The following is a 230,686-nucleotide window of genomic DNA, read 5'->3' as shown; positions in this document are numbered from 1 at the left end:
GGATTGCTACGCAAAGTATCGCTGTTACAAGTTTGGGGAAGTCGATTCAGGTTTCTGTCAGTATAGGAGTGGCTATCGGTGCAGAGAGTTGGTTAGAACTCTTAGAAAAAGCGGATCAATCGTTGTTAAAAGCGAAAGCCAGAGGTAAGAATGTAGTGGAGGGTTGAAGATAGGAGTTTGCTGAGTGGGCAGATTTTTATTGATTTTTTGCTCAGAAAATAAAAAACATAATCAATATATTTTATGAAACTTGAGAGAATATCTTTGGCTAGTCATTAAATTGAAATTCTAAAGAATTAGTTTAAGACGCTCTTTATCAAAGGTTTTAATGTGTTGCAGATAAATCAAGGTGAATTATATAAGATAATTTATTCATCTAACCATTATAAAAATTGGCAAACGATCGCTCGAGCATCTAAACAATGCGAAACAGAAGATGTTGCTCAGGAGGCTTTCTTATTTGTCATTGAAAAATGGAATGGTGAGTTTGATTTATCTAATAGTGATCATTGGAATGAACTAACACACAAAATGTGGAATTACTTTGTTCATAGTGCTGATCGAACGCTTAAATATGCTTTAAGTTTTGATCAAACTGCTCGAAATGATCCCGATGAAGCAATTAATCCGATTCTTTTAGGCATATCATCTTCACCATCAACTGGGCCATTACAAAGGATGATTGATGATGAAGATCGGCAAAAATTACAAAAGAAACAGGAAAAACAGATTCAAGAAAATAGTTTTTCAATGGCTTTAGCGTATGTGAAATTATTTGAAAGTCTAAAACCTAAATTAATCAAATATACGTATTTAAATATTGCATTACATATGAAGATGTCTTATTCATGGCTAAGACAATGTTTAAAGCGGGCGGAAAAATTCCAAAAAACACAAGGCTCTTTATTTGACAATCTTGAGGATGCACCACTCGCCCAGTATTTAGGCAGCTGGCGTAAATTTAAGCTGGATGGAAAAAACAACCTAAATTTACACCAGTATTAGAGGGGCAACTTTCGTTATTTCAACATCGTTTTTAAGAACTTACCTGTATGCGACATTTCAACCTCAGCCACTTGCTCAGGTGTGCCTTCAGCGATGATTTGACCACCACCCGAACCACCTTCAGGTCCTAAATCAATCACCCAGTCGGCGGTTTTGATCACATCCAAATTATGCTCAATCACCACAATAGTATTTCCCTTGTTGCGTAGCTCATACAAAATGTCGAGTAACTTGGCAATATCATGGAAATGTAGACCTGTTGTCGGCTCATCCAAGATATATAAGGTTTTACCTGTATCTCGTTTTGCCAATTCACGTGCCAGTTTAACCCGTTGTGCTTCACCACCTGAAAGCGTGGTTGCAGCTTGACCTAAACGGATATAACCCAGACCAACTTGCATTAAGGTATCTAAGCGACGGTGAATCACAGGAATCGCACTAAAGAATTCTGCTGCATCTTCAACCGTCATTTCCAAAACATCAGAAATGTTCTTGCCTTTATAACCGACTTCTAAAGTCTCACGGTTATAACGTTTGCCATGACAAGCATCACACGGCACATACATATCAGGTAAGAAGTGCATTGCCACCTTGATCATGCCATCGCCCTCACAGGCCTCACAGCGTCCACCTTTGACGTTAAACGAGAAACGACCTGCACTATAACCACGTGCTTTGGCTTCAGGTGTTTGCGCAAATAATTCACGAATTGGAGTGAATAAACCTGTATAAGTTGCAGGGTTCGAACGCGGAGTACGTCCAATCGGGCTTTGATCAATATCCACTACTTTATCGAGATGCTGCAAACCATCAATCGAATCGAATTTTTCGGCAGTCAGTGTGGTTGCGCCATTCAGCTGAGTTGCAGCCAAAGGCAATAAGGTACGGTTAATTAAGGTCGATTTACCTGAACCTGAAACGCCAGTGACACAGGTCATGATGCCCAATGGAATAGTGAGATCGACATTTTGTAAGTTATGACCACTTGCCCCAGAGAGTTTGATGAATTCGTCTGGGCGTGGTGACAGGGTACGTTGCTTAGGTATCTCGATTTTCAGTTTGCCTGAAAGATACTGACCTGTAAGCGAGTCTTTATTGTTGGCAATTTCATCATAGCTACCTTCACCGATAATGACGCCGCCATGGATTCCAGCACCTGGTCCAATATCAATAATATGGTCGGCAGCACGAATGGCATCTTCATCATGTTCAACTACTAGCACGGTATTGCCCAAGTCACGTAAGCGAACCAAAGTCTGTAACAAGCGATCATTATCGCGCTGATGTAGACCAATCGATGGTTCATCCAGTACATACATCACGCCCATCAAGCCTGCACCAATTTGCGAAGCGAGACGAATACGTTGTGCTTCACCACCCGAGAGGGTTTCTGCTGAACGTGCCAAACTCAAATAATTCAATCCAACGCTGACCAAGAAATGTAAACGCTCACGAATCTCTTTAAAGATCTTATCGGCGATTTCACCTTTAGCACCTTCAAGACTGAGGTCCTGATAGTAATTCTCGGCATCACCAATCGACATTTGGGTGATTTGGGCAATGGTTTTATCTTTGACACGCACGTGACGAGAGATTTCATTGAGACGCGAACCGTCACAAGCATCACAGGCAGCATTAGATAAATATTGCGCCAGATCATCACGCACATAATTCGATTCGGTTTCACGATAACGGCGCTCTAAATGCGGCAATACACCTTCAAAGGCTTGAACACGGTTGTGTTTACGACCACGCTCATCGATATAACTGAGGTCGATTTTCTCTTTGCCTGTGCCTTGTAAGAATTTCTTTTGTGTATCTTTATCCAGCATATTCCACGGTTCATCTAAGCCAATGCCAAAATGATCTGCGACTTTTTGCAACATGGTGTAGTAATACGGACGCTGTCTATCCCAACCTCGGATGGCCCCTTGGCTAATCGCGAGTTCAGGATTTGGAATCAGTTTATCTGCGCTGAAATGACTACGTGTGCCTAAGCCATCACAGACAGGGCAGGCACCAAACGGATTGTTGAACGAGAATAAGCGCGGTTCAAGTTCAGCCACAGCACGATCGCATTTAGGGCATGAATGTTTGGCTGAAAAAACACGCTCAGGGTGTTCTCCATTCATCCACGATAAAACGGCAATGTCACTGCCTAAACGCAACGCCGTTTCAAATGATTCGGCGATACGATTGCCTAAGTCATCACGGACTTTAAAACGATCCACCACCACTTCAATGGTATGTTTTTTCTTTTTATCCAGTTCAGGTGGGCTATCTATATCAATAATTTCGCCGTCGACACGTGCACGTACAAAACCTTGACCTTGTAATTGTTCAAACAGTTGAGTGTATTCACCTTTACGTTCACGTACCACAGGCGCAAGCAACATCAGTGCGGTGCCTTCTTCTAGCGCTTTGACCGCATCGACCATTTCTGAAACGGTTTGTGCCACCATCGGTAGGTCATGTTCAGGACAATACGGTGTGCCGACACGCGCGTACAGCAAACGCAAATAGTCATAGATTTCAGTAATCGTGCCGACAGTTGAGCGAGGATTGTGGCTCGTGGATTTTTGCTCAATGGCAATTGCAGGCGATAAACCTTCAATGGAATCAACCTCAGGTTTTTCCATTTGCGAAAGGAATTGGCGTGCATAGGCTGAAAGCGATTCAACATAGCGACGTTGGCCTTCAGCATATAATGTATCAAATGCGAGCGATGATTTCCCTGAACCTGAAAGCCCTGTGATCACCACAAACTTGTCACGTGGAATATCGAGTGACACATTCTTTAAATTATGGGTACGTGCACCTCGAATACGGATATGACTTTGGCTCATTAAAACATCTCAATTAAGGTTAAAAATGAAAATTTGGGGAGCGTTGTTACTTCAAGCCTAAAAAATGGGTCGTAAATAGGCGTATATTGCGAGTACCTGTGACGTTTCCTCAGACCCTCTATATAATAGCGATTTAAAATTGTTCAAGCTGTAACAAAACGATTTTAAACGACAGCTTGTGTCGGTTAGATGATGTGTTTGCATGTTTTAACATGAAATTTCTATATCACCCAAGTGTTTATCTGTGTGTTTCAATACCATTCAGTAAAAATAAAATTCTAATCTTGAGGCAATGATGTCAAAAAAATTAAAAATTTCCCTGATTGTGTTGCTGTTGTTGGTTGTGGGTTATTTATTCGCATCTCCTTATCTCACGATTTATCATATTCACCAAGCGGTGAAAAATGAAGACAGCACTGCTTTGGCCAGTCATATTGATTTCCCAAGTGTACGCCAGAGCTTAAAAGATCAAGTCAACACACAAATGCGAAAAGATCTTCCTCAAGTCACGACATCTGAGCGAGGTTTAGCGGCTTTGGGTGCGGTATTGGCATCGTCGGTGGTGGATAAAGTGGTGGATGTTATGGTGACGCCACAAGGTGTTAGCATGCTGTTACAAGGTAAAAAACTGAAAGAAAACTTGCCATGGCAAGACAGTGTGGTGTTTCAGCCTATCCAATCATCTGAATTAAAACCTTTATCTGCTGCAGAAAAAGCCAACGATAAAAAAGCCAGCTATAAAGGTCGCTATCAATCCTTTAATCGATTTGCGGTGGAAATACATCAAGCTGAGCAGCAAGCGCCGGTCAACATCATTTTGCAAAGACAGGGGTTGAGCTGGAAAGTCACACAAATCCTGTTGCCGATCGAGCAATTAAAGTAAATCGGTGCTAAATTTAAATGAGCGCAATGATTCGTATAACAAGGAATAAATAAAAATGTTAGCCAAGATTTTAATTGCATTGATTGCATTATTGCATGTTTATATTTTAGTGCTTGAAATGTTTTTGTGGGATAAACCCGCGGGTTTAAAGGCATTTGGTAATAGTTTAGAAAAGGCACAACTGACTAAGGTCTTGGCACAAAATCAGGGTCTTTATAATGGTTTTCTTGCCGCAGGTTTATTGTGGTCGTTATGTGCACCTGAAAGCTACGCATTGCCTTTAGCGAATTTCTTTTTAGGCTGTGTGTTGGTGGCTGGTATTTATGGTGGGCTGACCGCCAGTAAAAAGATTATTTATATTCAAGCTGTGCCGGCATTGATTGCTTTAATTGCGGTTAACTTTTTTTAATGGATAAAGGTATTCACTCGATCTCGTTTGTGTTTTAATGCAATCAGTTTGAGATGAGCCTCATACAGTATATCGGACGATACGATATACGACTAAGCCCCTGTGTGGGGCTTTTTTACGATGATATAAATGATTTTAATTGGTTAAATGTTGTCTAAACCGAACCATTGACGTTTTTGATAGGCACTGTCCCAAAACAACCATTCCAGTTTTGCACCCATGGTATAAGCCGCGTGCATTTTTGCTAAAGTATCTTCATCACAGCGCGCCGCTACTTTATCCACGGTCGCTATCACATTGCGGACCGCTGTATTAAATTCTTCACCTGCATATGTATCAATCCAAGCTTGGTACGGGTTATTCGTAACCGATTGGCTCACGATATCTTTCCCCACTTCCGCGTAAATCCAGAAACAAGGCAGTAGTGCTGCCAAAATCACGGGATAGCTTTCTGACCAAGCGGTCGCTGTTAGGAAAGAGGTGTAATGATGACAAGCGAGTGTCAACGGCGTGTTTTCAAACTCGGTTTTAGTGACGTCAAATTCCTGCATAAAATCATTGTGCAAACTGCGCTCAACAATGATCGCAATTTTGGCAGCCTCAGAAAACTGAATCACATCATCTGCATCAAAGGCTTTTGCGGCAGCAACTGCAAGTGCCCGGCCATAAGCCAATAAATAATGTGCATCTTGAATCACATAATGACAAAAAACCGTACGATCCAAGGTGCCCGCAGCAAGTTCTTGGTTAAAGGGCAAGGCTAAAATTTGTTGATATAAATGGTGGTTGCGTTGCCAAAGTGTCTGGGAAAAAGTCATGAATTGAACCTGTTAAAAAATGATGAAAATGAATCGTGTTAAAACTATAACAGAAGTCGGTTTTGATCGTGTTTGATCTCAAAATAAGTCCAACAATCTGCACTATCTTTCGGCAAAAACTCGCCTACAATAGACACATTTTTATGACCCAACAATTTCGAATAAAAGGCTGCTCATGAAGCATTTCCGTTTTTCAATATTCTTTACGATTCTGTGCTTGGCACTGTCCGCTTATTGGGGCTATACGCATGGCCCTGAGGCGGGTGTGTCAACCATGCTCAAAGCCTTAACCATTACTGTTATTTTAGCAATTATGGAAGTTTCGCTCTCGTTTGATAATGCCGTGGTGAATGCCTCAGTGTTACGCAACTGGGATCATTTTTGGAAGATGCTATTCTTAACTGTCGGTATCTTAATCGCTGTATTTGGCATGCGCTTGATCTTCCCAATCTTGATCGTGGCTGTAACCGCAGATATGGGCATGATGGAAGTGGTGAAATTGGCACTCAATGATCCAATGGCATACTCTGCTCGCCTCATGGAGCATCATCCTGAGATTGCTGCCTTTGGTGGCACATTCCTGTTAATGGTGTTTTTAAACTTTTTCTTTGATGATGAAAAAGAAACCCATTGGTTTCGTTGGATTGAATCCAAGTTAGCCCATCTAGCTAGCGTACCTGCAATGTCAGTCTTTATCGCTTTAGTGGCGATGTTAATCATGGCTGCCCATGTCGATGAAGCGAAGCGTCTGGTTGTGACCATGGCGGGTATTTGGGGCATTGTGGTTTACATTGGCGTGAAAGTCTTAAGTCATTTACTGGGTGGTGAACCTGAAGTGGATGAGAGTGGAAATGCAGTAACCCAAGGTGCTGATGGTGCCTCGAAGGGTGTGGTAAAAGCAGGGATTGGTGGTTTCTTGTATTTAGAAGTGCTCGATGCATCTTTCAGTTTCGATGGCGTCATTGGTGCGTTTGCGATTACCAGTGATGTGGTAATCATCATGCTCGGTCTAGCGATTGGTGCGATCTTCGTGCGTTCGATGACGATTTATTTGGTCGAGAAGGGTACTTTAGAGGCTTATATTTTCCTAGAACATGGCGCGCATTATGCGATTGGTGCTTTGGCATTTATTATGATTACCAGTGGTACGGGTGTGCATGTACCAGAAGTGGTGACAGGTTTGATTGGTGTGGCATTTATTGTGTGGGCGGTGATCGCTTCTATTCAATATAACAAGCGACAGCAACAATTGTCTTAAGCTTGAATTCAGTTTACTGAATTAGCATGATATGAAGGGGCGGAAACGTCCCTTTTTAATTTTTTGGTTGTGTTTTTATTTAACGCTTTGTGAGCGGATGGCTTATAATCCGCTAAGCCAGTTTTAGTAACTTGAAATGATGAATGCTTTAGAACGCCGTTCAACCTTTGCCTTGAGTAGCATCTTTGCCTTACGCATGTTGGGCTTGTTCATGATTATTCCTGTATTTGCGGTTGCAGGACAATCATATCAGTATGCAACACCTGCATTGATCGGTTTGGCAGTCGGCGTATATGGACTGACCCAAGCACTATTACAAATTCCATTTAGTTTGCTGGCTGATCGGTTTAATCGTAAGCCCTTGGTCATCCTTGGCTTATTGTTATTTGCACTCGGCGGTGCGATTGCGGCCATGTCAGAAACCATTTATGGGGTGATTATTGGTCGAGCAATTGCGGGCGCTGGCGCGGTTTCTGCGGTGGTCATGGCTTTGCTGGCAGATGTGACGCGTGAAGAGCAACGTACTAAAGCCATGGCGATTATGGGCATGAGTATCGGTCTGTCGTTTGTGGTTGCCTTTAGCTTAGGTCCTTGGTTGACTCATCTCGTGGGAATCTCAGGGCTGTTTTGGGTCACTACATTGATGGGCTTGATTGCGATCGTGATGTTGTCGTTGGTTCCCAAAGTCACACGCCATCATCGCAACTTTCAACAAGGCTATTTGCCACAGCTTAAACAAGTCATTCAGATGGCTGATTTGAATCGACTGCATGTTTCTGTTTTTTCTTTACATTTACTTCTCACCTCGATGTTTTTGTATGTGCCGTCGCAGTTAATCGAATATGCACAAATACCATTGGCACAGCATGGTTGGGTGTATTTGCCGCTCTTGCTGATTAGTCTGTTTTTTGCTTTTCCAAGCATTATCATTGCTGAAAAATATCGCAAAATGCGCGGCATTTTCTTGTCTGCAATCGCAGGGATTATTCTCGGACTCTTTATTTTGATTTTTGGTTATGAATCAAAATATCTGCTATTGGCAGGTTTGGGTATTTTCTTTATTGCCTTTAATGTGATGGAAGCGCTATTGCCATCGTGGTTGTCTAAATCGGCACCGCTGCAATCTAAAGCGACTGCGATGGGGGTGAATGCCAGTGCCCAATTTTTAGGTGCATTCTGTGGTGGTATGCTGGGCGGTCAATTGATCATGTTACAGAATACTGCACTGGGTTGGAGTGTGCTGACAGTCATTGCTATACTGTGGCTGTTGATTAGTTTTCGTCTCGCCCAGCCCCGTTATTTGTCTTCAGTGGTGTTCACATTACCTGAAATTAAACAATTGGATGAGTGGACTTCAAAACTATTGGCAATTCGTGGTATTGAAGAAGTTGTGGTGATGCCTGATCAGCAAGTTGCTTATATTAAAGTCGATAAACAGTGTTTAGATGATGCTGCGCGACAGGATTTAACGCAGCTGTTGGGGAAAGAGCTAGCCATTTAAGCATAACTCTTATAAAGTAAAACACAGAAATACATAGGATGATGACAGCAAATGCGTGGTGTGAATAAAGTAATTTTAGTCGGTACTTTGGGTAAAGATCCTGAAACAAAAACTTTTCCAAATGGTGGCTCGCTCACACAGTTTTCGATTGCAACCAGTGAATCGTGGACAGATAAAAGTACGGGCGAACGTAAAGAACAGACTGAGTGGCATCGTATTGTATTGCATAACCGTTTAGGTGAAATCGCGCAGCAATATTTGCGCAAAGGCTCAAAAGTGTACATCGAAGGTTCATTGCGTACACGCCAATGGACAGACCAAAATGGTCAAGAGCGTTACACCACAGAAATTCGTGGCGATCAAATGCAAATGTTGGATTCACGTCAGCAAAGTAGTGAACAAAGCGGTGGCGATTTCAACCAACCACGTTTTAATAACAATAATAATCAAGGCGGTGGTTACCAAAATACGGGTTATAACAACAATAACCAAGGTGGTCAGGGTCAAGGCAATTATGCGGGCAATCCACAAGCAGGTAATGGTTTTAATACACCAAAATCTGCACCACAACCTGCTGCGACAGCACCTGCTGATTTAGATGATGATTTACCGTTCTAAATCATAAGCTTAGAAATATTAAACAGGCATAAAACTCAGTTTTATGCCTGTTTTGTTTTTAGTTGGATGTTTTATCGAGCCGAGTCAAGAATTTCATGATTTGTCACAACTTCTTGAGCTTTACTATAGCTTTCTATCAGTAATTGATAGGCTGGGAAAATTTGCGTGTAAACCTGTGCCCACTCAAGCGCATCATCACGATTCCATGTACGCTGGATTTCAGAAGCAACCGCAGCAGTATCCATCGGAACCACACCCGCTTGAACGACACGTGCTAAAGTAATTTCTTGCGCCATCTTGCTATACGTTCCTGATGCATCAACCACCACAAAGACTTTATAGCCTTCAGCGACCGCACTAATGGCAGGGAAAGCCATACATACACTGGTAATTGTTCCTGCGATAATCAGGGTTTTACGCCCAGTGTCTTTTACCGCTTTAACAAAGTCTTCGTTATGCCATGCATTGATTTCGCCTTTACGTGCGATATATTGTGCATGTGGTGCATTGGCGTGAATTTCAGGAATTAATGGACCATTGGGTCCTTGTGGAACAGAAGCGGTAGTAATGACCGGAATATTGGCTAAACTTGCAATCTTCGCAAGCGCAGCAGCACGTTGGCGTAATTCAGGCATTGGCATATCACCAACGGTTTGAAATAAACCACTTTGATGGTCGATCAGTAGCATGACGGCATCATTGGCATCGATGACAGGTGCTTGACCATTGAAATTTGCTGGCGTTGTCATTGTTATGTCCTCATCATATTTTAGAAGGTATGATTGATGATATAGATAGGATGATAGTTTAAAAACATCTGAAATAGGACTCATTGTCATACCAGAAGCACAATTGGTTTCTAAACACATCAGTCGAGCGTATAAAAATGAAGGATATAAATGACTTATATTTCTTTGTAAAGGTGATTGATTGTGGTGGTTTCTCTGCGGCTAGCCAAGAATTAATGGTCACAAAATCCTTGTTGAGCCGTCGTATTGCTGAATTGGAAGATCGGCTCAAGGTTAAACTTATTAATCGAACCACTCGACAAGTTTCGATTACTGAAGTAGGAAAAATATATTATCAGCATTGTAAAGCGATGTTGATTGAGGCGGAGGCAGCAGAGGAGGCGATTGAATTTTTAACTGCCGAACCACGAGGATTGATCAAGTTATCTTGTCCAACCAATTTATTGAATATAAATATTAGTCAAATGTTGAATGAATTTCTGCGGACATATCCCAAAATTAATTTGCATGTCGAAGCAACAAATCGCCGTGTTGATTTGATTCATGAGCGCTTTGATTTAGCAATTCGTATTCGTCCTTTGCCTTTAGCGGATAGTGATTTGATTGTTCGAGATTTGGCATTGGCCAGACAATTTATTGTGGCAAGTCCTGATTTACTCCATCAGTTTTATTCGATAGCAGAACCACAGCAATTGGTAAAATTCCCAATTTTAATGATGGAATCTTTTGCACCAGAATACTATTGGCATTTATATTCAAATGATCAACAGGAGGCTCATGTACAGTGTACTCCTCGCTTAACGACAACTGATCTTATGGCATTAAGAGAAGCAACCCTACAAGGTTTAGGTGTGGCTAAATTGCCTGAGTTGATGGTGGCAGAAGATATCAAACAGGGACGACTGATTCATGTTTTACCCAACTGGCAGCCTAAACCCGAGTTAATCCATTTGGTCTATACCTCTAGACGGGGTTTGTTACCATCGATGAAATTACTGATTGAGTTTTTGGTGAAGAAGTTTGCTGAACTTAAGCAAGATACTTCAGTGCTATATTGAATTCATTTTATAAACAATAACCACTATCCGTTTCTGCCAGTTGACGAAGTCCATCGATTAACGTGTCGATAAGCTTTTCAACCACCAAGCGTTGTCCTTTTCGCGATGCATACACCAACTGAACTGTTCCTCGATTGGATTTCCATTCAGGGAGAATATGAATTAGTTTACCCTTCTCAATATCGGCTTGTACGGTTAAATAAGGTAGATCTGCAATGCCGATGCCATCACTTACCGCATAATATACGCCAGCTAAATCATTGCTTTTTACTCGGGGTGAGTAAGGTACATCAACCGTTTCATCACGATTCACGCTGCATAAGTGCCAAACATATTGATTTTTCTGAATGCCCAAAGCCACACTCGGATAATCTTGTAACTCTGAATAATGTTGGATCTGTTTGCCTTGTAATAATTCGGGTGCAGCAACCAGACAATGCTCAGTTCGGATCACATCACGAACAATTAGGCTTGAATCTTCAGTGGGTTCAAAATTGGTTCGGATCGCGATATCGATATCATCATGTAATACGTCGACACGGCGGCTGGTGAGTTCTAAGGAGATTTCAACTTTGGGATGGTTTTTTAAAAATTGATTCAATAATTTGCGTACTTGAAAATGCATCATTAAAGGCGGACAGCTAATTTTGACCAAACCTTGAGGTTCACTTTTTTGCTTGAGTAATACATTTTCAGCACATTCAACTTGAGCAATCACCTTGCAACACTCTTCATAAAACTCTTGTCCGAGTTCGGTGACTTTAAAATGCCGTGTAGTTCTTTGAATCAGACTTACATTGAACTTATTTTCTAGATCAATAATACGTCGACTCAGTTTGGATTTGCTGATATTTTCCGCTTCACTGGCTGCACTAAAGCCGCCATGTTTTACCACGAGATAGAAATAGTAAAAGTCATCAAATGAGTTCATCACGGCAAATGAAATCCTATAAAGGTTAAAGATTAGAATAGCATTGACTATTCTAATCTTTATTGAACATTTTATTTTTGTGAGGTGTTTTGATTGTAACTATTGATCAGGTTACGATAGTCAGGGATATGATTTGAGAACAATGCACCTAAACCTTCGATATCATTACGCCAGTCACGATGTAATTCACACGCCATGCCAAACCAAGTCATCATTTGTGCGCCTGCGCTAGACATACGATCCCAAGCAGCGTCGCGGGTTAAGGCATTAAACGTCCCAGATGCATCAGTAATCACAAACACATCAAATTCTTCTGCAAGTGCTGAAAGCGTAGGAAAAGCGACACATACTTCGGTGACGACACCTGCAATAATCAATTGCTTTTTACCTGTCGCTTTGACGGCTTTTACAAAGTCTTCATTGTCCCATGCATTAATTTGACCCGGACGAGCGATGTAAGGTGCGTCTGGGAATATTTCTTTGAGTTCTGGAACCAACGGACCATTTGGACCATTTTCAAAGCTTGTAGTTAAAATGGTAGGTAAATTAAAATATTTCGCGGCATTTGCCAGTGCCAATACATTATTCTTAAATTTATCTGGATCAATATCACGAACTAGAGACAGTAAACCTGTTTGATGATCGACCAGTAGTACAGCCGCATTGTCTTTGTCTAGGCGAATATAGTCTTGACTCATTAGTGGTATTCCTCTGTTTTTGTAAAATGAATAAGAGCGTAGATGATCTCTTTTTCGTATTGTTCTAAATGATGCTAGCTAAATTTATAAATTGAATGAAGTCTAATAAATGAGATTAAGAATATCAAAAATAGGATGATTGATGATTCTAGCTAAGCATGTGGTTTTTATTAATCTGATTGTCCCATATATAGAATAATGTGTTGTCAATCTATGTCTATAAGCCGTCCTCGCTGAAGCGTACAATCTATATTAATAACAGAACTTCTACCTTACAGGAGAAACCAAATGAAAAAAATTCTCGGTGTGTATCAAAATAAGCAGATGCACTGGGTCGGCGATGGTTTTCCCGTCTATAACTTATTTTCCTACGACCGTTTAGGACAAAGTATTAGTCCATTTTTACTCTTGGATTATGCTGCGCCTTATCGGTTTGATCCAACCACAGCACAACATGGTGTGGGTTCACATCCACATCGCGGTTTTGAGACAGTCACTATTGCCTACCAAGGTGAGGTGACACATAAAGATTCTGCGGGTGGTGGTGGAACCATTCAAGCGGGTGATGTGCAATGGATGACAGCTGGTGCAGGAATCTTGCATCAAGAGTTTCATTCTCCTGAGTTTGCTCAGCAGGGTGGTTTGTTTGAAATGGTACAGCTTTGGGTAAATTTGCCAGCGCAGTCAAAAATGACACCAGCAAAATATCAAGCCATTGAAGCCAGCCAAATCCAAAGTATTGCGCTTGATGATGTCGGAAGTGAATTACGCGTCATTGCTGGTGAATATCAGGATACGGTAGGTGCTGCAAGCACATTTAGCCCTGTTAATGTATGGGACGGAACTTTAGTTGAAGGTCAAGCACATACCTTTTATGTGACTGAAGGGCATAGCGCATTGTTTGTGTTGCTTTCAGGAGAGGTGGTATTCAATGAAACTCAAACGATTGAAGCACCAAGTTTGGTGGTTTTAAGTCGTGATGAGATTGATTTTAATATCAAGGCCCAACAAAACAGCAAATTCCTGATTTTGACAGGTCAGCCACTGAATGAGCCCATTGAAGGTTATGGCCCATTTGTGATGAATAGCAAAGCCGAAATAATGGAAGCGATTAATGATTTTAATCGTGGAAAATTTGGAGGAATAGCGAGTTAATTCATTTATTAATCAGTGGTCTATATAAGAAAGCCCGAAACTCCATTAGAGTTTTGGGCTTTCGGTGTAAATGGTGCTCTATTGATTTTTTTAATATTATGTCACTTATAATTATTCAGCTTGTTATGTGACTTAGTTCTCGTTATTGTTTAATCAGAATAGCGCGATTTTTGTCCTTTGCAAAGCCCTTCAAGTACAAAAAATGGATAAATAAAGACGGATCTGTATAATTATTGCTGTTTTTATATAATAAATTTAATAATTTCATGTGTTTATGGTTAAAATTTTAATTGTGATAAAGTGTAACAACAGATATTAACCACATTTCGACAAAACTCTGACTTTAAATGCTGAATCTGGTATTTTTTAATACCGTATTTAGGTTAAGGATCAGTCATAATCAATAAAAATCATCAACTGATGGGACATAATTTTGGATATTGCAATTATAGGCAGTGGAATGGCAGGGCTTGCTGCAGCCAGAATCCTACATGATGCAGGACATAAAGTGACGATATTCGAAGCACTTGCTGGTCGAGGCATGGATAGTCATAGTATCGATTTTGATGGTGGGATTATTGACGCACCTTTACGTGTGATGAACCCAAAGCTTTGGAAAAATACGCTGAGCTTGGCGAGCTATTTGGGCATTGAAACATTCCCAGTACGTACCTTTATGGCGTGCAGTTGGTTATTTGAAGATAGAACAGAAACATGGTTGACCACGTCGCGTAGCCGCATTGGTAATTTTCCGATCATTAATAACCGTAAAGGCATCCAGCAATATGGTTGGCGACTTGTTAAAGGCATGTTGCAACTCAAAACTGCGGTGCATCAATTTTTTAAATCAGACAATCAAGACATCACTTTAGCTGAATTTATGAATCAATATCATATTGAGGAAGTATTTTGGCATGGTACGGTGATGCCAGTCCTATACACCATCTGCACCTGTCATCCCAAAACTATTGGCGAGTGGCCCGCAAAACCGCTATTAGAATTTATTCGCCAACTCACTGAAGGTGAAGCTTTGTTGCGGATGAAGGGCGGTACACCTGCTTTGGTCAGCCGCTTAATTGAAGGGATTGAAATTCACAGTGGTTCACCTGTGCAAAAAGTAGAACAACAAGGCGAACAAATCTTAGTTGAAAATGAGCAAGGTGAAAGACAGCTTTTTGATCGTGTGGTGATTGCAACGCCAACCCCTGTGATCGAAAATTTCCTGAAGCAACCTCAATTTGCCGATGACATTGCCTTGCTACAAAAGTTCAGATTTGAGCAAGGTGATCTCGTCATACATACCGATCCAATCGTGATGCCAGAGCGCCGTAAAGATTGGGCAGTGTTAAGTTATATGATGGATCGTAAGTTTGTCCGTCAGCAATTCACGGTTTGGATCAATGCGATTGAGCCAAGTTTAGTTGGTAAAAATGCAGTATTCCAAACATGGTGTCCTGTGATTGACATTGATCCAAAGAAAATTATTTCTAAGGTGAAACTCACGCGCGCTGTAGTTGATTCGGAAACCGTCGCACTGAATAAGCAGATTCAACAACGTCATTTAGATATCGACCGTAAAATCTTTTATTGTGGTTCATGGTCATGTGATGGTTTGCCAATCTTAGAATCAGCGGTCACCTCTGCGATGAAAATTGCTGAGATTATTGGTGCTCCAGCTCCCTTTGTTGGGCTTAAACCTAAAGTGACGGTCGCGCCTGAACTCGGTTATTAAGATGACCAACCACAAACAAGCGCTGTTCGAGAAAATCCTAGGGCATAAGTATGCGATTGATGCAAAACGCCTTGGTGATGACTCGCCGCTTGCTTGGAGTAATTTAGGGTATTGGCAAGCCCCACAGTCGGATTTACAGCAACATGATTATCCGCAGGCTTGCCAGACTTTAGCCGATCAAGTAGCAATCTCAGTCCAACTCAAAAAATCAGATCGTGTTTTAGACCTCGGTTGTGGGCAGGGTGCAAGTTTATTGCACTGGTTGAATCAATATCAGCTTGAGCAACTGAGCGCAGTTGAATTACAAACAACATGTATAGAACAAATTCAAAAAAACTTGCCGCAGGTTGAAAGCTATTGCCAATCTTTTTTGAATTTAAAACAACTGAATTTTTTGAATTCATTTGATGCGGTGGTTTGTATTGATGCGGCTTATCACAGTAATTTGAATTCATTTCTCAATTCAGCCACCTCGGTTTTAAATTCAAATGGTCGAATCGCGTTTCATTATTTGATGTGGTCTGATGCTTGGCAGCATTGTCGTTATCTACAAAAACAACAATATCGTTATCTGCTAAAAAGTGCCGATGTGCAGTGGCAGCATTTGATGAATGAGCAACAACTCGTTCAGACCTTAGCACAGCATGGTTTGGGTGATATTGTTATTCAGGATTTTTCAGCGCCTGTTTTGGCTGGATTTGCTGAATATATTGAAACCAGTGCGGTAGAGCAAAAGTTATTTGATCTTGCTCAATTCAAAATAGGCATGACGGCCAAGTTATGCCGAAAACTCTATAGAGATGGTTTGGTGCGTTATATTCAAATTAGTGCTGTTAAAAACTAGCGCATAAAAAAGGCTTAAACTCGATGAGTTTAAGCCTTTTTTGAATTTGATGGTGCCGGCACACGGATTCGAACTGTGGACCTACTGATTACAAGTCAGTTGCTCTACCAACTGAGCTATGCCGGCAACGTGGCGTGAATTTTACCGAATTTGGGTAAAAAGACAAGCGAAAAAGTGAGCAAACAGATAATTTTAATTTGATTGTTGATCAATTTCATTTGTGTTGATTGGAGTAAATCCCAACTATCTTAGGATTCAATAGTCTTTATTGGAAAGCATAAGACATTCCTGTTTAGATATTCGTATGGATTTTTGATCTGTTTTCTTTTGTTGATACGTTAAAAATAAAAACTATAAGTTGAGTACCTCGATCAAATTAGTGAGAATGTAACAGGCTCAAGCTTCTGACAATTGTACAAAGCGCCATGCTAAAGAACTTTGGTTTATTTTTTGGTCAATTTTAATTAACTGTAGACAACCTATGAACAAGCAACAACTCGCTTCCAAAATTTGGGACTCAGCAAACAGAATGCGCTCAAAGATTGAGGCAAATGAATACAAAGACTATATCTTAGGGTTCATGTTCTACAAATTTCTATCAGACAAAGAGCAAGCCTTTTTAGAAGCTAACGACTTTAGTCAGGCTGATATTGAAGCACTCACAGAAGAAGATCCTGAAACTGTTGAATTTATTAAAAATGGTATTGGTTATTTCATTGCCTATGACAACTTATTTTCAACATGGTTAAAGAAAGGTAATGATTTTAACGTTGCCAATGTCCGTGATGCGCTTTCTGCCTTTGGGCGTTTAATCAATAATTCACATAAAAAAGTATTTGATGGTATTTTTAAAACACTGGAAACAGGTTTAAGTAAACTGGGTGACAACTCAAACAGTCAAACCAAGGCCATCAGTGATTTATTGCAATTGATCAAAGTTATTCCGATGAATAATAAGCAAGACTATGATGTACTTGGATTTGTTTATGAGTATTTGATTGGTTCGTTTGCTGCCAATGCGGGCAAAAAAGCAGGTGAGTTCTATACACCACATGAAGTATCTGTGCTGATGTCTGAAATCATTGCGTATCATTTAAAAGATCAGCAAGAAATCAAAATTTATGACCCAACCAGTGGCTCAGGTTCATTGCTGATTAACATTGGTACTTCTGTTGCTAAACATGTTAACGATGCCAATAAAATAAAATACTATGCGCAAGAGTTAAAAGAAAATACCTATAACCTGACCCGTATGAACTTGGTAATGCGTGGTATTTTACCTTCCAATATTGTAGCTCGAAATGCCGATACTTTAGAGGATGATTGGCCGTATTTTGATGACAATGATCCGATCAATACCTACGAACCGTTGTATGTCGATGCAGTCGTATCCAATCCACCATATTCTCAGGCGTGGGATCCAACAAATAAAGAGTCTGATCCACGTTATTCACGCTTTGGTTTAGCACCTAAAACCAAAGCAGACTATGCGTTTCTATTACATGATCTATATCACTTAAAACCTGATGGCATCATGGCGATTGTTCTGCCACACGGCGTATTGTTTCGTGGGGGTGAAGAAGAGCGTATTCGTAAAAACTTGCTTGAAAATAAGCATATTGATGCAATCATCGGGTTGCCTGCCAATATCTTCTTTGGTACAGGTATTCCAACCGTAATCATTATTTTAAAACAGCGTCGCCAAAGTAGTGATGTGCTTATTGTCGATGCGTCCAAAGGCTTTATCAAAGTTGGTAAAAATAACCATCTACAAGCGTCGAATATCAAAAAAATTGTTGATGCTGTTGTACAGCGTAAAGATATTGAGAAATTTTCTAAATTGGTCAGTTTGGAAGAAATTCGTGAGCAAGGCTATAACTTAAATATTCCACGTTATGTAGACTCATCAGCAACAGCGGAAACTTGGGATATTTATGCCACCATGTTTGGTGGTATTCCGAAAAAAGGAGGGTGTAAATAATTCTGTGTAAATACAGTTTTAAAAATACTTGGTTACACGCTCTTCAAACATGATACTAAAGCGATTCATGGCAGCTTTCCAATTCTGAATAGGCATCGTCCATTTTTTGCTTGCTGCCATAATTGCTAAATATACCACCTTTTTCACGGAATCATCAGTTGGGAAGATTTTTCTTTTCTTGGTTGCATGGCGGATAACGCTGTTCAATGATTCAATCGCATTCGTCGTGTAAATCGCTTTGCGAATATCCATAGAATAAGCGAAAAACGTGTTTAGATTCGACCAGTTGGCAAGCCATGACTTGCTGATTTGAGGATACTTCTCATCCCATTTTTGTCCAAATTCATCTAAAGCCTGTAAGGCTGCGTCTTCTGTAACAGCTTGATATATCTTTTTTAAATCGGCTGTGACAGCTTTGTAGTCTTTCCAACTCACATATTTAAGGTTGTTGCGTACCATGTGGATGATACACAACTGAATATGCGTATCAGGGTAAATTGTATTGATTGCATCAGGAAAGCCCTTCAGTCCATCTACGCAGGCAATCAGAATATCCTTTAACCCACGATTTTTCAGTTCTGTAAGGACTGAGAGCCAAAATTTAGAACCTTCGTTTTCTGACATCCACATACCTAATAAGTCTTTCTGTCCGTCTGTATTGACACCTAATGCCAGATACACCGCTTTGTTAATAATCGTACTATCTTGACGCACTTTCACGACGATACAATCCATATAGACAATAGGATAAAGGGCATCCAATGGTCGATTTTGCCATTCTATTACTTGTTCTTTAACTGCATCCGTCACTTTGGAAATAAGCGTTGGGGAGACGTCCGCATCGTACATTTCCTTGAATGTGGCAACGATATCTCGTGTCGTCATGCCTTTGGCGTATAGGGATAGGATTTGGCTATCCATTTGTGTGATACGGGTTTGACTCTTCTTGATCAGCTGGGGCTCAAAAGTGCCATCACGATCTCTAGGCGTGTCTAGTTCAAATTCACCATCATCAGTAAATAGCCGTTTGGTTGTATAGCCATTACGTGTATTTTTGCCTATACGAGGACTATTCTTCTCATAGCCTAAATGTTCAGTCAGTTCAGCATTGAGTGCAGTTTCAACGGTGAGTTTCTTTAAAGCTTTACTGAAATTATTCAGGTCAGCTTCTGTTTTTAAGTTCTTAGCAAATTCTTTTGCCAATGCCAGCATTGCTTCATCTTTCATGGTAAACACCTGTGTTGCCCCCCAACAGCGTTGAGGGATAGTTTAAGCGTTTACACAGTTTTATTTACAGTCTCGAAAAAAGAAATTAATGCACATACCGAATATTGGAAAGCATTTCCTCAGTTACGCCAAGACTTATTTACTGTCAGCGACACACCTTATGTCGATTTAGCCACGACAGAAATCAGTAATGCTATTCATCAGCATGCCAATGTCCAAACATTTAAAACGCAATTTAATACTGCTTTTGCCAATTTCCATGATTATTTAAAAGCTGAGTTAATTGGAAAGATGCAGTCTTTGCATATTGCACAGCAGGAAAATGTTTTAAGTCAGGATATTTTCAAGCGTCTGGAAAATATTCCTCTAGTTGACAAATATCAAGCCTATCAAGCCTTGGATGATCAATGGCAAGGCATCGCAGGGGACTTGGAGATTATTCAATCTGAAGGTTTAGCGGCTACAAAGATTGTAAATCCTAATATCGTCATTAAAAAGAAAGATGGTAAAGAGCAGGAAGTTCAAGACGGTTGGGTGGGTTATGTGTTGCCGTTTGAGTTGGTACAACAACAGTTACTCATTGACGAACTCACCGCTTTGCAAAGTAAAGAACGAGCTTTAACCGAAGCAAGTGCTGAAATTGAAGCGATCATGGACTCGTTGTCTGAGGAAGAAAAAGACACTTTATTGAACGATGCCAATGATGCGTTTGTAGCAGCAGAGATTACAAAAGCATTGAAACAAGCATTTGAAGAGGTTGAAACGCCTGAAATCCTTGCGATCAATGAATTGTTGGAATTGCTTGCGAATAGAGCGAAAAAGCTTGAACAGGAACAGTTTGTACAGGCCCATCCAGAAGTGCAGTGGGCAAAGATTGAAGCTAAAAAAGATGGAACATATGCGATTGGCAAAGTAAAAGCGTATTTAAAAACCTTACAAGCCAATTTTACTTTTGCGGAAGATTCTTTGGAAGCGAAGTTGTTCCATGTGGAAGATTTGCTTGCACAGGAAAAAGAGCTGAAAGCTGAGATTAAAGCCGATGCCAATGCTTTACATTTGTTGACTAAAGCCACGATTGAAGCTTTAGACGATGTTCAAGTTTTAGAGCTTTTGGAAGCGAAGTGGGTGCAACCGATTGTGTCAGCAATTTTGGCGTTGCCGAATGAAGTGATTGAGCATTTGACTGATGTGGTACAGGCTTTGGCGGATAAGTATGCAGTGACCTATACCGAAACCACGCAAAAGCTGACCGAAGCGGAAAATAGTCTTGCGAGCCTGATTGATGACCTAACAGGTGATGACTTTGATATGGAAGGTTTGGCGCAGTTTCAGACGTTGCTAAAAGGGGCATAATGTGGAAAAGCAAAAATGCCCTGAAATTAGGTTTAATCAATTTAATGAAAATTGGAGCATCACCTCATTAGGTGATTTGATGAATGTAGGTTCAGTTAAACGTGTTCATCAAGCTGATTGGTGTGAAATAGGAGTTAGGTTCTTAAGAGCTAGGGACATTGTTGCATTTGCAAAAAATGAGGATATCGCAGATCCAATTTATATTAGTCAGGATAGATATGAAGAATATTCTAAGTTATCTGGTAAGGTGAAGGTTGGAGATTTACTAGTAACTGGAGTTGGTACGATTGGTGTTCCAATGCTTGTTAGAAATGATGATCCTCTTTATTTTAAAGATGGTAATGTCATTTGGTTTAAAAATGACAATGCGATTAACGGATTATTTTTATATTATTCTTTCATTAATAAAACAACTCATAATTTCATTAAGGATTCTGCAGGCATTGGTACAGTAGGTACTTATACGGCTTTGTTGCACAAACCTATCTGTAAAGGGTTTTTCAGCGATATAATTTTCAAATGAAGAAGCCTGCACACAAAATCTACCGCACAACCAATTGGCCCGCATATAACCGAGCACTCATGAGTCGCGGAAATATTGCCATTTGGTTTGATCCTGCTACGCAATGGTATGCTCCGTCCATCGGTAAACAAGGGCGAAATCAAACCTACTCCGACGCAGCCATCCAATGCTGCTTAATGATTAAATCCTTATTCCGTCTGTCTTTACGTATGGTCACTGGCTTTGTGCAAAGTCTGATTAAACTTTGCGGATTAAATTGGATAGCTCCAGATTACACCACGCTTTGTAGAAGACAAAAGCATATTGATATTGTAATCAGCTACCAAAAAAGTAGCGATGGGCTGCATCTACTCATGGACTCTACAGGCATGAAGTTTCTAGGTGAGGGCGAATGGAAACGCAAGAAACATGGACCTGAATATCGTCGCCAATGGCGTAAACTTCATATTGGTATAGATGCTAAAACCCTACAAATACGAGCAGTTCAGCTTACAACCAATAATGTCAGTGATTCACAGGTGCTTGGTGATTTACTTAATCAGATTCCACAAGATGAGCAGATTAACTCTGTTTATACCGATGGAGCTTATGACACCAAGCAATGCCGTCAGGTCATTGCAGATCGGCAAGCGCATGCGGTGATTCCACCTAGAAAAAATGCGAAACCATGGAAAGATACAAAGAGTAGCTCGCTAGAGCGAAATGAATTACTTCGAACAATTAAACGTTTAGGCAGGACACTATGGAAAAAATGGTCAGGCTATCATCGGCGAAGTTTGGTTGAAACTAAGATGCATTGCATCAAATTATTAGGAGATAAACTCAGTGCAAGGAGTTTTGATAGCCAAGTCAATGAGATCCATGCACGTGTGGCAGTCCTTAACAGATTTACGGAATTAGGTCGACCACTTACCCAAGTTACGCCTTAAATTTGGCTCAATTAGGGGCGCTTTGCATTTCAAATCTTTGTGCAACAAAGCCTACTTATACTATTACTAGTGGAAAACGAACGCCTATTTATCTTCCTAAAGAAAATGAACAAAGCCAAATCGGTAACTTTTTCCAAAACCTTGACCAATCCATTGCTTTACATGAAAAGAAACTGATCCAAACGCAAAACCTAAAAAAAGCCATGTTGGAAAAAATGTTTCCAAAAGCAGGAAGTACTCAACCTGAAATTCGTTTAAAAGGGTTTAGTGGGGAGTGGGATATTTCAAAAATTGGAGATATATTTCAAGTTACTTCTGGTTCGACTCCATTAAGAAGTGATTCACGGTTTTTCGAAAATGCCAACATAAATTGGGTTAAAACTACTGATTTAAATAATGGTGTATTAAGGGAAACAGAAGAAAAAGTTTCTGACGTGGCATTGTCTGAAACCCCTTTAAGAATATTACCGAAGGGTACAGTGTTTGTAGCTATGTATGGTGGATTTAATCAAATAGGTCGAACTGGCTTATTAATTTCGGATGCTACTTGTAATCAAGCTCTATCTGCAATTTATCCGAATGATAAAGTCGACCCATACTATCTTTTAACATACTTAAATTTCAAAGTTGATTCATGGAAAGACTTAGCTGCTAGTAGTCGAAAAGATCCTAATATTACTAAAAGTGATGTACTTTCTTTTCCCTTTATGTTTCCTTCAGTTAAGGAGCAGTTTGAAATTCGTCAACTCTTTAAACAACTCGATGAAACGCTTGCTCTACAACAGCAACAGCTTCAAACCCTAAAAAATCTAAAACAGGCATTTTTAGAAAAGATGTTTGTTTAATTAATCCCCCTAACCCCCTTTGTTAAGGGGGGATTTTTAAGACAGACTTGATAAAAGCAAATAGACCATGACATTTAAAACAGAAGCAGCATTTGAACAAGCATTTATCGAAACTCTATTTAACAAGGGCTGGGAAAGCACGGTTCTAAAAAATCCAACGGAACAGGATTTAATCAATAACTGGGCAAAAATTCTATTTGAAAATAACAGCGGTATAGATCGGCTCAATGATCAGCCGCTTACTGACTCTGAAATGGCGCAAATACTTGAACAAATTAAAACCTTGCGTACACCGTTGGCACTCAATGGTTTTATTAATGGTAAAACAGTTTCTATTAAACGTGACAACCCCAATGATGCAGCACACTTGGGTAAAGAAATCAGTCTCAGTATCTATGACCGCCAACAGATTGCAGCTGGAGAAAGCCGTTACCAAATCGTACAACAGCCCAAATTCCCAACATCGTCACCGATTTTAAATGATCGACGTGGCGACATTATGTTGCTGATCAATGGTATGCCACTGTTTCATATTGAACTGAAACGCTCAGGCGTCCCTGTCAGTCAGGCAGCACATCAAATCGAAAACTATGCCCGTTCAGGCATCTTTTCAGGATTATTTTCATTAGTACAAATCTTTGTGGCGATGAATCCAGAAGAAACAAAATACTTTGCCAATCCTGGACCTGAAGGCAAATTTAATTCAGATTACTATTTTAACTGGGCTGACTTTAATAATGAGCCAATTAATCATTGGAAAGATATTGCAGCAGATCTATTGTCTATCCCAATGGCACATCAGTTGATCGGTTTTTATACCGTTGCGGATAAAACCGATGGTGTGCTTAAAGTCATGCGTAGTTATCAGTTCTATGCTGTACGTGCTATTTCAGACCGTGTGGCTCGTATTGAATGGGATGGGCGTGATCGTTTAGGCGGTTATATCTGGCATACGACTGGCTCTGGTAAAACCATGACCAGTTTTAAATCAGCTTATCTGATTGCAACCTCGAAAGATGCTGATAAAGTGATTTTCTTGATGGATCGTATTGAACTCGGCACGCAGTCATTAGAACAATACAACAACTTTGCAGATACCGATGATTTTGTACAATCCACTGAAAATACCTATGCGCTGATTAGCAAACTCAAAAGTACCAATCCGAACGAAGTCCTGATTGTTAGCTCAATTCAAAAAATGAGTAATATTAGAGATGAAGAAGGTGGAATCAATGCGCATGATTTAGCACAAATCCAAAACAAACGTATTGTGATTATTGTCGATGAAGCACATCGATCAACGATGGGAGCAAATTTAACATCGAATCAAATTGGTGAAGACCCAAAATCAGCAAAATCAGATGGTATGCTGATTACGATTAAACAAACCTTTCCTAAAGCAGTGTTCTTTGGTTTTACAGGGACACCGATTCAAGACGAAAATGAAAAAAATAAGAATACTACAGCGACAGTATTCGGTAATGAGCTGCACCGTTACAGTATCGCAGATGGTATTCGAGATAAAAACGTACTCGGTTTTGATCCTTACCTGATTTCAACCTATAAAGACTCAAAGTTAAGAGAATTTATTGCTTTAGATGAAGCAAAAGCAAAGACGGTCCAAGAAGCTTTGGATGATTCTAAAAAGAAAGAAATTTATTTACGTTTTATGGATAAAAGTCAGGTGGCTATGGCGGGTCATTGGGACAAAGCCAATAACTATGTCAGAGGGATTGAAGATTACTTAACAACAGCACAGTATCGTCGTCCAGCGCATCAGAAGAAAGTGGTTGAAGATATTTTAGAGAACTGGATTCAATATAGCCAAAATAATAAATTTCACGGCATGTTTGCGACCAGTAGTATTGCTGAAGCGATTGAATATTATCGTTTATTTAAAAAACTTAAGCCTGAGTTAAAAATTACGGCACTGTTTGATCCAAATATTGATAATAATGAAAATGCTAAATTCAAAGAAGATGGCTTAGTTGAGATCATAAGCGATTATAACAATCGTTATGGCATGGAGTTCAGTTTAGCCACCCACGCCAAAATGAAGCGTGATATTGCTGATCGTTTAGCCCATAAAGAATTGTATAAGCGTGTAGAACATACCCCTGAAAAGCAGCTTGATCTATTGATTGTTGTTGATCAGATGCTGACAGGTTTTGATTCTAAGTGGGTCAATACTTTGTACTTGGATAAAATGCTTGAGTATGCAAACTTGATTCAAGCATTCTCACGTACCAACCGCTTATTTGGTAAAGATAAGCCATTCGGTATCATTCGATATTACCGACGTCCGCATACGATGAAACGTAATATTGATGCAGCAGTTAAGTTGTATTCAGGCGATAAACCTTTGGCTTTATTTGTAGATAAACTGCAAGACAACCTAAATAAATTAAATTCTATTTTTATTGATATAGAGCAACTGTTTAAAAATGCAGGTATCGAAAATTTTGAAAAGTTACCTGAAGAAAAAGAGGCTTGTGGTCAGTTTGCAAAGTTATTTAAACAATTTAATGAGCATTTGGAAGCTGCAAAAATCCAAGGCTTTAATTGGAACACACTGACATATCACTCTGACGACAATGATGCGAGTAAACGACCCTTTCAAGTTGCAATAGATGAACAAACATACCTCATTCTTGCTTTACGTTATAAGGAATTATTTTCTGAAGGTGGAAGTGGTGGCGGTGGGGGCAGTGTTCCATTTGAGATAGACGGCTATTTGACTGAAATTGATACTGATAAAATTGATTCAGATTACATGAACAGTCGCTTTACCAAATACTTAAAAGCATTACATGACAGTGAAAAGACAATCTCGGTTGAAGAAGCATTAAATGAACTGCATAAGAGTTTTGCAGCTTTAACGCATGATGAGCAAAGAATTGCAAATATCTTTTTGCATGATGTTCAACGTGGTGACGTGAAATTGCAAGAAGCTAAGTCATTTAGAGACTATATTACAGAGTATCAATTTAAAGCCAAAGAAGATGAAATTCACGAAATTGCTCATTCTTTGGGACTAGATGAAAAGAAATTGAGGCAACTCATTAATGCTCATGTGAATGAAGGTAATATTGATGAATTCGGGCGTTTTGGGCAATTGTTGAGTTCTGTTGATAAAACTAAGGCGAAGCAGTATTTTGAAAGGAAAGAAGAGCAGGCAATCCCAGCATTTAAAGTTAAAGTGAAAACCGATAAATTTTTAAGAGAATTTATTTTGCGTAGCTCGAAGACCTGTTAGTTCAATTCAATCTAGGCGATACATTGTTTAAGAAGGGAAACTCACTTGAAATATTCTATCGGCACGACTGAGGATGATTATGAGCAAGGATCTGATGGTCGAGTACTAAAGAATAAACTTGGTATTACCTCTGAAACAGAAATGCAAGAAGCTGAAGAGTATTTGTTGCTGCAGTTGTATAATTATATTTTTGCAGACGAGTTTTCAATAGAGAGATTGTCTTTCCAAGATATTATGGTTTGGCATAGGAAATGGTTGAAACCTATTTATACTTGGGCTGGGGAGTTGAGAACTGTTGATATGTCCAAAGGAGATTTTAGATTCGCTGCAGCTCAATTTTTACAAGCACAAATACAACCTTTTGAAGATGAGTTTTTGAATTGCTACAGTAAATTAAACCAAATTGATTTTGAAGAATTAGTTAGTTTTTTGGCAAAAAGCCATGTTGAGTTCATTTTGATTCATCCATTTCGGGAAGGAAATGGACGCATGTCACGATTATTAATGGATGTATTGGCGACACAAGCAGGTTATGGTCCTTTAGACTATTCTCTATGGGATCAACATAAAGATTTTTATTTTGGTTCAATTCAGGCAGGTGTTGCAGGAGACTACCAACACATGGAACGATTAGTTAGAAACATTTTGATTAAAGCTCATTGAGCTAAAGTTAGGTGGCTGTATTTTGTATTTTTGTCTTTGAGTCGAGTTTCGATTTCTTGTATTGGTGTGCCAGTTTCAATAGCACTTGAACTCGCTACTGAACGATAAATACGTGTTTTACTGACTTTCTTGGTCGGTTTTCTAGTATCCATAAGTTCGGCCTCTTAAACTAGTTTGATTATAACAGATACTGAATTCAATAAAAAATTCTCACAGCTTATAAAGAGTAATTCTTTTATAGCTCCTTTTTCATCAGAATATTTGGCTTTCTTTTCTAATGGTTTGATCTTTCTGACCTGAGCATGTGTATGCATTGCAAGGCTTCCCGTAGAAATTTGGGGGTATAAAAATGAGGGTAATTTATTATACCCCCAGTTATACCCCCGACTATATCAGGATTCAATAGGGTCAATTGGAAAACATAAGGCAATAAAAAAGCTTAAACTCTTTAGGTTTAAGCTTTTAGGATTCTATGGTATCTCATAGAAAATAATCTTGGCGAGAGAGGGAGTCATATTTTTAGTGTAAATAACTGATATTTATTAAATAAAAATTAAATTGTTTTATTTTATCCCCCAATCATCCCCCAGAATGCTTATTTAAAATAAATTGTAGCGTCAAATAAAATAAATCTTTGTAAACATGTGAATTTCTTGTTAAGAATATATTATTTGAAAATAAAGTGAGAGAACCTTATGGCTGATAGTTACTCATCTGACTCTCCAGTAACAAAACATAAAGAGGATAAATTTAATCGGTGGTTGTTTTCGAAGAGAATAGCGGATGTTATTGCAAACAGAATTGACTCTTCAAGTATAGTAATAGGACTATATGGGGCTTGGGGGAATGGTAAAACGTCTGTTCTTAATTTTATTGAAGAATCTTTGAACGATAACCCAGATGTTATATGTATAAAGTTTAATCCATGGCGATTTGGAGCAGAAGAAGAGCTACTAAAGGCTTTTTTTCAAGACATTGCTCATGCAATTGAGGCTAAGCTTATTACCAAGACTGATAAAGCTAAAGATGCAGTTAAATCTTTTGCACCTGCTATTACTAGTATGTTTGGAGCTGCTGAAGTAGGTCAGGCAATCAGCAGTTTTATACCAACTATAGAATTACAAAAATTAAAAGAACGAATTGAAGGTGAATTAGAGAGAGCACAGAAAAGAGTCTTAATTTTAATTGATGATGTTGATAGGCTAGAAAAAACTGAAATCCATGCTCTTTTTAGATTAGTAAAGCTTACAGCTGATTTTAAGTATACAGCGTATATTCTTGCTTTTGATAAGGATATAGTTGCTGCTTCATTGCAAGATCGTTATGCAAATTCTTCTAATAACGCAGGAGAGGCTTTTTTAGAAAAAATTATACAAGTGCCTTTACATTTACCTCTTATTGACCAATCAATACTAATTAAATTTTGCTTTCAAGGGGTAAATGAAGCACTTACGGTTGCAGATATAGAAGTTACACAAGATCAAGCAAGCGACTATGCTAATAAATTCACAAGGTATTTTAGTTCAGTTGTCACTACGCCAAGAAAAGCAAAGCTTTACGGAAATATCCTATTGTTCTCTTTACCTATTTTGAAAGGTGAAGTTGATACGGTTGAACTAATGTTAGTTGAAGCAATTAGAGTATTTTACCAGCCAATATATGATATGTTGCGAATAAACAAAGAGCTTTTTTCTGGGACATTTAGAGACGGAAGATATATAAATAACGATTCTGAAAAAGAGAAAATTAAGCAATTAATCGATCAGGCCATAGGATTATGTAAGTATGTGGATAAAGAGAGAATTATAGAGTTATTGAAAGACTTATTTCCTAAAATAAATTCATCTTATCATAATACCTTATATGGATCGGAGTGGTATGCAATCTGGGATGAAAAACAGAGAGTTTGTGCTCCAAATTATTTTTCTAGATATTTTACTTATTCCATCCTAGAGGAAGATATTTCTGATGTCACAATTAAAGAAATTCTTCAGCAGTGTGAGCTTTGGCAAGATCCCTTCGAACTCCATAAGAATCCATTAAATGAATTTTTAAATAATGAAAATGCGGATAAAGTAATTTCTAAATTAAGGGCAAGGGCTAGTAATTTATCTGAGAAAACTTCACTCTCTTTGAGTATTGCAATAGCTCAAAAAAGTGACCAACTTCCATACACATTAAAGTTATTCGATTGGTTCACACCTGTGATTCAAGGAGCAATGCTAATTTCTGATTTACTTCAGAATATAAATAAAAAAAATCGTTTAGAATACATAAAATCCATTATGGAACATATTAATAATTTAGATTTTATGTTTGATCTTCTACAATGGGTAAAAAAATATGATGAGGAAAGACCTGAAGAAACGGACGTATTTTTAAGTGCTGATATGGATGAATTAATTAAATATTTAGTTTCTTTCATAGAGATGAAAATTTCTCGTAATATCAATATTGTTGAAGCTGTTCCAAGAAATTTATCTACTTTATTCAGAATACTTAATGAATATATACAACCTAACTTTGTAAATGAATATCTCAGTAAAATTTTGCCCAGTAAACCTGAGCTTATAATTCAGATTTTTTCTGCGTATTTAGGGATAGCTGAAGGTGGTAATCGATCTAGACCTCATAGGAGCGATTTGAAATTTGAACAATACAAACAAATTATAAAACAAATAAATATTGAGATATTGATAGAGGTTATTGAACAGAACTTTGAGCAAAAATTTCTGTTTTCCAAGGATTTTCCTGAGCAATATGATCATCTTGAAGAGGGAGAGTTTATATTTATTAAGCAATTCTATTGGTTCTATAAAAACCAAAATGAAGAAAATGATACAAGTGAAAATTCTGAATAATTAAATCTAGTTTAAGTAAGGAGTAGTAATAATGGGGCAAGCAAAACAAAGAGGTTCATTAAACGATCGTATAGCTCAAGCCAAGCAAGAAAAGCTTGTGGGAGAACGTATCACGATTGATGAGGCTAAGCGTCGATTAGGATTACCTGATAGCGCTGAGTTTCAAGGTTATGTAATTCACCTATATGATGAGGACGAATTTGTAGGCCAGATTGAGGAATCGGATACAATTGTGAATCGAATTTATGTCAAAATTCCTGATCTTGCACATAAATATGATAGTGCGGAAGAGGCAGTAGACGAAGCTTTAAAAATTGATAAGTATCGTTTAATGGTTTGTGTTTTATTTGAGGTTGATAATAAACATAGGATTCACGATATTTGGGCTAATTTTGAAGATTGAAAAGATATAAGCCTAAATAACTATAAGACAGCATGAGGTAACTCATGCTGTTTTCATTCAATCAATTTGAGTTATCGCTCATAATCAGCTTTACCACGTTCAATTTTCAAACTTGGAGCATTATCCCTGAGCCTAAACCAGTGGTCAGGAACAACCAGTTGAGCTTTGAGTACATTTAGGCGATTACCTACATGAATTTGATTTAAGTCATAGTAATTTTGTTCCTGCTCTTGATAGAGCGGAGCAATACCAGAATTCATGGTGTGGATTGTACCTAAGGCAATATGATCTCGATTGAGATTAATAAAATAAGGGGCTAGTGTTTGGTAAAGTGGCGTACTATCAAACGGACATAGGTCTGAATATTCTTTTTTTACAAAGAATATGAGTCTAATCGATTGGGTCTGCTCTATGTCGATCTCTTCTCTGGATAAAATACCGAGGACATTATTTTGACGGCGTTTACGCCAAACGGCTTGAATGATCTCTTTACATTGCTCTTGTACGATTTCATAAGCTGATTTATCTCGAAAATCAGGATCACCAAAAGCAGGCTCAAGTCCATTAAGAAGTTTACGCTGTACAACGAGTGAATGAACTTCAAAACGATTTGTTTCACCATAGATGAATTCTAAGAAACGATCGTATGAACCCGTAAAGTATCCGTATTTACTACTCCAGGATCTGCATTGAGTTGTGATTGCTCTAGTTTGGATTTTGACTTTAAAATCAGCAAAACACATCTCACAGGCTTGTTCTACATGTTGATATGCTCCGAGAGGAATATTGCAAATACCATGTGTTCGCATCAATTGACTGAGTAAGGCAATTTCAGGATGAAGTAAGGCATTTTGAAATCTACCCGTTGTATAAGGGTTACAGGTATTGTCTCCCACAATAGTTAGAACAAGATGTCCTAAGTTTGTGACATAAAGATTAGGGACAAATGGATTAGGGAAGGACGTAGGATTATGGGTGAAAATCCGAAAGCGTTTTCCCATTTTAATTTTGTGGATCAGCTCTGAGTATAAGGCTAATGAAACAGGGGCAGCATGCGTGTATCCTTGATAAGCATAGGCTCTCGTCACAATATTGAGATAATTAAGGGCTTCGGTTTTTTCCATAGCGCTGAATGTGGTCATATTATACTTCCTGAGAGAATGGTTGAGATTTTGTTGTGATTAAAGTGCGAGGGCGGCCTGAATTGGCTTTAGGCTCAGGAAGCCCACTACGCTGAAATCGTTTAAAATTCTTCAGCTCAGAAAACATAAAAAACTGATCGGCTTTAACGATGTAATCAAAGGTTTTGAATAAGTAAGACTGCTTTTCAATATCTGAATAATGAATCATGCCAATACCACAGTATTTATATTGGTCTTTCTGCATATTGCAGATGTAGGTGCAACCACGATTACTGGTCACTTTTTTCCAGTAATCCGAAATATATTGGGCGAGTGTAATATCCTCTTGATGCTTATCACCGTCATAGAAAAAGTAAGCGTGTATATGAAACCCTGTGGCATGAGAGTATTCATACTGCCAGATATAGCCTTCAATGGCGTTTAATAGCATGTTATTGCGCCAATTGTTCTTGAACTTTTTCATGGAGCATTTGAGATAAAGAAGCTCATGACGGGAATAGGGGAGAGCCATAGACGGTGCATGTTTGAGCAAGGTCTCTGGATCACGCTTTAATGAAAAATCCATTCTGATGACCAAGACTCTGGCAAACTTTGCAATGAGATGGTTGAAGAGCTCAATGCACGCAGACTTATTATTTTGCTTGTCTATACTTCGATCCCTGATTTTCTTTTTGTACTTGGCACTACGCAGGCATTTCATCAGCCGGGCTATAAACAGATTAAATAAATCAACATACTTTTGAGCACTTTGCTTATCTTTAGGATTGATAAGCGCAGGGAAGGAGAGTATCTCAAGATCTTCTGAAGAGAATTTTGATTGCACGGACATCCACGCCTTTACTTCTGGACCATATAAATACTTGGTAGAAAATTGATATTGGAATACAGAGCGCATTTTCTCTTCCAAAGATTCCCACTTGGGAGGAAAATGAACTCGATGACGTTCAGGAAAGAACAGAGACTTTTCTTTCACTATTTTTGCTACAGGAAGTTGAGTCTTTTCACATAGAGCAACGACATTGACAATGTTGAAGCAAATATCAGCTACATGATCAATCGCATGTCGAAATTGATATGAGTTGCCATCAAGAGCTGTCATCATGCTTGAACTTAAATCAGAACGCTGAAGAGCAGTTAGCTCCTCAAGCGTAAATGTGCCAGCAGAGTTATGGAGTTGTGGTTTATTCATAAACTTCTCGATAAATAGATTTCAAGAAATTTGGGCAATAGCTATCTGTAGCCACGAGGATGAGTCGTGTCTAAATGGGATGAATGACATCAGTTAAATATGATTTACTCTATGAGACGGATTAACTGAGTGAGTGATCTGACTTTGCTAGAGCAGTCAGAATCACTATAGATGATCATTGCTCAATTATCTCTTACGTTTAAACTATGAAGATCAATATTCAAGAATATAAATATCTAAAAGATATGAATATATTTAGAGAATATATATTAAATGGTTTAATACCGTTATTCATCTTCAAGCAAAACTCAAGTAAAACAGACAGGCTATGCACAAATTCATATTGTATTTCCGTGAATATCTCAATCTATGAGATATACACAGTTAGGCCGTCTTTTGTAGGAGATTACGGGCTTCAATTTTGGACTGAATCCAGGCCTGAACCTCACTGAGCCTCCAGCGCGTTAGATGGCCAAACTTTACTGGTTTGGGGAAGTCTGGGTCATAACGTTTAGACTTTGAATTCATACGGTCGTAGATAGTTGATCGAGATAAACCTGTCAGTTCCTCTAGATCAAGGCGTGTGATCATTTTGAAGGGATCGGTTGTTGATGCCATAAGTGTATTCCTTGTTGGGGTTTTTAAGTGCATGTTGTACAACATAGGAATACTTTAGATGGGGCCTCGATGCCCTAACAGTTTTGTGCACCGAGAGATTTTTCATTAGAACGATCCGTACTAAATTTTACTTCACGATACAGCAAGTTTTTTTAACCTTTTCATAAAGGGACAGCTGAGGATCATCATGATCTTTCAGTTGATGTTTCCATTGATAGAAATTTTGAAGAATATTTTTATGGATATAAGGAATTGCATTAGCAGAGCGTAATTTTTCTAATGTTTCCTTACAGCCCTTAAGCCGGTCATCTAAGCGTTTGATATGGGGGGCACCTTGAATGCCAGTTTTAATAAATTTTCCTTTCACATCTTTCTTCCTAGGCATATAAGTATAGCTATAGCTGCCTTTATTTTGAGCATGTTTAAAGGTATTTTGCCTATCTAATAAATTTATTCGCTTCTGCTCAAAGAGAGTTTGAATGACTGGAAGAATTTTTGTTTCATATTCAACATCAATTTCAGTGTCAAATAGGATATCTACCGCTCTATTTTTTTTCTTATTTGAGCTGATATATTCTTCGATATGTGCCCTATATTGGGGCTGAAAATGTACTCGAACCATTTCTTTGATTTCTAGATCTTTATAAGCCTGAGCCTGTATTTTTTTTATTTTTTCAGCAATTTCTGCTGGAATATCTACTGATCTACAATCTATATGCCGTGCATAAAATTGAAAAGCCTGTTGATAGGCGATTTGCGCCTCTTTCAAAAGTTTAGACCACTTTTCCTTTTTTTGGGGGGCGATGAGGGGATTGGGCAGCTGGAGATAATCATCTGAAGCGATATAGTTCTTAAACTCTTTGATGGCATTGAGCACCGTATCATAATGTCGATAAAGTCGGTCTTCGATGGGTAATTCAATAAATTTAGTTTTGTCAAAATAATGTTGTTGTAAGCCTAGTTCTAATAGCGCTTTTTGTTCATCTGAAATTGAAAAATTGCCATTATCGAGGAGTGATTGAATAACTTGCTGTTCCTCAGCTTCATTTTTTACGTGGGAAAAATGCCAATGATGTTCAATTGAGATAGCCGGATTACGAATATTCTGAATTACAAATCGCTCAAGGATCTTAATTTCTTCTAACTGTTTGATGAGATCAATCGAATTTTTCTTGTCTGACATGTGTAAAAAAGAGTCTGTTATGAATGAAAAGAATAATATCAGAGGATTGAGATTGTAAGTAGTTGGGCGAGGTGATTATGTGCAAAGTTAGCTATAAAAGGTGGTTAATTCAATGGCTTGTGGTGAATGTGTTACCCTTAAAAGGGCGACAAGTATGCACTAATGACGCTTCTAATGATTGCCCAGTTATATCAGATTGACACTCTTTGTTTCAACAACTATCCTTTGCTTGCTGGCCTACATTGCCAGTCGGTTTTAGCAGACCGTTTACCCAAAGCACACGAAAAAGTCTCTCTTTTTTGTGGGCATCCCTACGTGCCCCCTCTGCGGCGGAACGGGAGGGGGACATCTTCGGATGTGCTGATCTTTTTGGGTATCAGTCTGCTAACCCCTTTTCGTTTCGCCACCATTATTTAGCAGTGATGTGGTGAAACTTCTTTATACCCAAAGGAGTTCGCTATGCGTACTATTTCAACTCTTAAATTCTTTTCTTCTTCTCACTATTTGTCTGTGCACTATCGCAGGACTTAGCTTCTGCCGATTTTGCTGAAATCTTTATGACGATCAATATTCATAATGAACTTGGGATGAACCCAGGCTAAGTCACATCTGGGCTTTATAAAAACAACTTCATTGATTTCGTTCTGATCTTAATTAAAGCAATTTCACTTACACATTATCTCAGTGAAGCCATATCCGAATACGGACTGGCACGCATATGTATTGATGGGAAGAAGAGATGGGATTAACACGATTATTTTTATTATTCGGCTGTACCTTACTCACAGCCTGTAGCAGTTCATTTGAATCTAAGTTTAAGGATGGATGCAGAAATTGGGGCGCTAATCGCAGTTTCTGTTCTTGTAGCTATAACAATGTAGAAAAGCACTACGGCGAAGATCGGCTAGAACAAATTAAAGAGCCTTGGCAATTTCCTGAAGATTGGGCAGATCAAGTCCAACGTGCAGGTTTTGCTTGCATGGCTAAATTGAAATAGGGGGCTGACAATGAAGAATCTTCTTATCAGTTACTTGCTGATCATGTTGGGATACTGGATCAAATTGATCTGGAGTTTTCCCGCAGGTTACTCCAAAGCCTATCTTCTAGGCCGTGCCTTTGTCTGGCCGTTTACTTTTTTAGAATGGCTGTTCTCATAGCTGAATCCAGTCAACCATCTCAAGCAAGAATAGAAAAATGAATAGGTAAAAATGATGAAGAAATTAATTTGTACCGCAATATTCACCCTCGGTTTGAGTTGTAGCTCATGGAGCTATGCCACGCCGTCTTATGGTCTACGCTCAGCAGAAACCATGGCTCATTTAGTTAATGTACAAAAAGGCAGTGGTTACTCAACCATTTGTACCTACCGTTCGGCAACCAATCATTATGGTGTACATGAAATCCAAGCATCCATGATGAATGGCTGTCCACAAAACTTGGGCTATACCGCAACTTGGGAAGGCGGTGGGATTTTAAGGGTATTCGGCACAAGTAATAGCTTATCTGTTCGACGAGCTGGCTACCGTGCACCTACCAAAGCATCACAACCTTCACCCGCCCCAGTCAGTAAATACAAACGTTTATGCGATAACCCAAACGTCTCGGAAAGTTTCAACCAAAAGACGGGTGAGCTGACCAACTGCCGAACAGGTGAGGTAACGATCGATCCTCAAATCAAGGCACTTAAAGAACAGGGGCTGTGGCCGCACTAAAGGAAGAACAGATTATGCAGAAACTTAAAACATCCCATGTTGTTATGCTGATAACTTTGCTTGTGGTGATCGCACTGGCTGCCTTTTTATTTAACCAGCAACAACAACGTAAAGCCGATATTGAACTGGCACAACTTGCATTGGAACAAAGCAAAGTTCAATACAAGACAACGGATCATGCTCAGGCAGCATCTGAATCGATGGAATCAAAGCTCTCTGGTATTGATGGTCTAACCGAAGATCCCGAGACACAAATAGCGCACCTTGAAGTCAGTGCCGATGATGTTGCTGGGGCACTTGCCGCAGTCGACAGCGCCAAAGCCAGCCAAAAAGCAGCAGCAACTGAACGTTTAAGTTATGACGTTGATGCTGAATACCATGATGGGAAAACCCTAAGCACAAAACTTTCCCGTTATGGCATAAAACCGATCCAGTCTGCACCAGCCGACTTACGAACCACTGTTGCTGATATTGATCTCATGCTGGCTTCCCATCTGATGGAGGTTTGGGGACGTTCTGCTCCAGATCAGGTTGCCAAACGTTTAGAAGGGTGGAGCGAACAGGGCAATACCATCACTTACCGTACTGCATGGGATTCAGATCGTTCTCAGTGTACTTGGTATGTGGTGCAGTGGAACAAAAGCACAGATGCAGTCATCAACGAAGGCTATAAGCCTTGCTTTGGTCGCTAAACCTAGCAAAAAAAAATCATTCAATACATCATCACTTTATTTAAATTAATACGAGATAATTTTATGAAACTGATTCAACTCCTAAGCTGTGGTCTTTTAACATTGGCAGTGAGTTCAGCGGCATTCGCCAAGACTGAACAAATTACCTTAAAAGCCAACGTGCATTACGGCGAAGAAGCTGTAGTTTTCCCCACCACCAAAGGCGAAGTGATCCTCAATAGTTTTGCATTACCGATTCAGGTTGCCAAACAACTCAAACCTTACAAGAAAGGGCAATGTCTGGAAATCCAGTCCAAGTATGGTTTCTTTAAAGATACTGGCGATGGTGCCTATATTCAGAGTATCCATCCTTGTAAGAAAACAGCGCCAACTACCTCAACAAAAGTAAATCGTTAAGCACTAACAACTCAATTGCATAAACCTTAAAAAACCACGAGCTGATGCTCGTGGTTTTTTTATGCCTGTTATTCAACTTCTCAATACTCAACTCAGGAGCACAACATGCAGCAATGTCCTTATTGCCATTCAACGCATGTGCAATTACTACGGCGTACTCAGGAAACCCAGTCCAGAACCAAGATTTCATTCTCCTCATGTTCACCGATGTCACTGGCAACGGTTGGCATGCAAATCTCAAAACGTCTGGGTATCAATCCCATCATTGGTGGCTTCATTGGATTAGCAGCAGGTGGAATGTTTCTACTCTATATCCAGCAAGAAGACAGCCTCATTACTTTGCATTACCAGTGCGAACAATGCTTAGGCCACTTTGAAATCCAGCGGCCTGAATAGCCTCTCAATCGAACCTAACCCAATTCGATATCTCAGTAGGTCCATTCAAATTCGATCTATTTCAATCATTACCCCATACATTTAAAAGGACAATCTCATGGCACATCAACTTGAACAAATGGCTTATGTTGGTCAAACCCCTTGGCATGGCTTAGGAAATCAATTATCGCAGAACCAGCCTATCGAAGTCTGGGCGCAACAGGCAGGCATGGACTGGCGTATAGAGTCATCCAATGTCAGCTATATGGCACAAAATCATCGAGGGCAAAGCATCATTATGCCCTTTGAAGAACAACGAGTTTTATATCGCTCAGATACCCATGCACCGTTATCAGTGGTCAGCCAACGTTTTCAGGAAGTCCAGCCGATGGAGATTTTGGAATTCTATCGAGATCTGACTGAACAATCAGGTTTTGAACTGGAAACCGCAGGTGTGTTGAAAGGTGGTAAGAAATTTTGGGCATTGGCGAAGACTGGACAGACATCAGCACTCAAGGCTAAGGATATCAGCAACGGCTATATTTTATTGGCAACTGCCTGCGATGGAACATTGGCAACTACCGCCCAATTCACCAGTATCCGTGTGGTATGTAATAACACCTTGGCAATCGCTTTACGTGGTCAGCAAGGGAGTGCAGGCGTTGTCAAAGTACCTCACAGTACTCGATTTGATGCAGAGAAAGTCAAACAGCAACTTGGTATCTCAGTTCGTGCATGGGATGAACATATGTATGAAATGAAACAACTGAGTCAGCGTAAGGTGACTCAACAAGAAGCAGCTGCTTACTTTGATGCGGTGTTTAACAATACCAATCTCAGTATGGCAGAACAGGATGAAAGCATTATTCAGTTCTACCGTAATGTGGCTATGCCAAATCAACGCAACTCAGCTCGATCAGACAATAAAGCTGAACCGAATGGACGAGCCATGTCTAAAGTGATGACTATGTTTAACGGACATGGAAGAGGGGCGGAACTCAGTTCAGCCAAAGACACAGCCTATGGTTTGCTTTGCTCAATCACCGAATTCACAGACCATGAACGTCGGGCTATGAGTACGGATCATCGTTTAGATTCTGCATGGTTTGGTGCAGGTGCGGCTATTAAACAACGTGGGCTGGAACAAGCTTTAAGAATGATTGCCTAAATTAGCCTAAGCAAATAAGAATAATTTATTAAATCTAGAGATGAGATTTGTAAACAAAAAAAAGGTGTTGATCGAAAAATCAACACCATATTTATTACTAATTATCCTTGTAGGAAATATTTTTTTCAGTTGGTTTTTTGATCTATTTTGTAATTTTGAAGTATTGTAATTTTTCCTTCTAGTAATTATTTTTTATAACAATTTCAATATATTTAATAGGTTGCAGGAATGGCTAGTTATGCATTAGATACTCACACACGTCAGATCAAAGACGTTGCATGGTTTTTATTGAATCGAGATAGAAAGGCTGTTTGTCCTCTTTGTGATCATCCAATGGAATTGCGAGCAGAAAAGACGACAGATAAAAGTACTCATTTGTGGCATGGACGAAATGCATATTGCCCAAGCATTCCTGAAAATCGAATCAAATATGAGAGTTTAGCTGCTAGAGCACTAGATAAAGAACAAGGACTTAGACTTCGTCAGGAGGTAATTGAGAATTTATACAATATATATATGTCATGTAATGGTATTGTTGGGGGACTTAAGATCGGAGAATTTAAACAACTACTAAATTTAGCGACAGAAAAAGGTATCTGGGATTATCAAGGGTTGAAGCTAAACTATGTGCCTTATGTACTTTTAACTTTCCATGAAATGTTTTACGCGAAAGACTCAAAAATCCGGAATGAGCGGTATTTTATTGTTTTAGAACCTAATATCAAATATTTAGATGACCTTTGGAATGATTCTAGAGCTAAGCAGTATATTTGGAAAGTCTCTCCTAAACATGGAATTCTGGAAAAAATTGCAATTAATGAAAAATTAGACCCAGAGCCTAAGTGGTTTAAAGAGTTTGCTCATCGAATTGTTTTGTGATTATTTGGAGGTATTTTTAGAAAATGCCTGAAACAATTTTCGCTTCGTTTATTCATTAAGGCTTGTGTAAACAATGTCGCTAATTTAGAAAAGAAGAGCTCTCTCAAAATTTAGCAGAGTAGATTCATGTAAGGGCGTGAGACTATGAATTTTCATATCGTAAAATATTTTTTATATGTCATTGGTATACTTCAAAAACAAAGAAATATCGATCATAAATTTTAGTTCTAAGTATCAACAATAGCAGTGAGTAATAGATGAGGATGTTCTGGTGAATGGTTTATTTACATGCCTATATTGTGGTAGTGATAAACAACAAAGCGAATCAAGTTTAGAACATGCGATCCCTCAATTTATGGGAGGGGAATGCGCACCCAAAAAATTCCAACTTACTAATGTCTGTAGACAATGTAATAATGGATTAGGTCTTTGGGTTGATGCTTCTTATGCTAAATCATGGTTTGTTACGAACCAAATGGCAGAGGCTGCTCAATTGCTTTGTACAAAAGTCGAAGATCCAGGGTTACCTCTCCGTTATATTGGAAAAATGAAAATATCGAATCTTAAAATGCCAGATGAGTATATTTCAGAGCATTGGGTAGGCCCTTTTGGTGAGACAATTGCGTGGATACGCCCACATGATGAAAGAATGGATTCCTATGCAGGAGGAAACCCGACCGAAACAAAAAAAAAGCAATCAGTTGCATTTTTTTTCCTACTGCGAAAAGCTTAGAAAAAAATTTGATTGGAATTCGTAGTTTTCATCGGTTCTTAAAGAAGCGAAAGGTGCGGAAGATACTTTGTGCCCAATTTTTTGATTCTCAAGAGAATGCTATTAGTCCTGAAATCATGGGGTTTGATTCTCCGAATTCAGAAGATTTAACCAATCGAGATATTATTCGACAGTTGATTCAAAAGGGAAGTATTCGAGGACAAATCATTATAGATACTAAATTTGATCAAAGGTTTATATGTAAGCTTATGCTCGGAATTGGGTATGCATTATTTGATGAAGATTTTTTAGAGAATTCAACAGTCATTGAAGCTCGCAGAGGCGTTTGGCCAAAAAAAGACGGTGAGATATCTAAAATACATGGAGCTTCGACTTATTCACTCTTGAAGTGCCATAAGTTCTTGGGAGCTGCTGCGGGCTATCCAGGAGCTGTAGTCATTACTATTATGCGAATAAGTGATTCTTGGAGTATGTGTGTAACTATTAATGAGAAGTTCCCCTTTATTATTGAATTAGGTCCGATTACAATGACTAGTCAATATATAAACCCTGAAGAAGGATATGTATTACTTTTATTTCCGTATATTGAAGAAAGTATTGAATTAACAGCTACAGCATTATTTGCCCATCAAAGTGGAAGGATGAAAAACTCGAAGTTAAAGCAAATAGATGAAAAGTTAGAGATGGCTAATATTTTTAATTTAGATTTATCAATTGTTTAGGTTTTTTCTTGAAAGCCAAATAACGTATAGGGATGTTTCAAACTAAGAGCTCTCTTTGCTCTGAGAATAGAGGTTAAGGTGCACATCCAAAATTTCAACAATATTATTTTTTTCAAATAGCCTTTGTAGATGTACTGCATTGGATTCTGATAAATACTTTAATAAAATTGCATGACATAGTTTAATGTCGTTTTGCATACTCAGCTTCTGTTGTGTATTTTCGATAGAAAAATTAACTGTATTCAAAGTCTTTCGTACTAAAGACTCTACAAATTTAAGCGAAAAATTTTCTAAAGTTACAGACCCTATTGCTCTTGTAACAGCTACATAAAAGAGCCTAACTTCCTCCTCTGATACAGGAGCATAAATTAAGGGACTGCTGCTTTCTGTGGGATCCATTTTTTGAAATAAAAAAGGATTAAAGTCTTCGAATAAGATTATATGATCAAATTCTAAGCCTTTCGATTTATGAGCCGTTGTAATTGTAAGATCAAACTGTGTTTGGTCTTTCGAATTATTGACGGCTTTTGTAATAATTTGGATTTTTTCTTTTAATTCATTTATTCCCATTTTTACAATTAAACGAAAAGGGGCGGAAACATCACTATCTGTTGGATTTTCCTCAACATACTCTTCAAGTTGCTCAATGTTTTCAAATAGTATTAGAGCGCTATCACTACTTAGCTTTATTCCCTTCTCTAACTTTTCAAAATCTAAAATATAATTTTGGATTTGTTGGATATCTATTTCAACATTGATTGATAACTGAGGATTTTGTTCTATAGCCTTCATAAAAGCATCAAATGCTCCAGCATTCGTTCTTGTAATGATTGCATCATACTTACTATAGGCACAATCTTGAGCTTCATAAATTTTGCTGTTCTTCTCAAGATTTCCTGTTATAGGCAATTGAAAGTCTGAAAAGGAGTACTTTAGTATAGCTGTTGATAACTTAGCTATGTCTCTACCAAAACGGAAAGACTTGGATAAATAAAAAGTATCTGCAACTTTCACATTATTTAAAGCATCTAAAGCACCTCTCCAGCTATATATCTGTTGAAAAGAGTCACCTACTACTATCAATTGAAGTTTTGAAAGATCTTGATTGTTAAGTATATCTAAAGCTACTAAGTCAGTATCTTGTGCTTCATCCACAATAACAAAATCATAATCAATATGAAGTTTAGGTTTCGAAAGTTGATATATTTTTAAGGCTGAAGAAAAAGAAACAGGAAACTGACTCATTTCTGTATTAAAAATATTTTCGACTAATTGTTTGCTAATAGATAAAATATTATTAGCCACAAAAGTATGCAAGAAAAAATCCAGATCTGCCCAGTTAGGACAGACTGGAATAAAATGATCTAATGTTAATTCATCATCCGCAGAGGAAAAATAGCAATTGATTGCCTTAATTATATAGCCTTTGCATACTCTGGAACTAACATTCCTGAATTGAATGATAGGTGCTTTAGATGGGTCTCGTATTTTTATAATATTTTCTTTTATGGCAATTCTTTGGTCTGAGATGAAAAATGATTTATAAAGATACTGGCGTAAGATTTGATCTGCTTTTTTTAACTCCATTTTGTGACCATATAGAGGTCTAATATTGCTTATAGCCAAACTATGCCAAGTCTTTGCAGTTGTTTTAATTGAATTTTTTTTTAGTTTTTTAGCCGCATCTTTAGCAATAGTATTATTAAAAGCTAAAAAAAGGCCTTGAGTATAGCGATTGTACTTAGACTCTCTTTTTGTTGCTTGCTTACAAGCCTGTATCATAGTGGAGGTTTTTCCTGAACCAGCATAAGCAAATACTTTGAAAGAACTTCCAATTTGAGCAAAACTAACTATGTTCTCTTGTTCTTGTGTTAAATTCATAACTAAGGTTTAGCAAAACTATACTCTTTCACTGTAGTGAAATGATGAGAAAAAAGCTAGACCTACGAAGGTTTAAAATATTAAAAATAACTAGATATCTTTCTTAATTTGTCTTTTATATTGATTTAATATAAAAAATATTTAATTATCTAAATTCATGTTTAAAGTTTTTCTAATTGGGTGATTTACTTGAAAATCAAAACTGTACATCTGGTTGGATTTCGTAACTTTAATGATGCCATTATTAATTTTAATGATGATACATTGATTATTGGGGCTAATGATGTAGGCAAAAGTAATATGCTGCATGGTCTACGTTTGCTTCTGGATAAAAGTTTATCAGAAGCTGATTTAGAACCTTCTGAATTAGATTTTCACATCTGTAAACGAAAAGCTTGTGATGAGTTTTCAATTACTATTAGCTTTAACGATGTCAAAGAAGATGCTGTTCTTTCTGTTTTGAAAGGATATGTAAGTGATGATGGATGTACATATTTACGTTACGAAGCTAATCGAGCTGATCTTAACTATAGAATTTTTGTAGGTCATTCGCTGATTGATTTAGAAGAGATTAATAGTCGTTTTTATCTAAAATATTTGAATTTAAAATATATACAATCACAAAGAGATCTTCAACGGTTTATACAAAGAGAGAAGAGACAATTATTAAAACTATCCCAGCAAAGTTTAACCGCTGATCAGAAAGATGAAGATAATAATCTTCTAGCTGAAATAAGTGGAAATTTAAATGACTTAAATGAGAAGATATCTCAACTTTATTATGTTGAACATGCCACTAAAGAAGTAAATGCTGAATTAAAAAAATTAGCTCATAGTAATTCAAACTACTCGATACAATTGGATACAGGAGCTATTCAAGTCAGCGATTTTATAGATGCTCTTCAATTAGGAGCTTCTACTCATGGTTCAAGTATATTATTGGGAGGAGATGGGCGTAATAATCAAATACTTTTAGCATTATGGAAAGCTAAAAGTATAGCTGAACATGATATTAACCATGAGGTGGTTTTCTATGTTATTGAAGAGCCTGAAGCTCATTTGCATCCCCACCAACAAAGAAAACTAGCTCGATATTTGATCGATGAGCTACCAGGACAAGCAATTATTACCTCTCATTCTGCACAAATAGCTTCTCATTTTTTACCTGACTCTATAGTTCGATTATTTATTAAGGATGAATCTACTATAGCTGCAAGCCAAGGCTGTTCTAAATGTATTGAAGCAGGTTGGGAAGAAATGGGATATAGGATAAGTATTTTGCCAGCAGAAGCTTTTTTTTCAAATGGTGTTTTTCTTGTTGAGGGTCCCTCCGAAATGCTCTTTTATTCTGCTTTAGCTAAAGAAATAGAAATTGATTTAGACTATTTGAATATTTCTTTGTTGTCTGTAGATGGAGTTGCCTTCAAAGTTTATATTCAAATTTTAAATGCCCTAGAAATTCCTTGGGTAATGAGGACAGATAATGATATTTCAAAGGTTGCGGGAAAAGAACAATGGCAGTATGCAGGTATTAATCGTTGTTTAGCAGCAATTAATGAAAATTCATGGGAGCATAGTGAGACTGAAATATTACATACACAGATTTTCTTTGATGATCGTTGGCAAGAATTTTGTAAGATAACTCGTAAAAAAGGCGTGTTTATTTCAAAAGTTGATCTTGAGACTGATTTAGTAAGTAATCTGACAGAAGAGGTATTAGATGGGCTGGGCTCGGATAATCCAGAAAGTGCGATAGCCTATCTTCAACAGAAAAAAGCGATTAGAATGCGTACGTTATTAGGAAAAATAAAATCAAGACTTCATACTCTTAAAGGTACAGATATATCTATTCCTTTAGAGCACTTGCGTGATTCTATAATTAAATAAAGAAAAGATAATGAAAGTTAGAAATTTAACACCTCAACAAGAATCAGCAATTACTTATTCGTCTAATATGGTTATTACTGCTTGCCCTGGGAGTGGTAAAACGACGGTCGTGGAAGAAAAGGTTAGGAATATCTTACCAACTATTAAAGCACATCAGGGGATAGTTGCTATAACGTTTACAAGGAAAGCAAGCCAAGAATTAAGAAGACGATGTAAGCGAAATAATTATGATACAAAACAAAGCTTTTTTGGAACTATTGATAAATTCTGTCTAGAAGAATTGATTTACCCTTTTTTATCGCATTTATGGGGTAAGAGTGCTCGTGAATGTGAGGTCGTTGAAAAGTTAGATAAGGAATATAGCGAGTTATTTCTCCATAAGCAGATTCCAAAAATATTTGATATACAAGCAGATGACGGATTTAAGAAGCTCTATGATAAAGGAGTTCTATGGATGTCCTCATTTGCTGGATTAGCTAATTTTATTCTAGAAGGCTCCAAATCTGCTACAAGATATTTGCAAGCTAAATACACTCATATCTTTATAGATGAGTATCAAGATTCATCAAAAGAGCAGCATAAATTATTCCTAAAGTTAGTCGATTTAGGATTAATAGGAACTGCTGTTGGGGATGCTGATCAGTCTATTTATGAGTTTAGAGGAAGTAGCGTTCAATATTTAAATAGTTTGATAACTGATAAGGAGAAATTTAAGTTTTTCCGTATCGATATTAATCATAGATGTCACCAATCGATTAGCAATTACGCTTCAAGAGTTAAAGATCCTTTAGCCCCAATTTTCCCTGTCCCAGATACAGAATGTAGAGTTCATAGATTCACTCTAGAAGGAAATCATAAACAGGCAGCTAAAAGCATTTCTAAAATTATTACACATATCTTAAATCATACAGAGGGCTTAAATTCTTCAAATATAGCGATTTTAGCAAAAAGTAATAAGACTTTAAGAGAAGTTTCAGAAGGGTTGCTTGTTGACTATCGTTTGTATGTAGATCTTGATCTTGAGAAGATAAAAACACCAATAGCTCGTATTTTGTATGATTTATTGGCTTTTTATTTTGGTAAAATTTCTACAATGCAAGAGGTATTGGATAATAATTCAATTAAGAATTATGTTTCTGAAAAAGAGAGTTTACTCTCACTAAAACAAAAGATTAAAAAACTGAAGGAGCTTGAAGAGAACCAACTAATTCAGGCCTTTGAAGAGATAATTACTCAAATGAGGCTTAGCAATTTTTCTCAGGAATTTGAGGTCGTAACAAGAATTTTAGCTGATGAAACACTAAAGAAGCTATTTAAACCTATTAGTCCATCTGAGATACAAGTAATGACTTTACATAAATCTAAAGGATTGGAGTTTCACACGGTTATCCATGTTGGTTTAGAAGAGTGGGTATTTCCATATCGAAAGGTGACCTCAGATTGGTCTCCATTTTACCCCGAGTTAGAACAGGACACAAACTTACACTATGTCGGGATCACAAGGGCCCAAGAGCTATGTATCTGAACCGTACCGGGTTTGTCGGAGACTTTTTTATTTAAGTTAAGCCACCTGACCTAACGGGTTAATCTTATCATAGTACATTGCTTCAAACTCAAAAGGCGACACATAACCCAGTGCACTGTGTACACGCTTTTTATTGAACCAATCTACCCAGTTTAGTGTCGCAAGTTGTACATCTGCTAAACCTTGCCAATCTGCTTTTAAATATTCAATCACCTCTGTTTTGTATAAGCCATTCACCGTTTCAGCCAAAGCATTATCGTATGAATCACCAGTTGTACCGACTGATGCTCGTAAATTTGCTGCTTCTAAACGATTGGTATAGCGAATCGAAAGATATTGCACACCCCTGTCGGAATGATGAATCACATTCTTTGGCATGCCTCGATCGTGCAATGCTTGCTCAAGTGCATCGAGCACCATATCTGTATTCATCCGTGTAGATACTTTCCATCCAACAATTGCTCGTGAGAACACATCAATAATAAAGGCGGTATAGACCCAGCCTGAATGAGTTTGAATATACGTAAAGTCACTGACCCATAATTGGTCAGGTCGATCAGCACTAAAATTACGTTTCACTAAATCATCTGCTCGTTTTTGATCATCTCGGTTGCGGGTAGTTTGTTTGTTCTTACCACGCCAAACACCTTGTATATCTAGCTTCTGCATCAATCGAGCAACTGTACAACGTGCAATAACATAGCCTTCACGTTTCAATTTTTGCCAAACTTTACGTACACCATATCGACCTAAACTTTCCTTCCAAATTCGTTTAATTTGTTCAGCATGATGCTCATCATGTAGATCTCGTTTCGCTCGATGTTCTGGATTGTCAGCGAGATCTAAAGTTCGGTAATAGGTTGAAGCTGCGATCGGTAAAATCCTACAAATCGCATCAACACCATATAAGTCTTTATTGTTATGGATGAAATCCACCATTATTTGTGTGGGCGGTCGAGCTCCGCCTGGGCGAAAAAAGCGGCTGCTTTACGTAGAATTTCATTGGCACGCTTTAATTCTTTAATTTCACGTTCCATTTGCTTCATTTTTTCTTGATCAGATATCTGTTGTACTTTAATAGGATTTTGCTGATCTAAATGCTTTTGATGCCAGGCACGAAGTGTTTCAGGAGTACAACCAATCTTAGGCGCAATTGCTGTGATTGCAGCCCAAGTAGAAGGATAATCTTTTTCAGATTCAATTAGTAATTGAACCGCTCTTTCTCTAATTTCGGGGGTATAGGTTGGTTTTTTCATCGGAATAGTCTCTCAGAATATTGAGTCTCCGACAAACCCGGTACGGTTCAATCCTTATTCAAACTACAAAGCGTATAAATTCAAATAAAGAAGAGAAGAATGCAACTCCCTCATATTTCTTAAATCTTCCGCAATTAAGTGGGCTATATAAGCCATAGTCTTAATAACTTCTAGATATAAGCAATTGTTTTGTGTCTATTTGATAAGTGACTTTTGCATAAAAAACAAATTTTTTTTAAAAATTTTTTCTTACATATCATTAGATTGTTACTATAAGATTTTCACCTGTGATAATTATTGTATCTATATGATTTTTAATTAAATAATAAGATTAAGTAAAGTTTGCTTTTTATTGGAGCGAGTTGAACTTAATTGGTCGATAGGGTTAACTAGCTGAATACTTGTAGTAGAAGTGTTTTGACTTTTAATTTCACTGAATTGTTATTTTTTTCATAAATTGGATAGAATTTTTCATTTTTTTTAGTTTTTTTTCATTTTTGTGTTTATAATTTCAGTGCGGTATTTCGTTTTTTGAGGTAAGTATGGAACATGTTCTGGAAGTTATGAAAATTATTGAGGGGGCAATTAAAGGGAATACAACTCAAGTAAGTTCTTATGCAACTCTTTTAGCTGAAAAATTAGAAAAGGATGGTTTTTCACGACAAGCGGATAATATTAGAAAAAAAATTGAGAGTTCATTTGCCTCCACAAAAAGCTATTCTCCTGCATCATTGCAGATGGGAGCATCAACGGGTTCTATGCTTCCTGTAGATAAAGATAGTCGATTAACCCTAGGCGATGAAACAAGGCCTAATTTAAAAGATAATAACGTCCTTTTTAGCCCCTATATACAAGACCAAGTTGATGAATTTCTAAAGTTTATTGATAAAGCTGCATTATTAGATGAGGAGGGTGTTGGAATTGCACCTTCAATGATGATTTATGGCCCTCCTGGTTGTGGGAAAACTGCATTGGCAAATTATATTGCCGCAAGATTGGATTTACCTTTAATTACGGCGAGATGTGATTCTTTAATTTCGTCCTATCTTGGATCAACTTCAAAGAATCTTCGTAATTTATTTGAACATGCTGCTAGTCGGCCTTGTGTATTATTTTTAGATGAATTTGATTCATTGGCTAAAGCAAGAGATGACCAACATGAGCTAGGTGAACTTAAGAGAGTTGTAGTGAGTCTACTTCAAAATATAGATAATTTACCAACAAATACTATTCTACTTGCTGCAACAAACCATCATGAACTATTAGATCCTGCCGTATGGAGAAGATTTGCATACAGAATTCAAATCCCATTACCAGAGAGAAATATCAGAGAGGCATTGCTTAAACAATTTCTCGGAAAATACGAACCTACGAATCTAAAAAGTATTGTAGATGCTAGCAAAAATATGAATGGTGCTATTATCAAACAAGCATGCCAGGCTACGATAAGAAATGCTATTCTCAATGATAAAAAAACTGTTGATTCAGATGAACTTATTTTTAAATTAATTAAGAATCAGTATGATGAAATAATATCAAAAGATATTGTTGTGGAAGAAAAAATAATTTTTCTGAGAAATTGTAATCCTAAATTATTTACGGTTCAGAGGTTATCAACAATGTTTGATATTTCAATAGGTAAAATTTCTAAAATCACAACAAATGCAAAAGAGAAAGAAAGAGGTGATGAATGAGTAAGATTGATAATCCAATAATAGTAGTTAAAGTTGGAGCGAGTGATTATCGTCCTCCACGGGATCCTAGTGGACGCTTGAAATTTTTTGGGGATGGTGCGAGTGAGGAAAGAAGAATAGAGCTTTCAGAGCAGATTGAGAATATATCTCAGGCATTTTCACAAGATTTTGAAAAATGGCCAAATCTACCGGCAGTGGCGAAAGTTACCCTTAAAAGTGAAGCCGTGGCTAAGTCTCATAGACCTTTAGATTTATTTTGTCCAAAGACTTGTCCAATTATTGGGACTTTAGGTTTAGGAGAGGTTTTAGTCAGTGCAACAAAGACAGGACTAACAGCACTTAAACATAAGATTTTAACTTCTCAAGCCCAGAAGACTGCAGCTAATATTTCAACGGTTGATAAAATAGAGCCTTATACAGAAGAAGAGCGCTTATTACATCTAAAATGGGATGAGTTTGATAAAAAATTACAAGGTGATCAAATTAAACTTTCTGTATTTGATCATCAAAATGAAGCAAAAAATAATGAAATAAAATTAGCATTAGCACAACTAGCGGCAACTTATCAGGTTGAAGTAAGGCAATTAAAATATGGCAGTATAGATAATCTTTTTGTTGTGGAAACAAAAAATATTGATGCTAAAAAAGCTTTAAGTAGTTTTATTGGGCTGAGAACGGTGATGCCAATGCCTCATTACAAGCCGTTAGATTTTTATAGTCAGATGAATATAATTTGTCAAGCAGATGATAAATTATGTTTACCTCCTGATATGAATAGAGATTATCCAGTTGTTGGAGTTATTGACTCTGGTATTTGCCCTACAAATACGCTTTTACAACCTTGGATTGTTGGGCGAGAAAGTTATGTACCTTCTGGCCAAGAAAATTATTCCCATGGAACTATGGTCGCTGGATTAATAGTCAATGGCCGATCTTTAAATCATGGAGATCAACGTTTTCCAGATTCTCAAGCTAAAATTTTGGATGTTAATGTTTTTCCAAGAGATGGTAATAGGTCTGAGGAGGACTTAATTTCAATTATTGAGGAAGTTGTTCCAAAATACCCAGATGTAAAAGTTTGGAATTTATCTTTAGGAGCTTCCAATCCTGTTAGTAATGATGAGTTCTCTGATTTTGCATGCTTTTTAGATGAGATGCATGATAGGTATCAATGTTTATTTGTTATTGCTTCAGGGAATCAAAACGATAGCGCATGTTGGCCAACAATGTCCAATGCAGCATTCTCACAAAATAATAGATTATCATCGCCAGCAGACTCTGTTAGAGGCCTAACAGTTGGAAGTATAGCACATCGTGATACTCCACTAACTATGGTCAAGTCAGAAGAGGTATCTCCATTTTCTAGAATTGGTCCTGGTCCATGTTTTATTCCTAAGCCTGAAGTTACCCACTATGGTGGTAATAATTGTTCTAATGGTAGTTATGCTCAGACAGGAGTACTTTCTCTTGGAGCTAATAATACTCTGTGTGAATCCATAGGAACAAGCTTCGCTACTCCTATCGTTAGTAGTTTAGCTGCAAATATTTATCATTATCTTTCAAAGAATAATCCGGAAGCAATATCTCCTGAAAGGGTAAAGGCTTTGCTTATTCACTCTGCATTAATGTCTAATCAAAACAAAGTTTCATCAGAGACATTGCACCATTATGGATTTGGCCGCCCACAAAGTTTATTAGACAGTTTGTATTGTGATCCTAATGCAATCACACTTTTTTTCAATGTTGATGTAAGGCATGGTGGTTATGAGTTTGAAAAAGTACCATTTCCTATAGCATCCTGTTTATTGAATACTTCTGGTAAGTTCCAGGGTGAAATATTAATGACTCTAGTCTATTCACCCTTGGTCAACAGAGGTTTTGCTTCTGAATATTGTCGAACAAATATTGATGTGGGGATGGGGAAAACAGAACCTGATGAGGATGGCAATCCCAAGTTTACTAGTTTAGTTCCTGCGGCACCTGATGATATGAGTGCAAGATTTGAATCTTCTCAGATTGAACATGGATTCAAATGGTCTCCTGTCAAGGCATATTATAAAAAATTTCCAAGAGGAACTGATGTAGAAACTTGGAGATTAAAAATGAAAGTTATTCGTAGAGCTGAAGAGCCTATGCCTTCTTATGCACAAAATGCAACATTAGTTTTAACGATTAGAAGCACCGATGCGCAACTTCCAGTATACGAGCAAATGAGGGCTGCAATTGATAAAATTGGATGGGAAACTCATGCTATTGACCAACATCTAAGAATACGTCAATAGGCTTTAAAAAAGAAACTTATAATAATTTATTACACATGAAAGACCTTGACGGTCTTTCATGGTTATATTTTATTTGAATGTAATTTAATATTTAAGCTCTGTACCAATCTATTCTAGGTTGAATCTCTATACCATTTTTTGAGTTTAGATAAATTCCCTTTTGGGAAAAGATATAAGGTTTTCTCTTAGCTTATCAATAAAATCAGACCATTCCTGCATCATTTTGATACGATATTCGAGGTGTTGAGCATGGTTGTAAGCTTGTGATACGACATTCCCAACGCGATGTGCCAATTGGATTTCAATCGCATCATGCATGTAGCCTTGCTCATGTAGTGTCGTTGACGCTAGCCCACGAAAACCATGACCAGTCATTTTACCGTTATAGCCCATTGTACGGATTACACATAAAAGAGCATTGCTGCTCATAGGCTTAGCTGTACTGTGATTATAAAACACATATTGCTTGTTACCTGTAAGAGGACGTAATCCCTCTATTAACTCGATTGCTTGTTTAGACAATGGAACAATATGTGGTTGAGCCATCTTCATTTTATCAGCAGGTATACGCCACAATTTAGTTTGAAAATCAATTTCATCCCATTCCATCATTCTAAGTTCAGCAGTACGTACGAAAGTTAAGGTCATCAACTGAATCGCAGTTTTAATCATTGGGCTGCCATGATAACGATCCATACGTTCAAGGAATGGTGGAAATTCTGAAATATCCAAACGTGCCATATGTTTCACTTTACGAGGCTTTAAAGCCTCTTGTAAGTGGGGTGTTGGATCATTTTCAATAATGCCTTTACGAATTGCAAAACGGAAAATACGACCAGTTAAAGGAATCGAGCGTTTTGCCATTTCCAAAGCACCGCGTGCTTCAATTTTTTTTGCGCAAGCAAGTACATCTTTACCTTTAATTTGATCAATAGGCATATCACCTAATGCAGGAAAAAGGTCTTTTTCGAAGACTGATAGATCACGTAGATAAGTCGTTTCTTTAATGACGGCTTTACGGTCCTCCATCCACTCCATCGCAAGTGATTTGAAAAGGATGCTTTTATCTATTTGAACCGTACCGGGTTTGTCGGAGACTCAATATTCTGAGAGACTATTCCGATGAAAAAACCAACCTATACCCCCGAAATTAGAGAAAGAGCGGTTCAATTACTAATTGAATCTGAAAAAGATTATCCTTCTACTTGGGCTGCAATCACAGCAATTGCGCCTAAGATTGGTTGTACTCCTGAAACACTTCGTGCCTGGCATCAAAAGCATTTAGATCAGCAAAATCCTATTAAAGTACAACAGATATCTGATCAAGAAAAAATGAAGCAAATGGAACGTGAAATTAAAGAATTAAAGCGTGCCAATGAAATTCTACGTAAAGCAGCCGCTTTTTTCGCCCAGGCGGAGCTCGACCGCCCACACAAATAATGGTGGATTTCATCCATAACAATAAAGACTTATATGGTGTTGATGCGATTTGTAGGATTTTACCGATCGCAGCTTCAACCTATTACCGAACTTTAGATCTCGCTGACAATCCAGAACATCGAGCGAAACGAGATCTACATGATGAGCATCATGCTGAACAAATTAAACGAATTTGGAAGGAAAGTTTAGGTCGATATGGTGTACGTAAAGTTTGGCAAAAATTGAAACGTGAAGGCTATGTTATTGCACGTTGTACAGTTGCTCGATTGATGCAGAAGCTAGATATACAAGGTGTTTGGCGTGGTAAGAACAAACAAACTACCCGCAACCGAGATGATCAAAAACGAGCAGATGATTTAGTGAAACGTAATTTTAGTGCTGATCGACCTGACCAATTATGGGTCAGTGACTTTACGTATATTCAAACTCATTCAGGCTGGGTCTATACCGCCTTTATTATTGATGTGTTCTCACGAGCAATTGTTGGATGGAAAGTATCTACACGGATGAATACAGATATGGTGCTCGATGCACTTGAGCAAGCATTGCACGATCGAGGCATGCCAAAGAATGTGATTCATCATTCCGACAGGGGTGTGCAATATCTTTCGATTCGCTATACCAATCGTTTAGAAGCAGCAAATTTACGAGCATCAGTCGGTACAACTGGTGATTCATACGATAATGCTTTGGCTGAAACGGTGAATGGCTTATACAAAACAGAGGTGATTGAATATTTAAAAGCAGATTGGCAAGGTTTAGCAGATGTACAACTTGCGACACTAAACTGGGTAGATTGGTTCAATAAAAAGCGTGTACACAGTGCACTGGGTTATGTGTCGCCTTTTGAGTTTGAAGCAATGTACTATGATAAGATTAACCCGTTAGGTCAGGTGGCTTAACTTAAATAAAAAAGTCTCCGACAAACCCGGTACGGTTCAATTTGCTGTAAGCGTTGATTTTTCACAGCATTGGGATCGATATTACTATAAAGCTGAATACGTGCTTCATCACGAGCACGACGAGCCTGTGCAAGTGAAATCTCTGGATAGCTACCAATAGTTAAAGTACTTTCACGACCATTAAACCGATATTTTAACCGCCAGAAGCGTCCACCTGATGGCGTGACTTCTAAATACAGTCCTTTTTCATCAGCATAACGCTTTTTCTTATCAAGTGGTTTGATCTTTCTAACTTGAGCATCGCTAAGCATTCTGAATAGTATCCATATAAATTGGGGGACGATTATTCGATTTTTATAATCATCCCCCAATTATCCCCCACAATATGGGGGATTGCAATGGAAAGGGTAGGAATGTGTAAGTAATAAAAAAAGCCTAAACCCTTTAGATTTAAGCCTTTTAGATCATCGTTAGATGGTTTTGGAAATAATATTGGCGGTGAGAGAGGGATTCGAACCCTCGATACGCGCAAACGTATACACACTTTCCAGGCGTGCTCCTTAAGCCACTCGGACACCTCACCAAGGTGTGGGATAGTAACCAAAAAAAAACCAACTGCCAAGCGACAAAATCATAGATTTGCAGAAAAAGTTTTTGGCTAGTGGTAATATGGCGCAATCTCAAATCCGATTTGATTGAAATATATGCAAAGTGCTGCAAAAAAAACCGCATTGCCAGTGATGACATTGGCAGCCTTAGGGGTGGTCTTTGGAGACATTGGTACAAGTCCGTTGTATGCCATACGAGAGTGTTTCAACACAGGACACATGGCGATCAATGAAGCATCGGTGCTGGGGATTTTATCCCTGATTTTTTGGTGTATGAACCTCACTATTAGCTTTAAATATGTTTCAGTCATCATGCGTGCAGATAACAACGGTGAAGGCGGGATTATCTCGTTACTGGCGTTAAACCTTCGCTCAAAAGTATTTTCTGATAAAAATAAGATTTACCTGATCGCACTGGGTTTTATCGGCGCATCATTATTTTTTGGTGATGGCATTATCACCCCCGCGATATCAGTTCTATCTGCGATTGAAGGGTTGAGTATCGTGACGCCTGCTTTTAATCAATGGTTGGTTCCGATCGCACTTGGGATTTTGACAGGGCTCTTCATGGTACAACGGCATGGTACGGCCACGATGGGGAAACTATTTGGGCCAGTGACGCTGTTGTGGTTTCTGTCCATTGGCTTGATTGGTCTATGGAGTATTATTCAAACGCCTTATGTCCTGATGATGATCAATCCCTACTGGGCATTTAACTTTGTCTATGAACAGCCGATGATTGCATTTATCACCATGGGCGCAGTGATCCTGACCATGACAGGCGGCGAAGCCTTATATGCGGATATGGGGCATTTTGGGCGTATGCCGATCAAGTTGGCATGGTTCTGTATCGTCCTTCCTTCTTTGTTATTGAATTATGCAGGTCAGGGCGCGTTATTACTGCGGAGTCCTCAAGCGATTGAAAATCCATTCTATCTGTTAGTCCCTGATTGGGCGTTGTTCCCCATGATTGGTCTTGCAACTGCTGCTGCCGTGATTGCTTCGCAGGCGGTGATTACAGGGGTGTTCTCGGTCGCCAATCAGGCGATGCAGTTACGCTATTTACCCCGTTTAACAGTGCACCATACTTCGGATGTTGAGCAAGGTCAGATTTATTTACCCTTTATTAATTGGGTGTTGTTTATTTCCGTCGTTATTTTGATTTTACTTTTTGAAAGTAGTACTGAGTTAGCTAGTGCCTATGGTGTGGCGGTGACCATGACCATGTTGTGCGGCACCATCCTCATTTCGACCTTGGCCTATGGCGTGTGGCGCTGGTCTTGGTGGAAAGTCGCGCTGCTGGCGATCCCTTTTTTATTGCTCGATTTAGTATTTGTTGCGTCGACATCATTAAAGATATTAGCAGGTGGTTGGGTGCCAATTTTAATTGGTGCAGTGGTATATACCATTTTGATGACATGGAAACGTGGACGCGAGATTGTATATAAACGTATGGAAACCGATGCGTTATCACTGGACTTATTTATTAAAAGTATCGGTATGAGCAAGGAAACTCAATTTGTTCCTGGCGAAGCGATCTTTTTAACAGGCACGCCAAATATTGTACCGCATGCGATGCTGCACAATATTAAACATAATAAAGTGCTGCATGAGCGCAATGTGATCGTCACGGTCTATACCGAGGACATCCCATATGTGGCAACAGAAGATCGTGTAAAAGTGGAAAAACTGGATGATCACTTCTATCGCATTTATATGTATTACGGCTTTAAAGATCAGCCTAATGTGCCAAATGCTTTGGAACAAGCTTATCAGGAACTTGGTTTTGAATTCGATATGATGCAAATGAGCTTCTTTATTTCGCGTGATCGTATTGTGCATACTGTTGGGGATGGGATGTCACCGTGGCGTGAAAAACTCTTTATCTCGATGCAGCGGAATACCAGTCCAGTCAGTGACTTCTATCAAATCCCAACCAACCGTGTGGTTGAGTTAGGTAGTCAGATCGAAATTTAGTGATGAATTGATATGAAAATGGCACCATCAGGTGCCATTTTTTATGCTTTGATGATCAAGTGAACAGTTTGACGACATAAAGTGTCGTTCTGAGCCACTTGTGAATATACAGTTGCTGTTTGAGTTGTTAAGCTGCGCGTTAATATTGATTTTGAAGTGGTTATGGCTAGAAGAACAACTCGAAAGCGTAAAACGCAATTCGCTTTTTTGAGCCAAAATGTTGGAAAGATTTTATTGGCTTTGCTCGCAACGAGCAGCTTTGCGATTGCTTTTGGTAATGAGAAAATTTCTAAATTGATTCCATTGCAGAGCACGAATAGTGGTTGTTTAAATCAATTTTATCGGGATGTTCCACCTTTATTAAATAAAGAAAGTCTGCAAAAAGACAGCTATGCATTGTGCTTTAATGATTTTAACGTGATGTATTCAGGCATCTCTAAAACCCCACTATGGTCAGCGGAATATTTAACACCGCAACGTTTAAGTATCAAAATTAAGCGTGAAGATAATTTCCATGAGGAAACCCGTGTAGCAGAGCGACATCGCGCTTTGTTATCCGACTATCGAGGCTCAGGCTACGATCGTGGGCACATGGCACCCAATGGCGATATGAACAATAAAGCGGCGCAATATGACAGTTTTTCATTGGCCAATATGGTGCCTCAAGCACCGAAGAATAATCAGGAAGTTTGGCGCAAGGTCGAAGAAGCAGTTCGTTCTATTGTCACCAAGCAGCATAAAGATGCCTATGTATTAACGGGACCGATTTTTGAAGGTCAACGACTAAAAACCATTGGCAATGGGGTCATTGTACCTACGGCGGTGTATAAAGCTATTTATTTACCAAAGCAGGGTATTATTGGGGCTTATTATGCCCCGAATAACGCGTCACTACAGGTCAAAGTGGTCAGTGTCTGTTATTTAGAAGAAAAGCTCGGGATTAATTTATTTCCGCAGTTGACCGAACAGCAGAAGCGTAATATTTATCAACTGCCTGTATCCGCGCAGCAGGTCAAGGCCAATAATGAAATTCGTTATTTGCATTGGGATGGGCAAAGTCAATGCGCAGAAGAAGCGACCACTGACAGTATTCAAGTGCAGCAACGCCAATTTAGTTCAGGTCGACCCCAAGCCGCGGAAGACAGTTCCTCAGCGTATATTGATGAAGATGCTAAACAAGCTGTGATCAAGCATTTGGTTGATATGCTGGTTCAGTATTTTTTACAATTGTTGAGATAATGTAGAGCATCTTGCAAAGTAATTGAGCTTGGCGCAGGCTATATCGATATAATAACAACGTGAGAATGAGATGTTTAAACCTTTTGAACATGGTGATGAGTCTTCAGCGATTTATGATCTGACTTTAGAAAATCAGGTCGATTGCGTGAGCTTATATGGCAATTTGCAAATTACTAAAGATCAAGCGGGTCTAAAAACCGCGAAAGCATTGCAAAGCTTTATCAATGATGTGGTGGCGGCACTCGAGAAAGAAAACTTACCTGCGCAGATCGAGCGTCAACCTGAACAAGAAATTGAAAATCCGTTTCTTTAAATGCAAATTGAAGCATAAAAAAACAGCCTACGTGAAGGCTGTTTTTTATGAGGATTTATTATTAGTCTTTCTCACGTCCTACAATTTTATAAATCACCGCACCAATCACGGCACCAATAATTGGAGCGACCCAGAACAGCCATAATTGGCTGAGTGCTGCTGTTTCAGCAAAGAATGCCACACCCGTACTACGTGCAGGGTTTACAGAAGTGTTAGTCACTGGAATACTGATTAAGTGAATTAATGTTAAAGCTAAACCAATCGCAATTGGTGCGAACCCAGCAGGCGCACGACGATCCGTTGCCCCCATAATAATAATGATGAAGAATGCAGTTAGTACCACTTCAATAATGAAAGCAGAACCTAGAGAAAATTTATTTGGAGACAATTCACCAAAACCATTACTCGCGAAACCGCCTGTACCAGCGAAGCCTGCTTGACCTTGTACGATAATGTAAAGGACCAATGCCGCGATCGTTGCACCAATCACTTGAGAAATAATATAAGGAGCAAGTTCTTTTGCTTCAAAGCGTCCGCCTACCCATAAACCCACACTGACGGCAGGGTTAAAGTGACCACCTGAAATATGACCAAACGCGTAAGCACCTGTTAAAACGGTGAGACCGAATGCCAATGCCACGCCCATAAAGCCGATACCAAGTTCTGGATAGGCTGCTGCTAATACAGCACTACCACAACCACCAAAAACGAGCCAAAAGGTTCCAAGAAATTCTGCTAAATATTTGTTCATTGTTATCACCACATATTTTTTAAAAAAGAAAAACCAAGCATCCAAAACTTTATTATGGATATGTTTAACCCCTGTGAAAAAAATGTGAACGAATTCACATGGGTATATAGGTTCTTGTATAAAGGGTGTAACAACAATGATCAGTTGTGAAACAGTGAGTTCATCAATATTTTTATTACGAATTGTAAATTGTGTTGTTGTTCCGCCACTGTTGCGGTGTTTGTCCCGTCCAAAGTTTAAAAGCGCGCTGAAAAGCGCTTTGCTCTGAATAACATAGCAGTAAGGCGATTTCCTGTAGGCTGAGATGAGGGTCTTTTAAATATTCAGTCGCCAACATAAAACGAATTTGCTGTACACGCTCCTGAAAAGTGGTGCCTTGTTGTTGCAAATGTCGTTGCAACTGTCGAACAGACAGTCCCAATTTTTCTGCAATAAAATCGATCTGATATTGGTTCTTTTGCAAACCTGTCAAAATGGCATGTTGTAGACGTTGATCCAGTTGAGTTGAATTCGGTAACTTGTCGAGTAAGGCTTGCGCCTGCTGTAACAGCAGTTGTTGTAGGGTGTGGTCACTGCTTTTTAATGGTTTAAACGCTTCCGCTACTGGCAATAGCAGTTGTGTTTTAGGCTGTTCAAAACGAACCTTGCAGCGAAAATATTGCTCATAAATGCTGATATTTTTTGGAGGTGGATTGACGAAATGTACTTCGTGTAAATGGATACTTTCACCTGACATAAACAACTTGAGGAATTGCACCATCAATGCAATGGCAATTTCATCGGTGAGTTGGGTTGGATGCGGTTCAGGTGCTTCCCAACGAATGGAAACATAAGGATCATTAAACTCGACCACCAAAGGACTACCATCATAAATTAAGCGATGAAAGTCATGATAGCGTGCCAAAGCTTCGCCCAAATTTTCACATGAAAGCGCAAGGTACGCGATAATACCGAGATGTTTGGGTTGCACATACGCTGCAATTTCTAGCCCAAGTCCAGTTTTAGGGTGTAAGCGATTGAGATCTTCAAGCAAGTCACGCCAGATCACATAATCGAAGCGTTCTAGGTTTTGAACGTGTTGTAATTGTTCAGGAACAGCAATATTTTCTGCCTCGCAATAGGCTTTGAGTAAATGCCCCAAACCACCAAAAACAGAGCCTGTATAGTTCTTGAGTTGAGACATCCTGTCTACTCCTTAGCTTGTCGTGTTTTGTCAATACAACTATAGCGTATCGTCAATACTTCGCCTACCAAAATTTATATGCTGAATATAAGTCAGGACAGATTGGGAAAAAATTATGCTAAAAGGTTTTATTGCAGGTTTGGCAGTTGCCAACGCATTTGAATGGTTTGCACATAAATATATTTTGCATGGTGTGCATCGCTCAGGGCAGCCACGATATAGTCCTGTACCGAGAAGTATGGAATCACATTGGGCCCATCATCGTGAAGTGCGTAAGCAGGAATTTGCCGATGAATGTTATGTACAAGGATTTGAACATTGGCGCACACGTAACGAAGTTATGTCTTTGGCTGTAGTGGCTGGGGTTGCAAGCGTGGCGTTCTATCCATTTTCAAAAGGCATGTCTTTGGCAGCACTTTATAGCGCTGGGAATTATTATTATGTGCATCGCCGTGCGCATTTAGAACCTGATTGGGCGAAAGCGAGCATCCCTTGGCATTATGATCATCATATGAACTCAAACCAAGATGCCAACTGGTGTGTGACGCGTCCATGGTTTGATTATGTAATGGGAACCCGTGTGGTCTCTTCTGCAGATTTAAAAGAGGCCAATCCATTGGGCATACCTTTACCCGCAACACTTTCTAAGGCACTCACCCAAGCAATTGAATCTGTTTTCCCTGCCAAGTGGGTGGAACAAAAGCCAAAACTGCTTGCATCTGCTGCTGTTGAAGAAGCGGAAAAGCAATCCGTGGCTTAAATTGATTATTTAGAGGATGCAACGTGCAAAATTGAATCCCTTAGTGGGATTGGTATTTTGATCATTCCTGACCAAATCAAATTGGGCGTTGTCGTGAATGGTCAATAAAATAGGATTTTAATGTCAATATTTCTGCTGCTTTTATCGCTATTTTGGCTCAGGCACTTTAAATGCTTAGAATTTACTCAAAATGGCTGTATGTTCTCTTACCCTCTGGCGTTGTTTATACGCAGTTTCTATACCTTGCTCAGCAAGGTATTTTTTTGTCTTAAATATAGGGTCTGTGGACATTTCACAGATCCAAACCCCATAAAAAAACCTCTCAAATATTAGCGTTGAGAGGTTTGGCGTGAATAGAGAAACGGTTTAGAGGCGCATTTCAATGCCTTGCTCAGCAAGATATTGTTTCGCTTCAGGAATGCTATGTTGATCAAAGTGGAAAATTGAAGCTGCAAGGACTGCATCTGCGCCACCTTTTAAAATACCATCGGCTAAATGTTGTAAGTTGCCTACACCACCTGACGCAATGGTGGGAACACTGACGCGGTCATTGATAGCACGCATCAGTGCGATGTCATAGCCTGCTTTGGTGCCATCGGCATCCATACTGGTAATCAATAATTCGCCTGCGCCAAAATCAGCCATTTTCACCGCCCATTCAATCGCATCGATACCTGTCGGTTTACGTCCGCCGTGAGTAAAAATTTCCCACTTATTTTCGCCCGTTTTTTTGGCATCAATCGCAACCACGATACATTGCGCACCGAAACGTTGAGAGGCTTCTTGTACAAACTCAGGATTAAATACAGCTGCTGAGTTGATGCTGACCTTATCCGCGCCAGCATTCAGCAGTAAACGAATATCTTCTACTTTGCGCACACCGCCACCGACGGTTAATGGCACAAATACACTTTCAGCCATCCGTTCTACAGTGCGGTAAGTGGTGTCACGTCCATGATGGGTAGCAGTAATATCTAAAAAGGTAATTTCATCGGCGCCTTGTTCGTTATAACGACGAGCAACTTCGACAGGATCACCTGCATCACGAATATCAAGGAATTGAACGCCTTTGACGACTCGACCATTATCAACATCTAAGCAAGGGATAATACGTTTTGCGAGCATAAAATTTTCCAAAAAATCGCCAATAAAGAAAGGAGACCGATTTAGGTGCTACACCTTCATGAAGGGAACAGGTATTCTAGCAAACTTCACAGCTATTTTTTGCAGGTTTTCCATGTCGGTTTATACCCCGTTGAGTTTAGAACAAGTTCAAGCCTTTGCTGAGCCTTATGGTTTAGCAGTGATTGACCTGATTCCAATCCAAGGCGGTATTCAAAACACCAATTATTTTTTGGTGGATCAAAATCAGAAGCAGTATGTTTTAACGGTTTTTGAAGAATTAGATGCGGTCGGGGCAGGTGAACTGGTGCCTGTTTTGGATTGTTTAGGACAGGCAGGTGTGCCTGTGGCAGTGCCATTGAAACATCATGGTCAGGCGATTCATAGTATTGCTAATAAACCTGCACAAATTGCGCCACGAATCATGGGTGAACATCCAGAAGATACGACCATTGAGCAGATTCAAGCGATTGCTCAAGCACAAGCAAAATTGCATTTGGCTTTACAAGGCTTTGCTCTAGAACGTGATTTTAACCGTAATCATCAGTATTGGTCAGATGTCGCTGAACAGCTCAAGCCACAGATGAATACGGATGATCAAAGTTTATTGGCGCTGGTCTTTCAACAATTTGCCGACATCACACAACAACATCCTAATCGTCCAGTGGGTTTTATTCATTCAGACTTATTTAGAGACAACACGCTATTTGAAGGCAATCAGTTAAACGGTATTCTTGATTTTTATGAACTCAATCAAGATGAGTGGTTATTTGATATTGCGATTAGTATCAATGATTTCTGTACTGCCTATCCACAAGCGTATCTTGATCAGAGCAAAGCAGATGCATTTTTGGCGGCTTATCAGGTGATTCGCACACTTAGCGACGATGAGCTGGCGTGCTTAGATATTTATTTGGCGATGGCGGCCTGCCGTTTTTGGAGTATGCGTTTGCAAGTGGCGCAGAAAAATGCAGCGCATGGTCGTACAGGTGAAGATATTTCTCAGAAAGATCCAGTTGAAATGCGAATGATGTTACTAGACCGATTACAACGAATCACAGCTTAGGAAAAAGTCATGCGAGATCAAGGACGTTTAGTGGAATGGTTTGATGACAAAGGCTATGGCTTTATTCAACCCAATGATGCGAAGAAAGAGCGAGTTTTTCTACATATCAAAGACTTTGTTCGCACTGGCCCAAGACCGATTGTGGGCTGTGCTTTAGATTATTTGGTGATTTTAGATGAGCGTGGTCGCTATCGTGCGCAACAGGTCGTTTATTTGAAAGCATCACAAGTGATTGAGCATAAAGCCGCGCCTGTTCGACCGACCACAGCGACTGGATGGTCGCCGATGAAAGTCGGGATTGGGGTTTATATTGTCTTTATGGTGATTGCGAGTTTTAGCAAGCTATTACCGCCGTTTACTTTGCTCTTTGTGAGTCTGATGAATGCATTGAGTTATTGGCTGTATTCTCAAGACAAAGAAGCTGCACAATTGGGCAATCGTCGTATACCTGAACAGACCCTACACATTGTTGATTCTTTAGGAGGATGGTGCGCTGGTTGGCTTGCTCAACAAAAACTGAGACATAAAACACAAAAACAACCGTTTCGTAAGATTTATTTCTGTACCATAGCCTTTCATATATTGTTGATATGTTGGTTAATTTCTCCACTCAATATTTTTCATTGAGGGAGGTTTTGGAGCTAAATAAAAATGAATTACTCTGTTGATCAAGACCCGAATCGTACTTTGACCTTGATTCTTTATGTGCTTTATATTATTGCGATTTTTAGCGGTGGTTTATTGGCGATCATTGCCTTGATTATTAACTATGTGAAACGTAGTGATGTACAAGGTTCAATTTTTGAAAGCCACTTTACTTGGCAAATTCGCACCTTTTGGTGGTATTTAGCGTGGAATATTATTGCATTTATCCCATTTTTCTTCCTGTTTTTGACAGGCGATAATCCAAATGCATTTGCTGGTGTCGCACTGTCTGGCACGGTTTTCTGTGTATCGGTTATTTTTGTTGCATGGGTATGGATCGTTTACCGAGCGATTCGTGGTTTGATTGCGTTAAATGATAATAAACCGATGTATCAGTAAGTTGAACAGAAAGCGGATAATAATCTTATCCGCTTTTTTCAATAAAATTTGAATATCACTTTATATCCTTAGATATCAATAACCATATATTTGATTTTATGAAAAATTACCTTCAAATTGTGTTTGAAGAATTTAAACAGGTTTAATTATGATTATTGAGCATGTGCATTTAAATATTAAGCCAAATCAAAGTCAGGCTTTTGAAGCAGCCTTTCAACAAGCCAAAGCGATTATTTATCCAATGGCTGGACTGAATGCTGTGCAATTGATCAAGCATGTTCAAGATGATCAGTGTTATATTCTTATGATTTTTTGGGACAGTATTGAACATCATACCGAAGGGTTTAGGAAATCTGCGGCATATCAAGAATGGAAGGCATTACTACACCCATTCTACGATCCAATACCAACGGTAGAGTACTATCAACCGCATATGTTGTTGAAGAAGAACCAACCACCAAACAAAGATTAATACGAAAGTTTTATTTTTCTTTGGGATGATTGAGTATTTTAAACTTCAACTCACTCACCAAAACGCCTAAGACCACCAGTAAACCACCAAATAATGCCAGTAGCGGCAAGCGTTCACCTGCGATACGCCCAAATAATCCTGCCCAAACGGGTTCGCCAGCATAAATGATGGCAGCACGGCTTGGATCAACCATACGTTGTGCCCAATTCATCACAAATTGAATCAATGCACTGGCAAGCCCTAAGCCCACTGCGATCATCACTAAGGGCCAAGAAAAAGTTGGAATACTATGTTCGCCAACAAGGGGCATACTGGCAAATGACAATCCAGAAGCAACCACCAACTGAACCACCGTGACACGTCTCAGGTTCACTTTCCCTGCAAAATATCCAATCAAAATAATTTCTAAAGCGATCACAAAGGCACAGATCAAGGTGAGCATTTGCCCATAATTTAAATTGATACTCGAAAAATCGTTCCCAGTTAAAAAGACTAACCCCGTAAACGCCAAGGCTGAGCCAATCCATGTCATCAAAGACGGCCGTTTCTGGAAAATGATCCACATCAATATGGGAACGAGTGGAACATAAAGCGCTGTCAGAAAGGCAGACTCACTACTCAGGATCGTTTGCAGGCCAATGGTTTGTGTACCATAACCAATGGTAATCATGAGACCAATCGCTGTACCTGCAAGGGTTTCCTTGAGCGTCAAACCAGCCATGGATTTCATTGAAATAAGCAAGATCACCAATGCCGCCACCGCAAAACGACAACCGACAAAAAACATCGAGCTACTAAAATTCAGCGCATATTGCACCGCTAAAAAAGTACCACCCCAAATCATAGTAATAAAAATCAGGGCGAGTTGAGGCGTATAGGCGTTAAATCTTGTCACAACAGTTCCTAAAGCGACACTTCATTTAGCAGAGCTAAATACCTTGCTAAATGAAATGTTTCCCCGAGCTTATCTTAGCAATAGCACAGGTTTTGTGGAGCGAACTAATAGTTTTGTGGTGGTGCTACCAATAAAGAATTGACGGATTTTGGAGTGTCCATAAGCACCGATCACCATTAAATTAATATTCTTTTGGTCGGCGTAATTCAGAATACTTTCATCAACATCACCTTCCAAAGTGCTTAATGTCATATTAAAGCCTTGTGACTCTAATTGTTCTTTTGCCCAAGCAAGTTGAGTGTGTATTTCTTGGTTGGGTTGACCGACATAGACCAGATGTGCAGCTAATCCTTTGAGTAACGGACTATTTGCAATCTTCTCTACGCACTTCTTCGCCGTTGCACTGCCATCAAACGCCACTAAGAAAGATTGAGGCTGAGTGAAGGGTGATGAAGCAATTAAAACAGGTTGGTGAATGGCACGGACTACATTCTCGATTTGTGTGCCTATTTTATCGGAATGATATGCAGTTTGAGTACCACGTTTTCCCATGATCAGCACACGTATATCTTCTTCCAAAGCGACAATGGTTTCTAACAAACGGCCACGACGTTGGAAGCTATGTACATCGAGACTGAAGTTGTCTAGCACATATTTTTTTGCCTCACGAAGCAAAATTTTGCCATGCTCAATCTCAATTTTTCCTCGACGTTCATCTAGCTCTACTAACTCATTTAACAACGTTTCTCGACTGCCTAAGCCAATTGCGCCACTCAAATCTTGTGGGGCTTGTGCTCTAGGGCTATCGATCACATGTAAAAGTTCAAGTGGAGCATTCAGTTTTTGGCTAAACCAAGCGGCATAATCACATACCGTATTTGTGCCGATTGAGCCATCAATACACGCAATAATTTTTGACATTGTTATAATTTCCTTTTAATGGACTTCTTTCATCAATCCCTCTTGCGGAACTTCAATCGTTCCTCATTCTCCCCGTGGGAGAAACACAAAGAGGGAATAAAGTATGATGAAAGCAGTCTAGTGATTGTCCAAACGATCTAGCGCATTTGGTTTGTCATGTACACCAAACTTATCAACCATCGTTTGACTTGCTTCATTCATCCCGATCAGTTCAACATCCGTTCCTTCACGTTTAAATTTAATCACAACTTTATCAACGGCTGCTACGGCTGAAACATCCCAAAAATGAGCTTGACTAAGATCGATCACAACTTTTGAAAGAGCTTCTTTAAAATCAAAGGATGCCGTAAATTTATCAGCAGAACTAAAGAAAATCTGGCCAGTAACCACATAGGTACGGGTACTTTCAGTTTCATCGAAAACAGATTGAACTGCCATATAACGTTCGATTTTGTTGGCAAAAAATAGCGCAGATAACAGCACACCGATCAGTACACCATAAGCTAAGTTATGGGTTGCGACAACAATCGCAACTGTCGCGATCATAACGATATTACTTGAGAGTGGGTATTGGCGAATATTTCTGAGTGAATCCCAGTTAAATGTACCAATCGATACCATGATCATCACAGCGACCAGCGCAGCCATCGGAATGATTTTCAGCCAATCGCTAATGAACACCACCATGATCAACAAGAATATACCTGCACAGAATGTAGATAAACGAGTACGACCGCCAGATTTAACATTAATAATGGATTGACCAATCATGGCACAACCTGCCATACCGCCCATAAAACCAGAGGCGATATTGGCGACCCCTTGGCCTTTACATTCGCGGTTTTTGTCACTCGAAGTATCAGTTAAATCATCGACAATCGTGGCTGTCATCATCGATTCAAGTAAGCCCACTGCTGCCAATGCTGCTGCATAAGGGAAAATAATACGAAGTGTTTCTAAGTTCAGTGGAATGTCTGGTAGCAAGAACACAGGCAGTGTATCAGGCAGTTGCCCCATATCACCGACAGTACGAATGTCGAGTCCCATCAGGATTGCAACAATGGTTAAAACCACAATGGTCACCAAAGGCGATGGAATTAATGTTCCAATTTTAGGGATGTATGGGAATAAATAAATAATCGCTAAACCTGCCGCAGTCATCGCATAGACATGCCATGTGACATTGGTGAGTTCAGGTAACTGTGCCATAAAAATCAAAATTGCTAAGGCATTCACAAAGCCGATGACGACGGATTTAGACACAAAACGCATAAATTGCGCCAGTTTTAAATAGCCTGCCACAATTTGCAGGACCCCTGTCAGGATCGTCGCAGCAAGTAGGTATTGCAGTCCATGCTCTTTCACCAGCACGACCATGAGCAGTGCCATGGCACCTGTTGCAGCGGAAATCATACCTGGGCGACCACCCACAAAAGAAATCACAACCGCGATACAGAACGACGCATATAGCCCAATTTTAGGATCTACACCTGCAATAATCGAAAATGCAATTGCTTCGGGAACGAGTGCTAAAGCAACAACAAGACCCGCCAGCACATCGCCGCGGATATTGGAGAACCATTGTTCTCTTACATTGGAAAACATAGAAATAGCCTATTTCTTTAAGAATATAAAAAGGCTAGTGATGTGATATATAAAAACACACGACTACACCACATCACTAGACAGTGATGAGTTCATTACAAATAAGAGGTAAAAAACTAAGGTGGCGTAAGTGTCATTATAAAATTGGAGAGTAAGATAAAAATCGTTACAAGGATAACATTTAAGCTTAAAAAGCTCTAGCCATTATTTAAATCACTAGAGCTCTTGATCAATTACAAACGATCTTCATCCAACAATAACTGAGCATCACGAAGGCTTAATGTGCCTTCATAAATTGCACGACCTGTAATCGCGCCTAAAATGCCCGTTTGGCCTTTTAGGTTACGCACATCATCAAGATTGGTCACACCACCTGATGCAATCACAGGCAAGCCTGAATATTGTGCCAAATTGACGGTTTGTTCAACGTTAACGCCTTGCATCATGCCATCACGAGCGATGTCAGTGTAGACAATGCTTGAAACGCCTGCATCGGCAAAACGCTTCGCAAGATCAGTGGCTTTAACATCAGTGACATTGGCCCAGCCATCTGTTGCAACCATACCATTGATGGCATCAATACCAACGATGATATGACCTGCAAAACGTTTACATGCTTCATCCACGAACGCAGGATCTTGAACCGCTTTAGTTCCAATAATCACAAACGAGACACCAGCTTCTAAATAGTGTTCGATCGTTTCAAGTGAACGAATCCCGCCGCCGATTTGAATTGGTAGTTCAGGTTGAGCACGTGCAATCGCTTCAACCACAGGTTTATGAATTGGCGTACCAGCGAAAGCACCATTTAAATCAACTAAATGTAAACGGCGCGCGCCTTCATCAACCCAGTGTTGTGCAGTTGCGACAGGATCATCAGAGAAAACAGTATCGTCTTCCATACGGCCTTGTTTTAAACGAACACATTTGCCATCTTTCAGGTCAATTGCAGGGATGATTAGCATGCTTTCGCTCCTTGCGTCATCATAGAGTTTGAATTGGCTACATATTAGCAAAGTATTGCTCAATCGCTAAGCTTTGGATGTTAGACGACTGCGTCTTTCTTTAAAGTTTTATACAAATAAAAAAGCCAAGTCTAAAACTTGGCTGATCAAGGGTTAAGCCCTATCATTTATTCAGAATAGTTCTGTTGATATTGCATTTGGGTTTGTTGGCTTCTTTCTAAGTAGTCTTGATAAGCAGGAATTGCATTTGCAGCCAAACCGAAAACTAACAGGAGAGGAATCAAAATAATATAAATCCAACCCAATACTTTTTCCCATCCAGCCGTGTTTCGACTCGGACCATAAAGATTTTCACCTTCAGTTCCTTTGGCACAGAATAAATAGATTAAAAAAATCAGGTTCAAAAATGGCACCAGCATCAATAATGACAGCCAGCCAGTTTGATTGCGATCATGCAAACGACGAATGGTAAAAACAAAAGAAAAATAGAGAAATCCAATATAAAGAATGATGAATAATAAAATCGCAATAAACGGAAAGTCTGAGAACTCAGAGCCATTGCCGCTGAATAGACTTGCAATAAATGCAAGAATAAAAATAACAATACAGAAGGCGATTGCGCTCAAAAAGGACCAAGCGGCATAGGCGAGTCGGCCAAAACGACCTTTAGGACTTAGCGGCTTATCTACGGTTTGGATAGGTGAATTCATTTTTATTCCTATTTAGGTGTTTTTATACAATTGTTAAAATGGAGTGATCTGTATAGATGCGAATAATAAAGAAAATAACATGAGAATTACAGAATATTTTGATAAAAGCAGATCAAATGAACAAATTTGATCTGCTTCGGTTTTTCTAATTAGATGTTCCATTCCACAAAGTTTTTTAATAACTGTAAACCTGCGGTATGACTCTTTTCAGGGTGGAATTGTGTGGCAAATAAATTATCTTTATGAATAGCAGTACAAAAGTTCACACCATAATCGCAAGTTGCTGCGATCACAGATGAATCTTGTGTTTCAACATAATAGCTATGCACAAAATAAAAACGCGCATCTTGCTCGATGTTATTCCACATCGGATGGCTTGGATCAAGTTGATGTACTTGGTTCCAGCCCATGTGCGGTACTTTTAAATTTGGCATTTCAGGAAAATGTTTAACTACGCCGTCAAAGATACCGAGCGCAGCAACGCCACCATTTTCTTCGGATGTCTGCAATAAGGCTTGCATGCCTACACAAATCGCCAAAACAGGCTTATTGAATGCGGCTTGGCGGACAACCTCGTCGATGCCAGCTTCGTGCATACCTTGCATACAGTCGCGCATCGCACCAACACCAGGAAATACGATTTTATCGGCTTTGGCGATCAGTTTAGGATCATTGGTCACATCAACCGTTGCGCCGACATGTTCCAAGGCTTTTGCCGCAGAGTGCAAATTGCCCATGCCATAGTCAAGTAAAGCAATACGCGTCATTACAAACTACCTTTGGTCGAAGCAATGGTATTTTCTGCGCGTGGATCAACTTCACATGCCATACGCAAAGCACGCGCTAGAGCTTTAAACACGCTTTCAATCTGATGGTGACTATTTTTACCTTTCAAGCTATCAATATGTAAGGTCATCAGAGCGTGATTGACAAATCCCTGAAAAAATTCAGAGAATAAATCGACATCGAAGCTGCCAATACGGGCACGCGTGAAGGGGATATCCATAAATAAACCAGGACGACCTGACAAATCGACCACAACACGAGACAATGCTTCATCTAAAGGTGCATAAAAATGACCATAGCGGCGTAAGCCTTTTTTATCACCCAAAGCTTGCGCAAAGGCTTGCCCTAAGGTGATTCCACAGTCTTCTACCGTATGATGATCGTCAATTTCAAGGTCGCCATCACAATGAATATCAATATCAAATAGACCATGGCGCTTGATTTGATCAATCATATGGTCTAAAAATGGAACTCCAGTGTTGAGTGTGCCTTGACCAGTACCATCGAGATTGAGACGAACTCGAATTTTTGTTTCGTTGGTATTTCTTACCACTTCACTGATACGTTGCGTCATGGACACGTTCCTCAAAAAACGTCAAAAATGATTGAATTAAAAATAGTTTCGCTGTGACGAAAAAGTGACAGCATCATAGTTTGCTCAGGAGGGTTAATCAATGCCTATTACAGTACATGCCTACAGTTCTTTAGACCAACTAGGAATCCGTACTCAGCTAGAGCGACTCTATGATACCAGCCCAGAGTTCGGAGATGGGCAAGATGCAATGGAGCAACTTGAACAAAATCTACAGCAATATACCACAGTTTATACCGCTGAATTTAACAGCAAAATTATAGGTGCAATCTGGGCAACAGGGCAAGGAGAAAGCCGTGTTTTAGAGTATATCGTCGTACATCCTGCCAATCGTGGGCGTGGTGTAGCAGAACGTTTGGTTGAAGAGGTCTGTCGTTTTGAAGAAGAGCAAGGGGTAAAGTTATTTGAGCCGGGATGTGGTGCAATTCATCGCTGCTTATCCCACATTGGAAAAATCTAAAGCAGGTTGAAGCGTTACTGGCTTTGTTGCAAAATTAAACGCTAGGTAGAAAAATCCGCAAATTTGCTTGACGGATTTTGACAAACATTGTTTAATACGCCCACTTTGGCGCGATAGCTCAGTCGGTAGAGCAACGGATTGAAAATCCGTGTGTCCCCAGTTCGATCCTGGGTCACGCCACCATGATTTGTATTTTCAATCCCTGATCCCATCAGGGATTTTTTTTGTCCAAAAACTTTTGTAGTATACTTTTTGGATAAGAAATGGTCATTTAAATCAAAAGCTCAGGATAGTTGTTGACTATTTATCTGAGATACGGCTTAATACACGCCATTGGCGCGATAGCTCAGTAGGTAGAGCAACGGATTGAAAATCCGTGTGTCCCCAGTTCGATCCTGGGTCACGCCACCATATTCAAAAAACCCCAAACGAAAGTTTGGGGTTTTTTTATGGAAAATCGAAACCAATGACAACGCATTTCAAATGCATAATTAACTGACGCCGATTGCTCAAGCTAACTATTACATTGTGAATGTATGATAAAAAGCAGAAAAGCATGCTTCCACATGCTTTTCTGCTGCAAATATAACTGTATTATTAAGCTGATTTTGCTGTTTTGATTGGCACTAACATCTGTCCTGTTTCTTCAAAGTTGGCATGCCAAGACAGCGCTTCACGCAGGATATGAGGGGTATGACCACCTCGTGCACAAGCACGGTCAAAATAGTCGTTTAATGCAGCCTGATACAATGGATGTACACAATGGTCGATAATGACACGCGCGCGCTCACGCGGTGCTAAACCACGCAAATCTGCCAATCCTTGTTCTGTCACCAAAATATCCACATCGTGCTCACAATGATCCACGTGGCTCGCCATCGGAACGACCGAAGAGATATCTCCACCCTTGGCAATCGATTTAGTCACAAAAATGGCAAGATGTGCATTACGGGCAAAATCGCCTGAACCGCCGATACCATTCATCATTTTGGTACCACAAACATGGGTTGAGTTGACGTTGCCATAAATATCAAACTCTAGCGCCGTGTTAATCCCAATAATGCCTAAGCGACGTACGATCTCTGGATGATTTGAAATTTCTTGTGGGCGTAATACCAGTTTGTCTTTGTATTGATTTAGGTTGCCAAAAACACGCTCGCCACATTTTGCCGATAATGTAATGGAGCTGCCTGAGGCAAACTTCATTTTACCTGCATCGATCAATTCAAAAGTACAGTCTTGTAGCACTTCTGAATACATCACCAGATCTTCAAAATTAGAATCTTTTAATCCTGTTAAAACGGCATTGGCTATTGAACCAATCCCTGCTTGTAACGGACCTAAATTTTTTGCTAAACGACCTGCCGCAACCTCTTGTTCAAAGAAGGCAATGAGGTGATTGGCAATCGCTTGTGTTTCCGCATCAGGTGGAGTTACGGTTGAAGGAGAGTCTGCGGTGTCTTTGAGTACGATGCCTACGATTTTTGCAGGATCAATCGGAATCGCCGTTGAGCCAATACGATCATCTACTTGAGTTAAGGGGAGTGGTGTTCGTGTCGGACGATAGCTTGGAATATAGATATCATGTAAGCCTTCGAAATCTTCGCTCAATGCAGTGTTGATTTCCACAATGACTTTTTCAGCAAAGATCGCAAAGCTGGCAGAGTTGCCGACTGATGTAGTTGGAACAATATGACCTTGCTCGGTTATGGCCACCGCTTCAATCACTGCAATATCTGGGCGTTTGAGCTGCTGATTACGCATTTGCTCGACGGTTTCAGATAAGTGCTGGTCCACAAACATGACTTCGCCATTGTTGATGGCACGACGTAAGGTGCTATCGACTTGGAAGGGCATACGACGCGCCAAGACACCTGCTTCAGTCAATTGCTTGTCTAAATCATTACCGAGGCTTGCACCTGTAATTAATGTGATTTTTAACGGATTTTTTTTAGCATGATTGACCAGTGCTTGTGGAACGGCTTTTGCTTCACCTGCGCGGGTGAAACCACTCATGCCAACGGTCATGCCATTTTCAATAAAGCTAGAAGCCTCATCAGCACTCATGATTTTGTCATGTAGGCTGTGAAGGCGAATGCGACTTAAAGACATCATCCATTCTCAATGTTGCTTTTTATAAGCGTTGGATTTTAGCGCTAAAATGTGAAAAATGTATTGATTTTAGGCTAAGGTCTAACGCAAATCACAGTATATCTGATCAGAAAATGTCTCTCTAAAAATGTCCCGTCAGCGTTTGTCTGATTTTGTCGATGGTGTTGTTTTGTGGCTCATCCGTTTTTTCGCTTGGAATGGGCAATGAAATGACCACTTCTAAGCCACCTTGTTCGCGGTTGCGAATATTGATTTGCCCTTGGTGAATATCAACAATACGTTTCACGATCGCAAGCCCAAGTCCGCTCCCTTGAACGGTGCGGGCTGAATTTCCACGCACAAAGGGTTGCATCAACTCTTCGACCTGATCGGGAGGAATGCCTTCGCCATGATCAGCCACGGTAATGAGAATATGATCATCGACATGGCTGGCAGAGAGTTCAATCGGCTCAGAACCATAGCGTTTAGCGTTATTGAGCAAATTGGCGATTAAACGTTTCAAAGATAAGCTACGCGCTGGAATGATCGGTAACTCTTGTGTTTCAAACTGGATATCGAGCGGTTGAAATTGCACCACCAACTCTTGGAATAAGATGTTGAGATTGGTCTCTGTCAGCTCTTCATCAGAACCATCACGCATATAAGAAATGAATTGATTTAAAATCGCATCCATATCATCCACATCGTAGATCAAGCCTTCTCGAAAGAATTCATCAGGTAGCATTTCTGCGGTTAAACGAATACGCGTCAACGGGGTGCGGAGGTCATGTGAAATGCCTGCCAACATGATTTGCCGATCACGTTCCGTTTGTTCAAGCGTATAGACCATTTGGTTAAAGGCTTGATTGACTTGACGGATTTCTAGTGGACCATGATTGGTGTCCAAGTACGGTGCTTTGCCTGTTTTACTATAGTTATTGGCGGCATTTTGTAATCGACGCAATGGTCGATTCATTTGGCGAACCAAAATTAAAATAATAATTGAAGATAGGATTGGTACACCAAACAACCATGTGGCAATCAACTCGATACTATAATTGTCATAGGTTTTGAGTGGTTCACGAACCCAGTTGCCATTCATTTCTGGCGTTTGAATCCAGATGCGCGGAATCGGTTTAAATTTGAAGTAAACCGTCACATCTTTCACACCTAACTCTTTGGCGAGCTTTGCTTCAATTTGATTGGTAAATAATTCAGCGAGAAATTTTTCTTCAACTCTAGGGAATTCTTTTGGATCGGTAATGTATTCGATGCCAATACGGTTCTTTAACCAGTCATCAATATCGACTTCGGTATCTTGATGTAATATACGAATATCGGGATTGTTGACGAGTTCAAGTTCAACTGCGAGATAACGCGCATGTTGTTGCAACTCAGGTAAATATAAGGTGCGCCAAAAGAACCACAAAGACATAAACAGACTGAAAAAGACCATGGACAGTACCAAAATTACGGTACGCATGGCGGCAGAACGCGGTTTGATTTTATCTAAAAAACGTTCCCATTTTGTTCGTGGCCTTTCAGAGTAGGCCACGAAGTCAGTAAATTCTTGCGGATCAATTGGTTCAAGTTTCAAGGTCTAGTTTCCTACGCTCATTCCGCACCATCTGGAACAAAAACATAGCCTACACCCCAAACAGTTTGGATATAGCGTGCTCGTGCTGGATTGTCTTCGATTAAGCGACGTAAGCGAGAGACTTGTACATCGATTGAACGCTCCATTGCGCCCCATTCACGACCACGTGCGAGATTCATCAGTTTGTCGCGTGTCAATGGTTCACGTGGATGTTGGACCAGTGCTTTGAGCACGGCAAACTCACCTGTGGTCAGCGTCACAACTTGACCTTCACGCGTTAAGGTTCGTGTGGATAGATCTAAAGCCCAAGGTCCAAAACTGACGACTTCAACGTGCTGGCTTGGTGCACCGGGCACTTCACGCACCTGACGGCGTAATACCGCACGAATACGTGCCAGCAACTCATTTGGATTGAACGGTTTTGGTAGGTAATCATCTGCACCTGCTTCTAAGCCCGCGATACGGTCAGAGTCACTGCCACGTGCAGTCAGCATAATGATCGGGGTGTCAATGTTGGATTGACGTAAGCGGCGACAGATACTTAATCCATCTTCAACGGGTAACATAAAATCAAGGACGATGAGCGAGAATAACTCACGTTGTAGTAAACGGTCCATTTGTGTCGCGTCATGGGCAGTTTTAACTACAAAGCCTTTGTCTTCGAGGAAGCGTTGTAAAAGCGTACGCAAGCGCACATCATCATCGACCACTAAAATGCGTTCGACCCGGTCTGTTTCATGGTGAACAGTTTCCGTCGATTCGGCAGGTACAACTAAACTCATGCTGTGCTCCTTTATCGTTTATTGTCATCGTCTTTATGCAATGCTGTAGGGGCTATTTATATTTCAACCCTGCTTTGCGTTATCGGCTAAAATCTAGCACCGTATACGGCTTATGTCGCAATGAGAGCTATAGCTCGTAAGGTGAATGTGAATAGACTCTGTAGTATACGACTCATTGCACAGTCTTGGCTATGTTATAAAGCAACAAATATTGCCAATAAAATCAAGAGAAAGATACCAAATATATACAGGTAAAATTATGACAATCAATCTATTTTTCAATATTTAGCCGGAAAAAGCTTAGTATTTTAGAAACATTGCTCAATTAGCATAATCTGTAGGGTTTGTGGGGAAAGAAGTGACCCTATGCACAATATTTTAAAAAAACAATAGTGGATTTTATAGCCATGGACTTTATAATCATTGCTTTTAGACTCAACCCTTGTGGAATCAATCACGATGACTGACTTAGTTCAGCAGTTGGCAAATGAACTTGCCGTACGTCCAAACCAAGTAGAAGCTGCTATTCGTTTAATTGATGAAGGCGCTAGTGTTCCTTTTATCGCACGTTACCGTAAAGAGGTCACTCAAGGCTTAGACGATACGCAATTACGTCAACTTGATACACGTTTAACTTACTTGCGTGATTTATACGAGCGTCGTGAGAAAGTGATCCAGTCTTTACAAGAACAAGATAAATTGAATGATGATTTATTAGGACGTGTAAATGCTGCTGAAACCAAGAATGCGTTAGAAGAAATTTATGCGCCGTATCGCCCGAAACGCACCAGCAAATCATTTAAAGCAAAAGAAGCGGGTTTAGGTGTTATTGCTGAGAAGATTATTAATGATCAAGTTGATCCAACTGAAGCTTTAGCTGGCTTTAGTCACGAAGATTATCCAGATGTTGAAAGCCAGCTCGATGCGATTCAGCATATTTTAATTGATGATTGGGCGCAAAATATCGCCTTAACCACTGAATTAAAACAGACTTTTTCTAAAACAGCAGTGTTGAAAAGTGCGGTCGCTTCTGAAGAGAAAAAAGAAGTCGGCAAAAAATTCCGTGATTATTTTGAGTTCTCAGAAAACTTAAATAAAGTCCCTTCACATCGTTTATTGGCGATGTTACGTGGTCGTCAAGAAAACGTATTGGGCTTGAAAGTGGATGGTGAAGATGATGCACCATTGGCACGTATCGAAACAGAATATAATCTTGAACAAATTCAACCACAAACACGCCAGGATTATTTAAAACAAACTGCAAAATTATTTTGGTTGGGTAAGATTCGCCCACAAATTGAACATTCATTATTAACAGATAAGCGTTTAACCGCAGAAGCTGAAGCAATGGATGTCTTTGCAGAAAACTTACGTCATTTATTGCTTTCTGCACCAGCAGGCAGTCGCACCACTTTAGGTGTTGATCCTGGTATTCGTACTGGTGTGAAGCTTGCTGTGGTAAGTGATGCCGGTGATGTACTTGCACATAGCACTATTTATCCATTTGCGCCAAAAGAAGATAAAGCTGGTTCGATTGCTGAGCTTGCACGTTTATGCCGAGAGTTCCACGTGGAACTTATTGCGATTGGCAATGGTACAGCGAGTCGTGAAACTGAAGCTGTGGTTGCAGAAATGATGGCGGCCAATACTGATTTGAAACTGACACGTATCACGGTGAGTGAAGCAGGTGCATCCGTTTATTCGGCAAGTGAATTGGCTTCACAAGAATTACCTGACCTTGATGTATCAATTCGCGGCGCAGTCTCAATTGCCCGTCGTTTACAAGATCCATTGGCTGAGCTGGTTAAAATCGACCCGAAATCAATCGGTGTAGGTCAGTACCAACATGATGTCAATCAAACAGGTCTAGCAAAAACTCTAGATGCTGTGGTTGAAGACTGTGTGAATGCGGTTGGGGTGGATGTGAATACCGCGTCTCCTGCGATTCTGGCTTATATTGCGGGTCTCAATAAATCCATTGCACAACAAATCTTTGAATATCGTAAAGAACATGGTCGTTTTGATAGTCGCCAAGCATTGAAAAAAGTACCACGTTTAGGCGAGCGTACTTTTGAGCAAGCAGCAGGTTTCTTGCGTATTCAGGATGGTACAGAACCATTGGATGCATCAGCTGTTCACCCTGAGAGTTATGGCGTGGTTGAAAAAATCGTTGCGGCGAAAGCAACCACGGTTAAAGACATCATTGGTAATACTGAAATTATTCGTCAAGTTAAAGCAGATGAGTTTGTCGATGACAAATTTGGTTTGCCAACGATTCAGGATATTTTGGCTGAATTGGAAAAGCCTGCGCGTGATCCACGTCCAGAGTTCCGTACTGCAAAATTCCGTGACGACATTACCGAAGTTGCACAACTCACTGAGGGTTTGCAGCTTGAAGGTGTAGTGACCAATGTTACGAATTTTGGTGCTTTCGTCGATGTAGGTGTGCATCAAGATGGTTTAGTGCATATCTCTGAACTTGCCAATGAATTTGTTTCTGATCCGCATAAAGTAGTGAAACCGGGTCAAATTGTACAAGTTCGTGTGATTCAAGTGGATGCAGAGCGTAATCGCGTCAACTTGAGTATGCGTGCGGAAGGTTCTGCGCCTGTGAAAGCGCCTCGTCAGCAACAGCGTCCACAGCAAGATCGTCCGGAACGTTCAGAGCGTAAGCCACAAGGTCAGCGTCCACCACGTAAAGAAGGTGACTTTAAACGTCCGCAAAATAACAAGCCAAAAACCGAGAAACCACAAGAGCAAAAAATTGGTGGTTTAGGTGCGTTGTTATTGCAAGCTGGGATTAAAGGCTCGAAATAAGCAAGGCTCGAAATAATTGAATTGAGTCCATTTAAAAACCTTCCTTCGGGAAGGTTTTTTTATGCGAGTAGATGTGTGAATAAGGTTATAAGTTCGGAGAATTAGAATAAGATAGTTAAACAGCAATTTTATTCTATAAATCTGATCCCATTGCGTTAATCTGATTTGATGCAAAAATCCAAAGGAGGTCGTGATGTCACGTAGACCTCGTGAACAAGTCGATTACTTACACCTCGAAGAACTCGGTGGTTTAGAAATGCTGAAAGCCAGTTACTTTCAGCAGGAGTTTTCACGACATGTGCATGAAGGATTTTGTATCGGTGTGATCGAAGAAGGCGCACAACGTTTTTATCGCACAGGTGGCAATCATGTCGCACCGCAAGGCGATATTATTTTGGTCAATGCCGATGAGGTACATACAGGTTCTTCAGCAGTAGAGACGGGTTGGCGTTATCGGGCGATTTATCCTACACCTGAGGTGTTTAATGAGCTGACACGCGATTTGACCACTGTTCATGGTACTGCACCGTGGTTTAGAGAAGCCGTATTGCATGATGAAGGTTTGGCACAACAATTTCGTTTGCTATTCGACTTATTCGAGCAACCCAGCAATACCTTACTGAAGCAAACCTTATTTCTCTCTACTATCGCTTGGCTTGTGTCGAAGTATAGTCAAACCAAGCCTCAATCTGCTGAATTGAGCAATGCCAAACAGCGTATTCTGAATATTAAAGAGCTGATGGCATCGATGCCTGAACAAGAGTTCTCTTTGACGGCATTGGCTGACATGGCCAATCTAAGCCAGTGGCATTTTCTACGCCAGTTTAAAAAGCATGTGGGATTGTCTCCACATGCATGGTTAGTGCAAGCACGTTTGCAAAAGGCACAAAAATTATTAAGACAAGGACTAAATTTATCTGAGATTTCGCAGCAATGTGGATTTTCAGATCAAAGCCATTTTAGTCGGCATTTCCGTCAAACTTTTGGGATTACGCCAGGTGGCTATATTGCCTATCTCAAATAAAACAGCAATTTTATGCAATCTTGATTGATTGATTTTTGGCATAGTCAACAGTCTCTTATAAACGATTGTAATGCTGATGTTGACTGAGACGATCGAAGACACCTCTATGTCTGTGCCTCGGGCCTTTTTAAATGGTGTGGTCAAAATATTGCCCTTGTGTTTTGCTGTGTTGCCTTGGGGTATCTTGGCAGGTTCAATGGCTATCCAAGCTGGACTAACGACCATGCAAGCCATTGCAATGTCAGCATTGGTTTTTGCTGGCGCTGCTCAATTGATGACTTTAGGCTTGGTCATGGCAGGAACACCTGCACTTACGATCATCATTTCGGTATTTCTGATTACCACGCAGCATTATTTATATGCGCTGTATTTACGTGAAGATATTTCCAAGCAACCGTTAAAACATCGGTTAATGTTAGGTTTTTTACTCACAGATGAGTTGTTTGCGGTCAGTATTAAAAAACAACAGCACTATATTTACTATCTTCTCGGGGCGGGTAGTTGCTTTTATCTATGCTGGGTGTTGTTTAGTGTGTGTGGCGTGCTGCTTGCATCCTCTGTGCCGAATTTAGATCAATACCATCTCGATTTTTCAATTGTCGCGACCTTTATCGCCATCGTGATTCCATTTATTAAAAATTTAAATACTTTGGTGGGTGTATTGGTTTCAGTGGTTTTAACTGTGGTGTTTCTGAGTTTAGGTTTTAAAAGTGCAGCCATTATGGCTGGGGTGATTGGTATGTTCACAGCAACTTGCCTGCAAAATCTGCGGGAGCGTGCAGCATGACTTGGTTTGTTTTGATTATTTTGGCGTTGGTGGTGTTTATGAACCGCTATATTTTGCTTGAACCGAATATTCCGCTGCGTTTACCGAAATGGTTTCAACAGTCATTGCAGTATTCAGCACCGTGTTTATTGACGGCGATTGCCACACCGATTGTATTTATGGATGAGCAGGGTGCATTTCGTGAGACTTTATTGAACCCTTATTTTATTGCCACGATTTTAACCATTGTGATTGCATATAAGGTTCGCCATACCTTACTGACGATTGTTCTAAGTTTGGCTTGTTTTTATGCTTTGGTATTTTGGTTCAATTAAAAAAAGCTTGGATACATGTGAATCATGACCCAAGCCTTTCTCATGAACATGAATTAACGCGTGGTATAACCTCCATTAGCGAAAATGGTTTGTCCAGTTATCCACCAGCCATCGGTGACTAAGAAACGAATCAAAGGTTCAATGTCTTCGATTTTGGTGAGTCCACCAAGTGCCGATGCCGATTTATGATAAGCCACTGCCTCAGGCGCTTCTTGACCATAGAAAAATGGCGTATCCATGGGACCCGGCGCGACAGCAGTCACTGAGATACCGCGTTCGCCAAACTCTTTGGAAGCCGCACGGGTATAATGTTCAACAGGGGCTTTTAATCCTTCATAAGTAGAATAAAGACCTGTGTAGGCTGCCAATAAGCTGGTCACAATGCTACAGATTTTGCCGTTTGGGTTGAGATGGCGACCTGCTGATTGAATAAAGAAATAGGCAATTTTATTATTGATGTCGTTCATCACATCAAACTCTTGCTCGGTGGTGTCCAAATAGGGTTTTTTCAACACACGACCGACGGTATTAATGGCAATGTCAACACCGCCAAATTCGGCTTTGGCTTGGGTAAATAAAGATTCGATGTTTTGAATATCGGATAGATCGGCTTGAATCAAAATGGCTTTGGCACCGAGCGCTTGTACGGTTTTTAAGGTGTCTTCGGCATCGGCTTGTGTCGCTGCACTATTATAATGGATCACTAAGTTTGCCCCTTGCTCGGCGAACTTACGTGAGATCAAACCACCTAAATTCTTTGCACCGCCTGCAATCAGTACAGTTTTATCTTTTAAATCATGTTGAGACATTATTTCATCCAGCTTTTGTTTTGTGTGAAAATTATCCTAAATCAATTTCTTTGTTTGAAATAGTTGTTAGTATTGAACTGATTGTGCAAGAAAGTTGAATAATAAATGGATAAGATCGAGCGCCTAAAAATATTTTGTTTGGTGGCAGACAAGCAGTCTTTCGCACAAGCGGCACTGCAATTGGGGCTGCCGCGTTCCAATGTCACTTATGCAATTCAATCACTTGAAAAAGAATATGAAGTGCTGTTGTTTTACCGTACGACACGTAAGGTTGCTTTAACGCATGAGGGTAGTCTGTTTTATGACGAAGCGATTCGTTTGGTCGCACAATTAAAAGAACTAAATCGTTTTAAAACCCATGTTCGCAGCCAAGAAGGCAAGATCAGTATTGGTATGCCGAAACGATTGGCAACACAGCTTTTGATTCCGAATTTACTCGCGTTTTATCGGCGTTATCCAAAGGTAAAAGTGTTGATCAATGGCAGTGATGATTTTTCTAATTTGATCGAACAACAACTCGATTGCGTGGTGCGAGTAGGGCAAGTTCAGGATGAATACTTACTGATTCGACCGATTACCCAGACCAAGATCTGGACATTGGCATCACCGCAGTATGTCGCTGAGTTTGGGGAACCTAAAAGTTTTGATGAGTTACAGCAGCATTTTGCTGTGGATTATCATGTGGCAAAAAACTACCGAGAAATGAGTGAACTTGCGTTTCGTGATCATCGTATCGATATGCCGTATCGCTTACTGATCGAAAACACTGAAGCTTATATTCATGCAGGTTTGGCAGGTATTGGCATGATTCAAATTCCTGAGTTCGATGCTGTGCCTTATGTTCAACAAGGAACACTGCAACGCCTATTTGTCGATATTCCCAGTTTAGAATTACCTGTCAATATTTTGCTGACAGATCGACAATACCGTCCAAAGTATTTTCAGGACTTCATCGATTGGTTGGATGATTTACTCAAAAAACGGCTTTAAGCTGTGGTTTTTGCCAAGAACAATTGCTTTGACATTCAGCAATATTTGCAGTAAAACTTAAATTAGAGTAATTACTCTAATTTTATTAGGGGTAATAATGCAGATTGGTCGACAAGCATGGATGATACAAACTTCAGGCGATTTATCTTTGAAAGATCGTATGGTTCTATTGAGTCATAGTCTATTGCCTGTACTCAAACAAAGTATAAAAATGTACGCTTTCGCATCTCAATCTAAGCGGAATGTACAGCATGATTTGAGTCTCGATGATCTGTATTTACCTGATAGCGCTGATGTAAAGCAGGCATTGCAGAAGATGCAATCTTGTAGTTCTGAAGCCTTGCAAAATCATTGTTTGAGAACTTGGTGTTATGCAGTTGCATTTGCCAAGATGCAAAATTTAAAGCGCGATGATGAGCTATTGGCGGTGTCATGTTTATTGCATGATTTGGGGATGACTGAACAGCATTATCAGCATCATGAAAACTGTCGATGCTTTGCAGGACAGGGGGCTTATGCTGCTAAAGACTGGTCAATTGAGCGGGGTTGGCATGCCCCTCGTGCGGATCAACTATTTGACGTGATCAGTATGCATATGAATCCTTATGTGGCGCTGGAAGATGGCATCGAAGCACATTTACTACAACAAGCTGCCAGTTGTGATGTGATCGGCAGTCGTGGTTTTGAATTTTCTCAGCAGTTTAGACAACAATTATATGCGCAACATCCACGCTTGGACTTTAATCACAAGATGATTGAATTTAGTCAGTTAGAAGCAATCAACCGTCCAAAGTCTCGTACTGCGATGGTGGTACAGAGTGGTTTTAAGCAGCTTATAAATTTGAATCCTTATCTGGTTAAGTAATTTCATCCTTTATTCCTTCCAATAAAAAAGCAGCGCATATCTCTATGCGTTGCTTTTTTATTTTGCAGGGAGTTGCTTAAATTACCAATGTTCACCTGGGAACAAACGCGCGTAAGCACGCTGCATGATGTTTAACTTTTCTTGCTGACCTACTGAGGCAGTAGAACTTGGGAATAAGTTAAAGCCAATCGACATCAAAATATTATTGATGTCTGGCGCAACCGCATAGGTGATCGATGCTAAGCGACCTAAGTTGGTTGCGATTTTCTTCGGACGTTTTACGATCGCATAAGCAATCAAATCGGCCGCTTGTTCTGGAGAAAGTGTTGGAACATATTTATACATTTTAGTTGGCGCAATCATCGGTGTACGCACTAATGGCATATAAATAGAGGTGATCGCAATCTTGTGTGAATGAACTTCAGCAGAGAGACAACGACTAAATGCATCAAGTGCAGCTTTAGAAGCAACATACGCTGAGAAACGGGTTGCATTGGCAAGTACACCGATCGAGCTAATGTTAATGATTTGACCATCTTTACGTTGCATCATATGCGGCAAGATATTCAAAACTAAGCGTACAGCACCAAAGTAGTTAAGCTGCATAGTACGTTCAAAGTCATGAAAACGATCAACTGACTCATGCACAGCACGACGAATTGAACGCCCCGCGTTGTTGACTAAAATATCAATGTGATCATAATGTGGTTCCGTTAATTAGACCACTCAATTCAGTTTTATAAGTGATAAATCCGCTCTAAATATTTAAATTATGCTGCCATTACTTTTAGTAAATGTTGATCATAAAATTCATCCGGTGTTGCCTTATTCAAACTTGAATGAGGACGTATCATGTTATAAAAATCCAAATATTCAGCAATTGATTGTTTCGCTTGTTTAACCGTATCGTAAGCCTTCAAATAGACTTCCTCATGCTTCACGCTGCGCCATAAACGCTCAATCATTACATTATCCATCCATCGTCCTTTCCCATCCATACTGATACGGATATTTCGCAATTTTAACTCATTCAAAAATGCCTCGCTTGTGAATTGACTGCCTTGGTCTGTATTAAACACCTCAGGACAACCATATTTCACAATTGCTTCTTGCAACGCATCTATGCAAAAGCCTGTTTCCATACTGATCGATACACGATGAGCCAGTACTTTACGACTATGCCAATCTATAATTGCACACAGATAGACAAAGCCTTTAGCCATAGGAATGTACGTGATATCTGTACACCAGACTTGATTAGAGTGATCGATGACCATGTTTTTCAACAGATATGGGAAAATACGGTGTGCAAGATTAGGCTTACTGGTATTGGGTTTTGGATACAAGGCATGTATTCCCATCAAGCGCATTAAACGTCGGACTTTACGCCGACCTATTTGATGCCCTTGACGCTGTAGCATATCTCGTATCATTCGACTGCCCATAAATGGGTAGTCGAGATGAATTTCATCGATCAGGCGCATCAAACTCAAATCAGTTGATGAAATCTCTTTGGACTTGTAATACAACGTACTGCGATTGATTTGAATCAATTGCGATTGTTGTCGTACCGAAAGTTGATGGGTCTTATCGATCATTTTTTGCCGCTCAGCTGCCCTATTTTTCTGAGCGCACCTTCTAAAAAATCAATTTGCAATGCCTGATGTCCTATCTTGGCATGTAGAGCTTTGAGGTCAATCTCTGGTTCTTGTTGTGCTGTTGGTCGTGAAAAAATATTGACTGATTGCTCAAGCAGTTGATTTTTCCAATCGATGATTTGGTTTTGATGTAAATCGAATTGAGTAGAAAGTTCAGCGAGTGTGTGGTCGCCTTTAATTGCTGCGAGAGCAACTTTAACTTTAAACTCTGCTGAATGATTACGACGTTTTCTTCGTGTCATGGTTGACTCCAAAAACAAGCATTTCCCATGCTTATTGGGGAGTAGATTATCACTTATAGGCGTGGTCTAAAATCCTAGAACCACATCAATCAACAGAAGCTAAAATCTCTTTTGAAACCGCATCAATCGATTCCATATCGTTGAGATCACATGGGAATACAGTGGCTTTACCACCTTCTGCTTCGATCTCAGCTTTTACTTCATCTAATTTCTCTTTGGTACGCGCTAGCAATAAGACATGTGCACCTGCTTGAGCAAGATATTTTGAAACCGTTAAACCAATGCCACTTGAAGCGCCTGTGACAATGATTGTTTTCCCGTCGACTTTTTGTTGAAAAAGCTTTTTGAGTTTTGCGTTCATGTAAGTTTCCTACATTAATCAAGCTGTTGTTTACAATGTCCTTGTGTTGCGATTAAACACTGCACTTTATTTTGTACTAATATTAACCGTTTTTTTTGTTTGTCTAGTGTAAATGTTTGAAATATAATAATATTTTTAGAGTAAAAGCTCTAAAACAAATGATTGTAATAGTTGAAAATGCAATAATATTTTTCTTCAAAAGCATAAAAAACAGCCTCTAAAGTGAGGCTGTTGTCTTTTATTCAGTTTAAACCTGAGCGAGGGCTTGTTCGAGGTCTGAAATCAGATCGTCGATATGCTCAATCCCAATAGACAAGCGGACTAGGTCTTCACTCACACCAGCAGATTTAAGTTCTTCTGCGTTGAGTTGACGATGGGTCGTCGTTGCAGGATGACATGCCAAGCTTTTTGCATCGCCAATGTTAACCAGACGAGTAAATAACTGTAATGCATCAATAAAGCGAGTTCCACCATCTAAGCCATCCTGTACCCCAAAGGAAAGGATGGCAGAAGGTTTACCTTTCACATATTTTTGTGCCAAATGATGCTGTGGATGGTCGGTTAAACCAGCATAATTGACCCATTTGACTTTTGGGTGTTGTTTTAAATATTTTGCAACTTGAAGGGCGTTTTCAGTGTGGCGCTCCATACGAAGGTTTAACGTTTCTAAACCTTGTAAAATAAGGAAGACGCTGAGCGGGCTAATGGCTGCACCTGTATTTCGTAATGGAACAACACGAGCACGAGCGATATAAGCTGCTTCACCGAGCACTTCAACGTAATTTACGCCGTGATAACTTGGGTCTGGCGTATTCAGTACTTTAAAACGCTCTGGATATTTGCCCCAAGGAAATTTGCCACTATCGACAATAATGCCACCAATACTATTGCCATGACCGCCGATGTATTTAGTCAATGAGTGAATGACAATATCCGCACCAAATTCAAACGGCTTTAATAGGGCAGGGGTTGCAACGGTATTATCAACAATAACTGGGATACCATATTCATGGGCAATTTTTGAGATTGCTTCTAAGTCGATAATATTGCCCAGTGGGTTGCCGATCGACTCAACAAAAACCAATTTAGTTTTATCATCAATCAAGTTGCGTAAGCTTTCAGGGTTTTGATAATCAAAGAAGCGAACTTCGATGCCTTGTTTGGGTAGGGTATGTGCAAATAGATTATACGTTCCACCATAGAGTGTTGAAACCGAAGCAATATTGTCACCTGCTTCAGCAATGGTTTGAATCGAATAAGTGATGGCTGCCATCCCAGATGCTAAAGCTAATGCGCCAATCCCACCCTCAAGTGCTGCAATACGTTGTTCCAGCACAGCCGTGGTTGGGTTCATGATACGGGTATAGATATTTCCCTGAACTTTTAAATCAAATAAATCTGCACCATGTTGCGTGTTGTCAAAAGCATAAGAGGTGGTTTGGTAAATAGGGACAGCCACTGCTTTAGTCGTTGCCTCTGGTGAATAGCCCGCATGAATCGCTAAAGTTTCATCTTTATAAGTCATGATTACATCATCTACGTGAGTTAAATAGTGACCGAGTTTAGCTTAAAAACCGTCCAGAAAGGTGCATAATTTATGCGATTTATTGCGTTTTTATTCATATAAACAGAATCTTGGTCTCTTCCTATTTTTTTCAGCATGACTGTATCGTGAATCGTGTAACGTCTTGAAAAAGAAAATCCTTTGAATGAAGCAAACAAATATCATCTTAACTTCATGTTAATCCGGTTTTCAGCGTATAATACGTGCGATTATTTTTCGCTTTTTGCGATTTATTGGTTTTTCAGTTGAGGAGTCCTGCGTGGCCCAATATATTTATACGATGAATCGAGTGTCGAAGATGGTTCCGCCTAAGCGCGAAATCCTAAAAGACATCTCTTTATCATTTTTCCCAGGCGCAAAAATTGGTGTGCTTGGTTTGAACGGTGCAGGTAAATCTACCCTACTCCGTATTATGGCTGGCGTAGATAAAGATTTCTCAGGTGAAGCGCGTGCACAACCAGGAATCAAAATCGGTTATTTAGAACAAGAGCCACCATTAGATCCAAGTAAAGATGTTCGTGGAAACGTTGAAGATGGCGTACGTGAAGCACTAGATGCGTTAGAACGTCTTGATCAAGTTTTTGCTGAATATGCTGACCCTGATGCAGATTTTGATGCACTTGCAAAAGAGCAAGAAAAATTAGAATCAATCATTCATGCTTGGGATGCACATAACCTCAATAACCAACTTGAAATTGCGGCAGGTGCTTTGAACCTACCAGCTTGGGATGCAGATGTATCTCTACTTTCAGGTGGTGAGCGTCGTCGTGTGGCACTTTGCCGTTTATTGCTGTCTAAGCCTGATATGTTGCTTCTAGATGAACCGACGAACCATTTGGATGCTGAATCAGTATCTTGGTTAGAACGTTTCTTGAAAGATTTCCCAGGTACGATCGTTGCGATTACGCATGACCGTTATTTCTTGGATAACGTGGCTGAGTGGATTCTTGAACTTGACCGTGGCATGGGTATTCCTTATCAAGGTAACTATACCTCTTGGCTTGAGCAGAAAAATGCACGTTTAGAGCAAGAGAATAAACAAGAAGAATCTTTTGCTAAGGCATTGAAGAAAGAACTTGAATGGGTTCGCTCAAATGCCAAAGGTCAGCAAAAGAAAAACAAAGCGCGTATGGAACGTTTTGAAGAGTTGAACTCTAAAGAATTCCAACAGCGTAATGAAACTTCTGAAATCTATATTCCACCTGGCCCACGCCTAGGAAATAAAGTTGTAGAAGTTGAAGGCATCAGTAAATCATTTGATGGTCGCCTACTTTATAAAGACTTAACATTTACCATACCGCCAACTGCGATTGTGGGTATTGTTGGTCCTAACGGTGCGGGTAAAACCACATTATTCCGTATGATGACAGGTGAACAGCAACCTGATACTGGTACGGTAACGTTGGGTGAGTCTGTTAAAGTGGCGTATGTTGGTCAGATTCGCGATACTTTAGATAACAATAAAACTGTTTGGGAAGAAGTTTCTGGCGGTTTAGATATCTTGAAAATCGGTGATTATGAAATCGCATCGCGTGCTTATATCGGCCGCTTTAACTTCAAAGGTCAAGATCAGCAAAAACGTGTTGGTGAGCTGTCAGGTGGTGAGCGTAATCGTTTACAACTGGCAAAAATCTTACAGTTAGGTGCAAACGTAATCTTACTGGATGAGCCATCAAACGACTTGGATATCGAAACTTTACGTGCGCTTGAGGATGCAATTCTTGTATTCCCAGGTACTGTGATGGTGGTATCGCATGACCGTTGGTTCTTAGACCGTATTGCAACGCATATCTTGTCTTTTGAAAATGAACAGCCAGAATTCTACACAGGTAACTATGCAGAATATGAAGCATATCGCCAGTCACGTTTAGGTGATGAAGCAGGTGCAAAGCGTTCAAAATATAAAAAGATTACGGGTTAATAACTCATTAAAAAACCAGCCTAAGGGCTGGTTTTTTTATTCTCCTACAAGAATGATACTTGTAAATCCTTCGTCTAAAGAAGGTGCTTCTATCGCAGCGAAAACATTTTTTAGGGCTTGCTCATCTACCATTTTATCTATAGTTCTTTGCGCATTTCTTTCCAAACAAATCGCTAAATCTGTTTTGAATAAAACAGCTATACATTGAAGATTTTTTTGGGCTGCAATATCGAGAATTGGTGCTCGTTCAATTTTCTTAACTAAAATCGCATCAAAAACAATATTATAAGGCTCTTCCTTGATTTTTTTGTCAGCCCAAGTGCTTTTACCAGCAGCTTGGCAACCAATCAGGACATAAACGATTTGTACGCTAGAATTGTTAATGACTTCTTTTTCAAAGTCATCAAAGCATTTTGCCCATGCGATCTGATTTCGTTTAGCAGTGAAGACTCTACCAGAGACTGTTTCTAAATAGTGATCGGGGTTGATATGCATTTGAGCCTAAGGGAGTAAATATATTTATGAGAATATGGATATATTAAGCATCGAAAAATTTTAAAGTGTTTACTTTTTGTTTAATGTAATTTTATTACATACACATTGCTTGTTATAGTAAGGCAAATTTTGACCAGTTGGTGAAACGTGCGACGTTGCGCTGTATTTATGACACTCTTGCTAAGTTTGTTCATATTCCAAAGTATTTGGAATGTGGCAGCGGCTTATTGCAGTCATGAAACTACAAGCAAAGCAACGATAGCCGTTACTCATTTCGGTCATCATCTTTTAGATAACTCAAAAGATCAGGTAAGTTCTTTCACCGTGGTTGAAGATAATCTTGATTTATCACAACCGTTGAATCTGCAAGATCATCATGATCATTTGCCAACATGTTTTCATGTGGCTGTCATCGCAGGGCAACAGCAGCTGAATGAACCTGTTTTACGAATGCATGAATTAGAACAAAAATATCACTGGTCAAATGATTACCAGTCTCCTTATTTGTCTGGATTAAACCGACCTCCTGTACTCACCCCGCTTTTGGTGGGATAGCCAAAAAGCCCACCAGAAATAGATCTATTTCAAAGGGTTCTTCTATGCTTGATGATGCACATAAAAAATGTAAAGCACTCTTATGAATGGAGGTCTCAATATCACATTCGAATATTTATTCTGATGTCATGTTGATCGGTACATTTGCGTCAAAGTTTTGTAAATCACGATTGAGTAAAAGTCTTCTGATCAAGACCTGCTGATTATGAGTAGACCCTAAGCGAATAATTTTTATTCATTTTATTTGGGTGTGAATTTATCCACCCAATGAATTGCAATATATAAATCAGGTGAGTGTTATGTCTATTAAATTAAATACAACGTTATGTTTTATGATTTTATTTCTTTCAGCGAGTTTCGCGAATGCTGATGGAGGTTTGATTTTCTTAGAAAAAAATCTACAGTCTCAGCAAGAAATGAAAGCAAATGTCGAACATGACATTAAGCACAGCAACACCAAGCATAAGTGTAAATCATCGGGTTAATTTTTTAGGGGACTGCTCGGCAAGTGAGCAGTCCCCGACTGTCAAAATGTATTGATTAGTTTTTGTGAATCTTGCGTTTTTAAAAAGATTTTAGTGCTGAATGGAGAGATGTAATTTTATTACATCAAACTTCCTTGCTATAGTCCAGTTGTGCAATTTTTGACTAAAGAGAAAAATTTGCGTCGTTCCAGTATTTTCGTGACCGTCTTGCTAAGTTTGTTCATATTCCAAAGTCTTTGGAATGTGGCAGCGGCTTATTGCGCCCATGAAAACACCAATCAGCAATCAACTTTCTCAAGTCATTTTGGGCATCATGTCCCTGATGCTATTGAAGCAGCAACGACTCAGGTTCAAACTTCCAAATTAGATACAACTGATTTGCCTATGCCTGTGAGTTTGCAAGATCATCACGATCATTTGCCGTCTTGCTTTCATGTGGTTACATCTGAAGTCCAGCAACAGTTTGATCAACCCATGTTGCGGACGCAAAAATTAAAACAAAAATATCATTGGTCGAATTCGTATCAGTCTCCGTATCTATCCAGTCTCAATCCGCCGCCTGTTCTGACCCCGCTATTGGTGGGGTAGCCGAAAAATAGCCCACCGCAACCTTATTATTTGCGGGGCTTAACATGTCTTTAAGTTTAAATCAGCGTACCCATACGCTAAAAAATTCTGTCCATTCATCACCATTCAAGTGGTCGATATTGGGGATTGCGCTCTCGACTGTGGTTTTCGGGCAATCCATCTCAGCGAAATCTGTACTCGATGTCAATCAGGCATCAGCAAGTTCAAGTGCTGTGAAGCAAAATTCTAATTTTGAAAAAATTTTGCAGCAGGTTCGTGCTTATCAAAACAATCAGTCAAGCTGGCAAACACAGCAACAGATGGCGAGTGTGCAGCTAAAACAAAGTGCTTTGTGGGCAAATCCGAGTATTTCGATTGAGCAAACAGGCTTTCAAAATGATCAAGACCGAGAGTTGTCCATTGGTATTTCACAGCCTTTAGATTTATTTGGTCAGCGTAAAGCGGCGCAAAAAGTGGCTAAGCTTTCCGCCAATCAAGTTGACTTGGAACAGCAACGCTACGACGCTGAGCTCGAATTGATCGTGCAATTTGTTTGGGCACAAGTGGCTTTATTACAACTCGAAAAATCAGTGATTGCTGAGCAATTACAAGTCAGTCAGCAAAACTTGGATGCCACTCAAAGACGTTATCAGGCAGGCAGCATTGCCCAAGTCGATGTTGAGCGGGTTCGTATCGCACATTTGGAAAATCAGCGGCTCTTTCAACAAGCGGATTTACAACTGCAACTGGCACAAAAGCAATTGGCGAGCCTTGCAGGAGAAAGCGTAAATCAATTTTCAATTTCTGCAAGCACGACTGAATTATGGACCAAAGCAACGCAGATCAAGGCAGTGACTGAGCAAAATGAGAATTTATTTGAGCGAGGTTTGCAGTTAGAAACGCAGCGTCAACAAGCGCAAATTGACCAACTCAAAGCCAAGTCACGTCCACAGCCGATCATGACGTTTGGTGTCAATCGCACCCGTTCAGCTGATCAATATAGCGAAAACCAAATCCGTTTAGGCGTTGAAATTCCACTCAATATTTTTAACTCCCAAAAATATGGGGTTCAAATTGCACAAGCCAAACAAAGCCTTATTCAGCAGCAACAACGTACTTATCGTCAGCAGAATCAGATGGATATTGATATTCGTCTAGCTGAATTGAAGGGCTTACAAGCGCAATTTAAGCAGCTCGACGATCAGCAAATTCCACTGGCGAATCAAGTTCAGCAAAAAACCTTGCAGGGCTTTCGTTTAGGCAAGTTTTCAGTCACCGATGTGCAACAAGCCACCATGCAGCTACAGGATGTGCGTTTACGTAAAGTGCAATTGCTAAAGCAAGCATGGCAACTCAGTACCGAACTGCAAAGTGCGCGTATGGGGCTTTCAACCGAACAAATCACCGCCAAAGATGCCTTGATGCAACTGAATCAGCGTATATGGCAACAAAGTAATGCTTTCCCAAACCAAGCTGGAGAATAACGAGATGAAGATTAAAGCAAAAATGCGTTCTCAATGGGTTTGGATTGCCATTATTGTCATTGTAACGATGCTTGTGGCTGCCGTGTTGTTGTGGAGTGGTCAGCGCAAAAGCAGCGAAAGCGCGGAACATGGCGAACAAGGGCATTCGCATCAGGAAAATGAAAAAGATCAGCATGCTGACACAGGAGAGGAGCACGAGTCAGAGGAAAGCTTAAGTCTAAGTGCCGAACAGATGCAGCAGTATAGTGTCAAGCTTGCTCAAGTCGCGCTCGGTGAAGTCAATCAAGTGCAAACTTTCCCTGCAAAACTGACGGTCAATACCGATCGTCAGGCGCACGTTTCCCCAAGTTTTGCGGGGCGAGTTGAGTCCGTATATGTGGAGTTAGGGCAACAAGTCAAACGAGGACAAGCATTGGCAAATTTGCTCGTGCCTGACTTGGTTGACCAACAAGCCAATCTGCAAATTGCGCAAACCAACTTAGACTTGGCAAAACAAGATTATGAGCGTGAACGTAGTCTTTGGTCACAAGGTATTTCTGCCAAACAAGAATATCAACGCGCCTATAACGCCTATCGCCAAGCCCAAATCCAAGTACAAGCAGCGCGCTCACGTTTAACTGCATTTGGAGCAGCTTCAGGATCAAATGGACGCTATCGCTTAACAGCACCGATCAGTGGTGTGATCAGCAATAAAGATATTGTGATTGGTGAAAATGTTCAGCTTGCAGATCAACTATTTACCATTGATCAATTAGACCAACTTTGGCTGGAGTTTGTATTGCCGACCATGGTCAATATCAATGTACAGCCGAATCAGCAAATTCGTTTTAAATCGCTGCAAACAGGCAATCAATTTAATGCGCAAGTCCAGAGCTTGACCTCTGAAGCAGATGCACAAACTGGTCGCTTACAAGTACGTGCCAAAGTTTTATCCAACGCGGCTGAGCTACGTCCAAACTTGATGGTCAATGTTGAATTACAAGCAGGTTCACAGCCATCAGTGATGCGAGTCAGTGCCGAAGCGATTCAACAGATTGAAGGCAAAGATGTGGTTTTTGTAGCGAAGTCGAATCCGAAAAAAGGTTTCGATTTTAATGCAGTTCCAGTACAGATCGGACAGCGTAGCCAAGATGGGCAATGGGTTGAAATTACTCAGGGTCTAACAGCAGGTCAGTCTTATGTCGCAGTCGGCAGTTTCTTGTTGAAGTCTGAACTTGAAAAAGGAGAGGCTGAGCATGGACACTAATTCTTCTCAATTGCCAAAACCTGAAGGCTTATTTGATCGCCTGATTCAGTTTGCGATTAAAAATGCCATTTGGGTCATACTGTTTGTGATGACATGGATTGCAGTAGGTGTGTGGAGTTATCAGAAACTACCGATTGATGCCGTTCCTGATATTACTAATACGCAGGTACAGATTAATACCCAAGCCAATGGCTATACCGCTTTAGAAGTTGAACAGCGAATTACCTATCCGATTGAAACTGCAATGGCAGGGATACCTGACCTAGAACAAACCCGTTCGATTTCGCGTTATGGTTTATCGCAAGTCACCATTATTTTCAAAGATGGCACTGATATTTATTGGGCCAGACAGTTGATCAATCAACGTTTGCAAGAAGCTGATGGACAATTGCCTGATGCGGTTGATCCTGTGATGTCTCCTGTTTCGACTGGTTTAGGCGAAATATATCAGTGGGTAGTCAAAGCCAAAGCTGGTGCGAAAAAAGAGGATGGTACGCCTTATAGCGCAATGGATTTACGTGAAATCCAAGACTGGATCGTGCGTCCACAATTGCAGCGCGTCAAAGGTGTTGCTGAAATCAACAGTATTGGGGGGTACAACAAAACCTATATTGTTTCGCCTGACTTAAAACGCCTACAACAGTTACAGATTTCACTCACTGAATTTCAAACCGCATTGCAGGAGAATAATGAAAACCGTGGCGCAGGTTTCATTGAGGAGAACGGTCAACAATTAACGGTTCGCGTGCCGGGTATGTTGAGTACCATCGAAGATATCCAGAACATCACTGTCAGTATCAAAAATGGTTCACCGATTCGTGTGTCAGATGTTGCAACGGTTGCAATCGGGCATGACTTACGTACTGGTGCAGCAACCTATAATGGTGAAGAGACTGTTCTCGGCATCGCCATGATGATGATGGGCGAAAACAGTCGTACAGTTGCTCAAGCGGTGGATGCAAAAATCCAAGAAATTCAATCGACGCTCCCGAAAGGTGTAGAAATTGAAACGGTGTATGATCGAACGACGTTGGTCAACAAAGCCATCAAAACGGTGCAGAAGAATTTAGTTGAAGGCGCGATCTTGGTGATCGTGATTTTATTTATTTTCTTAGGTAATTTTCGTGCGGCTTTAATCACAGCCTGCGTGATTCCACTTTCCATGCTGTTCACATTGACGGGCATGGCACAGCAGAATATCAGTGCCAACTTGATGAGTTTGGGCGCATTGGACTTCGGGATCATTGTCGATGGTGCGGTGGTGATTGTTGAAAACTGTATTCGACGGCTTGCAGAGGCACAGCATCATGCGGGGCGATTACTCACCCGACAAGAACGCTTTAAAGAAGTCTTTCTTGCAGCAAAACAAGCACGTAAACCGTTATTGTTTGGGCAAGCCATCATTATGGTGGTGTATTTACCGATTTTTGCACTGACAGGTGTAGAAGCGAAAATGTTCCATCCGATGGCGATGACGGTGGTGATGGCATTACTGGGTGCAATGATTCTATCGGTGACTTTTGTACCTGCCGCGGTTGCCTTATTCATTACGGGTGAGGTCAAGGAAAAAGAATCACGTTGGATGCAGACTTTAAAAGGGAAGTATCAACAGATCTTAGATTGGGCTTATCAATTCAAAATGGTGGTTGTGACATTTGCTATCAGTATCTTGGTCTTGACTGGGGTGTTAATCACTCAAATCGGCAGTGAATTTGCCCCACAACTGAGTGAAGGTGATTTTGCAGTACAACAAATGCGGTCGCCAAGTACAGGTTTAGAACAGTCTTTAAGGATGCAGGAAAATACTGAAAAGCTGATTCTGAAAAACTTTCCAGAGGTGAAGGCGGTATTTGCTCGTACAGGTACGGCTGAAGTCGCGACCGATGTCATGCCACCCAATATTTCTGATGCAGTTATTTTATTGAAACCTAAAGATCAATGGAAAAATCCAAAAGAAAGCATTGATGCGTTGCGTACCCGTATGCAAGCATTCTTAGAAACCATCCCAGGTAATAACAGTGAGTTTTCTCAACCGATTGAATTGCGTTTTAATGAGTTAATTTCAGGAATACGCAGTGATGTGGGAATTAAAGTATTTGGCGATGATATGAATGTGCTCGATACACAAGCACAAGCGATTGCTCAAAAAGTACAAAAGATTTCAGGTGCGACAGCAGTCAAAGTTGAACAGACCAGTGGTTTGCCTGTATTAAATGTGGATATTAACAATGCGCTTGCGGCGCAATATGGTTTGTCGGTGAAAACTATTCAAGATGTGGTTGCGGCCAGTGTCGGTGGTCAAAATGTCGGTCAGATTTTACAGGGCGACCGTCGTTTTGATTTTGAAATTCGTCTACCTGACGATCAACGCACCGCACAAAACTTGGCGCAGCTCCCGATCCAATTACCCAATGGTGGTCTGATTCAATTACAAGATGTCGCTAAAGTCGAAACCATCTCAGGCATGAGCCAAGTTGGGCGTGAAAATGGTAAACGTCGTGTCATTGTGACGGCAAATGTAGAAGGACGTGACCTTGGTTCATTTGTGCAAGAGTTGCAAACGACCCTGAAGCAGCAACCTTTACCCGCAGGCTATTGGTTGGAATATGGTGGGCAGTTTGAAAACTTGGCATCTGCGGCAGCACGTATGCAGATCGTGATTCCACTGGCATTGATTGCGATTTTTACTTTATTGATGGCGGTATTCCACAACTTTAAAGAAAGCTTGCTGGTATTTAGTGGCGTGCCATTTGCCTTGTCTGGTGGACTGGTTGCGCTGTGGTTACGAGATATTCCATTGTCGATGTCTGCGGGTGTGGGCTTTATTGCACTTTCAGGTGTTGCGGTATTGAATGGTTTGGTGATGCTGAGTTTTATCAAAGAACTACGTGATCAATTCGATCTGCATATCGCCACATGGCAAGGTGCAGTCTTGCGTTTGCGTCCTGTTTTGATGACGGCTTTTGTGGCATCACTGGGCTTTATTCCGATGGCGATCGCGACTGGAACTGGTGCAGAGGTACAGCGTCCATTGGCAACAGTGGTGATTGGTGGGATTATTTCATCGACTTTACTGACTTTGGTGATCTTGCCTGTAGTGTATCGCTGGATGAATGAGAGGGATTGTTGACCCTTGTATTTCATGGTGGAGTCTTACTGTGATGAGCTTGATCTCATCCGTTAACTCCGTTACTTTTTTAAAAAAGTAACCAAAAACTTTGTCATCCACAAAACCTGTTCACTTTCTGCATTTCATAAACAGCGTCGCAGAAACGGTATATAGCGGATACCACGCAGGTTGTGGATGACGTCTAGCACGAGTAAATGATAGTGAAAATAGGCAGTTTTTGTTTTTCACGCAAATGAGGAGTCCAACATGAGTGGACATCAAGGTCATGACCATAGTCATGCAGCGGTGACTGAAGGCAATGTCAAAAAATTGACGATTGCATTGGTGCTCACATCGACATTTTTAGTCGTCGAGGTTATCGCGGGTTTAATGACCCAAAGTTTGGCATTACTCTCCGATGCGGCACATATGTTTACCGATGCAGCTGCACTTGCGATTGCATTGGCGGCTATTCAAATTTCCAAGCGACCAGCGGATAACAAGCGTACTTTTGGTTATCAACGTTTCGAAATTTTGGCGGCATTATTTAATGCTTCTATGCTGTTCTTTGTGGCGATGTACATTTTGTATGAAGCGTATCAACGCGTTACCCAACCCCCAGAAATTCACAGCGTGGGTATGCTGATTGTAGCAACACTGGGTTTGGTGATTAATCTGATTTCAATGAAGATGCTGATGTCCAGCGCTTCAGAAAGCTTGAACATCAAAGGTGCATACCTAGAAGTGCTTAGTGATGCTTTGGGTTCCGTTGGTGTGATCATTGGTGCGATCGTGATTTATTACACCAATTGGTATTGGGTAGATACGATTATTGCGGTCGCCATTGGTTTTTGGGTATTACCAAGAACGTGGATCTTATTAAAGCAGAGTATCAATATTCTATTGGAAGGCGTGCCAGACGAAGTTGATATTGAAAAGTTAAGAAATGACTTATTAGCGCTGGAGGGTGTTGAGAGTATTCATCAATTGAAAGTTTGGGCGATTAGCTCGAGGAATATTCATTTAACTGTACATTTGTTTGCGCCGAATGCGGATCGGAAACGACTTCATCTCGCCGCAACAGAAATGTTGGCGCACCAACATGATATTGCCGAAGTGACCTTACAGATTGAAGATGATGCTGAGATGAATTGTCAGCATACCCATCAACATGCTGAACCAGTAAAGCAAGATCCGCCACATCAGCATTAAGCTGATGTGGAGGTGCGAGATTTTATGATCGGTGTATTAATTTTGCCATTCGTGATTGCAGTCACGGCATTTCCAATGTTTTTGTGCCTGCATAAAGGCTTGCATTGAAATTTTGAAATCGGGTAGATCACGCCAAAATAAGCCACCTGCAATCACACAGACAGCAAATACAACAACAGTTGCAATTTGTAGACCTTGACCTGCGCCATTGCCAAAAAGCCACAGTGCAATGCTAATCAGCACCAAAATTAATAAAATAAAAATTGCTGGAACAAGTAGCACCAAACTCTTCGGTACATTTGGACGAGGGCTATTTGCACCTTGACTGACAGGCATCACTTTTACGCTTTGGCATTTAGGGCAACGGTATTGCATAGATTTTTCCTATTCTGTTTTGGCTATTTTAGCGAAAAAAGCACAAAAGCTAAAACCGAGAATGGCGTAAATTCAAAAATTTACACGATTGCAGCGCATATTGGGGCTGAGCATCGTGGTAGCGCATAAGTTTAAACTCGGCATGCATCTCGTCTAAAGCTATTCGCTAAAGTATTCACAGTCATGATAAGTTGAACGAAGAATTGAGCGAATAATACGCAAGGAAATACATGCTTCCTACTAAAATTTTAAAATTGCGTTTAGCACGGATTGCAAAAGCCAAGGGGCATCTGTCCACACAAGATAAATTGATGTTGGTCAGTATGGAAAGTCCAGACCTTAGCGCCAATTTCTTTTTGCGTTTATTTAAAGTCTCTTTACCGAAGCAATGGAAATTCAAGCATGAGACAGATGAAGATATTCTCTATACAACTCAGTTGATTCGACTGATTGAAGATGAATTGATCCTAGCGTATGAGTTTCATGCACGGAAATATGCTTGGTATGAGCAATGTGTGGCGTACCAACTGAACTATGTTGTTAAACAGCCGACAGCGCAGCAAATCAATGTATATGTACGTCAGCTCGAACTATGTCTAGATCAACAGCCTAAAATTGATTTACTCAGTTATATTCAACAGCACGATCCGAGTGCGGCACATGCTATTGCTTTGGCAAAAGCCTATGCTGGTGCAGCACAATACAGTCAAGCAATCACACACTATGAATGGGCAGCGCAGCAATCACCACAACGCAATGAAGTTGCTTTTTTTGCTTATATTGATTGTTTACTGCATCGTGATGAGCCTGACTATCAGCTGCATGTCAGTGATGTTGAGTATGCCATTGCTTTACTGTGTCGATACAGCAAAGCAATTGATCAGAAAGCCTATTTGAAAATCTTGTACCGCGCCGTGAGCACTTTACTTCCAGCGGCAATTTTGCAAACACGAGGATCAGAAACCAATATTTTGATGGATGTTGGTCGTGGTTTAAATTCACTGGGCAAATCGTTAGGTGGGATACTGGGAGGACGTGAGTTCCAAATTCCTTATAGCAAAGAGGTGATTGCCAGCGCACCCCAATTATTAACCGATTCTCGTGTGCTAGAAAGTATCGCGCAGTCGAGTTCGATGCAACATGCTTTGCAACGCAAATTGATGCAGACTAAAGATCGAGTTGAACAGCAAAGCACCGAATCGCTACTGGAGAATTTGTGGCGATCTATTCAAAAAGATGCTGACACTTTTTTAACTTTGCTGATAGATCAAGAACAGCATGGGCAACTCATACATCTGCTTACTCAACCCATCTTGGTAGATAGGAAAAAATTAGATTTAGGGGCAATTCATACGATTTTGGAGCATGGTCTCCTTCATTACTTAGGTGATATTCGTCTGGATAAACAGCATGCTGAGCGAAATAGTTTGTATCAACAACGTGATGTTGTTTTTGCTGAAATGACGGCATTGGCGCTGTGGTTCCAGCAAGACGTACTTAAAAGTTATTTGCAGCAACAAAGTCATCAATTACAGCAAGTCAAAAAACTGTCGTGCGGTCAATTCGATGAGATTGCACTATCCAGCGGTTTATTTGCCTATCAATTTGAAATACAAAAACGTGCGCAAGATTTATCGGATTGGTTGCAACAGAAATTAGAGAAAGGCAATGATTTTGACAAGATGCAAGCGGCATGGGTCACGCTACGCGAGCTGGTTCATTTTGATCGTGATGAGGGGCAAGAGAAAATAAATCAGATTCAGCAAAGCTTAGACCAGTACAAAACGATGCGTTTAAATCAAATCTTATTGCGTCCAGATCGAAGTGATATACCCAAGCAAAAACAAGATGAAAAGTAACTGGTTTTGAGTGTAAATTAATCAGATGTACGCATCGAAAATTTGAGGATATGCAACAAAAATACGCAAATCGCGCTGCGTTGCATGCTAATCTAGAAAAAACGTTCGACCAGTTCGGAAAGTGGATTATAGCTCATAAGCAGTGAGCCAATAAGTAAGAAAGGGAAGAGGGAGAGCATCTTGAATCAACAAGATGATAAAAAGGCAATGTTCGATATCATGCCAGCAGATACAGCATCTGATAATAAACCATCATTATCTCGTCGGCTCATCAATAAAACATTGCAACATGCACAAGATGCGGTTGAGTTTGCCAGTGATACTTCTCGTAATATTGCGGGTGTGGCAGATGCGGCATTAGATGCCTTAGATCATGTTACCCATCATACCAAGCGCGGTGTCGAGGGGGTGCGGAACTCTGTGCGAGATATTGTCACAGAAACCAGTGAAGCTGCACGTCAAGTGGCGCTCAGTATGGCCAGAGCCTCTTTGGGGAAGAGCAGCTTAACTTTGTATTTGCCGGAAATGTTGCTCAATAATCAGATAAGAAAACGGATAGATCGTACTGAAATTGATGACATTAAAGTTGAATGTGGCAATGATCGTTTTCATATCGAATTAGACGGACACTATCGCCGTTTTCTTTATCGTCTTTCATTAGAATTTAATGTCTTAGAATGTCGTATTGGACAGGAAAAATATTTACGTCTGCGTCAGGTAGATGAACATTTAGACCTTCAGGTCCGTCATGGCGGAACTTTGACCAATTGGGCGGCGCGTCGAGTGGGCAGTGTCAGTTTTGACGTGATTAATTCTTTGCCTATCCCTTTCTTGATTAATCATTTGATTCGGGATGTACCGGGTATTCAAAAAGAAGGGCATCGTATTTGGTATATTGACCTTGAGGAAGCAGGTTTTATTGATTTTATTAATAACCGCTCTTGGATGGTCGATAAGCTGTTAAGTTTAACTGATTTTAGTATTCTGCCTGGTTTAAATATTTTGCAAGAAAGCCGAGAGTTGGTTCAACAGTTGGTTGATCAATTTGAGATTCGAGGCCTGCGTGTACAATCTGGACGTTTAGAGGTTCAGGTTGGTATTGGGTGAAATGTAGAGGCGAACTGTGTTCGCCTTTAAATTATATCCGTGCATAAAAAAAGCCACTGTCAATGCAGTGGCTTTTTTAGAATTTGGCGTCCCTACGGGGATTCGAACCCCGGTTACCGCCGTGAAAGGGCGATGTCCTAGGCCTCTAGACGATAGGGACTTATATTGAGGCATACATCTGAAACATTAATGGCGTCCCTACGGGGATTCGAACCCCGGTTACCGCCGTGAAAGGGCGATGTCCTAGGCCTCTAGACGATAGGGACGTTTCAGAGGTGGGCGTATATTAGGTTGAATTAGATAATGTGTCAAACGCTTTTCAGGCTAAAAGCTAAAAAAAGCGAACAAGTGGATAAAATTACATCAAAATCAAAAAAATGCAGCTTGGGCAAGCTAAAACGATTGAAGTTTTAGCGAACGCAAGTGCATTTTCTCTGAAATTTATTTATTTGCGGTCACGATAAAAGACATAGTGACTTAAGTAACATGCCGCGATAAAGACTAAACAGACGATGAGACCTGCGTGCATTTCGGGATCTGCGGCCATACTTAAGCCTGTAATAAAGCAGAACACAAATCCTAAGATTGGCACGATAGGATACAGTGGCGCAGCAAATTTCAAATCCTTTGCAGTATAGCCAGCTTTATACCATTGACGTCTAAAGTTGAATTGGCTCAAGCAAATACTCATCCACACGATCACCATGGTGAACGCAGCCACACCTAGCAAATTCTTAAAGATGGTTTCTGGGGCAAAATGCTCAGATAACAGTCCAGGAATTGCACCAAACATCGTCACTACAAGCGCAATAATTGGCGTGCCACTCTTTGAAAGTCGAGAGAAAAGACTTGGAAGTTGGCGTTGATCAGACAGTGACCACATCATTCGAGAGGCGGCATATAGGCCTGAGTTCGCAGCAGAAAGTAACGCCGTAATGATTACAAAGCGGATGATGTCATCTGCATAAGGAATACCAATGTAATTAAACACTGTGACAAAAGGACTGCTACTGACACCTTCACCGCCTAAACCTGCGATTTCGAAAGGCAATAAAGCACTGATGACAATGATGGTTCCAACAAAGAAAATCAGCAAGCGCCAAATGGCGGCATTAATGGCTTTCGGCACGTTCACTGCTGGGTCTTTGGTTTCACCTGCGGCAACACCAATCAACTCAGTTCCAGAGAAGGCAAAGTTTACAATCAGCATGGTGGTAAAAATTGGAATCAAACCTTGAGGGAACCAGCCATGCGTGGTCAAGTTGTGGAACAATGGTGCTGATTCAGTACCCTCAAAAGGAATGAGGCCAAAAATCGCCAGTAAACCAAGCAAAATAAACACGATAACGGTTACGACTTTCACCAATGCCAGCCAAAATTCAGACTCAGCAAAAATACGTGTGGAGCTTAAATTGAGAGCAAAAATGGTGAGAGCAAAAATAATGGTCCAAATCCACATCGAGATATGGGGAAACCATTCCTGCATCAATAAGGCTGCTGCGGTAAACTCGGTTCCCAGTGTGGCAGTCCATGTGAGCCAATAGACCCAAGAGATCATGTATCCTGTGCCTGGACCAATGTATTTTTGCGCGTATGCACCAAAAGCGCCTGCCACAGGCATGTGTACAGCGAGCTCACCGAGACATAGCATCACCATATAAGCGATCAAACCACCGAGGATATAGGCGATAATTGCGCCTACAGGGCCAGTTTGAGCAATAACTTCGCCAGAACCTAGAAATAAACCTGTACCGATTGCACCACCGAGAGAGAGCATCACTAAATGACGCGTACTCATAGCACGTTTTAATGTTTTTGGTGCATTTGGGTCTTGATGGGTATTTGAGTTGGAAGATTGCATACGACAATTTGTCCAAGCATAGAGAAGCGGCTATTTTATGGAAAAATCGAAAATGTGCAATCTGATTTAATGGAAAGATTGTGAGAAAAATATAATTATTAGATAAACAGAATATGGCGTCCCTACGGGGATTCGAACCCCGGTTACCGCCGTGAAAGGGCGATGTCCTAGGCCTCTAGACGATAGGGACAGATGAGGCATTTGTGTGCAACAAAATATTGCAAACTTTTAAACTGAGCTTGCCTGCGCACAGCGTAGCTGTTTGCTTAAATTTTAAGGAAAAGTTTTACTTTTCTAATCTTAAAATTTGGTGGAGCCAAGCGGGATCGAACCGCTGACCTCTACAATGCCATTGTAGCGCTCTACCAACTGAGCTATGGCCCCAGTTTGTGTGAGGCAATATTAGGAGGATTGCACTCACACGTCAATGATTATGTTGGATTAACTCTCACTATTTGCATCATTTTTCGGCAATTTTAGCGATTCATTTAACTTTTCCCACACTTTCAGTTCTTTCTTGCTTGGCGAACCCACAATTTCCAAAGCATGGCGTAAACGCGCAAAGGTTAAATCAGGACCAATCGTCACCATTGCTTGCATCACAGGGGTTGAGCTGGTTGAACCCGCAATCGCAATAAAAAAGGCAGGCATAAAGTCACGCAATTTAATTTCCATTTGATTTGCCAAGTCCATCAGTGTTTGGCTCACCGTGTCATTGTTCCATGTGAATTGGCTTTCTAAGCGCCAAATCGCGAACTGTAAGCTTTGACGAACTTGTTCTTCAGTCAACTTTTTGCTTTCAAATTGTTCTTTGCTGATTTGTGGCATGTGATTGAAGTAAAAACCTGCCCAATTCACAGCTTCTGACAACAAGTTGATTCGCGGTTGAATCGCAGCAGCAATCTCTTCTAAAGTCTTTGGATCATTTTTCCATGTGAGTAAACGTTCTAACAATTGTGCAGGTGTGAGCGCTTTAATCCATTGACCATTTAGCCAATTTAGTTTTTCAACATCAAAGATCGGGCCGCCCAGTGAAACACGTTGTACGTCAAAGTTATCCACCATGTCTTTTAAGGTGAATACTTCACGCTCGTCAGGCATCGACCAACCCATACGACCTAAATAGTTCAATAGAGCTTCAGGTAATACTCCGATATCTCGATAGTAGTTGATCGAGGTCGGATTTTTACGTTTTGAAAGTTTTGATTTATCTGGGTTGCGCAATAAAGGCATATGGCACAGCGCAGGCATGTCCCAGCCAAAATATTGATACAATAACTGGTGTTTTGGTGCAGAAGGGAGCCATTCTTCACCACGTAATACGTGGGTGATTTCCATCAAATGGTCATCTACGACGTTTGCAAGGTGATAAGTTGGCAAACCATCCGTTTTGAGAAGCACTTGCATATCGACTTGTGCCCATGGGATTTCGACTTCGCCACGTAACATATCATTGATTTTACAAATACCTTGTTCAGGTACTTTCATGCGGATGACATGTGGTTCACCTGCTGCAAGACGCTGTTGTACTTCTTCTTGTGAGAGTTTTAAACCACGGCCATCATATTTCGGCGTTTCACCACGGGCTTGTTGTTCAGCACGCATTTGATCGAGTTCTTCTGCGGTTGCGAAACAGTAGAACGCATGACCTTTTTCAATTAATTCAAGTGCATATTGCTTATAAATGCCCATACGTTCAGATTGGCGATATGGGGCATGTGGGCCACCCACATCTGGGCCTTCTGACCAATTTAAGCCTAACCAGCGTAAAGAGTCTAAAATCATTTTTTCAGATTCAGGTGTTGAACGAAGCTGATCCGTATCTTCGATACGTAAAATGAACTCACCACCGTGCTGTTGAGCAAAACATAAATTAAATAATGCAATATAGGCAGTGCCTACATGAGGAAAGCCTGTAGGAGAGGGCGCAATGCGAGTACGAACTGTCATAAGTGATCGGCGTTTAAATTAGAATTTGAACTATTATAACGAAAAAGCCTAGTCACGGTATGACTAGGCTTATTTAAACATGTGAGGAATTACATATTTAATCGTTAAGATGTATGCGGTTGGAATATGGTTTGAACGAAACGGGAAAAACGTTCGTGTTGACTAGCAAAAAAAGTTTGAGTCGGTGTTGTACGAATACTATTCAACATTTTTAATTCATCATCTGTTGCAGATAATGAGGTATTGCGTTTTTGCTGATCGAGCGCTTTAACGATCGGTGAAGTCGTCTTGTCTAGCGTTTTTAAACTGTTGTTTTCTTTAATCGCAGCTGCATGCCCAACAGATATAGAACAAGTTAAAAATAAACTTAGGCATAGTGCTTTTTTCAACTCTAATGCTCGCATTGCTCACATCCCCTTTTTGATTTCTGGTCTATCAAGACCAACCAAACAACTAATAATTTGCTTTATAGATACAATTTAAACATAAAAAATAATAAAAAAGTAGAACTGCGTCACACTTTTTACAAAAAATCTAAAATTTAGCCACGCCGTTATATATGTTTATAACAGTGTTGCTGCTTTGTACACAATACAAATTTAGCAAGCAAATGTGTAGAAAGCGTGGAGGCCCTCACTTTTCAAATGTTAGCTCACAATCTCTCTGTAAACTTATAGTGCAATAGATACATTGATGGGGTATATCTGAAAAGCAGAATAATAATCTATTTATTAATATAACCATATGATTGTAAAGCTATTTGATACTAAATATAGTGCTTATGAATGGGGTCTGATGAGGAAGAAATAAATGAAAATAGTAATAACAACATTTTTGCTGTTGAGTTTAACCAGTGTAGCCCAAGCAGCGACAGCCTTTCTAAATGTATCTTATGATCCAACGCGTGAGTTTTATCAAGAATATAATCAGGCATTTGGACAGTACTGGAAGCAAAGAACAGGTCAAGACGTTAATTTTAAACAGTCACATGGTGGGTCGGGTAAGCAAGCTCGATCCGTGATCGATGGTCTACAAGCAGATGTAGTGACTTTAGCACTTGCCAATGATATCGATGAAATAGCGAATGCTGGTTTAATCCGAAAAGATTGGCAAAAACAATTTAAAAATAATTCTGCACCCTATACTTCAACCATTGTCTTTTTAGTTCGCAAAGGCAATCCAAAGCATATTCGTGATTGGAATGACTTAACTAAAGATGGCGTTGAAATTATTACCCCAAATCCTAAAACAGGCGGTGCGCCGCGTTGGATTTATTTATCCGCTTGGGGTTATGCATTAAAACAACCCGCTGGAAATGATGCAAAAGCGCGTGAGTTGGTCAAAAAACTTTACCATAACGTCAAAGTTCTAGACTCAGGTGCACGTGGTTCTTTAACGACTTTTGCTGAACGTGGTATTGGTGATGTGCTGTTATCTTGGGAAAATGAAGCGTTATTGGCAACTCAAGGTTTGGGAAAAGATAAATTTGAAATCATTTATCCCTCTATTTCGATTTTGGCAGAGCCTTCGGTTGCAGTCGTCGATAAAACAGTAGATAAAAATGGAAATCGTCATTTAGCGCGTGGCTACTTAAACTTCCTTTATTCCCCTTTGGGACAAGAGCTTGCGGCGAAACATTACTTCCGCCCACGGCATCCGCAAGTCGCAGCAAAATATGCAGCGCAATTTCCGAAGATTCAATTGTTCAATATTAATCAGGTGTTTGGTGGATGGGAAAAAGCGCAAAAAACACATTTTGTGAATGGCGCAGTTTTTGACCAAATATATTCCCAAAAGCGATAGAATGACGTGTCGCTGCTTCGGATTACTTAAGTGCAAAAAGCAAATATGCGAGGTATTTGCTTTTTTTATTGAATGGAAAATGATAAGAAAACGGTTTTACCTATGAAAAGTTAAGAATTCTCTACAAAAAGTCGTTTGGTACTGGCATAAAACAAGGTGATAATGTGCAGTTACATTTTTAGCTGTTGATTTATCTACTATGTCGCATATTTCTGTCTTACTTCACGAAACCATTGATGGCGTTTTGGCAGGTCGCGACTCAGGTGTTTTTGTTGATGCCACCTTTGGGCGCGGCGGTCATACCAAATTATTGCTCTCAAAATTAGATCAAAATGCACGTGTTTACGGATTCGATAAAGACCCACAAGCGCTTGAAGTCGCAGCACAATTAGAACAAGAAGATCCTCGATTTAAAATTATTCATGCCAGTTTTGCAGATATACAATCTGAGCTAGCCAAGATCGGTATTACTGAAGTCGATGGCATCATGGCCGATTTAGGCGTGTCTTCACCACAGCTTGATCAAGCAGAGCGTGGTTTTAGTTTTATGAAGGATGGACCATTGGACATGCGGATGGACAATTCGCAAGGTCCGACTGCGGCAGAATGGTTGTTGAAAATTGAAGAAGAACAACTCGCCAATATTATCTATCAATACGGTGAAGAGCGTTATAGTCGCCGTATTGCCAAAGCGATTAAAGCAGCAGGTGAAATTACCACCACTGCCCAGCTTGCAGAAATTGTTAAAGTTGCCCATCCAAAATGGGAAAAGCATAAACATGCTGCAACGCGAACCTTTCAGGCGATTCGCATTGCCTTAAATAAAGAGCTGGATGATATTGAGGTATTTTTACCGCAAGCTGTAGAATTGTTGAAAGCCGAAGGTCAATTAGCCGTGATCAGTTTCCATTCTTTAGAAGATCGTCTAATTAAGCAGTTTATTCAAAAAGAATCGACTCTAGCTGAAGATCATGGTTGGGGCATGCCGCAACAACGTGTTGATACGCGACGTTTAAAGAAAGTGTCTCGTATTCGTGCGAGTGAAGCTGAAGTGAAAGAAAATCCTCGCTCTCGTAGTGCATGGTTGCGAGTTGCAGAGCGTATAGAGCAGAAAGGCAAATAATGAACAATAAAAATGATGACGAGGTTCTACCAAACAGCAAAAATGGACTGAAAAAAGTCGTTGTTTATGCTGTACTTGTTGCACTGGTGTTCACGAGCGCAATGATGGTGGTGTTTCAAGTATTTGAATATCGTCATGACTATCGTGACTTGAGTGCATATATGCGTGAAAGAGATGATTTAAATGCTGAATGGGGGCGTCTGCTTATTGAGCAGCAAACCTTTGGTGCGACGGCACAGATTGGTTCACGTGCGGTTACGCAACTCCGCATGTTCTCACCACCCGCGGCACAAACCGTTGTGATTTCTTTACCTACGACCTCGAAGCAAGATAAATAAGGCATGCTGTATGGCAGATAAGCGAAGTAAACCGATACGAAGAAAACAGCAGTCTATTTCGGCAAAACCAACACTTGCTTTGGATATGTGGCGGTTTTATTTGCTTTGGGGTGTGGTACTGCTTTGTTTCGTGGTTTTAGTGGCACGTGCATTTTATGTGCAAGTGGTCAATAAAGACTTTTTGCAAAATAAGGCCAATGCCAATATTTTACGGACTGAACGTCTAGAAGCAATGCGTGGTGTGATTAGTGATCGTCACGGTGTGCCGCTGGCAATCAGTACGCCGATTATGAAAATCGTGATTGACCCAAGAGATTATTGGGATGCCAAAAAACAATTTAATGAAATTACTGAAGAACTTAAAAAAGATCCGACCAATCGCCGCCTAAAACGTCAATTGCCCAATAAAAACTTAAACTTAGATGAATTGGCAGATGCTGTTGGAATTGACCGTAAAGTTTTAAAGCAGCAAATGAATGATCGGGCACGTTCGCGTTATTTGGTATTGCAAAAAGAAATCCCACCACAACAAGCTGATTTAATTATAAAACGCAATTTTCAGGGTGTTTATACTGAGAAAAGTTATAAGCGTTATTACCCTCAGCCTCAAGCAAATGCACAAATTATTGGTTTGACCAATAGTGAAGGTACGGGTATCGAAGGCTTAGAAATGCAGTTGAATACACGACTGGCAGGGGTTGATGGCGAACAGAAGATTATCCGCGATAAAAAAGGTAATCGCCTCAAAGTTTCGGAAGTGATCAAAGAGGTTGAATCAGGCGAAAACATTACCCTGAGTATTGATTCACGATTGCAATACATTATGTATCGCGAGTTGACTGCTGCGGGTGTTGCAAACAATGCACGCTCAGCCACAGCGATTGCTGTCGATGTCAAAACGGGTGAAATCTTGGCAATGACCAGTTGGCCATCTTATAACCCAAATGATAAGGGCGGGCTTTCAAATAAAGATGCCATGCGTAACCGTGGTGCGATTGATATGTTTGAACCAGGTTCAACCATGAAGCCATTTACTGTTGCTGCTGCATTAGAAAGTGGTCAGTACACACCGAATTCAATTATCAATACCGCACCAGGATCGATGCGTTTGGGTTGGCATACCATTCGTGATACCCATAACTATGGTGCGCTGACATTGACAGGCGTTATTGTTAAATCATCAAACGTGGGTTCAGCGAAACTTGCCTTGTCTTTGCCTAAAGATGCTTTGCCGTCCTTTTTCCGTCGTGTCGGTTTTGGTCAGCGTTCGGATGTAAGATTTCCCGGTGAGAGTGCAGGTTTACTCTATTCGGGAGATAAGCTTAACTCCTCACAACTGGGTACGATGGCATACGGTTATGGCCTGAATGCCACGATTTTACAACTTGCACAAGGTTATGCGATGTTGGCGAATCATGGTATGGAAATGCCATTGAGTTTGCATAAGCTAGAACATGCACCCGAAGGCAAACAAGTGCTTGACCCTAAAATTGCAGATCAAGTTTTAATGATGTTAGAACAAGTCACTTTACCAGGAGGAACTGCAAAACAAGCCGTAATTCCTGGTTATCGTGTTGGGGGTAAAACGGGAACAGCACATAAACTTCGCGCTGACCGTAAAGGCTATTCAAATAGTGAATATCGTGCTTTATTTGCGGGTGTGGCACCTGTGAGTGACCCTCGTTTAGCAATGATCGTTGTCGTAGAAAATCCGCAAGGCCGCTACTATGGTGGTTTGGTTGCAGCGCCTGTTTTTGCCAGAATTATGCAAGAGTCCTTACGCTTACTCAATGTCCCTTTGGATAGACCACTAGATACTTCACCCACTCCAGTGCGCAGGTAAAAAATGTCGATTTGTTTTCAACAGATATATCCGATCAACATCGATGCAGCTTGGTCTGCGCAGCCTTTTAACGGTTTTTGTTTGGATAGCCGTAAGCTTGAAGCAGGGCAAATCTTTATTGCGTTGAATAGTTTTAGTCAAGCTGAGAAAACCCGCCAATTTGCGCAAAATGCATTGGATGCAGGTGCATTGGTGGTGATTAGTGAAACTGCGCTAGGTTTAGAAAAAGAGTGGACCTGTCCAACAGTTCGTCAGTTATTGGGTGAATGGCAAAAACAATATTTGCAGCATGTTGATCCAGTATCGATTTTGCGCGGTATTGCAATCACAGGCACCAATGGCAAAACCACAATTTCTCGTTTAATCGCGGAATTGGTGAGTTCGCAAGGAAAAGGCTGTGCGGTGATGGGGACCACGGGCAATGGTATTTTGCCGAATTTGACACCCTCCAGCCACACGACTTTAGATGCATTACAATTACAAAATGCACTGCATGATTATGCCAAGCGGGGTGCAGCATTTGTTGCCTTAGAAGCCAGCTCTCATGGTTTAGAGCAAGGTCGTTTAAATGGCTGTGAGATTGAAATCGCGGTCTATAGTAATTTAAGTCGTGACCATCTGGATTATCACGGTACTTTAGAGGCTTATGCTGAAGCAAAAGCTTTGCTATTCAAATTTACCACCTTAAAAGCCGTGGTGATTAATTTAGACGATACTTATGCCACGCTCATGTTGGATGCGGCCAAGGCCAATCCATCGCAACCTAAAATCTTAACTTATTCACTGACTCAAGCAGTCGCAGATTATCATATTGCTGATTTGCACTATCGCTTGAGTGGAGCGAGTTTTACGCTGATTGCGCCAACAGGTTTGTATTCAGTTCAAAGTCCATTGCTTGGGCATTTTAATGTCGAGAATTTATTGGCAAGCTTAATCGCAGCTGAGTATGCAGGTTTTGCTTTGGCTGATTTAGTCCAGTTTGTACCACAACTCAAAGGTGCACCTGGTCGTATGCAAGTGATTCAGGATGCTGAGCGGTTATTTGTGGTCGATTATGCACATACCCCTGATGCTTTGATTCAGGTGCTGACGACTTTAAAGCGCCATGTCACGGGTCAACTTTGGGCAGTATTTGGTTGTGGCGGTGATCGTGATCGTGGTAAACGTCCATTGATGACACAAGCGGCACTTGATCATGCCAATCCAGTGGTTTTGACTTCAGATAATCCACGGACTGAAAACCCTGAACAGATTTTTGCGGATATGAAGCAAGAGATTGATTTTGCTGCGCATAGGATCCATGAAATCCATGATCGCCGTGAAGCGATTAGATTTGTGGTTGAACATGCACAAGCAGGAGATATTGTGGTGATCGCAGGAAAGGGACATGAAAACTATCAGGAAGTTGATGGCGTTCGTCATTGGTTTGATGATGTAGTAGAGGTGCAATCAGCACTTACTGCACAGCCACATTCGGTACACTCAGCTTATCCTGCGCAATAGAGTCAAAAGGTAAATAACAAGTATGCACACCTCAACCACCAGTACAGTTCCATTAGAACCTTGGACAGCAGAACAATTACAACAAGCGACACAGGGTGAGTGGTATAACGCAAAATCTCCACAAGGAGAAATCAAGCGAATTTTGACGGACTCTCGTCATGCCGAAGCAGGTGATGCTTTTCTTGCCTTGAAAGGTGAGCGTTTCGATGCACATGATTTTGTCGCGCAAGTTGCATCGCAGGGATGTCAAATGGCGATTGTTGAACGTCCAGTTGATGCTGATATTGTGCAGCTTGTGGTCAAAGATACGCGCTTGGCTTTGGGGCATTTGGGGGCTTATCGTCGTCAACAGAATCCACAACTTAAAGTGATTGCATTGACGGGCAGTAGTGGTAAAACCACAACTAAGGAAATGTTGGGAAGCATTCTGTCTCGTTTAGCACCGACGTTGATTACCCGAGGTAACCTCAATAACGATTTAGGGGTGCCGATGATGTTGCTTGAATTACGTCAAGAACATCGCTACGCCGTGATGGAGCTTGGGGCGAGTCATCAAGGTGAGATTGATTACACCTCAAATCTAGTGCAACCGCATGTGGCTGGCATTCTAAATATTGGAACAGCGCACTTAGGTGAGTTTGGTGGGCGAGGGGGTATTTGTCGCGCCAAGTCAGAAATTTATGCGCACATTTTGCCTGAAGGCACTGCGATCGTTCCTGCAAAGGATGATTATGCGGCAAGCATTCGTGAGTGTGCTCAAAAGCATCCAATTTTAAGTTTTGGTGAAGGTGGAGATATCTTTGTCACTGAGGTTGAACTTCACCCTCAATTTTCACAGTTTCGTTTGCATACACCGCAAGGTGTCCGCGCTGTGAATCTGCCCTTTGCAGGTGTGCATAATGTGGAAAATGCAGCAGCAGCCACCGCATTTGCCTTGGCGATTGGGATTGACCTCGATGATATTGTGCATGGCTTAGAACAGGCACAAGGTGCAAAAGGTCGTTTGAACTTTATTCAACATCAACAGCACCTATTTATTGATGATACTTATAATGCCAATCCAACCTCAATGCGTGCAGCTGCGAATGTCCTATTGCAGCAGCAAGGTTTGAAAGTCATGGTCATGGGCGACATTGGCGAGCTTGGAGAATCAAGTTGGCAAGAACACCATGACTTAGGCCGAGATTTAGCGGATTTGCCTTTAGATGCATTGGTTGTGGTCGGAGAGTTTGCTGAAGCAGCACAGCAGGGCTCAGCGCATGCCAAAACATTACATGCATTTGCCACACAAGCAGAGGCGCTACCGTTTTTAATTAATTTAGTGCAAAGACATCAACCCCAGTCGATGAGTTTCCTCTTCAAAGGGTCCCGTTTCACCCACATGGAAACGTTGATGGCTGATTTGATGGAGAAAATTTAAATGTTGTTATGGTTATTTGAACAATTGGCGGGGTATAACAGCTCGTTCCAAGTTGTTCGTTATTTAACATTGCGTTCATTATTGAGTCTACTGACCGCGTTGGCAATTGGATTGGTTTTAGGGCCGATCATGATTCGCAAATTACAAGCATTAAAATATGGTCAAGCGGTGAGTTCTTTTGCACCTGAAAATCATGCCAAGAAGATGGGAACGCCGACCATGGGCGGGATTCTTATTCTGCTCTCTATTGGTATTAGTACCCTGTTGTGGGCAGACTTATCAAACCCTTACGTATGGATTGTTTTGGGGGTTATGGTGGTGTTTGGCGCAGTCGGTTGGGCCGATGACTGGATTAAAGTCCGTTATAAAGACAATGCGGGTTTACCTGCACGGAAAAAGTTTTTTTGGACTTCGGTTGCTTCCTTAGGTGCTGGTGTTGCTTTATATGTGATTGCCAAACAACAAGATAGTGCTTTGCATACCGCGAATATGCTGGATTTATTGATTCCATTCTTTAAGAATCTTTCCATTCCACTTTCAGCAGTTCCACTCGGTTTAGCGTTCATAGCCTTTACTTACTTGGTGATCAATGGCGCATCTAACGCAGTCAATCTAACCGATGGTTTGGATGGCTTGGCGATTATGCCGATTGTGATGGTCGCAGCAGGTTTGGGCGTATTTGCTTATTTGTCTGGGGATATTCGTTTTGCCAATTATCTACATATTCCTTATGTGAAATATACCTCTGAGCTTGTGGTGATCTGTTCTGCAATGATCGGCGCTGGTTTGGCTTTCCTTTGGTACAATGCACACCCTGCTCAAGTATTTATGGGTGATGTTGGTGCTTTGGCATTGGGTGCGATGCTCGGTACGATTGCAGTCATGGTCAGACAGGAAATTGTATTTGCGATTATGGGGGGCGTATTTGTTATGGAAGCCATCTCGGTATTCTTGCAGATTGGCTCATTGCGGATGCGAAATAAACGAGTATTCCTAATGGCGCCTTTACATCATCATTATGAAAAACAAGGTTGGAAGGAAACCCAAGTGGTGATTCGCTTCTGGATTATTACGATTTTCTTGGTGGTTTTAGGGTTAATGACGTTAAAATTACGTTAAGCCACGATTCAAAAAAAAGCTGGTGAATACCAGCTTTTTTTATGCTTGGAGAAAAATAGATGAATTTGTTGATGTGTCCCGTTTGTCGCCAATCATTAAATTTGGTTGAAAATGCATGGCGATGTGATAACGGACATCATTATGATGTGGCGAAACAAGGCTATGTAAATCTGCATGTGGTGCAGCATAAGCATAGTAAAACGCCAGGGGATACGGCAGAGTCGGTGTTGGCACGCCGAGCGTTCTTGCAAGCAGGTTTTTATCAGCCCTTACAACAAGCTGTGGTTGAATTACTACAACAGTTAAAACCAAAAGCGATTTTGGATATTGGTTGTGGCGAAGGCTACTATACCAGTGCTATGCAGCGTTATAGCGAATACTGCATCGGTGTGGATATTGCCAAAACAGCAGTACAACGTGCGGCAAAATTAAATTCTGATGTGACTTGGGTGGTGGGTACGGGGGCAACCTTACCTGTACGAGATCATTCGATTGATGTCTGTAGCAGTTTATTTAGTCCGATTCCGCAAAATGAAATCGTACGGGTGCTGAGTGATCAAGGTTATTTGATTGTGGTTACACCTGCACCTAAGCATCTATTCGCATTGCGTGAAGCGTTGTTCGAGCAGGTCAATTTGCATGAACCACAGAAGTTTATTGAACAGCTTGAGTCTCAATTTGAGCTGAAACAGCAACGAATTATTGAAACAACAATGCAGTTAGATCAGCTCGCGCTCAGCAACTTAATTGCGATGACGCCCTATGCGTATAAAGCCAATCCAGAGCGGCGTAAAACACTTGAGCAGCAACAGCAGTTTACTGTCAGCGCCGCCTTTCAAATTTATCTATTTCAGAAAAACAAACAGCCATCAATTTGATGGCTGTTTAGGCTTTTATGATGGATTATTGGATTTGATTAATTAAATTTTCAATCCCATCACGTTCTCTTTGGGCGTTTGAGTTTTGAGGGTTTGAACCCATCGTCGGTGGTTGTTTTCTCTCAGGTGTGATGGTGTGTTCACCGTTTGATGTCGTACCCGATAAGTCTGAAAAATCACTTTGCGCTGAGCGTGTAGGTGCGGCAGGTGCAGGACGGTAAAGTGGGCGTGCGAGTGGTGGAGAAGCACGATATTCTTTACGATCCTCGCTTTGCTGGACTTGGAGTTGATCGTGAGAAATAGGATCTTTCGCATCTTTATCCAATCGAACCCATGCAGATGGCGTATCTTTTAAAGCATTGGCCATAAAGTTGGTCCAGATTGGTAGTGCAGCAACGCCGCCATATTCTCTGCGACCTAAAGTGCGCGGCTGATCAAAGCCGACCCAAGTTACCGTAACCAATTTGCCATTAAAGCCCGCGAACCAAGCATCTTTGGCATCATTGGTGGTTCCTGTTTTCCCGCCTAAATCATCACGACCGATTTTAAGTGCAGCACGGCCTGTACCATGTTGGATGACGTCACGCAAAATGTTGGCCATGTCATAGGCAGAGCTTGATTTTAAAATTCGCTGTGCTTGACGATAATCACTATTGGTCTTGGTGGATGGTTCAGCTTGAGCGACTGTCAACTCAGCTTCAGATGCTGCATTGGTATTTTCTAAGCTTTGATTGGTGATTTCTGTTACTTCAGGAGCATCTGCTTCTTGTTGCGGAGCAGGCGCTTTTGCATCGCCAATACATGGAATACATGCATATTCTGGCTTGGCACTATAAATGACTTTGCCAGAGGCATCTTCAATGCGTTTGATAAAATGAGGCTGGATACGATAGCCACCATTTGCGAAGGTTGCATAGCCCGTTGCCATCTGTACAGGCAAGACCTGTGGTGTTCCTAATGCAATGGTATAGTTACGAGGAATTTGATCATCCTGCAAACCAAAATCCATAAAGAGTTGACGCGTCCGCTCGATCCCCACATTTTGTAGCAATCGTACCGATACGGTATTTCTGGATAAATATAAAGCACGACGTAGAGGGATCATGCCCAGATAACGGCCATCGGAGTTTCTAGGCGACCATTTCCCAATGGTAATCGGGTTGTCATTGACCATACTATAAGGTGTCATGCCACGCTCTAAAGCCAATGCATATACAAAAGGCTTAATGGTTGAACCGGGTTGTCTCCACCCTTGTGTTGCACGGTTAAATTTCGATTGGTAGAAATTATAACCGCCAACAACGGCTTCGATCGCACCATCATTTGGATTTAAGGCAATGAGCTGACCTTGCACTCTAGGTACTTGGACCAAAGACCAAACGGTTTTTTCTTTATTTGGGCGTAAGCGAATAATATCTTTCACTTTGACAATTTGTGAGGCATTGGAAGGTGCACCGCCGACACTATTGGCATTGCGATATGGACGAACCCATGACATACCCGACCAATTGACGGTCACAGTCGAGCCATCCTGCATGAGCGCATCAAAGGAATTGTTATTTACTTTTACGACTTTGGCAGGATAGGTGTTGGCATAAGCCATAAATTGATTGAGGGGTTGATCATGTGCTTCTGGCCCACGCCAGCCATGACGACGATCATAAGCTTCCAAACCATCTTGAAGTGCCTGTTCAGCGTAGCGTTGGCGATTGCTATCAATGGTGGTGTACACCTTGTAGCCTGAATCAATCGCTTGATCGCCGAATTGTTTAACCAATTCTGAACGCACCATTTCGCCTACGTATGGAAACACATTGCTCACAGAGCGGTCCACCATGTTTAGATTGATGGGTTCTGCAACTGCTTTTTGATATTGAGTTTGGTTGATATACCCCAACTGTAGCATACGACCTAAAATCCAATTGCGGCGTTCAAGTGCACGTTGAGGGTTGGCAACAGGGTTATATTTTGAAGGTGCTTTGGGTAAACCTGCAATCATTGCCATCTGGGCAATGCTGAGTTCATCAATATTTTTGTTGTAGTAGATACGCGCAGCAGTAGCGATGCCGTAGGAATTTTTACCTAAGAAGATCTTATTGACATAAGAGCTTAGAATTTCTTGTTTGGTGAGGCTCTGTTCAATTTTTCGCGCAAGAAAGACTTCAGTTAGTTTTCGTCTTAAGGTTCGCTCTGGGCTTAAATAATAATTCTTCGCCACTTGCATGGTAATGGTTGAGCCCCCAGTTTGGACATCAGAACCAGTGACAGATTCGGTTATCGCTCGCCCCAAACCTTTAAAACTAATCCCACTATGCTCGAAAAAGGAAGAATCTTCGGCGGCCAAAAAAGCATGAATAAAGGTCGGTGGAATTTGCTCATATTCAACTGGAATGGAAAGTTTTCCGCCATATTCTGCAATTAGCTTATTATCTGCGGTATAGACCTGCAATGGTTTTAACAGTGGCGCCTTTTTTAATGAGCTCATATCTGGCAGTGATGGCGCGAGATAGAGATACATGCCATAAAATCCCATTGGAAGTGAGACTAAGATAATAATAATGATCAAAAAAAATGGGCGAACAATACCAGAACTGGATAGCTTTTTCATAATAAGTAAGTTTTAATAAGAGCGAATGACAAACTAATTGTGGTCAGTATATCCTTTAGACATACGGATTGTTAGATGGGTTATTGTATCCGTATTAATTAAAGACCAAAACAAATTAGTGTGTTGTATTTTTGGGGATAAAAAAATAAATAGGAAAATACTGTGCTCAGGTTATATCGTAAACCAAATAAGGGGTTAGTGGGTGTCGATATTAGTTCGACAACTGTTAAATTATTGGAGCTCTCTGTAAAGAACGGTAGATATTGGGTTGAAAGTTATGCCGTGATGCCATTGCCTGAAAATAGCGTGGTGGAAAAAAGCATTTTGAACCCAGAGGCGGTCGGTGATGCACTTGAGAGAGTGGTAAACCTCGCCAATCCACATACCAGCAATGTCGCAATTGCGGTACCGACTTCTATGGTGATTAATAAAATCATAGAGATGGACGCTGATATGACGGATGAAGAGCGTGAAGTTCAAATTCGTATGGATGCTGAGCAATATATTCCGTTCCCATTAGATGAAGTGAGTCTTGATTTTGAGGTTTTACCCGATCGATTGGTCAATCAGAATCGGGTAAATGTCCTTCTCGTTGCCACACGTACTGAGAATGTTGATACGCGTGTAGAAGTGCTTGAGCTTGCTGGATTAGCTGCAAAAACAGCTGATGTTGAAAGTTATGCAATGGAGCGCGCTTTTAGTGTGTTTTCGGACACATTGCCGATGGGTGCAAACACCGTTGGCATCTTAGATATCGGGCATACCATGACCACGCTATCTGTGATGCAAAAGGGCAAAATCATCTATACACGTGAACAAGTCTTTGGTGGGCGACAGCTGACCCAAGATGTTCAAAGTCGCTATGGTTTGTCATTTGAAGAAGCAGGACGTGCCAAAAAAGAAAGAACGCTTCCAGATGATTATGACATCGAGGTGCTCGAGCCATTTTTAGATGCCGTGGTGCAACAAGCAGCGCGTTCACTGCAATTCTTTTTTTCATCCTCTCAATTCAACGAGATCGACCATATTTTGCTTGCTGGGGGGAATGCCAATATTCCAGGCCTCGCAAAGTTATTACAACAAAAATTGGGTTACCGAGTAACGATTGCCAATCCATTTTTACAAATGGGTTTTTCTCCACAAATCGATATTAAAAAAATTGAAAATGATGCTTCCTCATTGATGGTTGCATGTGGTTTGGCATTGAGGAGTTTTGATTAATGGCAAAGATTAACTTACTCCCTTGGCGCGATGAGCTAAGAGAACAAAGAAAGAAACAATTTGTCGCATTTTGTGTTGGGGTGGCTGCATTAGGAATTGCATCTGTATTTACAGCGTGGATGTATTTTGATCACAAATTGAATGATCAAGAGCAAGCCAATCAGTTTATTGTCAGTACCAATCAAAGTTTGGATGTACAGCTCAAGTCTTTAGAGGGTTTGCAAGAACGCCGTAATGCCATTATTGAGCGAATGAAGTTGATTCAGGGTTTACAAGGACAACGCCCAGTGATTGTGCGGTTAGTTGATGAGTTAGTCCGTGTGACTCCACCAACCATGTACATCACTAAATTTACGCGAACTGGCGATAAATTCAGTATCGAGGGCAAGGCGGAAAGTCCAAATACTGTTGCTGAGTTGCTGCGTAATTTAGAGGCATCTCCTTGGTATCGTAATGCCTTTATGAATTCATTTTTGGCAGCAGAAGAGAAAAAAGATAAAACAGTAAGCTCTTTGGTTCCTCGTGTCGAAGAGAATTATGGAAGTTTTGTGGTCACTGTAGATTTGGGTGAAATCGGTACAGCTGTTGTCGCCGATCCAGCGTCAGAGACAGCAACATTAGGGACAGCGGGGGTGACACAATGAGTCAAGATGAATTAAATGATCTTAATCAAGACAGTGTTGCTGTAAAGAAGAAAAAAATGACAGTAGAGCAATTCTTCCAACAATTTAATACCTTGGATATGAATAACTATGGCAGTTGGCCACTCTCTGTCAAAGTCACTTGTTGGATTTTTATTCTTTTAGCAGTCGCTGCATTGGGTTATTTTGTGGTGGTGCAAAAGCAATTGGAAACCATTGCTAATGCGCAAGCACGAGAGCAAAGCTTGTTGAATGAGTTTAAAGAAAAAGAATCTAAGTTGCGTAATTTGCAGCAATACCAAACGCAATTACAAGAGATGGAAGCCAATTTTAATCAGCAACTAGAGCAGTTGCCGAAAGAAACAGAAATTCCAAGTTTGGTCGAGGATATGAACTTAACAGGCGTAAATTCTGGTCTGAAGTTTAAAAATATCCGTTTAGAAAAAGAAATTAAACAAGAGTTCTTTATTGAGCAACCTATCAGTATGGAAGCGACGGGTGATTACCATGCTTTCGGCGCTTTTGCGACAGGTATTGCAGCGTTACCGCGCATTGTGACTTTGCATGATTTTACGGTGGAAGCAAAAGCAGATACCCAGAAAAAATCCGATATTCCAGTGGTTAGCTACACTGTGAAAGCAAAAACCTATCGTTATGTTGGTGTTGATGATCAGGCCGCTATTGATGCGGGTGCGACAGCTCCATCTGCTCAAGGAGGACAGCGCTAATGAATCATTATAAGTTAATACTGGGCCTGTTTATTGGTTTTGGGTTGGTGGGCTGTGATTCTCGTATTGATGCGGTGAGTCAAAAAATGGCGGAAATTCGTAATCAACCACCTTTACCTATTGAGCCCGCACCTATATTTACCCCAGTACCTTTATTTAATTATTCAGCGCATCAGCTAAAGAGTCCTTTTATGCCAAGCTCTTTGGCGGCTGAATTAAAGATTATGGCAGGTAAGCGTGTTTATCCAAACTTCAATCGTCAACCACAGCCTTTAGAAAGCTATGCGTTGGAATCTCTGAATATGAAAGGAAGCATGCGTGGTCGAGTAAATCAGACCATTGCATTAATCCAAACACCAGATGGGCAGATTGAGCGCGTACAAGTGGGCAGTTATTTGGGGATGAATCAGGGGCGTATTATTAAAATTAGCCCGACTCAAATCGACTTGGTTGAAATTGTACCTGATGGACGAGAAGGTTATGTTGAAAGACCGAGAACACTCGTTTTAATTGGACCAGCGCCGTAAGATTAAGGGAATAACAATGAAAAAACAGTTTAAAGATTCTTTATTTGGGGAAGCGAAGACCATGAATCATGCATTCCGTCAATTTTCTATGGGTGCTGTCGCTATAGCTGTGATGCAGGTTGCATCAGCACAAGTCAGTATGACTAATATTGTGCCAATGAGCTTAGCTGATCAGGGGACTGAAATCCGTGTCATGTTTAATGGTTTGCCACCACAACCTCAGGCTTACCAGCTCGAGCAACCTTCACGTCTGATTTTGGATTTTGATAAAGCACAACAGTCTTTAAAGCAGACATCGATTCCTGTATCGACCAAAGAGGCCAGTTCCGTCGAAGTTGCTGCTGATGATCAGCGCTCTCGTGTGATCGTCAATTTGAAAGATGCAGGGGCGTTTACAACACGCGTTGAAGGCAATACCTTTGTTTTAAAAATTAATTCGGCACGTCCAGCGGCTGCAACGACAGCACCAGTTGCGGCTCGTCAAGCACAACAAGGCGTTTCCAATATTGGTTTTCAGCGTGGAAAACAAGGTGAAGGTTTGGTTGTGATTGATTTATTGGGGAGTAATACCCCAGTAGATGTACAACAACAGGGCAGTAAAATCGTAGTGCGAACCATGGGGAATAAGATTCCAACCCATCTCGCACGTCGCTTAAACACCAATGATTTTGCGACACCTGTCGCTGGAGTTGATGCATATAACGATAAAGGCAATGGCGTGATCACCATTCAGTCTGCGGGCAGCTATGAATACATGGCTTATCAAGCAGAGAATAAACTCACGATTAGCCTAAAGCGTCCTGAAGATAAATCGCCATTGCGAGCAAAATCACAAGCTTATACAGGCAATAAGATTTCTTTGGATTTCCAAGATATCGAAGTGCGTCGCGTACTACAGTTGTTGGCTGATTTTACCAATATCAATATGGTCGCTGCAGATACGGTACAGGGTAATATCACCCTGCGTTTGAAAGATGTTCCATGGGATCAAGCGCTCGATATCGTGTTGAAAACCAAAAATCTTGATAAACGCCGTAATGGAAATGTGATCTGGATTGCGCCTGTTTCAGAGCTGATCAAAGCGGAAGAAGAAGAAGCGAAAGCCATTGCACAAAGTGTGAAGCTTGCGCCGATTCAATCCGAATATATTAAACTCAGTTATGCCAAAGCTGCAGATATTTTAAAGTTAATTGAAGAGTCTCGTGATGGTAAGGGCGGAGTCTCAAACCGTACTGCGAACTCTGACTCATTGGCTTTGGAGAGTTTGCTCAGTTCTCGTGGCAGTGCAGTCGCAGATGTGCGTACCAATACCTTGATCGTCAATGATACTGCACTCAATATTGACAAGATTCGTAAGATGGTGGATTTGTTAGATGTATCAGTCAAACAAGTCATGATCGAAGCACGTATCGTCAGAGCGAGTACAGACTTTACCCGAGAGATGGGGGTGAAGTGGGGAATCTTGTCACAAGGTGTCACTCGAAATAATGACTTGTTGGTGGGTGGTAGTGATACCACGCTATGGAACCTTAGAAAGCCTGAAAAAGACAGTGATACAGGTGGTTGGAAATACGAGATTGAACGTCCAGACAATTTAAACGTAGATTTGGGTGCGACTACCGCTGGTGCAAGTCGTATCGCTTTTGGCTTAATTAGCCTATCTGACTTTATGCTGGATCTCGAACTTTCAGCCGTTCAAGCAGATGGTTATGGCGAGGTGATTTCAACACCAAAAGTCATGACTGCGGATAAACAACCTGCGAAAATTGAATCAGGAACTAAAATCCCTTATTCGTCCTCGACGGGTGCTGGTGCAAATGCTGTGCCTAAAACAGAATTTATTGATGCGACATTGAGCTTAGATGTGACGCCGAGTATTACCCCAGAAGGTAAAGTCATGATGAAGCTCAACATCACTAAAGATGCGCCAAGTAATCCAACACCAACGGGTCAATTGACGATTAGTAAGAACTCGATTGATACCAATGTCTTGGTTGATAACGGCGAAACTGTTGTTCTTGGTGGGATTTTTGAACAAGAAAATATTAGTTCACAAATCAAAGTTCCATTCTTGGGTGATTTACCGTATGTCGGTCGTCTTTTCCGTCGTGATTTAAAAACGGATAATAAACGTGAACTGCTTATTTTTGTGACGCCGAGAATTGTTAATGACACTTTGACGAGAAATCATTAATATATTTTCAATAATTGCAATTAATATAGGTGGCGCATTGCCAAGCAAAGCGTTTGAAACCCTACCAAATATTTATTTGGTAGGGCCAATGGGGGCAGGAAAAACAACGGTTGGTCGACATTTAGCAGAGCTGTTAGGACGTGATTTCATTGATAGCGATCATGAGATTGAGCGTAAGACAGGAGCCACTATTCCATGGATATTCGAAAAAGAAGGGGAAGTGGGATTTCGTTTGCGTGAAACCAATGTGTTGAACGATCTCACTGCCCGTTCTGCACTTGTGTTAGCGACAGGTGGCGGTGTTGTCACACAACCGAGTAATCGAGAATTTTTAAAACAACGCGGCATTGTTGTTTATTTATATACGCCTGTAGAACTTCAACTACAGCGAACCTATCGCGATAAAAATCGTCCATTATTACAAGTAGACAATCCCGAACAGAAACTGCGAGATTTATTGACCTTGCGAGATCCTTTGTATCGTGAAGTTGCAGATTATATAATCGAGACAAATCAAGGTGCAGCAAGAGATTTAGCGCAGCGCATTCTACAGGTTATTTTATCTAAACAAATTAAGTAATTCTCGAGTTGGTTTTAATTATGCAAACGTTATATGTTGAGTTAGGTGATCGTCGCTATCCGATTTTTATTGGAAGTCATTTAGACCCTAAGCTGTTGCTTGAACCTTATCTACATGGGCGGCAAGTGATGTTGGTGTCAAATACGACCGTTGCACCGCTCTATTTACAGCATTATGCGGATGCATTAACTCAACTCGATAAGCAAGTTGCGCAATGCATCTTGCCTGATGGTGAGCAATATAAAAATATTCAACATTTAAATTTAATTTTTGATGCCTTGCTGGAAGCTGGTTTTAACCGTGATTGTACGGTTTTGGCATTAGGTGGTGGTGTGATTGGGGATATGGCAGGTTTTGCCTCTGCGTGTTTTCAGCGTGGGGTGAATTTTGTACAGGTTCCGACTACCTTATTGTCACAAGTTGATTCAAGTGTCGGTGGGAAAACAGGGATCAATCATCCTTTGGGCAAGAACATGTTAGGTGCTTTTCAGCAACCTCAAGTGGTACTGGCTGATATGGCACAGCTCGATAGCTTGCCCGATCGTGAACTTTCAGCAGGTCTTGCTGAAGTCATTAAATATGCTTTATTGGGCGATGTGGATTTCTTATCGTGGTTAGAGCAAAACATGGATGCGTTGGTTGCCAGAGATGCAAATTTACTTGCAGAGGCAGTTTATCGCTCATGTGCGCATAAGGCTAGAATTGTTGCCAATGATGAAAAAGAACAAGGCGAACGGGCATTACTTAATTTGGGTCATACCTTTGGCCATGCCATTGAATCGTATTTAGGTTATGGCGTGTGGTTGCATGGCGAAGCGGTTGCGACGGGTATGGTGATGGCGGCAGACCTATCTCATCGTCTAGGTTGGATTTCGGCTGAAGATCTGCAACGTACAAAAAAAATCATTCAACGTGCTCATTTACCGATATTATGTCCAAAAATTCCACTGGATGAATTTTTGGCTTACATGTCGCATGACAAAAAAGTCTTAAATGGCCAACTGCGCTTAGTTTTGCTTGAGAAATTAGGGCAAGCCATAATTACAAAAGATTTTGATGTTGAGCTTATGAAGCAAGCTATTTTAGCAAATCAATCTGCATAATGAATTACGAAAGGAAAGCATCGCTGTGTCACGATCAATTTGGCAAAATATTCAACAATATAGCTGGCTGGTTTTCGCACTGGCTTGTTTAATTGCCGCATTGATATTTTGGGCTGTTACTGATAGTGATGCCTTGGTGGAAGTCGAGCAGCCATCTAAAATTGAAGTACCCGTCCAGATACAGCCAGAAAAAGTTGCGGCGACAACGCATTTGGGTGCACTTGCAGATGCGGTCCGACCTTTAGATCTCACCGCCCGAGTTGTTGTAACCAATGAACATACCCCAGAGTTTCGGGGCACTAAATTTGTCAAAGACAATCAGCGTCAGTGGGTGATGGAGATTTTCCGTAGTTCAAACGAGGCGATCATCAAAAACTTTTTGTTGAATCGTGCTGATCGCAAAAAGTTCATTTATTTCCGTTTGAGTGGTCAGGATCAAGTCGAGCAATATGTTTTGGCTTATGGGGTGTTCTCTAGTGCAGAGGATGCAAATCGCCAGTTTTCTCAATTGAACTTGGCACTTCCTGAGTCTATTCAACCAAAGGCTCAGCGACTTTCGACCTATGCCGATTTAGTCAATGATTTAGGTGCTGATGAAATGAAATTGGCGACCAATCAGCTTTATGCAATTCAGTTAAAACCTGCTGCGTTGCCTCGGGTTGATGAGTCTTTGTTGATGGGCAGTTCATCAGCAACGACGCCATCGGTGAATAGTGGCGCAACCAGTGCATCGACAACAGTTAAAACAACAGTGACCCAGCGTGATGCACAAGGCAATGTGGTCAATGTTCAGCAAAATCATTCTACGGCTCCAGCACCTTCAAATGCTGAAAAAATAAAAGAAAATTCAGATACTTCAAGACGAGAAATCAGCGACCCATTTAATTAGCATCGCACCATGATGGTGCTTGCTGATTCTTTTTGTGGCATTTAGCTTCTTTGTGGTGCAACTATACTCATTGTGTGATCACTCTTCACCATTATAATTTAAACTTATTTTAATTTTTTTAATGATTTAGTAAATTTATGCTTAATTGGCATGTTTTTTGCTATTTTGTGGTGCTGTTTTGTCTACTCCTCATCTTTCTGTGTGCTAAATGGTTCATTAATTTAGTGAAATGGAAAGTTTTCTGCTTTACAAAGCCTTGCTAAGGTGTAATAACTGAAAACACTTTATATGGTAAATGCGCTGATTCTTGGAAAAGAAAGGCGTATATTGCAAATCCGCCAGTAAAAATGTTTTCGCGAAGCATTGAACTTTATGTGAGTTAATCGGCAATATCGCAGAAAATGAATTGATTGTTTGTTGCTCGAAAGAGCCATGTTTAAAGAAGGGTACGCTATGCACATGCCATCGCCTAATACTGTAGCTCCCGCTCAAGGTTTATATCAACCTGATGAGTTTAAGGATAACTGTGGTTTCGGTTTGATCGCCCACATGAAAGGGGAATCAAGCCATCATTTAGTTGAAACCGCGATTCACAGTTTAAGTTGCATGACGCACCGTGGTGGTATTGCCGCTGATGGTAAGACAGGAGATGGGTGCGGATTGTTATTGGCTATGCCGAAACAATTTTTCCGTGATGAAGCGCTGAAACTCGGAGTAAACCTAACAGAGGTTTTTGCTGCGGGTACCGTATTTTTAAATATTGATCCTGCGCTTGCTCAGAATGCAAAGAATATTCTCAATAAAGAAATTGAAGCGGAAGGTTTAAAGGTTGCAACATGGCGTGTTGTACCAACCAATAACGATGCTTTAGGTGAAATTGCATTGCAGTCTTTACCTGTTTTTGAACAGATTCTCGTGAACTGTCCAATGGGTGTCACTGAAGTTGAATTTAACCGTAAGCTTTTTTTAGCACGTCGTCGTGCAGAACAACAATTACATAATGATCCATTATTTTATGTCACCACATTGGCGACAACAGTGATTACCTATAAAGGTCTGATGATGCCAGCAGCAATTGCTGACTTTTATACTGATTTGGCTGATGAGCGTTTGACTTCACACATTGTGGTGTTCCATCAGCGTTTCTCGACCAATACTTTACCGCGTTGGCCATTGGCTCAACCGTTCCGTTATCTTGCGCATAATGGTGAGATCAACACGATTACTGCGAATCGTAACTGGGCATTGGCACGTACTCCAAAATTTGAAAATCCATTATTGCCGGGTTTAACTGAATTGAATCCGATTGTGAACCGTACAGGTTCGGATTCTTCAAGCCTAGACAATATGCTGGAAATCTTGGTGGGCGGTGGCATGGATTTATTCCGTGCACTGCGTATGCTTGTACCACCAGCATGGCAAAACGTTGAAACTTTAGATGCTGATTTACGTGCTTTCTATGAGTTTAACTCGAAACATATGGAAGCGTGGGATGGCCCAGCGGGTTTAGTGGTTCAAGATGGTCGCCATGCGATCTGTATGCTGGATCGTAATGGCTTACGCCCAGCGCGTTGGGTGATCACTAAAAATGATTACATCACCTTGGCTTCTGAAATTGGGGTATGGGATTATCAACCTGAAGATGTTGTGTCGAAAGGTCGTGTCGGTCCGGGTCAAATCCTCGTTGTTGATACCTTGACAGGTAAAGTCCTTGACACTAAAGATGTCAGCAACCACCTGAAAAACATGCGTCCATACCGTGAGTGGTTGCGTGATCATTCTATTCGCTTGAAAGCAAATCCAGAGCTTGAAGAACAGCTTATTGATCAAGGCTTAACAGCTGATGCATTAAAAGCAGCGCAAAAAATGTTTATGGTGACATTTGAAGAGCGCGATCAATTGTTACGCCCAATCGCAGAAAGTGGTCAAGAAGCTGTCGGCTCAATGGGCGATGATACCCCAATGGCGGTATTATCACGTCAAGTACGTCATGTCTCTGATTACTTCCGCCAACAGTTTGCGCAAGTGACCAATCCACCAATCGATCCATTACGTGAATCAATTGTGATGTCATTGGAAACGTGTATTGGTCGTGAACAAAATGTGTTTGAACAAGGACCTGAGCATGCTGACCGTATCATCATCGCCAGTCCTGTATTGTCAAATGCGAAGATGCAGTTGCTACGTGATGTTGAAAAAGAACGTGACGGCTATGCAGTTGTAGATATTGATCTGAACTATGCTGAAACTGAAGGTTTGCAAGCAGCGATTACGCGTATTTGTGAAGAAGCTGCACAAGCGGTTCGTGATGGTAAAACGCTAATTGTATTAACGGATAAGAACTTCCGTGAAGGTTTCTTGCCTGCAAACTCTGCATTGGCAACAGGTGCGGTACATCATCATTTAATCAAGACTGGTTTACGTACTGACGCGAATATCTTGGTTGAAACAGGTTATGCACGTGATCCACATCAATTTGCAGTGCTGCTTGGTTTTGGCGCAACTGCGATTTATCCATATTTAGCTTATGACGTGATCAATGATTTGATTGCCAAAGGTGAGTTGTTGGGTGATCCGATCTACGCGCAAGCAAATTTCCGTAAGGGAATCGAGAAAGGTTTACTCAAAGTTCTTTCTAAAATGGGAATTTCGACCGTTGCTTCTTATCGTGGTGGTCAATTGTTTGAAGCAGTTGGTTTATCCTCAGAAGTGGTGGATCAATGTTTCCTTGGCGTACCAAGCCGTATTCAAGGTGCAACGTTTACAGATTTAGAGAAAGACCAGAAAAAATTGGCGATCACTGCTTGGCAGCATCGCAAGCCAATTGATCAAGGTGGTTTGCTCAAATTTGTATTTGGTAAGGAATACCATGCCTTTAACCCAGATGTAATTAACACCTTACACAAAGCAGTTCGTTCAGGTCAGTACCAAGACTTTAAAGAATATGCAGAGTTGGTTAATAATCGTCCAATTGCAACGATTCGTGATTTATTCAAATTAAAAACCACCAATCCAATTGCGTTAGATCAAGTTGAAAGCATTGAAGAAATTCTTCCACGTTTTGACTCTGCAGGTATGTCTTTAGGTGCATTATCACCAGAAGCACATGAAGCGATTGCGATTGCAATGAATACCATTGGTGGTCGTTCAAACTCGGGCGAGGGCGGTGAAGATCCTGCGCGTTATGGTACGATTCGTAACTCAAAAATCAAACAAATTGCATCAGGTCGTTTCGGTGTAACACCAGCCTATTTAACGTCTGCTGAAGTGTTACAGATCAAAGTGGCACAAGGTGCAAAACCGGGTGAAGGTGGTCAGTTACCGGGTGGTAAAGTGAATGGCTTAATTGCGCGTTTACGTTACTCAGTTCCGGGCGTGACTTTGATTTCACCACCACCGCATCACGATATTTATTCAATTGAAGATTTATCACAATTGATCTTTGACTTGAAACAAGTCAATCCACAAGCAATGGTATCGGTGAAACTGGTTTCTGAGCCGGGTGTCGGTACGATTGCAGCGGGTGTGGCAAAAGCATACGCAGACTTTATTACCATTTCAGGTTATGACGGTGGTACAGCGGCATCGCCACTTTCATCTATTCATCATGCAGGTTCGCCATGGGAATTGGGTTTAAGTGAAGCGCATCAGGCTCTTCGCGTGAATGATCTGCGTGGTAAAGTCCGTGTGCAAACCGATGGTGGTTTGAAAACAGGTCTTGATGTGATTAAAGCTGCGATTTTAGGTGCGGAAAGCTTTGGTTTTGGTTCTACCCCAATGATCGCGCTTGGTTGTAAATACCTACGTATTTGCCATTTAAATAACTGTGCGACCGGTGTTGCTACTCAGCAAGATCATTTGCGTGAAGAGCATTACATTGGCGAGCCACAAATGCTGATTAACTTCTTCAGGTTTATTGCTGAAGAAACACGTGAATTATTGGCTGCGTTAGGTGTTTCGTCACTGAAAGATTTGATTGGGCGTGTTGATTTGCTTGAAGTTATTTCGGGTGACACTGAAAAGCATGCGCATTTGGATTTGAGTGCACTATTAACCTCACATCCATCGGCTGAAGGCAAAGCACAATATTGCCAAGTTCAAGGCAATGCACCTTTTGATAAAGGTCTATTGGCTGAACAAATGGTGGCAGAGATGTTGCCAGCGATTGAGGCGGGCACCGGTGGTTCATTTAACTTCCGAGTCGGTAACTGTGATCGCTCGATTGGTGCACGTATTTCAGGTGAAATTGCCCGTCGTTACGGCAACTTGAGCATGGAAAGTAGCCCAGTGGTGATGAATCTTGTCGGTACGGCAGGTCAGTCATTGGGTGTCTGGAATGCGGGTGGTTTGCATATCAAACTGGAAGGTGATGCCAACGACTATGTCGGTAAAGGTATGGCGGGTGGTTGTGTATCGATCTTCCCACCAAAAGGTTCACCGTTCCAAACACAAAACACAGCGATTATTGGTAACACCTGTTTATATGGTGCGACTGGCGGTAAAGTCTTTGCTGCAGGTACTGCGGGTGAGCGTTTTGCAGTGCGTAACTCAGGTGCTTTTGCGGTGATTGAAGGTGCGGGCGACCATTGCTGTGAATACATGACTGGCGGTGTCGTGACTGTACTGGGTAAAGTGGGTCATAACTTCGGTGCAGGTATGACGGGTGGTTTTGCTTATGTACTCGACCTTGATAATGACTTTGTTGACTACTACAACCATGAACTCATCGACCTAAATCGTATTTCGACTGAGGCGATGGAAGATCATAAAGAATATTTATTGCGTATTCTTGATGAGCATATCCAAGAGACAGGTAGTGCTTGGGCCTACAAGATCCGTAATGAGTTCGACTTCTATAGTCGTAAATTCTGGCTAGTAAAACCAAAAGCTGCTAATTTGCAAACGCTTTTGAAAAAGACTCAAGCCGATCCACAATAATTCTACGACTGCAAAGACATAGGCAGGTGCAAGTGGTGAATGACATCGCTGCGCCTACCCACGGAGAGAGACATGGCAGAACGCCTCAATAATGACTTTCAATTTCTGGATGTAGCACGCCAAGATCCAGAGAAAAAAGATATTACTGTCCGCAAAGCAGAGTTTGTGGAAATTTATAAACCTTTTACTGCGGATGTGGCTGCGAATCAATCACATCGTTGTTTAGGTTGTGGTAATCCCTATTGTGAATGGAAATGTCCAGTACATAACTACATTCCAAACTGGTTGAAGCTAATTGCGGAAGGTCAAATTTTCCAAGCGGCTGAACTTTGCCATCAAACCAATACCTTGCCAGAAGTTTGTGGTCGTGTATGTCCACAAGACCGTTTGTGTGAAGGTGCATGTACCCTAAATGATGGCTTTGGTGCAGTAACCATTGGGAATGCTGAAAAGTACATCAATGATACAGCATTTGCTTTAGGCTGGCGCCCAGATATGTCTGGGGTAAAGCCGACGGGTAAAAAAGTCGCGATTATTGGTGCTGGCCCAGCAGGCTTAGGTTGTGCAGATATTCTTGCACGCGGTGGTGTTAAACCTGTGGTATTTGATAAACGCCCAGAAATCGGTGGTCTTCTTACCTTCGGTATTCCTGAATTTAAAATGGAAAAAGATGTGATGAAGCGTCGCCGTGAAATCTTCACGGGGATGGGCATCGAATTCCGTTTAAATACTGAGATTGGTACTGACGTTACTATTGAACAATTGTTAGCTGAATATGATGCTGTATTCATGGGAATGGGCACCTATACCTATATGAAAGGTGGTTTCCCTGGTGAAGATCTCGATGGTGTTTATGATGCATTAGATTTCTTGATTGCCAACGTAAATCGTTGTCAAGGTTGGGAAAAAGATCCAAGCGAATACATCAACCTAGACGGTAAAAAAGTAATTGTGCTTGGTGGTGGTGATACCGCGATGGATTGTAACCGTACCTCGCTACGCCAAGGTGCACATGATGTGACCTGTGCTTATCGTCGTGATGAAAGCAACATGCCAGGTTCTGCACGTGAAGTGAAAAATGCCTATGAAGAAGGTGTGAAATTCCTATTCAATCGTCAGCCGATTGAAATCGTGGGCGAAAATGGTCAAGTGACTGGCGTGAAATTCGTAACAACTCAATTAGGCGCACCTGATAGCCGTGGTCGTCGTAGCCCTGAACCAATTCCGGGTTCTGAAGAAGTATTGCCAGCGGATGCGGTACTACTTGCTTTTGGTTTCCGTCCAAGTCCAGCTGATTGGTTTGGTGGCGCAAAGGTAAATCTAGATGGTTCAGGTCGTGTAGTTGCGGCTGAACAGCAAGAATTCAAATTCCAAACGTCCAACCCGAAGATTTTCGCGGGTGGTGATATGGTGCGTGGTTCTGATCTTGTTGTGACTGCAATTTGGGAAGGACGTGAAGCGGCTGAAGGTATCTTGGATTACCTTGGGGTTTAATTCAAACACCTAAGCTATCGCTTTAAATAAAAATGCTGTAGATTATCTTTAATTCGAAATATTTTTTGGATGAGAAGATGACTACAGCATTTCCTATTGATCAACTTACAAAAATTGAAAAATTACAATTAATAGAGCGCTTGTGGCAGGACTTATCTACTGAGTCTGAGCTGCTTTCACCACAGTGGCATGCTGAAGTTTTACAAAAAACAGAAGCATTAGTGGCGACACAGCAAAATCAATTTGTTGACTGGCAAGATGCTAAAAAACGATTGCAGAAGAAAACATGAAAATCCGTTTTGGCGAGTTTTGGACTGTAGAGCACAGCCCACTGCGGAATGATAAGTGACGAGTGTTGTTACTAGCGATACGTCAAATTCCATTTTACACTTTATCTTTTTGGTTTTTTTTGCCAGTTCAATAAGCTTTTTTGCCCTGTCTTTAGGGTTATATCCAGCGTATTACTGAATGTCAGTATGGAAATGATGCAGGCAATCAATATGGCTCTTGCAAATATCAACACAGAAAAGAATTATCTAAATCGTCCCAAAGCATTAGGGATTACCGTGCGGCGTTTGCAGTTTAATCCTAAAAAAATTAAGCGACATTATTTTGCAAATTCACCTGTGATGTCGCATCTCTTGACTGCACTTTCCTCAACCTTTCCGATAGGTGAGCAGTTTTTTGTCAACAGTGTACGTAATGTCCGAGACAAAGTAACAGACCCAAAATTACAAGCGCAGATCGCTGCATTTATTGGGCAGGAAGCGATGCATTCCAAAGCACATACCGAGTTTAATGATGCATGGCGGCGAGATGATTATAACCTTGATCGTTTTCAAACTTGGATTGCCAAACAGGATGAGTCATTAAGAAAAGCGCATCCAAAACTCCAACTCGCCTTGACTTGTGCATTTGAGCATTTCACTGCAATGTTAGGAGGTTATATTCTCAAGCATCCTGAGCTATTAAGTACCTTGGATGAGGATGCAATGAAGCTATGGGTATGGCATGCAATTGAGGAAATCGAGCATCGTTCAGTAGCATTTGATGTTTATGAAGAGGTGTATGGCGACGATCGAATTCGACGTTTGTTGATGCGTAGCGTCACCACTGGTTTTGCGAGTTTGGTTTTTTACGGAACAACACGTTTGATCTGGCAAGATAAGTGGAAAAGTCTGCCTAAAGTCGGTGGAAATTTATTTGGACTATATTTACTGAGCAAAATGCTGATTCAATTGATTCCTGAATATTTATCGTATTATCAAGCTGATTTTCATCCAGCGAAGCATGACTATACTAAGTTGGTCAATTACTGGAAAGCGCGTATGGCAGATGAATATGGCATGATCAGTTTTCAGGAAGAGACTGCTTCGAAAATTTATAGTTAGTGTGTCAATTTTAATTTAACACCGTTCAAAACCCATTGAATCCCCCTTCTATAAGGGTGATTTCTTATCATCATATAGCTAGACATTATTCGCTTTGCACGGCATTACATTTAGACCTTGATGTAATGCCGTTTTTATTTAAAGAGAAATAAAACAACGTTAATAAACTTTACACAGCGCACAAAAAATCACACTACAATGAATTATCGCAAAAATATAAAGAAAAACTTGAGGATAAACTTTATGAAAGCTATGAAACAAACCGCTCTCGCAACCGTATTGGCAAGCAGTTTATTGTTTACAGGTTGTGGCTATAACACCTTACAAGTCAAAGATGAAGCCGTGATTGCATCATGGTCAGAAGTACAAAACCAGTATCAACGTCGTGCTGACCTCGTACCGAATTTAGTTAATGTGGTAAAAGGCTATGCCAAACACGAAGAACAAGTTTTAGTTGAAGTAACTCAAGCGCGTTCTAATGTAGCAGGTTTAAAAGTAGATAAAGAGGTTTTAGAAGACCCAGCCTTATTTGAAAAATATCAACAAGCACAAAGCCAACTTACCAGTTCATTGTCTCGTTTAATTGCCGTTTCAGAAAACTATCCTGATCTCAAAGCCAATGAAAATTTCCGTGATCTACAAGCGCAGCTTGAAGGAACGGAAAACCGTATCGCAGTCGCGCGTAATCGTTATATTACCACTGTTCAAGATTACAATGCCTATGCACGTCAATTCCCGCAAGTGATGACTGCTAAAGTGATCGGCATGAAAACCAAAGAAAACTTTAAGGCGGAAGCATCTGCTGAACAAGCGCCAACAGTTTCTTTTAACTAAATAGGCATTGTCGGGAGTCACTGTATGATGAAAACGTCAAAGCAAGCATGGACGCAGCGAATTTACGCTGTTTTCATCCTTCTTTTTACAACACTTTGTTTTCAACATGCGGTGTGGGCGGAGCAAGCAACAGCAACAGATCAAGGTGATGTGCTGATTGCTGGCAAAATCATCCAAGAACAACAAAAAAATCAATCGGCTGCACCTGCCAATAGCAATGACACTGCTCCAGTTCTGCCCAAGGTTGCCGATGATATGGCAGAGGGTGAGTCCATACGCGGCTTACCCACTTTAAATCAGCCAGTCATTGATCAAGCCAATATATTGAGTGCTGCTGAAACGCAGCAGTTGAATCAAAAAATTCTCAGTCTCTATCAGCAGGGCAAGGCACAAATAGGTGTGATTATTGTACCGACCACGGGACAAGAAGCTATTTTTGACTTTGCTTTAAGGACTGGTGAAAAATGGCAATTGGGTTCGGCTAAACGCGATAATGGCTTACTGATTGCGATTGCGGTTAATGATCGTAACATTCAAATTCTAACGGGCTATGGCTTGGAAGGTGTTTTACCTGATGTGGTGCTGAGTCGAATTATTCGTAATCAGATCACGCCTGCATTTAAACAAGGTCAATATGCACAAGGTATTGCGGCGGGTTTGGATGAGATTACTCGAATCGTCAATTTAGATCCTGAAGTTGCACAACAAGCAGCACAGGAGTTAAAAGAGCGTCATGAGCAAGCATTGCATCAGCAACAAGCCAGAGACAGTAGTCTTTCAATGGCACTCTTTATCTTGATTGCTGGCGTTGTGGGTTCATTTATTGTGGGTAAACGTCTCAGTGCATCTACTGCTGGGGTTGCAGCAGCGGTGGCAGGTTTGGTCAGTGGGGCTGGTGTATTGATGAGCTTATTACTGGGTATCGGTGTGTTCTTTTTATTGATCACCTCACTGGCGCAACTGATTTTCCAAGCCTTTTTATCAGGTGGTGGACGTGGCGGTGGTGGTTTTGGGGGCGGAAGTGGTGGTGGATATCGTGGTGGTGGCGGTGGTTTTGGCGGTGGAGGTGCATCAGGCTCATGGTAACTAAGACAGATACAACGCAAATTATTACCAAGCCCAAACTGGATGAACGAGTCCAACCGAGCTTGAAACGTTGGTTTAAGCATTTTTTATATATTTCTGCCACGCATCGTTATTTTAGTAAGCAAGATCGTTTAGAGATTGCGCAGACGGTACAGCAAGCTGAGCATGGACATGTCGGTGAGATACAGGTGGTGATCGAAGGGCATATCCCTTGTTCACAAGCCTATCATCAGGATACGCGGTTACGTGCGCAACAGCTCTTTGCTGAGTTGGGGGTATGGGATACTGAGTTGAATAGTGGCGTGTTGCTTTACCTGAATCTATGCGAGCGCAAAGTCGAGATCGTGATTGATCGCGGTTTAAAGAATGCAACAGATACTGAAACTTGGCAGCAGATTTGCCAGTTGATCATCGAAAAACTAAAACAGAAACAATATCAACAAGGTGTTTTGGTCGGTATTCAAGAAATCGGTCAGGTGTTGGCGATGTATTATGATCAGCCAATTTCCGATCAAACCAATGAACTGAGCAATGAGCCGATTATTTTGAATTAATAGAGCTTGTACAGTTCCAAATATTTCGCCTTTGGCTGAAAAATTAGACTTTGAGAAATTCAATGTTGGGGGGATTTGCTCATATTTGATTGTGTCGTTTAATTAAGGGATATATCGCCTAGTGATAAACGGATGTTATCTGGCGATGAGTGGTAAGGTCAGTTACAATTTTTTTTATGTGACCTATTTCGCTCAATTTTAAAACAATAAGAGCATCATCAAAATTGACTTTAAAATCCAAGACGGGTAATGAGAGAAAGCTGACATTATTTGTCATTTATCCTCGTAAAATGTCCAAACTGCATCAATTGTGAACAGACGTAATATTGTTTTAAGTCTCTGTTTTTTTAGGTTAAAATTGGCTAAGCTAGGAGCTGGCATGAAACATGCTGAATACAAAGTAGCTGAATAAAGCTTATAAAAAATTTATACATTGGAGAAATGTTATGAACACAATGCAAAAGGGTTTTACCTTAATTGAACTCATGATCGTTGTTGCGATCATCGGTATTTTGGCAGCAGTCGCGATTCCTGCTTATCAGGATTATACGGTGCGTGCAAAATGGGCGTCTAATGTATCTGATATCGAAGGTATTAAAGGTGCTATTAAGAATTGTTTAAATGATCAAGCAACAGATGGTACTCAATGTCAAACTTTAGCTCAATTACAAGCTTATGATTTCCCTGGTACTGTTTTACCAACACCTAGTTATGCTACTGGTGTAGTGGCATTGGCTGGCGCTGCTCCAAGTGCTCCAGCGGCAAATGATGGTCAAGTGAATATAACTTTCACAGGTACATCAGAAGTTAAAAGCTTGGTTTATGCAGCTGATTGTGAAATGAATACAGGTGGTAATATTGAATGTACAGCAACAGCTGCTGATACATTAGGTAAATATATGAAAGGTAGTAAGCGTTAATCTTATAACGTTTGATATAAAAAATGGTGAATTTACTTCACCATTTTTTATGAGCTACTCTTATGTAAATTGTCATTAAGTGACATAAAAATTTTTTATAATAAGTATAAATTATTGATTATATTGAAAATATTTATTGGTATAAAATTTGCTTGGTATCCATTAGAGCTGTTAATGGAGTAACTAAAATGCAAAAAGGTTTTACTTTAATTGAGTTAATGATTGTTGTTGCAATTATTGGGGTTTTAGCTGCAATTGCTGTGCCTGCATATCAGAAATATCAAGTTCGAACTAAATGGGCGAGTAATATAGCCGATATTGAAGGGGTGAAAAATGCGATTCGAATTTGTATGATTACAACTGCAAATCAGGGAGCTTTATGTGATAACTTGTCGGATTTACAAGAAGCAGGTTTTGCTGGAACGGTACTGCCTACTCCAAGATATGCTAGTGGAGTAATTGTATTAAATGGGGTGGTTGGTAATGTGAATATCAGTTTTCAAGGGACTTCAGAGGTGATGAGTTTAGTCTATGATGCCGATGGTGCTGTGGATGCATCTGGAAATATGGTATTTACAAAAACTAATTTAGATACGCTTGGTGAATTTTATAAACATAATAAGCGTTAATGAATATTTTAAATTGGATACTGGAAAGTGATGTCTAATCGTATCAAAGCAGCTTTGGTTCATAGTGGAATTTCAATTGTAATTTTAAGTATGCTTCTGGGGTGGATACTTTTGGTTTGGTATCCAACTCCTTTGGTTAAAGCAATGGGAGTAACACATCTAATTGGATTGATTACATTTATACATGTAGTTGTTGCTCCTTTATTGACGTTATTAATATATAAGTCGGGAAAAAAAACTTTAATATTTGATTTAAGTATTATTGTGATAATACAAACAATTGCTCTAGGTTATGGTGTTTGGAGTGTAGCTCAAGGTAGACCTGCTTGGATAGTATATGATTTAGATAGTTTTGAGGTGGTAAGGCCTATTGATATAGATCAAAGTGATAAAATTCCAAAAATAAAAAATAAATATCAACAGCCCTCTTGGTTTAAACCCCATTATGTAGCTATACAATTAAATAAAGACAATACCAAAGAATTCACCGATGATGTCTTGGGTATGATGTTTGGAGCGTCAATGTTGTTAAAAATTGAACGTTATACATCCTTAGATAGAGCTAAAGTTCGAATACAAGAAACTGCACAAGACTTGGAGTTACTAAAACAATTCAATGACCCACAAGCTGTACAGAAAACTTTAGCCAAATACCCACAAGCCGATTCTTTCGTGCCACTTAAAGCCACAGCTGTAGATATGACCGTCTTAATCAATAAAGAAACAGGCGAAGTAGTCAAGATTGTGGATTTGAGACCATGGGAATAAATTGCTTGAAAGGGTGCTCAGTTGAGTCCACTGATCAAACGATGTGGGTAGACTTGATCATTCTCATCAATTAAAAAATGTAGTTTTTCCTACCAACATTAAGATCAATAAATGGCTTCGTTATATACTACCGCGAAGCCTTATTTTTATTTAACCTTATGCAAGCTCTCTGTTTTCTTCTCGCCAGTGTTCTTCTTGGCTTTGCGTGGCTCTCGCCATTTCATACCTACCCATGGGTGACTTTTTCGAGCGATCTCGCTGGTTTTGCTGCGGGGATTACATTATTCACTTTGGCTCTGAATAAAAATATAAAAGTACCTAAAGCGCAGTTATGGATGCTGCCTATTGTTGTGATTCCAATATTGCAATGGAGTTTCGGCCTAATTGGAGATCTGAGTGTTGCGTTACTGAGTTCATTTTACCTATTTACGTTTTGGTTAATGATTTTGCTCGGTTTTAACCTGTCGCTACAGCAACCAAACCGCCGTGAACAGTTGATGCAAGGGTTTAGTTATCTCGTGCTTGCAACGGCTGTGATCACCAGTTTAATGGCAATCATGCAATGGGTGAAATTGGAGTCTCATTTCAGCTTTATTAATCAATTGAGAGGCAATAGACCTTTTGCCAATTTCGGGCAACCAAACAATATGGCGACCTTTTTAATCGTGGGATTGTTTGGGGGGCTTTATCTATATGAAAAACAAAAAGCGGCTTTATGGTTGCTGATCCCATCGAGCCTCTTGATTTTATTTGCGATTAGTTTAAGTCAGTCTAGAACATCGTGGTTGGTACTTATTTTTGTTTTTATTTATTGGATCTATAAACAACATAGAAATAGCCCGCGTCTGAATTTTCCTAAACTGATTTTTTGGTGTGCAACTTTTGTATTGATGTCAGGTTACCTTTTACCACTCTTGACGCAATGGATCGCAGCGGAACAGCTTACCGAAGTGGCCAAGACTGCTTCTATTGTTGATCGGGCGAGCCGAGGACATGAGCGTTTAGGAATGTGGATGCAAATCCTTTATGCGATCGCAGAGCAGCCATGGTGGGGCTATGGATGGAATCAAACCAGTGTGGCAGTGGTGGAGAGTCTTCAGTTCAATACGGTACAGGTTTGGTTTAATAGCTCGCATAATATTCTATTGGACTTACTGGTTTGGAATGGGATTCCACTTGGTCTTTTGATTATTGGCTATATCACCCTGTGGTTATTTTGGTTAAATCAACGCAGTAAAGAGACTGTTTCAATTATTGCGATGTTGATGGTCGTTGCCATTTTGATTCATGCCATGCTTGAGTTTCCTCAGCGCTATGCATATTTCTTATTGCCATTGGGCTTCTTATTGGGTCTGATTCAGTCGCAAACACCGAATTTAAAAGGCATCGAAATACATAAGAATATTATTCGTTGTGTTTGGGTGTTGAGTCTTATTGTACTTCTGATGATTTGGCGGGACTATAAGCTCTATCAAGACAACAGCCGTTTAGTCTTTGCGAAAAAGCCACCGACTGCTCGTATTTTGGGTAGTTCAGAAATTCTATTATTAACTCAGTTTGAGTGGCGTCTCAATTGGATTGCACTCTCACCGAATACAGTGATGTCTGAGCATGAGTTAATGATGATCGGCAAAATGGTGAAGAATAAAGCAACACCGTTTAATCTGAAAAAGTATGCGCAGTTGCTGGCATATAATGGTAGAGAGGCAGAAGCACAGCAATATATTGAGATTTGGAATCGGCTTTATAAAAAGCAACTGACTTTAGAGCAGGTGATCGGTCAGTCCAAAAAGTAACAGCGATAAAAAATCCCTTTCAAATTCTTGAAAGGGATTTTTTTGTTTCTTAAATTTGACTTTGAATATAGTTTTCGATGCCAACTTTTTCGACTAAATCAAGTTGAGTATCGAGCCAGTCTAGATACTCTTCTTCTTTCTCTAAAATCTCTTGGACTAAATCACGTGTCACATAATCCTGCTCAACTTCAGCAAGCTCAACTGCTTGCTGAATCGTCGCGATATTTTCTTTAACTTTGCGAATATCACAATTCAACACTTCTTCGGTGTGCTGACCGATATACAATTTGCCGAGATGTTGTAAGTTGGGCAAACCTTCTAAAAATAAAACACGTTCAATGATTTTATCGGCATGTTTCATTTGGCGAATAGATTCTTTGTATTCTGCTGAACCGAGCTGTTCGATGCCCCAATCATTAAACATACGAGAATGTAAAAAATATTGGTTAATTGCAGTTAAATGATGATAAAGCACCTGATTCAGCTGATTGATCACTTCACGATTGCCTTTCATTGCCTTGCTCCATAAAACACCAAGTTGATGCCCTAATAACTAAGGCAATTTATATGATTTTAATCAACAAAGAGGGCTATGGCGAGTAATTTATGGAACGGCAAATGAAAATCACAATCATGAGGAGTTAGGCGCTCAACGAGTGGTGAGCAGTGTAAGGTAATTTACGTCTATTATTTATTTTTATAAAAAAACCGCTTAGATGAAGAGTGGTTAAGGTTCGACAAGAAGCGGTGGAGTCGTAAAGACGAATGGAATTTGTTCTAAGGTCTAAATAAGTCAGGCTGCAACTGAGATGCGTGCAGCGATTTCAGCGAGTTCTTCACTGATAATAGCACGTGCTTCAGGAACACAACGCCCACAGCAAGTTCCTAAGCCAAGTTGTTCGCGGATTTCACGATAGCTCTCTGTACCGTTAGCAACGGCATCTTTGATATCTTGATCGGTGATTCCACGACATAAACAGACATACATGGCAGACTATTCACAAATATAAATGCGATAATTGATATTATTGATAATTGTTATCGTTTGTCAATGAATTTCATTCGAATAGCGAATAGATTCTTATTGGGAATTTGAATAAAAAAACACCACATTATCGGTGGTGTCTATGTTTTTTATTTATATTATTGAAAAATATGAATTAACATATTATGAAATAATCACAATACCGTCCATTTCTACCAGTGCATCTTTGGGTAGGCTAGCTACACCAAGCGCGGCACGTGCTGGATACGGCTGAGCAAAGTATTCCCCCATAATTTGATTGACCAACTGGAAGTGTGATAGATCAGTGAGGAAAATATTGAGTTTAGCGATATCAGCCAAACTACCGCCAGCAGCAGTACATACAGCTTTAAGGTTGTCAAAAACACGGCGAATTTGGGCTTCAATGCCATCCACGAGTTCCATACTATAAGGGTCTAAGCCGATTTGACCTGAAAGATAGAGCGTATTGCCAACGAGAATTGCTTGAGAATATGTTCCGATCGCAGCAGGGGCGTGTTCAGTATGAATAACTTGACGTGACATTAAGCTCTCCTATGTCTTTATTTTCGATCTTAAACAACGCGACTTTAACACAAAAGCTCAGTTGCGAAACGACTGAGTACTGCGGAGTCGTTTTCAGATGATTTTTAAACCACTTTAGCAACTTCGGGTTGGACGATGGGGATATTCAAACGTTCAATGCGCGGGAAATTCAGATGCATACGCAAGTCTCGAATGATTTGCGCAAGTTGTTTACGGTTATTCACTACAATATTGACGTAGGTTTTTTGATCTTGTGAGTGAACCATTTCGACCCCGGTCTTTGCCTTACGACATTGGTAGATCAGATCAGAAATTTGTTCATCGTTCATGGCCATGTGAATACATAAATAAGCACTAAAACGAACATCATCGATTTCTTCTGATTGCCAGTATAAAGGCATGATATTTTCAGGGTGTTGGTTTTGTTCGTGCAGCAAATTACGACAGCGTGAGCGATGCACGATTAAACCGCGACGCGACAAATGTCCTTGGATGGGATCTCCCAATACTGGGTTACAACAATGCGCATATTTTACATCTACGCCTTCAGTACCGAGAATTAAGCGATCTGATGTTTCATGAACATGTGAATATTGATCTTGAGCGAATAGGTGATTTGCCACCAATTGAGGCAGTAGGTCACCGACAGCGATCTGTTCAAATAAGGTATCTTTACTGCTTAAATGTCGCCACTCTAAAACATTGATCCAATCATTTTGAGAAAGATCGTTGATTGAGCGATGGAATAATTTTAAGGCTCGATTCAATGCTTGTTGGCCAACTAAACGTTGCTCATCAATATATTGATCTCTGAGCATGTTTTGCAATGCACGACGCGCTTTTTGCGTGTTAATAAAGCTCAGCCAATCTGGATTTGGCGTAGCCAGCACATCGGTAATGATCTCAACCACTTGACCGCTATGTAGTGGGGTGGATAAGGGGCGAATTTCACCATCCACTTTGGCACCCACAGCATGGTTACCTAGAAACAAGCTGGCCGAATAAGCGAAGTCGACTACAGTTGCGCCTTGCGGCAGTTCATGTAACTGTCCATGCGGAGTGTATACCCAGATTTTTTCTTGATGTAAATAATCAAGTAAATCGCTAAATGTGGTTTTGGCACAATCACTGTCGATTAAGGTGTTCAAGTTTTGCATAGAAGCTTGAATCGCTGATCGGCAAGCCTGAGGCGCATTTTCCCCAAGTACCACACCAAAGCGTGCGGCTTTACGCATCAATTCAGTTTGAATGGTGAGCGACAGTGTGGTTTTTTCGCCTTTAAGCTTAATCATGAGTGACTGATTGCCGCCAGGTAAAGGGCGGCGAATATGGTCTCGATATTGTAAAACTTGAAAATTATCTTTCAATGCTGTGACCAGACGGTCGCAATCCGCAATGCTTTGTAAAACGATTTCAAAGGCGTGGCTATGACTCAGTTCATTTAAATCAATTTCATTTTTTACAAAGTGACGTAGCAATTCGATATTATTATTTTTCTTTTTAATTCGACCTTTTATCTTATGGTTTTCTAATAAATCGGATAATTTTTGTTCCCAAATAGTTTGATATTCACAGCGTTTAGGTTTGGTCTCTAATAGCGCGGTTTGTATGTCATTGAACATGTCGAGATCAAGATTTTGATAACATAGATGTTCTAGGTTATCTGCCATCTCATTCATGCCCACAAGACGTGCCATAGGCACAAAAATATCAAACGTCTCTTGTGCGATTCGAGCACGTTTGTCTGGGCGCAGCGCACCTAGCGTGGTCATATTATGATAGCGATCTGCGAGTTTAATAATAATGACACGAGGATCTTGTAAGGTGGCTTGTAAGATTTTTCGGAAAGATGCGGCTTTGTTATATTCTTTATCACTGGAGTGGCTGAGTTTGGTCACGCCATCGACAAGTTCGGCGACGACCAATCCAAATTTTTCTCCAATTTCATCTTTGCTAAATTCAGTGTCTTCAATTACATCATGTAAGAGTGCAGCCATAAGCGTATCTGCATCGAGACGCATATGTGCCAAGATACAACTCACCGCAATAGGGTGTAAGACATAGGGTTCGCCACTTTTACGGGTAATACCGCTATGTGCTAAATCGGCAAAATCACAGGCAGCAAGCACACGCAGGACGTCGCTATCTTTGAGATAGGCATCAATAATTACTTTTAACTGTTGCTTGGCTTGGCTGACCTCTTCGCCTGGCATAGAAAAACACCTTTTATAACATGAATTCAATAATGATAACGTCTATGGATATTTGCTTTAGCTTCTAATGAAAAGCATATTGCCAAACTTGTCAATTTGTTCAGAAGAAAAAAACGAAAATTTTTCCAATCAAGGAAATTACTTTTATCAATATAGAACAGGATCTACTGACATTTCAACAAACAAAAAAGCCCAGTGTCTTCACAATGGGCTTCTATGCAAAGTAAATTCGACTTAGAAAGAAAAACCTTCTAAGTTTAATGAATTTGTAGACAATACCATATCAAGATTTGACGTTTGGTAGTCTTGATCGCGTTGTTTCAAAATGTCTTTAGTCACATGACCCATCGCAATTTCGCGTAAAGCAACGACGGTTGGTTTGTCATTATCCCATTCTACAGTGGGTTCCATTCCTTGACGTGCGAGTTGACGTGCACGTTTACTCGCCACCAGTACCAACTCAAAACGGTTATCTACGTGGTCTAAACAATCTTCAACGGTTACACGTGCCATAAGTAGTCTCGTTTGAACAATACATCTGAAATGACTAAGTAGTATAAAAGGCTTTTGAGTAAGACTCAAGCTATTCGCGATGGAGCGTAATTAAATTCTCGATCAATTGTTGATGACGATTACTTTGCTGCAATGTTACTAAACGGTTGGCGCTGATAATCGATTCTAGATCGTGCACGGCTTTATTGAAGTCATCATTGATAATAACATAGTCAAAACTAGCAAAATGACGCATATCCTCGACTGCACAACTGAGGCGATGCTCAATCACTTCAACTGAATCTGTGCCGCGGTTAGACAGACGTTGTCTTAAATCATACTGGGTCGGTGGAAGTATAAAGATTTGTTTTGATTCTGGAAAAAGTTTACGAACTTGCTCAGCACCTTGCCAGTCAATCTCTAATAATACATCGTGACCTTGTTGTAGTTGTGCTTTGACGGTGGCTTGGGAAGTCCCATAATAATTGCCAAAGACTTCTGCGTATTCAATAAATCCACCCTGTTCAACTTGGGCTAAAAAATCTTCTTTAGTGGTAAAATGATAGTGAACACCATCTAATTCGCCAGGACGTTGGTCGCGAGTCGTGTGCGAGACTGAAACATGAAGGTTGCTGACTCGATCGAGTAGGGCTTTCACTAAAGATGTTTTGCCTGTTCCTGAGGCAGCAGAAACGACAAACAATAGACCCGACATGATACTTTCCTGATATGATAAAATATCTTGGCTATTGTAGTGTAGCGTGCCGCTAAACGAAATAGTTTGGTATAAATATTCGGATGATGAGAGAGGATGTTATGGAAATCGTGTTAGCCAATCCACGGGGTTTTTGTGCTGGTGTTGACCGTGCTATAGCAATCGTCAATCGCGCATTGGAGTGTTTTAACCCACCGATTTATGTACGTCACGAAGTGGTACACAATAAATTTGTGGTCGATGATTTGCGTCAGCGTGGTGCTGTATTTGTCGATGAACTGGATCAAGTGCCTGATGATTCGATCGTGATTTTTAGTGCGCATGGTGTTTCTAAGGCCGTACAAATAGAAGCTGAACAGCGTGGTTTAAAGGTATTTGATGCAACTTGCCCATTAGTGACTAAAGTCCATATAGAAGTCACTCGCTATGCGCGTGAAGGGGTAGAAGCGATCCTGATTGGGCATGAAGGTCATCCAGAAGTTGAAGGTACGATGGGGCAATACGACCTGTCCAAAGGTGGTGCGATCTATTTGGTTGAAGATGAGCAAGATGTTGACGCATTGATGGTGAAACATCCTGAAAAAGTTGCTTTTGTCACGCAAACTACGTTGTCAATCGATGATACCGCAAAGGTGATTGATGCTTTGCGACTTAAGTTTCCGCAGATTCAAGGTCCGCGTAAGGATGATATTTGTTATGCCACTCAGAATCGTCAGGACGCGGTGCGGGATTTAGCTGAGCAATGTGATGTAGTCTTAGTGGTTGGCTCTCCGAATTCATCTAATTCAAATCGTTTACGCGAGTTGGCTGAACGTATGGGGAAATCTGCTTATTTAGTTGATAATGCGGATCAGCTTGAGCAGGCGTGGTTTAAAGCGGACAGCAAAATTGGTGTGACGGCTGGTGCGTCAGCGCCTGAAATTTTAATTAAACAAGTGATTCAACGCTTACAAGATTGGGGCGCAACACCGCCCAAAGAGTTACAAGGTACAGAAGAAAATATTACCTTTAGTCTGCCAAAAGAGCTGCGCATACAGGTGATACAAGCCTAATTTTATTAGAAAAATGTGAACTAGGAACGGATGGATTACACTCCATCCGTTTTTTTTGGTTCTTATCTGCTTTGTATTGGTTCTGTAAAAATAAAATTTAATATAGAGCTAATAAATTTAAAAAAAATTGGTACAAAGTAATGGGGAAAGGTCGGGGATTCACCTTAATCGAGTTGATGGTGACGATTGCTGTTTTAGCGATTGTCGCGATGATGGCTGTGCCTAGTTTTGGCAATATGGTGGCGAGACAAAAATTAAATGCAGCAACTCGTGAACTCACACTTGCGATTAATCAAGCAAAATCACAAGCAGCTTTGATGAAAACAACGGTAGCCGTATGTCTAAACCGAACCAATACGGATGATGACTTTAATAAAGATAAATGTGCGACAGCTCTGATTCCAAACTATGCAGCATTGGATCAACAAGAAGTTCAGAACACACGAGTTATTTCCGTGCAGATCGACCCTCAAGTTGCGATTGAATCTACCAGTGCAGAGATGATTTTGTTCAATGATGTCGGAAGTGCAACGACCGCTGAAACATTTAGTTTCTGTAAGTCAGCTCAAAACAGAACAATAGAAGTAACAAGATTAGGCAATGTTCGACAAGTTGCAGGGGCGTGTTAATGAATATTAATAAACATCAACAAGGTGTGGGGCTGGTAGAAGTACTGGTTGCTTTGTTGTTATTAGCAGTTGGGGTTCTAGGCTATACCATTTTGCAACTTCGCGCGGTAGATGCATCTAGTGAGGCATTAGCTCGTTCTCAAGGAATGCTCATTTTACGTGGGTTGGCTGAAAATATGCGTGCAAACCCCGATGCACAAACGAATTATCCTGCGGCTGTGAGAGCTTATACCAATATTACGGCAACACCGACATCACCTAGTAACGCGTGTTTCAATCCCGCCTCTGCCTGTACTCCTACGCAAATGGCAACTTATGACGCTTTTATGGCTGCACGAACAGCATTTGAAATTGGTATGAATATTACGATGGACACTTGTCCAGGCGTGATAGCTGCACCTGTACAACGGCAATGTTTATTTGCTGCATGGGGAGATACAGAGCTTAGCGCAACCAATACAGCTGCGGATGTAAGTGAATGTATGGGAGCAACAGGTGTGTATGTGAATCGCTCAAGTTGCTTAATGATGGAGGTCTATTAATGAAAACTCCACATTATGTTGATTCGAAGCCAATACATCAGCAAGGTTTTACCCTCATTGAATTGATGGTGGCGTTGGCGTTGGGTTTGCTTGTGACTGCCGCTGCGGTGCAGCTTTTCACGGGTGGATTTCTTGCTTCTCGTATGCAAGAAGCAAATGCTGAACTGCAAAATAGTGGTGTCTTTGGTTTAGATTATGTCGCACGTGATATTCGTTTGGCGAATTATATAAATACAGCTTTCCCAGAGTTGAATGACCAGACGCCATGGGGCGGAATTGTATTGACCGCTATAGATGCAACAACCTCTAATGCAAACTTACCTATTCCTGCCACAGCACCTTTTATTTCAAAGGGGCTATTAAGTCACAGTATTGGGACTGGCGATACACTCAGTACCACTTTACATGAATGGCAAGGTTTGTCGAACGTTGATGTCGAAAGTGACCAATTAACCATTCAGTTTGTTGCACCGAATGCGATGGTGAATTGTGAAGGGGAAAATGTACAAGCAGGTGATTACGTCATTCAGCGATATTTTTTAAGACGTGCAAATGCGGCTTTAACGACGGGCACGGATTACGGATTGGCTTGTGATGCAAATAGACCAACGCCAGCAGGCACAGCAGCCGTTGCAAAACCGACATCCATTACAGGGTTCGGTGGGGCTGGTGAGTTAATTATGCCTCGAGTTGATCATTTCGTGGTGCAGGTTGGGACTAAGGACTCAACAGGTAATATGGCGTATTACACAATTAATCAATACCGTACGATGGCCGCTGCTGCTCATGCGGCAGCTATACCCACTGTCCCACCTCGAATTGTTTCAGTCAAATTAGCAGTATTGGTTCGTTCAACAGATAACACTCGGAATAACGCAATTGATTTGTCTAGACGAATTGATTTGTTAAACCAAAATGTCGCACTCACTGACACCAATACTCGGTTTGCTCGCCGTGTATACAGCACTGTCGTCACATTTAGAAATGGGTTGGGAGAAAAATAATGAGCTTAAAACAACCCTATCGCCAACAACGTGGTGCAACACTGATCGTTGTCTTAATTATTTTGCTTGCTGTGACGATCATTGGTGTCGTTGCAATACGAGTAGCTATGACCTCACTGAATATTGCAACCAACAGTCAAATAGGACAATTGCTATTACAAACCAGTGATACACCAACGAATTATTTCTTAAATCGAACCAATTATAAAGATATTACCTCGGTTATGAATGTTGTAGGTAAGGTGATCGATGATCAAAAAGATCCTTTGAGTCATGGGCGGGAATATATTTTCTGTTATCGCCCCACTGAAGCCCTACAAGTCGGCAGTATCCTCGATGTAACAGTTTTGGTTCCACCAGCGGCAACTGCCTCGGATAATACCAAGGCAACAGTAGATGCGTCTGAAAGTAATCGTAGTGGCTTTTGTAATTTAGAGCAGGACTTTGGCAGTGCGCGTGAAGCAGTCGTGACCCAAGTTGCAGTGAAATATATCAATGCAGCAAATGATGCCACACCTGGGGCAGATTTGGCACGAAATACTGATCTGAGTAAAGACGCTAAAGTTCAGCAAGGTAAGGTCGATGGGCGAGTTCGCATCACATCAACTTCAATTTTGCCCAATTATTCGAGTACCAACTTAGCGGCAGTACAACAAGATTGTATTGGTAATGGTAGTGCTGTGGGCTTTATCAATGACAATGTCGATGATGGTTTGCAAACTAAGCGAACAGTTGCGGATTGTTTGCGCGATTATGGCATTCCCGTAAATACACAGGTTCAAGAGATTGATCTGATGACACGCTACGTCGAAGACGAAGCACCAGAATAAATAAATGGGGAGAATGATGATGAAAACACAAAGAAATAGGTTAGATTTCCAGCATTATGTTCACCGTTTTTCATATGGTGCGTCGTTTGTTTGGGCATTTACAGGGACAATGCTGGTAGCGGCATCAGTTGCACAAGCCAGTGATATGCAGATTTATGCAATGCCGACGGCAGGTAAAAAAACCATTGTTATGATGCTTGATACATCTGGATCAATGGGAGTTAATAGTGGTAGTAATGCAATTAATGCAGATTATGGTGTTTGTTCGGATCGCACTACTGTACAAACTGATACAGGTGGAGACGGTTCCTATACTTATACGAGAACATATTGTTCAGTGAGCCATTCGACTTTAAGTTCATCAAACTATCAACGACTTAAAGATATATGCTATAACCCAAATAAAAATGCTGATGGCACTTATAGTACCCGTACTGGCGCACTAAAATGCTATGATCGTATGTCTCGTTTACAAGATGGTATGTTTGCTTTTTTAAATAGTGATAACCCGAAACTTAACGAAGCTCGTGTGGGGCTAGGACATTATTCTGTAGGTGGGTCTGGGAGAGCTGGAAAGATCTTAGTTACAGCAGAAAGGCTAGGAGCTAGTGGATCGGATCAGCGTAATACATTGAAAAATGCAATAAAAGGTTTGACAGCGGCTGGCGGAACACCAACAGCCCATGCTTATGCAGAAGCAGCAGCCTATTTGATGGGAACAAACACACGTGGTGAAGCAGAAATACAAAAAGATTTATATAAGAAAATTACAACACAGGTCTTTGAGCGATATGAATGTCAAAATAGTTCACGCCCTTATTTAAATCCTGTAAATAATACTTGTTATCAATACAATAACGGCTTTGTCGGGAGTTATCAAAATGCTGGTTATGTATGCCCACCCTCTGGCGCGCCTACATTTAGCAATATAGGGACGAGCACTAATACTACTCGACAAAGATGTTATTTGGATGGTTATGTTAATAATTCGAATTCAAATTATTATCGTTCCGCAGATAGGGGGTGTGTAAATACTGCTTATCCTCATTTTAGTTCATCAAACAATAGATGTTATGCAACTCTGGGTTTTACAGGTAATACTGCGACACCAACAACAATTACTCGCCATGAAGTTACGTATTATAAGTGTCTGGATTGGCAACAAACGAACTTTACGAATGGTGTTCAATATTGTGGTGCTTCATCAAGTACTAATTCAGGGTCTACTACTCAAAGAACTGGTACAAGTACTTCTTATTGGCAAAACTTAGGAAGTACGGAGCCTACTGATTTTGTTGGTGATGGTAGTGAGACTGTTTCGGGTGTTGTTTATTCTCATACTTTGGAAATGCAACTAGGAGCAAATGCAGATAGTGGTTTTGATCAATCTGTTGCTGGTTCTAAAGACGGTATAAATTATATTTCACCTTTGCCAGCAGAAGCAGATCGCGTTAGTTGTGATGGTCAAGGGGTTTATATTTTATCTGATGGAGAAGCAAATAATTCAAGTCCTGCACGTTCTACATCAGTGATTTCTGCTGCATTAGGTAGTTATGGTTCAAATTTTAGCTGTCCAACTGATGGTTTAAGTACGGGAACCGCAGCATCTTGGCATTGTATGGGAGAGCTGGCCAAAAAGTTATTTAATGGTGGAGATATTCAAACTGCTGTTAATAAAATTACAAATCCAGTCAATATACCGATTCAAACGGCTTTTGTTGGTTTTGGCAAGGATTTTAATAGCTTAACTCAAACCCATGTCCAACAAGCTTGTAAACTGAGTTCTCGTACTCAAGCAGATCGTGACGGTCATGATGCTTGCTCTCCAAATCAAGGAGCGAATGCTGTTGCATCACCTGGTTATGGTAATGGTGGATTCTTTACTACTCAATCTGCTGAAGGTGTTACAAATAGCGTAATTGCCTTTCTTGATAATTTAGGTAAAGCAGCACTTGAACCGTTAACAACGGGGGCGATCTCTGTACCTGCGGATGCATTGAGTCCATCGGGATTACAGCCTTATGGTTATTTACGTGCCTTAGAGCCAAATCCACAAAGTAATAACATGATTTGGGCTGGTAACTTAAAACGTTATAAGGTGGTCTTGACTGGTGCGAATGCAGGTGCGTTTGCAGGTGCAAACGGTACAACACTGGTGTATGACTCAAAAGGGGCATTTAATAAAACCACAACAGACTTATGGAATAGTAGTGCTGTCTATGATGGGAAAAGCTATACAGATGGTGGCATTATTAATTTAGGTGGAGCGCTTTCTCGTGTGCCGATGCCGATTTCAGGTCAAATAGAAAATTTGTCTGTAGAGCCAAAACAGTACGCATATGCAGCAAGACCAAATGCATTAAGACGCTTATTCACCAACGTAACTGTGAACGGTGGTGCTGATTTAACCAGTAAAGATGATAGCGGTGATTTGTTGAGTATTCCTGTTGGGGATGCGGATGGTGATATTCCAACGACTGGAATCTCGGCATATGTACTGAAACAGTTTACAGAGCAAAATACGCTTAAAGACTTTCCGATTTTTGTTAAGCAAAAACTCTTAAATTATTTAGGTTTTAGTGTGCCTTTAGATGAGGTCGCCACAGATTTGCCTGCAACATTGACCACACCAAATGCACCCCATTTGGCAATGGGCGGAAGTGTACACTCATTTCCTGTGCAGTTGACATATTCGGGAACATTGGATGCCTCAGGTGTTAGAACCCATTTAAAGTGTCTATATTCTCACCAATAAAAATGTCTGGTTTATGATGGTTTTTATCACCATGGACTGGATATAAAATATAGATGCTGATCACTATGTCTGATAAAGAAATTCAACGTCTTGCAGTTCTGCAAGACGTTAGAGATCATCGTATTACCCAGGTCCGTGCTGCTGAAATCCTGAATCTTTCCACCCGTCAAATTACCCGGTTATTGCAGAAACTCAATCAAGATGGTGTCTCAGGTATGGCACATGCCAGTCGTGGTCAACCTGGCCATCGTCGCCATGATGACTTGTTAAAATCAAAGTGCCTTTCCATTATTGCTGAACATTTGCTGGGCTTTGGACCCACCTTGGCGCATGAGAAGCTCAGCAGCATGTTTGGTCTGCATATCCCGGTAGAAACGGTTCGTCGCTGGATGACTGCAAATGACCTGTGGATTCCTCGATCCAAGCGTCTGAAACGTCCGTATCAGCCTAGATATAACCGTGATTGCTTCGGTGAGCTGATCCAGATCGATGGCTCATATCATGACTGGTTTGAAGGCCGAGCTTCCAAATGCTGCTTGCTGGTTTATATCGATGACGCCACTGGAAAGCTGTTGCATCTGCGCTTTTGTGAGGCTGAAACGACCTTTGATTATATGCTTTCAACCCGAGCCTACATTGAGCAATACGGCAAGCCTTTAGCGTTTTATAGCGATAAACACTCGGTATTCCGAGTGAATCAGAAATCGAGCCAAGATAGCCAGATCACGCAATTTGGGCGGATTCTGAATGAGTTAAATATTGATATTATCTTCGCCAACTCACCCCAGGCTAAAGGCCGTGTGGAACGTGCCAATAGAACACTCCAGGATCGCCTGATCAAGGAAATGCGCCTAGAAGGTATCTGTTCAATTGCCGAGGCAAATGCCTGGCTGCCCTGCTTTATTGAGCATTTCAATCAGAAGTTTGCCAAGTGTGCGCGAAACTCAAAGAATTTACATCGGCCATTAACCGAATCTCATCTTGAACTGGATGATATTTTTACCTGGCAGGAACCGCGTAAGGTCACCAAGAATCTGACCCTGACCTATGACAAATGTATTTATCTGCTTGAACCGATAGAGCTGAATCATAAGCTTGTTGGGCAATATATTTCATTTCTGGAGTACCCGGATGGGACTGTGGCCCTCATGCACGAGGGACGAAAGCTCAACTACAGCATTTTCAATAAGTTAGCTGGGCTACAGCAGAATGAGATCGTTGAGAATAAACGGTTAGGTACAGTTCTGGCACATATTCAGCAACAGCATGAAGAGTTGGAAAAACAGAATAAACGTTCCCGTCTCAAGAAAAGTATGCCGAGTCGTAAAGCTCAGAAAGCTGTTATTGAACAAAGAAAGTTAAATCCTGTGCTTGACTCTTGTGGTTAAAAACAGGACATTTTAAATGGTTTATCGCATAGACATTTTAATTGGTGAATAACACTCAGGTCAACTCACGAGTACTCGTGAACAATCTATCTTATACGGTACGATGGATGGTGGTTTACATATAGTAGATAGTGCGACGGGTGTGGAACAAATGGTGTTTGTTCCATCCGAGTTGTTGAGAAGTAACATTGCGTCTAAAGCATTAGTCAAAGGTGCAAGCGATAACACTGCACCTGTACACGGTGTAGATGGCGAATGGGTTGCAGATGCATTATACAAATCTCAGAAAGCAACAAATGCCACAGATGTAAGTAAAGTACAAGCGCGCCAGATGAATGTATATGGCGGGTTGCGGATGGGGGGGGGAGAGTTATTATGGCTTGGATGTTTTAAACCCTAAAAAACCTAAACTGTTATTTAGAGTCGGCAGTGATCAAAGTAATTATAGTCGTATGGGACAGTCATGGTCTAAACCTATCCTTGCGAATATTCGTCATAACAATGTGATTAAGCGCGTGATGATCGTGGGTGGTGGTTACGATGCACGTTATGAGAGCCCAACCTTTACTTTGACTGGAAGTGATACTGCTAAAGGTAATGCAGTTTATATCATTGATGCAAAAACAGGTGAGCGCTTATGGTGGGCGAGTAATACTGGGGCAAATACCAATAATACAAATATGAAGCATAGTATTGTGAGTCGTGTCAGTGCGATTGACCGAAATGCGGATGGATTGATTGATCACCTTTATTTTGGGGATTTGGGGGGCCAGGTTTTCCGTGCAGATTTAAATAACGCAGTTGGAACACCAACCGAAGACTTTGGTAAACGTGTCGTGCGTTTGGCAAATCTTGCAACTACAGAAGGTGGAGTTGCTTTAGGCCAAGGCAAAAATCCACGTTTCTATAAAGCCCCAACGGTGACGATTCATGATCAAGGCGCTGAGACTTTTATGTTGATTGGTCTTGCATCTGGTAATCGGAGTACACCATTAGATGTTTATCCATTGCGAGGGCGTGATGGAATGTCCCCAGTGAATGCTTTAAATGATCGCTTAGTCAATAATGTGTATGGTGTTATCGATCGTGATTTTATTAAGCCAGACTTGATTAGTGGCACACCAACATTGGATACAGAGAATAAAAATCTCTCGCATTTGCAAAAAAATCCCCAATTGTTGACAGGTAATATTATCGGTGCATTTGTTGGTGCATCGGCTACCAAAGACGGTTGGTATCGTTCGCTGTCTAGTAACAGTAAAGGTATCGAAAGAGCGGATAATAGTTTCCGTGTAGCTGGTGGTATGAAAGCATTTGAAGAGCCGATTGCATTAACAGGTAACTTGATTGTCCCTGTTTATGACCCACAAGGTACAGGTATTGCACAACAAGACCCATGTAAACCTCGTGTGATTGGTGAAACAGATAGTCAACGCTTTTGCTTACCTTATGGTGTGTGTCTCAAGACGGATGGTACAGTGAATTCTGCACGAGAAGGTGGTACTGGCTTTCAAACGACAACGGAAGACTGCCCGCCCAATGTCGCTGAGTGTAATAAAAATGTGATCGGCGGGGGAATTGTTGGCTTGGCGCCAGTGCCAATTAAAGAACCAACATCAACAAATCCATGTCCTGATTTCTCTATTGCTGGGAATGAAAAGGGGAATGGAATTTGGAATTGTATTCCGACGATTAATCCAACTCGATGGTATGAAAGATGGAAAAAATAACGCAAGGAAATACAAAAATCTTTCAATCGACGAGAACGCTTCGTCGGTTGAAAGAGGGTTATGCTAAAGGGTTTACTCTAATTGAGTTGATGATCGTTGTTGTTATCGTTGCGATATTTGCTGCAATAGCAATTCCGAGTTATCAGGAATATGTGAGACGAGCTAATGTCGCTATGGCGCAACAAGAAATGCAAAAGATTGCAGAACAATTAGAGCGTCATAAAGCAAAAAACTTTACTTATCGAAGCTTTGACCCGAATTTTATTTATAACGTCGTGGGGCCAATGAACTCAGTGACTTTACCAAGAGGAGCAGCGAGTTCAGCGATTAAATATACAATTACAATCACAGATGCAGAAGCACCAACAAGATTGTTAACGGATACTACCGCTCCCGCGATTAGGGCCCGTAATTGGGTTATGATTGCGAGAACGAACGACGTTAGAAACTATGATTTGTTAATGACCAGTGCTGGAGTACGTTGTAAAAATAAAACAACATTAAATGTTACAGATGCGGGGTGTGGTACGGAAGCAACAGGAAGGGAGGACTGGTAATCGTGTATAAAAAAGGTTTTACCCTCATTGAGCTTATGATTGTCGTTGCGATTATTGGCGTATTGGCGGCGATCGCTTATCCAGCATATACAGGCTATAAAGTTCGAGTACAGCGTACAGATGCGCAGGCTGAAATGTTGCAAATAGCACGTAATTTGGCAACGTTTAAAATGGCAAATAATAGCTATGCAGGACGAACAGCAACAAATATTTATGGTGCAACGACAATACCTAGAGCACAGCCGCTATATGATATCGTATTGACTGATGTGGATGGCGTGGCTCTTACCGCAGCCTCTGCAAGAGTGAGAACTTGGTTGCTAATTGCAACACCTAAAGCAGGAACATTACAAGCTGGTAATGGTGTAATTTGCTTGAATGATCAAGGACAAAAATATTGGGAAAAAGCGGCAACAGTATGCGCACTATCCGCAACTTCAAATTGGGATGGTCGTTAATTCCATCATAAAGTACCCTATCTTCAAGAAAAGCAAATATCGAAAGGTATTTGCTTTTCTGCTTTTTATAGCGTGAGTTAGGTTGATTTTTTAATGTTGTGATTGTTTTATGAACAAAAAATAAACTTGATTCTGTGATTAATTTATCCTTAATTTAATAAAAATTGATTTGTATTTAATAATTTTGCAGTTATCTGACAATATCTACCTTTCATCCATAAAAAATAGATTTCATTACGGTTTGGTAGGAAATTGATAATTAAACATTAGAACATAAATCAAAACTATAAAAATTGTGCATATGGAGGGCGATATGCAACAAGTATGTGATTCCAAGCTTAACGCTTCGCCTCTTACTCGAAGCATAGCTTCTCGTCTTGCAGCTGGATCGAGCGTTGCTCGATGTGAGCTATGTCATTTCGAGCAATGTTCTTCGTCTTGTGCTCAGACAAAGTTATACTTTGTTTATCCTCGCTCAGGATTTACGTTATTTGAATTGATAGTGACAATTGCAATTATTGCAATTATTGCAATTCTTGCAGTGATGGCTGCACCCTCTTTTGCCAGTATGTATTCACGTCAAAAACTAGAATCTTCAGCACGTGACGTGGCGATGAAAGTATCTGAGGCTAGGGCCCAAGCCGTGATGCTTCGAGAGTCAACTGGTGTTTGTTTAAGCTCGTTATCAGAAGCCAACTGTTCAACAGCACTTTCGATCATGGATACCAATAAAAATAGGATCTTTGTGGCTCATTTAGAAAAAGGAGTCACAGTTGATAGCCGTTCAGAAACTTATCTTAAATTTAGAAACAATGGCAGTGTAGCTGCTGCTACCAATTTTATTTTACTGCGGAATGGCTTTTCTTATTGTATTGCTGTTGGGATAACGGGTGATACAACAATAAAAGAGGGGGCTTGCACATGAATTATAACAAACAAAAAGGTGTGGGTTTAGTTGAGGTTTTAGTTGCGCTATTACTTCTAGCAATCGCTGTACTAGGTTTTGCAGCCCTACAGTTGAAAGCGGTTGATGCCAGCTTGGAGGCGAGTAAGCAAGTGATTGGATTGACGATTGCTCGTGATTTGGCTGAACGTATGAGAGCAAACCCTCAAGCTGTTAGAGATGGAAAATATAATGTTGGTGCGTTAACCATTCCGACAGGAGAAGTTGCAACAACAGCAGGCGATGCTGAGAGTATCGCAGAACAAGATTTAAATAATGCTGCTGTACAAGCGAAGAATAATGGAATGAATCTATCGATTGCTGACTGTCCAACTGGAAATACACGGCAGTGTATCTATGTCGCATGGGAAGAGACTACTCTGTCAGGCAGTCAAGGGGTCGAGTCATGTATTAAAGACGGCGTGTATGTAAAAGGTTCACACTGTTTATTTTTGGAGGCTTATTAAAATGAAAAGAAGCCTCATAAATCAATTCGAGCATAGCTCGCTGCATTACATAGCTAGTCCTCGTACTCGAAGTAAGACTCCTCGTCTTGCGGCATCGGGTTACTTCGAGCATAGCTCTCCGTCTTGCGCTCGGAACCCTCGTACTCAAAGCATAGCTTCTCGCCTTGCGCCATCGGTTCACTTCGAGCATAGATCTCCGTCTTGCGCTCGGAACCCTCGTACTCAAAGCATAGCTTCTCATCTTGCGACCCGACCGAGCGGTGCTCGGTTTCATCGGGTCTCAGGATTTACCTTGATCGAACTCATGATTTCACTTGCGTTAGGCCTGATTATTGTTGCCGCCGCAATCCAGCTTTTTATTACAGGGGTAACCAGTTATAAGCTGCAAAAAGCGATGTCACATATTCAGGACAGTGCAAGTTTTGGCTTGAACTTTATTATTGATGATGTTCGTAAAGCTAATTTAAGCTCCCCAATCCCCGCTGTTAACGATCAAATTGCTTATTCTGGAATTATCCTGACATCGAATAATGTAGGGTCAAAAATCAATTTAAACTGTGCAACCTGTTTCTCTGATAATAAGTTAACGAGTTTTGGCAACGCGAATGTAGCAGGGTTAACCAATGACCAACTCCTAATTCGTTATCAGGCACCACAAGGGGGTTTTGATTGTTCTGGAAATACATTAGCAAAAGATACATTTGTGGTGCAAAGGTATTATGTGGGTTCAACTTCAACAGATTTGCGTCAATCGTTGCGCTGTCAGGCAGCCCAATATACACAAGCGCAACTTGATCTCCTCAGTGAAACAGATCCGCCGTTATCATTAGACTGGCAAGATAGTCAGGTTATTTTGCCGAATGTTGATTTTTTTCAGGTTCGTTTAGGCTATATCGATGGCGAACTGGATAATGCCGATAGCACACTCGCTTATACAGATATCAAAAACTATATGGCTTTGAGTGCTAAAAATAAAAATATTGATGGGGTAATACAACCGGTACGCCCACATGTTCATGCGATTCAACTTGGTGTATTGGTCCAATCAGCGGATACCGCTGGTAGTCAAAGCATTATCAAAGAAAGAAATAAAGAACCATTTCAGGTGCTCGGTACCAAAGTAACACTCACACCCACATATCAAGATACTCGTTTACGCCAAGTGGTTGATCAAACAGTCTCGCTTAGAAATGCGATGGGTTGGGTGACTGAAGGTTGCGATAGTAGTGCAGGGTCAACATGTACAGGGGGGGCTTGAATATGATTCAGTATGAAAAAGGTTCAACGCTTATCATTGTGTTGATGATCGTATTGATGATTACGATTATAGGAACGCTTGCGATTCGTCAGAGTATTAGCTCATTGAAATTGGTGAGTAATAATCAAATGCAAACCTTGTTATTGCAAAACTCTGATGCTGCTCTGATGGCTTTTCAGGATCCTGCATTTCGACCGCATATTACCGCTACAAATGGAATTGTTGGATTTTTTAGAAATGAAAATCATAGAGAAGCTGAATTGGTGTTTTGTTTTTCAGGGGCTGAGCCATTTCAATTAAGTAATGCAAGTTATCGTCTAAATAGCTCATCTTTCTTGAACATGGCAACGGGTGGCGGAGCATGTAATAAAGATTCAGTATCTGGTGGCCGTTCGGCAGTGGTAACGCAGGTTTATATTAAACGAGAAACAGAAGATGTATCAGTACCATTTGCTGACCTTGCTCGTGGGACTGAAAGCTTAGGAGCAAAAACTGAAAACAACATCCGTTTACGTGTCTATGTAGTATCGGTGATGAAAGGGTTGTTGTTCGATCCAAATAAGACGCTCTTTTTGGGGAGTACGGATACTAAACAAGGCTGTTTAACCAAAAGTATAGATAATGACGGTACAAATGAAGTGGCTGACTGCTTAAAGAATAATGAAGAAAGCCTTTTGTATAATATGCAAGTAGCAGAATATCGCTTCTTATCTGACTTTGAACCATCAGGTTCATAAGGGAGAAAGGGTCATGAATAATAATAAAATGAAAAAACTAACAAAACGTGAGCGTAAGCAAAAAAATAGAACAAAAGGGTTGTTGTTGAGTTGCACGGTATTGTCGAGTTTTTTAGTGCTATCTTCAGTTGCATCTGCAAGCGATATTGAGATTTATCAGCAAAATAATAGTAGTAATACGATTATGTTGATGGTGGACTTATCCCAAAGTATGGGAGCTGATCCAATTGCAGATTTACAGCGTGACTATCCATTGTGTTTAAGTGGCAGTCTACTTGGCAATGTCACCAGTTTATTGGGCAGTATCGCAACCGTTGATCTTAATTTATTAGGCTTGGTGAAATTAGATACTGGTGCGCCAACAGATCCACATTCTTGTTACATTCCTTCATTGCTGGTAACGCAAATTTTAGAAGGTGTTGATGGTATTACCAATCCTATTTTAGGTGCAGATTTACTCGGCTTGAGAGGATCTGTGCAGTATATTAAAGACAGTTGTGAGCTGGTTGAGAATCCACCGTTGGCAATTGCAGGCCCAGCTTATCGTTGTTACAACCGTTTGTACCGTGTTAAACAAGCAATCCATGATGTGATTGACGGTAACTCAGGAAAAGGGATTGATGCTTTACCTGATAACGTTTCTGTAGGTCTGTCTGTTTTTCCAGCCATGAATCAATCAGGCACTGGAAAAAATGAGTTGGCAGGTATGATTGCCGTTGAAGCAAAACCACTTGATGCCGCGCAACGTGCCAAAATTAAAGCAAAAATAAGTGAAGTGAGCAGTGTCGATCCCACGGCTAGTATTACCACAAAAGTGAATGAGCTGGTTGGAAAACTCTTGGCACTTGATCTTGTGGGGTTGCTTGTTGGTGCTTTAGGTACGATTCCGACTTTAATTAATGATTTAAAAAACCTAGCTGGCTTAAGTACACCGACAGCCACAGCCTATGCTGAAACAGGTGCTTATTTACTCAGTAATACCACTAAAGGTACTGGGATTGTTGAAGTCGGTCGTGCAAGAAAAATAGAAATAAGCCTTTTAGGTATTGGATTGATAAAATTAGGGGAGTATCAAGAATGTAGTACACTTGATGAGGTAGGAAAGTGTGTTAACTGGTCGGCTCCTTTTAGGGATAGTAGTTTATTAGGTCTAGGCGGAAATGCGCCTGGTTGGTATAAAAATCAATGTACATCAACAACAAATAGTACAAATTGCCATGATTTACCTACGACTGGTACATCTTTGATTGGTTTAGAACTCAATCAATGGAAATCTTTCTATCGTTATAATGGAAATCTTCAGTATGCATCTGCATATAGTGGTTTCCCTGTATCTACCGCTGCTAGTAAATCTGGCAATCGTTATGTCGGACCGCCAGCAACGAGTGCTGAGTGTAGTGCTAAAGGTTTATATGTTTTGACAGGCAGTGTCCCAGATTTAAATCCAAATTTACTCGATGGGTTATTAGGAGGGACAACAAGAGAGCCATTTAACGCCAGCAATAATCCTGTTCGTAAATTAATGAGTCGATCATTAGACCCATCCAGTAATACCGTTTTTAATTGTGGCACTGTTCCGAGTGGCTGGACAAATGGTTCATCATCCGCGACTTGGAACTGTATTGCAAACTATGCAGGCATTCTAAAAGAAGGTACTTATAATAATGGTGTTGGTATAAAAACAGGTGTTGGCGGGATCGGCCGCGACTTTGCCCATATTCCAAATGCAAAAACATCAGAGGAATTAGGGACGATTCAAGCACCGAAAACCGTTTTATCAAGCCTACTACAACCTGTAGCAAATATTGTAAAAGCATTAAATCCCGTTCTATCGTTACTTGGTTTAGGGGATTTAATTGAAAAGCTTAATAAAATACTCAATAACGTACTGCCTGTACCATTAGATCAAGCTGCTTATAATGCAGATGTTGCAAACTTGGCACGTTGGGGAGTGCATGGAGGCGGTGGTTGGTATCAACTATCTAGTGCTCAAAGTATTGCTGAGGGGATTTTGGATTTTAACCAAAGCCTTGTCGAAATGGAGTCCGATCCAATTGGTTTGCAAACTCTTCCTGCTGATCCGCTTACCCCATATCGTATGAGCAATGATGTCTATAAAAGTATGTTTGAACCGACCGAAAAAGCCAGTTGGTTGGGGAACTTCAAAAAATATTATACCCAAGATGATAATTCTGTTTATAAGCTTAAAGATGCGTGGAGTACAAGTGCACCTAGTTATGATGTAAAAGATTGGAATAAAGGTGGTCTGCTCGCCAAACTTGAGGATTTAAGTACCACTGAAAATACTACGGGACGTACCTTATTGATTAACCGTGATTGTGAAAATGATGGTCAGGGTAATATTCGATTTACTGCTACACGTCAACTTAAAGCCATTGATAATCATTATTTAGATACTTCAAATCAAAGTCGCTGTGTGCTTGATCCAAATAAGCGAGATAATGTGAAGGATGAAGATTATTATCTTATGAGTTTATTGGGTTACAAGTTAGAGAAGGGTGCGACCGCAAATGATCTAACTGAAGCCAATCGTAGTAATTGGCAAGTGGGAATGAATCTACATTCTACGCCAATAAAATTGATCCAAGAAGCGACTTTTGACGCAAATGGTGATGTTGTAGAGGATACTCGAAAAGATTATATGTTGTTTGGTACAACACAGGGTTTACTTCATGTAGTTGATGCTGAAACTGGAAAAGAGCAGTTTGCTTTTGTTCCAAATGAAATGCTTGAAAATAGCCGACAAAGGAATGCCTTCTTAAAAGAAAAAACAGGCTTAAAAGCCAATATGGCATACGGCATAGATGGGGCTTGGACCTTATATAGTGAATATGTCTATGGCATGAAAAAAGCGAGTAACGGGAGCAGTAAAGTTATAGCTACCGTTGGTTCAATAGACTCATCAAATAGTAAAGCGCCAAAGGGAAAACAAATTGCTTATGGTGGTTTACGTATGGGTGGACGGAGTTACTATGCACTTGACTTGGTGAGTTTAAATACTCCGAAACTTAAATTTCATATTGATCCTGACCATAAACGCATCATTAATCAAGATACGATTATAGATGATACGAATACACAAACAGCTTTAAGTCAAATGGGGCAGAGCTGGTCAAAACCGACCATTACTCAGGTCGCATGGAATGGTAAGCTGAAACGCGTCATGATCGTCGGTGGTGGTTATGACGCTCGGTATGAAGATCAAAACTATACACACCAAGCAAATGAAAAAGGTGCTGGTATATATATGTTTGATGCTGAAAATGGCGCGCTTTTATGGTGGGCCAGTGCCAATGCTGCCAGTAGTTTAAAGATTGAAGCCATGAAATATAGTGTGGTGAGCCGGATTAATACCGCAGACCGTAATGGCGATGGTTTGACAGATCATCTTTATTTTGGAGATTTGGGTGGACAGGTTTGGCGGATAGATTTTGATTCGAAGTTAGGTGTGGGCAATAACGCTGGATTTGCTCGCCTTATATTTACAAATTCAAAAGAGCGTTTTTATGAAGCGCCTAATTTTAGTGTATATGGTTATGAACAACCCCGTGTAGTGATTAGCATTGCTTCAGGAAACCGTAGCCTTCCATTTAGTGATAAAAGTTCAACCAGTACGATTTATAATCTTTTTGATCGAGAAGTGATTCATCCTAATTTTAAATTTGCAGCCCGAAGTACCACAGCAAAATTTTTATTAAGCGATTTAAAAGAAATGAAAGTCGCTGATTTAAATGGTGCAGCTTTAACGCTAGCTGATCTACAAGCTTCAGGTAATAAGCGAGTGCAAAATGGTTGGTATGTATCTGCTGAAACAGTGATTGGCAAGCAACTTGATCAAAATGGTAATGAAAAACCGATAACCAATACCGCGGCGAGTAAGGTGTTGGGTGAAATGGTGGTGATGAATAAAAGCTTATATGCCAGTGTTTATAATCCGAACGGTACAACTGATGGTTGTCGGGTACAAGCACAAGGTATTACTACGGTTCAACGTTACTGTTTACCTTTTGGTATTTGTGAGCAGAATGTTACCGAAATGAGCTTTGGCGCAGGGCGAGGTATTGTTGATGTTATGGCGGGTGTTGGTACTGGACTCGACAAGAAAAATGAGGCAACACGCCAAATTTTAAACCCAAATGCCAAAGATAGCATCGTGGGTGGCAATGCAATGCCAATCAACACCATGCGCCGTCAAATCGTGCCACTCAAATGGTATGAAAGCAATGAATAAACAATCGGCATTTACACTCATTGAACTGATGGTCACTGTCGCTATCATTGCTATTTTGGCAGCGATAGCGATCCCTAGCTATGACATTTATATACGCCGTGCAGATCTATCAACGGCACAACAAGAGATGCATAAAGTCGCAGCTCTATTAGAAAAACATCGGACACGTAACTTTAGTTATGATGGTTTCGTATTGAAAGGAACCTCTACAAATAAAGGACCTTACTTCGATGTTCCGAATGCAACCAATACAACTTTGCTGATTCCGTTGGATACGACAACTGGAAAGCAAAAATTTATATTGAATTTGAACCTAAATTCACAGGCTTGGTCACTCAAAGCCGAAAGCCAAAGTCCCCGTAATTATTCCTTATTATTCACCAGTACGGGCATAAAATGTAAAACCAAAACCACGGCCAATATTACCAATCAGAGTTGTGGTACAGAATCAGAAGATTGGTAATGAATTTGGATTTCAATCATTTAAATTCAAAGCTGCGGATAACTTAATATTTGATCTTTCTTTCAGTGTAAATTTAACGTAGAATGTCGCCCTCTATTAAAGGGGTTTGAAATGCTGCCGATGGTCGGCGCAGGGATAATCCGTAAAAACTATAAGGTTGTTCTCATGGTTGTTATTCGTTTAGCGCGCGGTGGTGCAAAAAAACGTCCGTTCTATCAAATTATTGTGACTGATAGCCGCAATGCGCGTGATGGTCGTTTCATCGAGCGTATTGGTTTCTTTAACCCAACTGCACAAGGTCAAGCGGAAAAACTTCGTTTAGATGCTGATCGTTTTGCACACTGGGTTGCTCAAGGCGCTCAACCTTCAGAGCGTGTTGCTTCTTTAGCTGCTCAAGCTAAGAAAGCTGTAGCTGCTGCATAACATTTGTATTGTAGTAGGTAACCCATGACACCAATACAGAATGTACCAGAAGATCGTATTCAGATTGGACAGTTACGTTCAGCTTATGGATTAAATGGGTGGCTCTGGGTGTATTCAAATACTGAACCTATGAGCAATATGTTTGACTACCTTCCTTGGTACATTGAGACCAAGGCAGGTTGGCAAACAATCGATGTAAAACGTTGGAAACCACATGGCAAAGGCTTGGTTGTTGCGTTAAAAGGTGTAAATGATCGCACTGGCGCAGAAAACTTAGTTGGCGTGGATATCTGGATTGCCAAATCACAGCTTCCAAAAGCGGATGTGAACGAGTATTACTGGTCTGATCTTAAAGGCTTAACCGTGTTCGGTTTGGATGATGAAGAGCAGGAAGTTAATCTCGGTCAAATCTATGAGCTGTTTGAAACGGGTGCCAATGAAGTCATGGTTGTAAAAGCAACCCTTGACAGCGTTGACTCTGAGGAACGCATGATTCCTTGGCATAAAGATGTGGTACAACGCGTTGATCTTGAAGCTGGTCGTATTTACGTCAATTGGGGCGTAGATTACTAATCCTATAGAGGATAGTCGCGCAGCAGGATAATAAAGGAGTCTGCGGTGTTTTTTGCAGTCATCACATTATTTCCTGAGATGTTCGAAGCGATTACAGCATACGGGATTAGCGGGCGTGCATCGAAACGTGACATCGTGCAAGTCACTTGCATCAACCCACGAGATTTTGCTGAGGGCAACTACAAACGAGTGGATGAACGTCCATTTGGTGGTGGTCCTGGTATGGTGATGATGGCTGAGCCTTTGGCGAAAGCGATTTGCCATGCCAAACAACTCGCTACGCAAGCAGGCTGTGTTCATGCACCTGTGGTGTATATGTCACCGCAAGGGCAAACCTTAAATGAACAGGCAGTACAACAATTTGTCGACTATGATGGCTTGATTGTATTGTGTGGGCGTTATGAAGGGGTCGATGAACGTTTAATCCAGCATTATGTTGATCAAGAATGGTCAATTGGGGATTACGTTTTATCGGGTGGTGAACTGCCTGCGATGGTGTTATTAGACAGTATCATTCGTCGTTTGCCGAATGTGATGTCAGATGACCAGTCGGCAGTACAAGATTCTTTTGTGGATGGTTTATTGGATTGTCCACAATATACCAAGCCTGATCATTTCGAAGGTCTGGATGTTCCAGAGGTTTTAAAATCTGGACATCATGCCAATATCGAGAAATGGCGGTTTTTGCAGCGCTATCAACGGACTTTAGATCGCCGACCAGAGTTGGTGGAAAAAGTCGAGTTGACCAAGCAGCAAAAAAAATGGTTGCAAAGTTTAGATACTTAAAATTATTTAAGTATAAATAGGCTCTTTATTGACAGTCTGTCGTGAAGAGAAAGTTAAACGGGTCGATATGCGCTTTAGCCTCTATCCCCAGCGGTGTAAGAGACCTCTTCTCTCCCGCAATTATGGAGATTCCCACAATGAGTGGTAAACATCCTTTAGTTCAAGTAATTGAAAATGCACAGTTGAAAACTGATATCCCATCTTTTGCTCCAGGCGACACAGTTATTGTTTCGGTAAAAGTAAAAGAGGGTAACCGTGAACGTCTTCAGGCTTATGAAGGTGTTGTGATTGCGAAGAAAAACCGTGGTTTGAACTCAGCTTTCACTGTTCGTAAAATTTCTAGCGGTGTTGGCGTTGAGCGTGTTTTCCAAACTCACTCTCCAGTTGTTGCTAAAATTGAAGTGAAACGTCGTGGTGATGTACGTCGCGCGAAACTTTACTACCTACGCGGATTGACTGGTAAAGCTGCACGTATTCGTGAAAAGTTACCAGCTCGTAAACAAGGTTAATTTTAACGTTGTTTTAAAGCAAAAAAATGCGCCAATAGGCGCATTTTTTTATGCCAATAGGTCTTTATTTGCCTTGACCATGAGTTAAAGGTGCAACTTTTTCTAGATAGTTTTGCTAAAATGCATCTTTGTATTTTGACTCTTATTTATGAAAAAAAGTGCTTATCGTCATCTAAGTGGTGTGTTTTTATTAAATAAGCCTTTAGGAATCAGTTCAAACTCAGCATTGCAAAAAGTACGTCGACTGTTTAATGCTCAGAAAGCAGGGCACACAGGGTCTTTAGATCCTTTGGCGACGGGACTATTACCCATATGCTTGGGTGAAGCAACCAAGTTTTCACATTACTTACTCGATTCAAGCAAACGTTATCAAACTACAGTCAAATTGGGTCAAACGACCACGACAGGTGATGTCGAAGGTGAAATTCTCCAGCAGAGAGAAGTACCACATCTAACCTTAGAAAGCATTGAACAGGTATTGGCGCAATTTCGTGGTGATATTCAGCAAATTCCACCGATGTATTCCGCTTTAAAACGGGATGGGCGTCCGTTGTATGAGTTGGCGCGTCAAGGCATTGAGATTGAAAGAGAAGCACGTCCAGTCACGATTTATGACTTAACTTTGGTGAGCTTTACTGAAGATAGTCTGACTTTAGATGTGACTTGTTCAAAAGGGACTTATATCCGTGTGCTCGGTGAGGATATTGGTGAAGCCTTAGGTTGCGGTGGACATTTGACTCATTTGAATCGTATTCAAACAGGTCATTTTGAGATAAATCCAGACTACACCATTGAGTATTTGGAAAGCTTATCGCTAGAACAACGAGATGCTTTATTACTTCCCGTCTATGCACCTATTGCGCATTTTCCTAGAGTTCAGTTGCCAGAAGGACGTGAAAAGTATTTTGGCAATGGTCAGGAAAGTAATATTGAGCATGAGGCTGTTGCAGAAGTATTGGTGTTCGATGGCGAACGTTGTTTAGGTTTGGCTGAAATCACTGATAAGAAACGTCTAGTACCAAAACGCCTCTTGAATTTGTAGAGTAATCATCGATGGAATGGGAACTGATTCTGAGTCTGGTGTTCTTTGCGTTTTGTGCAGGAACCATTGATGCGGCTGTAGGCGGTGGAGGATTGATTCAAATTCCTGCCTTGATGGGGGCATTACCTCAGACAGCCCCAGCCACCATTTTCGGAACCAATAAATTGGCCTCGATTTGTGGTACAGCTTCAGCAGCCTTTTCATTTGTACGACGAGTTAAATTGAAGTGGCCGTTGTTGGTGGTTATTGCGATCTTTGCCTTTGTGAGCTCTTTTGCTGGTGCTGCATGTGTCTCGATGATTCCAACTCATATTTTAAGACCTTTCGTCTTGGTCATGCTGATCGTGATTGCGATTTATACTTTGATGAAAAAGCAGTTTGGCCAAGTCCATGTGGATCAACGCATCACACCAAAGTTACTGATTTTTGCTGCAATCGGTAGTCTTGCGATAGGCTTTTATGATGGGATTTTTGGCCCAGGAACGGGTAGTTTCTTTATTTTCTTCTTTATCCGTTTTTTACAGGTCGATTTTTTACATGCTTCAGCCCTGTCTAAAATCGGAAATTTTATGACCAATTTGGCAGCTTTGAGCTTTTTTGTTCCGACTGGGCATGTGTTATTTGGTTTAGGTTTGATGATGGCGGTAGCGAATATTGCGGGTTCATTATTGGGCGTTCGTTTGGCTTTAAAATATGGCAGTGGATTTATCCGTATCCTCTTTCTGATTTTGGTGAGTATCTTAATTTGTCGCTTGGGCTATCAGATTTTGGTTGCAGCTTGAATCTAAACGTTAAATTTTCACGACAAAAACATACTTAAATAGCACTGTATAAAAAAACGACACTTTCTATTATGAAAGATCAGCCAAGCACAACAACATGATAATGGATTTAAATCCTATGTTGATGATGTTAGCCAATCATAGAGGTGATCGATGAATATATTTGAAGCACTCCGAGAAAGTCATGAGCAACAACGTAGCCTAGCTCAGAAACTCATTGCGACCAGTGGTATGAGTGATGAACGAAAACAATTATTTAAATTATTAAAAAATGAATTATATGCTCATTCGGTTGCCGAGGATCGCTATTTATATATTCCATTGATGTTTGATGATGTGGGTTTAGGTATTACCCGACATGCTTTGGCAGAACACCATGAAATGGATGAATTGATCGAAAAACTAGAAGAAACAGATATGAGTAATCCGAGCTGGTTGGCAACTGCTAAACAGCTCAGTGAGACAGTTCATCATCACTTAAAAGAAGAAGAACATACATTTTTTCAACAGGCTGGGAAAATCCTCTCTGATCGCGAGAAAGAAAGCCTCGCTCAGAAATATTTAAAGGAATATGGTAAATATAAGGTCTCTGAAACTTAATATTCAGTGTTCCTTCACCATGTCACGGAACTTGTTTTTCCCCGCGTAAAGTTACACCGATGGATGCCGCCATAATACAAGCAAGTGCAACCCATTGAATCAAGCTGATTTGCTCATGCAGGATGACTAGGCCTGCCAAAGCAGCTAATGCGGGTGCTAGGCTGGTGAGCGTGCCATAGCTGAGTTTACTTAAGCGTTTGAGGGCCATTAAGTCGAGTGCATAAGGTATAGCTGTCGCTAGCACTGCAATGACTAAGGCTTTGCCCCAGTATTGGGTGTCAAGTAAGACTGGGGCGTTATTCCATAGACCAAAAGGCAATAGGATCAATGCCGATAAACCAATCGCAATGGTGAGCGCATGCATGCCGATATTTTGTTGCGCAACACGATGTCCATAATAAATATAAAAGGCCCAGAAAAATCCAGCACCGAGAGCACATGCTGCACCGATATAAGAAAAATTATCTTGATTGGCATCGTGCCACGGTACCATCAGTGCAATCCCTAATATTGCAAAAACCACCTAAATATAATCACTACGCTGTTTGATTGAGAGCAAGGCCAAACTCAAAGGTCCAATGAATTCCAAACCGACGGCAATCCCTTGGGGCAGTTTACCTAAAGAGGTATAAAACAAGATATTCATACAGCCCAAAGAAGCACTATAAAGCAATAGATCTCGCCATTTGAGTTGTTTGAGTTTGGATAAAATTGTCCATGAGCGGAACATGATTGCCACGATAATGGTCGCAAAGCAAAGCCTTAAAATCGTCACTGTCAGTGGGTCGAGTGTGGTGATCAGTTGCTTGGCAAATGAGGCACTAATCTGATAGGCAACCATGGATAAAACCATGTATAGCACTGCAACCAATTGAAGATTTTTCATGGCAGATCTACAAAATAAGTTTAAGAAAACCTAAACAACAGGCATGATGATCATACGCTCGGACAGGTACATTTTTATTGCAAAGCGGCATTTTATTTAACCTCTTTTTGTTGACGAGCACGTTGCATGGTAAAGGTACAACCAATTGAGGCGATGATGATGGTGGCAAGAGCGAGCCATTGATTCCACAATAGTTTTTCACCGAGAAATACAAATCCAGAAAGTGCGGCAACAGCAGGTTCTAGACTCATCAAAGTCCCAAAACTCAGTGGTGTTAGATTACGCAAAGCGATCATTTCCAATGAGAATGGCAAGGCACTGGCGAGAATAGCAAGCCCAATAAAATAATATAAATTGGGGAGTTCGAATACACGATCCATCGCTCCAGAAAAAGCAGCAAATGGCAGTAAACAGAGCATACCAATACTCATACCTAAACAAACGGTATGGTTGCCAGAAATGCCTGAGGGCTTCTGTCCTGCAATAATATACATGGCCCAACACGCACCTGCACTGACAGCAAAAAATACCCCCACCAAATCGAGACTTTGTTGCGCTTGTTGCATTGGGAACAATAACGCTAAGCCAAAAATCGCACAACCGACCCAGATAAAGTCATATTTTTGGCGAGCGTAGTAGAGCGCGACACTTAAAGGTCCAATAAATTCAAAGGCAACGGCAAGACCAAGCGGTAAACGTTCAAGCGATAAATAGAACAACCCATTCATACCTGCCAACGCAACACCATAACTCAGGATGGCTTTCCAGCGAACTGTACGAAAATCAATGGTCCAGATTTTAAAAATCACAGCCAAAATGAGTGCACCAAAACACAAGCGCATCGCGGAGACCGTTAATACCGGAAAACTCTGAAATAACATTTTGGCTAAAGAACCACTGCCTTGGACACAGATCATCGCAAGCATCAATAATGCTATGGCAGACAGCGGAGACTTTAGAATTGAGTTGGACATTTAATCAGCAATTGAGTTAGTGTAACTTTCACATAATAATTGAATTCTAACCAAAGATCTGGGTTGAGACGAGCAGAATTTTAGTTTATTGCGGCCTGAGGTTTTATACGCTCGTGGCTCTTGAATTAACTTTAATATTTTTTTAAATATTATTTGTTTGTGGACTTGGTTGATTGGCGCGAAATGCAGTTCCTTTTTGAGATTGGTTGCTCAGTAAATGCTGGAAAGTGTGGGTCATATAAATTTTTCTTAGCGTGCAATGGTCTGCTAATCGTGTGAATAGTCGCTTGAAAGCATGCAGTTCGTCTGATTCACAGACCAAATTTACGATTTGTCTGCTATAAAATTTTGGGGCAATCAAGACCCCGTACATCTTAATTAAAACGCTAAAAATGATAATGCTTTAAATGAAATAATAATGATGGAGACAATTAAATGTTAAAACTAAAACGAGCTTTTGCCATTGGTATAATGACATTCGTTCCTTTTGCAGCTTACGCAGCGCCTTCCTTCAAAGCCCCTTTCGCCTGTGGACAAACGTGGAGTTATAGCACCTACTCAGGTCATAATTATAATGCCTTGGACTGGGTACGATGGGATAATGGAGCAACTTCAGGTGCCGCCGTATTGGCTTCAGCAGGTGGAACAGTATCGGTAAGTTCTATTGGCTGGAATGGTGGTGCTGGCAATATGGTGGTGGTCAATCATGGCAACGGTTGGTCTACCCACTATTTTCATTTGAATAGTATTAATGTCAATGTCGGTGCTTCAATTGGTCAGGGTCATCAAATTGGTACGGTAGGAAGTACAGGGCAAAGTACGGGTGCGCATTTACACTTTGAACAGCGTCTGAATAATTCAGCGCAAAGCATTGTCATCAATGGCAAGTCACTGGCACCTTATCCATACAGTTACGGTCAAAGAGTCTTGACCAGTGATAATGGATGTGGTGGTACAACACCGCCGCCTCCACCAACTGGAAATAAATACTGGGTGGATACATGGGGCGATGCCAATGGTCGCTCTAGTCCGGGCGGTACGGTTACGGGCACTTTATACAAGGGCACACATTATACCTACTGTAAGGTTTGGGGGCCAAAAATCCAAAACGCGACAGGAACGCAATGGAATCATTGGTGGTTAAAAACCGATTTAGATGTGGGTCCAGCCAATCAGTGGGTTTCAGCTTTCATGCTGTCACGTTGGGGTAATGATGAAGCAAAAGATAATAATGGTACTGTGATTCCAAATTGTCCTTAATATTTAAGCGATCTAATGACAATGTGCTGTTCAATGGAACGGCATATCTAAAAAATAAAAAAACTGATCAATAAATCTCTTTCATGAATATTTAGTCTTTTATATTTTTCTCATCGGGAGAAATACAAAGGCTTTATGGAAGCAGTCCAATAATAAGGATAATAAACGATGTTTGAAATACAAATCCCGCCATTAATGACCAGCATTATTCTAAAAAATAGATATAAAACCATCGCCTGTGCAGTGCTTGCAATGGTTTCAACGCATTCTTTTTCTGCTGATCCATTACCGAATCGTCCTGCTTTCAAACTTCCTTTTCCCTGCGGTGCGCAAATCGAATTAAAAACCTATCAAGGGCATAATCCTGATGATAAAAAAATTGATATGTATCGTATGGGCATGTTTACAGGCAGTCCAATTACTGCATCGGCAGACGGTTTCGTCCATCAGACGTTCTATCCCGGTGGGATCGAAATTCGACATGGCAATGGTTGGTTTAGCACCTATATGCATATGAGTAGCCATGTGCCTGTTGGTACAACGGTTAAACAAGGTGATGTGGTGGGCTATATGGGAGATGTCGGATCACCCGGTATTCCTCATTTACATTATGAACAGTTATATGCACCGGGTCTGAATGATGCAGGCAATCAGCATATTGTGAACCCGATAGTCCAAGGTGAATGGTTATATATGGTACCAAACTCCCCTATAGTCAGAACCAGTGCAAACTGTCCGAATACAACACCGCCACCTCCACCGACTGGAAATAAATATTGGGTAGATACGTGGGGCGATGCCAATGGTCGTTCTAGCCCCGGAGGTACGGTTACTGGAACGCTGTATAAAGGTACGAGTTATGTTTACTGTAAGGTGTGGGGACCAAAAGTTCAGAATGCGACAGGCGCACAATGGAATCATTGGTGGTTAAAAACAGACTTAGATGTAGGTCCAACCAATCAATGGGTGTCTGCATTTATGCTGTCGCGTTGGGGCAATGATCAAGCCAAAGACAATAATGGGGTGGTGATTCCCAACTGTCCTTAAGACGTAGCAAAAAAAATCACAGCCAAAGCTGTGATTTTTTAAGTCAGCGTGTTTTAGAACAATACGCGAACGCGAATCGTACCTTCAACATGATTTAGGGTATCAAGTGCTTCTTGAGAAGCAGATGCATCGACATCCATAACGAGGTAGCCGATATCACCTTTGGTCATTAAAGACTGACCCGAAATGTTGATGCCTTGTTCTGCAAATAAGGTGTTGATCTTAGATAATACACCCGGAACGTTTTTATGGATGTGAAGCAAACGATGTTGACCATCAGAAAGTGGTAATGCGATTTCTGGGAAGTTAACCGCAGAAAGTGTCATACCTTTATCTGAATAAGAAACGAATTTTTCAGCAACTTCTAAACCAATGTTGGCTTGCGCTTCCATGGTAGAACCACCCACGTGTGGGGTTAAAATAACATTGTCTAAACCACGAAGCGGTGAAATAAACTCTTCGCCATTGGCTTTTGGCTCTTTAGGGAAGACGTCAACCGCGGCACCAGCAATGTGACCCGATTTAATCGCATCAGCTAAATCTTCGATAATCACACATGTTCCACGTGCAGCATTAATAAAGATTGAACCTTGTTTCATTTTCGCAAATTGTTCTTTCTTGAAGAAATTACGCGTTGATGGAACATCTGGAACGTGTAAAGAAACCACATCAGCAGTCGCTAACAACTCATCCATAGAACCCACTTGACGTGCATTACCTAGAGGTAATTTGGTCACAGCATCAAAGTAGATCACTTTCATACCCAAGCTTTCAGCTAAAACAGAAAGTTGTGAACCGATTGAACCGTAACCAACGATACCTAAAGTCTTGCCACGTGTTTCAAAAGAACCAACTGCCGCTTTGTTCCAGCCGCCTGCGTGGGTATCTTTTGATTTTTCAGGAACGCGACGAAGTAATAAAATTGCTTCTGCTAGAACCAATTCAGCCACTGAACGTGTATTTGAATACGGTGCGTTGAAAACAGGGATACCGCGAGACATCGCTGCTTTTAAATCGACTTGGTTGGTACCGATACAGAAACAACCTACCGCAATCAATTTATTCGCTGCTTCAAAGATCTCTTCAGTCAATTGAGTACGCGAACGAATACCAATAAAGTGAGCATCTTTGACCGCTTCTTTTAAAGCATCGCCTTCAAGTGCAGTTTTGTGGTAATCGATATTGGTATAACCCGCAGCGTTTAAAGTATCGATGGCATTTTGATGAACGCCCTCTAACAATAGAAAACGGATTTTATCTTTAGGGAGTGATAGATGTTGGCTCATAACGGCTCTACGCTATATCAGGTCGAATTTAAATCGCCGTATCATACCATGTTTGATCAAAATGAGGGCGATTTCATTGCAAATTCCAGCGTGGAAATACTGATCATTTTCCATGGAAATGTTGATTGATTTTCAGGATTGACCGTGTCTTATGACAGTATCTTGATGCAATGCTTTATCCAATGCTCGCTTCTATGTAAAATGTAGTTATCTGATGGTCAAACCTAGAAATCAAATGGTTTGAGCTGTTCTGTAAAGTTTCTATATTTTGGATACCTCCAATGATCAACGCTTCAAGAGATTGAAAGATCATTACTTGTTATTCAAAAGTCCTATATTTACTTCTTGCTAGGCCTGTAAACGATGAATGCTTCAGTCGCTTTAACACCTGAGTTATTGACCCAATTAACGGCAATTGTGGGTGAAAACCGTATTAAAACCGATGCCGATAGTTTGGAAAATTGGGGACGAGATCATACTAAACATTTTGATCCGAACCCTTCAGTCATCGTTTTTCCTTCAAGCACGGAACAGGTTCAAGCCATCGTTAAACTTGCCAATCAGTTTAATGTTGCGATTACGCCGTCAGGTGGGCGTACTGGACTTTCAGCAGGTGCGGTGGCAGCCAACGGTGAGATCGTGATTAGCTTTGACAAGATGAACCAAATCTTGGAGTTCTTCCCAGCCGATCGTATGGTGCGAGTTCAAGCTGGTGTGGTCACTGAACAGTTGCAGAACTATGCAGAACAACAAGGGATGTGTTATCCAGTTGATTTTGCCTCAACTGGCTCAAGCCAAATCGGCGGAAATATCGGAACCAATGCAGGCGGCATTAAAGTTATCAAATACGGTATGACCCGAAACTGGGTGCTTGGTCTAACGGTGGTGACAGGTAAGGGTGATATTCTTCGTATCAATAAAGGCATGATTAAGAATGCCACGGGTTATGCCTTGCAGCATTTATTCATTGGTGGTGAGGGGACGCTTGGTTTAGTCACTGAAGCTGAGATAAAGTTGGAACGTCAACCACAAAACCTGCAAGTGATGGTATTGGGTACACCTGACTTTGAAGCGGTGATGCCTGTATTGCATGCTTTCCAAAAAGAAATTGACTTAACCGCGTTTGAGTTCTTTGGTGAAGTCGCAATGCAAAAAGTTTTGGATCGCGGTCATGTACAGCGTCCATTTGAAACGCAATGCCCGTTCTATGTATTACTCGAATTTGAAGCGCCGTATGAGCCAATCATGGATAAAGCTATGCAGATTTTCGAGCATTGTATGGAACAGGGTTGGGTCATTGATGGGGTGATGAGCCAAAGTTTAGAGCAAGCGCAAAGCTTATGGCGTTTGCGTGAAGATATTTCAGAGTCTATTGCGCCGTTTATTCCTTATAAAAATGATATTTCGGTACTGATTACGCATGTACCTGCATTTATCAAAGAGATTGATGCAATTGTTGCTGATAACTATCCAGATTTTGAGATTTGTTGGTTTGGCCATATTGGTGACGGTAATTTGCACTTAAATATTTTAAAACCTGAAAACCTCACCAAAGATGAGTTCTTTGCGAAGTGTCAGGTGGTGAATAAATACGTATTTGACACTGTGAAAAAATATGATGGTTCAATCTCTGCCGAGCATGGTGTGGGCATGACCAAGAAACCATATTTGGAATATTCACGCTCGCCTGAGGAAATTGAATATATGAAAGCATTGAAGTTGGCATTTGACCCGAATGGGATTATGAACCCTGGGAAATTATTTGATCTTTAATGCTTGATTAAATAAAAGAAGTTCTGTTAAAAGTGTATCTAAAGATGCGCTTTTTTATTGTTAAATAAAATCATAGGTAATCTATATTTAAAAAAATCTACATAGTCTCGCTGATAGCTAGTGAGTTCTGAGGAATATTGGTATTGATGTTTTCTACTTTTGAAGGATCAAAAGTAGGCAAAAATCCTTTGTAGAACTGACAGTACATCCTTGTACAGCAGTTCTACATGGCGGCATCCATGCCGCCCACGCGATAGTAAATTTGGATTTATTTCTCATACGCCTTCCAACCCGTCAAAATATGATAAATCAGTGGTAAAAGACACAACGCAAAGAAACCACAAATCCCAACGACCCAAACTGGTAAATCACGTGGATTGCCTAAAAAGAAATAAGCAAAAACCGAATAAGATAACATCGCAAACATTGCCATAGTACCTAATGGAATCGTAACTCTAAAAATAAGCAGATTGGCAAACTTGCGATATGGCGCCATATCCCGATTCAAACCATACGCAATAATCATGACCAAGATATAGCCCATAACAAACAGCATAAATAGGGTTGCGGCAAATAGGAGTCCCGTTCGCCAACTCTTTTCTTGTACGGTTTGATCCCCAGCTCCATAAACAACTGTAATATGATCTCCCACCACAGGAGTATCCCCAGAACGAACTGAATTATCTAAGGTTAAAATTCTGTTTTGATCATCTTTGAATTGGACCTGAGCAGTGTGCATTAAGATTTGGGTTTTATATTTACGTCCATTGGAATCAGTACGTTCAGTATCGACCCATTCAGAGGTATAACTCACTACCGTTGCATCATAGCTTGGTTTGGTCGCTAAACCATAGACGGCTTGTGAAACCCAATAGGTAAAGGGGAAGAATAAAGAACTAATGCTAAAAACAACCACGAATAAATAACTAAATTCAAGCTTGCTGCTTTCACGATTATTGGCTAAACGCTTGAGCCAAAATTTTGTCAGAACAAAAGACCAAACACTCAAGATCACAACGACTAATAAGAAAACCTGTCCGGCATAAGTCAGTTGCATGAATGATCCTATTTGTTATATTGAATAGACATTGATTTTATCAAATGGTTATCTTTTTAAAATCAAATGAACTAGAACAGTAAAAAATATTATTGTCTCTCGCAAGTCTTAATTTTTAAATCATGAAGTAATATAAATGAACATCCATCACGAAATCGAAAAACTGTTTCAACAACGCCAAGATATCCCATTATTTTATATTGAAAGTGGTAGCCGTTTATGGGGTATGGCAAGCCCTGACAGCGACTATGATGTGCGTGGTTTTCATTTACCCAGTAAAGACCAATATTTTGATTATAAGAAATACCGTGATCTGATTGAAATTATGGATGGGGATTTTGACTTTGTTTCTTATGATTTAGACAAAATGTTTGGGCTATTGGCTAAAAGTAACCCAACCGTTTTGGAGTGGGTGCGAGCACATATTGTGTATTTTAATGCCTTTCCAGAATGGCAAACGTTTCGAGATGGATTGCTAGAGCGAATCGATTATAGCGCACTGTATCACCACTACTTATCGCTGGCGAAAGGTGGAATGAAAGTGATGCAAACCGCAGAAAACTTTACTTATAAAAAAGTATTTTATTCGATTCGTGGTTTGATGTCGGCAGAGTTGGCAACCCAAGAAGTGATGCCAGAATTATTGATCACTGATTTATTTGCACAAGTTGATTCAAATGATCCATTGCGTCACTGGGCGGAAGATTATTTAGAAATTAAAAAGCAGCAGAAAGAGAAAGCTCAACTTCCAGAAGTGGAACAAGCAGCGATTCTTAATTTACTGGAAACCAAGATTGAGAAATTAGCCGCTAAAGAAATGCAAAAAGCTGATCGTCGAGAGGGCTTAGAGCATTATTTGACGGAATATAGCCGACATTTGAAGCAGTATTATTATCAGTAAAAAATGTCTTTTGCTATTTAATAGGGGGAGATATAAAAGGCATTTTCTCTGAATTTATACATTAATCTGCTTGTGCTAAATGTCATCCACAACCTGCGTACTATTGGTAATATATTGTTTTTGCAAAATAAGTAAATATATCCCAGTAGTGAACAGGTTTTGTGGGTGACTAGGTTTTTGGTTACTTTTTTAAAAAAGTAACGTAAGCCTATAGGTTATATAGGATGCATCACGGTAAGACACTGAAAAGAAAACTATTCTTTCCTTTTTTCTCTAAGGCCATCAAGTGATTAGAGGTTTTTTAAAAACTAGCTTCTAAAATACGCACTTTTACATCAGCTACATGATCTTTGGTCGCCTCAAAATGCTTCAGCATATGTGCCGTTTGCATATGCGCTTCAAGATGAGCTGTGCTTTCCCATTGCTCCAACATCACAATGCTATTTTCATCCTGTGTCTGCATTTCAATTGCAGGTAAATGATCAATCAATGGCGCATAGCCATGACAACCATCTTCAGCCAGTACAGTTGGAATAATTTTTTCAAAAGCAGCTAAAACAGCTTGGCGATGTTCAGCAGCTTGATGAGTACGGATTTCCGCGATAATGGTAAGCATATTATTTCCCTCTCAATTGGCAGTTGCAAAAAGCTGATCTAAATGAACTTTGTACGCTTCTATATAGCTTGGAACATTCGGCATTTTGATCACATCATTCACGATAAAAGTTGGCAGGGACTGCATACCCAAGAATTGATTGGCTTTGTGAAAAGGTAGATAAACTCCATCAACCCCAACGCCGTGAAAGAATTGATCAGGATCGGTAAAGGCTTCCATCGGTGCATTCCATGTGAGCGATAACATGTACTTTTTACCTTGAATCAAACCACCTGAACCATATTTTTTAGATGCGTCTGAACGACTACGCCCATCGCTGGCATACAGTGAACCATGACCAATAGTAAATACATCATCAATGTATTTCTTCATGGTCCACGGTGCACCCATCCACCAGCCCGGCATTTGATAAATCACCACATCTGCCCATAAGTATTTTTCAATTTCGGCTTGGATGTCATAGTCACTGTCAGTGCGTGTCACTTGTACGGCATGACCAAACCCTTTTAAATGCCCTTCAGAAAAGTCAGTTAAGGTGTCATTTAACTCACCATTGGAATGGGCGAATTGCTTGGCACCATTAATAATTAAAATATTGCTCATTGAATAACTCAAAAATAGATTGCTAAAACTTGACGGCATTTTAGGAAATCTATTCATGAGTAAAAATACATAAATAGGCAAAATACTATTGATCAAAAATCAATAGTTGAGCTGATCAATAGTAGATTCCATTTCCATGATTGCAATGTGAGAGGGGAATACAAATTCATTTGCAAGTTATATACATACTTGTACTGTACGATTTGTTGTGGGGCGTTAATATGAATAAGCAGTGTTGCGATGGAAGATTAAAAATGCATAAAATTTGGATGGTTTTAGGATGCAGTCTATTTCTAACGGCATGCAATCCGCCAATTGCACAATCTCAACAACAAGCTGCGGTAGAAAAAAGTACAGCGATACATGCCGTGTTATTGGATCAACCGAATCTATTCCATGAAGAAACCAATTTAAAGATCGATCAACAATTTAATAGCGCAGAAAATCCAAGCGAGGCAGAAATTACGGTTGAACAAACTCAACTGGATGATTCTGTGATTGCTGTTCGAACCGAATATCAATTAAAACGCGATCAAGCAGTATGGAAAGTTGTGAATAAGAAACAAAGTTATCAATGTGCTAGAGGGGAGAACACTGCGACATTCCAGTTTGATTTATGTCCATAATATTTAAAATTGAATGAAAGATCAGCAAAGCTGTGGATAACTTGATGGTTATTCACATATTAAAACAATTGCTCAAATTGCGGTCATTTTGAAAAAATGCTAAAGTTGCGTCTGGCAATTTTGCCAAAAGGTAAAACATTTACCAAGCTCACGTAAATAGATTGTTTTTCTTATATACACCTAGTGAATACGGTGTTTTCACATTTATTACATGCGCTCTCACAGCATGAAAATCAAAATTTAATTTAAATCTAAACCATAAAATCGTGTGGTGATGATCCTATTTTCTTTGTATGGAAATGGGACGCACCCGAATTGGTTGTTTTTGTGAATAGAACATGATGACGAATAATCAAAATATGACGTTAAACCGTATAACGCTCATGTTTCCTTTAGCTTTAGTGCTATTTGAGTTTGCGGTTTATATTGGTAATGACTTGATACAGCCTGCAATGCTGTCGATTACCCAAGAATTTGGTGTCAGTGCGACGTGGGCACCTTCGTCGATGTCATTCTATTTGTTGGGTGGTGCCAGTGTCGCTTGGCTGCTTGGACCACTTTCAGATCGACTTGGGCGTAAAACAGTATTATTGGCAGGCGTGGCATTCTTTACAGTCTGCTGTTTGTTGATTTTATTGACGCATAATATTGAACAATTCTTGGCATTGCGTTTCTTGCAAGGCATTGGCTTAACTGTCATTTCAGCGGTTGGTTATGCCGCAATCCAAGAAACATTTGAAGAGCGAGATGCCATTAAAGTCATGGCACTGATGGCAAATATTTCATTATTAGCACCTTTACTTGGTCCTGTACTCGGCGCATTTCTCATTGAACATATTTCTTGGCATTGGGGCTTTGTCGCCATTGCCGCGGTTTCATTCTTGAGTTGGTTTGGTCTGAAGAAATTTATGCCATCGCAACAACAAAGCAGAGTGAAACAGCCTTTTAGCTATATGTTTGATGACTTTAAAAAGGTATTTACCAATCGCCATTTCTTGGGTTTAAGCCTTGCTTTACCATTGGTGGCGATGCCGTTGATGCTATGGATTGCCTTGTCACCGATCATTTTGGTGGATGAGTTGAAACTGAGCAGCATGCAATATGGTTTGGCACAGTTCCCGATATTCTTTGGTTTGATTGCAGGCAATATTGTCTTGATCAAAGTGATGGATCGTTTTGCTTTAGGTAAAACCATTTTGGTGGGTTTACCCATCATGTTATTTGGGACGTTGTTCTTATTGCTTGGCGTGATTTGGCCGATCTATCTCGTGCCATGTTTATTGATTGGTATGACCTTGATCAGTTTTGGTGAAGGGATTAGCTTCTCAGTGATGTATCGTTTTGCCTTGATGTCTTCAGAAGTATCGAAAGGTACGGTTGCAGCCGCAGTGTCGATGATCATGATGATGAGTTTCTTTGTCATTATTGAACTGGTACGGGTACTTTATACACATTTCCACATTTGGGCTTTTGCACTCGCGAGTGTGGCTTTGATTGCTTTATGGTTTGCTCAACCTCGTGCTGCGCTGAAACAGGTGATGCAAACACGTCAGCAACAAGGGATAAATTAGAACGGATGCGGTGTCAGTTGATTACTGAATTTCGAGTTCTAGAAGTTTGTTTTTCAACATCACCAGTTCAGTGAGGGTCTCGAGTAATAGACTCATTTGCTTTAATAGTAATTGATTTTGCTCAGAGACCTGACCTTGTGAGTTTAAGTGCTGAATTTTGATTAATATGTCTTCAATCTGTTGATTTGGAATCGGCTGTTGTTGGATCAAGCTGTGTTTGATTAATTCTGCGCTTTGATCTAACAACGCCAAAATATGTTGATCTTGAATTTGAATACGCTGATGACCGAGAGCAGACACGTAGCTCAACTGACTATGGCTATAGACCAAGTAGCGAAATGCATAATGGATGAGTTCTTGATTGGGCTGTGGTTCGGTACTGAGACTCGAAATCATATTTGATAGCTCGATCTGGGCATTATGTGCCGCACGACGTGCTTTACGATATTCAAGATCGTTGGAACGTCCTTGATGATATTGCTGGATGACCGCATCCAAATAATTCATGGTGGCTTGGCTACTTTTGCGTATATTTTCAGGAATATTACGAAAGTTCCAATCGGGCCAAATAAAGTTCACTGCTAACCATGCGATTGCACAGCCGATGAGCGTATCGACAATCCTCGGTAAAACAATACTAAAACCCGCGCCTTTTAGATTAAAAATCAATAAAACCATCAGTGTTGCCATCACCGTGGCAAGTGCATATTTCTTTTGGCGTAAATAGAAGAAATACACACCGCTAATCACGGTAATGACCAGTTGTCCTTCAATACTGGGTACAAAATAAAGCACGGGTATGCCCAGCAGCACACCTAATAACGTGCCGATGGTTCTGAGTTTTAGGCGGCTTTTGGTTGCAAAATAGGTGATCTGACAAACAAACAAACTGGTCAGTAAAATCCAATAACCATTTTTTGCAAACGGCAATAAAGAAATTGCATAACCCACGGCAAAGACGATTGCTAAACGAACCGCATGACGAAATAAGGCCGACTGTGGACTGAGATGTTGCTTAATTTTTAAGAATAAATCTTGAAAACCTTGAATATCTTCATCAAGCAAGTTCAAGTGTGCTTGTTGTTGCTGTGGGGAGAGTTTTTCGATTTTTTGCTTAAATTGCAGTTGAGCGAATTGCTCATGGATACTTTTTAAGTTATTGAAAATGAGTTCTAAATTTTTAACTTCAAGATTGTGAGGATGCTGAACAATCCAATCTTTCATTGATGCTTCAAGATTTTCCAGTGCTGCATCTGCCCGTTGACTGTTTTGGTAGGGTGTTTTATGCAGCAGTGACTGACTGAGCTTTCGGCAGGCTGTGGCCTGTAGAAACATATTTTTTTGGATACGAAAAATCAAATCACTGCGGCTAAAGTTCTGATGAATTTTTTCATAATGCAAATAATTAGACGTTACTTGTTCATGGATATCTTGGGCAAAATAGTACAAATTTAGCCAATAGATACTGGTGTTATTGATGCGGGAAGACTTGAGTCGAGAAAGTAAGGATTGCTTGGCCTGATTGAGACTATTCACCACCTGAGCATTTTTTTGTGAGAGTTCAAACAACAGTGCTTCAACATTATCTACATTGTCTGGATCAAACAGTTTGGCTTTGATTTGTAATAGTTCTCCTATTTCTTTAAAAATAGTCGAAATTTTTTCTTGTAGTGGCAGTGTGGGGCGAATGATAAAAAAGAGGATTGAAGTGAAACCGTACCACAATGCACCACAAACAAAATAACTGGGTTGCTGGTACCAATGTGGATAATCTCCCAACCCAAACATGGTGTAGATAGAAAGTAAAATCGTGCCAAAAGAAATTGTGGCGTAGCGTTGTCCCAAAGCACCCATCAGCACAAAAGCAGCACTGGATAGACTCAAATAAACGATGAACCAGAGTTTATAAGGCGCGAGAAAGGCTAAGATTGTACTGACCGTAAAGAACAGTACACAGACATAAAACAAGTTTCGAAGTCGGATGCTTAAGCGGTCATCAAAATCAGTCAGGGCTGCTGCAATTGCACCCAGTGTGACAGGCACAATAAATTGACTCAGACCAAGTCCATGCAATAGCAGGGTTGTGCCGATTAAAACAATAAAAATTTGTAGGCAATACAGCAGAATTGAATTCGATCTAAAACGATTGAAGAGCAGATAAAGACTGTTCATGATTATTTTTCTTCAATGGGTCTGGGTTTTATCATACAAACAAATTTTCCTTATAAAAATATTGTTTGATCAATGAGGCATATCATTTTTTGCATCAAGATTGAGTTGATTTTTCAAGTAAAAAGAATAAGCAAAATCCGTGCACAGTTATTGTTTTAAATATGAGTAATGGAAAAATAAATGAATTTTCAAGCAAACTGTGGATATCTTTTAAGATACCCACAGTCTTTTAACTATTTCGTATCAGGTGGTGCTTCAAGTGCTGCAACGGGCTCTTCCACATTTTCATGTAGCCATTCACGCCAAATCGCCAGTAACACGGCCAAAATCACAGGACCGATAAACAAACCGACTAAGCCAAAGCTGGCGACACCGCCGAGGACACCAAACATAATCAAGATGAATGGAATCTGCGTTGCACCTGAGATCACCAGTGGTCGGATCACATTGTCTGCACTACTGACGATCAGTACGCCCCAGACGATGACCCCAATTGCTTCGACGGTCTGACCTTGAGAAAATAACCATAGCCCGACACCTAAATATGAAATAGGCGTACCAAATGGAATCAGGGCTAAAAAGAAGGTCACAATCGTCAGTAACATTGGATTCGGCACACCTGCGACGAAGTAACTTAAACCCGCCAAAAGTGCTTGTGCAACTGCAGTTAAACCAACGCCGTACACAACAGCACGTGTTGTTTCTGAGATGGTTTGTAGATAATGGTGGACACGCGGCCCGATTACCATTTCTAAAGCACGACTGACTTGTGCCAATATGGTTTGTCCATCACGATAGAAAAAGAACAGGGTCATCAGAGCAAACGTCAGTTTGATCAAATTACGGCTAATTTCACTCAGGACAAAACGACCATAGCTCAAATGGCTTTGAATCCATTCCGCGATATTTTTTGCAATGCTATTCGGATCGCTGCTTAATTCATTCAGTGTGTGGCTAATGTCTCCGCCAATAATCGGCAGGTTCTTAATAAAATCAGGGATCTGAACATGCCCTGAAAAGAGTTGTTTTTGTAAATTAAAATATAAATTACGACCTTCAAGTTGCAACATAAAGATCGCGAAAATAAATGGAACCCCAATCACCAAAATGACCAAACTGATCATAATCGTGGCATTTAGGGTGGGGCGATGCTCGCCAAAAAATCGACGTTGTACCCATAGATAAACAGGCCAAGTCATATAGGCAATAATCGCAGCCCAAAGGACAGGAACAATAAAGTATTTGAGGATATTAAATCCCAAAAACATTAAGACAAAGAACAGTCCAAACAGCAAAACGCGTTGTAATACGGGAGCGTATTGTTGCACCATAGTTTTCTCTAGTGCTGGAAATTGAATAGATCCATATTAACTGAAAAACCAGTTTAGGGATATTTTCCTGCTGATCTTTTAAGATTTAATATCAAAAGATTACGTTTCTTTGCAAAGCTTAGAACCACTCACTGGGATCATCGACCAACTGGTTTAAAACAGGCTGCCATTGGTTTTGAATCAGCACAAAATTCTTCTGCGGTTTATCAAAAATACTTAGACCTTGCATCGCCAACGTACCATAAGCACTACGTTCAGAAATCCAAGCGACAGGAGGGTGCTCGATTTTGGTAAAGAAGTTCTGGATATCTTTGGAGCTGGCACTGTTTGCTTTGACGCGGTTGGCGATCAATAGGATTTGTACTTTTCCTTTACGGATCCGTTTGATCTCTTGCAAGTGTTTGAGAAAACGACGGGTACTATCAATATCAAAGAATGACGGTTGTATTGGTGTCACAATCGCATGTGCTTCGCTGACCAACTGTTCAGCATGCTCACCTGAAAGTGCTCCGGGTGCATCAATGATCAAATAATCAAGATTCTTAGGCGCGTCGCCAATTGATTTCTCATGTCGCCAATCAAGACTTTGGATTTCAGTGACCGTTTCTGGACGTTGTTTTAACCATTGTAATGAAGATTTTTGGTTGTCCGCATCTGCTAAAGCAACCTTATACCCTTTTTGTGATAATGCTGTGGCAAGGGTGATCGCAGTCATGGTTTTACCACAACCACCTTTTTGATTTGCGATTAATATTGTCTTCATGAACTCGTTTTTAACAGGTTTCTTATATTCAATCATACCTTAGCATCTTTTTGGCAAGAGTGTGTTACACATGACAAAAGTTTAATGTTGCAGTTAAATAGCACGGCGATAGATAAGGAACATTTTTATGTCAATTTGGCTTGCAATGCTAATTGGTGGGTGTATCGGCGTGGTGCTGACCACCATTATTTTGTCTCATAGTCGTAATGGGCGTATTCAAGCTGAGTATGAGCAATACATTGCTGAACTCGAATTGGAACATAAGCAAGCATTGTTAGATGCGCAGAAGCGTAGTGTAAATACCAGTCGCGCGGTGTTGAAAGGCAAAATGGCAGAGCAGTTTGCACCGATTTTGCCTGAGTTTCGGTATTTACCCAGTGATGCTAAGTTTTTAGGAGATCCAGTCGATTATGTGGTGTTTGATGGTTATACCGATTTTCGAGATGGCGATGGTGAAGCCGAAGATATTGAAGTGATCTTACTCGATATTAAAAGTGGTGGTGCGCGTCTGAGCAAAGGTCAGCAGGCGATTGCACAAGCAATCAGTGAGGGGCGGGTTAGATTCGAAACTGTACGAATTGATTTTGCCGAATAGTCATGGTTTCTAATGGCACAAAAATATGACCAAAGTGAAGCTGATTGTTACTAAAAAAAGCAACTTCATTCACGGTCTAAGCATACTATGAAAGGAATGATGTTCTAAGATTTTAGTCATTTTTGAGGATGATCGAGCCATGAACAAACGTCTTTGGATCAGTTTATGCATGGTTGCTGCAATGGGGCAAACACATGCATCAACCAATCAGGCAGAATATAATATTGCCAATGGTTTATCGCCTGTTGTGAAATATCAGTCCATTTCGGTATTAAAACCATTTGATGGGAATTTTCGTATATTGGGTTCAAAAGTTTATCACGATGATGAACAAGCGAAGTTTTCCCCCATCGATTATGCGGTCAGTTTAGACTTGTTTGCTGATCCTGAGATTGCACGGACGATTTCGGTGCGCCAGTATGATCGCTACTTAAACTGGAACATGAAAAAACTACCTGTACCACCTGATCAAGCATTAAAAATGGTGTCAAATATGCACATCATTCCTGCCAATCCTGAAATCGCAAAACAAATTAAGCAGGTAAAGCGTGGCGATTTGGTCAATTTAAAGGGCGAGTTGGTTGAGGTGCGTGATAAAGATCTGGTCTGGACATCATCTTTGACACCCGGTGGTGTAGGCGATGGCGCTTGCGAATTATTTCGCGTGAGTTCGATTGAATGGGTCGAAAGACAGAAGATTTAAAATACCAGTTTGATAAAAAAAGCCCGCTCTTTTTATAAAAAAGAATGGGCTTTTTTTATGAAAATATTGAGAAAGCTTCATATACTTTTGAAATTTTCTATCAATTAGCTTTCGGCCGTTTGCGAACTTTTCCAATGATGCAATTGGCTTTGCGCATGTAGGTAGCCATTTAATTGCTCGACCTGATCGGTCGAATTTTGAGATGGATTAGAATAACGACTTTGTTCTAAAACCTTGGCTTGATTGTCCCAATAATCATAAAGTAAACCCTGAATATAGCGACCTTGTTCAGTTTTGAGTTCCAAGTCTTTCAACATGTTGAGTGCAGAACGTACATTGTCTTTTTGGCGCTGCTGTTCAAACTCTGCTGTTAAAGTGCCATCTTGTTTCATTTTCGCCAATTCAATTTCCATACTATCGGTCATCTCGGTAAAGCGTTGCTCATATTCATCCAAGATCGCAATATCATGTGCATCATCAGCCGTAGTTGGAAACTGTTTAATTGGCATTGGATTGAGTTGACCAATTGCATCATTGACTGAATTGGTTTGAGCTTCATTTTGCGTTGTAGGCTCTTGGTCTTTATTGCAGGCACTGAGCAGCAAGGCAGAACCCAATACGCAGCTCATGGCAAGTGTTGTTTTAAATATAGCTTTCATAAATAAACTCATTAATTCGATATTTTTTGAAAATGATAAGCATAAGTGACATAAGGGAAATCTATCTGATCTTGCGCAGTTAATCCCGTAAAATCAAATACAATTTGTTCGAACTTGGTTTTGAGTTGTTGTTGATCGCTTGGTGCTAGGGCTGCGATAAAGCTGGTAGAAAGCAGGCGTTTACTGACCACTTGTTCGACTGTACCGCGATGCATCAATTGAAATGTTTGTACATCGATGGGTTTAAACAAATTCTGACCGTCAAAAACCTGCTTCCATTTCCCGCTGTGATAACGTGGGCTATCTCCTTCAAATGGTGCAATTTCATCAGCTAACGCTTTCACCCAATTGACCTCAATGTCTCGCTGATTCCAAATCAAGCCGACATGCCCAGATGCGGTTAATACGCGATGCATTTCACTTAGACTCTCAAGATTTGAGAACCAATGAAAAGACTGCGCGCAAACAATCGCATCAATTGACTGATCGCTTAGAGGAAGATGATCACTCGAGGATTGAATACATTTAATGTTAGGATAGCTGTGTTGAAGTTGTTGCAACATTTCTAAGATAGGCTCAACCGCGATCACTTTTGCCTGTGTCTGAATCAAGTAAGGTAAGAATTTGCCAGTCCCAGAGCCGAGGTCAACAACAGTTGAATTTTCATCTATTTGGAGCCGATCTTGCAGCCAAATGACTGTTTCTTGTGGGTAACTGGGTCGAACTTGTTGGTACAGTTTAGCCCCCAAACTAAAGCCTTTTTGTGCGGTAGGATGTAAGGATTGTGTCATTTTTTGCGCTTTTTAATCTGACTGATCTCTATAAAATAAGATACTCCGCAATTAAGGATTGGCAAAGCCATCATTTGATGACTTGTTGATTCACACCTAGGAATATTTTTCAGTGTGAGCATGGATAAACAAATAATATTTGAAGATGATCATATTCGCGTTATTTTTTTAAAAGGTTCAAGTGACACGTTAGTGGTTTCGTTTGGCGATTTGATTAGTCGCGCTAAAGGCATGTCCATTAATGCTGAAAAATCATTAATAAAATATCAATACAACGTCATCGGCATTATGCCGAAGCAGAAGACATGGTTTCCCAAAAGCAGTATGCTTGCCATGCAGCAACAGATTCAACCGATCTTGCAGCAATTTAAACAGATTGTGGGCTATGGTGGCTCGATGGGCGGTTATGCTGCGATTAAATATTCAAATTTATTGAATATGCAAAAAATCGTGGCTTTTGTTCCGCAATACTCCATTGATCCTGACATGGTGCAAGACCGTCGTTATGCTGAATTTTTTGATGCATCAATTCATCAAGATATGCAGATTCAATCGGATGAAGTCGATCCTGCACGTGAATACATTATTGTCTATGATCCTTATTATGCTGAAGATAAAGAGCATTTTTTAAAGATCCAGCCGTTGTTGCCAAAGATGCATGTGATTCATTTACCTTTTACAGGGCATGAGGCACTCTCTGTGTTGGCCAGTTCAGAACTTTTAAATGATTTCGTTGTAAAGCCATTTGATATCACCTATTTCTATCGACGTGTTCGAGAAGTCAAAAAGCAAAGTAAATTTTATTATCGCCATGTGCTGGATGCTTTATTGCACCGACATCATCGTGCTTTATTAAAAATATTGGAAAATAATGACTTGCAATTGGATGAGCGTTATTTTGATGCAACCATAAAGCAAAAACTGGTGCAACAATTATTTAAGCTTAAACAAGGAACTGAACAGAACCTACATAAGTTGGGCGCGATTCCGCATTTTGTGCAACACGCTGAAGCTTTGAGTCCGAATGTCAGAACGACTCAACAAAACTTTTTGGTTTTCAATGTGGTGACTTTAAAACTCGAAAGTTATGCAGCAGATATTATTGCTGCAAATCATCAGTATCTTTTGCCATTAAAGGTTCAGCCCAATGCTTTGGTCGAACTTGATTTGAATAATGATCGCTACTTACTCACCATGAATGATCGTGGTATTCATAAATTGATTCCATTAGGCGAAGCATTGCCTTTAGATCAGTCTCCATTAGTTTTTAAACAGTATGCTGATTTTTGTAGTGTGAGCTATAAGCAACTGACTTTATGCTGTGATGCTGACGGTTTAAGTCATTTTATTGAAAATAATGCAGATGAGCAGACCAAGCTACAACTCTGTTGAGTTAAAAGATTTGCCTAATGAAAAAGCCTTTTGAACGTTCAAAAGGCTTTTTTGTGGTGAATATGTCGAGCTTAGTTTGCGCCGACTTTTGCGTTGCTGTTTACATTGGCATTTACACCTAATACTTTCACACCAACATTTGCACCAGCTTGCGCTTGTTTTTTATCTGCATTTAAGCCAGTTTGAGCTTGAACAGATGAATTTCCAACATGAACGCCTGCTTGGGTATTCAGACCCACTGATTTTGGTTCAGCTTTACGTTCCTGATAACGTTTTTTTGCTTCTGCACGCTTTTCAGCTGCTAAGTTCTTGCCATCAACGGCTTTATCTACCGTATAGTCTTTTGAAGTTTTAACAGCTGTGCCCGTACTATGTACCACTTGTGCGGTTTTATCTGCTGCAAATGTTTTACCATCAACGGCTTTATCTACTGCATAGTCTTTAGAATTCTTAATCGCTGTGCTTGTGCTATGAACAACATTTGAGCCGACATTCGCAGCCGCACCAACGGTTTTTTGAGTGGCATTTACACCCGTATTCACAGCGCTATGACCAACATGATGTGCTGCTTGGCCAACACCTTGTGCGGTATTTTTAACTGCACCAGTAACGCCCTTAATTAAGCCGTTTGACTGAACAGAAACTTGGGCTGAGCCACTTGCATTTGCGCCGACGTTTTGAGCAAAGACAGATGCAGAGGCAAGAATACTTGTTGTCACGATAGCAGTTTTGATCATTTTTTTCATATTGCGGTTCCTTAAGTGATGTGCCATATCAGGGCACTTCATAAACGCAATTGCATCATAGCGAGCAAAAAGGAGAAAGCTATGGATTTCAGCAAAACTTTACAAGTAGGTTACAGCTTAAACACACTATAGAGATAAATTGTGGAGAGAGATTAGGAAACTAAATATGTGAAAAATATAATTTTAATTATAAGTAAAAACAAGTTAATTGACGATTAAATAGATAAAAATAAAACCAAATGCGCTTCTATAAGGAAATTAAAGAATGAATGGGGGAGCCAAATATCAAGTTCAAATCATCGAAATTAAAAGTGGCATTTTTATTGCTTGGTCTAAAAGTGTGGAAAAATTATTTTGGTTTTTCATTAAATTCAATTGTCTTTATAGAAAACCATACATCTCTCAAATGATTCTACGTCGAGGTAAAAAGCTGTCTAAAAGTTGAGCGCAATAACGAATTTTTATGTACAATTTTGAATGTTGGAAAAACATTAAAATTAACGTGAATATTAAATTTAATAAAACTTATCTTTTAGATGATTCAAACAAAACCTTGCGATAAACAGTAAAAAAATTGGAGCATATGAATGAAAAAGATCGCGGCATTTTTACTTTTATTGATTGGAGTGGGCGCGATCGTGCTCTATTTCCAGCCATCCGATCCCTTAACGTCTTCCCAAGATCAGTATATCCATCAGATGAAAGATGAATATCTTGAAGCTATTCCAACAACATTAAACAAAGAGGAGAACAGCACCACTGAAATAACAACAACTTTATTGAATCAATCGGAACAGTCGAATGAAGAGGCGCAATTTTATAACACCAAAAGTGATCCTGCGATTCAACCGATAGATCCAGAAAAAGATCCTGCAAATGAAATTAAAACGCTTTAATCGTTTAGTGGACTTTACCCAAGACCACTAGAGATTCAAATGTTCTTTATCCGAGAACAATGGAGATATAAATTGAAAAATAAAACGTTATTATTACTAAGTTTATGTGCTTTATACAGCACAAGTTCTTCTGCTGCAGCTTTAAATGCAACTCAATTAAAGCAGCAGTTGAGTTCAAGCGCAGTAGCCAAAGTTGCCCAAGGAAAAATTGATCTAAATGCCTTGGTGAGCAATGAATCTAATGATTTACTGATTGAATATGAGACGAACTTTTCTCATATATCGCCAAGCCTTGAAAAGCGGAGTTATATTGCTGAAGGCAAAACACAGTTTAAAAATAAGTTTGCCAAAGCATCAGGCTTTCAAACTTTACGTGAGTTTAATGGACTGCCTTTAGGTTTATATCGCATCCAAGATCGTGAAACATTAGCAAAGGTTTTAAATGATCCGTCAGTGAAGGGTGTTTACCCGAACCGAAAAAATTCACCGACCACGATGCAAAGTCTCCCTTTAATTAACCAACCACAAGCTGAAACGAATGGCTTTACAGGCGATGGATCTAGTGTGGTGGTGATTGATACAGGTGTAAATTATAAACATGCTGACTTTGGCTGTACCGCAGTCAATACCCCTGCATCGACTTGTCGAGTGGTACATTCCTTTGACAGTGCGCCTGATGACGGCAGCTTAGATGATGATGGACATGGCAGTAATGTTTCAGCGATTGTCGCCAAAGTTGCGACTAAAACCAAAATCATTGGCATCGATGCATTTAGAAAGGTCAGATATCAAGGACAATGGGTGAGCACTGCCTATGATAGCGATATCCTCGCAGGCATTAATTGGGCAGTGAATAATGCTCAAGCTTATAATATTAAAGCGATTAACATGAGTTTAGGTGTATCTGGGGTGAAATATACGTCTGAATGTCAAAACAGTAGTTATGCCACTGCTTTCGCCAATGCACGAGCAGCAGGTGTTGCTCCTGTAGTTGCTTCGGGTAACGATGGATTTGCAGATGGGATATCTTCACCTGCTTGTGTTGCGGGTGCGGTGCGTGTAGGGGCAGTGTACGATAGTAATCTGGGGAATATGGCATGGAGTAATTGTACAGATCGAACCACAACTGCGGACAAAGTGACTTGTTTTAGTAATGGGGGTTCATTGGTCACTTTACTCGCACCAGGTGCATTGATTACTGCTGGTGGTGAAACTCAGGGCGGGACATCACAAGCTGCACCACATGTGGCAGGGGCGATTGCATTATTGCGTGCCAATAGTGTGAGTCCGACTGAAAGCATTGATCAAACCATCAATCGTTTGAAAGTAACGGGTAAACCAGTTACTGATACGCGAACTGGTTTGGTATTCCCACGTATTGATGTGTTGGCTGCGAGCAGTGGCTTATCATCAAATTGAGTTAATTTTTTATAGTTTAAATTGACCTAAAGCGTGTTTAAAAGTGCCATAACTCGTTGCAGATAGAGATATCTACAACGAGTTTTTTTAATTGCTGAGGAACGATTAGTGACATTGATCTAAATTAGTTTGGCTAAAATGGCTTTTTAACTTGTTAAAGTTATTTTTTACGTCAGTGTTTTGAATATCAAATATGGTGACTTTGCGAGTATTTGGATCTAACTCAGGTTTTTGAGTTGTGCTATTTAGCGGGCTTTTAAGCGCGTAGTGTGAGGTTTCCGAAAGTGCGCGATTGAGTTTGTTTTTTCTAAACGTCCATGTTTCGGTACTTTCACCACTTTCTAAGTAGCCTGTAAATTTGATCACGCAACGGTCTTTATATTTGCTGAGCGTTGCAATATTTGTTTTTGTATCAGGTAGCGCATCAATATTCTCAACTTGCTCCAACTGGGTGATGGGAAATACGGTTTGAGTTGGTGTAAGCGAACATGCGCTGAAACCTAAACTGCTGGCTATGGTCAATAGGGTTATTTTGAATGGCTTGTTAATCATTATTTGATGCATTCCTATAAGTTTTATTTAATCGTATTAATTTGATGATGGCGAGCTTAGATCACCGCGCTCAATTGGTACATTTCCATCATTTGTACCCACTACAGCATCTTTGGTGTCTTGCCATTTCTTTGCGGTATAGGTTTTTGCTTTCTCAGTTTGTTCTTGTGCGATGACGGACTGTTCAGCACTGTATTCTTTGGTGTTTTTCCATTTTTCACCGATTTTTTGTGATGTGTTTTCAGATGCACCTTGAATCGAACCACCTAAGTTTTGTAGTCCTTTGCCTGTTTTATACAGCAATACACGACCGAAGCTAGGATTGTCGCCATAAGGAAGTGTTTTTTCAGTCGTTGCAGTGTTTGTATTTGCTGTAGTTGTATTTGTTTCGGCTGCCCAGAGTGAAGATGATGCAATCAGTGTAGTGGCGAAACATAAAACTTTTACTTTGTTTATCATCTTTTCTTTCCTTTGAGCGATCTCATTGCAATAGAGTTTTATAGCTTATCGCCAAGTTCAAGAAAAGAATGTAGGTGATGTGAAATTGATACGGTACGTAACTATTATGTCTGTTAAGTTCGATAGCACATATGTATGTAGTGTATTCGCTGCTTCATCAAATCAAGAAGATTGGTGATGTTAATCTGACTTTTATGATCGTTGACGCCTTGCATTGCTCATGGTAGTTTCAATTCCATACAAATCAATATTTTCACGTTTTATTTTTAATCAAAATATGTATCTTATGAGGCAGGTTTTGGAATCTTATCTGTCATTTCTGCCTCATAAGAGTAGTTAGGCTTCTTTGGAGTATCCAATGAAAGGATCGTGCCTTATCCTCTTTCGTAGTGACACCTGTACCCTCGAGCGAGCCGAACAAGAACTGAGAGCGTACAACCTGCAAGTTCATCAGAACGGAAACTCTTTGATGGTGGAGCGTTCTGGCTCTTCGAAATTTCAAATAGTTCTGGTTCGGGAGCCTCACGTTATCAAAGAGGCCCAAGAGATCGCTGAAGGAACTGAACATGAACAAAGCATCAGTCTGTGCGATGCTCGGTTTGAGGTAACCATTGATGATCTAGAAATGGCACTTGATGAAATCAATACGCTGATGGAAGTTCAAGGTGCGTTGCAAGATGCTTCTTCTGGCTACGCGTTCCTTCCTTGGAATGGGCAAATCATCAAGCCGTGGGTTGGTTAAAGCAGAGCCTACTGGCACTTCAACAAGGACAATGCCCCAGACTCCTAGTAAATCGTTCTAGCCGAGGGGCGTCTGATTTCCAACGTTAAGTATCAGTAATATAATTCAGATGAATCACAGAATGGCAATTTTTATTAAAATTTGGCTGATGATTACTCAATAAAATAAACCCCGCCAGTTTATAGCGGGGTTTATTTAAAAAATCAAGTATTATAAATACTTAACCCTGCAATACACTCACATCAGCTACAGCGGTAAATAATCCACGCAACTGAGCCAATAAACGTAAACGGTTCGCTTTTAATTCAGCGTCGTCTGCCATAACCATGACACCTTCAAAGAACGCATCAATAGGCGCACGAAGGGCAGCAAGCTTAGACAGCGCTTCAGTATAGTTACGTGCATCAAGCAAAGGCTGAACCACTGGTGTTAAAGCAGATAATTCCGCATAAAGTGCTTTTTCAGCCGCTTCAACGAGATTCGCTTCAACCACCGCACCTTCTGGTGTCGCTTCTTTGGCAAGAATATTGGCAACACGTTTATTTGCAGCAGCTAAAGCAGCCGCTTCTGGCAAAGTACGGAAGTGATTGACCGCATTTACACGCTTATCAAAATCAAGTGGCGATTTTGGTGCAAGTGCTTGAACTGATTGCAGTACATCAACCGCAACGCCTTGATCTTCATACTTGGCACGATAACGACCTTCAAGGAAAGCAACTGCATCAGCACGCGTCTTATCATGATCTTTAACCACGTCGCCATAACCTTGCAGTGCAAAATTAACCAACTCTTCGATCGTTACATCAAGTTCATTTTCAATCACTAAACGCAAGATACCAATCGCAGAACGACGCAATGCAAATGGGTCTTTAGAACCTGTCGGTGCTTGACCAATCCCGAAAATACCGACCAGGGTATCTAAGCGGTCAGCAAGGGCAATGGTTGTACCTGTTTTAGTTTGCGGTAATACATCACCTGCAAACTTAGGTAAATATTGTTCACCTAGCGCTTCTGAAACTTCGGTGTTTTCACCTTCAAGACGGGCATAGTAAGTCCCTGCAATACCTTGAAGTTCAGGGAATTCACCAACGAGTTCAGAGGTTAAGTCGCATTTCGCAAGTAAAGCTGCTTTCTCAGCATCAATAACATTCGCACCTGTGATTGGTGATAACGCTACAGCCAATTTTGCAATACGTTCTGATTTATTCCAAAGCGTACCCAATTGCGCTTGGAATACCATATTGGCTAATTTTTCTTTACGACTTGCAAGTGGTTGCTTTTGGTCTTGTAAGAAGAAGAATTCAGCATCAGACAAACGCGGGCGTACAACTTTCTCATTGCCTTCAATAATTTGAATCGGATCTTTCGACTCAATATTTGAAATGGTGATGAAGTAAGGCTGTAATTTACCTTCATTATTGATTAAACAGAAATACTTTTGGTTATCCTGCATCGTAGTAATCAAGGCTTCTTGAGGAACAGCTAAATAGCGTTCTTCAAAAGTCGCACGTAATGCGACTGGCCATTCAACTAAGCTGGTCACTTCATCAAGCAAGTTTGCAGGAACAATTGCAATCGCGTTGACGTCATCCGCCAGTTTTTTCACTTGTTCTTCAATGGTCGCTTGACGCTTTTCAAAGTCTGCTACTACATAAGCTTTTTCTAAAGTCGCTAAGTAATCGTTGGCATGCGCCAAAGTCACCGCTTCAGGTGCATGGAAACGGTGACCATAAGTCACGTCACCCGCTTTATGATCTTGAATCGTTGCTTCAACCACTTGATCATCTTTTAGTAACACCACCCATTTCACTGGACGCACGAATTCAGTACGGCTTGCCGCTGAACGCATACGTTTTGCGATTGGCAAGTTATCCAATGCAGCCTGCAAAATCTGTGGAAGTAAAGCATCAAGGCTTTGACCTTTCACATCTTTCAAGAAGCAAACTTTTTCAACTTTACCTGCTTGGAAAGTAGAAAGCTGATCAACCGTAATGCCTTGACCACGCATAAAGCCTTCGAGTGCTTTGGTTGCTTTGCCTTCAGCATCATAAGCAGCTTGTACTGCAGGACCGTCAAAACGTTTCTGGGTATCTGCTTGAGCCGCATCAATATCTACGATTTTAAGTGCTAAACGACGTGGAGCAGCATAAGCTTCGATTGATGCAAAATTTAAACCTGCATCTTTTAAACCTTTTTCTGTTTCATCTTTTAAAGCATCACGTAGAGTTTTTAAGCTTTTTGGTGGAAGTTCTTCACAGCCAAGTTCGAATAAAACAGTATGCTTTGTCATTATTTATTCTCCTTCGCTTTTTCAGCTTGGGCTGCATCGAACTCAACTTGTGCTTTTAACTGAGCTAATACTTCATCACGTAAATGTGGTTCTGCCATTGGGAAACCGAGTTTCGCACGCGCAGCCACATAACTTTGTGCAATAGAACGCGCCAAAGTACGCACACGTAAGATATAACGCTGACGTTCTGTGACAGAGATTGCACCGCGTGCGTCGAGTAAGTTAAAGCAGTGAGATGCTTTGATCACTTGTTCATAAGCAGGAAGTGGCAGTTCAGCTTCGATTAAACGTGAGGCTTCAGCTTCATAGAAGTCAAACAATTCAAACATTTTATCGACTGGCGCGTATTCAAAGTTATAAGTCGATTGCTCAACTTCATTTTGATGGAATACATCGCCGTATGTCACTGTACCAAACTGACCTTTGGTCCAAACAAGATCATAAACCGAGTCTACACCTTGTAGGTACATCGCTAGACGTTCTAAGCCGTAAGTGATTTCACCAGTCACAGGGTAGCATTCAACACCACCGACTTGTTGGAAGTAAGTAAACTGAGTCACTTCCATACCATTTAACCAAACTTCCCAACCTAAGCCCCAAGCACCAAGAGTCGGAGATTCCCAGTTGTCTTCTACGAAACGAATATCGTGCGTCAGGGTATCGATCCCGATGGCTTTTAAAGAGTCGAGATAAAGCTGTTGGATATTGTCTGGGTTTGGCTTAAGCACCACTTGGAACTGATAGTAGTGTTGTAGACGGTTTGGGTTCTCACCATAACGACCGTCTTTCGGACGACGTGATGGTTGAACATATGCCGCGTTCCAAGTTTCTGGCCCTAATGCACGTAAGAAGGTTGCAGTGTGGAATGTCCCTGCACCCATTTCCATATCATATGGTTGTAATATGACGCAGCCTTGCTCCGCCCAATAGTTTTGTAGGGCAAGAATTAAGCCCTGAAATGTATCAATATGCGATATAGCACGACTCATGGTGCATCCACTGGAATCAAACAAAAATTGTGGTTAAGTATAAGGATTTTGCAGAGTAGTGGCAAAGGCTTGTTTCTATACCTACAAAAAATTATTGAGCGTTATTCATTTGAGTTTCTTTGATAGTACTTAGCTTTGAATTTAGGTTGAAATGAAGAGATAGACCAAAAAATAAGGCTGAGGAGAAAACTAACGCTAAAGGTTGAAGGTGAAGTGAAAGTGCGAGCGACTGTATAAAAAACATAGTCAAACATAGGTGAGTTGTTATAAATGTTTTGAAGAATCGATATGATGAAATAAATTAGGCTTAAAGATGTATGTGCGCCCAGCAACATCAATGGAAAAATAAAAAGTTTTTTTGAAATTAGTATGTTGCAAATTTTAAGTAATAATGGAAATAAAACAATGTAGTAGATTCCAGCAAATAGACCCACGATATAAAGAAGATCAAATCCAAACTTTCCTGTAAATAAAGAAAATAAGATCAGGAGACTAATTGGAATAAGAGGTGTAATAATAAGAGAGATTTTTGGTTGATAGTCGATATTTGTCGTTGTTGTGGTCATCATAAACAGGGGTTTTTAGGGTTTTGAAAATTTTAAGATGATCTGTTGACCATGTCTATCATATATTTAAAATATGACTATTATATTTTGATTCAGACATCTATGAAATTTTGTTAGGATAGCTTGTCATAATTTAAATTAGATTGTTCTGAAATGAATTTAAAAAAGTATTATTTGGGTGTTTTTATATTATTTTTAGGATTTGTTGGCTTTAACTATTTAAAACATAATTGGAATTACCTTTCAGCTTCATATAAATATCATTTTAAAGAGTTGTCTGCAGATGAGCTAAATCAATATGCAGCATTACAATATTACAAAAATATAAACGATCATTTTCGAAGTAAAGAAGATGAGATTACGAGAGTAAAAAAAGCATTAGAAGTAGAAAATTTATTTGAACAAGCTGCTGATAAAGGAAGTGCTTTAGCTAAATTGAATTTGGTTACGCTTTATTTAAGAAAGAAAGAAGAAATACCTGTATCTCAAATTTTTCAACTTTCTAAAGAGGCGGCTGAAGCTGGGAATCCTGACGCTCAATTCAGAGTAGGGGTGTTTTTTCATCAAGGTTTTGGCACTGATATAAATTATCAAAAAGCCATGTATTGGTATAAAAAAGCTGTTGAACAAGGTAACCCAGCAGGTATGAATAATATTGGTGTACTCTATCAGCGAGGTTTGGGAGTAGAACAAAATGGAAAAATCTCAACAGAATGGTATATCAAGGCTGCAAACCTTGGTTACGCTAATGGTATAGAAAATATGTTCCAAAATTATTATCGAGGACTAAATGGTTTACCAGAGAATGAGGAAGAAGCCATGCGTTGGAGGGAGATGTGTTATTACCGTAGTGAGGACATACCGATTCAACCAGTTTTCGATTTTAATTTAAATATTAAAGAAACTTATCCGAATACATGTAAAAGTTAAAATTTGACCGTGAGCAAAGGTTATAGCTCAAGTTATACTGTTTTTCATCTAGACCAAAATTAAAGCAAATCATGTATCTGACAGATTATGAAAGTAAGTTCAAACGTTGGGAAAACTATGCTGAATTGCCATCTGGTTTATTTTTCCTCATCGATGAATCGGCGTTAGAGACATACTTATCCAAACGGACATGTTTCCTAAAAGGGTTTGAAGCGACTGAATTTATTCGCCTTATATCTAAAGAGATTCCTAAGTCATTCGTATATGAAGTTGCGTTAGATATTTCTGAAAGTTGGAATTCTGATATTGAAATTGCCAAAGTTCGAGAATGGTTGTTTCAATGCAAGATTCCTTTTGATCAAAATATTTATATGCTTTATGACGAGCATGTCATCAAAACCAAATGGAAGGTTTTTGTAAGGCATTGGGATATTTTTAGTTGGTCTGTAGGAGTGAACTTAGACGTTATTGATCATACTCGTAGTTGGCGCTTAGAAGTCCATCATGAGAATGTACTCACTTTTTATTCGATGAAATAAAGAAGTAAGCATGAACTTAACTTTGCAACCAGCTTTGAGGTGCTAATCAGGGTATTCCAGCTTTGAAGAAGCCTTTGCTTTATTTACAGTTCTGAGTAATAAAATCCAGTTGGTCAGTGCAAATGTGAGGGAGAATAAACAGAAAATAAGAAAAAAACCGAATGGGATAATATTAATCTGAGCAGTATTTAAAATCATAATCAGGCTAGGGACAATAGCGGTAAATAAGACTGCATACGCAATAATCGAAAAGAAATTGAGGATTTTATATTTTTTCAATAAAACTTGAACTAAATAGGTTGGAAGGAAAACCAAGATGAAGTAGATCAATGCAATACAGAGTGTGGCAAGAAACATTTCATAGAATACTGTAAATATTTCTATAGAGAAGTAATCATTAGGTGCGAAAAAAACGGACAATATAAAAAATATTGGAATACCAGCATAGAGAGGGGTTTGAATCAAACAACGCCAAATCTGATCTTTACTGACATCAAGCCGTTGGGTAAGTAATTTATAAAAATTTAGGATCATTGTTTTATCTAAATGAAAGGGTTGGGAAATTTGGTTATCGCTAATATTTAAGTAATCAACTATACGTCACCTCATGACGCATTGCATCTCCCATGCTCTTAATTTCACAACTTGGAAATGCTAATTTTTAAACGATATTCTTTGTTCTCATCAGGTCGTTTGAAATGTCTGATCGCATTCGTGAAAAATTGCAAATTCTTGCGGACGCAGCCAAATACGATGTGTCCTGTTCATCCAGTGGTAGTGACCGTAAAAATAAAGACAAGGGGCTAGGTGATGCCAGTCGCTCAGGGATTTGTCATAGCTATACCGAAGATGGTCGTTGTGTTTCGCTGCTGAAAATCTTGTTTAGTAATGTCTGTATTTTTGACTGTGCTTATTGCGTGTCACGCCGTTCCAATGACGTCAAACGTGCTGCATTTACCGTACAGGAAGTGGTTGACCTGACCATTAATTTCTATCGTCGGAATTATATTGAAGGGCTTTTTCTGAGTTCAGGCATCTTCAAATCTGCAGATCACACTATGGAGCGAATGCTGCAAGTGGTGAAAAAACTGCGTCTCGAAGAAAACTTTAATGGCTATATTCATCTTAAAACTATTCCAGGAGCATCACCTGAGCTGATTCATGAAGCAGGGCTTTATGCAGATCGGATGAGCATTAATTTGGAAATGCCAACTGAGGTCGGATTAAAAACTTTTGCCCCTGAAAAATCACATCAAGAAGTACAAAAAGACTTAGGCTTAGTGCGAGATCGACTGATTCAACTCAAAGATGAACGTCAAATCATTAAGCATGTGCCAAAATATGTTCCCGCAGGGCAGACCACACAAATGGTAGTCGGTGCACATCAAGAAACAGATCAAGATGTGCTTGTGATGGCAGATCGACATTACAAAGAATTCAAATTAAAACGTGTGTATTTTTCAGGCTATATCCCAATTAATACTGAAAATAATTACTTGCCTGCGGTGGGTTCTGCACCGCCATTGTTACGTGAAAATCGACTCTATCAGAGTGATTGGCTGATGCGTTTTTATGGTTTTGAAGTCAACGAAATCGTCAATGAAAAACACCCTCATCTTGATCTAGATGTTGACCCAAAACTAAGTTGGGCACTACGACATCCTGAGCAGTTTCCTGTCGATCTAAATCGTGCAGATTACCGTATGATTTTACGTGTACCGGGCATCGGGGTGAAGTCGGCCAAGAAAATCGTGCAAGCCCGTCGATTTGGTAGGGTGCATAGCGATCTGCTAAAACAGCTTGGTGTGGCGTATTCACGCGCCAAGTTTTTTATTCGTTGTGAAGACAGCCCACGCTTCCAAAAGGAATTTTCTTCTCATTACATCCGTCAACAAATTCTGACTCAAGGCTCATCTAAATATGTCAAACAACTTTCACCGCAACTGAGTTTAGGGTTCTAGTGATGTTAAGTGATGGTATTGCTTATTATTACTTTGATGGTTCAATGGTGGGCTTACTCAATTGCGTCTTTCGTGCTTTTCAATTTAAAGAATTCCAAGTTCAACTCTGTTTAAATGAAGGCGCGCAGCATGGATTATTTGCTACTGTTGTTGAGATTCCAAATGATGAACAGCATGCGCAACGTGTTTGGTCTGCATTACAACAACGTCTGTCAAAGTCATCGTTAAGACAGTTCTATTTTGCATATTTATCCGAGTCGCTGGACGCTTATCAGCATTTATTTAATTACTGTATCTATGTTTTTCGCCATAAGCATTCGGTTGAAAAGGATTATTCGCATTCTAGTGTCTTGGCGATTTCACAATGGGCGAAAAAGGTGGGGCGCGAAAAACATCGGATGGAGGCATTCATTCGCTTTAAAAAAACCACAGATGAATTATTTATCAGTTTAATTCGTCCTGATTTTAATGTCCTGCCTTTGATACAGCCGCATTTTAAGCGTCGTTATCAAGATCAACGTTGGCTGATTTATGACGAACAACGCAAATATGGTCTATATTATGATTTACGCGAGATCCATGAAGTCTCTTTAGAAGCCCATCAGATTGACCGTAATATCGAAAATGGGGCGAGTCAGAACTTCCAATTAGAATTAGATCAACAAGAAGAATTATATGATCAGCTTTGGAAAGATTATTTTAATAGTATCAATATTAAGGAGCGTCAAAACATTAAACTTCATGTTCAATACTTGCCAAAACGCTATTGGCGCTACTTAAATGAAAAAATCATCTAAAAATAATTTCTCCAAATAATACATATTCTTAAGTGAATTTTGTTTCTCTATACGATTTTTACTGTTGGAAAAATGCAGGAAATGATTAATTTTGTATTAATGTTATGTTATAACGTTTTAAAATTAGTATAAATCAGTCCAACAGGGGAAATGAGTGTGAATAAGTTAAAACAAACTTATCTGCTGAGTGCGTTATTCAGTAGTGTGTTGTTATCCGCATGTGGGGGCAGTGGTGATTCATCGAGTTCATCATCAAACACTCCAAAACCAGAACAACCGACGACGCAAACATATGAAGGCCGTTTGGCGATTGCTAATGCTGATGCTGATCGCCCAGTACTTTCGATTTATGATCTAAAAGATCAGAAATTGATTGATAGTAAAGCGTTAAACTATACGCCTTCAGCGATGTACAGCAGCCCGCAATCACGTTATGCGGTCATGGTTAGTCGTAATGATGGTGTGGTTCAATTTGCTGATGGCGGTGTCTTTAGTCAAAGCAATCAACTTAAGGTTAATGCTCCAAATATCTTAACGTTCCAACTGAAGGGTGCAACGCCTGCCCATTATCGTAGTTTCAATGGTACGGCGGCATTGTTCTATGATGGCAGTGATACGGAAGTGTCTAAGTTTGATGTGTTTAATGATGCAATGATTGCTCAGCAAAGTATTGCGACGCAAAAGCTACCGAAAAAACATCATGGCGTGGCTGAGCCACGCGGTGAATATGTTCTCAGTACTTATTTACCGACTGATGCAACAGCACTCAGTATTATAAAAAGCTATCATATTCATGGCGATCATTTCCATGAAGAACAAACCTTAGCAAATCCATGTAACCGTCTACATGGGGCAGCATCGATAGCGAACTACGCTGCTTTTGGTTGTGAAGATGGGGTGTTGGTGGTTGAACAGAAGAAAGATAATTTTGTTGATAAAAAAATTAAAATAACAGATCAAAATGATCAATTAATACGTATTAGTACAATTGCAGGGCATGAGAAAATTAATCAATTTGCTGCATTTGCATCAGGCACCCATGCTTTATTTGTTGTAGATCCACAACAAAGGAATGCTATCGGTTTAGACTGGTCGATCGGTGCGAAAGAGCTTGATGGTACAACTGCGGTTAAACGCTTACAACAAGCATTTGATGCGACAGGACGCTATTTGGCTATTTTGGATAGTATGGGAACTGTGCATGTGATTGATACGCAAACTTGGCAACGATTAGGTCAAATTCAGGCGATTAACAATGTTATTGGTACTGAACTTTCTAAAAGTCGTTTAGTTGTCAATGCTGCGTCAGACACGATTTTTATCAATGATACTCAAGCCAAAACGATTGTTGAACTTGATTTGAAGAACTTAAAAATCAAACAAACTATTCAATTGAATGATGTACCGAATACCTTTACATGGTTAGGTGTCGCTAAAGCATCTTAATTTTTCGATAAAAAAATAGCCCAGTAAATGGGCTATTTTTTTGCGGATAGTTTGAGAATCAATGCAATAACTTAGGACTTATTTAAAGAAAGAATAAGTAAAAGAAGATTGAAATCACTGCAATACATAATACATTCAGGATGAAACCAACTTTCATCATTTCACGTTGTTGAATATGCCCAGTACCAAATACAATTGCATTTGGTGGTGTTGCCACAGGCAGCATGAAGGCACACGATGCACCGAGACCAATCACCAATACAAGGATTTCTTTTGGAAGCCCCATTTGCGCGGCAATTGCAGCAAAGACTGGAACCAAAAGCGCGGCAGAAGCAGTATTGCTGGTGAGTTCTGTTAAGAAAATAATAAACGCAGCTACAACAACAATCACCAAGAATGGCGACGCACCACCAAAGGCGTTGGCGAGGGTTTGTCCGAGTACCAATGATGAACCTGAGTCTTTTAAAACTGCACTTAGCGTCAAGCCACCACCGAATAGCATGAGTACGCCCCAATCGGTGTTATCCGAGATATCTTTCCATGTCGCGATGCCTAAGATCACCACCATACATGCAGCGGCAATCGCCACCCATGTATCAGGTTGGCTAATTCCAAACTGCTCACTCACACTTTTGCCGAAGATCCAACCCAAAGCTGTCACCACAAACAAGATCATAGTGAGCATGCGATCCCGATTCCAAGGAATCGTTTCAGCTTTGAATTCAACACGATGGTTTAATTTAGGGCGTAAAACTAGATATAAGCTGACTAACATTGCTGGAAAAAGAAGCAACATCATCGGTAAGCCGATTTTCATCCAGTCAGCGAAGTCATAGCCTAGTGCTTTGGCAGCAATGGCATTGGGAGGTGAGCCGACGAGGGTGCCTAAACCACCGATATTGGCTGAATAGGCAATACCAAGCAAAATAAATACGAACGTTTTACGTTCTTTGGCTGCATCAAAATGGGAGAGTAAGCCTAATGCAAGCGGGAGCATCATCGCCGCAGTTGCTGTATTTGAGATCCACATCGATAAAAATGCGGTGACGATACAGATTGCTAGTACTGCGAGCCCCAAATGTCCTCGAGACAAGGCAATGACCCACATGGCAATTTTACGATCTAGCTTTTGCACATGTAAGGCAGTTGCTAAAGCAAAACCCCCAAAAAAGAGGAAAATAATGGGGTCAGCGAAAGTGCTGAGTGCTTTGGCTGTTGTGATCGGACTGACTTCGTCATTACTACCAACGCTTGGCATACCAACCAAAACGGCTAAAATAGGAACCAAGAGCGCGGTAATGGTGATGTGGATCGCTTCAGTCAGCCATAAAATGCCAATAAAGAATAATAAACTTAAGCCTTTATTGGCATTTTGATCATAGGGGAGAATTTCATATAGACCGAATGACAGCAAGGCTGCAATTGCAATGATAATCCAACCGCGCAATACGCCTTTCGGCATCGCATTGGTTGGTGTTTCTAGGTGAGGAACATTCATACAATATCCTTATTTGTGCTGTTATCTATCACTCAATTTCACGTGACAGAGTAACCATATTTTTAGCGAATCAATAGTAAATGCTAACTTCTATCATCCATGTAAATTTTTTTTAAATCCGTGTACTCATTGCCCATGTATACATCCAAGTAAGTCTGAAAGTAGGTAGACAAAGTCTGGAGTGCATTCCTGCCCAGTTTTTGAACGTTTGAATTTTATGGTATTTGAGCTGTAAGTGGTATTTAGTTTTTTGATAAAAATCTGTGTGATATTTATTTTTATTATAAATAGGAATTTTTCTCAATTTTACATAATAAGTTTTTGGGCCTAAGTACATTAGGCTTTGGTCTAATTCGAAGAGATTTATTTTAGGAGGACGTTGTCGATTTTAGAGAAGGACACTGTCTGATGTTTTAACATGTAACCAAAATGTATCTTATAAAAGCTTAAGTGTATACTGCCGCAACCCATCAAACTCGACATGATTCCAGCAAGGTGCATTGTGAGCTTTACTCAATCTGATTGGCTAAATTTTCTTAAACCTAATTATAAAATCCTTCCGCTGAAAGAGCGTTTGCTTTCAGGCTTTGGCGCATTATGTGGTTTGGCCGTGTCGTCATTACTGAGTTGGTATGTACTGGGTGGGATGAATGCATGGTATATCGCACCGATGGGTGCATCCTCGGTACTGCTTTTTGCTCTACCAAACAGTCCGTTGGCGCAACCTTGGAATGTAATTATCGGCAATACGTTGTCTGGGGTGATTGGCGTTGTTTGTGTGCAATGGTTGCCAGATTTAACCACGGCATTTAGCGTGGCAGTGGGTCTGGCGATTTTTGTGATGATGACGACAGATTCTTTGCATCCGCCAAGTGGGGCGGTGGCGATCACGGCTGTATTGGGGGGAGAGGCAGTTCATCGTCTTGGCTTCTACTTTGTGCTTTATCCTGTCTTATTAAATTCAATTTTACTGTTGTTGTTTGCAGTGTTTTTTAATCGTTTAATTGGGCGACATTATCCAATAACAGCACATGTCAATGCACGCAGCAAAGACCCTACACCGACGCAGAAAGTGTCAATTCAGCCCAAAGATATTGAATATGCTTTAGAGCACCACACCGAATTACTCGATATTAGTCAATACGACTTAGAAAAAATCATCTTAGATGCGCAACAACGAGCACATGGGCGTTTGTAAAATAGCTTCGTTTGCCAAGATATTATGAGTCGGGATGTGATCACGCTGCATGAGGATGATGATATTCATCAGGCATTAGATAAGTTCAAAGCGGTCAATATAATGAGCTTGCCTGTGGTTAATCATGAGGAAAGGCTTGTCGGAACACTGGCTTTATATGAAGTGGTTGAGTGGTTTAAAAGTGCGACTGATCCAAGGAATTCTTGGCAGCATTATGTTCGGCAAATTATGAGTCGTAGAGTAGTGACCGTTGAACCACTACAACCGATTCAAGACCTCATACCTTATTTTGTGGAGAAGTCTTTTAATTATATCCCAGTGGTTGAGAATCAACGTTTGATCGGAATGATCAGTCGTGCTGATATGATTGCTGCTTTGCAACAACAGTTAGGTCGACCATTACCTTAATTTTAATAAAAAAAGCTACGGTTGTATTTGGGGTGTATCCAACCGTAGCGACCAAAAGTGGCAAAGTGAATTAACGTTTCATACTCTGATCATCATAAATTGTTTTTACAGGCTGCTGATAATGTTGTACATGCTCTATAGATGCTGTTTGTCTCTTGGGAATGACCAACCATAGAATCAAATACACTAAAATACCGGGAAAAGCGGCGCTGAGGATTGAGATCACAACAAAGATCAAGCGTAATAAATTTGCGTTCCAACCAAAACGTTCAGCAATACCGCCCATTACACCTGCGATCATGCTTTTTTGGTTTGAGCGATATAAACCAGTATTGGTCATCGAGTTCTTCTCCTTAACGTAATGAAATGACAGCATAAAAGAGATATTCATCTGTTGATTGCTGTTTAATAAGAAATAGGGGCGGTATATTTTTTTTAAAGTTTAAATAGATAAGAGATTAGTTACGTTGTGTAAAATCCTGCTGGAAAAACCAACAGTATCGCCTAAAATGCACCGACTTAAAGCAGACTGCTTTGTCACCGTATGATTCAGTTTTATTGTCGTTCTTTCAGTCGGTAGGCGTCCCTGATCTGAGTATAGAGAATGAACATATTCTATGTTCTTTAGATCTATTGGGCGCAGTCCTGTTGGATTCGTCGATAATGATGTTGATGTTAGAGATTTGTGGATATGCAGTTCAGGTGGTTGTTACTACAGTATGTGAGTGTTGGATGTGTATTGAGTTTCGGTCTGACTGCGTGTGATCGTGATTATTCAGAATCCGCTAAACAAATTCAGATGCAATCAAGTGATGAGGTAAGTGTTGTACCAGATGAGCCGTCTTCATTTACCGATGATGGTGTGCCATTAACTAAAGTTGCTGGACAAGCAACTTTACCGTACTCAGGTATGGGGAAGCGTAACTTAACAGAGCCTTCTGAAACCAGTATGACCTATGTGGGTCGTTATCATGCTCGTATTCCATGTACCGATGCTTTTGCGGGTTGCGTGAATCACGAGAAAGAAGCGGAATATATTCTGAATCTATTGGAAGATGGTTCAGTGTATTGGATCAATACCAGTTTTGGTCGCTTAGGTGCAGATTCTTCTCAGAACGTTGCCAAGATCGAGCAAACCTGTAAACATGTACAATGGTATGCGCATGAAGAACTGAATGAAATTATGGTTCGTTGTGATGCTGCCAACATTAGCTTGTATTATGAAATTAACCAAAATCAAGATTTGGTATTAAATTTAGATAAACTTTGGAATGGGAATAATGGCGAAAATCGGAAGTTCTTTAAAGAATATCCATTCCCCCAAAAAGCCTATGTCTTTAAAAAAATAGATTAGAGTGAATAAAAAAGAGCGCAATATGCGCTCTTTTTAACAGATCCGATTAGTAATCGAAGCTGAAGTGTTCTGGTGCAAGTGAAGTCAAGGTGCGTGAAGTCGATACCATTGATTCTGCATGACCTTGAGCACGTGGCAACAAGCGGTCAAAATAGAAATCAGCAACTTTGATTTTTGCTTTATAGAATTCTGGTGTTTCGATACCGTTACCCGCTTCTAATTTTTCAGAAGCAACCACAGCCTGTTGCGCCCAGAAGTAAGCCATCATCACGTAACCAGAGAACATCAAGAAGTCAGCAGAAGCTGAAGAAACGATGTCACGGTCCTTACGTGCAGCAAGCATGATACGAACAGTCAGTGTATTCCACTGTGCGCAAAGCTTAGTCAAATCCCAAGCAAAACGACGTAAGTACTTGTTACGCGCGTGTGTTGCGCAGAATTTTAAGATTTCAGCAGTATAGTCACGAACAACTTTACCTTTCGAGCTTAAAAGTACTTTACGACCAAGTAAATCAAGTGCTTGAATACCTGTTGTACCTTCGTACAAGGTTGAGATACGTGCATCACGTGCGATCTGCTCCATACCCCATTCACGGATATAGCCATGACCACCAAATACTTGCATACCATTATTTGCTGATTCTAAACCGAGCTCAGTCAAGAAGCCTTTTAAAATCGGGGTATAGAAACCAAGTTTGTCATCATGTGCTTCATAAGCCGCTTGATCACCATTTGCGATAGCATCTGTCATTTTGTCAGCAAGTTTAGCTGCGTGGTAGATCATTGAACGACCACCTTCCGCAATTGCTTTTTGCGTCAACAGCAAGCGACGTACATCGGCATGGTGAATAATCGCATCAGCTACACGTTCAGGCTCTTTTTTACCTGAAAGCGCGCGCATTGACATACGATCTTTTGCATACGGTAAAGCACCTTGGAAAGAGAGTTCAGCGTGAGCAACACCTTGAACCGCAGTACCAATACGTGCAGTGTTCATGAAGGTAAACATTGCATGTAAACCTTTATTCACTTCACCGATCAAGTAACCTGTTGCATTATCAAAGTTCAATACTGCTGTCGCAGAGGCTTTAATCCCCATTTTGTGTTCGATTGAACCACAAGAAACAGTATTGCGTTCACCTACGCCACCATCCGCAGTTGGGATAAATTTAGGTACGATGAATAATGAGATACCACGTGTACCTGCAGGTGCATCTGGAAGACGCGCAAGTACGATGTGAATAATGTTTTCTGTTAAATCGTGCTCACCTGCAGAGATGAAGATCTTAGTACCAGAAAGCTTATAAGTCCCATCTTCTTGAGGTTCTGCTTTAGTTTTAACTTGACCTAAATCTGTACCACATTGAGGTTCAGTCAAGCACATCGTACCAGACCAAGTTCCTTCAACCAGTTTAGGCATATAGGTATTTTTTTGCTCATCTGTACCAAATTGCATGATGGTGTTCATACAACCAGTACTCAAACCTGGATACATGGTGAAAGACCAGTTTGCAGTCCCCATCATTTCAGATTTGATTAGGTTTAAAGACATTGGTAAGCCTTGACCACCAAACTCTTCAGGATATGAAAGACCTTGCCAACCACCCATGACGAATTGGTCATATGCTTCTTTGAAGCCTTTAGGGGTTGTGACTTCACCATTGTTGAACGTACAGCCTTCTTCATCGCCTGATTGATTGAGTGGAGAAAGTACGTTTTCGCAATAATCTGCCGCACCTTCAAGAATCATATCAACAGTTTCAGCATCAGCATTTTGACCACTTGCTAAAGTTTGGTAATGTGCTGGATAATCTAACATTTCGTTCATTAAGAAACGAACATCGCGGAGCGGGGCTTTATAAGCTGGCATAATCTTAATCCTGTATTTGAATCATTTTGGATTATCTGTTTCGATACTCTAGATTATTCACAATAGTGACACAAATACATTGATAAGCCCACTAGAAAAAAATGTCAGAAAAGCGAATTTTGAAGAACAGTGATTAAGGTGGAAGTCCCTTTTTTGTTTGAGTTTTAGACGTATGTTTATGATGAAAATGGGTCAATTTTTAGTTGAAAGTATAATGATATAAAGGTGGTTGGTAAAACTATGCGTTTAAAATATTTAACTTTATGTTTGTTGGGGTTGAGTCTTTCAGCATGTTCACAACATGTCATTAAAACCAATACAAGTACGGCTGGTTTAGAGCAAAAGGCCATCAATAGTATTAATGCGATGTATGAATACCCAAGTTATGATTATCGCGGAAAATTTAATGTTCATGTTGAGTTAGATCAAAATAAGGCTGCTACTCGTCCACAAGCGCCATTAGATGCAGCATTAAAACAAAAAGTTGAGCAATATTTAAGAGATCAAAAAGTCAATTTAAATAGCAAGCAGAAACAAGCCTTGTATGATGCACTGGCACAAGACAAGAGTTCATATGGTCAAACCAAAGTGGATAAAGTCATTCAGTCCATGGCAATGATTTTGAATGATATGCAATTTGAATATGATGGTTCAGTGCATTATCGTCAAAAAATGGGTTCATTTAATCTAACCGCGCGTTATGAAAAACCTACCTTGTTGGTGCAGGCGAAAGTACCGATGGTACTCGATCTTAACGACCATAAGTTTTACGTCAATTATTTTGGATTTATGCCGTATTTGGTTAATAAAGAAAATCAGAATAATTTGGCATATTTCGATTTTTCAAAGTATCAAGGTTTGATCAAGCAAGTTGATTACAAGAAGTTTGTGGAATACCTCAAAGCATCGAGTGGCGTGTTTTATCGTTTGGCAGATCAGCAAAATATACAAGCTTTGCCAGTGTCATCAGCAGAACGTGCGGCAGGTGTCGTTGAAAAAATTCGCTTAAAAACAACGATTGAAGAAGCATTTTTGCAATCGAGTTTATATAGCAAAGTGAATGAAAAATATTTAATGCAAAGCATTTTAAATATGAATGAACAGAGCTTAGAAAAACTGATCGCAGATGAAGTTGATGCTCAAAGTAAGTCTAAAAAAGCATCTTCTACAAAAAATACCAAAACTTCATCTGATGATGCGAGTGTGGTGAGTCAGCAGCTTTATCAATTGGTGAATCAACATTTTGGTGTTGAGGATGAAGCTGATGCCTATGACTCTGCTTCTGAGGATGCGTCTGCTGCCGCTTTGGAAGCAATGGCAGCGGCGGAAGCAACACAAGCCGTTGCATGGGAAAATAAATATGACACCAGTGATGCGACTGCTGAAGAAAATCTCGAAGCCGTAATGGCGGCAGCGGAAAGCGGCTATGGTTCTGAGTCTGATGTGGAAGCTGCTTATGAAAGTGGTTTAAGTCGTGAGCAGTGTGATTCTTTATCATCAAATCCAAAAATCACCTATGGCGATGCACAATATTGCCAAAGTATGCATGGTGTTGATGTATTCAATCCAACGCAATCAAGCGCTTCAGGTCTAATTTCTTATATTGCGAAATTAAGCGCTTTGGAAGAGTTATTCTCTGTTTATAACCAAGCTCAGTTTATTGATGATCATGCCTTCAAAGCACTCTGGATCAAGCATCAGACTGAGATTAATCAAGCATTGCCTGTAGATAAACGTAATCCATTCCTTATTGATATTAGTTTAGATGAAAAAGGGCGTGCGATTAACTATGACTATGATCTAAATTATACTTCTCCAGAATTGCGATCTCGTGTGAACCTTAAAGCGGATATGCAAGTTTTGAATTATGGAAAAGCAACACCGATTGATCGAGCGCAATTAAAACGTGCCAAAACATGGTCGGAAGTGAGTAAGGGATCGATGTTTGAGCAATCAATTGACCGATTCACTGAAAAAATGGGTCAGGCAGGGATTGTAGAGCGCGCTGCACAGCCATATACATTGTCATTGGATGATCAGCTTAAAGTGATTGCTGCACAACGTTATGATGCAACCCGATCATATGAACAAACCTACAAAGCTGTATTTATAGCCAAATTAACGGAAAGCACACCACAGGTTGTACAGCGTTATTCAACCAAAGAGTTGCAAGAAATAGCCAGTGTGTATGCCTATTGGTATTCAAGTGAAGAGGTATACAACCCTCAAGGTGCGGCACTTACAACGATAGAAGCGTTACAAAAGAAACATCATCTAGAAGACGATGAGCAGTTCAATTATCCGTTGGGCGAATCGGTAGATCGTATTGTCAGTGATGCGATGCGTGGAGATAAAGATCGCCAAGCATGGAAGAAACTACAAGCACAATATAAGCAACCACAACAGCTATTTGCTAAACAGTACCAAGTTCAATTTGAACGTGAGAATGGTGCTTCAAGTGAGGAAAAAATCTTACTTGAGCAGACTGCAAATATTTTAGGCCAAGTTTATGTGGCAGCACGCCATAACAAGTTGACCTTGAAGACGATTCAAAACTTAAAGGTTGATCATGATGAGTTTATTGATTATGAAATCTTTAAAGATGTTTATCAAAAGATGTTAACGGTTAAATAATTCAAAGCACAAAAAAGAACCTGCATCATGCAGGTTCTTTTTTTGGAGATGGATTTATAAGAAATCTTTTAGTTCAGGTTTAACTGCGTTCCAAATATAAAAGGCTTCGATTGCTTGTCCAACCAGCATACCAAACCCATCAGTGGATGGGACTTGACGTGCTTGGGCTTGATCGAGAAAGCTAGAGGGCTTGCCATAAGCCATTTCATAAGCATGATGGAACACAAGGCTTTCGGGTAGTTGTAAGGTATCACCTGTTAAACTTGCCGAAGTTGCATTAATCACAAAATCAAACTCACCAGAGAGTTGTTCTAGGCTAATTGCTGTAAGTTCAGCTTGTGGTACTGCATCTTTTAAATCATTGACCAGTTGTTCAGCGCGGATGAGGGTACGATTCGCAATAACAATTTTTTTTGTGCCTGCCTGTACCAATGGGTAGATCACACCACGCGTTGCACCACCTGCCCCTAAAATTAAAATACGGCTATTTTCAATATTCCAACCAAGTGCTTGGATCGCAGCAACGAGCCCTTGACCATCGGTATTGTCGCCGTAGAGTTTGCCATCCTGCATCCATAGTGTATTTACTGCTTTTGCAATCTTGGCACGTTCTGTGAGTTGGTCGCACAATGCAAAAGCTTGTTCTTTAAAAGGAACGGTGACATTCATGCCGATGCCACCTTGAGTAAAGAATGTCTTAGTCGTCGTTTCAAAATCATCTAAAGGCGCAAGAATTTTTTTATAGTTTAAATCAACGCCAGTTTTTGCTGCAAAAGCATGATGTAGTTCAGGTGAGCGAGATTGTTCGATTGGATTTCCAATTACAGCAAATTGTTTGGTCATAGGTATTGAGAAAAGTGAGCGTGGTTAAAGTTTATAAAGTTGATAGAGATGCTGCAATGTTGATTTGCATCTGATGGATATTATTAAATGATCTAAGGTTGAAATGCCTTAATTGAGTAGAACAGTAAGGAAGCTAAATTTTATCATGAGTATTTTTCTAATTCGACATGCAGAAAGTGAAGCTAATATCAATGGTCGGACTTTATCCCATGCTTCGATTTCGTTGAGTGAAAATGGCAAAAGACAAGCAGAAAAGCTCTGCGCAGCATTGCCTCGAATAGATCATGTCATCATTTCTAAATACCAGAGAACTTATCAGACAGCAGAACCCATCTTGCAAAAATATCAACTAATACCAGAGATCAATGAGAGTTTACATGAGTTTAGTTATTTGTCTGAAAGAAAATGTGCCAATACCAATTTAGGTGATCGTAAGCTTTGGGTGAATGCATATTGGGAGAGAATGGATTGCCATTTTCGTGATGCGGATGATGCAGAATCCTTCGAAGATCTTTATATCCGAGTACAGAATTTTCATGAGCAAATAAAGCAATTGGCTGATGATTATATAGAAAAGAACTTAGTCGTATTGAGTCATGGGCAATTTTTACAGTTATTGATGACTTTGATCAAGCGACCTCAGCCCTTGAGCCGAGAATTGATGCGAAATTTTAGAGCAGATTTAATCAATTATCCTATTAAAAATACCCAGATATTTTTATTCTAAAGTTTAAATAATTTATCCCTAACGGAGTTTATTAGGGATAAATGAACTTTATTACTTGTTTAATCCCAACCAATCTCTTGGTTTTAAATAATAATCAGTGAGGCGTTTTTCGATCGAATCTGCATCCCACTCAGGGCGATAAGACCAACCTGCAAGATTCGGTAAACTGACTAAGATGGATTCAATCCTTCCACCTGTTTGTAGGCCGAATAAAGTGCCACGATCATAAACTAAATTATATTCAACATAACGACCACGGCGATATAGTTGGAATTCACGTTGCGCTTCGGTATAAGGCTGCTCACGATGCTTTTCAAAAATCGGTAAGATCGCTTCTAAATAACCATTACCTACGGCTTGCATATATTTAAAACAAGTTTCGAAATCCCATTGGTTGAGATCATCAAAGAATAAGCCACCGACACCACGCTGTTCATCACGATGTTTTAAGTAGAAGTAATCATCACACCATTGCTTGTGTTCGGCATACACCTCATCGCCAAATGGTTGACATAGATCATGTGCTGTTTGATGCCAGTTTTGAATGTCTTGATCATCTGGATAGAACGGTGTGAGGTCAAAGCCACCACCAAACCACCAAACAGGATCTTGCCCTTCTGGCTCAGCCACAAATAAGCGTACGTTGGCGTGTGAGGTTGGGATATTTGGATTTTTCGGGTGAATGACCAGTGACACGCCTAAAGCCTGAGCCTTTGCACCTGCGATTTGTGGGTGACGTTCAGTTGCTGAGGCGGGGAGTTTACTGATATTGATGTGGGAGAACATCACACCACCTTTTTCAATCACTTCACCATTCTGCAAAACTCGTGAGCGACCACCGCCACCTTCGGTTCGTTGCCAATCATCAATGATAAACTCAGCGGTTCCGCCGCCTGCACGTTCCTGTTGCTCTAGTCCTGCACAAATTCGTGCTTGTAGATCGAGTAAAAACTCGCGTACACGTTGAATATCAGCTGAAGTTGGATGCTGCATGATGATCCTCTTGAGGTGATCTAGGAATTAGTAACATCAAAACATAAATCCATAATAAAAGTAAGGGATTTTTATTTTTTATAATATATGATTTAAAAATCATCTTTTTGGTAAAGATGATCCATACGTTCACGTTTGGTTTTTAAATATTGTTCATTGAATGGATTGTGTCCAACCGTCAGCGGAACACGCTCAATCACTTTAACACCAAGATCAGTCAATGCTTTTAATTTTAAAGGATTATTGGTGATCAATTTCACTTCTTTGACTTGAAGGTGATCCAGCATGATGCTGCACATATCATAACGACGTGCATCGGCAGGCAGGTTTAATAATAAGTTAGCATCAACGGTATCATGACCTTGATCTTGTAAGGCATAGGCACGGATTTTATTGGTTAAACCAATCCCGCGACCTTCTTGGCGTAGATATAAAATCACGCCTTGACCTGTCTCATTAATCAACTGTTGTGTGGCTTGTAATTGTGGGCCACAATCACATTTGAGCGACGCGAAAGCATCACCTGTTAAGCATTCTGAATGGATACGGACTAACACTGGTTGTGTTGGAGTCGTATCTAAACCTTTCGAAAGCGCCACATGTTCTTCGCCCGTTTCAGGATCTTGAAACACAGAAATATTGAAGTCACCAAAAGCAGTTGGTAGCTTTGATGTTGCAATAAATTCAATCGGCACAGAGAGCTCACTCGTATCATAAAAACAATCAAAGTATAGCTTAATGTGTGAAGATTGCGTGAATCGGAATTTCTGATTTTTCACATAAGTTTTTCTTTTTCATAGAAAGCACACAATAATGGTTGATAAACAGTGACATAATTCAGGATAATCTGCGAGTCAGTCTTTTAGATTGGCATAAGAGTGTTCAGCACTGCATCATTCGCACATGTGGCTGATTGAAGGTAGATCCTATTTAATTGTATGATTGCCCCCATTTAACCCAGCTTCGGATTTGCCAGGCTTAAAAAGGCTTTGCCACATTATGTTGTATACCGAAATTCCAACTCAACGTCCTGTGACGGTACTGTTAGATGAAATTGATCATCCACAACAGTTACGACAGCTCGCGCAAAGCCAACTCGCACAAGTGGCGGATGAGTTACGTCAATATATTTTGTATGCAGCAGGACAGAGTGGTGGTCACTTCGGCGCAAACCTAGGCGTCATTGAACTTACTGTTGCCTTACATTATTGCTTTAATACGCCAAGTGACCGTTTGGTTTGGGATGTGGGGCATCAAGCTTATCCGCATAAAGTTTTAACTGGTCGCCGTGAGCAAATCACAACAATTCGCAGTAAAAATGGCTTAGCCGCTTTTCCAGCGCGAGAAGAATCTGAATTTGATACCTTTGGCGTAGGACATTCATCGACGGCAATTTCTGCTGGTTTGGGGATGGCACTGGCTCGTCGATACCAAAAAGATCCATGTGATGTAGTGGCGATTGTGGGTGATGGTGCAATGACAGCGGGTATGGCATTTGAAGCTATGAACGATGCAGTAGCTCATGATGCTGATTTAATTGTGGTCCTCAATGACAATGACATGTCGATTTCATGCAGTACGGGTGGTTTTGCCAAACACTTAGCCGCGATTTGGGAGTCGGGTCAGTTCGTCAATGTGAATGAGTTAGGTGAAGCCTATATTCAGCCACATCCGAAATGGACCTACAACTCACGCTTACATCAATCCGCAACTGATGCAGCAGATAATTTATTTAAAGCGATTGGTTTTGACTATTTTGGCCCATTTGATGGTCATGATGTCGAGCAACTCGCGCAAGTGTTCCATGCATTAAAAAAACGAAAAGGTCCGCGTTTAGTTCACGTTTATACTAAAAAAGGCAAAGGTTTTGCACCTGCAGAAGCCGATCCAATTACCTATCACGCGATTACTAAAATTGCACCAGCAGCATCTGCACCAATAAAAAAATCACCTCCTAAATATTCAGATGTATTTGGGCAGTGGTTGTGCGATGAAGCAGCGCAAGATGAGCGTTTATTGGCGATTACTCCAGCGATGTGTGAAGGATCGGGCATGGTGAAATTTGCCCAGCAATATCCTGAACGTTTTTTTGATGTCGCAATTGCAGAACAACATGCTGTGACATTAGCAGCAGGTATGGCGTGTGAAGGTTTAAAACCAGTCGTTGCAATTTATTCAACCTTTTTGCAACGTGGTTATGATCAATTGATCCATGATGTTGCTTTACAAAATTTAGATGTGACTTTTGGTATTGATCGTGCAGGTTTAGTCGGTGAAGATGGTCCAACGCATGCTGGTGCATACGATTATGCCTTTATGCGCACTGTACCGAATATGGTGATCATGGCACCAAAAGATGAAAATGAATGTCGACAAATGCTACATACCGCCTATTTGTATAATGGACCGACTGCGGTACGTTATCCACGTGGTGCAGGTGTGGGTGTCGATATTCAAGAGAAAATGACTGCTTTAGAGATTGGTAAAGCCGAGATCGTAGCTGAATTTAATGTCAATGCATCGCAACAGATCAGTATTTTGGCTTTTGGTAGTCGAGTAACAGCTTCAGTTCAAGCCGCAGAGCTATTTGCAAATAAATATCCAATCGGTATCCGTGTCATCAATATGCGTTTTGTTAAACCGCTTGATGAACAAATGATTCGTGATTTAGCTGATAACACACAGCTTTTTGTCACGGTTGAGGAGCATGCTGTGATGGCAGGTGCGGGTAGTGCAGTAAATGAATTTTTGGCACACGCTAAAATTGTTAAACCAATCTTGAATTTGGGTCTGCCAGATGCATTTTTGCTTCAAGCTTCCCATCAACAAATGTTGCAAGACTGTGGCTTAGATGCGTCTGGTATTTTTAAGTCAATTGAGCAATTTGGGTTAGTATAATTTAGCATCTGATGATCTAAGTCGTCTGTACTATCGTGTGGCGGCATCCATGCCGTCTGTTGGACTGCGGCAGGGATGTACGTACCGTCAGTCCAACACATGCTTTTGCTTACTTTGTGCAAAAACAAAGTAAGTCCAGCCGAAGGCTTATCCTGAACATGGATGAGAGCTTGGCAAGAATCTATGACCTATTTATGATTTATAAGCATTTATTTTTATAGTAACGATTACATATGGGTTATATGTGAGTGTGAAATAATTTTTAGCAACATTTTTTCCCTAAAAGTGCTCAGATTTGATAGAATGCGGGCGCTTTTATGCATTATTCTTTGTCAAAATCTTCGAAATTTGTAGTGGGTGTTCAATGGAACCTATGGTGGTTATGGCTGCGCGTGCGGCTCAAACAGTTGGTCAAGAGCTTTTAAAGGCACATCAAAATCGTCATAAACTCGATTTACAAGTTGAAGATAAAGGCATTGATGGTCCAGTGACGCGTGTTGACCGTTACTTGGAACAACTTACTATCGATACTCTCCGTAAAAGTTATAAAAACCATAGTTTTCATGGTGAAGAGTTTGGATTTCAAGAAGGTAAAGGACACGACGCTGATTGGTGTTGGGTTATTGATCCTTTAGATGGCACACAAAACTTCATTAATGGTTTCCCGCATTTCTGTATTTCTATTGCTGTACAACACAAAGGTGTAACGCAACACGGTGTGATCTACGATCCAGTACGTGATGAATTGTTCTCTGCAAGTCGCGGTCGCGGCGCGGTCATGAATCAACGTCGTATCCGTGTGAATACAAGTGAAACTTTAGAAAATACCTCGCTTGCTGTTGGTCATCCATTCCGTGCACAACGTGATGGAGAAATCGTTTCGTATGCCGAACAGCATTTTGCTTCATTATTGGCTGTGACTAAAGCGGGTGCACAAATTCGTCGTGCAGGTTCTGCTGCTTTAGATTTAGCTTATGTTGCAGCGGGTCGTTTTGATGGTTTCTTTGAGCTAGGCTTGAAACCGTGGGATATTGCTGCGGGTGAGTTGATTGTGAAAGAAGCGGGCGGTGCGATGGTTGATGCTCGTGGTGGTAATGATTCATTTGAAAATGGTCAAGTGATTGCTTGTTCATTGAAAATGTTAAAACCATTGATGCAAGCAGTTGTTCCTGCTTGGGGTGTTGCTGCAAAATAATTCGAATTTCTGGAAAGCCCTCAAATTTTGAGGGCTTTTTTATGCGAGATTGGAAAATAAGGTTAAATAAATTGCTGATCTATTTTATTGGTCCCGGTGGAGTTGGCAAGACGACAACAGCAAAATTACTCGCATTTCAGTCGGGATTTGATTGTTATGATTTAGATGAGTATTTTATGAAAATTGAAGGGGACATTTCTAAATACATTGTGGAGCATGGCTATAACAAGTATGCAGTGCGTAATTTTCAGTTATTTTTAACGCTCCGAGCAAAATATCATGCGAATAGAATAACAATCATTGTGTGCTCATCGGGATTTATGACTTATCCAAACGATATTGATCAAAACTATATAAAAGTAAAAGATGAAATAGAAAACCATATTTTTACTTTCCTATTTTTGCCTTCATTGGATTTGGAGACGTGTGTGAAAGAGGTTTTAACTAGGCAGATGAACCGAACATATTTGAATCTTGTTATTGAAAAAGAAGAACTAAAAATTAGAGCGCGCTTTGAGCTATATTCTAAGCTGGATTGTCGAATTATTCTGACAGACGAGAAGCCTGAACGGGTCGCTCAAAAAGTTAAAGTGGTGTTGAAAACACGATGCTAAGTATTTATTGATAAATAAAGCATATAAGGTATATTAATTAAATAACTGATAAATGGCTTATTTTTATTGAAAAGTAGCTTGTTAGGCGATAAATAAAGACAACTTAATAGGAAAAACAATTAAAAAGCGTGACATTCTTAAACTTTCTGCTATACTCCGCCCACGCACTGAAATTCCAGTTCATTACCTGAACATTCTGTTCTATTCATATTTTGCGCTCGCTGTCCATAGAGAGGACCACATCTTGCGCCCAAATCGCTTAGCGATTCTTCAGGTTGAAGCAGTAATCAAGCGTGCGTTTAGTCCACATCGTCGTTATTCGGATCGCCGCTGAATCTCATTTATTTTCAGCTTGAGTCGCTTTGCCGCCTGTTGCCGATGTCTATTTTTTGTATTTATTAAAATGGAGCACCCACAAGGGTGAAACTCTCTATGAGCAAAACTTTTGCCGAATTTTCATTACATGAAACCTTACAACAAGCGCTTGAAGGTTTAGGTTTTACTACCCCAACTCCTGTACAAGAACAAGCAATTCCTGCTGCATTAGAAGGAAAAGACTTATTAGTTTCTAGCCAGACAGGTTCTGGTAAAACTGCAGCATTTTTATTGCCTACACTTAACTCTTTAGCGGGCGAAGAAGCATTTGCTTCTTTTAAAGACCGTATGAAAGCAGTGACTCAACCTACGATTTTAGTTATTTCTCCTACTCGTGAGTTGGCACAACAAGTAAGTCAAGATGCGATTGCATTGGTACGTCACATGAAAGGTGTTCGTATTGCTGCGATTATGGGCGGTATGCCTTTTGGTAAACAAATTCAACAGCTTAAAGGTGCGCAAGTTGTCGTTGCAACGCCTGGTCGTTTGCTTGATCTTGTTAACCGTCGTCAAATTAAATTAGATAAAGTTGAATCATTAATCGTTGATGAAGCAGACCGTATGCTTGATCTAGGTTTCTCTGAAGATCTAGAAGCAATTGGTGAATTAGCTGCAAATCGTAAACAAACATTAATGTTCTCTGCGACATTTGCAGATCGTATTATTCGTCTTGCTGAACGTATGATGAATAACCCTGTACGTATCGCAATCGAAACGGGTCACAGTACCAATACTGATGTTACTCAAACATTGCATTGGACTGATGGTTTCGAGCACAAGAAAAAATTACTTACGCATTGGTTGTCTGATGAATCAGTAGATCAAGCAGTTGTATTTGCGAGCACGCAAGAAGATACCGATATGCTTGCTGAAGAGTTAGCTGAAGCGGGTCACTCTGTTGTTGCGTTGCACGGTGCAATGCCACAAACAGTTCGTAACCGTCGTTTACGTAGTATCCGTGAAGGTCGTGCAAAAATCTTAGTTGCAACTGATGTTGCAGCGCGTGGTTTAGACGTACCAACCATTTCTCACGTGATTAACTTCGGTTTACCAATGAAAAATGAAGACTATGTACACCGTATCGGTCGTACAGGTCGTGCAGGTCGTTCAGGTCAAGCAATTACTTTAGCGACTTACCGTGAACGCGGTAAAATCCGTGCTTTAGAAGATTATTTAGATGCACGTTTAAGTGTTTCTGAAATTGAAGGTTTAGAGCCATCTCCACCTCCTGCTCGTTCAGGTCGTGATGGTGGTGGTCGCGGTCGCAGTGGTAATGGCGGTGGCGGTGCTGGTCGTGGTCGTAGCGGCAATGGTGGCGGCGGTCGTCGTTTTGAAGGCGAAAGCAACTTCAAACGTCGTGAAGGTGGTGATGACCGTCCACGTCGTAGCTTTGATGATAAACCACGTGGTGATCGTCCATCTTATGGTGATGATCGTCCTAAGCGTGATTTTGGTGATCGTCCACCACGCCGTGAAGGTGGGTTTGGTGATCGTCCACAACGTAGCTTCGGTGGCGAAGATCGTCCACGCCGCGACTTTAATTCAGATCGTCCACGCCGTGAAGGTGCTGTAGATGATCGTCCTAAGCGTGATTTTGGTGATCGTCCACCACGCCGTGAGGGTGGTTTTGGTGATCGTCCACCACGTCGTGAAGGTGGTTTTAATGATAAACCGCGTTTTGAATCAAATGATGACAACCGTGGTAACCGTGTAGATTATAAACCACGTCGTGAGGGTGGTTTTGGTGACCGTCCTAAGCGTGATTTTGGTGATCGTCCAGCAGCTCCACGTGAAGGTGGTTTTGGTGACCGTCCTAAACGTAGCTTTGGTGGTGATGATCGTCCAAAACGTACTTTCGGTGGTGAAGACCGTCCTAAGCGTACTTTCGGTGGCGAAGATCGTCCAAAACGTACTTTTGGTGGTGAAGATCGTCCTAAGCGTACTTTCGGTGGTGAAGATCGTCCGAAACGTGATTTTGGTGATCGCCCAGCAGCACCGCGTGAAGGTGGCTTCGGTGGTGACCGTCGTCGGAAAAACGATTATTAATTGATAAAAAAGAAGCCAGTTGAAAAACTGGCTTTTTTATTTATGCATAGTCATGTAAAATAATAAAAATGTGCACTAGTTCAAACTTTGAATAAGAAATGAATAGGATGAAACAAAACAACAGCTTTTTAAATCAAATATGGTCTTTTACCTGTAATGAAGGACTGCCGTGTCTTTTTGTCATTATGATGCTGTGTAATGGTTTATTTTTTGCCTATGCGGTTTTTGATCAAAGTAATCCCGATCGTTTAAATGCAAATTTTCACCAAACGACCAGCGAAGTTGATTCAAAGAATAACTACATAAACTAAATAATCTTGATACATCCCTTATCAAAATAAAAACAACGATTTAATCTTTTGGTGTATAGTATGCGTGCATAAAAAGTGCAGGAATGAATGCCATTATGAATAACAAATCTCCTCTCGATGCTGAAGCCTTAATTGAAGTTAGAAACTTGAGCTTTAATCGAGGAGACCGCGTCATTTATGACGATATCAGCCTTAAAATTCGACGTGGTCAAATCACAGCAATTATGGGTCCATCTGGTACAGGTAAAACTACTTTATTACGTTTGATTGGAGGACAGCTTAGTCCTGATCAAGGTAAGGTTTTACTTGATGGTAAAAATATTGCATCAATGTCACGTCTTGAGTTGTTCGCTGCACGTGCACGTATGGGAATGTTATTTCAAAGTGGTGCATTATTTACAGATATGTCTGTGTATGAAAATGTTGCATTTCCGATTCGAGCACACACCAAGTTGCCTGAGCACCTGATTGCAGAGTTGGTGGCATTAAAGCTTGAGTCTGTAGGATTACGCGGTGCTGAACAACTCATGCCTACAGAACTATCGGGCGGGATGAATCGCCGAGTTGCTTTAGCACGTGCCATTGCACTTGATCCTGAATTGATTATGTATGACGAACCCTTTGCAGGCCAAGATCCGATCGTGAAAGGGATTTTGACGCGTTTGATTCGTTCACTACGAGAAGCATTAGATTTAACAACGATTATCGTCTCTCATGATGTGGCAGAGACTTTGTCGATTGCAGATTACATTTATGTGGTTGCAGAAGGCAAAATTCAGGGTGAAGGTACACCTGAACAATTAAAAACACATGCTTCACCATTTGTACGTCAGTTTTTAACAGGTTCGGTTGAGGGGCCTGTCGAATATCAATTTACTCACCAAGCATATTTAGATAACGAGGTTCGTCCATGAATACGATTGCCTGGTTAGGTAGACTCGTTATTGAGCGAATAAAGGGGATTGGTGCTGCGTCACTGATGCTCCTGCAAATTTTATTTTCGATGCCATCAAAAGGTGGTTTTCAACGTTTTATTTATCAGATGCATCGTGTCGGGGTGATGTCTTTATTGATCATTGCTGTTTCTGGTTTATTTATCGGTTTGGTCTTGGGTTTGCAAGGTTACTCGATTTTGGTCAATGTCGGTAGTGAGTCCATTTTAGGCACGATGGTGTCTTTAACTTTGCTGCGTGAACTTGCACCCGTGGTTGCTGCGTTATTATTTGCAGGACGCGCAGGCTCGGCTTTGACGGCTGAAATTGGCTCGATGAAACAGAGTGAGCAACTCGCCAGCATGGAAATGATTGGTGTTGATCCACTGCGTCAGATTGTATCACCACGCTTATGGGCGGGGATTGTGAGTTTGCCGATGTTAACTGTGATTTTTGCTGCGATTGGTATTATCGGTGGCAAAATGGTCGGCGTCGATTTCCTTGGTGTGGATGAAGGTTCATTCTGGGGCGGTATGCAAAGTAGTGTGCAGTTTGGGCACGATGTTGTAAATGGTATTATTAAAAGTATTGTTTTCGCTCTAATTTGTACATGGGTAGCGGTGTATCAAGGTTATGCCTGTGATCCAACGCCCGAAGGTATTGCGACGTCTATGACCAGAACAGTCGTATATTCTTCGCTTTGTGTATTAGGTTTTGATTTCGTGTTGACTGCGGTCATGTTCGGAGGGATTTAATGAAATCACGTATTAGTGAGCTGGCCGTTGGTGTTTTTGTCATTGTCTTCGGTATTGCCTTATTTTTTCTTGCGATGAAAGTCAGCGGCTTAGCAGGTACCAACCTGCGTGATAGTTATAGTATGACGGCTCAATTTGACAACGTAAATGGTTTAAAAGCACGTGCAAAAGTGACCATGAGTGGTGTAACGATTGGTCGTGTTGAATCTATTACGCTTGATCCAGTCTCGCGCCTAGCAACCGTCAAATTTGATTTAGATGGTAAGCTCACCAGTTTTAATGCAGAACAATTAAAAGTCGTGCAGCAAAATGCATTGGAAGAATTGCACTACAGTTCTGATTATCAGCAAGCAGATGAGACGAAACAAAAAGCAATGGAACAGCAACTGATCAGTAACATGACCTCCATTACTAGTCTCGATGAAGATGCTTATATAATGGTAGCAACCAATGGTTTATTGGGTGAAAAATATTTGAAAGTTATTCCAGGTGGTGGCGTGGACTACTTAAAACGTGGTGATGTGGTTTCAAATACCCAAGGCACAATGGATCTAGAAGATTTAATCAGTAAGTTTATTACGGGTGGCGGTGCGAGCAAAGTTGCATCGGGCACTGAAACTTCAGCAACACAGTCAGATGCCGAACCATCTTTTGCTGAATAATCGTATTTAGGAGTTTTTAAAGTGAACACATTATTGAAACAAACTCTAACGGCAAGCGTATTGTCAGCTATGCTTGCAACTACAGCTTTTGCAGCTCCGACAGAGACGCCACCTGATTTTGTTAAACGTGTAGCAGATGGTTTGGTTACTCGATTAAAAGCAGATCACGCAAAGTTGCAAAATAATCCTCAATTAGTTAATACGATTATTCGTCAAAACCTTGATCCGTTTGTTGATTCACAAGCTTTCACGCGTATCGTGCTAGGAACTTATGCCAATAATCAGCATACCAATGCAGCGCAACGTGCTCAGTTTGAGAAAAACTTCCGCGAAGTGATTATTGAAAACTATGGTAGTGCCTTTGCTAAATACACAAATCAAAGCTATACCATGCGTCCTTATAAAGCCAGCAACAGCAAAAATCCAGTTGTTACTTTGGACTTTTTAAACAATGGTGAAAAGATTCCTGTATCTTTCCAGTTGATTGATAAAGGTGATCAATGGAAAATCCGTAATGTAAATGTGGCGGGGATCGACTTAGGTTTGCAATTCCGTAATCAGTTTGCTGCTACGGTTCAGCGTAATGGTGGTGACATCAATAAAGCGATTGCAACTTTTAAACCTGATGCAGATGCAGCAGTCACTAAAAAATAAGTAGGTGAAGGGTGATTCAGTATATTGATCAGCAACTTATCGTTCCTAAGACGATTGATTTTGAAAATGCAGAGCAGGTTTACCAATCGGGCTTAGTGCATATTCAACAACATCGGCATTTTCCTTTGACTGTTGATCTTGCTCAGCTTGAACAGGGCAGCACCTTGTCTCTCGCTGTATTAGTGCAATGGTTGCGTCAAACCCCTGAAAGTAAAGGGCTGCATTTTAAAAATGTCCCTGAGAAAATGCTGAAAATCATCCAAGCTTGTCATTTAGAAGATGACCTTATCTTGATTTGATATTGTATGAATCGAAAAAAGAGCTTTTTTATAAAGCTCTTTTTTTATATTTATGATTTTGGAAAGGCTGAAAAAAGAGCCTGACAAGTTGGATATTTTGTGCGTAATTTTTTGAGATAATAAGATTGATCGTATGCTAAAAAACCATCTAATAATTTGATGGATGTGGTGTGGTCATCATGACAATTATTATTTTTCCGGTTCCACGCTAGGAACGGTACAATTGGCTGGTCTATAGACAGGATATTATTTTGACACCGTAACAGTGCTAAAGAGCCCACAGTATAGTTTTGTGGTTTATCTTGATTAGGGGCGTAGGCTAAGCCAATGATTAAATCATTCTTTTTTATATTTTTAAGTGGGAACTGACTCTGCCATTGTTTCGGCTTTGAACGCATTATCCATGTTCTAAAGCCTTGGAAGATAAAACGGGAATTACTTATAGCTAAGTGGTAATGATCTGTAGATGCTATCTTCTGAACAGCTTGAAGACGTGCAATAAACACGTCATCTGGTGAATACGGTGCACAAGCAAAAGCGGTCGGAATGAATAGAATTGATCCTAGAATAGGCATACTCAAAAAAAGAGAATTGCCTTTCATGCTAAATCCATTTCTTCCAGCGGAAATAAAGTGTTGGTCCGGTTAAAAATGTTAAAACCAATGTAATCACAATCCAAAAGCTTGTATCCCCTTGCGCAAAAGGCAAAACATCGGTGTTCATGCCATAAATACTGGCAATTAACATCGGTGGCGCAAGCATACTTGGTAAAATTGAGAAACGTTTAAAGGTCTCATTCATTTCAGTATTTGCAAAACCAGTGGTGATATCGAGTAAGAATTTAAGTTTTTGAAACAGGAACGCATTATGTTCTAGTAAAGAACGAACATCCTCACTCATTTCTCGAATATCTGCATCATATATATGGCTACCCAAGGCACGTGGACGTGACAGAAAAGACAACACACGACGTAAGTCTGTAAGACAGAGTTGTGCTTTTCCTAACATGTCTTCTTGATGTGCGAGATTTGTAATCATGTCGTCAAGATCAAGAATTTGTTCGCGGTGATGATCATTGAGAACTTCTGCGGAGTACTCTTCAAGATAACGATGGGTATCTTCTAAAATGTCTGAAAGTTCATCTAGTTTAGCTTCCAATAAACCTAATAAAATCCAAACTGGATCTTTATAGTCCATCTCATAATCATTGCGTCTCGCTCTTGCTCTAAATGCTCTAAATGCGACTAATTTCTCACCACGAAGTGTGATGAGTCGGTTTTTCTCAAGCAAGAAAGCAACTGTGTGTACCGTTGCAGCAAGGGTGTTTTCAAGATCTTCTTGTTCACGATCTGACTGGAAATTTTTGTTCTTGGTGAGAAAGTAAGTACTGATATGTAAAATACCTTCATCATCACGATAAAAACGTGCCGATGAGGAAATGTCTTCGAGTGATTTTAGGGTGGGTAGATTGCGATCATAGGCCTCGAGAACCCATTGTTGTTCTTCTTGGGAGGGCGCAATCAGATCAATCCAAACCAACTCAGGATGCAGATCAAATCCACCATTGATTGTTGCATCTTCTAGACTACCGCGCTCTGTGGCATAAAAGGCTTCAAGCATGTCTTTTTTCCTCGCGCAGTCAATATAAGGCCTTCTGCATTTTACAGAAAGTCAGCGTGTATTTTAGACAAGGATGAAACGAAAAACACTTGCCTAAACGTTATTTTCTTAAAAATCATGTTTTATAGCTTACTTTAGCAGCATGACAATTGGATAAAACAATTTTATTACTGAGAGTTTCATCTATTCTTTTGCTCATTCTACACGCAGTCATGATTTCATTTAATTTTAAATGGTTTTAATGCTGGCATAAGGGGGAGAAAGTCACTTAATAAGGGAAAAGATAGCGTTGCGGAACATGCATGCTTATTGGGTTGTTTTCTGCATTTTCGAGATCTAAAATAGCAGCCTGCTATTCAAACTCATGTTCGAGGAAGTCTCATTGAAAACAATTACTGTTGCTGCCGCGATTATCTTGAACGATCAGAATCAATTATTATTGGTCCGTAAACAGAATACACAGGCATTTATGCAAGTCGGCGGTAAATTAGAAGAAAATGAAGCCCCCGAGCTTGCGATTCAACGCGAGATTCTGGAAGAAATTGGTTGTGAATGCGAGATTAAACATTTTGTTGGACAGTTTGAAACTGCCGCAGCCAATGAGCCAGATCATGTTTTGGTGAGTTATGTTTATTCGGTTCAATTAAAACAAAAGCCGCAGATTGCAGCTGAAATTGCAGAGATGAAATGGATCGATTTGACTGACCAAGCAACGTTGTTAGCACCGTTGACTAGCGAAGTGGTGATCCCATGGTGTCAGCAAAATCGAATGAGCTAGGGTGGTCTTTTACTTGTCCCGCTGCGAGACATACGGCATAAATCTTCTGACAGCCAAGTTGTTCTAGAGCCTGAGAAAGTGCGGTGATAGAGCTGCCTGTGGTCATCACATCATCTAAGATCAGCACTTTTCTATAACGAATCTGATTGGATGGTTTTGCAACAAACTGCTGTTCAATATTCCCCAATCGTTCTAAGCGTGATAATCCCTTTTGCGAATGTTGCGCCAAGCGCTGTATCGGTTGCCAAACAGGGACATCTAATGTTTTACCGAGTGCGTTGGCTAACAGTAGGGTTTGATTGAAACCTCGTTCCACTAAGCGATCGGTTGAAATGGGCATCGGAACGATGGCGTGGACTTTTGGCAGTTTGAGCTGTAACAACACACCATTTAATAATCTTTGATGCTGTAATTTTTGTTCATATTTGAATTGTTGAATAATCCGATTGATCGGGTAGTCATAATGACAAGCGACATACACTTGTTGGTGATTGCGTTGGATTTGTTGTTTTAACCACGGCAATTGTTGCCAACAGCTTTGACAAACACCGAAATGTTGTTTGATGCCGACCTCACATAGACTACATGGCGTCACATAATCAAAAAGTCGTTGGGCGTGTGTACTGAGGGATTTAAACATAGGCATAACGCGGTGCTTTAGGTAACCAGCGTTTGAGTAAGCCTGCTGCGTGTTGTGGGTAATCTTTTAAAATCTGTTCCGCAACGTAGTGTGCTTGAGTTAGTAGGTGGTCATCACGTTCTAATCGTGCAACACGAAAGCCCATATCACCAGTTTGTTTAGTACCTAACAATTCGCCAGGTCCTCGTATTTCCAAGTCCTTTTCAGCAATCACGAAACCATCGTTACTTTCACGTAAAATAGAAAGCCGTTCCTGACCATTTTGCGACAAAGGGACTTTGTATAATAATGCGCAAAAACTCGCAGTAGCACCACGTCCAACTCGTCCACGGAGTTGATGTAACTGAGAAAGCCCCAAACGTTCTGCATTTTCAATCACCATAATCGATGCATTGGGAACGTCTACACCGACTTCGATGACGGTAGTGGCAATCAGCAGTTGTAGTTGGTTGTCTTTAAAGGCTTGCATGACTGATTGCTTCTCATCAGCTTTCATTTTGCCATGTACTAGACCAATGTTGATATCTGGAAAACGTTCTCTGATTTCCT

General features: G+C 40.5%; 206 protein-coding genes, 8 tRNA genes, 7 pseudogenes and 2 other annotated features (2 of these 223 running past the window's edge). Of the genes and pseudogenes, 143 read left to right on the top strand and 78 right to left on the bottom strand.

Annotation, left to right across the window (positions count from 1 at the left end):
- Together F991_RS16030 and F991_RS16025 are read left to right on the top strand one after the other, a co-directional pair.
- On the top strand, positions 1–167 hold the end of the coding sequence (locus tag F991_RS16030) for a GGDEF domain-containing protein (protein WP_004673391.1). 1,555 nt of this gene lie to the left of the window's left edge; the window shows 167 of its 1,722 coding nt (coding positions 1,556–1,722); its start codon lies off the left edge, out of view; the stop codon is at positions 165–167.
- Positions 168–330: 163 nt separating this feature from the next.
- Entirely contained in the window at positions 331–1,005 is a 675-nt protein-coding gene (locus F991_RS16025; protein ID WP_004673390.1) for a hypothetical protein, read from the top strand.
- A gap of 14 nt (positions 1,006–1,019) precedes the next feature.
- Here F991_RS16025 and uvrA read toward each other — a convergent pair whose 3' ends face one another.
- Positions 1,020–3,851 (bottom strand): excinuclease ABC subunit UvrA, encoded by a 2,832-nt coding sequence (gene uvrA, locus F991_RS16020; RefSeq protein ID WP_004673389.1) that lies wholly within the window; start codon positions 3,849–3,851, stop codon positions 1,020–1,022.
- 295 nt (positions 3,852–4,146) lie between these two features.
- On the opposite strand from uvrA, the gene F991_RS16015 reads away from it, so the two are divergent.
- Positions 4,147–4,734: a DUF2939 domain-containing protein gene (locus tag F991_RS16015; RefSeq protein ID WP_004673387.1), complete on the top strand. Its 588-nt coding sequence runs from the start codon at positions 4,147–4,149 to the stop codon at positions 4,732–4,734.
- A gap of 55 nt (positions 4,735–4,789) precedes the next feature.
- Positions 4,790–5,143: a DUF1304 domain-containing protein gene (locus tag F991_RS16010; protein WP_004673385.1), complete on the top strand. Its 354-nt coding sequence runs from the start codon at positions 4,790–4,792 to the stop codon at positions 5,141–5,143.
- A 143-nt stretch (positions 5,144–5,286) separates the two neighbouring features.
- Here F991_RS16010 and tenA read toward each other — a convergent pair whose 3' ends face one another.
- The gene (gene tenA / locus F991_RS16005) at positions 5,287–5,961 is read right to left on the bottom strand and encodes a thiaminase II (RefSeq protein ID WP_004673384.1); all 675 of its coding nucleotides are present in this window, start codon (positions 5,959–5,961) and stop codon (positions 5,287–5,289) included.
- 175 nt (positions 5,962–6,136) lie between these two features.
- On the opposite strand from tenA, the gene F991_RS16000 reads away from it, so the two are divergent.
- From F991_RS16000 to ssb, 3 genes are all read left to right on the top strand, one after another.
- Complete coding sequence (locus F991_RS16000; protein WP_004673383.1) at positions 6,137–7,219, top strand: DUF475 domain-containing protein; 1,083 nt, start codon at positions 6,137–6,139, stop codon at positions 7,217–7,219.
- Between the two features lie 136 nt (positions 7,220–7,355).
- Entirely contained in the window at positions 7,356–8,720 is a 1,365-nt protein-coding gene (locus F991_RS15995; RefSeq protein WP_034595742.1) for an MFS transporter, read from the top strand.
- Positions 8,721–8,771: 51 nt separating this feature from the next.
- Positions 8,772–9,338 (top strand): single-stranded DNA-binding protein, encoded by a 567-nt coding sequence (gene ssb / locus F991_RS15990; protein ID WP_004673380.1) that lies wholly within the window; start codon positions 8,772–8,774, stop codon positions 9,336–9,338.
- 71 nt (positions 9,339–9,409) lie between these two features.
- Here the strand turns inward: ssb and F991_RS15985 are convergent, their stop codons facing one another.
- Complete coding sequence (locus F991_RS15985) at positions 9,410–10,087, bottom strand: hydrolase (protein ID WP_004673379.1); 678 nt, start codon at positions 10,085–10,087, stop codon at positions 9,410–9,412.
- A gap of 137 nt (positions 10,088–10,224) precedes the next feature.
- Between F991_RS15985 and F991_RS15980 the strand changes: the two genes are divergently transcribed.
- On the top strand, positions 10,225–11,145 hold the full coding sequence (locus F991_RS15980) for a LysR substrate-binding domain-containing protein (protein ID WP_004673377.1): 921 nt from the start codon (positions 10,225–10,227) through the stop codon (positions 11,143–11,145).
- A 7-nt stretch (positions 11,146–11,152) separates the two neighbouring features.
- Here F991_RS15980 and F991_RS15975 read toward each other — a convergent pair whose 3' ends face one another.
- Both F991_RS15975 and ycaC read right to left on the bottom strand, forming a co-directional pair.
- The gene (locus F991_RS15975; protein WP_004673374.1) at positions 11,153–12,076 is read right to left on the bottom strand and encodes a LysR substrate-binding domain-containing protein; all 924 of its coding nucleotides are present in this window, start codon (positions 12,074–12,076) and stop codon (positions 11,153–11,155) included.
- A 71-nt stretch (positions 12,077–12,147) separates the two neighbouring features.
- Positions 12,148–12,774: an isochorismate family cysteine hydrolase YcaC gene (gene ycaC / locus F991_RS15970; RefSeq protein ID WP_004673372.1), complete on the bottom strand. Its 627-nt coding sequence runs from the start codon at positions 12,772–12,774 to the stop codon at positions 12,148–12,150.
- Between the two features lie 288 nt (positions 12,775–13,062).
- Here ycaC and F991_RS15965 point away from each other — a divergent pair, with 288 nt between their 5' ends.
- The 3 genes from F991_RS15965 to F991_RS15955 all read left to right on the top strand — a co-directional run bounded on the left by F991_RS15965 (position 13,063) and on the right by F991_RS15955 (position 16,505).
- The gene (locus F991_RS15965) at positions 13,063–13,929 is read left to right on the top strand and encodes a pirin family protein (protein WP_004673369.1); all 867 of its coding nucleotides are present in this window, start codon (positions 13,063–13,065) and stop codon (positions 13,927–13,929) included.
- 433 nt (positions 13,930–14,362) lie between these two features.
- Positions 14,363–15,661 carry an FAD-dependent oxidoreductase gene (locus F991_RS15960; RefSeq protein ID WP_034595740.1) on the top strand — a complete coding sequence of 433 codons (1,299 nt, stop codon included), beginning with the start codon at positions 14,363–14,365 and terminating at the stop codon, positions 15,659–15,661.
- A gap of 1 nt (position 15,662) precedes the next feature.
- Positions 15,663–16,505, top strand: coding sequence for an SAM-dependent methyltransferase (locus tag F991_RS15955; RefSeq protein WP_004673366.1), 843 nt, complete (start codon positions 15,663–15,665; stop codon positions 16,503–16,505).
- 50 nt (positions 16,506–16,555) lie between these two features.
- Here the strand turns inward: F991_RS15955 and F991_RS15950 are convergent.
- Positions 16,556–16,631 (bottom strand) — tRNA-Thr (locus F991_RS15950).
- A 355-nt stretch (positions 16,632–16,986) separates the two neighbouring features.
- On the opposite strand from F991_RS15950, the gene F991_RS15945 reads away from it, so the two are divergent.
- A complete protein-coding gene (locus F991_RS15945; protein ID WP_004673362.1) occupies positions 16,987–18,486 on the top strand; it encodes a type I restriction-modification system subunit M in 1,500 nt (499 codons plus the stop codon).
- Positions 18,487–18,504: 18 nt separating this feature from the next.
- Here F991_RS15945 and F991_RS15940 read toward each other — a convergent pair whose 3' ends face one another.
- The gene (locus tag F991_RS15940; RefSeq protein WP_004672268.1) at positions 18,505–19,713 is read right to left on the bottom strand and encodes an IS256 family transposase; all 1,209 of its coding nucleotides are present in this window, start codon (positions 19,711–19,713) and stop codon (positions 18,505–18,507) included.
- Positions 19,714–19,743: 30 nt separating this feature from the next.
- On the opposite strand from F991_RS15940, the gene F991_RS15935 reads away from it, so the two are divergent.
- The 6 genes from F991_RS15935 to F991_RS15910 all read left to right on the top strand — a co-directional run bounded on the left by F991_RS15935 (position 19,744) and on the right by F991_RS15910 (position 27,282).
- On the top strand, positions 19,744–21,066 hold the full coding sequence (locus F991_RS15935; protein ID WP_004673359.1) for a coiled-coil domain-containing protein: 1,323 nt from the start codon (positions 19,744–19,746) through the stop codon (positions 21,064–21,066).
- Position 21,067: 1 nt separating this feature from the next.
- On the top strand, positions 21,068–21,589 hold the full coding sequence (locus F991_RS15930; protein WP_228127780.1) for a restriction endonuclease subunit S domain-containing protein: 522 nt from the start codon (positions 21,068–21,070) through the stop codon (positions 21,587–21,589).
- Positions 21,586–22,518, top strand: a complete 933-nt coding sequence (locus F991_RS15925) for an IS5-like element ISAba12 family transposase (protein WP_051064200.1) — start codon at positions 21,586–21,588, stop codon at positions 22,516–22,518. The genes F991_RS15930 and F991_RS15925 overlap by 4 nt, the downstream gene beginning before the upstream one ends.
- Positions 22,519–22,520: 2 nt before the next feature.
- Positions 22,521–23,363 (top strand): restriction endonuclease subunit S, encoded by an 843-nt coding sequence (locus F991_RS15920; protein ID WP_004673356.1) that lies wholly within the window; start codon positions 22,521–22,523, stop codon positions 23,361–23,363.
- A 67-nt stretch (positions 23,364–23,430) separates the two neighbouring features.
- Positions 23,431–26,619, top strand: coding sequence for a type I restriction endonuclease subunit R (locus tag F991_RS15915; protein ID WP_004673355.1), 3,189 nt, complete (start codon positions 23,431–23,433; stop codon positions 26,617–26,619).
- 45 nt (positions 26,620–26,664) lie between these two features.
- Positions 26,665–27,282: a Fic/DOC family protein gene (locus F991_RS15910; protein ID WP_004673354.1), complete on the top strand. Its 618-nt coding sequence runs from the start codon at positions 26,665–26,667 to the stop codon at positions 27,280–27,282.
- Here the strand turns inward: F991_RS15910 and F991_RS17730 are convergent.
- Positions 27,276–27,434 carry a hypothetical protein gene (locus tag F991_RS17730; protein WP_004673353.1) on the bottom strand — a complete coding sequence of 53 codons (159 nt, stop codon included), beginning with the start codon at positions 27,432–27,434 and terminating at the stop codon, positions 27,276–27,278. The two genes, F991_RS15910 and F991_RS17730, sit on opposite strands and share 7 nt — an antisense overlap.
- 543 nt (positions 27,435–27,977) lie before the next feature.
- Between F991_RS17730 and F991_RS15905 the strand changes: the two genes are divergently transcribed.
- Together F991_RS15905 and F991_RS15900 are read left to right on the top strand one after the other, a co-directional pair.
- Positions 27,978–30,143, top strand: coding sequence for a KAP family P-loop NTPase fold protein (locus F991_RS15905; protein WP_004673351.1), 2,166 nt, complete (start codon positions 27,978–27,980; stop codon positions 30,141–30,143).
- 31 nt (positions 30,144–30,174) lie between these two features.
- Complete coding sequence (locus tag F991_RS15900) at positions 30,175–30,546, top strand: hypothetical protein (RefSeq protein WP_004673350.1); 372 nt, start codon at positions 30,175–30,177, stop codon at positions 30,544–30,546.
- Positions 30,547–30,617: 71 nt separating this feature from the next.
- On the opposite strand, the gene F991_RS15895 is transcribed toward F991_RS15900, so the two are convergent.
- The 4 genes from F991_RS15895 to F991_RS15880 all read right to left on the bottom strand — a co-directional run bounded on the left by F991_RS15895 (position 30,618) and on the right by F991_RS15880 (position 34,678).
- The gene (locus F991_RS15895) at positions 30,618–31,688 is read right to left on the bottom strand and encodes a hypothetical protein (RefSeq protein ID WP_004673349.1); all 1,071 of its coding nucleotides are present in this window, start codon (positions 31,686–31,688) and stop codon (positions 30,618–30,620) included.
- A gap of 1 nt (position 31,689) precedes the next feature.
- Positions 31,690–32,877, bottom strand: a complete 1,188-nt coding sequence (locus F991_RS15890) for a YagK/YfjJ domain-containing protein (RefSeq protein WP_004673347.1) — start codon at positions 32,875–32,877, stop codon at positions 31,690–31,692.
- Positions 32,878–33,261: 384 nt separating this feature from the next.
- The gene (locus tag F991_RS15885) at positions 33,262–33,495 is read right to left on the bottom strand and encodes a helix-turn-helix transcriptional regulator (protein WP_004673345.1); all 234 of its coding nucleotides are present in this window, start codon (positions 33,493–33,495) and stop codon (positions 33,262–33,264) included.
- A gap of 127 nt (positions 33,496–33,622) precedes the next feature.
- On the bottom strand, positions 33,623–34,678 hold the full coding sequence (locus tag F991_RS15880) for a hypothetical protein (protein WP_004673343.1): 1,056 nt from the start codon (positions 34,676–34,678) through the stop codon (positions 33,623–33,625).
- Positions 34,679–35,417: 739 nt separating this feature from the next.
- On the opposite strand from F991_RS15880, the gene F991_RS15875 reads away from it, so the two are divergent.
- The 10 genes from F991_RS15875 to F991_RS15835 all read left to right on the top strand — a co-directional run bounded on the left by F991_RS15875 (position 35,418) and on the right by F991_RS15835 (position 41,355).
- Positions 35,418–35,675, top strand: a complete 258-nt coding sequence (locus F991_RS15875; RefSeq protein WP_004673341.1) for a hypothetical protein — start codon at positions 35,418–35,420, stop codon at positions 35,673–35,675.
- Positions 35,676–35,685: 10 nt separating this feature from the next.
- Positions 35,686–35,835 (top strand): hypothetical protein, encoded by a 150-nt coding sequence (locus F991_RS17725; protein ID WP_171063504.1) that lies wholly within the window; start codon positions 35,686–35,688, stop codon positions 35,833–35,835.
- Between the two features lie 51 nt (positions 35,836–35,886).
- Positions 35,887–36,390 carry a hypothetical protein gene (locus F991_RS15870; protein WP_004673339.1) on the top strand — a complete coding sequence of 168 codons (504 nt, stop codon included), beginning with the start codon at positions 35,887–35,889 and terminating at the stop codon, positions 36,388–36,390.
- A gap of 14 nt (positions 36,391–36,404) precedes the next feature.
- The gene (locus F991_RS15865; protein ID WP_004673337.1) at positions 36,405–37,082 is read left to right on the top strand and encodes a hypothetical protein; all 678 of its coding nucleotides are present in this window, start codon (positions 36,405–36,407) and stop codon (positions 37,080–37,082) included.
- 63 nt (positions 37,083–37,145) lie between these two features.
- On the top strand, positions 37,146–37,478 hold the full coding sequence (locus tag F991_RS15860; RefSeq protein ID WP_004673335.1) for a hypothetical protein: 333 nt from the start codon (positions 37,146–37,148) through the stop codon (positions 37,476–37,478).
- A gap of 105 nt (positions 37,479–37,583) precedes the next feature.
- Complete coding sequence (locus F991_RS15855; RefSeq protein WP_004673333.1) at positions 37,584–37,874, top strand: hypothetical protein; 291 nt, start codon at positions 37,584–37,586, stop codon at positions 37,872–37,874.
- A 97-nt stretch (positions 37,875–37,971) separates the two neighbouring features.
- Entirely contained in the window at positions 37,972–39,021 is a 1,050-nt protein-coding gene (locus F991_RS15850; protein WP_004673330.1) for a DUF932 domain-containing protein, read from the top strand.
- A gap of 228 nt (positions 39,022–39,249) precedes the next feature.
- Positions 39,250–39,900, top strand: coding sequence for a hypothetical protein (locus tag F991_RS15845; RefSeq protein WP_004673329.1), 651 nt, complete (start codon positions 39,250–39,252; stop codon positions 39,898–39,900).
- 271 nt (positions 39,901–40,171) lie between these two features.
- On the top strand, positions 40,172–40,633 hold the full coding sequence (locus tag F991_RS15840) for an HNH endonuclease (RefSeq protein WP_004673326.1): 462 nt from the start codon (positions 40,172–40,174) through the stop codon (positions 40,631–40,633).
- Positions 40,634–40,686: 53 nt separating this feature from the next.
- The gene (locus F991_RS15835) at positions 40,687–41,355 is read left to right on the top strand and encodes a hypothetical protein (RefSeq protein WP_034595737.1); all 669 of its coding nucleotides are present in this window, start codon (positions 40,687–40,689) and stop codon (positions 41,353–41,355) included.
- 42 nt (positions 41,356–41,397) lie between these two features.
- On the opposite strand, the gene F991_RS15830 is transcribed toward F991_RS15835, so the two are convergent.
- Positions 41,398–43,236: a UvrD-helicase domain-containing protein gene (locus tag F991_RS15830; RefSeq protein ID WP_004673322.1), complete on the bottom strand. Its 1,839-nt coding sequence runs from the start codon at positions 43,234–43,236 to the stop codon at positions 41,398–41,400.
- A 180-nt stretch (positions 43,237–43,416) separates the two neighbouring features.
- On the opposite strand from F991_RS15830, the gene F991_RS15825 reads away from it, so the two are divergent.
- On the top strand, positions 43,417–45,123 hold the full coding sequence (locus F991_RS15825; protein ID WP_004673320.1) for an ATP-dependent nuclease: 1,707 nt from the start codon (positions 43,417–43,419) through the stop codon (positions 45,121–45,123).
- Positions 45,124–45,133: 10 nt separating this feature from the next.
- Complete coding sequence (locus tag F991_RS15820) at positions 45,134–46,648, top strand: UvrD-helicase domain-containing protein (RefSeq protein ID WP_004673317.1); 1,515 nt, start codon at positions 45,134–45,136, stop codon at positions 46,646–46,648.
- Between the two features lie 36 nt (positions 46,649–46,684).
- Here F991_RS15820 and F991_RS15815 read toward each other — a convergent pair.
- Positions 46,685–47,904 (bottom strand): IS3 family transposase gene (locus F991_RS15815; RefSeq protein ID WP_145972635.1). Its coding sequence is split into 2 segments (ribosomal slippage): positions 46,685–47,628 and positions 47,628–47,904, totalling 1,221 coding nucleotides; the frame shifts between segments, so codons are not numbered across the junction.
- Positions 47,513–47,629: a sequence feature (AL1L pseudoknot), on the bottom strand. It overlaps the preceding gene by 117 nt.
- A gap of 542 nt (positions 47,905–48,446) precedes the next feature.
- Here F991_RS15815 and F991_RS15805 point away from each other — a divergent pair.
- On the top strand, positions 48,447–49,598 hold the full coding sequence (locus F991_RS15805; protein WP_004673315.1) for an AAA family ATPase: 1,152 nt from the start codon (positions 48,447–48,449) through the stop codon (positions 49,596–49,598).
- Positions 49,595–51,880, top strand: coding sequence for a S8 family peptidase (locus F991_RS15800; RefSeq protein ID WP_004673314.1), 2,286 nt, complete (start codon positions 49,595–49,597; stop codon positions 51,878–51,880). Before F991_RS15805 ends, F991_RS15800 begins: the two co-directional genes overlap by 4 nt.
- Positions 51,881–52,024: 144 nt before the next feature.
- Here F991_RS15800 and F991_RS15795 read toward each other — a convergent pair.
- Positions 52,025–52,954, bottom strand: a pseudogene (locus tag F991_RS15795) (tyrosine-type recombinase/integrase); the annotation flags it as partial.
- Positions 52,955–53,002: 48 nt separating this feature from the next.
- Here F991_RS15795 and F991_RS15785 point away from each other — a divergent pair.
- Positions 53,003–54,222, top strand: a protein-coding gene (locus F991_RS15785; RefSeq protein ID WP_145972635.1) for an IS3 family transposase whose coding sequence is annotated in 2 segments (ribosomal slippage) — positions 53,003–53,279 and positions 53,279–54,222 — 1,221 coding nt in all. Because the reading frame shifts where the segments join, the coding sequence is not laid out codon by codon here.
- Positions 53,278–53,394 (top strand) — a sequence feature (AL1L pseudoknot). Its footprint overlaps the gene before it by 117 nt.
- A gap of 11 nt (positions 54,223–54,233) precedes the next feature.
- On the opposite strand, the pseudogene F991_RS15780 reads toward F991_RS15785, so the two are convergent.
- A pseudogene (locus F991_RS15780) lies at positions 54,234–54,533 on the bottom strand (Arm DNA-binding domain-containing protein); the annotation flags it as partial.
- Between the two features lie 182 nt (positions 54,534–54,715).
- Positions 54,716–54,805, bottom strand: a tRNA-Ser gene (locus tag F991_RS15775).
- A gap of 121 nt (positions 54,806–54,926) precedes the next feature.
- On the opposite strand from F991_RS15775, the gene F991_RS15770 reads away from it, so the two are divergent.
- From F991_RS15770 to F991_RS15760, 3 genes are all read left to right on the top strand, one after another.
- The gene (locus F991_RS15770) at positions 54,927–56,807 is read left to right on the top strand and encodes a potassium transporter Kup (RefSeq protein ID WP_004673311.1); all 1,881 of its coding nucleotides are present in this window, start codon (positions 54,927–54,929) and stop codon (positions 56,805–56,807) included.
- Positions 56,808–56,969: 162 nt separating this feature from the next.
- Positions 56,970–58,046, top strand: a complete 1,077-nt coding sequence (locus tag F991_RS15765; RefSeq protein ID WP_004673310.1) for a DNA/RNA non-specific endonuclease — start codon at positions 56,970–56,972, stop codon at positions 58,044–58,046.
- A gap of 70 nt (positions 58,047–58,116) precedes the next feature.
- Positions 58,117–58,359 carry a hypothetical protein gene (locus F991_RS15760; RefSeq protein ID WP_004673309.1) on the top strand — a complete coding sequence of 81 codons (243 nt, stop codon included), beginning with the start codon at positions 58,117–58,119 and terminating at the stop codon, positions 58,357–58,359.
- 61 nt (positions 58,360–58,420) lie between these two features.
- Here the strand turns inward: F991_RS15760 and aqpZ are convergent, their stop codons facing one another.
- Both aqpZ and F991_RS15750 read right to left on the bottom strand, forming a co-directional pair.
- Positions 58,421–59,110 (bottom strand): aquaporin Z, encoded by a 690-nt coding sequence (gene aqpZ, locus F991_RS15755; RefSeq protein ID WP_004673308.1) that lies wholly within the window; start codon positions 59,108–59,110, stop codon positions 58,421–58,423.
- Between the two features lie 175 nt (positions 59,111–59,285).
- The gene (locus tag F991_RS15750; RefSeq protein WP_004673307.1) at positions 59,286–60,293 is read right to left on the bottom strand and encodes an AraC family transcriptional regulator; all 1,008 of its coding nucleotides are present in this window, start codon (positions 60,291–60,293) and stop codon (positions 59,286–59,288) included.
- A 115-nt stretch (positions 60,294–60,408) separates the two neighbouring features.
- Here F991_RS15750 and F991_RS15745 point away from each other — a divergent pair, with 115 nt between their 5' ends.
- Positions 60,409–61,053: a sterol desaturase family protein gene (locus F991_RS15745; protein ID WP_004673305.1), complete on the top strand. Its 645-nt coding sequence runs from the start codon at positions 60,409–60,411 to the stop codon at positions 61,051–61,053.
- Positions 61,054–61,419: 366 nt separating this feature from the next.
- Here F991_RS15745 and hisF read toward each other — a convergent pair whose 3' ends face one another.
- On the bottom strand, positions 61,420–62,178 hold the full coding sequence (hisF, locus tag F991_RS15740) for an imidazole glycerol phosphate synthase subunit HisF (protein ID WP_004673303.1): 759 nt from the start codon (positions 62,176–62,178) through the stop codon (positions 61,420–61,422).
- Positions 62,179–62,290: 112 nt separating this feature from the next.
- Here hisF and F991_RS15735 point away from each other — a divergent pair, with 112 nt between their 5' ends.
- The 4 genes from F991_RS15735 to F991_RS15720 all read left to right on the top strand — a co-directional run bounded on the left by F991_RS15735 (position 62,291) and on the right by F991_RS15720 (position 64,757).
- Positions 62,291–63,241: a homoserine kinase gene (locus F991_RS15735; RefSeq protein ID WP_004673302.1), complete on the top strand. Its 951-nt coding sequence runs from the start codon at positions 62,291–62,293 to the stop codon at positions 63,239–63,241.
- A 9-nt stretch (positions 63,242–63,250) separates the two neighbouring features.
- Positions 63,251–63,868, top strand: coding sequence for a DUF1294 domain-containing protein (locus tag F991_RS15730; RefSeq protein WP_004673300.1), 618 nt, complete (start codon positions 63,251–63,253; stop codon positions 63,866–63,868).
- Between the two features lie 24 nt (positions 63,869–63,892).
- The gene (locus F991_RS15725) at positions 63,893–64,285 is read left to right on the top strand and encodes a DUF4870 family protein (protein ID WP_004673299.1); all 393 of its coding nucleotides are present in this window, start codon (positions 63,893–63,895) and stop codon (positions 64,283–64,285) included.
- Positions 64,286–64,433: 148 nt separating this feature from the next.
- Positions 64,434–64,757, top strand: coding sequence for an antibiotic biosynthesis monooxygenase family protein (locus F991_RS15720; RefSeq protein ID WP_004673298.1), 324 nt, complete (start codon positions 64,434–64,436; stop codon positions 64,755–64,757).
- Positions 64,758–64,767: 10 nt separating this feature from the next.
- On the opposite strand, the gene F991_RS15715 is transcribed toward F991_RS15720, so the two are convergent.
- The 7 genes from F991_RS15715 to hisB all read right to left on the bottom strand — a co-directional run bounded on the left by F991_RS15715 (position 64,768) and on the right by hisB (position 71,213).
- Positions 64,768–65,601 (bottom strand): DMT family transporter, encoded by an 834-nt coding sequence (locus tag F991_RS15715; RefSeq protein WP_265588205.1) that lies wholly within the window; start codon positions 65,599–65,601, stop codon positions 64,768–64,770.
- Between the two features lie 120 nt (positions 65,602–65,721).
- On the bottom strand, positions 65,722–66,573 hold the full coding sequence (locus F991_RS15710; RefSeq protein ID WP_004673296.1) for a universal stress protein: 852 nt from the start codon (positions 66,571–66,573) through the stop codon (positions 65,722–65,724).
- A 117-nt stretch (positions 66,574–66,690) separates the two neighbouring features.
- Positions 66,691–68,178, bottom strand: coding sequence for a SulP family inorganic anion transporter (locus F991_RS15705; protein ID WP_004673295.1), 1,488 nt, complete (start codon positions 68,176–68,178; stop codon positions 66,691–66,693).
- A gap of 233 nt (positions 68,179–68,411) precedes the next feature.
- A complete protein-coding gene (hisA, locus tag F991_RS15700; RefSeq protein WP_004673294.1) occupies positions 68,412–69,143 on the bottom strand; it encodes a 1-(5-phosphoribosyl)-5-[(5-phosphoribosylamino)methylideneamino]imidazole-4-carboxamide isomerase in 732 nt (243 codons plus the stop codon).
- Between the two features lie 167 nt (positions 69,144–69,310).
- Complete coding sequence (locus F991_RS15695) at positions 69,311–69,853, bottom strand: DUF805 domain-containing protein (RefSeq protein ID WP_004673292.1); 543 nt, start codon at positions 69,851–69,853, stop codon at positions 69,311–69,313.
- A gap of 149 nt (positions 69,854–70,002) precedes the next feature.
- Positions 70,003–70,620 (bottom strand): imidazole glycerol phosphate synthase subunit HisH, encoded by a 618-nt coding sequence (gene hisH / locus F991_RS15690; RefSeq protein ID WP_004673290.1) that lies wholly within the window; start codon positions 70,618–70,620, stop codon positions 70,003–70,005.
- Positions 70,620–71,213, bottom strand: coding sequence for an imidazoleglycerol-phosphate dehydratase HisB (hisB, locus tag F991_RS15685; RefSeq protein WP_004673288.1), 594 nt, complete (start codon positions 71,211–71,213; stop codon positions 70,620–70,622). The genes hisH and hisB overlap by 1 nt, the downstream gene beginning before the upstream one ends.
- A 100-nt stretch (positions 71,214–71,313) precedes the next feature.
- On the opposite strand from hisB, the gene F991_RS15680 reads away from it, so the two are divergent.
- From F991_RS15680 to F991_RS15670, 3 genes are all read left to right on the top strand, one after another.
- Positions 71,314–71,691 (top strand): GNAT family N-acetyltransferase, encoded by a 378-nt coding sequence (locus F991_RS15680; protein WP_004673286.1) that lies wholly within the window; start codon positions 71,314–71,316, stop codon positions 71,689–71,691.
- 107 nt (positions 71,692–71,798) lie between these two features.
- Positions 71,799–71,874, top strand: a tRNA-Phe gene (locus F991_RS15675).
- A 152-nt stretch (positions 71,875–72,026) separates the two neighbouring features.
- Positions 72,027–72,102, top strand: a tRNA-Phe gene (locus tag F991_RS15670).
- A gap of 186 nt (positions 72,103–72,288) precedes the next feature.
- Here the strand turns inward: F991_RS15670 and F991_RS15665 are convergent.
- From F991_RS15665 to ompR, 3 genes are all read right to left on the bottom strand, one after another.
- On the bottom strand, positions 72,289–73,803 hold the full coding sequence (locus F991_RS15665) for an acetyl-CoA hydrolase/transferase family protein (protein ID WP_004673284.1): 1,515 nt from the start codon (positions 73,801–73,803) through the stop codon (positions 72,289–72,291).
- Between the two features lie 121 nt (positions 73,804–73,924).
- Positions 73,925–75,379, bottom strand: a complete 1,455-nt coding sequence (locus F991_RS15660; protein ID WP_004673282.1) for an ATP-binding protein — start codon at positions 75,377–75,379, stop codon at positions 73,925–73,927.
- 17 nt (positions 75,380–75,396) lie between these two features.
- Positions 75,397–76,161 (bottom strand): osmolarity response regulator transcription factor OmpR, encoded by a 765-nt coding sequence (ompR, locus tag F991_RS15655; protein ID WP_004673280.1) that lies wholly within the window; start codon positions 76,159–76,161, stop codon positions 75,397–75,399.
- Positions 76,162–76,620: 459 nt separating this feature from the next.
- Here ompR and F991_RS15650 point away from each other — a divergent pair, with 459 nt between their 5' ends.
- From F991_RS15650 to F991_RS15635, 4 genes are all read left to right on the top strand, one after another.
- Positions 76,621–78,978: a Tex family protein gene (locus F991_RS15650; RefSeq protein ID WP_004673278.1), complete on the top strand. Its 2,358-nt coding sequence runs from the start codon at positions 76,621–76,623 to the stop codon at positions 78,976–78,978.
- Positions 78,979–79,171: 193 nt separating this feature from the next.
- Positions 79,172–80,002, top strand: coding sequence for an AraC family transcriptional regulator (locus tag F991_RS15645; RefSeq protein WP_004673276.1), 831 nt, complete (start codon positions 79,172–79,174; stop codon positions 80,000–80,002).
- 76 nt (positions 80,003–80,078) lie between these two features.
- Positions 80,079–80,789, top strand: a complete 711-nt coding sequence (locus tag F991_RS15640) for an AzlC family ABC transporter permease (protein WP_004673274.1) — start codon at positions 80,079–80,081, stop codon at positions 80,787–80,789.
- Complete coding sequence (locus F991_RS15635; RefSeq protein ID WP_004673273.1) at positions 80,786–81,103, top strand: AzlD domain-containing protein; 318 nt, start codon at positions 80,786–80,788, stop codon at positions 81,101–81,103. Before F991_RS15640 ends, F991_RS15635 begins: the two co-directional genes overlap by 4 nt.
- Positions 81,104–81,156: 53 nt before the next feature.
- On the opposite strand, the gene F991_RS15630 is transcribed toward F991_RS15635, so the two are convergent.
- Positions 81,157–81,912, bottom strand: coding sequence for an SDR family oxidoreductase (locus F991_RS15630; RefSeq protein WP_004673272.1), 756 nt, complete (start codon positions 81,910–81,912; stop codon positions 81,157–81,159).
- 105 nt (positions 81,913–82,017) lie between these two features.
- On the opposite strand from F991_RS15630, the gene F991_RS15625 reads away from it, so the two are divergent.
- Both F991_RS15625 and F991_RS15620 read left to right on the top strand, forming a co-directional pair.
- Positions 82,018–82,902, top strand: a complete 885-nt coding sequence (locus F991_RS15625) for a LysR family transcriptional regulator (RefSeq protein ID WP_004673271.1) — start codon at positions 82,018–82,020, stop codon at positions 82,900–82,902.
- A 97-nt stretch (positions 82,903–82,999) separates the two neighbouring features.
- Positions 83,000–83,767, top strand: a complete 768-nt coding sequence (locus F991_RS15620; protein WP_004673270.1) for an HD domain-containing protein — start codon at positions 83,000–83,002, stop codon at positions 83,765–83,767.
- Between the two features lie 81 nt (positions 83,768–83,848).
- Here the strand turns inward: F991_RS15620 and F991_RS15615 are convergent.
- The 4 genes and pseudogenes from F991_RS15615 to F991_RS15595 form a co-directional block, all read right to left on the bottom strand.
- A pseudogene (locus tag F991_RS15615) lies at positions 83,849–84,466 on the bottom strand (SDR family NAD(P)-dependent oxidoreductase); the annotation flags it as partial.
- Positions 84,467–84,537: 71 nt separating this feature from the next.
- A protein-coding gene (locus tag F991_RS15610) for an IS3-like element ISAcsp5 family transposase (RefSeq protein ID WP_100222370.1) occupies positions 84,538–85,667 on the bottom strand; the annotation gives its coding sequence in 2 pieces (ribosomal slippage) (positions 84,538–85,415 and positions 85,415–85,667; 1,131 coding nt in all).
- Between the two features lie 88 nt (positions 85,668–85,755).
- Positions 85,756–86,028 (bottom strand): annotated as a pseudogene (locus F991_RS15600) (SDR family NAD(P)-dependent oxidoreductase); the annotation flags it as partial.
- A 247-nt stretch (positions 86,029–86,275) separates the two neighbouring features.
- On the bottom strand, positions 86,276–87,553 hold the full coding sequence (locus tag F991_RS15595; RefSeq protein WP_004673267.1) for an O-acetylhomoserine aminocarboxypropyltransferase/cysteine synthase family protein: 1,278 nt from the start codon (positions 87,551–87,553) through the stop codon (positions 86,276–86,278).
- A 298-nt stretch (positions 87,554–87,851) separates the two neighbouring features.
- On the opposite strand from F991_RS15595, the gene ettA reads away from it, so the two are divergent.
- Positions 87,852–89,513 (top strand): energy-dependent translational throttle protein EttA, encoded by a 1,662-nt coding sequence (gene ettA, locus F991_RS15590; protein WP_004673266.1) that lies wholly within the window; start codon positions 87,852–87,854, stop codon positions 89,511–89,513.
- Positions 89,514–89,549: 36 nt separating this feature from the next.
- On the opposite strand, the gene F991_RS15585 is transcribed toward ettA, so the two are convergent.
- Positions 89,550–90,008, bottom strand: coding sequence for an AAA family ATPase (locus F991_RS15585; protein ID WP_004673265.1), 459 nt, complete (start codon positions 90,006–90,008; stop codon positions 89,550–89,552).
- Positions 90,009–90,155: 147 nt separating this feature from the next.
- Here F991_RS15585 and F991_RS15580 point away from each other — a divergent pair, with 147 nt between their 5' ends.
- The 7 genes from F991_RS15580 (at position 90,156) to F991_RS15550 (ending at position 98,666) form a co-directional block, all read left to right on the top strand.
- The gene (locus tag F991_RS15580) at positions 90,156–90,563 is read left to right on the top strand and encodes a cation efflux protein, CzcI-like (RefSeq protein ID WP_347005838.1); all 408 of its coding nucleotides are present in this window, start codon (positions 90,156–90,158) and stop codon (positions 90,561–90,563) included.
- 299 nt (positions 90,564–90,862) lie between these two features.
- Complete coding sequence (locus F991_RS15575; RefSeq protein WP_004673261.1) at positions 90,863–91,048, top strand: hypothetical protein; 186 nt, start codon at positions 90,863–90,865, stop codon at positions 91,046–91,048.
- A gap of 177 nt (positions 91,049–91,225) precedes the next feature.
- Positions 91,226–91,636, top strand: coding sequence for a cation efflux protein, CzcI-like (locus F991_RS15570; protein ID WP_034595734.1), 411 nt, complete (start codon positions 91,226–91,228; stop codon positions 91,634–91,636).
- Between the two features lie 44 nt (positions 91,637–91,680).
- Positions 91,681–93,099, top strand: coding sequence for a TolC family protein (locus F991_RS15565; protein ID WP_004673255.1), 1,419 nt, complete (start codon positions 91,681–91,683; stop codon positions 93,097–93,099).
- A 4-nt stretch (positions 93,100–93,103) separates the two neighbouring features.
- Complete coding sequence (locus tag F991_RS15560; protein ID WP_004673253.1) at positions 93,104–94,345, top strand: efflux RND transporter periplasmic adaptor subunit; 1,242 nt, start codon at positions 93,104–93,106, stop codon at positions 94,343–94,345.
- The gene (locus F991_RS15555; RefSeq protein ID WP_004673250.1) at positions 94,335–97,475 is read left to right on the top strand and encodes an efflux RND transporter permease subunit; all 3,141 of its coding nucleotides are present in this window, start codon (positions 94,335–94,337) and stop codon (positions 97,473–97,475) included. Before F991_RS15560 ends, F991_RS15555 begins: the two co-directional genes overlap by 11 nt.
- A gap of 246 nt (positions 97,476–97,721) precedes the next feature.
- Positions 97,722–98,666 carry a cation diffusion facilitator family transporter gene (locus tag F991_RS15550; protein ID WP_004673247.1) on the top strand — a complete coding sequence of 315 codons (945 nt, stop codon included), beginning with the start codon at positions 97,722–97,724 and terminating at the stop codon, positions 98,664–98,666.
- Positions 98,667–98,702: 36 nt separating this feature from the next.
- Here the strand turns inward: F991_RS15550 and F991_RS15545 are convergent, their stop codons facing one another.
- Entirely contained in the window at positions 98,703–99,041 is a 339-nt protein-coding gene (locus tag F991_RS15545; RefSeq protein ID WP_004673246.1) for a hypothetical protein, read from the bottom strand.
- A gap of 230 nt (positions 99,042–99,271) precedes the next feature.
- Between F991_RS15545 and F991_RS15540 the strand changes: the two genes are divergently transcribed.
- Together F991_RS15540 and F991_RS15535 are read left to right on the top strand one after the other, a co-directional pair.
- Complete coding sequence (locus F991_RS15540) at positions 99,272–100,900, top strand: hypothetical protein (RefSeq protein WP_004673244.1); 1,629 nt, start codon at positions 99,272–99,274, stop codon at positions 100,898–100,900.
- Between the two features lie 180 nt (positions 100,901–101,080).
- On the top strand, positions 101,081–102,007 hold the full coding sequence (locus F991_RS15535; protein ID WP_004673242.1) for a hypothetical protein: 927 nt from the start codon (positions 101,081–101,083) through the stop codon (positions 102,005–102,007).
- Between the two features lie 84 nt (positions 102,008–102,091).
- Here F991_RS15535 and F991_RS15530 read toward each other — a convergent pair.
- The 7 genes from F991_RS15530 to F991_RS15500 all read right to left on the bottom strand — a co-directional run bounded on the left by F991_RS15530 (position 102,092) and on the right by F991_RS15500 (position 106,222).
- Positions 102,092–102,167 (bottom strand) — tRNA-Glu (locus F991_RS15530).
- 30 nt (positions 102,168–102,197) lie between these two features.
- Positions 102,198–102,273, bottom strand: a tRNA-Glu gene (locus tag F991_RS15525).
- Between the two features lie 179 nt (positions 102,274–102,452).
- Positions 102,453–103,868, bottom strand: coding sequence for an amino acid permease (locus F991_RS15520; RefSeq protein WP_004673240.1), 1,416 nt, complete (start codon positions 103,866–103,868; stop codon positions 102,453–102,455).
- A 114-nt stretch (positions 103,869–103,982) separates the two neighbouring features.
- Positions 103,983–104,058 (bottom strand) — tRNA-Glu (locus F991_RS15515).
- A gap of 118 nt (positions 104,059–104,176) precedes the next feature.
- Positions 104,177–104,252, bottom strand: a tRNA-Ala gene (locus F991_RS15510).
- 57 nt (positions 104,253–104,309) lie between these two features.
- Positions 104,310–105,818, bottom strand: coding sequence for a glutamate--tRNA ligase (gene gltX, locus F991_RS15505; RefSeq protein ID WP_004673237.1), 1,509 nt, complete (start codon positions 105,816–105,818; stop codon positions 104,310–104,312).
- 104 nt (positions 105,819–105,922) lie between these two features.
- Positions 105,923–106,222, bottom strand: coding sequence for a hypothetical protein (locus tag F991_RS15500; protein ID WP_004673234.1), 300 nt, complete (start codon positions 106,220–106,222; stop codon positions 105,923–105,925).
- 406 nt (positions 106,223–106,628) lie between these two features.
- Here F991_RS15500 and F991_RS15495 point away from each other — a divergent pair, with 406 nt between their 5' ends.
- The 8 genes from F991_RS15495 to F991_RS15460 all read left to right on the top strand — a co-directional run bounded on the left by F991_RS15495 (position 106,629) and on the right by F991_RS15460 (position 115,845).
- Positions 106,629–107,621, top strand: a complete 993-nt coding sequence (locus F991_RS15495) for a sulfate ABC transporter substrate-binding protein (RefSeq protein WP_004673232.1) — start codon at positions 106,629–106,631, stop codon at positions 107,619–107,621.
- Positions 107,622–107,820: 199 nt separating this feature from the next.
- Positions 107,821–108,744, top strand: coding sequence for a 16S rRNA (cytosine(1402)-N(4))-methyltransferase RsmH (rsmH, locus tag F991_RS15490; protein WP_004673230.1), 924 nt, complete (start codon positions 107,821–107,823; stop codon positions 108,742–108,744).
- Positions 108,744–109,082 carry a cell division protein FtsL gene (locus tag F991_RS15485; protein ID WP_004673228.1) on the top strand — a complete coding sequence of 113 codons (339 nt, stop codon included), beginning with the start codon at positions 108,744–108,746 and terminating at the stop codon, positions 109,080–109,082. The genes rsmH and F991_RS15485 overlap by 1 nt, the downstream gene beginning before the upstream one ends.
- A gap of 10 nt (positions 109,083–109,092) precedes the next feature.
- Positions 109,093–110,925, top strand: coding sequence for a penicillin-binding protein PBP3 (gene ftsI / locus F991_RS15480; RefSeq protein ID WP_004673226.1), 1,833 nt, complete (start codon positions 109,093–109,095; stop codon positions 110,923–110,925).
- A gap of 3 nt (positions 110,926–110,928) precedes the next feature.
- A complete protein-coding gene (locus F991_RS15475) occupies positions 110,929–112,428 on the top strand; it encodes a UDP-N-acetylmuramoyl-L-alanyl-D-glutamate--2,6-diaminopimelate ligase (RefSeq protein ID WP_004673224.1) in 1,500 nt (499 codons plus the stop codon).
- A 22-nt stretch (positions 112,429–112,450) separates the two neighbouring features.
- Entirely contained in the window at positions 112,451–113,848 is a 1,398-nt protein-coding gene (locus F991_RS15470) for a UDP-N-acetylmuramoyl-tripeptide--D-alanyl-D-alanine ligase (RefSeq protein ID WP_004673223.1), read from the top strand.
- On the top strand, positions 113,849–114,967 hold the full coding sequence (gene mraY / locus F991_RS15465) for a phospho-N-acetylmuramoyl-pentapeptide-transferase (RefSeq protein WP_004673221.1): 1,119 nt from the start codon (positions 113,849–113,851) through the stop codon (positions 114,965–114,967).
- A gap of 59 nt (positions 114,968–115,026) precedes the next feature.
- Positions 115,027–115,845 (top strand): putative RNA methyltransferase, encoded by an 819-nt coding sequence (locus tag F991_RS15460; RefSeq protein WP_004673220.1) that lies wholly within the window; start codon positions 115,027–115,029, stop codon positions 115,843–115,845.
- A 25-nt stretch (positions 115,846–115,870) separates the two neighbouring features.
- On the opposite strand, the gene ponA is transcribed toward F991_RS15460, so the two are convergent.
- Positions 115,871–118,453, bottom strand: a complete 2,583-nt coding sequence (gene ponA, locus F991_RS15455) for a penicillin-binding protein PBP1a (protein WP_004673218.1) — start codon at positions 118,451–118,453, stop codon at positions 115,871–115,873.
- A gap of 162 nt (positions 118,454–118,615) precedes the next feature.
- Here ponA and F991_RS15450 point away from each other — a divergent pair, with 162 nt between their 5' ends.
- From F991_RS15450 to F991_RS15360, 19 genes are all read left to right on the top strand, one after another.
- On the top strand, positions 118,616–119,674 hold the full coding sequence (locus F991_RS15450) for a pilus assembly protein PilM (protein ID WP_004673217.1): 1,059 nt from the start codon (positions 118,616–118,618) through the stop codon (positions 119,672–119,674).
- A complete protein-coding gene (locus F991_RS15445) occupies positions 119,674–120,318 on the top strand; it encodes a PilN domain-containing protein (RefSeq protein WP_004673214.1) in 645 nt (214 codons plus the stop codon). The genes F991_RS15450 and F991_RS15445 overlap by 1 nt, the downstream gene beginning before the upstream one ends.
- On the top strand, positions 120,315–121,043 hold the full coding sequence (locus F991_RS15440; protein WP_004673213.1) for a type IV pilus inner membrane component PilO: 729 nt from the start codon (positions 120,315–120,317) through the stop codon (positions 121,041–121,043). Before F991_RS15445 ends, F991_RS15440 begins: the two co-directional genes overlap by 4 nt.
- Complete coding sequence (locus tag F991_RS15435) at positions 121,043–121,570, top strand: pilus assembly protein PilP (protein ID WP_004673211.1); 528 nt, start codon at positions 121,043–121,045, stop codon at positions 121,568–121,570. The genes F991_RS15440 and F991_RS15435 overlap by 1 nt, the downstream gene beginning before the upstream one ends.
- A 61-nt stretch (positions 121,571–121,631) precedes the next feature.
- On the top strand, positions 121,632–123,764 hold the full coding sequence (gene pilQ, locus F991_RS15430) for a type IV pilus secretin PilQ (protein WP_416201922.1): 2,133 nt from the start codon (positions 121,632–121,634) through the stop codon (positions 123,762–123,764).
- 10 nt (positions 123,765–123,774) lie between these two features.
- Positions 123,775–124,344: a shikimate kinase AroK gene (gene aroK, locus F991_RS15425; protein ID WP_121928933.1), complete on the top strand. Its 570-nt coding sequence runs from the start codon at positions 123,775–123,777 to the stop codon at positions 124,342–124,344.
- A 20-nt stretch (positions 124,345–124,364) separates the two neighbouring features.
- Complete coding sequence (aroB, locus tag F991_RS15420) at positions 124,365–125,447, top strand: 3-dehydroquinate synthase (RefSeq protein WP_004673205.1); 1,083 nt, start codon at positions 124,365–124,367, stop codon at positions 125,445–125,447.
- A 19-nt stretch (positions 125,448–125,466) separates the two neighbouring features.
- Complete coding sequence (locus tag F991_RS15415) at positions 125,467–126,336, top strand: hypothetical protein (protein WP_034595732.1); 870 nt, start codon at positions 125,467–125,469, stop codon at positions 126,334–126,336.
- Positions 126,337–126,795: 459 nt separating this feature from the next.
- Entirely contained in the window at positions 126,796–131,274 is a 4,479-nt protein-coding gene (gene gltB / locus F991_RS15410) for a glutamate synthase large subunit (RefSeq protein WP_171063502.1), read from the top strand.
- 72 nt (positions 131,275–131,346) lie between these two features.
- Positions 131,347–132,768, top strand: a complete 1,422-nt coding sequence (locus tag F991_RS15405; RefSeq protein ID WP_004673199.1) for an FAD-dependent oxidoreductase — start codon at positions 131,347–131,349, stop codon at positions 132,766–132,768.
- A gap of 77 nt (positions 132,769–132,845) precedes the next feature.
- Positions 132,846–133,058 (top strand): addiction module protein, encoded by a 213-nt coding sequence (locus F991_RS15400; RefSeq protein WP_004673197.1) that lies wholly within the window; start codon positions 132,846–132,848, stop codon positions 133,056–133,058.
- A gap of 210 nt (positions 133,059–133,268) precedes the next feature.
- A complete protein-coding gene (locus F991_RS15395) occupies positions 133,269–134,159 on the top strand; it encodes a metal-dependent hydrolase (protein WP_004673195.1) in 891 nt (296 codons plus the stop codon).
- 243 nt (positions 134,160–134,402) lie between these two features.
- Positions 134,403–134,993, top strand: coding sequence for a LemA family protein (locus F991_RS15390; RefSeq protein ID WP_004673193.1), 591 nt, complete (start codon positions 134,403–134,405; stop codon positions 134,991–134,993).
- Positions 134,994–135,017: 24 nt separating this feature from the next.
- Complete coding sequence (locus tag F991_RS15385; RefSeq protein WP_004673191.1) at positions 135,018–136,079, top strand: TPM domain-containing protein; 1,062 nt, start codon at positions 135,018–135,020, stop codon at positions 136,077–136,079.
- Positions 136,073–136,633 carry a TPM domain-containing protein gene (locus F991_RS15380; RefSeq protein WP_004673189.1) on the top strand — a complete coding sequence of 187 codons (561 nt, stop codon included), beginning with the start codon at positions 136,073–136,075 and terminating at the stop codon, positions 136,631–136,633. Before F991_RS15385 ends, F991_RS15380 begins: the two co-directional genes overlap by 7 nt.
- Before the next feature lie 446 nt (positions 136,634–137,079).
- Positions 137,080–137,553, top strand: coding sequence for a pilin (locus tag F991_RS15375; RefSeq protein ID WP_004673187.1), 474 nt, complete (start codon positions 137,080–137,082; stop codon positions 137,551–137,553).
- Between the two features lie 188 nt (positions 137,554–137,741).
- The gene (locus F991_RS15370) at positions 137,742–138,182 is read left to right on the top strand and encodes a pilin (protein ID WP_004673185.1); all 441 of its coding nucleotides are present in this window, start codon (positions 137,742–137,744) and stop codon (positions 138,180–138,182) included.
- 30 nt (positions 138,183–138,212) lie between these two features.
- Entirely contained in the window at positions 138,213–138,950 is a 738-nt protein-coding gene (gene tfpZ, locus F991_RS15365) for a TfpX/TfpZ family type IV pilin accessory protein (protein ID WP_004673184.1), read from the top strand.
- A 158-nt stretch (positions 138,951–139,108) separates the two neighbouring features.
- Positions 139,109–140,746 carry a PglL family O-oligosaccharyltransferase gene (locus tag F991_RS15360; RefSeq protein WP_004673181.1) on the top strand — a complete coding sequence of 546 codons (1,638 nt, stop codon included), beginning with the start codon at positions 139,109–139,111 and terminating at the stop codon, positions 140,744–140,746.
- A 49-nt stretch (positions 140,747–140,795) separates the two neighbouring features.
- On the opposite strand, the gene bfr is transcribed toward F991_RS15360, so the two are convergent.
- The 6 genes from bfr to gmk form a co-directional block, all read right to left on the bottom strand.
- On the bottom strand, positions 140,796–141,260 hold the full coding sequence (gene bfr, locus F991_RS15355; protein ID WP_004673178.1) for a heteropolymeric bacterioferritin subunit Bfr: 465 nt from the start codon (positions 141,258–141,260) through the stop codon (positions 140,796–140,798).
- 279 nt (positions 141,261–141,539) lie between these two features.
- Complete coding sequence (locus F991_RS15350; protein WP_004673176.1) at positions 141,540–141,734, bottom strand: bacterioferritin-associated ferredoxin; 195 nt, start codon at positions 141,732–141,734, stop codon at positions 141,540–141,542.
- A gap of 180 nt (positions 141,735–141,914) precedes the next feature.
- The gene (locus F991_RS15345) at positions 141,915–142,295 is read right to left on the bottom strand and encodes a RidA family protein (protein ID WP_004673174.1); all 381 of its coding nucleotides are present in this window, start codon (positions 142,293–142,295) and stop codon (positions 141,915–141,917) included.
- A 104-nt stretch (positions 142,296–142,399) separates the two neighbouring features.
- The gene (locus F991_RS15340) at positions 142,400–144,508 is read right to left on the bottom strand and encodes a RelA/SpoT family protein (RefSeq protein WP_004673172.1); all 2,109 of its coding nucleotides are present in this window, start codon (positions 144,506–144,508) and stop codon (positions 142,400–142,402) included.
- Positions 144,509–144,742: 234 nt separating this feature from the next.
- Complete coding sequence (gene rpoZ, locus F991_RS15335; protein ID WP_004673169.1) at positions 144,743–145,021, bottom strand: DNA-directed RNA polymerase subunit omega; 279 nt, start codon at positions 145,019–145,021, stop codon at positions 144,743–144,745.
- 70 nt (positions 145,022–145,091) lie between these two features.
- The gene (gmk, locus tag F991_RS15330) at positions 145,092–145,715 is read right to left on the bottom strand and encodes a guanylate kinase (RefSeq protein WP_004673167.1); all 624 of its coding nucleotides are present in this window, start codon (positions 145,713–145,715) and stop codon (positions 145,092–145,094) included.
- A gap of 101 nt (positions 145,716–145,816) precedes the next feature.
- Here gmk and ispH point away from each other — a divergent pair, with 101 nt between their 5' ends.
- The 23 genes and pseudogenes from ispH to F991_RS15215 all read left to right on the top strand — a co-directional run bounded on the left by ispH (position 145,817) and on the right by F991_RS15215 (position 169,495).
- Positions 145,817–146,767, top strand: coding sequence for a 4-hydroxy-3-methylbut-2-enyl diphosphate reductase (ispH, locus tag F991_RS15325; RefSeq protein WP_004673165.1), 951 nt, complete (start codon positions 145,817–145,819; stop codon positions 146,765–146,767).
- A 140-nt stretch (positions 146,768–146,907) separates the two neighbouring features.
- Positions 146,908–147,396: a pilus assembly FimT family protein gene (locus F991_RS15320; RefSeq protein WP_004673163.1), complete on the top strand. Its 489-nt coding sequence runs from the start codon at positions 146,908–146,910 to the stop codon at positions 147,394–147,396.
- Positions 147,396–147,938 (top strand): type IV pilus modification protein PilV, encoded by a 543-nt coding sequence (pilV, locus tag F991_RS15315; RefSeq protein ID WP_004673161.1) that lies wholly within the window; start codon positions 147,396–147,398, stop codon positions 147,936–147,938. Before F991_RS15320 ends, pilV (F991_RS15315) begins: the two co-directional genes overlap by 1 nt.
- Complete coding sequence (locus F991_RS15310; RefSeq protein WP_004673159.1) at positions 147,938–148,942, top strand: PilW family protein; 1,005 nt, start codon at positions 147,938–147,940, stop codon at positions 148,940–148,942. Before pilV (F991_RS15315) ends, F991_RS15310 begins: the two co-directional genes overlap by 1 nt.
- On the top strand, positions 148,942–149,772 hold the full coding sequence (locus F991_RS15305; RefSeq protein WP_004673157.1) for a pilus assembly PilX family protein: 831 nt from the start codon (positions 148,942–148,944) through the stop codon (positions 149,770–149,772). Before F991_RS15310 ends, F991_RS15305 begins: the two co-directional genes overlap by 1 nt.
- Before the next feature lie 19 nt (positions 149,773–149,791).
- Positions 149,792–152,527 carry a hypothetical protein gene (locus F991_RS17765; protein WP_004673155.1) on the top strand — a complete coding sequence of 912 codons (2,736 nt, stop codon included), beginning with the start codon at positions 149,792–149,794 and terminating at the stop codon, positions 152,525–152,527.
- A gap of 53 nt (positions 152,528–152,580) precedes the next feature.
- Positions 152,581–153,915, top strand: coding sequence for an ISNCY-like element ISAba32 family transposase (locus F991_RS15295; RefSeq protein ID WP_004668300.1), 1,335 nt, complete (start codon positions 152,581–152,583; stop codon positions 153,913–153,915).
- A gap of 55 nt (positions 153,916–153,970) precedes the next feature.
- Positions 153,971–155,645, top strand: a pseudogene (locus tag F991_RS15290) (PilC/PilY family type IV pilus protein); the annotation flags it as partial.
- 89 nt (positions 155,646–155,734) lie between these two features.
- Positions 155,735–156,202, top strand: a complete 468-nt coding sequence (locus tag F991_RS15285; RefSeq protein WP_416201921.1) for a type IV pilin protein — start codon at positions 155,735–155,737, stop codon at positions 156,200–156,202.
- Positions 156,202–156,660: a type IV pilin protein gene (locus tag F991_RS15280; protein WP_034595761.1), complete on the top strand. Its 459-nt coding sequence runs from the start codon at positions 156,202–156,204 to the stop codon at positions 156,658–156,660. The genes F991_RS15285 and F991_RS15280 overlap by 1 nt, the downstream gene beginning before the upstream one ends.
- Positions 156,661–156,973: 313 nt before the next feature.
- Positions 156,974–157,585: a prepilin-type N-terminal cleavage/methylation domain-containing protein gene (locus F991_RS15275; protein ID WP_004673146.1), complete on the top strand. Its 612-nt coding sequence runs from the start codon at positions 156,974–156,976 to the stop codon at positions 157,583–157,585.
- On the top strand, positions 157,582–158,070 hold the full coding sequence (gene pilV / locus F991_RS15270) for a type IV pilus modification protein PilV (RefSeq protein WP_004673144.1): 489 nt from the start codon (positions 157,582–157,584) through the stop codon (positions 158,068–158,070). The genes F991_RS15275 and pilV (F991_RS15270) overlap by 4 nt, the downstream gene beginning before the upstream one ends.
- A gap of 229 nt (positions 158,071–158,299) precedes the next feature.
- Positions 158,300–159,328 (top strand): PilW family protein, encoded by a 1,029-nt coding sequence (locus F991_RS15265; RefSeq protein ID WP_265588204.1) that lies wholly within the window; start codon positions 158,300–158,302, stop codon positions 159,326–159,328.
- A 2-nt stretch (positions 159,329–159,330) separates the two neighbouring features.
- Positions 159,331–160,065, top strand: a complete 735-nt coding sequence (locus F991_RS15260; RefSeq protein WP_004673140.1) for a pilus assembly PilX family protein — start codon at positions 159,331–159,333, stop codon at positions 160,063–160,065.
- 13 nt (positions 160,066–160,078) lie between these two features.
- Complete coding sequence (locus tag F991_RS15255; RefSeq protein WP_004673139.1) at positions 160,079–164,317, top strand: PilC/PilY family type IV pilus protein; 4,239 nt, start codon at positions 160,079–160,081, stop codon at positions 164,315–164,317.
- Entirely contained in the window at positions 164,301–164,780 is a 480-nt protein-coding gene (locus F991_RS15250) for a type IV pilin protein (protein WP_004673137.1), read from the top strand. The genes F991_RS15255 and F991_RS15250 overlap by 17 nt, the downstream gene beginning before the upstream one ends.
- Before the next feature lie 165 nt (positions 164,781–164,945).
- Positions 164,946–165,203 (top strand): 30S ribosomal protein S16, encoded by a 258-nt coding sequence (rpsP, locus tag F991_RS15245; RefSeq protein ID WP_165382351.1) that lies wholly within the window; start codon positions 164,946–164,948, stop codon positions 165,201–165,203.
- A gap of 24 nt (positions 165,204–165,227) precedes the next feature.
- The gene (gene rimM, locus F991_RS15240) at positions 165,228–165,776 is read left to right on the top strand and encodes a ribosome maturation factor RimM (RefSeq protein ID WP_004673135.1); all 549 of its coding nucleotides are present in this window, start codon (positions 165,228–165,230) and stop codon (positions 165,774–165,776) included.
- Positions 165,777–165,821: 45 nt separating this feature from the next.
- Positions 165,822–166,562 carry a tRNA (guanosine(37)-N1)-methyltransferase TrmD gene (trmD, locus tag F991_RS15235; protein WP_004673133.1) on the top strand — a complete coding sequence of 247 codons (741 nt, stop codon included), beginning with the start codon at positions 165,822–165,824 and terminating at the stop codon, positions 166,560–166,562.
- A 137-nt stretch (positions 166,563–166,699) separates the two neighbouring features.
- Positions 166,700–167,071 carry a 50S ribosomal protein L19 gene (gene rplS / locus F991_RS15230; protein ID WP_004673132.1) on the top strand — a complete coding sequence of 124 codons (372 nt, stop codon included), beginning with the start codon at positions 166,700–166,702 and terminating at the stop codon, positions 167,069–167,071.
- 148 nt (positions 167,072–167,219) lie between these two features.
- The gene (truB, locus tag F991_RS15225) at positions 167,220–168,113 is read left to right on the top strand and encodes a tRNA pseudouridine(55) synthase TruB (RefSeq protein ID WP_004673131.1); all 894 of its coding nucleotides are present in this window, start codon (positions 167,220–167,222) and stop codon (positions 168,111–168,113) included.
- Between the two features lie 11 nt (positions 168,114–168,124).
- Positions 168,125–168,895 carry a sulfite exporter TauE/SafE family protein gene (locus tag F991_RS15220; protein ID WP_004673130.1) on the top strand — a complete coding sequence of 257 codons (771 nt, stop codon included), beginning with the start codon at positions 168,125–168,127 and terminating at the stop codon, positions 168,893–168,895.
- A 153-nt stretch (positions 168,896–169,048) separates the two neighbouring features.
- On the top strand, positions 169,049–169,495 hold the full coding sequence (locus tag F991_RS15215; protein ID WP_004673129.1) for a hemerythrin domain-containing protein: 447 nt from the start codon (positions 169,049–169,051) through the stop codon (positions 169,493–169,495).
- 22 nt (positions 169,496–169,517) lie between these two features.
- Here F991_RS15215 and F991_RS15210 read toward each other — a convergent pair.
- Both F991_RS15210 and F991_RS15205 read right to left on the bottom strand, forming a co-directional pair.
- Positions 169,518–170,381: pseudogene (locus F991_RS15210) on the bottom strand (EamA family transporter).
- A gap of 92 nt (positions 170,382–170,473) precedes the next feature.
- Positions 170,474–171,355: an EamA family transporter gene (locus F991_RS15205; protein WP_004673125.1), complete on the bottom strand. Its 882-nt coding sequence runs from the start codon at positions 171,353–171,355 to the stop codon at positions 170,474–170,476.
- A gap of 435 nt (positions 171,356–171,790) precedes the next feature.
- On the opposite strand from F991_RS15205, the gene F991_RS15200 reads away from it, so the two are divergent.
- Together F991_RS15200 and F991_RS15195 are read left to right on the top strand one after the other, a co-directional pair.
- Positions 171,791–172,615, top strand: a complete 825-nt coding sequence (locus F991_RS15200) for a M23 family metallopeptidase (RefSeq protein WP_004673123.1) — start codon at positions 171,791–171,793, stop codon at positions 172,613–172,615.
- A gap of 168 nt (positions 172,616–172,783) precedes the next feature.
- Positions 172,784–173,662, top strand: coding sequence for a M23 family metallopeptidase (locus F991_RS15195; RefSeq protein WP_004673122.1), 879 nt, complete (start codon positions 172,784–172,786; stop codon positions 173,660–173,662).
- Between the two features lie 53 nt (positions 173,663–173,715).
- Here F991_RS15195 and serA read toward each other — a convergent pair whose 3' ends face one another.
- Positions 173,716–174,948 carry a phosphoglycerate dehydrogenase gene (serA, locus tag F991_RS15190; RefSeq protein WP_004673121.1) on the bottom strand — a complete coding sequence of 411 codons (1,233 nt, stop codon included), beginning with the start codon at positions 174,946–174,948 and terminating at the stop codon, positions 173,716–173,718.
- 363 nt (positions 174,949–175,311) lie between these two features.
- On the opposite strand from serA, the gene F991_RS15185 reads away from it, so the two are divergent.
- Positions 175,312–176,721 carry an FAD-binding oxidoreductase gene (locus tag F991_RS15185; RefSeq protein ID WP_004673120.1) on the top strand — a complete coding sequence of 470 codons (1,410 nt, stop codon included), beginning with the start codon at positions 175,312–175,314 and terminating at the stop codon, positions 176,719–176,721.
- Positions 176,722–176,989: 268 nt separating this feature from the next.
- On the opposite strand, the gene F991_RS15180 is transcribed toward F991_RS15185, so the two are convergent.
- The gene (locus tag F991_RS15180) at positions 176,990–177,778 is read right to left on the bottom strand and encodes a hypothetical protein (protein ID WP_004673119.1); all 789 of its coding nucleotides are present in this window, start codon (positions 177,776–177,778) and stop codon (positions 176,990–176,992) included.
- Positions 177,779–177,914: 136 nt separating this feature from the next.
- On the opposite strand from F991_RS15180, the gene F991_RS15175 reads away from it, so the two are divergent.
- Entirely contained in the window at positions 177,915–178,679 is a 765-nt protein-coding gene (locus tag F991_RS15175; protein WP_004673117.1) for a nucleotidyltransferase domain-containing protein, read from the top strand.
- Positions 178,680–178,980: 301 nt separating this feature from the next.
- Here the strand turns inward: F991_RS15175 and F991_RS15170 are convergent, their stop codons facing one another.
- Entirely contained in the window at positions 178,981–179,295 is a 315-nt protein-coding gene (locus F991_RS15170; RefSeq protein WP_004673115.1) for a putative quinol monooxygenase, read from the bottom strand.
- Between the two features lie 12 nt (positions 179,296–179,307).
- Positions 179,308–179,898, bottom strand: coding sequence for an NAD(P)H-dependent oxidoreductase (locus tag F991_RS15165; protein WP_004673113.1), 591 nt, complete (start codon positions 179,896–179,898; stop codon positions 179,308–179,310).
- A gap of 254 nt (positions 179,899–180,152) precedes the next feature.
- Here F991_RS15165 and F991_RS15160 point away from each other — a divergent pair, with 254 nt between their 5' ends.
- Both F991_RS15160 and F991_RS15155 read left to right on the top strand, forming a co-directional pair.
- The gene (locus F991_RS15160; protein ID WP_004673111.1) at positions 180,153–180,524 is read left to right on the top strand and encodes a hypothetical protein; all 372 of its coding nucleotides are present in this window, start codon (positions 180,153–180,155) and stop codon (positions 180,522–180,524) included.
- A 341-nt stretch (positions 180,525–180,865) separates the two neighbouring features.
- Positions 180,866–182,095 carry a chloramphenicol efflux MFS transporter CraA gene (locus tag F991_RS15155; RefSeq protein ID WP_416201920.1) on the top strand — a complete coding sequence of 410 codons (1,230 nt, stop codon included), beginning with the start codon at positions 180,866–180,868 and terminating at the stop codon, positions 182,093–182,095.
- 21 nt (positions 182,096–182,116) lie between these two features.
- Here F991_RS15155 and yccS read toward each other — a convergent pair whose 3' ends face one another.
- The 3 genes from yccS to F991_RS15140 all read right to left on the bottom strand — a co-directional run bounded on the left by yccS (position 182,117) and on the right by F991_RS15140 (position 186,361).
- Positions 182,117–184,267, bottom strand: coding sequence for a YccS family putative transporter (gene yccS / locus F991_RS15150; protein ID WP_004673109.1), 2,151 nt, complete (start codon positions 184,265–184,267; stop codon positions 182,117–182,119).
- Between the two features lie 233 nt (positions 184,268–184,500).
- A complete protein-coding gene (locus F991_RS15145) occupies positions 184,501–185,595 on the bottom strand; it encodes an AI-2E family transporter (RefSeq protein WP_171063513.1) in 1,095 nt (364 codons plus the stop codon).
- A 121-nt stretch (positions 185,596–185,716) separates the two neighbouring features.
- Positions 185,717–186,361 (bottom strand): ParA family protein, encoded by a 645-nt coding sequence (locus F991_RS15140; protein WP_034594731.1) that lies wholly within the window; start codon positions 186,359–186,361, stop codon positions 185,717–185,719.
- A gap of 127 nt (positions 186,362–186,488) precedes the next feature.
- On the opposite strand from F991_RS15140, the gene F991_RS15135 reads away from it, so the two are divergent.
- Positions 186,489–186,956 carry a Holliday junction resolvase-like protein gene (locus F991_RS15135; protein ID WP_004673106.1) on the top strand — a complete coding sequence of 156 codons (468 nt, stop codon included), beginning with the start codon at positions 186,489–186,491 and terminating at the stop codon, positions 186,954–186,956.
- A gap of 139 nt (positions 186,957–187,095) precedes the next feature.
- A complete protein-coding gene (locus tag F991_RS15130) occupies positions 187,096–187,659 on the top strand; it encodes a hypothetical protein (protein WP_004673105.1) in 564 nt (187 codons plus the stop codon).
- 104 nt (positions 187,660–187,763) lie between these two features.
- On the opposite strand, the gene F991_RS15125 is transcribed toward F991_RS15130, so the two are convergent.
- Together F991_RS15125 and F991_RS15120 are read right to left on the bottom strand one after the other, a co-directional pair.
- A complete protein-coding gene (locus tag F991_RS15125) occupies positions 187,764–188,318 on the bottom strand; it encodes a hypothetical protein (RefSeq protein WP_004673104.1) in 555 nt (184 codons plus the stop codon).
- 11 nt (positions 188,319–188,329) lie between these two features.
- The gene (locus F991_RS15120; protein WP_004673103.1) at positions 188,330–189,109 is read right to left on the bottom strand and encodes a class I SAM-dependent methyltransferase; all 780 of its coding nucleotides are present in this window, start codon (positions 189,107–189,109) and stop codon (positions 188,330–188,332) included.
- Positions 189,110–189,229: 120 nt separating this feature from the next.
- Here F991_RS15120 and F991_RS15115 point away from each other — a divergent pair, with 120 nt between their 5' ends.
- Positions 189,230–190,501: a hypothetical protein gene (locus F991_RS15115; RefSeq protein ID WP_034595726.1), complete on the top strand. Its 1,272-nt coding sequence runs from the start codon at positions 189,230–189,232 to the stop codon at positions 190,499–190,501.
- A 71-nt stretch (positions 190,502–190,572) separates the two neighbouring features.
- On the opposite strand, the gene F991_RS15110 is transcribed toward F991_RS15115, so the two are convergent.
- Positions 190,573–191,247, bottom strand: a complete 675-nt coding sequence (locus F991_RS15110; protein WP_004673101.1) for a hypothetical protein — start codon at positions 191,245–191,247, stop codon at positions 190,573–190,575.
- A gap of 587 nt (positions 191,248–191,834) precedes the next feature.
- On the opposite strand from F991_RS15110, the gene F991_RS15100 reads away from it, so the two are divergent.
- Both F991_RS15100 and F991_RS15095 read left to right on the top strand, forming a co-directional pair.
- Positions 191,835–192,143: a hypothetical protein gene (locus F991_RS15100; protein WP_004673097.1), complete on the top strand. Its 309-nt coding sequence runs from the start codon at positions 191,835–191,837 to the stop codon at positions 192,141–192,143.
- A 72-nt stretch (positions 192,144–192,215) separates the two neighbouring features.
- On the top strand, positions 192,216–193,562 hold the full coding sequence (locus tag F991_RS15095) for a S8 family peptidase (protein WP_034595725.1): 1,347 nt from the start codon (positions 192,216–192,218) through the stop codon (positions 193,560–193,562).
- A 105-nt stretch (positions 193,563–193,667) separates the two neighbouring features.
- On the opposite strand, the gene F991_RS15090 is transcribed toward F991_RS15095, so the two are convergent.
- Complete coding sequence (locus F991_RS15090; protein WP_004673093.1) at positions 193,668–194,114, bottom strand: hypothetical protein; 447 nt, start codon at positions 194,112–194,114, stop codon at positions 193,668–193,670.
- 36 nt (positions 194,115–194,150) lie between these two features.
- Positions 194,151–194,573 (bottom strand): hypothetical protein, encoded by a 423-nt coding sequence (locus F991_RS15085; RefSeq protein ID WP_004673091.1) that lies wholly within the window; start codon positions 194,571–194,573, stop codon positions 194,151–194,153.
- A gap of 469 nt (positions 194,574–195,042) precedes the next feature.
- Between F991_RS15085 and F991_RS15080 the strand changes: the two genes are divergently transcribed.
- Positions 195,043–195,315: a hypothetical protein gene (locus F991_RS15080; RefSeq protein ID WP_228127383.1), complete on the top strand. Its 273-nt coding sequence runs from the start codon at positions 195,043–195,045 to the stop codon at positions 195,313–195,315.
- Positions 195,316–195,535: 220 nt separating this feature from the next.
- Here F991_RS15080 and glyS read toward each other — a convergent pair whose 3' ends face one another.
- Together glyS and glyQ are read right to left on the bottom strand one after the other, a co-directional pair.
- Positions 195,536–197,605 (bottom strand): glycine--tRNA ligase subunit beta, encoded by a 2,070-nt coding sequence (glyS, locus tag F991_RS15075; protein ID WP_004673087.1) that lies wholly within the window; start codon positions 197,603–197,605, stop codon positions 195,536–195,538.
- Positions 197,605–198,594 (bottom strand): glycine--tRNA ligase subunit alpha, encoded by a 990-nt coding sequence (glyQ, locus tag F991_RS15070; RefSeq protein WP_004673085.1) that lies wholly within the window; start codon positions 198,592–198,594, stop codon positions 197,605–197,607. Before glyQ ends, glyS begins: the two co-directional genes overlap by 1 nt.
- A gap of 719 nt (positions 198,595–199,313) precedes the next feature.
- Here glyQ and F991_RS15065 point away from each other — a divergent pair.
- Both F991_RS15065 and F991_RS15060 read left to right on the top strand, forming a co-directional pair.
- On the top strand, positions 199,314–200,090 hold the full coding sequence (locus F991_RS15065; protein ID WP_004673082.1) for a tetratricopeptide repeat protein: 777 nt from the start codon (positions 199,314–199,316) through the stop codon (positions 200,088–200,090).
- A gap of 71 nt (positions 200,091–200,161) precedes the next feature.
- The gene (locus F991_RS15060) at positions 200,162–200,629 is read left to right on the top strand and encodes a hypothetical protein (protein WP_004673079.1); all 468 of its coding nucleotides are present in this window, start codon (positions 200,162–200,164) and stop codon (positions 200,627–200,629) included.
- A gap of 42 nt (positions 200,630–200,671) precedes the next feature.
- Here the strand turns inward: F991_RS15060 and F991_RS15055 are convergent, their stop codons facing one another.
- A complete protein-coding gene (locus F991_RS15055) occupies positions 200,672–201,163 on the bottom strand; it encodes a hypothetical protein (protein WP_004673078.1) in 492 nt (163 codons plus the stop codon).
- A gap of 164 nt (positions 201,164–201,327) precedes the next feature.
- Between F991_RS15055 and F991_RS15050 the strand changes: the two genes are divergently transcribed.
- The 3 genes from F991_RS15050 (at position 201,328) to F991_RS15040 (ending at position 204,833) form a co-directional block, all read left to right on the top strand.
- Positions 201,328–202,590 (top strand): putative DNA modification/repair radical SAM protein, encoded by a 1,263-nt coding sequence (locus tag F991_RS15050; protein ID WP_004673075.1) that lies wholly within the window; start codon positions 201,328–201,330, stop codon positions 202,588–202,590.
- Between the two features lie 2 nt (positions 202,591–202,592).
- A complete protein-coding gene (locus tag F991_RS15045; RefSeq protein WP_004673074.1) occupies positions 202,593–203,387 on the top strand; it encodes a TIGR03915 family putative DNA repair protein in 795 nt (264 codons plus the stop codon).
- A 156-nt stretch (positions 203,388–203,543) separates the two neighbouring features.
- Positions 203,544–204,833: a YncE family protein gene (locus F991_RS15040; RefSeq protein WP_034595760.1), complete on the top strand. Its 1,290-nt coding sequence runs from the start codon at positions 203,544–203,546 to the stop codon at positions 204,831–204,833.
- An 82-nt stretch (positions 204,834–204,915) separates the two neighbouring features.
- Here F991_RS15040 and F991_RS15035 read toward each other — a convergent pair whose 3' ends face one another.
- A complete protein-coding gene (locus F991_RS15035; protein WP_004673071.1) occupies positions 204,916–206,331 on the bottom strand; it encodes an SLC13 family permease in 1,416 nt (471 codons plus the stop codon).
- Between the two features lie 481 nt (positions 206,332–206,812).
- On the opposite strand from F991_RS15035, the pseudogene F991_RS15030 reads away from it, so the two are divergent.
- Positions 206,813–207,937, top strand: a pseudogene (locus F991_RS15030) (HPP family protein).
- Between the two features lie 70 nt (positions 207,938–208,007).
- Here the strand turns inward: F991_RS15030 and F991_RS15025 are convergent.
- Positions 208,008–208,277 (bottom strand): PspC domain-containing protein, encoded by a 270-nt coding sequence (locus F991_RS15025; RefSeq protein WP_004673066.1) that lies wholly within the window; start codon positions 208,275–208,277, stop codon positions 208,008–208,010.
- 351 nt (positions 208,278–208,628) lie between these two features.
- On the opposite strand from F991_RS15025, the gene F991_RS15020 reads away from it, so the two are divergent.
- Positions 208,629–209,291 carry a hypothetical protein gene (locus F991_RS15020; protein ID WP_004673065.1) on the top strand — a complete coding sequence of 221 codons (663 nt, stop codon included), beginning with the start codon at positions 208,629–208,631 and terminating at the stop codon, positions 209,289–209,291.
- Positions 209,292–209,337: 46 nt separating this feature from the next.
- Here the strand turns inward: F991_RS15020 and F991_RS15015 are convergent, their stop codons facing one another.
- Positions 209,338–211,161: an acyl-CoA dehydrogenase C-terminal domain-containing protein gene (locus tag F991_RS15015; RefSeq protein WP_004673064.1), complete on the bottom strand. Its 1,824-nt coding sequence runs from the start codon at positions 211,159–211,161 to the stop codon at positions 209,338–209,340.
- A 240-nt stretch (positions 211,162–211,401) separates the two neighbouring features.
- Between F991_RS15015 and F991_RS15010 the strand changes: the two genes are divergently transcribed.
- Positions 211,402–213,795 (top strand): hypothetical protein, encoded by a 2,394-nt coding sequence (locus tag F991_RS15010; RefSeq protein WP_004673063.1) that lies wholly within the window; start codon positions 211,402–211,404, stop codon positions 213,793–213,795.
- 54 nt (positions 213,796–213,849) lie between these two features.
- Here F991_RS15010 and aroE read toward each other — a convergent pair whose 3' ends face one another.
- Entirely contained in the window at positions 213,850–214,638 is a 789-nt protein-coding gene (gene aroE, locus F991_RS15005; protein WP_004673062.1) for a shikimate dehydrogenase, read from the bottom strand.
- Between the two features lie 145 nt (positions 214,639–214,783).
- Here aroE and F991_RS15000 point away from each other — a divergent pair, with 145 nt between their 5' ends.
- Entirely contained in the window at positions 214,784–215,365 is a 582-nt protein-coding gene (locus tag F991_RS15000; protein WP_004673061.1) for a histidine phosphatase family protein, read from the top strand.
- A gap of 51 nt (positions 215,366–215,416) precedes the next feature.
- On the opposite strand, the gene hemF is transcribed toward F991_RS15000, so the two are convergent.
- Positions 215,417–216,358: an oxygen-dependent coproporphyrinogen oxidase gene (hemF, locus tag F991_RS14995; RefSeq protein ID WP_004673060.1), complete on the bottom strand. Its 942-nt coding sequence runs from the start codon at positions 216,356–216,358 to the stop codon at positions 215,417–215,419.
- Between the two features lie 92 nt (positions 216,359–216,450).
- Entirely contained in the window at positions 216,451–217,053 is a 603-nt protein-coding gene (gene ribA / locus F991_RS14990) for a GTP cyclohydrolase II (RefSeq protein WP_004673058.1), read from the bottom strand.
- Positions 217,054–217,357: 304 nt separating this feature from the next.
- On the opposite strand from ribA, the gene dxs reads away from it, so the two are divergent.
- The 9 genes from dxs to F991_RS14940 all read left to right on the top strand — a co-directional run bounded on the left by dxs (position 217,358) and on the right by F991_RS14940 (position 227,099).
- On the top strand, positions 217,358–219,256 hold the full coding sequence (gene dxs, locus F991_RS14985; protein ID WP_004673057.1) for a 1-deoxy-D-xylulose-5-phosphate synthase: 1,899 nt from the start codon (positions 217,358–217,360) through the stop codon (positions 219,254–219,256).
- 364 nt (positions 219,257–219,620) lie between these two features.
- On the top strand, positions 219,621–220,451 hold the full coding sequence (locus F991_RS14980) for an inositol monophosphatase family protein (RefSeq protein WP_004673055.1): 831 nt from the start codon (positions 219,621–219,623) through the stop codon (positions 220,449–220,451).
- A gap of 41 nt (positions 220,452–220,492) precedes the next feature.
- Positions 220,493–221,065, top strand: coding sequence for a shikimate kinase (locus tag F991_RS14975; protein ID WP_004673052.1), 573 nt, complete (start codon positions 220,493–220,495; stop codon positions 221,063–221,065).
- Between the two features lie 432 nt (positions 221,066–221,497).
- Positions 221,498–223,486 (top strand): DEAD/DEAH box helicase, encoded by a 1,989-nt coding sequence (locus tag F991_RS14970; RefSeq protein WP_004673051.1) that lies wholly within the window; start codon positions 221,498–221,500, stop codon positions 223,484–223,486.
- A 406-nt stretch (positions 223,487–223,892) separates the two neighbouring features.
- The gene (locus F991_RS14960) at positions 223,893–224,711 is read left to right on the top strand and encodes an ABC transporter ATP-binding protein (RefSeq protein WP_004673048.1); all 819 of its coding nucleotides are present in this window, start codon (positions 223,893–223,895) and stop codon (positions 224,709–224,711) included.
- On the top strand, positions 224,708–225,484 hold the full coding sequence (gene mlaE, locus F991_RS14955; RefSeq protein WP_004673046.1) for a lipid asymmetry maintenance ABC transporter permease subunit MlaE: 777 nt from the start codon (positions 224,708–224,710) through the stop codon (positions 225,482–225,484). The genes F991_RS14960 and mlaE overlap by 4 nt, the downstream gene beginning before the upstream one ends.
- Positions 225,484–226,146 (top strand): outer membrane lipid asymmetry maintenance protein MlaD, encoded by a 663-nt coding sequence (locus F991_RS14950; RefSeq protein WP_004673043.1) that lies wholly within the window; start codon positions 225,484–225,486, stop codon positions 226,144–226,146. Before mlaE ends, F991_RS14950 begins: the two co-directional genes overlap by 1 nt.
- Before the next feature lie 21 nt (positions 226,147–226,167).
- Positions 226,168–226,800 (top strand): MlaC/ttg2D family ABC transporter substrate-binding protein, encoded by a 633-nt coding sequence (locus F991_RS14945; RefSeq protein WP_004673042.1) that lies wholly within the window; start codon positions 226,168–226,170, stop codon positions 226,798–226,800.
- Between the two features lie 11 nt (positions 226,801–226,811).
- Positions 226,812–227,099 carry an STAS domain-containing protein gene (locus tag F991_RS14940; RefSeq protein ID WP_004673040.1) on the top strand — a complete coding sequence of 96 codons (288 nt, stop codon included), beginning with the start codon at positions 226,812–226,814 and terminating at the stop codon, positions 227,097–227,099.
- Between the two features lie 50 nt (positions 227,100–227,149).
- Here the strand turns inward: F991_RS14940 and F991_RS14935 are convergent, their stop codons facing one another.
- Together F991_RS14935 and F991_RS14930 are read right to left on the bottom strand one after the other, a co-directional pair.
- Positions 227,150–227,701 (bottom strand): hypothetical protein, encoded by a 552-nt coding sequence (locus tag F991_RS14935; RefSeq protein ID WP_004673039.1) that lies wholly within the window; start codon positions 227,699–227,701, stop codon positions 227,150–227,152.
- Between the two features lies 1 nt (position 227,702).
- A complete protein-coding gene (locus tag F991_RS14930; RefSeq protein WP_004673037.1) occupies positions 227,703–228,719 on the bottom strand; it encodes a CorA family divalent cation transporter in 1,017 nt (338 codons plus the stop codon).
- Positions 228,720–229,101: 382 nt separating this feature from the next.
- Here F991_RS14930 and F991_RS14925 point away from each other — a divergent pair, with 382 nt between their 5' ends.
- Entirely contained in the window at positions 229,102–229,497 is a 396-nt protein-coding gene (locus F991_RS14925) for an NUDIX hydrolase (RefSeq protein ID WP_171063501.1), read from the top strand.
- On the opposite strand, the gene F991_RS14920 is transcribed toward F991_RS14925, so the two are convergent.
- Positions 229,451–230,137 (bottom strand): ComF family protein, encoded by a 687-nt coding sequence (locus F991_RS14920; protein ID WP_004673033.1) that lies wholly within the window; start codon positions 230,135–230,137, stop codon positions 229,451–229,453. The two genes, F991_RS14925 and F991_RS14920, sit on opposite strands and share 47 nt — an antisense overlap.
- Positions 230,130–230,686, bottom strand: the 3' end of a protein-coding gene (gene recG / locus F991_RS14915; RefSeq protein WP_004673031.1) for an ATP-dependent DNA helicase RecG. 1,489 nt of this gene lie beyond the right edge of the window; only the last 557 of its 2,046 coding nucleotides appear in the window; the start codon falls outside the window, past its right edge — the gene reads right to left on this strand; the stop codon is at positions 230,130–230,132. Before recG ends, F991_RS14920 begins: the two co-directional genes overlap by 8 nt.

It is taken from the genome of Acinetobacter sp. CIP-A165, assembly GCF_000367985.1.
Taxonomy (GTDB): Bacteria; Pseudomonadota; Gammaproteobacteria; order Pseudomonadales; family Moraxellaceae; genus Acinetobacter.
The sequence above is the reverse complement of the archived record's forward strand: the minus strand, read 5'-3'. Positions and strand labels throughout refer to the sequence as shown.

Bases quoted from the DNA above. Each gene is read 5' to 3' on its own strand.
- F991_RS15620 (WP_004673270.1), top strand. From the start codon at position 83,000: ATGCAGATTGGTCGACAAGCATGGATGATACAAACTTCAGGCGATTTA.
- F991_RS15550 (WP_004673247.1), top strand. From the start codon at position 97,722: ATGAGTGGACATCAAGGTCATGACCATAGTCATGCAGCGGTGACTGAA.
- glyS (WP_004673087.1), bottom strand. From the start codon at position 197,605: ATGACAAAGCATACTGTTTTATTCGAACTTGGCTGTGAAGAACTTCCA.
- rsmH (WP_004673230.1), top strand. From the start codon at position 107,821: ATGTCGCATATTTCTGTCTTACTTCACGAAACCATTGATGGCGTTTTG.
- F991_RS15520 (WP_004673240.1), bottom strand. From the start codon at position 103,868: ATGCAATCTTCCAACTCAAATACCCATCAAGACCCAAATGCACCAAAA.
- rpoZ (WP_004673169.1), bottom strand. From the start codon at position 145,021: ATGGCACGTGTAACCGTTGAAGATTGTTTAGACCACGTAGATAACCGT.
- F991_RS15085 (WP_004673091.1), bottom strand. From the start codon at position 194,573: ATGATAAACAAAGTAAAAGTTTTATGTTTCGCCACTACACTGATTGCA.
- F991_RS15760 (WP_004673309.1), top strand. From the start codon at position 58,117: ATGTTTAAACCTTTTGAACATGGTGATGAGTCTTCAGCGATTTATGAT.
- F991_RS15370 (WP_004673185.1), top strand. From the start codon at position 137,742: ATGCAAAAAGGTTTTACTTTAATTGAGTTAATGATTGTTGTTGCAATT.
- bfr (WP_004673178.1), bottom strand. From the start codon at position 141,260: ATGAAAGGCAATCGTGAAGTGATCAATCAGCTGAATCAGGTGCTTTAT.
- F991_RS15400 (WP_004673197.1), top strand. From the start codon at position 132,846: ATGACTACAGCATTTCCTATTGATCAACTTACAAAAATTGAAAAATTA.
- F991_RS15805 (WP_004673315.1), top strand. From the start codon at position 48,447: ATGGAACATGTTCTGGAAGTTATGAAAATTATTGAGGGGGCAATTAAA.
- F991_RS15875 (WP_004673341.1), top strand. From the start codon at position 35,418: ATGGGATTAACACGATTATTTTTATTATTCGGCTGTACCTTACTCACA.
- F991_RS15650 (WP_004673278.1), top strand. From the start codon at position 76,621: ATGACTGACTTAGTTCAGCAGTTGGCAAATGAACTTGCCGTACGTCCA.
- serA (WP_004673121.1), bottom strand. From the start codon at position 174,948: ATGAGCCAACATCTATCACTCCCTAAAGATAAAATCCGTTTTCTATTG.
- F991_RS15385 (WP_004673191.1), top strand. From the start codon at position 135,018: ATGATGAAAACGTCAAAGCAAGCATGGACGCAGCGAATTTACGCTGTT.
- F991_RS15885 (WP_004673345.1), bottom strand. From the start codon at position 33,495: ATGGCATCAACAACCGATCCCTTCAAAATGATCACACGCCTTGATCTA.
- pilQ (WP_416201922.1), top strand. From the start codon at position 121,632: ATGAATCATGCATTCCGTCAATTTTCTATGGGTGCTGTCGCTATAGCT.
- F991_RS15380 (WP_004673189.1), top strand. From the start codon at position 136,073: ATGGTAACTAAGACAGATACAACGCAAATTATTACCAAGCCCAAACTG.
- F991_RS15695 (WP_004673292.1), bottom strand. From the start codon at position 69,853: ATGAATTCACCTATCCAAACCGTAGATAAGCCGCTAAGTCCTAAAGGT.
- F991_RS15140 (WP_034594731.1), bottom strand. From the start codon at position 186,361: ATGAAGACAATATTAATCGCAAATCAAAAAGGTGGTTGTGGTAAAACC.
- yccS (WP_004673109.1), bottom strand. From the start codon at position 184,267: ATGAACAGTCTTTATCTGCTCTTCAATCGTTTTAGATCGAATTCAATT.
- F991_RS15720 (WP_004673298.1), top strand. From the start codon at position 64,434: ATGATTATTGAGCATGTGCATTTAAATATTAAGCCAAATCAAAGTCAG.
- F991_RS15850 (WP_004673330.1), top strand. From the start codon at position 37,972: ATGGCACATCAACTTGAACAAATGGCTTATGTTGGTCAAACCCCTTGG.
- rimM (WP_004673135.1), top strand. From the start codon at position 165,228: ATGACACCAATACAGAATGTACCAGAAGATCGTATTCAGATTGGACAG.
- F991_RS15130 (WP_004673105.1), top strand. From the start codon at position 187,096: ATGAACAAACGTCTTTGGATCAGTTTATGCATGGTTGCTGCAATGGGG.
- pilV (WP_004673161.1), top strand. From the start codon at position 147,396: ATGAATATTAATAAACATCAACAAGGTGTGGGGCTGGTAGAAGTACTG.
- F991_RS15020 (WP_004673065.1), top strand. From the start codon at position 208,629: ATGCAGTTCAGGTGGTTGTTACTACAGTATGTGAGTGTTGGATGTGTA.
- F991_RS15945 (WP_004673362.1), top strand. From the start codon at position 16,987: ATGAACAAGCAACAACTCGCTTCCAAAATTTGGGACTCAGCAAACAGA.
- F991_RS15895 (WP_004673349.1), bottom strand. From the start codon at position 31,688: ATGACCACATTCAGCGCTATGGAAAAAACCGAAGCCCTTAATTATCTC.
- aqpZ (WP_004673308.1), bottom strand. From the start codon at position 59,110: ATGAACAAATATTTAGCAGAATTTCTTGGAACCTTTTGGCTCGTTTTT.
- F991_RS15350 (WP_004673176.1), bottom strand. From the start codon at position 141,734: ATGTATGTCTGTTTATGTCGTGGAATCACCGATCAAGATATCAAAGAT.
- F991_RS15860 (WP_004673335.1), top strand. From the start codon at position 37,146: ATGAAACTGATTCAACTCCTAAGCTGTGGTCTTTTAACATTGGCAGTG.
- F991_RS15750 (WP_004673307.1), bottom strand. From the start codon at position 60,293: ATGTCTCAACTCAAGAACTATACAGGCTCTGTTTTTGGTGGTTTGGGG.
- F991_RS15735 (WP_004673302.1), top strand. From the start codon at position 62,291: ATGTCGGTTTATACCCCGTTGAGTTTAGAACAAGTTCAAGCCTTTGCT.
- F991_RS16010 (WP_004673385.1), top strand. From the start codon at position 4,790: ATGTTAGCCAAGATTTTAATTGCATTGATTGCATTATTGCATGTTTAT.
- hemF (WP_004673060.1), bottom strand. From the start codon at position 216,358: ATGCAGCATCCAACTTCAGCTGATATTCAACGTGTACGCGAGTTTTTA.
- tfpZ (WP_004673184.1), top strand. From the start codon at position 138,213: ATGTCTAATCGTATCAAAGCAGCTTTGGTTCATAGTGGAATTTCAATT.
- F991_RS14920 (WP_004673033.1), bottom strand. From the start codon at position 230,137: ATGTTTAAATCCCTCAGTACACACGCCCAACGACTTTTTGATTATGTG.
- rpsP (WP_165382351.1), top strand. From the start codon at position 164,946: ATGGTTGTTATTCGTTTAGCGCGCGGTGGTGCAAAAAAACGTCCGTTC.
- gltX (WP_004673237.1), bottom strand. From the start codon at position 105,818: ATGACAGTTCGTACTCGCATTGCGCCCTCTCCTACAGGCTTTCCTCAT.
- F991_RS14975 (WP_004673052.1), top strand. From the start codon at position 220,493: ATGCGAGATTGGAAAATAAGGTTAAATAAATTGCTGATCTATTTTATT.
- F991_RS15395 (WP_004673195.1), top strand. From the start codon at position 133,269: ATGGCTCTTGCAAATATCAACACAGAAAAGAATTATCTAAATCGTCCC.
- uvrA (WP_004673389.1), bottom strand. From the start codon at position 3,851: ATGAGCCAAAGTCATATCCGTATTCGAGGTGCACGTACCCATAATTTA.
- F991_RS15060 (WP_004673079.1), top strand. From the start codon at position 200,162: ATGTATCTGACAGATTATGAAAGTAAGTTCAAACGTTGGGAAAACTAT.
- F991_RS15540 (WP_004673244.1), top strand. From the start codon at position 99,272: ATGCTTCCTACTAAAATTTTAAAATTGCGTTTAGCACGGATTGCAAAA.
- F991_RS15120 (WP_004673103.1), bottom strand. From the start codon at position 189,109: ATGACACAATCCTTACATCCTACCGCACAAAAAGGCTTTAGTTTGGGG.
- F991_RS15215 (WP_004673129.1), top strand. From the start codon at position 169,049: ATGAATATATTTGAAGCACTCCGAGAAAGTCATGAGCAACAACGTAGC.
- ycaC (WP_004673372.1), bottom strand. From the start codon at position 12,774: ATGAGTCAAGACTATATTCGCCTAGACAAAGACAATGCGGCTGTACTA.
- F991_RS15155 (WP_416201920.1), top strand. From the start codon at position 180,866: ATGACGAATAATCAAAATATGACGTTAAACCGTATAACGCTCATGTTT.
- F991_RS15560 (WP_004673253.1), top strand. From the start codon at position 93,104: ATGAAGATTAAAGCAAAAATGCGTTCTCAATGGGTTTGGATTGCCATT.
- ponA (WP_004673218.1), bottom strand. From the start codon at position 118,453: ATGAAAAAGCTATCCAGTTCTGGTATTGTTCGCCCATTTTTTTTGATC.
- F991_RS15025 (WP_004673066.1), bottom strand. From the start codon at position 208,277: ATGACCAATACTGGTTTATATCGCTCAAACCAAAAAAGCATGATCGCA.
- F991_RS15545 (WP_004673246.1), bottom strand. From the start codon at position 99,041: ATGCAATACCGTTGCCCTAAATGCCAAAGCGTAAAAGTGATGCCTGTC.
- F991_RS17725 (WP_171063504.1), top strand. From the start codon at position 35,686: ATGAAGAATCTTCTTATCAGTTACTTGCTGATCATGTTGGGATACTGG.
- F991_RS14970 (WP_004673051.1), top strand. From the start codon at position 221,498: ATGAGCAAAACTTTTGCCGAATTTTCATTACATGAAACCTTACAACAA.
- F991_RS15855 (WP_004673333.1), top strand. From the start codon at position 37,584: ATGCAGCAATGTCCTTATTGCCATTCAACGCATGTGCAATTACTACGG.
- F991_RS15645 (WP_004673276.1), top strand. From the start codon at position 79,172: ATGTCACGTAGACCTCGTGAACAAGTCGATTACTTACACCTCGAAGAA.
- F991_RS17765 (WP_004673155.1), top strand. From the start codon at position 149,792: ATGAAAACACAAAGAAATAGGTTAGATTTCCAGCATTATGTTCACCGT.
- F991_RS15360 (WP_004673181.1), top strand. From the start codon at position 139,109: ATGCAAGCTCTCTGTTTTCTTCTCGCCAGTGTTCTTCTTGGCTTTGCG.
- ompR (WP_004673280.1), bottom strand. From the start codon at position 76,161: ATGAGTTTAGTTGTACCTGCCGAATCGACGGAAACTGTTCACCATGAA.
- F991_RS15275 (WP_004673146.1), top strand. From the start codon at position 156,974: ATGCAACAAGTATGTGATTCCAAGCTTAACGCTTCGCCTCTTACTCGA.
- F991_RS15995 (WP_034595742.1), top strand. From the start codon at position 7,356: ATGATGAATGCTTTAGAACGCCGTTCAACCTTTGCCTTGAGTAGCATC.
- gltB (WP_171063502.1), top strand. From the start codon at position 126,796: ATGCCATCGCCTAATACTGTAGCTCCCGCTCAAGGTTTATATCAACCT.
- F991_RS15585 (WP_004673265.1), bottom strand. From the start codon at position 90,008: ATGCATATCAACCCCGATCACTATTTAGAAACAGTCTCTGGTAGAGTC.
- F991_RS15260 (WP_004673140.1), top strand. From the start codon at position 159,331: ATGATTCAGTATGAAAAAGGTTCAACGCTTATCATTGTGTTGATGATC.
- F991_RS15100 (WP_004673097.1), top strand. From the start codon at position 191,835: ATGAAAAAGATCGCGGCATTTTTACTTTTATTGATTGGAGTGGGCGCG.
- F991_RS15160 (WP_004673111.1), top strand. From the start codon at position 180,153: ATGCATAAAATTTGGATGGTTTTAGGATGCAGTCTATTTCTAACGGCA.
- F991_RS15475 (WP_004673224.1), top strand. From the start codon at position 110,929: ATGTCGATTTGTTTTCAACAGATATATCCGATCAACATCGATGCAGCT.
- F991_RS15200 (WP_004673123.1), top strand. From the start codon at position 171,791: ATGTTAAAACTAAAACGAGCTTTTGCCATTGGTATAATGACATTCGTT.
- F991_RS15375 (WP_004673187.1), top strand. From the start codon at position 137,080: ATGAACACAATGCAAAAGGGTTTTACCTTAATTGAACTCATGATCGTT.
- F991_RS15195 (WP_004673122.1), top strand. From the start codon at position 172,784: ATGTTTGAAATACAAATCCCGCCATTAATGACCAGCATTATTCTAAAA.
- F991_RS15045 (WP_004673074.1), top strand. From the start codon at position 202,593: ATGTTAAGTGATGGTATTGCTTATTATTACTTTGATGGTTCAATGGTG.
- ispH (WP_004673165.1), top strand. From the start codon at position 145,817: ATGGAAATCGTGTTAGCCAATCCACGGGGTTTTTGTGCTGGTGTTGAC.
- F991_RS15080 (WP_228127383.1), top strand. From the start codon at position 195,043: ATGGTGGAGCGTTCTGGCTCTTCGAAATTTCAAATAGTTCTGGTTCGG.
- F991_RS15955 (WP_004673366.1), top strand. From the start codon at position 15,663: ATGACCAACCACAAACAAGCGCTGTTCGAGAAAATCCTAGGGCATAAG.
- F991_RS15445 (WP_004673214.1), top strand. From the start codon at position 119,674: ATGGCAAAGATTAACTTACTCCCTTGGCGCGATGAGCTAAGAGAACAA.
- F991_RS15680 (WP_004673286.1), top strand. From the start codon at position 71,314: ATGCCTATTACAGTACATGCCTACAGTTCTTTAGACCAACTAGGAATC.
- F991_RS14950 (WP_004673043.1), top strand. From the start codon at position 225,484: ATGAAATCACGTATTAGTGAGCTGGCCGTTGGTGTTTTTGTCATTGTC.
- F991_RS15405 (WP_004673199.1), top strand. From the start codon at position 131,347: ATGGCAGAACGCCTCAATAATGACTTTCAATTTCTGGATGTAGCACGC.
- F991_RS15440 (WP_004673213.1), top strand. From the start codon at position 120,315: ATGAGTCAAGATGAATTAAATGATCTTAATCAAGACAGTGTTGCTGTA.
- F991_RS15320 (WP_004673163.1), top strand. From the start codon at position 146,908: ATGGGGAAAGGTCGGGGATTCACCTTAATCGAGTTGATGGTGACGATT.
- F991_RS15305 (WP_004673157.1), top strand. From the start codon at position 148,942: ATGAGCTTAAAACAACCCTATCGCCAACAACGTGGTGCAACACTGATC.
- hisA (WP_004673294.1), bottom strand. From the start codon at position 69,143: ATGCTAATCATCCCTGCAATTGACCTGAAAGATGGCAAATGTGTTCGT.
- F991_RS15340 (WP_004673172.1), bottom strand. From the start codon at position 144,508: ATGCCAGGCGAAGAGGTCAGCCAAGCCAAGCAACAGTTAAAAGTAATT.
- F991_RS15880 (WP_004673343.1), bottom strand. From the start codon at position 34,678: ATGTCAGACAAGAAAAATTCGATTGATCTCATCAAACAGTTAGAAGAA.
- F991_RS15170 (WP_004673115.1), bottom strand. From the start codon at position 179,295: ATGCTTACCATTATCGCGGAAATCCGTACTCATCAAGCTGCTGAACAT.
- F991_RS15055 (WP_004673078.1), bottom strand. From the start codon at position 201,163: ATGATCCTAAATTTTTATAAATTACTTACCCAACGGCTTGATGTCAGT.
- F991_RS15125 (WP_004673104.1), bottom strand. From the start codon at position 188,318: ATGAAAGCTATATTTAAAACAACACTTGCCATGAGCTGCGTATTGGGT.
- F991_RS15090 (WP_004673093.1), bottom strand. From the start codon at position 194,114: ATGATTAACAAGCCATTCAAAATAACCCTATTGACCATAGCCAGCAGT.
- F991_RS15770 (WP_004673311.1), top strand. From the start codon at position 54,927: ATGCAAAGTGCTGCAAAAAAAACCGCATTGCCAGTGATGACATTGGCA.
- F991_RS15390 (WP_004673193.1), top strand. From the start codon at position 134,403: ATGAAAGCTATGAAACAAACCGCTCTCGCAACCGTATTGGCAAGCAGT.
- hisB (WP_004673288.1), bottom strand. From the start codon at position 71,213: ATGACGCAACGTATCAGTGAAGTGGTAAGAAATACCAACGAAACAAAA.
- dxs (WP_004673057.1), top strand. From the start codon at position 217,358: ATGTTGTATACCGAAATTCCAACTCAACGTCCTGTGACGGTACTGTTA.
- F991_RS15110 (WP_004673101.1), bottom strand. From the start codon at position 191,247: ATGAAAAAAATGATCAAAACTGCTATCGTGACAACAAGTATTCTTGCC.
- pilV (WP_004673144.1), top strand. From the start codon at position 157,582: ATGAATTATAACAAACAAAAAGGTGTGGGTTTAGTTGAGGTTTTAGTT.
- F991_RS15975 (WP_004673374.1), bottom strand. From the start codon at position 12,076: ATGAACTCATTTGATGACTTTTACTATTTCTATCTCGTGGTAAAACAT.
- F991_RS15180 (WP_004673119.1), bottom strand. From the start codon at position 177,778: ATGCAACTGACTTATGCCGGACAGGTTTTCTTATTAGTCGTTGTGATC.
- F991_RS15065 (WP_004673082.1), top strand. From the start codon at position 199,314: ATGAATTTAAAAAAGTATTATTTGGGTGTTTTTATATTATTTTTAGGA.
- F991_RS15575 (WP_004673261.1), top strand. From the start codon at position 90,863: ATGTCTATTAAATTAAATACAACGTTATGTTTTATGATTTTATTTCTT.
- F991_RS14980 (WP_004673055.1), top strand. From the start codon at position 219,621: ATGGAACCTATGGTGGTTATGGCTGCGCGTGCGGCTCAAACAGTTGGT.
- aroB (WP_004673205.1), top strand. From the start codon at position 124,365: ATGCAAACGTTATATGTTGAGTTAGGTGATCGTCGCTATCCGATTTTT.
- F991_RS15705 (WP_004673295.1), bottom strand. From the start codon at position 68,178: ATGTTTTCCAATGTAAGAGAACAATGGTTCTCCAATATCCGCGGCGAT.
- F991_RS15205 (WP_004673125.1), bottom strand. From the start codon at position 171,355: ATGTCCAACTCAATTCTAAAGTCTCCGCTGTCTGCCATAGCATTATTG.
- F991_RS15220 (WP_004673130.1), top strand. From the start codon at position 168,125: ATGGAATGGGAACTGATTCTGAGTCTGGTGTTCTTTGCGTTTTGTGCA.
- F991_RS15115 (WP_034595726.1), top strand. From the start codon at position 189,230: ATGGATAAACAAATAATATTTGAAGATGATCATATTCGCGTTATTTTT.
- F991_RS15925 (WP_051064200.1), top strand. From the start codon at position 21,586: ATGAAGAAGCCTGCACACAAAATCTACCGCACAACCAATTGGCCCGCA.
- F991_RS15625 (WP_004673271.1), top strand. From the start codon at position 82,018: ATGGATAAGATCGAGCGCCTAAAAATATTTTGTTTGGTGGCAGACAAG.
- F991_RS15715 (WP_265588205.1), bottom strand. From the start codon at position 65,601: ATGATTTGGGGTGGTACTTTTTTAGCGGTGCAATATGCGCTGAATTTT.
- F991_RS15820 (WP_004673317.1), top strand. From the start codon at position 45,134: ATGAAAGTTAGAAATTTAACACCTCAACAAGAATCAGCAATTACTTAT.
- F991_RS15765 (WP_004673310.1), top strand. From the start codon at position 56,970: ATGGCTAGAAGAACAACTCGAAAGCGTAAAACGCAATTCGCTTTTTTG.
- F991_RS15175 (WP_004673117.1), top strand. From the start codon at position 177,915: ATGAACATCCATCACGAAATCGAAAAACTGTTTCAACAACGCCAAGAT.
- F991_RS14930 (WP_004673037.1), bottom strand. From the start codon at position 228,719: ATGCTTGAAGCCTTTTATGCCACAGAGCGCGGTAGTCTAGAAGATGCA.
- F991_RS15900 (WP_004673350.1), top strand. From the start codon at position 30,175: ATGGGGCAAGCAAAACAAAGAGGTTCATTAAACGATCGTATAGCTCAA.
- F991_RS15980 (WP_004673377.1), top strand. From the start codon at position 10,225: ATGAAGGATATAAATGACTTATATTTCTTTGTAAAGGTGATTGATTGT.
- F991_RS16015 (WP_004673387.1), top strand. From the start codon at position 4,147: ATGTCAAAAAAATTAAAAATTTCCCTGATTGTGTTGCTGTTGTTGGTT.
- F991_RS14935 (WP_004673039.1), bottom strand. From the start codon at position 227,701: ATGAAAGGCAATTCTCTTTTTTTGAGTATGCCTATTCTAGGATCAATT.
- F991_RS15295 (WP_004668300.1), top strand. From the start codon at position 152,581: ATGCTGATCACTATGTCTGATAAAGAAATTCAACGTCTTGCAGTTCTG.
- F991_RS15000 (WP_004673061.1), top strand. From the start codon at position 214,784: ATGAGTATTTTTCTAATTCGACATGCAGAAAGTGAAGCTAATATCAAT.
- F991_RS15800 (WP_004673314.1), top strand. From the start codon at position 49,595: ATGAGTAAGATTGATAATCCAATAATAGTAGTTAAAGTTGGAGCGAGT.
- hisF (WP_004673303.1), bottom strand. From the start codon at position 62,178: ATGCTCGCAAAACGTATTATCCCTTGCTTAGATGTTGATAATGGTCGA.
- F991_RS17730 (WP_004673353.1), bottom strand. From the start codon at position 27,434: ATGGATACTAGAAAACCGACCAAGAAAGTCAGTAAAACACGTATTTAT.
- gmk (WP_004673167.1), bottom strand. From the start codon at position 145,715: ATGTCGGGTCTATTGTTTGTCGTTTCTGCTGCCTCAGGAACAGGCAAA.
- F991_RS15640 (WP_004673274.1), top strand. From the start codon at position 80,079: ATGTTGACTGAGACGATCGAAGACACCTCTATGTCTGTGCCTCGGGCC.
- F991_RS15255 (WP_004673139.1), top strand. From the start codon at position 160,079: ATGAATAATAATAAAATGAAAAAACTAACAAAACGTGAGCGTAAGCAA.
- F991_RS15250 (WP_004673137.1), top strand. From the start codon at position 164,301: ATGAAAGCAATGAATAAACAATCGGCATTTACACTCATTGAACTGATG.
- F991_RS14960 (WP_004673048.1), top strand. From the start codon at position 223,893: ATGAATAACAAATCTCCTCTCGATGCTGAAGCCTTAATTGAAGTTAGA.
- F991_RS15665 (WP_004673284.1), bottom strand. From the start codon at position 73,803: ATGTCTTTAAGTCGCATTCGCCTTCACAGCCTACATGACAAAATCATG.
- F991_RS15940 (WP_004672268.1), bottom strand. From the start codon at position 19,713: ATGAAAGATGAAGCAATGCTGGCATTGGCAAAAGAATTTGCTAAGAAC.
- F991_RS15865 (WP_004673337.1), top strand. From the start codon at position 36,405: ATGCAGAAACTTAAAACATCCCATGTTGTTATGCTGATAACTTTGCTT.
- F991_RS15630 (WP_004673272.1), bottom strand. From the start codon at position 81,912: ATGTCTCAACATGATTTAAAAGATAAAACTGTACTGATTGCAGGCGGT.
- F991_RS15470 (WP_004673223.1), top strand. From the start codon at position 112,451: ATGCACACCTCAACCACCAGTACAGTTCCATTAGAACCTTGGACAGCA.
- glyQ (WP_004673085.1), bottom strand. From the start codon at position 198,594: ATGAGTCGTGCTATATCGCATATTGATACATTTCAGGGCTTAATTCTT.
- truB (WP_004673131.1), top strand. From the start codon at position 167,220: ATGAAAAAAAGTGCTTATCGTCATCTAAGTGGTGTGTTTTTATTAAAT.
- rplS (WP_004673132.1), top strand. From the start codon at position 166,700: ATGAGTGGTAAACATCCTTTAGTTCAAGTAATTGAAAATGCACAGTTG.
- F991_RS15985 (WP_004673379.1), bottom strand. From the start codon at position 10,087: ATGACAACGCCAGCAAATTTCAATGGTCAAGCACCTGTCATCGATGCC.
- F991_RS15435 (WP_004673211.1), top strand. From the start codon at position 121,043: ATGAATCATTATAAGTTAATACTGGGCCTGTTTATTGGTTTTGGGTTG.
- F991_RS15890 (WP_004673347.1), bottom strand. From the start codon at position 32,877: ATGAATAAACCACAACTCCATAACTCTGCTGGCACATTTACGCTTGAG.
- F991_RS15010 (WP_004673063.1), top strand. From the start codon at position 211,402: ATGCGTTTAAAATATTTAACTTTATGTTTGTTGGGGTTGAGTCTTTCA.
- F991_RS15050 (WP_004673075.1), top strand. From the start codon at position 201,328: ATGTCTGATCGCATTCGTGAAAAATTGCAAATTCTTGCGGACGCAGCC.
- F991_RS15185 (WP_004673120.1), top strand. From the start codon at position 175,312: ATGAATGCTTCAGTCGCTTTAACACCTGAGTTATTGACCCAATTAACG.
- F991_RS15730 (WP_004673300.1), top strand. From the start codon at position 63,251: ATGCGAGATCAAGGACGTTTAGTGGAATGGTTTGATGACAAAGGCTAT.
- F991_RS15345 (WP_004673174.1), bottom strand. From the start codon at position 142,295: ATGTCACGTCAAGTTATTCATACTGAACACGCCCCTGCTGCGATCGGA.
- mlaE (WP_004673046.1), top strand. From the start codon at position 224,708: ATGAATACGATTGCCTGGTTAGGTAGACTCGTTATTGAGCGAATAAAG.
- F991_RS15845 (WP_004673329.1), top strand. From the start codon at position 39,250: ATGGCTAGTTATGCATTAGATACTCACACACGTCAGATCAAAGACGTT.
- F991_RS15500 (WP_004673234.1), bottom strand. From the start codon at position 106,222: ATGCGAGCATTAGAGTTGAAAAAAGCACTATGCCTAAGTTTATTTTTA.
- F991_RS15555 (WP_004673250.1), top strand. From the start codon at position 94,335: ATGGACACTAATTCTTCTCAATTGCCAAAACCTGAAGGCTTATTTGAT.
- F991_RS15905 (WP_004673351.1), top strand. From the start codon at position 27,978: ATGGCTGATAGTTACTCATCTGACTCTCCAGTAACAAAACATAAAGAG.
- F991_RS15495 (WP_004673232.1), top strand. From the start codon at position 106,629: ATGAAAATAGTAATAACAACATTTTTGCTGTTGAGTTTAACCAGTGTA.
- F991_RS15485 (WP_004673228.1), top strand. From the start codon at position 108,744: ATGAACAATAAAAATGATGACGAGGTTCTACCAAACAGCAAAAATGGA.
- mraY (WP_004673221.1), top strand. From the start codon at position 113,849: ATGTTGTTATGGTTATTTGAACAATTGGCGGGGTATAACAGCTCGTTC.
- F991_RS15135 (WP_004673106.1), top strand. From the start codon at position 186,489: ATGTCAATTTGGCTTGCAATGCTAATTGGTGGGTGTATCGGCGTGGTG.
- ssb (WP_004673380.1), top strand. From the start codon at position 8,772: ATGCGTGGTGTGAATAAAGTAATTTTAGTCGGTACTTTGGGTAAAGAT.
- tenA (WP_004673384.1), bottom strand. From the start codon at position 5,961: ATGACTTTTTCCCAGACACTTTGGCAACGCAACCACCATTTATATCAA.
- F991_RS16000 (WP_004673383.1), top strand. From the start codon at position 6,137: ATGAAGCATTTCCGTTTTTCAATATTCTTTACGATTCTGTGCTTGGCA.
- F991_RS15015 (WP_004673064.1), bottom strand. From the start codon at position 211,161: ATGCCAGCTTATAAAGCCCCGCTCCGCGATGTTCGTTTCTTAATGAAC.
- F991_RS15830 (WP_004673322.1), bottom strand. From the start codon at position 43,236: ATGAATTTAACACAAGAACAAGAGAACATAGTTAGTTTTGCTCAAATT.
- F991_RS15595 (WP_004673267.1), bottom strand. From the start codon at position 87,553: ATGACTTATAAAGATGAAACTTTAGCGATTCATGCGGGCTATTCACCA.
- aroE (WP_004673062.1), bottom strand. From the start codon at position 214,638: ATGACCAAACAATTTGCTGTAATTGGAAATCCAATCGAACAATCTCGC.
- F991_RS15035 (WP_004673071.1), bottom strand. From the start codon at position 206,331: ATGAATGTTCCTCACCTAGAAACACCAACCAATGCGATGCCGAAAGGC.
- hisH (WP_004673290.1), bottom strand. From the start codon at position 70,620: ATGACGCGTATTGCTTTACTTGACTATGGCATGGGCAATTTGCACTCT.
- F991_RS15725 (WP_004673299.1), top strand. From the start codon at position 63,893: ATGAATTACTCTGTTGATCAAGACCCGAATCGTACTTTGACCTTGATT.
- F991_RS15965 (WP_004673369.1), top strand. From the start codon at position 13,063: ATGAAAAAAATTCTCGGTGTGTATCAAAATAAGCAGATGCACTGGGTC.
- F991_RS15165 (WP_004673113.1), bottom strand. From the start codon at position 179,898: ATGAGCAATATTTTAATTATTAATGGTGCCAAGCAATTCGCCCATTCC.
- F991_RS15710 (WP_004673296.1), bottom strand. From the start codon at position 66,573: ATGTCAAAAATTATTGCGTGTATTGATGGCTCAATCGGCACAAATACG.
- F991_RS15915 (WP_004673355.1), top strand. From the start codon at position 23,431: ATGACATTTAAAACAGAAGCAGCATTTGAACAAGCATTTATCGAAACT.
- ftsI (WP_004673226.1), top strand. From the start codon at position 109,093: ATGGCAGATAAGCGAAGTAAACCGATACGAAGAAAACAGCAGTCTATT.
- F991_RS15635 (WP_004673273.1), top strand. From the start codon at position 80,786: ATGACTTGGTTTGTTTTGATTATTTTGGCGTTGGTGGTGTTTATGAAC.
- F991_RS15460 (WP_004673220.1), top strand. From the start codon at position 115,027: ATGAATTTGTTGATGTGTCCCGTTTGTCGCCAATCATTAAATTTGGTT.
- F991_RS15745 (WP_004673305.1), top strand. From the start codon at position 60,409: ATGCTAAAAGGTTTTATTGCAGGTTTGGCAGTTGCCAACGCATTTGAA.
- F991_RS15565 (WP_004673255.1), top strand. From the start codon at position 91,681: ATGTCTTTAAGTTTAAATCAGCGTACCCATACGCTAAAAAATTCTGTC.
- F991_RS15285 (WP_416201921.1), top strand. From the start codon at position 155,735: ATGATCGTTGTTGTTATCGTTGCGATATTTGCTGCAATAGCAATTCCG.
- F991_RS15870 (WP_004673339.1), top strand. From the start codon at position 35,887: ATGATGAAGAAATTAATTTGTACCGCAATATTCACCCTCGGTTTGAGT.
- F991_RS15310 (WP_004673159.1), top strand. From the start codon at position 147,938: ATGAAAACTCCACATTATGTTGATTCGAAGCCAATACATCAGCAAGGT.